The 230,686-nt window shown below is 69.6% G+C and carries 185 protein-coding genes and 1 pseudogene (1 of these 186 cut by a window edge); 84 read left to right on the top strand and 102 right to left on the bottom strand.

The window, feature by feature from the left end; all coding sequences use genetic code 11:
- On the top strand, positions 1-2,100 hold the 3' portion of the coding sequence (locus PUT80_RS06325; protein ID WP_275291362.1) for a tetratricopeptide repeat protein. The gene continues 882 nt to the left of window position 1, outside the view; 2,100 of the gene's 2,982 nt are visible here — the last part of the coding sequence; the start codon falls outside the window, past its left edge; it ends in the stop codon at positions 2,098-2,100.
- Positions 2,101-2,408: 308 nt separating this feature from the next.
- Here the strand turns inward: PUT80_RS06325 and PUT80_RS06320 are convergent, their stop codons facing one another.
- The 5 genes from PUT80_RS06320 to PUT80_RS06300 are packed head-to-tail and all read right to left on the bottom strand — an operon-like array spanning position 2,409 to position 5,468.
- Positions 2,409-2,609, bottom strand: a complete 201-nt coding sequence (locus tag PUT80_RS06320) for a ferredoxin (RefSeq protein ID WP_134665019.1) — start codon at positions 2,607-2,609, stop codon at positions 2,409-2,411.
- Positions 2,606-3,715, bottom strand: a complete 1,110-nt coding sequence (locus PUT80_RS06315) for an NADH-ubiquinone oxidoreductase-F iron-sulfur binding region domain-containing protein (RefSeq protein WP_238604626.1) — start codon at positions 3,713-3,715, stop codon at positions 2,606-2,608. Before PUT80_RS06315 ends, PUT80_RS06320 begins: the two co-directional genes overlap by 4 nt.
- Before the next feature lie 3 nt (positions 3,716-3,718).
- Positions 3,719-4,282, bottom strand: coding sequence for a ferric reductase-like transmembrane domain-containing protein (locus PUT80_RS06310; RefSeq protein ID WP_275291361.1), 564 nt, complete (start codon positions 4,280-4,282; stop codon positions 3,719-3,721).
- The gene (locus PUT80_RS06305; protein WP_275291360.1) at positions 4,279-5,205 is read right to left on the bottom strand and encodes an FAD:protein FMN transferase; all 927 of its coding nucleotides are present in this window, start codon (positions 5,203-5,205) and stop codon (positions 4,279-4,281) included. Before PUT80_RS06305 ends, PUT80_RS06310 begins: the two co-directional genes overlap by 4 nt.
- Entirely contained in the window at positions 5,202-5,468 is a 267-nt protein-coding gene (locus PUT80_RS06300; RefSeq protein ID WP_275291358.1) for a hypothetical protein, read from the bottom strand. Before PUT80_RS06300 ends, PUT80_RS06305 begins: the two co-directional genes overlap by 4 nt.
- Positions 5,469-5,572: 104 nt before the next feature.
- Here PUT80_RS06300 and PUT80_RS06295 point away from each other — a divergent pair, with 104 nt between their 5' ends.
- From PUT80_RS06295 to PUT80_RS06280, 4 genes are all read left to right on the top strand, one after another.
- The gene (locus tag PUT80_RS06295; RefSeq protein WP_275291357.1) at positions 5,573-6,655 is read left to right on the top strand and encodes a glycosyltransferase; all 1,083 of its coding nucleotides are present in this window, start codon (positions 5,573-5,575) and stop codon (positions 6,653-6,655) included.
- A gap of 63 nt (positions 6,656-6,718) precedes the next feature.
- Entirely contained in the window at positions 6,719-7,069 is a 351-nt protein-coding gene (locus PUT80_RS06290; protein WP_275291356.1) for a hypothetical protein, read from the top strand.
- A 78-nt stretch (positions 7,070-7,147) separates the two neighbouring features.
- Complete coding sequence (gene argG, locus PUT80_RS06285) at positions 7,148-8,596, top strand: argininosuccinate synthase (RefSeq protein WP_037810511.1); 1,449 nt, start codon at positions 7,148-7,150, stop codon at positions 8,594-8,596.
- Between the two features lie 121 nt (positions 8,597-8,717).
- Positions 8,718-10,319, top strand: coding sequence for a DUF885 domain-containing protein (locus PUT80_RS06280; protein ID WP_275291355.1), 1,602 nt, complete (start codon positions 8,718-8,720; stop codon positions 10,317-10,319).
- On the opposite strand, the gene PUT80_RS06275 is transcribed toward PUT80_RS06280, so the two are convergent.
- Positions 10,316-10,738, bottom strand: a complete 423-nt coding sequence (locus PUT80_RS06275; RefSeq protein ID WP_134665034.1) for a Fur family transcriptional regulator — start codon at positions 10,736-10,738, stop codon at positions 10,316-10,318. The two genes, PUT80_RS06280 and PUT80_RS06275, sit on opposite strands and share 4 nt — an antisense overlap.
- 118 nt (positions 10,739-10,856) lie before the next feature.
- On the opposite strand from PUT80_RS06275, the gene PUT80_RS06270 reads away from it, so the two are divergent.
- A complete protein-coding gene (locus PUT80_RS06270) occupies positions 10,857-11,255 on the top strand; it encodes a transcriptional repressor (RefSeq protein WP_275291354.1) in 399 nt (132 codons plus the stop codon).
- Positions 11,256-11,258: 3 nt separating this feature from the next.
- Here the strand turns inward: PUT80_RS06270 and PUT80_RS06265 are convergent, their stop codons facing one another.
- The gene (locus PUT80_RS06265; protein WP_275291353.1) at positions 11,259-12,098 is read right to left on the bottom strand and encodes an NAD(P)H-binding protein; all 840 of its coding nucleotides are present in this window, start codon (positions 12,096-12,098) and stop codon (positions 11,259-11,261) included.
- Positions 12,099-12,180: 82 nt separating this feature from the next.
- Between PUT80_RS06265 and PUT80_RS06260 the strand changes: the two genes are divergently transcribed.
- The 3 genes from PUT80_RS06260 (at position 12,181) to PUT80_RS06250 (ending at position 14,080) form a co-directional block, all read left to right on the top strand.
- Positions 12,181-12,543, top strand: a complete 363-nt coding sequence (locus PUT80_RS06260) for a helix-turn-helix domain-containing protein (protein WP_275291352.1) — start codon at positions 12,181-12,183, stop codon at positions 12,541-12,543.
- Positions 12,544-12,615: 72 nt separating this feature from the next.
- Positions 12,616-13,482 (top strand): alpha/beta hydrolase, encoded by an 867-nt coding sequence (locus PUT80_RS06255; RefSeq protein ID WP_238604622.1) that lies wholly within the window; start codon positions 12,616-12,618, stop codon positions 13,480-13,482.
- Positions 13,483-13,486: 4 nt separating this feature from the next.
- On the top strand, positions 13,487-14,080 hold the full coding sequence (locus PUT80_RS06250; RefSeq protein WP_037810517.1) for a TetR/AcrR family transcriptional regulator: 594 nt from the start codon (positions 13,487-13,489) through the stop codon (positions 14,078-14,080).
- Here the strand turns inward: PUT80_RS06250 and PUT80_RS06245 are convergent.
- Positions 14,073-14,738, bottom strand: coding sequence for a YdcF family protein (locus PUT80_RS06245; RefSeq protein ID WP_037810518.1), 666 nt, complete (start codon positions 14,736-14,738; stop codon positions 14,073-14,075). The genes PUT80_RS06250 and PUT80_RS06245 overlap by 8 nt on opposite strands.
- A gap of 15 nt (positions 14,739-14,753) precedes the next feature.
- Complete coding sequence (locus PUT80_RS06240; RefSeq protein ID WP_037810519.1) at positions 14,754-15,521, bottom strand: GntR family transcriptional regulator; 768 nt, start codon at positions 15,519-15,521, stop codon at positions 14,754-14,756.
- Between the two features lie 180 nt (positions 15,522-15,701).
- Between PUT80_RS06240 and PUT80_RS06235 the strand changes: the two genes are divergently transcribed.
- Entirely contained in the window at positions 15,702-15,941 is a 240-nt protein-coding gene (locus PUT80_RS06235; protein WP_275291351.1) for an AMED_5909 family protein, read from the top strand.
- A 694-nt stretch (positions 15,942-16,635) separates the two neighbouring features.
- On the top strand, positions 16,636-19,086 hold the full coding sequence (locus PUT80_RS06230; protein ID WP_275291350.1) for a hypothetical protein: 2,451 nt from the start codon (positions 16,636-16,638) through the stop codon (positions 19,084-19,086).
- Between the two features lie 265 nt (positions 19,087-19,351).
- On the opposite strand, the gene PUT80_RS06225 is transcribed toward PUT80_RS06230, so the two are convergent.
- Complete coding sequence (locus tag PUT80_RS06225; protein ID WP_275291349.1) at positions 19,352-20,707, bottom strand: NAD-dependent succinate-semialdehyde dehydrogenase; 1,356 nt, start codon at positions 20,705-20,707, stop codon at positions 19,352-19,354.
- A gap of 236 nt (positions 20,708-20,943) precedes the next feature.
- On the opposite strand from PUT80_RS06225, the gene PUT80_RS06220 reads away from it, so the two are divergent.
- On the top strand, positions 20,944-21,459 hold the full coding sequence (locus PUT80_RS06220) for a lytic polysaccharide monooxygenase auxiliary activity family 9 protein (protein ID WP_037810530.1): 516 nt from the start codon (positions 20,944-20,946) through the stop codon (positions 21,457-21,459).
- 54 nt (positions 21,460-21,513) lie between these two features.
- On the opposite strand, the gene PUT80_RS06215 is transcribed toward PUT80_RS06220, so the two are convergent.
- The 5 genes from PUT80_RS06215 to PUT80_RS06195 form a co-directional block, all read right to left on the bottom strand.
- Entirely contained in the window at positions 21,514-22,311 is a 798-nt protein-coding gene (locus PUT80_RS06215) for a nuclear transport factor 2 family protein (RefSeq protein ID WP_078870343.1), read from the bottom strand.
- A gap of 36 nt (positions 22,312-22,347) precedes the next feature.
- Entirely contained in the window at positions 22,348-22,590 is a 243-nt protein-coding gene (locus PUT80_RS06210) for a PLDc N-terminal domain-containing protein (RefSeq protein ID WP_037810531.1), read from the bottom strand.
- Between the two features lie 121 nt (positions 22,591-22,711).
- Positions 22,712-23,827 carry an NAD(P)/FAD-dependent oxidoreductase gene (locus tag PUT80_RS06205; RefSeq protein WP_037810532.1) on the bottom strand — a complete coding sequence of 372 codons (1,116 nt, stop codon included), beginning with the start codon at positions 23,825-23,827 and terminating at the stop codon, positions 22,712-22,714.
- Between the two features lie 1,595 nt (positions 23,828-25,422).
- The gene (locus PUT80_RS06200) at positions 25,423-28,773 is read right to left on the bottom strand and encodes a TM0106 family RecB-like putative nuclease (protein ID WP_275291347.1); all 3,351 of its coding nucleotides are present in this window, start codon (positions 28,771-28,773) and stop codon (positions 25,423-25,425) included.
- 311 nt (positions 28,774-29,084) lie between these two features.
- Positions 29,085-30,056 carry an alpha/beta hydrolase gene (locus tag PUT80_RS06195; RefSeq protein WP_238604613.1) on the bottom strand — a complete coding sequence of 324 codons (972 nt, stop codon included), beginning with the start codon at positions 30,054-30,056 and terminating at the stop codon, positions 29,085-29,087.
- Positions 30,057-30,338: 282 nt separating this feature from the next.
- Between PUT80_RS06195 and PUT80_RS06190 the strand changes: the two genes are divergently transcribed.
- Complete coding sequence (locus tag PUT80_RS06190) at positions 30,339-30,866, top strand: GNAT family N-acetyltransferase (RefSeq protein ID WP_238604612.1); 528 nt, start codon at positions 30,339-30,341, stop codon at positions 30,864-30,866.
- 28 nt (positions 30,867-30,894) lie between these two features.
- Here the strand turns inward: PUT80_RS06190 and PUT80_RS06185 are convergent.
- The 3 genes and pseudogenes from PUT80_RS06185 to PUT80_RS06175 all read right to left on the bottom strand — a co-directional run bounded on the left by PUT80_RS06185 (position 30,895) and on the right by PUT80_RS06175 (position 33,073).
- Positions 30,895-32,113, bottom strand: a pseudogene (locus PUT80_RS06185) (RNA polymerase sigma factor).
- A complete protein-coding gene (locus PUT80_RS06180; RefSeq protein WP_134667372.1) occupies positions 32,110-32,433 on the bottom strand; it encodes a YciI family protein in 324 nt (107 codons plus the stop codon). The pseudogene PUT80_RS06185 and the gene PUT80_RS06180 overlap by 4 nt, the downstream one beginning before the upstream one ends.
- 19 nt (positions 32,434-32,452) lie before the next feature.
- On the bottom strand, positions 32,453-33,073 hold the full coding sequence (locus tag PUT80_RS06175; RefSeq protein WP_275291346.1) for a dihydrofolate reductase family protein: 621 nt from the start codon (positions 33,071-33,073) through the stop codon (positions 32,453-32,455).
- Here PUT80_RS06175 and PUT80_RS06170 point away from each other — a divergent pair.
- The gene (locus PUT80_RS06170) at positions 33,063-33,320 is read left to right on the top strand and encodes a hypothetical protein (protein ID WP_275291345.1); all 258 of its coding nucleotides are present in this window, start codon (positions 33,063-33,065) and stop codon (positions 33,318-33,320) included. The genes PUT80_RS06175 and PUT80_RS06170 overlap by 11 nt on opposite strands.
- Before the next feature lie 360 nt (positions 33,321-33,680).
- Here PUT80_RS06170 and PUT80_RS06165 read toward each other — a convergent pair whose 3' ends face one another.
- From PUT80_RS06165 to PUT80_RS06155, 3 genes are all read right to left on the bottom strand, one after another.
- A complete protein-coding gene (locus PUT80_RS06165; RefSeq protein ID WP_037810628.1) occupies positions 33,681-34,589 on the bottom strand; it encodes a ribonuclease Z in 909 nt (302 codons plus the stop codon).
- Between the two features lie 127 nt (positions 34,590-34,716).
- The gene (locus tag PUT80_RS06160) at positions 34,717-35,682 is read right to left on the bottom strand and encodes an NAD(P)-dependent oxidoreductase (protein WP_037810542.1); all 966 of its coding nucleotides are present in this window, start codon (positions 35,680-35,682) and stop codon (positions 34,717-34,719) included.
- Positions 35,679-36,647, bottom strand: a complete 969-nt coding sequence (locus PUT80_RS06155) for a ScbA/BarX family gamma-butyrolactone biosynthesis protein (RefSeq protein ID WP_037810543.1) — start codon at positions 36,645-36,647, stop codon at positions 35,679-35,681. Before PUT80_RS06155 ends, PUT80_RS06160 begins: the two co-directional genes overlap by 4 nt.
- A gap of 183 nt (positions 36,648-36,830) precedes the next feature.
- Here PUT80_RS06155 and PUT80_RS06150 point away from each other — a divergent pair, with 183 nt between their 5' ends.
- Positions 36,831-37,457 carry a ScbR family autoregulator-binding transcription factor gene (locus PUT80_RS06150; protein ID WP_037810545.1) on the top strand — a complete coding sequence of 209 codons (627 nt, stop codon included), beginning with the start codon at positions 36,831-36,833 and terminating at the stop codon, positions 37,455-37,457.
- 128 nt (positions 37,458-37,585) lie between these two features.
- Here the strand turns inward: PUT80_RS06150 and PUT80_RS06145 are convergent, their stop codons facing one another.
- A complete protein-coding gene (locus tag PUT80_RS06145) occupies positions 37,586-38,203 on the bottom strand; it encodes a ScbR family autoregulator-binding transcription factor (RefSeq protein ID WP_275291344.1) in 618 nt (205 codons plus the stop codon).
- Positions 38,204-38,478: 275 nt separating this feature from the next.
- Between PUT80_RS06145 and PUT80_RS06140 the strand changes: the two genes are divergently transcribed.
- The gene (locus PUT80_RS06140; protein WP_037810546.1) at positions 38,479-39,246 is read left to right on the top strand and encodes an AfsR/SARP family transcriptional regulator; all 768 of its coding nucleotides are present in this window, start codon (positions 38,479-38,481) and stop codon (positions 39,244-39,246) included.
- Positions 39,247-39,332: 86 nt separating this feature from the next.
- Here the strand turns inward: PUT80_RS06140 and PUT80_RS06135 are convergent, their stop codons facing one another.
- The 5 genes from PUT80_RS06135 to PUT80_RS06115 all read right to left on the bottom strand — a co-directional run bounded on the left by PUT80_RS06135 (position 39,333) and on the right by PUT80_RS06115 (position 44,492).
- Positions 39,333-39,905 (bottom strand): hypothetical protein, encoded by a 573-nt coding sequence (locus PUT80_RS06135; protein ID WP_037810547.1) that lies wholly within the window; start codon positions 39,903-39,905, stop codon positions 39,333-39,335.
- A gap of 59 nt (positions 39,906-39,964) precedes the next feature.
- Positions 39,965-40,852, bottom strand: a complete 888-nt coding sequence (locus tag PUT80_RS06130) for a nucleotide disphospho-sugar-binding domain-containing protein (protein WP_037810548.1) — start codon at positions 40,850-40,852, stop codon at positions 39,965-39,967.
- Between the two features lie 93 nt (positions 40,853-40,945).
- Complete coding sequence (locus tag PUT80_RS06125; protein ID WP_275291343.1) at positions 40,946-43,498, bottom strand: ABC transporter permease; 2,553 nt, start codon at positions 43,496-43,498, stop codon at positions 40,946-40,948.
- Positions 43,495-44,265 (bottom strand): ABC transporter ATP-binding protein, encoded by a 771-nt coding sequence (locus PUT80_RS06120; RefSeq protein ID WP_238604604.1) that lies wholly within the window; start codon positions 44,263-44,265, stop codon positions 43,495-43,497. Before PUT80_RS06120 ends, PUT80_RS06125 begins: the two co-directional genes overlap by 4 nt.
- Positions 44,262-44,492: a hypothetical protein gene (locus PUT80_RS06115; protein ID WP_037810549.1), complete on the bottom strand. Its 231-nt coding sequence runs from the start codon at positions 44,490-44,492 to the stop codon at positions 44,262-44,264. Before PUT80_RS06115 ends, PUT80_RS06120 begins: the two co-directional genes overlap by 4 nt.
- Positions 44,493-44,836: 344 nt before the next feature.
- Here PUT80_RS06115 and PUT80_RS06110 point away from each other — a divergent pair, with 344 nt between their 5' ends.
- Both PUT80_RS06110 and PUT80_RS06105 read left to right on the top strand, forming a co-directional pair.
- Positions 44,837-45,547, top strand: a complete 711-nt coding sequence (locus PUT80_RS06110) for a TetR/AcrR family transcriptional regulator (protein WP_275291342.1) — start codon at positions 44,837-44,839, stop codon at positions 45,545-45,547.
- A 136-nt stretch (positions 45,548-45,683) separates the two neighbouring features.
- The gene (locus PUT80_RS06105; protein ID WP_134667379.1) at positions 45,684-46,313 is read left to right on the top strand and encodes a ScbR family autoregulator-binding transcription factor; all 630 of its coding nucleotides are present in this window, start codon (positions 45,684-45,686) and stop codon (positions 46,311-46,313) included.
- A gap of 333 nt (positions 46,314-46,646) precedes the next feature.
- On the opposite strand, the gene PUT80_RS06100 is transcribed toward PUT80_RS06105, so the two are convergent.
- The 8 genes from PUT80_RS06100 to PUT80_RS06065 form a co-directional block, all read right to left on the bottom strand.
- Positions 46,647-47,474, bottom strand: a complete 828-nt coding sequence (locus PUT80_RS06100) for an ABC transporter permease (protein WP_134729751.1) — start codon at positions 47,472-47,474, stop codon at positions 46,647-46,649.
- On the bottom strand, positions 47,474-48,397 hold the full coding sequence (locus PUT80_RS06095; RefSeq protein WP_275291341.1) for an ATP-binding cassette domain-containing protein: 924 nt from the start codon (positions 48,395-48,397) through the stop codon (positions 47,474-47,476). Before PUT80_RS06095 ends, PUT80_RS06100 begins: the two co-directional genes overlap by 1 nt.
- A 113-nt stretch (positions 48,398-48,510) precedes the next feature.
- A complete protein-coding gene (locus PUT80_RS06090) occupies positions 48,511-58,878 on the bottom strand; it encodes a type I polyketide synthase (protein WP_275291340.1) in 10,368 nt (3,455 codons plus the stop codon).
- Between the two features lie 33 nt (positions 58,879-58,911).
- On the bottom strand, positions 58,912-63,660 hold the full coding sequence (locus PUT80_RS06085; RefSeq protein WP_275291339.1) for a type I polyketide synthase: 4,749 nt from the start codon (positions 63,658-63,660) through the stop codon (positions 58,912-58,914).
- Between the two features lie 11 nt (positions 63,661-63,671).
- Positions 63,672-68,912: a type I polyketide synthase gene (locus tag PUT80_RS06080; protein WP_275291338.1), complete on the bottom strand. Its 5,241-nt coding sequence runs from the start codon at positions 68,910-68,912 to the stop codon at positions 63,672-63,674.
- Positions 68,913-69,147: 235 nt separating this feature from the next.
- Positions 69,148-70,044 carry a nucleotide disphospho-sugar-binding domain-containing protein gene (locus PUT80_RS06075; RefSeq protein ID WP_275291337.1) on the bottom strand — a complete coding sequence of 299 codons (897 nt, stop codon included), beginning with the start codon at positions 70,042-70,044 and terminating at the stop codon, positions 69,148-69,150.
- Positions 70,045-70,189: 145 nt separating this feature from the next.
- Positions 70,190-70,606, bottom strand: a complete 417-nt coding sequence (locus PUT80_RS06070) for a DUF1707 domain-containing protein (protein WP_043836763.1) — start codon at positions 70,604-70,606, stop codon at positions 70,190-70,192.
- A gap of 251 nt (positions 70,607-70,857) precedes the next feature.
- Complete coding sequence (locus PUT80_RS06065) at positions 70,858-79,134, bottom strand: type I polyketide synthase (protein WP_275291336.1); 8,277 nt, start codon at positions 79,132-79,134, stop codon at positions 70,858-70,860.
- A gap of 281 nt (positions 79,135-79,415) precedes the next feature.
- Between PUT80_RS06065 and PUT80_RS06060 the strand changes: the two genes are divergently transcribed.
- Together PUT80_RS06060 and PUT80_RS06055 are read left to right on the top strand one after the other, a co-directional pair.
- Positions 79,416-80,231 carry an alpha/beta fold hydrolase gene (locus PUT80_RS06060; RefSeq protein ID WP_275291335.1) on the top strand — a complete coding sequence of 272 codons (816 nt, stop codon included), beginning with the start codon at positions 79,416-79,418 and terminating at the stop codon, positions 80,229-80,231.
- Positions 80,232-80,337: 106 nt separating this feature from the next.
- On the top strand, positions 80,338-80,601 hold the full coding sequence (locus tag PUT80_RS06055; protein WP_051172840.1) for a hypothetical protein: 264 nt from the start codon (positions 80,338-80,340) through the stop codon (positions 80,599-80,601).
- 100 nt (positions 80,602-80,701) lie between these two features.
- On the opposite strand, the gene PUT80_RS06050 is transcribed toward PUT80_RS06055, so the two are convergent.
- A complete protein-coding gene (locus tag PUT80_RS06050; protein WP_275291334.1) occupies positions 80,702-86,038 on the bottom strand; it encodes a type I polyketide synthase in 5,337 nt (1,778 codons plus the stop codon).
- 221 nt (positions 86,039-86,259) lie between these two features.
- Between PUT80_RS06050 and PUT80_RS06045 the strand changes: the two genes are divergently transcribed.
- The 5 genes from PUT80_RS06045 to PUT80_RS06025 all read left to right on the top strand — a co-directional run bounded on the left by PUT80_RS06045 (position 86,260) and on the right by PUT80_RS06025 (position 91,834).
- Positions 86,260-87,513, top strand: coding sequence for a nucleotide disphospho-sugar-binding domain-containing protein (locus tag PUT80_RS06045; RefSeq protein WP_238608264.1), 1,254 nt, complete (start codon positions 86,260-86,262; stop codon positions 87,511-87,513).
- On the top strand, positions 87,504-88,613 hold the full coding sequence (locus PUT80_RS06040; RefSeq protein ID WP_037810560.1) for a sensor histidine kinase: 1,110 nt from the start codon (positions 87,504-87,506) through the stop codon (positions 88,611-88,613). The genes PUT80_RS06045 and PUT80_RS06040 overlap by 10 nt, the downstream gene beginning before the upstream one ends.
- A gap of 205 nt (positions 88,614-88,818) precedes the next feature.
- Entirely contained in the window at positions 88,819-89,502 is a 684-nt protein-coding gene (locus PUT80_RS06035) for a PIG-L family deacetylase (RefSeq protein WP_043836772.1), read from the top strand.
- A gap of 64 nt (positions 89,503-89,566) precedes the next feature.
- Positions 89,567-90,859 (top strand): nucleotide sugar dehydrogenase, encoded by a 1,293-nt coding sequence (locus tag PUT80_RS06030; protein WP_037810562.1) that lies wholly within the window; start codon positions 89,567-89,569, stop codon positions 90,857-90,859.
- Positions 90,860-90,874: 15 nt separating this feature from the next.
- Positions 90,875-91,834 carry an NAD-dependent epimerase/dehydratase family protein gene (locus PUT80_RS06025; protein ID WP_037810563.1) on the top strand — a complete coding sequence of 320 codons (960 nt, stop codon included), beginning with the start codon at positions 90,875-90,877 and terminating at the stop codon, positions 91,832-91,834.
- A gap of 53 nt (positions 91,835-91,887) precedes the next feature.
- On the opposite strand, the gene PUT80_RS06020 is transcribed toward PUT80_RS06025, so the two are convergent.
- Both PUT80_RS06020 and PUT80_RS06015 read right to left on the bottom strand, forming a co-directional pair.
- The gene (locus PUT80_RS06020) at positions 91,888-92,088 is read right to left on the bottom strand and encodes a LuxR C-terminal-related transcriptional regulator (protein WP_134667390.1); all 201 of its coding nucleotides are present in this window, start codon (positions 92,086-92,088) and stop codon (positions 91,888-91,890) included.
- Entirely contained in the window at positions 92,085-94,673 is a 2,589-nt protein-coding gene (locus PUT80_RS06015) for a LuxR C-terminal-related transcriptional regulator (protein WP_275291333.1), read from the bottom strand. Before PUT80_RS06015 ends, PUT80_RS06020 begins: the two co-directional genes overlap by 4 nt.
- Positions 94,674-94,961: 288 nt before the next feature.
- Here PUT80_RS06015 and PUT80_RS06010 point away from each other — a divergent pair, with 288 nt between their 5' ends.
- Together PUT80_RS06010 and PUT80_RS06005 are read left to right on the top strand one after the other, a co-directional pair.
- Positions 94,962-96,230: an HNH endonuclease signature motif containing protein gene (locus PUT80_RS06010; RefSeq protein ID WP_275291332.1), complete on the top strand. Its 1,269-nt coding sequence runs from the start codon at positions 94,962-94,964 to the stop codon at positions 96,228-96,230.
- Positions 96,231-96,390: 160 nt separating this feature from the next.
- Entirely contained in the window at positions 96,391-96,732 is a 342-nt protein-coding gene (locus tag PUT80_RS06005; RefSeq protein WP_275291331.1) for a hypothetical protein, read from the top strand.
- A 311-nt stretch (positions 96,733-97,043) separates the two neighbouring features.
- On the opposite strand, the gene PUT80_RS06000 is transcribed toward PUT80_RS06005, so the two are convergent.
- Positions 97,044-97,193 carry a hypothetical protein gene (locus PUT80_RS06000; protein ID WP_275291330.1) on the bottom strand — a complete coding sequence of 50 codons (150 nt, stop codon included), beginning with the start codon at positions 97,191-97,193 and terminating at the stop codon, positions 97,044-97,046.
- 149 nt (positions 97,194-97,342) lie between these two features.
- On the opposite strand from PUT80_RS06000, the gene PUT80_RS05995 reads away from it, so the two are divergent.
- On the top strand, positions 97,343-97,585 hold the full coding sequence (locus tag PUT80_RS05995; protein ID WP_275291329.1) for a hypothetical protein: 243 nt from the start codon (positions 97,343-97,345) through the stop codon (positions 97,583-97,585).
- A gap of 12 nt (positions 97,586-97,597) precedes the next feature.
- The gene (locus PUT80_RS05990) at positions 97,598-97,741 is read left to right on the top strand and encodes a hypothetical protein (RefSeq protein ID WP_275291328.1); all 144 of its coding nucleotides are present in this window, start codon (positions 97,598-97,600) and stop codon (positions 97,739-97,741) included.
- Between the two features lie 252 nt (positions 97,742-97,993).
- Here PUT80_RS05990 and PUT80_RS05985 read toward each other — a convergent pair whose 3' ends face one another.
- The 8 genes from PUT80_RS05985 to PUT80_RS05950 all read right to left on the bottom strand — a co-directional run bounded on the left by PUT80_RS05985 (position 97,994) and on the right by PUT80_RS05950 (position 123,000).
- Complete coding sequence (locus PUT80_RS05985) at positions 97,994-113,761, bottom strand: type I polyketide synthase (protein WP_275291327.1); 15,768 nt, start codon at positions 113,759-113,761, stop codon at positions 97,994-97,996.
- A gap of 108 nt (positions 113,762-113,869) precedes the next feature.
- Positions 113,870-115,066 carry a cytochrome P450 gene (locus PUT80_RS05980; RefSeq protein WP_275291326.1) on the bottom strand — a complete coding sequence of 399 codons (1,197 nt, stop codon included), beginning with the start codon at positions 115,064-115,066 and terminating at the stop codon, positions 113,870-113,872.
- Entirely contained in the window at positions 115,063-116,331 is a 1,269-nt protein-coding gene (locus tag PUT80_RS05975) for a methylaspartate mutase (RefSeq protein WP_134729775.1), read from the bottom strand. Before PUT80_RS05975 ends, PUT80_RS05980 begins: the two co-directional genes overlap by 4 nt.
- Complete coding sequence (locus PUT80_RS05970) at positions 116,328-116,804, bottom strand: cobalamin-dependent protein (protein ID WP_037810569.1); 477 nt, start codon at positions 116,802-116,804, stop codon at positions 116,328-116,330. Before PUT80_RS05970 ends, PUT80_RS05975 begins: the two co-directional genes overlap by 4 nt.
- A complete protein-coding gene (locus tag PUT80_RS05965) occupies positions 116,801-118,015 on the bottom strand; it encodes a type III PLP-dependent enzyme (protein WP_275291325.1) in 1,215 nt (404 codons plus the stop codon). The genes PUT80_RS05970 and PUT80_RS05965 overlap by 4 nt, the downstream gene beginning before the upstream one ends.
- The gene (locus PUT80_RS05960) at positions 118,012-119,481 is read right to left on the bottom strand and encodes an AMP-binding protein (protein ID WP_275291324.1); all 1,470 of its coding nucleotides are present in this window, start codon (positions 119,479-119,481) and stop codon (positions 118,012-118,014) included. Before PUT80_RS05960 ends, PUT80_RS05965 begins: the two co-directional genes overlap by 4 nt.
- Positions 119,482-119,663: 182 nt before the next feature.
- On the bottom strand, positions 119,664-121,418 hold the full coding sequence (locus tag PUT80_RS05955; protein ID WP_275291323.1) for a hypothetical protein: 1,755 nt from the start codon (positions 121,416-121,418) through the stop codon (positions 119,664-119,666).
- Between the two features lie 79 nt (positions 121,419-121,497).
- Positions 121,498-123,000 (bottom strand): AMP-binding protein, encoded by a 1,503-nt coding sequence (locus tag PUT80_RS05950; RefSeq protein ID WP_275291322.1) that lies wholly within the window; start codon positions 122,998-123,000, stop codon positions 121,498-121,500.
- Positions 123,001-123,234: 234 nt separating this feature from the next.
- Between PUT80_RS05950 and PUT80_RS05945 the strand changes: the two genes are divergently transcribed.
- Entirely contained in the window at positions 123,235-123,480 is a 246-nt protein-coding gene (locus PUT80_RS05945) for a phosphopantetheine-binding protein (RefSeq protein ID WP_037810574.1), read from the top strand.
- Here PUT80_RS05945 and PUT80_RS05940 read toward each other — a convergent pair.
- Both PUT80_RS05940 and PUT80_RS05935 read right to left on the bottom strand, forming a co-directional pair.
- Entirely contained in the window at positions 123,473-124,432 is a 960-nt protein-coding gene (locus PUT80_RS05940; RefSeq protein ID WP_037810575.1) for an ACP S-malonyltransferase, read from the bottom strand. The two genes, PUT80_RS05945 and PUT80_RS05940, sit on opposite strands and share 8 nt — an antisense overlap.
- Positions 124,425-125,357 carry a proline iminopeptidase-family hydrolase gene (locus tag PUT80_RS05935; RefSeq protein WP_043836789.1) on the bottom strand — a complete coding sequence of 311 codons (933 nt, stop codon included), beginning with the start codon at positions 125,355-125,357 and terminating at the stop codon, positions 124,425-124,427. The genes PUT80_RS05940 and PUT80_RS05935 overlap by 8 nt, the downstream gene beginning before the upstream one ends.
- A gap of 235 nt (positions 125,358-125,592) precedes the next feature.
- Here PUT80_RS05935 and PUT80_RS05930 point away from each other — a divergent pair, with 235 nt between their 5' ends.
- Genes PUT80_RS05930 through PUT80_RS05920 form a run of 3 tightly spaced genes read left to right on the top strand, consistent with a single transcriptional unit; the run spans position 125,593 to position 128,647 of the window.
- Positions 125,593-126,864 (top strand): nucleotide disphospho-sugar-binding domain-containing protein, encoded by a 1,272-nt coding sequence (locus PUT80_RS05930; RefSeq protein ID WP_275291321.1) that lies wholly within the window; start codon positions 125,593-125,595, stop codon positions 126,862-126,864.
- Positions 126,855-127,970 (top strand): sensor domain-containing protein, encoded by a 1,116-nt coding sequence (locus PUT80_RS05925; protein WP_043836793.1) that lies wholly within the window; start codon positions 126,855-126,857, stop codon positions 127,968-127,970. The genes PUT80_RS05930 and PUT80_RS05925 overlap by 10 nt, the downstream gene beginning before the upstream one ends.
- A 23-nt stretch (positions 127,971-127,993) precedes the next feature.
- Positions 127,994-128,647, top strand: a complete 654-nt coding sequence (locus tag PUT80_RS05920) for a response regulator transcription factor (RefSeq protein WP_037810579.1) — start codon at positions 127,994-127,996, stop codon at positions 128,645-128,647.
- Positions 128,648-129,165: 518 nt separating this feature from the next.
- Here the strand turns inward: PUT80_RS05920 and PUT80_RS05915 are convergent.
- From PUT80_RS05915 to PUT80_RS05900, 4 genes are all read right to left on the bottom strand, one after another.
- Positions 129,166-129,357 carry a hypothetical protein gene (locus tag PUT80_RS05915; protein WP_275291320.1) on the bottom strand — a complete coding sequence of 64 codons (192 nt, stop codon included), beginning with the start codon at positions 129,355-129,357 and terminating at the stop codon, positions 129,166-129,168.
- Positions 129,358-129,606: 249 nt separating this feature from the next.
- Positions 129,607-131,175, bottom strand: a complete 1,569-nt coding sequence (locus PUT80_RS05910) for an acyl-CoA carboxylase subunit beta (RefSeq protein ID WP_275291319.1) — start codon at positions 131,173-131,175, stop codon at positions 129,607-129,609.
- Complete coding sequence (locus tag PUT80_RS05905; protein WP_275291318.1) at positions 131,168-131,938, bottom strand: alpha/beta fold hydrolase; 771 nt, start codon at positions 131,936-131,938, stop codon at positions 131,168-131,170. Before PUT80_RS05905 ends, PUT80_RS05910 begins: the two co-directional genes overlap by 8 nt.
- A gap of 254 nt (positions 131,939-132,192) precedes the next feature.
- A complete protein-coding gene (locus PUT80_RS05900; protein ID WP_275291317.1) occupies positions 132,193-132,879 on the bottom strand; it encodes a GNAT family N-acetyltransferase in 687 nt (228 codons plus the stop codon).
- Between the two features lie 151 nt (positions 132,880-133,030).
- Between PUT80_RS05900 and PUT80_RS05895 the strand changes: the two genes are divergently transcribed.
- On the top strand, positions 133,031-133,753 hold the full coding sequence (locus PUT80_RS05895; protein ID WP_275291316.1) for a VOC family protein: 723 nt from the start codon (positions 133,031-133,033) through the stop codon (positions 133,751-133,753).
- Positions 133,754-133,790: 37 nt separating this feature from the next.
- The gene (locus PUT80_RS05890; protein ID WP_106961461.1) at positions 133,791-134,279 is read left to right on the top strand and encodes a GNAT family N-acetyltransferase; all 489 of its coding nucleotides are present in this window, start codon (positions 133,791-133,793) and stop codon (positions 134,277-134,279) included.
- A gap of 7 nt (positions 134,280-134,286) precedes the next feature.
- On the opposite strand, the gene PUT80_RS05885 is transcribed toward PUT80_RS05890, so the two are convergent.
- Positions 134,287-134,739, bottom strand: a complete 453-nt coding sequence (locus PUT80_RS05885) for an Lrp/AsnC family transcriptional regulator (RefSeq protein ID WP_199786023.1) — start codon at positions 134,737-134,739, stop codon at positions 134,287-134,289.
- 140 nt (positions 134,740-134,879) lie between these two features.
- Between PUT80_RS05885 and pdhA the strand changes: the two genes are divergently transcribed.
- Genes pdhA through PUT80_RS05870 form a run of 3 tightly spaced genes read left to right on the top strand, consistent with a single transcriptional unit; the run spans position 134,880 to position 138,234 of the window.
- Positions 134,880-135,980: a pyruvate dehydrogenase (acetyl-transferring) E1 component subunit alpha gene (gene pdhA / locus PUT80_RS05880; RefSeq protein ID WP_275291315.1), complete on the top strand. Its 1,101-nt coding sequence runs from the start codon at positions 134,880-134,882 to the stop codon at positions 135,978-135,980.
- Entirely contained in the window at positions 135,977-136,993 is a 1,017-nt protein-coding gene (locus PUT80_RS05875; protein WP_275291314.1) for an alpha-ketoacid dehydrogenase subunit beta, read from the top strand. Before pdhA ends, PUT80_RS05875 begins: the two co-directional genes overlap by 4 nt.
- On the top strand, positions 136,993-138,234 hold the full coding sequence (locus PUT80_RS05870) for a dihydrolipoamide acetyltransferase family protein (protein ID WP_275291313.1): 1,242 nt from the start codon (positions 136,993-136,995) through the stop codon (positions 138,232-138,234). Before PUT80_RS05875 ends, PUT80_RS05870 begins: the two co-directional genes overlap by 1 nt.
- A 6-nt stretch (positions 138,235-138,240) precedes the next feature.
- Here the strand turns inward: PUT80_RS05870 and PUT80_RS05865 are convergent, their stop codons facing one another.
- The 5 genes from PUT80_RS05865 to PUT80_RS05845 all read right to left on the bottom strand — a co-directional run bounded on the left by PUT80_RS05865 (position 138,241) and on the right by PUT80_RS05845 (position 143,428).
- On the bottom strand, positions 138,241-139,509 hold the full coding sequence (locus tag PUT80_RS05865; RefSeq protein ID WP_275291312.1) for a glycosyltransferase family 2 protein: 1,269 nt from the start codon (positions 139,507-139,509) through the stop codon (positions 138,241-138,243).
- Positions 139,506-139,679 (bottom strand): hypothetical protein, encoded by a 174-nt coding sequence (locus tag PUT80_RS05860; protein ID WP_238604575.1) that lies wholly within the window; start codon positions 139,677-139,679, stop codon positions 139,506-139,508. The genes PUT80_RS05865 and PUT80_RS05860 overlap by 4 nt, the downstream gene beginning before the upstream one ends.
- 22 nt (positions 139,680-139,701) lie before the next feature.
- Positions 139,702-141,384 carry a DUF2334 domain-containing protein gene (locus tag PUT80_RS05855; protein WP_275291311.1) on the bottom strand — a complete coding sequence of 561 codons (1,683 nt, stop codon included), beginning with the start codon at positions 141,382-141,384 and terminating at the stop codon, positions 139,702-139,704.
- Complete coding sequence (gene wecB / locus PUT80_RS05850) at positions 141,381-142,574, bottom strand: UDP-N-acetylglucosamine 2-epimerase (non-hydrolyzing) (protein WP_275291310.1); 1,194 nt, start codon at positions 142,572-142,574, stop codon at positions 141,381-141,383. The genes PUT80_RS05855 and wecB overlap by 4 nt, the downstream gene beginning before the upstream one ends.
- 368 nt (positions 142,575-142,942) lie before the next feature.
- Positions 142,943-143,428, bottom strand: a complete 486-nt coding sequence (locus PUT80_RS05845) for a carboxymuconolactone decarboxylase family protein (protein ID WP_037810590.1) — start codon at positions 143,426-143,428, stop codon at positions 142,943-142,945.
- Positions 143,429-143,474: 46 nt separating this feature from the next.
- On the opposite strand from PUT80_RS05845, the gene PUT80_RS05840 reads away from it, so the two are divergent.
- From PUT80_RS05840 to PUT80_RS05825, 4 genes are all read left to right on the top strand, one after another.
- A complete protein-coding gene (locus PUT80_RS05840; RefSeq protein ID WP_275291309.1) occupies positions 143,475-144,872 on the top strand; it encodes a PLP-dependent aminotransferase family protein in 1,398 nt (465 codons plus the stop codon).
- A gap of 220 nt (positions 144,873-145,092) precedes the next feature.
- The gene (locus PUT80_RS05835; RefSeq protein ID WP_009082264.1) at positions 145,093-145,269 is read left to right on the top strand and encodes a CsbD family protein; all 177 of its coding nucleotides are present in this window, start codon (positions 145,093-145,095) and stop codon (positions 145,267-145,269) included.
- Between the two features lie 108 nt (positions 145,270-145,377).
- Positions 145,378-145,986, top strand: coding sequence for a TetR family transcriptional regulator (locus tag PUT80_RS05830; RefSeq protein WP_037810592.1), 609 nt, complete (start codon positions 145,378-145,380; stop codon positions 145,984-145,986).
- Positions 145,987-146,004: 18 nt separating this feature from the next.
- Positions 146,005-147,540: an FAD-dependent monooxygenase gene (locus PUT80_RS05825; RefSeq protein ID WP_275291308.1), complete on the top strand. Its 1,536-nt coding sequence runs from the start codon at positions 146,005-146,007 to the stop codon at positions 147,538-147,540.
- Here the strand turns inward: PUT80_RS05825 and PUT80_RS05820 are convergent.
- Both PUT80_RS05820 and PUT80_RS05815 read right to left on the bottom strand, forming a co-directional pair.
- Positions 147,512-148,321 (bottom strand): class I SAM-dependent methyltransferase, encoded by an 810-nt coding sequence (locus PUT80_RS05820; protein WP_275291307.1) that lies wholly within the window; start codon positions 148,319-148,321, stop codon positions 147,512-147,514. The two genes, PUT80_RS05825 and PUT80_RS05820, sit on opposite strands and share 29 nt — an antisense overlap.
- Before the next feature lie 23 nt (positions 148,322-148,344).
- Positions 148,345-149,166 (bottom strand): methyltransferase domain-containing protein, encoded by an 822-nt coding sequence (locus tag PUT80_RS05815; RefSeq protein ID WP_275291306.1) that lies wholly within the window; start codon positions 149,164-149,166, stop codon positions 148,345-148,347.
- A gap of 36 nt (positions 149,167-149,202) precedes the next feature.
- Between PUT80_RS05815 and PUT80_RS05810 the strand changes: the two genes are divergently transcribed.
- Complete coding sequence (locus PUT80_RS05810; RefSeq protein ID WP_275291305.1) at positions 149,203-150,633, top strand: FGGY-family carbohydrate kinase; 1,431 nt, start codon at positions 149,203-149,205, stop codon at positions 150,631-150,633.
- A 4-nt stretch (positions 150,634-150,637) separates the two neighbouring features.
- Positions 150,638-151,318: an alpha/beta fold hydrolase gene (locus PUT80_RS05805; protein ID WP_275291304.1), complete on the top strand. Its 681-nt coding sequence runs from the start codon at positions 150,638-150,640 to the stop codon at positions 151,316-151,318.
- Here the strand turns inward: PUT80_RS05805 and PUT80_RS05800 are convergent.
- The 3 genes from PUT80_RS05800 to PUT80_RS05790 form a co-directional block, all read right to left on the bottom strand.
- Positions 151,311-152,015 carry a zf-HC2 domain-containing protein gene (locus PUT80_RS05800; RefSeq protein ID WP_275291303.1) on the bottom strand — a complete coding sequence of 235 codons (705 nt, stop codon included), beginning with the start codon at positions 152,013-152,015 and terminating at the stop codon, positions 151,311-151,313. The two genes, PUT80_RS05805 and PUT80_RS05800, sit on opposite strands and share 8 nt — an antisense overlap.
- Positions 152,012-152,551: a sigma-70 family RNA polymerase sigma factor gene (locus tag PUT80_RS05795; RefSeq protein ID WP_037810598.1), complete on the bottom strand. Its 540-nt coding sequence runs from the start codon at positions 152,549-152,551 to the stop codon at positions 152,012-152,014. Before PUT80_RS05795 ends, PUT80_RS05800 begins: the two co-directional genes overlap by 4 nt.
- An 828-nt stretch (positions 152,552-153,379) precedes the next feature.
- The gene (locus PUT80_RS05790) at positions 153,380-153,616 is read right to left on the bottom strand and encodes a hypothetical protein (protein WP_043836823.1); all 237 of its coding nucleotides are present in this window, start codon (positions 153,614-153,616) and stop codon (positions 153,380-153,382) included.
- Between the two features lie 127 nt (positions 153,617-153,743).
- On the opposite strand from PUT80_RS05790, the gene PUT80_RS05785 reads away from it, so the two are divergent.
- The gene (locus PUT80_RS05785; protein WP_275291300.1) at positions 153,744-154,628 is read left to right on the top strand and encodes a hypothetical protein; all 885 of its coding nucleotides are present in this window, start codon (positions 153,744-153,746) and stop codon (positions 154,626-154,628) included.
- Positions 154,629-154,647: 19 nt separating this feature from the next.
- Here PUT80_RS05785 and PUT80_RS05780 read toward each other — a convergent pair whose 3' ends face one another.
- A complete protein-coding gene (locus PUT80_RS05780; RefSeq protein ID WP_037810600.1) occupies positions 154,648-155,067 on the bottom strand; it encodes a DUF5709 domain-containing protein in 420 nt (139 codons plus the stop codon).
- Between the two features lie 71 nt (positions 155,068-155,138).
- On the opposite strand from PUT80_RS05780, the gene PUT80_RS05775 reads away from it, so the two are divergent.
- Genes PUT80_RS05775 through PUT80_RS05765 form a run of 3 tightly spaced genes read left to right on the top strand, consistent with a single transcriptional unit; the run spans position 155,139 to position 158,232 of the window.
- A complete protein-coding gene (locus tag PUT80_RS05775; RefSeq protein ID WP_275291299.1) occupies positions 155,139-156,212 on the top strand; it encodes a VanZ family protein in 1,074 nt (357 codons plus the stop codon).
- A 50-nt stretch (positions 156,213-156,262) separates the two neighbouring features.
- Entirely contained in the window at positions 156,263-157,744 is a 1,482-nt protein-coding gene (locus PUT80_RS05770) for an AlkA N-terminal domain-containing protein (protein WP_238604563.1), read from the top strand.
- Complete coding sequence (locus PUT80_RS05765) at positions 157,741-158,232, top strand: methylated-DNA--[protein]-cysteine S-methyltransferase (RefSeq protein WP_275291297.1); 492 nt, start codon at positions 157,741-157,743, stop codon at positions 158,230-158,232. The genes PUT80_RS05770 and PUT80_RS05765 overlap by 4 nt, the downstream gene beginning before the upstream one ends.
- Positions 158,233-158,566: 334 nt before the next feature.
- On the opposite strand, the gene PUT80_RS05760 is transcribed toward PUT80_RS05765, so the two are convergent.
- Together PUT80_RS05760 and PUT80_RS05755 are read right to left on the bottom strand one after the other, a co-directional pair.
- Positions 158,567-159,391 carry an isocitrate lyase/phosphoenolpyruvate mutase family protein gene (locus PUT80_RS05760; RefSeq protein ID WP_275291296.1) on the bottom strand — a complete coding sequence of 275 codons (825 nt, stop codon included), beginning with the start codon at positions 159,389-159,391 and terminating at the stop codon, positions 158,567-158,569.
- Positions 159,392-159,478: 87 nt separating this feature from the next.
- Complete coding sequence (locus PUT80_RS05755) at positions 159,479-160,111, bottom strand: peptide deformylase (RefSeq protein ID WP_238604560.1); 633 nt, start codon at positions 160,109-160,111, stop codon at positions 159,479-159,481.
- Between the two features lie 93 nt (positions 160,112-160,204).
- Here PUT80_RS05755 and PUT80_RS05750 point away from each other — a divergent pair, with 93 nt between their 5' ends.
- Entirely contained in the window at positions 160,205-161,401 is a 1,197-nt protein-coding gene (locus PUT80_RS05750; RefSeq protein ID WP_037810605.1) for a cysteine desulfurase-like protein, read from the top strand.
- Complete coding sequence (locus tag PUT80_RS05745) at positions 161,402-162,136, top strand: enoyl-CoA hydratase-related protein (protein WP_275291295.1); 735 nt, start codon at positions 161,402-161,404, stop codon at positions 162,134-162,136. It begins immediately after the preceding gene.
- Here the strand turns inward: PUT80_RS05745 and PUT80_RS05740 are convergent.
- A complete protein-coding gene (locus PUT80_RS05740) occupies positions 162,133-162,648 on the bottom strand; it encodes a TetR family transcriptional regulator (RefSeq protein WP_238604558.1) in 516 nt (171 codons plus the stop codon). The two genes, PUT80_RS05745 and PUT80_RS05740, sit on opposite strands and share 4 nt — an antisense overlap.
- On the bottom strand, positions 162,581-163,186 hold the full coding sequence (locus tag PUT80_RS05735; protein ID WP_238604557.1) for a GNAT family N-acetyltransferase: 606 nt from the start codon (positions 163,184-163,186) through the stop codon (positions 162,581-162,583). The genes PUT80_RS05740 and PUT80_RS05735 overlap by 68 nt, the downstream gene beginning before the upstream one ends.
- A 306-nt stretch (positions 163,187-163,492) precedes the next feature.
- Here PUT80_RS05735 and PUT80_RS05730 point away from each other — a divergent pair, with 306 nt between their 5' ends.
- From PUT80_RS05730 to PUT80_RS05715, 4 genes are all read left to right on the top strand, one after another.
- Positions 163,493-163,915 carry a hypothetical protein gene (locus PUT80_RS05730; RefSeq protein ID WP_037810609.1) on the top strand — a complete coding sequence of 141 codons (423 nt, stop codon included), beginning with the start codon at positions 163,493-163,495 and terminating at the stop codon, positions 163,913-163,915.
- Positions 163,916-164,507: 592 nt separating this feature from the next.
- Positions 164,508-165,062 carry a hypothetical protein gene (locus PUT80_RS05725; protein ID WP_235146610.1) on the top strand — a complete coding sequence of 185 codons (555 nt, stop codon included), beginning with the start codon at positions 164,508-164,510 and terminating at the stop codon, positions 165,060-165,062.
- Positions 165,063-165,508: 446 nt separating this feature from the next.
- Positions 165,509-165,958, top strand: coding sequence for a helix-turn-helix domain-containing protein (locus tag PUT80_RS05720; protein WP_043828603.1), 450 nt, complete (start codon positions 165,509-165,511; stop codon positions 165,956-165,958).
- Entirely contained in the window at positions 165,955-166,497 is a 543-nt protein-coding gene (locus PUT80_RS05715; protein ID WP_037810612.1) for a toxin, read from the top strand. Before PUT80_RS05720 ends, PUT80_RS05715 begins: the two co-directional genes overlap by 4 nt.
- Before the next feature lie 575 nt (positions 166,498-167,072).
- Here PUT80_RS05715 and PUT80_RS05710 read toward each other — a convergent pair.
- Both PUT80_RS05710 and PUT80_RS05705 read right to left on the bottom strand, forming a co-directional pair.
- Positions 167,073-170,459 carry an aminotransferase class I/II-fold pyridoxal phosphate-dependent enzyme gene (locus PUT80_RS05710; protein ID WP_275291294.1) on the bottom strand — a complete coding sequence of 1,129 codons (3,387 nt, stop codon included), beginning with the start codon at positions 170,457-170,459 and terminating at the stop codon, positions 167,073-167,075.
- A 107-nt stretch (positions 170,460-170,566) separates the two neighbouring features.
- A complete protein-coding gene (locus PUT80_RS05705) occupies positions 170,567-171,508 on the bottom strand; it encodes an NAD-dependent epimerase/dehydratase family protein (RefSeq protein ID WP_037815098.1) in 942 nt (313 codons plus the stop codon).
- A 265-nt stretch (positions 171,509-171,773) separates the two neighbouring features.
- Here PUT80_RS05705 and PUT80_RS05700 point away from each other — a divergent pair, with 265 nt between their 5' ends.
- Positions 171,774-172,904, top strand: coding sequence for an MAB_1171c family putative transporter (locus PUT80_RS05700; protein WP_275291293.1), 1,131 nt, complete (start codon positions 171,774-171,776; stop codon positions 172,902-172,904).
- On the opposite strand, the gene PUT80_RS05695 is transcribed toward PUT80_RS05700, so the two are convergent.
- The 5 genes from PUT80_RS05695 to PUT80_RS05675 form a co-directional block, all read right to left on the bottom strand.
- Entirely contained in the window at positions 172,886-173,536 is a 651-nt protein-coding gene (locus tag PUT80_RS05695; protein WP_037815101.1) for a hypothetical protein, read from the bottom strand. The genes PUT80_RS05700 and PUT80_RS05695 overlap by 19 nt on opposite strands.
- 82 nt (positions 173,537-173,618) lie before the next feature.
- Positions 173,619-173,927, bottom strand: a complete 309-nt coding sequence (trxA, locus tag PUT80_RS05690) for a thioredoxin (RefSeq protein ID WP_134667424.1) — start codon at positions 173,925-173,927, stop codon at positions 173,619-173,621.
- Positions 173,924-174,316 carry a MerR family transcriptional regulator gene (locus PUT80_RS05685; RefSeq protein WP_238604555.1) on the bottom strand — a complete coding sequence of 131 codons (393 nt, stop codon included), beginning with the start codon at positions 174,314-174,316 and terminating at the stop codon, positions 173,924-173,926. Before PUT80_RS05685 ends, trxA begins: the two co-directional genes overlap by 4 nt.
- 29 nt (positions 174,317-174,345) lie before the next feature.
- Positions 174,346-175,545, bottom strand: a complete 1,200-nt coding sequence (locus PUT80_RS05680; RefSeq protein ID WP_275291292.1) for an FAD-dependent monooxygenase — start codon at positions 175,543-175,545, stop codon at positions 174,346-174,348.
- Positions 175,546-175,629: 84 nt separating this feature from the next.
- On the bottom strand, positions 175,630-176,085 hold the full coding sequence (locus tag PUT80_RS05675; RefSeq protein ID WP_037815113.1) for a MarR family winged helix-turn-helix transcriptional regulator: 456 nt from the start codon (positions 176,083-176,085) through the stop codon (positions 175,630-175,632).
- A gap of 55 nt (positions 176,086-176,140) precedes the next feature.
- On the opposite strand from PUT80_RS05675, the gene PUT80_RS05670 reads away from it, so the two are divergent.
- A complete protein-coding gene (locus tag PUT80_RS05670) occupies positions 176,141-176,956 on the top strand; it encodes a class I SAM-dependent methyltransferase (RefSeq protein ID WP_037815116.1) in 816 nt (271 codons plus the stop codon).
- 79 nt (positions 176,957-177,035) lie between these two features.
- Positions 177,036-178,520, top strand: coding sequence for an alpha/beta hydrolase (locus tag PUT80_RS05665; RefSeq protein WP_275291291.1), 1,485 nt, complete (start codon positions 177,036-177,038; stop codon positions 178,518-178,520).
- Between the two features lie 60 nt (positions 178,521-178,580).
- Here PUT80_RS05665 and PUT80_RS05660 read toward each other — a convergent pair whose 3' ends face one another.
- The 3 genes from PUT80_RS05660 to PUT80_RS05650 form a co-directional block, all read right to left on the bottom strand.
- A complete protein-coding gene (locus PUT80_RS05660; RefSeq protein WP_037815122.1) occupies positions 178,581-178,988 on the bottom strand; it encodes a hypothetical protein in 408 nt (135 codons plus the stop codon).
- Between the two features lie 65 nt (positions 178,989-179,053).
- Entirely contained in the window at positions 179,054-180,436 is a 1,383-nt protein-coding gene (locus tag PUT80_RS05655; RefSeq protein ID WP_134729840.1) for an aspartate aminotransferase family protein, read from the bottom strand.
- Positions 180,437-180,604: 168 nt separating this feature from the next.
- Positions 180,605-181,090: an Lrp/AsnC family transcriptional regulator gene (locus PUT80_RS05650; protein WP_275291290.1), complete on the bottom strand. Its 486-nt coding sequence runs from the start codon at positions 181,088-181,090 to the stop codon at positions 180,605-180,607.
- A 188-nt stretch (positions 181,091-181,278) separates the two neighbouring features.
- Between PUT80_RS05650 and PUT80_RS05645 the strand changes: the two genes are divergently transcribed.
- Positions 181,279-182,649, top strand: a complete 1,371-nt coding sequence (locus PUT80_RS05645) for an APC family permease (protein ID WP_238604552.1) — start codon at positions 181,279-181,281, stop codon at positions 182,647-182,649.
- A gap of 127 nt (positions 182,650-182,776) precedes the next feature.
- Here PUT80_RS05645 and PUT80_RS05640 read toward each other — a convergent pair whose 3' ends face one another.
- The 5 genes from PUT80_RS05640 to PUT80_RS05620 form a co-directional block, all read right to left on the bottom strand.
- Complete coding sequence (locus PUT80_RS05640; protein ID WP_275291289.1) at positions 182,777-182,935, bottom strand: hypothetical protein; 159 nt, start codon at positions 182,933-182,935, stop codon at positions 182,777-182,779.
- Positions 182,936-183,005: 70 nt separating this feature from the next.
- Positions 183,006-184,073: a transcription termination factor Rho gene (gene rho / locus PUT80_RS05635; protein ID WP_275291288.1), complete on the bottom strand. Its 1,068-nt coding sequence runs from the start codon at positions 184,071-184,073 to the stop codon at positions 183,006-183,008.
- 308 nt (positions 184,074-184,381) lie between these two features.
- Complete coding sequence (locus PUT80_RS05630; RefSeq protein ID WP_275291284.1) at positions 184,382-185,146, bottom strand: metalloregulator ArsR/SmtB family transcription factor; 765 nt, start codon at positions 185,144-185,146, stop codon at positions 184,382-184,384.
- Between the two features lie 108 nt (positions 185,147-185,254).
- Positions 185,255-186,709, bottom strand: coding sequence for a M81 family metallopeptidase (locus tag PUT80_RS05625; protein ID WP_275291283.1), 1,455 nt, complete (start codon positions 186,707-186,709; stop codon positions 185,255-185,257).
- The gene (locus PUT80_RS05620) at positions 186,706-187,851 is read right to left on the bottom strand and encodes an ROK family transcriptional regulator (protein WP_275291282.1); all 1,146 of its coding nucleotides are present in this window, start codon (positions 187,849-187,851) and stop codon (positions 186,706-186,708) included. Before PUT80_RS05620 ends, PUT80_RS05625 begins: the two co-directional genes overlap by 4 nt.
- A gap of 150 nt (positions 187,852-188,001) precedes the next feature.
- Here PUT80_RS05620 and PUT80_RS05615 point away from each other — a divergent pair, with 150 nt between their 5' ends.
- The 6 genes from PUT80_RS05615 to PUT80_RS05590 all read left to right on the top strand — a co-directional run bounded on the left by PUT80_RS05615 (position 188,002) and on the right by PUT80_RS05590 (position 195,287).
- A complete protein-coding gene (locus PUT80_RS05615; protein ID WP_037815133.1) occupies positions 188,002-189,798 on the top strand; it encodes a peptide ABC transporter substrate-binding protein in 1,797 nt (598 codons plus the stop codon).
- A gap of 4 nt (positions 189,799-189,802) precedes the next feature.
- The gene (locus tag PUT80_RS05610) at positions 189,803-190,762 is read left to right on the top strand and encodes an ABC transporter permease (protein WP_037815134.1); all 960 of its coding nucleotides are present in this window, start codon (positions 189,803-189,805) and stop codon (positions 190,760-190,762) included.
- Positions 190,759-191,589, top strand: coding sequence for an ABC transporter permease (locus tag PUT80_RS05605; protein WP_275291281.1), 831 nt, complete (start codon positions 190,759-190,761; stop codon positions 191,587-191,589). Before PUT80_RS05610 ends, PUT80_RS05605 begins: the two co-directional genes overlap by 4 nt.
- Positions 191,586-193,211, top strand: a complete 1,626-nt coding sequence (locus PUT80_RS05600) for an ABC transporter ATP-binding protein (protein ID WP_275291280.1) — start codon at positions 191,586-191,588, stop codon at positions 193,209-193,211. Before PUT80_RS05605 ends, PUT80_RS05600 begins: the two co-directional genes overlap by 4 nt.
- Positions 193,208-194,125: an ROK family protein gene (locus PUT80_RS05595; protein WP_037815140.1), complete on the top strand. Its 918-nt coding sequence runs from the start codon at positions 193,208-193,210 to the stop codon at positions 194,123-194,125. The genes PUT80_RS05600 and PUT80_RS05595 overlap by 4 nt, the downstream gene beginning before the upstream one ends.
- Positions 194,126-194,342: 217 nt before the next feature.
- Positions 194,343-195,287, top strand: coding sequence for an MBL fold metallo-hydrolase (locus PUT80_RS05590; protein WP_037815142.1), 945 nt, complete (start codon positions 194,343-194,345; stop codon positions 195,285-195,287).
- A 260-nt stretch (positions 195,288-195,547) separates the two neighbouring features.
- Here PUT80_RS05590 and PUT80_RS05585 read toward each other — a convergent pair whose 3' ends face one another.
- The 4 genes from PUT80_RS05585 to PUT80_RS05570 form a co-directional block, all read right to left on the bottom strand.
- A complete protein-coding gene (locus tag PUT80_RS05585) occupies positions 195,548-195,949 on the bottom strand; it encodes an Lsr2 family protein (RefSeq protein WP_037815144.1) in 402 nt (133 codons plus the stop codon).
- Positions 195,950-196,248: 299 nt separating this feature from the next.
- The gene (locus PUT80_RS05580) at positions 196,249-197,874 is read right to left on the bottom strand and encodes an alkaline phosphatase family protein (protein ID WP_275291279.1); all 1,626 of its coding nucleotides are present in this window, start codon (positions 197,872-197,874) and stop codon (positions 196,249-196,251) included.
- A 44-nt stretch (positions 197,875-197,918) separates the two neighbouring features.
- Positions 197,919-199,115, bottom strand: coding sequence for a Dyp-type peroxidase (locus tag PUT80_RS05575; RefSeq protein WP_037815147.1), 1,197 nt, complete (start codon positions 199,113-199,115; stop codon positions 197,919-197,921).
- Positions 199,112-200,281: an EfeM/EfeO family lipoprotein gene (locus tag PUT80_RS05570; RefSeq protein ID WP_275291278.1), complete on the bottom strand. Its 1,170-nt coding sequence runs from the start codon at positions 200,279-200,281 to the stop codon at positions 199,112-199,114. Before PUT80_RS05570 ends, PUT80_RS05575 begins: the two co-directional genes overlap by 4 nt.
- A gap of 331 nt (positions 200,282-200,612) precedes the next feature.
- Between PUT80_RS05570 and PUT80_RS05565 the strand changes: the two genes are divergently transcribed.
- The 5 genes from PUT80_RS05565 (at position 200,613) to PUT80_RS05545 (ending at position 204,238) form a co-directional block, all read left to right on the top strand.
- Positions 200,613-201,404: an SDR family oxidoreductase gene (locus tag PUT80_RS05565; RefSeq protein WP_037815149.1), complete on the top strand. Its 792-nt coding sequence runs from the start codon at positions 200,613-200,615 to the stop codon at positions 201,402-201,404.
- A gap of 54 nt (positions 201,405-201,458) precedes the next feature.
- The gene (locus PUT80_RS05560) at positions 201,459-202,349 is read left to right on the top strand and encodes a helix-turn-helix transcriptional regulator (RefSeq protein ID WP_037815150.1); all 891 of its coding nucleotides are present in this window, start codon (positions 201,459-201,461) and stop codon (positions 202,347-202,349) included.
- Positions 202,350-202,450: 101 nt separating this feature from the next.
- Entirely contained in the window at positions 202,451-203,158 is a 708-nt protein-coding gene (locus tag PUT80_RS05555) for a dimethylmenaquinone methyltransferase (protein ID WP_037815151.1), read from the top strand.
- On the top strand, positions 203,148-203,849 hold the full coding sequence (locus PUT80_RS05550) for an SDR family oxidoreductase (protein WP_037815152.1): 702 nt from the start codon (positions 203,148-203,150) through the stop codon (positions 203,847-203,849). The genes PUT80_RS05555 and PUT80_RS05550 overlap by 11 nt, the downstream gene beginning before the upstream one ends.
- Positions 203,846-204,238 carry an NUDIX hydrolase gene (locus PUT80_RS05545; RefSeq protein WP_037815153.1) on the top strand — a complete coding sequence of 131 codons (393 nt, stop codon included), beginning with the start codon at positions 203,846-203,848 and terminating at the stop codon, positions 204,236-204,238. Before PUT80_RS05550 ends, PUT80_RS05545 begins: the two co-directional genes overlap by 4 nt.
- Here PUT80_RS05545 and PUT80_RS05540 read toward each other — a convergent pair.
- The 5 genes from PUT80_RS05540 to pucL form a co-directional block, all read right to left on the bottom strand.
- Positions 204,216-205,316, bottom strand: a complete 1,101-nt coding sequence (locus PUT80_RS05540; RefSeq protein WP_275291276.1) for a glycerate kinase — start codon at positions 205,314-205,316, stop codon at positions 204,216-204,218. The two genes, PUT80_RS05545 and PUT80_RS05540, sit on opposite strands and share 23 nt — an antisense overlap.
- The gene (locus tag PUT80_RS05535; RefSeq protein WP_275291275.1) at positions 205,313-205,690 is read right to left on the bottom strand and encodes a gamma-glutamylcyclotransferase; all 378 of its coding nucleotides are present in this window, start codon (positions 205,688-205,690) and stop codon (positions 205,313-205,315) included. Before PUT80_RS05535 ends, PUT80_RS05540 begins: the two co-directional genes overlap by 4 nt.
- A 70-nt stretch (positions 205,691-205,760) precedes the next feature.
- Entirely contained in the window at positions 205,761-207,203 is a 1,443-nt protein-coding gene (locus PUT80_RS05530; protein WP_043835055.1) for an NCS2 family permease, read from the bottom strand.
- Between the two features lie 175 nt (positions 207,204-207,378).
- A complete protein-coding gene (locus PUT80_RS05525; protein ID WP_134670050.1) occupies positions 207,379-207,867 on the bottom strand; it encodes a nucleoside deaminase in 489 nt (162 codons plus the stop codon).
- 38 nt (positions 207,868-207,905) lie between these two features.
- Positions 207,906-208,778, bottom strand: coding sequence for a factor-independent urate hydroxylase (pucL, locus tag PUT80_RS05520; protein WP_275291274.1), 873 nt, complete (start codon positions 208,776-208,778; stop codon positions 207,906-207,908).
- A 161-nt stretch (positions 208,779-208,939) separates the two neighbouring features.
- Between pucL and PUT80_RS05515 the strand changes: the two genes are divergently transcribed.
- From PUT80_RS05515 to PUT80_RS05495, 5 genes are all read left to right on the top strand, one after another.
- The gene (locus PUT80_RS05515) at positions 208,940-210,460 is read left to right on the top strand and encodes a PucR family transcriptional regulator (protein ID WP_037815162.1); all 1,521 of its coding nucleotides are present in this window, start codon (positions 208,940-208,942) and stop codon (positions 210,458-210,460) included.
- A 180-nt stretch (positions 210,461-210,640) separates the two neighbouring features.
- Positions 210,641-210,940, top strand: coding sequence for a hypothetical protein (locus tag PUT80_RS05510; protein ID WP_037815164.1), 300 nt, complete (start codon positions 210,641-210,643; stop codon positions 210,938-210,940).
- A gap of 140 nt (positions 210,941-211,080) precedes the next feature.
- Complete coding sequence (gene folP / locus PUT80_RS05505) at positions 211,081-211,950, top strand: dihydropteroate synthase (protein WP_037815165.1); 870 nt, start codon at positions 211,081-211,083, stop codon at positions 211,948-211,950.
- Entirely contained in the window at positions 211,950-212,762 is an 813-nt protein-coding gene (locus PUT80_RS05500) for a pyrimidine reductase family protein (RefSeq protein ID WP_275291273.1), read from the top strand. The genes folP and PUT80_RS05500 overlap by 1 nt, the downstream gene beginning before the upstream one ends.
- A 14-nt stretch (positions 212,763-212,776) precedes the next feature.
- Positions 212,777-213,832: an amidohydrolase family protein gene (locus PUT80_RS05495; protein ID WP_275291272.1), complete on the top strand. Its 1,056-nt coding sequence runs from the start codon at positions 212,777-212,779 to the stop codon at positions 213,830-213,832.
- Between the two features lie 152 nt (positions 213,833-213,984).
- Here PUT80_RS05495 and PUT80_RS05490 read toward each other — a convergent pair whose 3' ends face one another.
- Positions 213,985-214,740: a hypothetical protein gene (locus PUT80_RS05490; protein ID WP_037815170.1), complete on the bottom strand. Its 756-nt coding sequence runs from the start codon at positions 214,738-214,740 to the stop codon at positions 213,985-213,987.
- Between the two features lie 93 nt (positions 214,741-214,833).
- On the opposite strand from PUT80_RS05490, the gene PUT80_RS05485 reads away from it, so the two are divergent.
- A complete protein-coding gene (locus PUT80_RS05485; protein WP_037815172.1) occupies positions 214,834-215,652 on the top strand; it encodes a LuxR C-terminal-related transcriptional regulator in 819 nt (272 codons plus the stop codon).
- Positions 215,653-215,756: 104 nt separating this feature from the next.
- Positions 215,757-217,283: an AMP-binding protein gene (locus PUT80_RS05480; protein ID WP_275291271.1), complete on the top strand. Its 1,527-nt coding sequence runs from the start codon at positions 215,757-215,759 to the stop codon at positions 217,281-217,283.
- A 46-nt stretch (positions 217,284-217,329) separates the two neighbouring features.
- Here the strand turns inward: PUT80_RS05480 and PUT80_RS05475 are convergent, their stop codons facing one another.
- Together PUT80_RS05475 and PUT80_RS05470 are read right to left on the bottom strand one after the other, a co-directional pair.
- Positions 217,330-217,554 (bottom strand): hypothetical protein, encoded by a 225-nt coding sequence (locus tag PUT80_RS05475; protein ID WP_037815175.1) that lies wholly within the window; start codon positions 217,552-217,554, stop codon positions 217,330-217,332.
- Between the two features lie 9 nt (positions 217,555-217,563).
- Positions 217,564-218,025, bottom strand: a complete 462-nt coding sequence (locus tag PUT80_RS05470; RefSeq protein WP_275291269.1) for a MarR family winged helix-turn-helix transcriptional regulator — start codon at positions 218,023-218,025, stop codon at positions 217,564-217,566.
- 102 nt (positions 218,026-218,127) lie between these two features.
- Here PUT80_RS05470 and PUT80_RS05465 point away from each other — a divergent pair, with 102 nt between their 5' ends.
- Positions 218,128-219,342 (top strand): amidohydrolase family protein, encoded by a 1,215-nt coding sequence (locus PUT80_RS05465; protein ID WP_134670058.1) that lies wholly within the window; start codon positions 218,128-218,130, stop codon positions 219,340-219,342.
- Positions 219,343-219,400: 58 nt separating this feature from the next.
- Here PUT80_RS05465 and PUT80_RS05460 read toward each other — a convergent pair whose 3' ends face one another.
- From PUT80_RS05460 to PUT80_RS05440, 5 genes are all read right to left on the bottom strand, one after another.
- The gene (locus PUT80_RS05460) at positions 219,401-219,946 is read right to left on the bottom strand and encodes a dihydrofolate reductase family protein (RefSeq protein ID WP_037815178.1); all 546 of its coding nucleotides are present in this window, start codon (positions 219,944-219,946) and stop codon (positions 219,401-219,403) included.
- Between the two features lie 86 nt (positions 219,947-220,032).
- Positions 220,033-221,070, bottom strand: a complete 1,038-nt coding sequence (locus PUT80_RS05455; protein ID WP_037815395.1) for an LLM class flavin-dependent oxidoreductase — start codon at positions 221,068-221,070, stop codon at positions 220,033-220,035.
- A complete protein-coding gene (locus PUT80_RS05450) occupies positions 221,070-221,582 on the bottom strand; it encodes an SRPBCC family protein (protein ID WP_037815180.1) in 513 nt (170 codons plus the stop codon). Before PUT80_RS05450 ends, PUT80_RS05455 begins: the two co-directional genes overlap by 1 nt.
- Positions 221,583-221,657: 75 nt before the next feature.
- The gene (locus PUT80_RS05445; protein ID WP_037815182.1) at positions 221,658-222,161 is read right to left on the bottom strand and encodes a helix-turn-helix domain-containing protein; all 504 of its coding nucleotides are present in this window, start codon (positions 222,159-222,161) and stop codon (positions 221,658-221,660) included.
- 40 nt (positions 222,162-222,201) lie between these two features.
- On the bottom strand, positions 222,202-222,591 hold the full coding sequence (locus tag PUT80_RS05440; protein WP_037815184.1) for a cupin domain-containing protein: 390 nt from the start codon (positions 222,589-222,591) through the stop codon (positions 222,202-222,204).
- A gap of 51 nt (positions 222,592-222,642) precedes the next feature.
- Here PUT80_RS05440 and PUT80_RS05435 point away from each other — a divergent pair, with 51 nt between their 5' ends.
- The 3 genes from PUT80_RS05435 to PUT80_RS05425 all read left to right on the top strand — a co-directional run bounded on the left by PUT80_RS05435 (position 222,643) and on the right by PUT80_RS05425 (position 225,963).
- Positions 222,643-223,608, top strand: a complete 966-nt coding sequence (locus PUT80_RS05435; protein WP_275291268.1) for a helix-turn-helix domain-containing protein — start codon at positions 222,643-222,645, stop codon at positions 223,606-223,608.
- 218 nt (positions 223,609-223,826) lie between these two features.
- The gene (locus PUT80_RS05430) at positions 223,827-225,002 is read left to right on the top strand and encodes a lytic murein transglycosylase (protein ID WP_037815188.1); all 1,176 of its coding nucleotides are present in this window, start codon (positions 223,827-223,829) and stop codon (positions 225,000-225,002) included.
- A 49-nt stretch (positions 225,003-225,051) separates the two neighbouring features.
- Entirely contained in the window at positions 225,052-225,963 is a 912-nt protein-coding gene (locus PUT80_RS05425) for an SDR family NAD(P)-dependent oxidoreductase (protein WP_238604529.1), read from the top strand.
- Positions 225,964-225,965: 2 nt separating this feature from the next.
- On the opposite strand, the gene PUT80_RS05420 is transcribed toward PUT80_RS05425, so the two are convergent.
- Positions 225,966-226,760 carry a TetR/AcrR family transcriptional regulator gene (locus tag PUT80_RS05420; RefSeq protein ID WP_275291267.1) on the bottom strand — a complete coding sequence of 265 codons (795 nt, stop codon included), beginning with the start codon at positions 226,758-226,760 and terminating at the stop codon, positions 225,966-225,968.
- 118 nt (positions 226,761-226,878) lie between these two features.
- Between PUT80_RS05420 and PUT80_RS05415 the strand changes: the two genes are divergently transcribed.
- From PUT80_RS05415 to PUT80_RS05400, 4 genes are all read left to right on the top strand, one after another.
- A complete protein-coding gene (locus PUT80_RS05415; protein ID WP_275291266.1) occupies positions 226,879-227,292 on the top strand; it encodes a DUF1992 domain-containing protein in 414 nt (137 codons plus the stop codon).
- Between the two features lie 325 nt (positions 227,293-227,617).
- On the top strand, positions 227,618-228,748 hold the full coding sequence (locus PUT80_RS05410; protein ID WP_275291265.1) for a metallophosphoesterase: 1,131 nt from the start codon (positions 227,618-227,620) through the stop codon (positions 228,746-228,748).
- Between the two features lie 120 nt (positions 228,749-228,868).
- Positions 228,869-229,669, top strand: a complete 801-nt coding sequence (locus PUT80_RS05405) for an alpha/beta hydrolase (RefSeq protein WP_275291263.1) — start codon at positions 228,869-228,871, stop codon at positions 229,667-229,669.
- 35 nt (positions 229,670-229,704) lie between these two features.
- Entirely contained in the window at positions 229,705-230,361 is a 657-nt protein-coding gene (locus PUT80_RS05400) for an HAD-IA family hydrolase (protein ID WP_275291262.1), read from the top strand.
- Positions 230,362-230,686 lie beyond the last annotated feature (325 nt).

Raw genomic sequence — 230,686 nt, 5'->3', positions numbered from 1 at the left:
CGCTCGCCCGCCGTCGTGCTCAGCGGCCCGCCCGGAATCGGAAAGACGAGCCTCGCCGTCCACTGGGCACACCGCGCCGCGGACTGGTTCCCCGGCGGGACGATCTACCTCGACCTGCACGGCTTCGGCCCGGCACCGCGCCTCGAACCGACCGACATCGTCGACCGGCTCCTGCAGGAACTCAGCTACCCCGTCGACCACGTGGTAGACGCGACCGCCCGCGCCGCTGTGCTGCGTCAGCAGCTCACCGACCGGTCCATCCTGGTCATCCTTGACGACGCGGAGAACTCCGGACACGTCGACCAGCTGCTGAACGTGCTGTCCGAATGCTCGGTGATCATCACCTCGCGCCGCAGGCTCGGCGCACTCACCCGGCGACACGAACTCGCGGCCTTGAGCCTCGACCGCCTCGACGACCGCGATTCCCTGGAACTGTTCGTCCGCCGCCTGAACGGCCGAGGCGAACGAGAACCCGACGCGGCCCGCCGAATCGCCCACCTCTGCGACGGCTTGCCGCTCGCGCTCACCCTGATTGCCGAGAGCGCTGCTCGCCGTCCGGGGCTGAGTCTCAGCACTATGCTTGACCAGCTGCGCGATCCCGAGATGCTGCTGAGCATCGGCGACGACGGCGATGACCAGAGCCTGCGCACGGCGTTTTCCTCGTCGTACCACACGCTCGAACCGCCGAGCCAAGCTGTTTTCCGGCTCTTCGGCCACCACCCCGGTGCGGAGATCCACGTGGACACCCTGCTGTCCGCGGCCGGACGTCCCGCCGCGGAAACCCGGCGGGCGCTCGAGACTCTGGTCGCGTTGCACCTGATCGACCAGCCCGGCGATACAGACCGGTACCGGATCGTCTCGATCTTCCACCGTTACGCGCAGACGCTGAGCGCGCAGAACGACGACCCGCAACCGTTGCGCCGCTTGCTCTCGCACTATTGCAGCACCGCGGACAACGCGCACCGGATGGCGCACCCGCACCGCGACCGGCCGCCGCGGCTCGACCCGGAGCCGGACATCCGCCCGACGCAGTTCGACACGCCGACCGCCGCGCACCGCTGGTTCCTCCGCGAACGCACCAACCTCACCGCACTCGCCGCGCTCGCCGAGAAGCACCGGCTCTTCGACTACGCCTGCGTGCTTCCGCATCTCATGCACGACACGTTCGTCGTCTACGGCTTCTACGACGAGATGACCACCGGGCTGGCCATCGCGGCCCGCGCCGCGCGCGCGAACCACGACTCTCATGCGGAAGGGTCGACCCTCAACGATCTGGGGGAGCTGCACCTCACGCTGAGCAACCACCAAGCGGCCGAGGAAGCACTTGCCCGGGCGCTGGAACTGGCCATCGACGACGAATCACCCATCGCGAAGCTGACGATCACCATCAACCTGGCCCGCCTCCACCGGCAGACCGGCCGCCACGCGGAAGCGATCGCGCTGTTCCGCCGCTGCATCACGCACGCGCAGCGCAACGGCGACCCGGTCCGCGAGGCCAAGGCGGAGCAGTACCTCGGCGAAACCCTCGCCGAACTCGACCAGTACGAGCGGGCGCTGCCGCACTATCACCGCGCCCTCCACCTGCGAGCGCTCACCGGCGACGTGTCCGGCCAAGCCGCTACGTACACCACGCTGGCCGAACTCCACCTCGGCCAGGAGGAATTCGCGGTCGCCCGCCGGCATTGCGCGCTGGCGCAAGCCCAGATCACCGGCGACCTCACCGCCGGGATGCGGCTGCGCACCGTGCAGGCCCGGCTCGCCGCCGCGGAACGAGACGACCGAGCGGCGCTGCGGCTGTCGCAGGAAGCGGTCGAACTGGCGGAGCGGGCGCACAACGCGACCGGACAGGCGCGGGCGCTGGAGGCGTTCGCCGAGATCCTCTACTCACGCGGGAACCGCGAGGACGCGATCGACGCCTGGACTCGCGCCGCCGCCTTCTACCGCGGCCGCGGCAAGGACGCCAAGGCCGACCGCGTCGAGGAGCGACTGGCGACAGCCCGGGATCCGCACCGGATTCCGCAGGCCAGGGACGGCGAGAGCGACGGGGAAAGCACCGTGGCCATGCCTTCGCCGCGCCGATCCGTAATCCGCCGCGGCTGAAAAAGCGGGGGCGCCGAAACGGTTCACTCGTCCGTACGGCAAGATCAGTCTTCTGAGGTTGTCTGCATTTGCCGACATACTTTGGGTAACCCCTGAAGATCGTTCGCAGAGGATTCCAGGTAGCCTAGCCGTAACGATATCCATGTTACGAGAAACATGAAAAGTCTACCTAGTTCGCCGAGGAGATTCGTTGCAGTCGCTCGTCTCAGCTGTGATCGCCGCTGCACCATTGGCCGTGATGGTAATCGGGGCCATCAAGGATTGGTGGCGTTGTTGAACAGCTGCTAAATAGGGAGCTGGCGTTGCGATTAATCCGTCTTCCGTAGCCGCAACGCCAGCGCCGGACAAGCCGCGGCCGCTCTTCGGGCCTCGGCTAGCAGCGATTCGGGCACCGATTCCCCGCGTACTACCGGGTAACCCCATTCGTCCACTGTGATCAGTTCTGGCAGTACGTCCGCGCACAAACCGTGTGCGCGGCAGGCGATCGGGTCCACAGTCAGGCGGTTCATGCCGCACCTGCCATCATCCGGCACGAGCCGATCGTGAGGTGTGCGTGGACGTCGGCGGCGAAGACGCGTAACGCGCTTGCGGCTAGGCGAACAGCTCCGGCCGGGTGGGCGCACGCGCCGCGTCCGCTGAGGAGCGGGAGGCGGCGGGCCAGGCGGCCGGTTGCGTCCCTTCCGGACAGCAGGTCGGTGAAATCCGCGGCGATGGCCGGTAATCCGAACATGCACGGGCCGCATTGGCGGGCTGATTCTCCAGCCAGGGCAAAGAGAATATTCCGAGTCAGCTCCAGGCCGCAGTTCGGTTCCGGGAGCAGGTGCAGCGAGGACAAGCCCGGTTCACGGCCGAGCGGCAACGGGTCGGCCAAGGCGCGAGGCATCCAGGTGCCGCCGTAGCCGCCGATCAGGACTGCTTGTGCGGTAACAGAACCGCCGGCGCGGGCGAGGATTGCGGAGATCGGGGTGTCGGCTCGGACTTCCAGTACGCCGGGGCTGGCGACGGCTCCGGTGACGGTCACCAGGTCTGTGTGGACAGAGCGGTCCGCGCCAGGTCGGGCGACGAGCGCGAAGCGGGCCAGGGTTTCGACGTTCTGGACTAGCGTCGGGCGTCCGCGCAGGCCGCGTTCGGTTGGGCGGGGGGATTTGCCGGTCGGGCGGGCGTCGCCGGTGGCCAGGAAATGCACTAGCGCGGTTTCTTCGCTGGCGACGTATCGGGGCGGGACTGCGACGACCTTCACCGGAACTGCGTCGCGACGTTCGGCCAGAGCTGCCATTACGCTTCGGTTTTCTCCGTGCAGGCAAAGATAAGCCTCGGTAGCGCCGACAGCGTGAGCGGCGACCTGGATACCGTCCAGTACCAGGTGTGGCGCAAGCTCCAGGAGAGCGCGATCCTTGCTGCTGAAGGGATCGCTCTCGCAGCCGTTGGCGACCACAATGGACCGTCCTGGTGCGACAGAGCGCAGTTTCGCCGCGGCGGGGAAGCCAGCGCCGCCTCGGCCGCGGATACCGGCGGTGTCGATTGCGTGGATCAAGGCGTCGCGATCCAAAGCGGGGAGTCCACCATGGACGGACAGGTGGGCGGCAAGATTGTTACGGTGCAACGGAAGTAGCACGAGTCACCTCTGGAGGGGAGAGAGGCGGCGGGCCTCGGTGTCGGGGCTGGTGCTGCCGAACCGCACGCTCGCGGCCGCCAAAACGGCTATCAGGCACACGATGTCGAGCGCGATGAGCAGCGGGCGGGCGCTGTCGGAAGCGATCAGGCCGACGCTGTGCGCGAGCGCGACTGGCCAGCACAGGTAGGCGAGCCAGTGCACGGCGCGCCAGAACCGCGGCGCGATACGAGTCCGCAGGAGACTCGTCACAACAATGGCGAGCAGCAGATCCACTGCTACCGCGCCGATGCCGATCCAGAACGGTTCGTAGCCCGAGACGAACGGGACGACAACGGAAAGCCAGCTGAGGTCGACATAGCCGTCGACGACCGCGAAGACGATGTGTGCGCCCAAAAAGACGAGGCTGGCCAGGGCGAGGTTTCGGTGCAGGTCGGCGAGGGCGAAGCGGGGCCAGCGCCGGGTCGCGAATCGTCCGGAGTTGAGGAAACCGAGCACCACCACGGCCGTCGAGAACACCAGCGAGACAATTCCAGTGGCACGGCTGAAGTACCAGAGCGCGGAACTCACGACGCACGCTCCCGGCGATCCTCCGGCCAACCGGCGGTAGTCCGGACGGCGCCACGCGAACTCACCAGTCGCGCGGGCAGCCCGCGCGACCTCAGCCAGTCCAACGCGGCAAGGCCCAGCACGACCGACGCCGTGCTCGCGGTGTTGGCGTCCACACAGGACTGTGCCGCTACCGATACCGTCCGCCAGCACGGATCCGCCGATTCGCCGGTGCGTGGGTCGACGATGTGGTGCACCACGCGCCCGCCGCGTCGCCAGGTCCGCCGGGCGACGCCGGAGGTCGCCAGGCCGCCGCTGGTGAGTGTGATCGTCGTGTCCGGATGGTCGACCGAGTCGGTGTGGTCGTCGCCGATCGCTATCTTCCACCCGCCTGCCGGAGCGGGGCCCGCGACCGCGATGTCGCCGCCGAGGTTCACCAGCACGCCGCATCCGGTGCGGCGGGCGATTTCGGCGGCGGTCCGGTCCGCGGCAAACGCTTTCGCGGTCGCCCCGAGGTCCAGCATCACGCCGCGCGGCAACACGACGATCCGGCGGGCCGGTTCGAACAGCACCCAATGCGAACCCGGCGCGGGGACCGGCGCCGCGGCGGGGCCGTCGGTGATCTCGGCGAAATCCCGGTCGTAGCCGAGTGCCGCCATCGACCCGCCCACCGTCGGATCGACCAAGCCGCCGCTCAGCCACGCGGCCCGCAACGCAGCTGAAAGCGCGTCGGCGAGCAGCGGGCTCACCGCCACTTCCCGGCCCGCGGCGCGGTGGAGGGCCGAAATTTCCGAATCCGTCCGGAATCGGCTGCATGCCCGATCGAGTTCGGCGAGCCGCGTCCGCAGCAGCTCAGTCGCCGGGCCGAGCGCGGCTTCCTCGGTGACGAGCACCCGCGCGGTCGTGCCGAGCGCGGGAAACGCCGCCGAGTACGGCCCGGTCACGACGCACCCGAGCCGGTGTGCGCCTGGCCGGAGCCGGATCCGGGATCCTGCGCGGGCACCTGCAACTGGTCCTGATCCGAAGTGCTCGACCCAGTCCCGCTGTCGGTCGAGGTGGTGCCGCTGGTCGAACCGGCCGCCGTCAGCCCGTAGCCGATCCCGCCTGCCGCCGCGACGCCGAGCACCGCCGCGACCGCCGTGACCAGCGCGGTCCGGTGCCGGACGCGTGCCCGTTCCGCTTGCCTTCTCGTGATGTCCGGGTCCATGCCGGGTGTCCTCTCCGGTGGTGGGAACACCCAGTCTCAGCCGCGAATCTATGAGTCCGCTGGGAGCGACCTGTCAGTTTGCTGCCAGTCACTACACTCCGCGCATGAGCACGGTCCTCGCGTGGGCGACGCTGGCGGTGTGGGCCGGGCTCGCGTTGTGCCACAGCTGGTTCTGGCGCACCGACCAGCGACTGCCCGAGCCCGTCCGGCCGGAACGCTGGCCGTCCGTCGCCATCGTGGTACCAGCCCGCGACGAGGCCGAACTGCTGCCGGAAACCCTGCCCACGCTGCTCCGCCAGAGCTATCCCGGCGACGCGCGAGTGATTCTCGTCGACGACGGCAGCAGCGACGGCACCGCGGAAGTCGCCCGCGCGCTGACTGTCCCCAATGGACTCCCGCTCACCGTCACAAGCCCCGGCGAACCACCGGACGGCTGGACCGGGAAACTCTGGGCCGTCGCACACGGCGTCCGCGAGGCAGGAGACGTCGACTTCCTCCTCCTGACCGACGCCGACATCGCACACGCTCCCGATTCGCTGGAAACTCTCGTCGCGACCAGCGGCCGGGATCTGGTGTCGCAAATGGCCGTTCTGCGCACCGCGACGTTCTGGGAGCGGCTGATCGTGCCCGCTTTCGTCTACTTCTTCGCGATGCTCTACCCCTTCCGCCGCGTGAACTCCGCGCGCTGGCGCACCGCCGCCGCGGCCGGCGGTTGCGTCCTCGTCCGCTGCTCAGTGCTCGAACGCGCCGGCGGAATCGCCGCGATCCGCGGTGCGGTCATCGACGACGTCGCACTCGCCCGTGCCATTGCGTCCGCGGGCGGCCGGATTTGGCTGGGTTACGCGACGAAGGTCTGGAGCGTCCGGCCGTACCCGCGGCTCGCGGACCTGTGGCAGATGGTCGCCCGCAGCGCCTACACCCAGCTCCGGCATTCGCCGCTGCTGCTGGCCGGGACGGTCGTCGGGATGATCGCCGTTTTCCTCGCCCCGCCTGCGCTCGCCCTGGCCGGCTCGTGGCAGGCCGCCCTCGCGTGGCTGCTGATGGCGGCGACGTTCGTCCCCGTCGCTCGTTACTACCGGCAGCCACTGGTCGCGGGGCTGTTGCTGCCGTTCACTGCGGCGCTGTACACGCTCATGACGATCGACTCCGCCCGTCGCCGGACTGGGTGGAAGGGCCGGACTTACTGAACACTGCCGCGCTCATCAGCGGGATATGGCATCCTCACGGCATGATGTCGACCCGAAGGGGCAATGCCTCGTAGGACGCCCGGCGCGCTGCGCGCCGACCAGCCCGAGGCCCGCGATCTGTGGGCCGAACGCGTTTCCCCAGCACTCGACCGGTACCGGAGCTTCCTTCGCCAGCCTGGCCGCTGGCTGTATCTTCCGCTGTCCGATTGCTCGTGCTGCGATCCAGTCGACGCCCGCGACGACCTGGACGCCGCCCTGCGAGTCCTCCCCCTCCGCGACCGTGCGGAACTGCGCCGGATCCTCGCTCCCCTCGACGACGACTTCCGGCGGCGAACCCTGCCCGACCCGACAGCTTGGTCCCTCAGCCTCTGGCATGCCTCCGCGTGGTGGCGCCGGCGGCTGTACGAACGGTGACCTGCGCGAATACCCGCGAGAGCGAGTTCACACCACCCGGGGATGCACGTTCATACACAGTCGTGCATAATCATTCCTATGTCCAAGGTGCTCACTTCCCTTCCCGTCGGCGAGCGGGTCGGCATCGCGTTCTCCGGCGGCCTCGACACGTCCGTGGCGGTGGCGTGGATGCGCGACAAGGGTGCGGTTCCGTGCACCTACACCGCCGACATCGGCCAGTACGACGAACCCGACATCGCGTCCGTCCCCGGCCGTGCGCACGCCTACGGGGCGGAGCTCGCGCGGCTGGTCGACTGCAAGGAAGCCCTCGTCGAAGAGGGGCTCGCCGCGCTGACCTGCGGCGCCTTCCACATCCGCACCGGCGGCCGGGCCTACTTCAACACCACCCCGCTCGGCCGCGCGGTCACCGGCACCCTGCTGGTGCGCGCGATGCTCGAGGACAACGTCCAGATCTGGGGCGACGGCTCCACCTACAAGGGCAACGACATCGAGCGGTTCTACCGCTACGGCCTGCTGGCCAACCCGGGCCTGCGGATCTACAAGCCGTGGCTCGACGCCGCGTTCGTCGGCGAGCTCGGCGGCCGCAAGGAGATGTCGGAGTGGCTGCAGGCGCACAACCTGCCCTACCGCGACAGCACCGAGAAGGCCTACTCCACCGACGCCAACATCTGGGGCGCCACGCACGAGGCGAAGTCGCTGGAGCACCTCGACACCGGCATCGAGATCGTCGAGCCGATCATGGGCGTGCGGTTCTGGGACCCGGAAGTCGAGATCGCGACCGAGGACGTCACGATCGGCTTCGAACAGGGCCGTCCGGTGAGCATCAACGGCAAGGAGTTCGGCACCTCGGTCGAGCTGGTCCTTGAGGCCAACGCGATCGGCGGGCGGCACGGGCTCGGCATGTCCGACCAGATCGAGAACCGGATCATCGAGGCCAAGAGCCGCGGCATCTACGAGGCCCCGGGCATGGCGCTGCTGCACGCGGCGTACGAGCGGCTGGTCAACGCGGTCCACAACGAGGACACCATCGCCAGCTACCACAACGAAGGCCGCCGCCTCGGCAGGCTGATGTACGAGGGCCGCTGGCTGGACCCGCAGGCGATGATGCTGCGCGAATCGCTGCAGCGCTGGGTCGGCACCGCGATCACCGGCGAGGTCACGCTGCGGCTGCGGCGCGGCGAGGACTACTCGATCCTCGACACGTCCGGCCCGGCGTTCAGCTACCACCCGGACAAGCTGTCGATGGAGCGCACCGAGGACTCCGCGTTCGGCCCCGTCGACCGGATCGGCCAGCTGACCATGCGGAACCTCGACATCGCCGACTCGCGCGCCAAGCTGGAGCAGTACGCGAGCCTCGGCATGGTCGGCGGCACCTCGCACCCGAAGCTGATCGGCGCCGCGCAGGCGGCCTCGACCGGCCTGATCGGCGCGATGCCCGAGGGCGGGGCCGAGACGATCGCGTCCCGCGGCCGGGCCGACGACGTCGAGCTGCTCGACCGCGCCGCGATGGAGTCCGGCACGGACTGAGGCTTTTCTCCCGCGGATGCCCGCGTCGGCGTACCGGCGCGGGCATTCTCTCTCTATACCAGCGTCCGCACCCCGCGAACGTCTCTATATTCGGGCGGCGGCTCCCGGCTACCGTGGCGGCGTGACCCCGATTTTTCAGCTCTCCGCCGACCACGTCACGGCTGAGGCAGCGCTCGACCCGATCGCCGCGACCCTGGACGGCGTGACCACGGACGCGACCGCGCTCACTGATCTCACCCCGGACGGTTTCGCGGCCCGCGCCGACCTGGCCCGGCGCACGCTCGCCGCTCTCGCGACGCTGACCCCCGAGTCCCGGGCGGACCGGATCGCGTCCGCGCACCTGCGGAACAGCCTCGAGGCCGAACTGGCCTGGCACGAGCTGGACGAGCCGTTTCGCCGGGTACAGGCGCATTTCGGCACGCTGAACTCGATCGCCGATTCGGTCCGGCTGCTGCCGCGCCGCGACGCGGACGACTGGCACGTCGTCGCGGTCCGGATGACCGGCGTCGAAACGATGCTCGCCGGCTGGCAGAAGACGCTGCAGGCCGGTCTCGACCGCGGCCTGCGCGCGGCCCGCCGCCAGGCGCTGGAAACAGCAGCGCAAGCCGAGCGGTACGCCGGTGTCCACAATGCACTCGTCGAGGAGTACGGCGACGGACCGCAGGCTGCCGAGCTGCGCGCCGGTGCCGACGCCGCCCACCGCGGTTATGCGGCGCTCGCCCGCTTCTTGCGCGAGGATTACGCCCCGCACGCCACCGAAACCGACGGTGTCGGCGCGGAACGCTACGCCGTCGCGGCCCGGCTTTCCCTTGGTGCGGACCTGGATCTCGCCGAGGCTTACGAATGGGGCTGGGCGGAACTTCAGCGCATCGAAACGGAAATCGCCGCCGAGGTGGCGAAAATCCAGCCTGGCGCGAGCGTCGCGGAAGTGTTGGCGCTGCTGGACAAAGAGTGCGCGGTGGACGGTGAAGAGTCCTATTTGGACTGGCTACGTGCGGCGCACGACCGGGCGCTGGAAGCGGCTAGCGAGCACTTCGACATCCCGGAACCGTTGCGCGCCTTGGACGTCGTGCTCGCGTACGGCTCCGCGTCGGGTTCGCCGTACTACACCGGCCCCGCCGAGGACGGCACCCGTCCCGGCCGCACGTGGTGGCCGCTGGGCGGACGGGAACGCTTCGCGACCTGGTCTGAGCTGACGACGGTGTTCCACGAAGGCGTTCCCGGACACCATCTGCAGATCGGCGTCGCGGGCCTCGCCGGGGACTCGGTGAGCCGCTACGCGCGCGTCCATTCAGTGAGCGGACACGCGGAAGGCTGGGCGCTGTACGCCGAACGCCTCGCCGACGAACTGGGCTGGTTCTCCGAACGCGGCACCCGGCTCGGCATGCTCGCCGGTTCGGCGCTGCGGGCCGCGCGCGTCGTGATCGACCTCGGCTCGCACCTCGATCTGCCGCTGCCGGACGGTTCCCGCTGGGACTTCGACACCGCGTGCCGGTTCCTGCACGAGCGCGGATTGGCCGCCGAACACCGGGTGCACGCCGAAATCGTGCGCTATCTCGGCTGGCCGGGCCAGGCGATCTCGTACAAGATCGGCGAACGCGCCTGGCTGCGGGCGCGGGCCGAAGCCGCCGCCAAACCCGGGTTCACGTTGCGCCAGTGGCACGAGGACGCGCTGGCCGTCGGCCCGGTCGGGCTCGCGGCGCTGCAGGACGCGCTGCGTTAAGCCTTGGCCTCGCACTCCGCGCACATCCCCCACCACGTGACCTCCGCCTGGTCCACCCGGAAACCGGGCACCGGACCGGGTTCGAGGCACGGCGCGGCTCCGATCGCGCACGGCACGTCCTGGATCCGGCCGCAGCCGCGGCAGACCAGGTGGTGGTGGTTGTCGTGGGTTTCGAGTTCGAACCGCGCGGGCGAGCCCGCCGGTTCGAGCGGGCGCAGCAGCCGGGCGCCGACGAGGTCGTCGAGCACGTTGTAGAGGCCCTGCCTGGACAACGCGCCGACGGCCCCGTCGGCGTCGAGCACCGTCGCGATTTCCGCGGCCGTGACGTGCGGGGTCCGCGCGACCGCGGCCAGCACCGCACGCCGCTGCGGCGTGTTGCGCAGACCCTTGTCGCGCAACCGCGTCCCGAACTCGTCCATGGCCCGGATCGTACCCCCAGACTTGACCGAATCAATTCTGGCGTGCACTGGCTCACAGTCTCAGAGTTGACCCGTTCTTACATTTGACTGGATCAACTTTAGGGACTACAAAGGAGGCGTGCTCACGACCTCCGCACCCATTCCGTCCAGCGCCGACGCCGGAACCCGGCTCCGGCGCGCCGGCCTGCGCGTGACGACCGCCCGGCAGGTCGTGCTGGAAGTGCTGGCCGAAAACCCGCACGTCACCGTCGCGGAACTGCTGCCGCTGGTCCGCGAACGGCTGTCGATGGCGTCCACGAGGGGCGTCCACGACGTGCTGACCACCGGCGTCACCGCCGGTCTCGTCCACCGCTTCGACCACGTTGGCGTCGCGCAGCGCTACGAACTTTCCGGCTTCGACCACCAGCATCTGCTGTGCCGCCAATGCGGCCGGCTGGAGGCGATCCCCGGCACGCCGACGGAATCCGCCGAGGAAGCGGTGTCCGGCCTGTGCTCGCGCTGCGATCCGGCTGAGTAAGACTCAGCGGAACGCGGCGATATTGCGGGCCGCCCAGTCGGCGAAGGACCGCGGCGCGCGGCCGAGAATCCGTTCGACGTCCGGGCTCACGCGCAGTTCGGCCGGAGTCGGCGAGCTGAGGATGTCCAAGGTGTCGTCGGCGAGTTCGCCCGGCATGCTCTGCATCATGCCCGCCTTGGCCTCGGCGCGGGTCAGCTCCCGGAACCGCACCGGTTTGCCCAGCGCGGCGGCCAGCGCCTCCGTTTGCTGACGCGGCGTGATCACCGCCGGCCCGGTCAGCTCGTACACGCCGCCGACGTGCCGGTCGTCGCGCAGGCAAGCCGCAGCGACCTCGCCGATGTCCGCCGGGTCGATGATCGGCACCCCGGTGTCGCCGAACGGCGCGGCGACAATTCCTTGCGTGCGAACGGATTCCGCCCACCACAGCGCGTTGGAGGCGAACCCGCCCGGCCGCAGGAGCACCCAGTCCAGCCCCGATTCGCGCACGACGTCCTCGAGCTCGCGCATCGCGATCCGCGTCGTGCCGAACGGCCTGGTCGCCACGCCCAGAGTCGACAGCAGAACAACCCGGCGCACCCCAGCATCCGCGGCCTTCGCGACGAGATCGGCGGGGTTCGCGCCGACCGCGTGCAGATCGCCGGACAGCAAGAGGAACAACGCTTTCGCCCCGGTCAGCGCGGGTTCGAGACTGGCCGGATCCGCCAGGTCGGCCACCACGTGCCGGACCCCTTCCGGCACCCCGGCGGCCCGCCGCGACACCGCCGTCACCTGCTCGCCCGCGTCGGCGAGCGCCCGCACCAACGGCCTGCCGATGTTTCCGGTCGCCCCGGTCACCACGATCATGAACAGCTCCCTTCGTAGGCCGCCGACGCTAGGCCGATCCGCTTACTCTTCGTAAGGACATACCTTTCGGTAAGCTCGATACGTGACAGGAAGCGCGCAGTTCACCCCGGCCGTCCCGACGCCGCGTTATGAGGTGTTTCACACCGACTGCCCCGCGCGTGCCGTGATCGACCACGTGACCAGCCGGTGGGGCATCTGGATCCTGATCTCGTTGCGGGACAAGGAACTCCGGTTCTTCGAACTGCGCGAAAGCATCCGGGGCATCAGCGAGAAGATGCTCGCTCAGTCCTTGCGCGCACTGGTCGAGGACGGCCTCGTCTGGCGGCACGTCGAGCCGACCACCCCGCCTCAGGTCACCTACGGCTTGACCGAGTTCGGTCAGGACCTCGGCGAACCCCTGGACGACCTGTTCGACCGGATCACCCGGCGGCTGGACGCCCGGTAACCGCCCTGGTCAGGCCCCGCATTACCCCAGAGGTAATTTACATACAGACTGCATGTATGTATCTTCGCCAGCATGAGCGCATACGAAGACCTGGGCACTGCCCGGCACGTCAACCTCCCCCAAGGCGAACTCCGGTACTTCGAGCGCGGACACGGCCGTCCGGTCGTTTTCGTGCACGGCGTACTCACCAATGCCCTGCTGTGGCGCAAGGTCGTCCCGGCCGTCGCGGACGCCGGATTCCGGTGCCTGGCCCCGGATCTCCCGCTGGGCGCGCACCCGGTGCCGATGCGCTCGGACGCCGACCTCAGCGCCGCCGGCCTCGCCACCCTCCTCGGAGACTTCCTCACCGCACTGGACCTGGAAGACGTCATCCTGGTCGCCAACGACACCGGCGGCGCCATCACGCAACTGCTGCTCGCGCGGTATCCGGAACGGGTCGGCCGGGTCGTGCTGACGCCGTCGGACAGCTTCGAGTACTTCTTCCCGCCGATCTTCCAGCCGCTGCCGGTGCTCGCCCGCGTGCCGGGTTCGATGGCGGTGCTCGGCCAGTTGCTGCGGATCAAGGCGCTGTACCGGTTGCCGCTGCTGTTCGGCTGGGTCACGAAACGCCCACTGCCGCCGGACGTCGCCGAGGAGTATCTCGGCAAACTGCGGAAATCCCCTGGTCTGCGAAGGGATTTGCGCAAGTTCCTGCGCACCGTCGACTCGAAGCACACCCTCGCCGCGGCGGAGAAACTGCGCCAGTTCAAGCGTCCGGTACTGCTGGTCTGGCCGCCGGAGGAGAAGCTGTTCCCGATCAGCCTCGCGCACCGCCTGGCGGAGGTGCTGCCGGACGCGGAACTGGTCGAAGTCGCGGACTCGTACACCTTCGTCTCGGAGGATCAGCCGGACGCACTGGCCGGGCACATCACGCGCTTCGCCGCCGCCATGGCAGATTAGGTGCGTGCGACGTACCCAGCAAGAACGCTCCGACGCGACGCGAGCCGCACTGATCAAGGCCGCCCGAGACCTCTTCGGCGCACGCGGCTACCACGACGTGCCGGCCGAAGAAATCACGCGCACGGCAGGCGTCACGCGGGGCGCGCTGTACCACCACTTCGGCGACAAACAGGGCCTGTTCCGGGCCGTCGTCGAAGTACTGGAACGCGAACTCACCGTCGAGGTCTCGGACGTCCTTGACGGTGCGCCGGATCCGCTTTCGGGTCTTTCAGCCGCGCTGGGGGTGTTCCTGGATGCTTGCCTGCGCCCCGATGTCCGGCGAATCTCGCTGACCGACGCCCCGGCGGTGCTGGGATGGGACGCCTGGCGCGATCTGGAGGCCGAGTACGGCTTGGGGCTGGTCGCGGAGCACCTGACGGCTGCGCGGGATGCCGGGTTGATTGTGGATACGCCGGTGGATGCTTTGGCACAGCTGGTCTTGGCGGCGGTGATGGAGGCAGCGAGGATGATCGCGCACGCCGACGACCCGGGGCGGGTGCGGGGGGATGTGCAGCAGGTGTTCGCTGGGTGGTTGAGCGGGTTGTTGGTTCCTAGGTGAGGAGCCGGGCGGTGTATCCGTGTGCTGCCAAGCTCTCGAACGCTCGCTCAACCTGATCCGGAAGGTCTTGAGGTATCGCGAATCCTCGCTGGGCATAGAGGCTTATCCGCTGCGTGTCGCCGACCAGCATGGTGATGACCCGGTCCACGTCGCCGATGCTCCGGACGTATTCGTCCAGCGGTAATGACTGGGAGGCGCAGAGAACGTCGATGTCAGGCCAGAGCTTCTTGCACGTCGCGTATGCCCGCCGCTGCTGGTAGGGGCGCGAGATCAGCGTGACAGACTTGATCTCTATCTCGTGTGCTGCCAGCAGCTCACGGCTTCGCGTGATGTTGTCTCCGGTGTTGCGGGCCGTGGGCTCGACGAGGATCGCGCCGTCGGGAACGCCCAGTTCCAACGCGCGCTCCCGGTAGTGCACGGCTTCGCCGCGAGGGAATCGCTCCACGGTTGTCGGCGCATTGGCTCCGGTGAAGACGATCCGAGGAAAGCTGCCCTGGTGGTACAGCTCCGCTGTGTAAGTAGCGACACCGAGGTCGTGGCTGCCCAGGCCGATCCCGACGTCCGTCGGCCGGAGTTCGTGGTGCAGGTCGTGGTAATCCCAGAGCGTTTGGACGTCGGTGCGGAGGTGCTCCGGCACGGTGGTCGAGCGCTCAGGCATGCGAGGACTCCGGAGTCAGTCGGGGATCTTGAAGGTATAGGACCAGGAGAACCGGCTCGCCGCATGGACGCCGCGCGCGAACTCCACGACCCGGCCCTTGGCCGTGAATGTGCGGCGTTCCAAGACCATCACCGGTTCTCCCGCGGGGAGTTCCAGCGTCTCGATCTCGACGGGCGTGGGCATGCGCGAGCAGACGGTCTCGCTGATCGTGTCGGGTTCGAGCCCCTGCAGGGTGAGGACCAGGAAGCCTCCGCCTCGCCCCGCTGGCCCCGGCGTCTCGTCGACGAGGCGAGTGCCTTCAACGTCTTCCGGACGGTAGTAGCTGGAGAGGATGTGCGTCGGATGGCCCGCATCTTTGACCAGGCGCGCACGCTCATAAACGGGCGAGCCGACCTCGATGCCCAAGGCTTCGGCGATCTCCGCATCAGCTTCGATCCGGGCGACGGTCTGCGTCTGATCGGCGGGCTTCCATTCGCGACCGGACGCCTCGCGGTCAGCGACGAACGCGACCGTTTCGCCGTACTTCCACTTGCTCTTGGCGTAGCGATCAGCACCGAGACGCTTCATCGGCGGACGCGCGCGAACGACAGTGCCGCGGCGCCGGACCGGCGTGACCAGCCCCTCAGCCTCGAGGACACTTACGGCTTTGCGCACTGTGTTGACGTTGACGCCGTGCTCCTGAGCCAGTTCCTCCTGCTTCGGCAGCGTCGAGTCCGGTGCGTATTCGCCTCGCTGGATCGCGTCGCGCAGGCTCGCGGCCAGGTCACGGTACCCAATGCCCACGTCATCCTCCTCCGTGCGGCGATAACGCTAGCGGTATCAGAACGTCCTGGCCCGTCAGCCTAGATAGAAGTAGTTCTATTGACAACCTAGTCGACCGCGCGCCTAATAGAACTACTTCTACTCCAGAGCCTCGCCTCGCAGGCTCCAGCAACCAAACGTGCCAGCGGAAGGGCATGGACCATGGCGAACAAAGCTGAACCCGCGACACTGCACGACGCGCACTCCGCTGCGACAGCCCGGCGTCCAGCATCCAACGCGACCCGTGCGACTTGGGCGGCCTTCCATCTCGCGAACGCGCGGATGTATCAAACTGTCGCGGACTACGACCGCTGGCATCACCACGAAGCGCTCTACTGGGCCGGTTACGAGGAGCGTCAGGCTGCCCGGTTTTCCCCGCCGCCCGAGGAAGGCCGGAATTAATCCATAGGAGACTTCACCGTCCGTGGACCGCTTCAGCTCAAAGCCGAATCGACTTCTGGTTCATAAACTATCCAGGGGGTCTGTTCCACCTCGGCGCACCCTTTGGTAGACCGCCTCTAACCTGCTGTTTTGCTTCTCATCCTGTCCGGTCGCGCCCGGACCGATCTCGACGCCTGACGACCCCACGACGGCTCAGCCCTCGTCGTCCTGCCCGCTGTCCGAGTGGCGGCCAGGCTAACCCGTCATCCTCGTCCCCGCTGCCTTTAGCACCGTCTCAGTGCCGTCGAGGGTGGGCGCTCGCGACCATCGTGCGGCGACGCCGTCAGGCGCCTTGATGACGTCGAGGCGGTGTTAAACGATCGCCGACGAGGAAGCGGGCCGCCACCGGTGACGAGCGGGCTGTAACGGCCTGGACCGCCGGGGCGACTTTGCCCGCATGCGCCTCTTTGGATCACTCGCCGTCGACGGCGGCGCTGCGCTCGCCCGCACCTCCGGCGGGCCGCCTGTGGCCGGAGCGGAACGGCAGGCCGTCCGTGTCGCACCGGGCGGACCCGCCGAACACCGCGCTACCCCGCGCCGCCGGCGGCGACGCCTTGATCCCATAGAGCCAAGTTCGGCACCGATTGCCGTGAAGCGACCCAGAATGCATTGGACGACTTAAAAGTTTAACTAATTACTACGCGCAAGGAAACCGGTGTCTCGAGACTACGACGAAGGTAAGCTGGCCATCGAACAACTTATAGAAGGGCAGGCCAGCACTGCGGATGGAAGGCATCGAAACGAGGCCTCTACACGCCTACAGATCATCGATACACTGCTGATCGATGTGCTGCGATGGCCCCGTTCTGCTGTACGAGCCGAGGAGCCTGCTGGATCAGATAGGATCGATTATGCGATAGGTTCGCCAGGGATCCAGTTGATTGTCGAAGCAAAGAGAGAAGGAATATACTTCGAACTTCCGGCCGGCGTAGTCGCTGGCGCGCATAGCATATCCAGCATAACTGATGGACCACAAGGAAAACAGTTACGTGCCGCAATGGACCAAGTCTCTCGATATTGCACCACTAAAGGCGTGGCACCGGCTGCGATAGCAAATGGACACCAACTGGTCGCCTTCATTGCAATACGAACTGACGGAATTCCGCCACTGACGGGCAAAGCACTCGTATTTCCAGACCTCCAGTCGATGCTGGACAATTATCGCCTCTTGTGGGACAGCCTCTCCCCCGCCGGAATCGACGATCGTAATTTGCAGAGCCTTCTTCGATTGACTGATTCGCGACCACCAGAGCCACTTGCATTTAAGGCGAGCAGCTATCCAGGAGTAAAACGTAGAAACGACCTGCAGGTTGGGCTCCAAGTGCTCAGTGAACTCTTTTTGCAGGATGTCGTTAGACAAGATGCGTTCAAGGCAGATTTCCTTAAGGATTGCTACGCAAGCAGTGGGGCATTGTCGCAGTACGCAGAGGTTAGCAGGCAGATTCTTCAGACCCGATACGCCATGCTAACTGACGATATCGGCGCAGAAACTGCACCCGTATATAGCAAAAAGGGCCTAAGCCCCCAGCTGTCAAAAGATATTCTCGCCGCTGCGATGTCTCGTCGTCCAATTGTCCTACTCGGCGATGTCGGAGTCGGCAAGACAACGTTTATTCAAAAGTTGATCCATGTAGATGCGCGCGATCTTTTTGACCACGCCATTACGCTCTACATCGATTTAGGCGCTTCAACTACGCTCGAAACGCTCGATAGTCACGTCGTTGACGAGTCGTCGAGACAGCTTCTAAATAATCACGGCATAGATATTGAGGATGCCGATTTCGTTGACTTGGTTTACAAGAGTGATATTGAACGGTTCGATCGTGGCGTCATGGGTCGGCTTCGCTCGATCGACCCAGCGGAGTACGAGAAAGAGAAACTGAAATTTCTACACGGTCGCGTACTCAACGGTTCTGAGCATTTGAAGATCAGTCTTGAGTACCTGCGAAAAAAGAAGCAACGCCAGATAGTAATGTTCTTGGACAACATTGACCAGCGGAGCAGTGAAGATCAAGAGCAAGTCTTCTTGATCTCGAACGAGATTGCAAACACTTGGCCTTGCACGGTCTTCGTCACCCTTCGACCCGAAACGTTTAACCAATCTTCAAGAAAGGGGGCTCTATCTGGATATCTCCCGCGAGTCTTTACGATCTCACCTCCACGCGCGGACGTAATGCTGCGCAAAAGGGTGGCATTTGCGCTTCGCCAATTAGACGGAAGCGGTAACCAAGGCGACATCCTCGAGCACGTATCTGTAAGCAGTGAAAATTTGGTCAATTTCTTGTCGGTGCTGGATCAAAATTTTCAAAACAACCGCAACGTGTTGGGCTTTATAGATAATCTAGCAGGTGGAAACATGCGGCTAGCGCTCCGGTTCGTGACCTCGTTTATCGGAAGTGGCCATATCGATACCCGCAAGATTCTCCAAGTATATATCCGGGAAGGCTACTACTCCATTCCTTTACATGAGTTCATGCGAGCAATTCTTTACGGGGAGGGCGTGTATTACGACCCCGACTCCTCACCCGTGGCAAACTTGTTCAGTATCACAAAGCCGGATCCGAAGGAGCATTTTCTCAAGCCTTTACTGGTGAGCCATATCCAAGTGGCCGGCGATAAGATCGGAAAGGAAGGCTACGTTACCGTCGATGACGTCTACAGCTTCGGCCAAAGTCTTGGGTTCGACGTCGACCAGATTTCGAGCGCCCTTGAGTACGCACAAATCAAGAGATTGATAGATACCGCACCTCGCGAGTCCGGTGACCGAATTCAGAAGCATTATCGGATCACCACGGTCGGGGCTTACACGGTGCGAAACCTCATCAACTACTTCGCATATTCTGACGCGGTTATCATTGATACATCCATACTTGATCATGAGTATCGAGAATCAATTAGGGATATACATGAAATCTCAGACCGTCTAATGAGAGCAGAGGAATTTCGAAAGTATCTTGATCAGCAATGGTCCCAGCTTTCAGGTGCGGAACTTTCCTGGGAATGGCCTTCGGTCAGTGCGCAACTCCAAAAAGACATAGCTCGAGCTGGTCGCAAGGCTGATCCAGCACGATGGAATGATCGAAGTAGTCAGCAGTCGCAAAGCTGAGGTCCTGTCATGCTGTTAGCCTGGGACGTATGCGTGGATCAGGTGATCAGCTCAGAATCGGGGATCGTATTGCCTTCTACCGGCGGCGTGGGCTGTCGCAGGCGACCCCCGGCTACACCCCCTCCGCATCTACACCCACCTCGTGCCGTCGAGCCCCAAGCGCGCTCGGGCCGCCGCCGACAAGGTGCTCGCCCTGCTTCAGGCCGCCACCGGATCCGTGACGCCCAGCGACGGCCCGAGGGGCCTGACAAAGCAACACAGCAGGTCAGATGCGTATAGATTTCTGGTTCATGAACTCCTCAATCCCCGACGGCCCCAGTTCCCGCCCCATCCCCGAGCGCTTGATCCCGCCGAACGGCAAATCCGCTTGCGACCCACCGGATTTGTTGAAATACACCATCCCCGCCTCCAGCCGATCCGCTGCCCGGCGCAATCGAGCCGGATCAGTGCCGAACACAGCCGCTCCCAAACCGAAGGGCGAGTCATTGGCGATCTCGATGGCATGATCATCCGATTCAGCACGGAACAGGATCGCCACCGGGCCGAAGATCTCCTCCCGGTATGCGTTCATCTCCGGCGTGACATCAGTCAGGACAGTCGCCTCCAAATACGCGCCCTCGCCACGACGACCGCCAGTCCGCAAGGTCGCGCCCTGCTCCACCGCGCGGGCGACCTGAGCGGCGACCTCGTCCGCTGCGGCGACGGAAGCCAGCGGAGGCAGCTTCGCGGACGGGTCGGCGGGATCCCCGGGGACGTAATAGTCCGCGACCCGCTTAGTGAACCGGTCCACGAATTCGTCATAAAGGTCAGACTGGACAATAATCCGCTTAGGCGCGTTACAGGACTGCCCGCAGTTACGCATCCGCGCGGTCGCGACAGCGCGCACCGTTTCGTCCAGATCCGCGGTGTCGAGCACCAGCAACGGATCCGCGCCGCCTAATTCCAGCACGCATCGCTTCAGGTTCCGGCCCGCCTCGGCCGCCACCGAGATACCGGCTTGTTCGCTGCCGGTCAGGGAAACGCCTTGAATCCGTGGGTCAGCAAGAATCATCGGGACCTGGCGGCTGGACGCGAAGGTGTTCACGTACACATCGTCCGGTACGCCTGCTTCCTGCAGGATTTTCTCGATCGCGAGCGCCGAACGCGGGCAAATCGACGCGTGCTTGAGCAGGATCGTATTGCCCAGAACCAGATTCGGCGCGACAAACCGGGCGACCTGGTAGCACGGGAAATTCCACGGCATCACGCCCAGCAGCGCACCGATCGGTTCCTTGCGGATCACCGCGGAACCGCCGCGGATCGGGAGCGGCTGGTCGGCGATCAGGTCCGGGCCTCGTTCCGCGTAGTAGCGGAAGATGTCCACGACGATCCCGACCTCGCCGCGCCCCTCGTTGATCCGCTTGCCCATCTCCAAGGTCATGATCGCGGCCAGCTCGTCGGCGCGCTGCTCGAACAGGTCCGCGGCGCGCGCGACGATCGCTGCTCGTTCCGCGACCGGACGCGCCCGCCAGCTGCGATATCCGCGGTCGACGCGCTCGATCGCCGCGCGAACCTCCGCATCGGTCGCGTTCTCGATTTCCTCGATCAGCTGGCCCGTGGCCGGGTCGGTCACCGTGTACATCGCGGTCTCCCTGCGGTCGGCATCCTCGCCGACATTCTATTGCATACAGTATCCCGTGTATAGATGACACAGGGTAGTCGATCCTTGACCGAGCGCGGGCGGCCGGGTATGGTCTAGACCACAAATCTCCCCACCCCTCCGCCCGCGCACCACCCCACCGCGGGCTCGTCGGTCGTGCCGTGGCTCGTCCGGCCGCCCTCCGGCGCGGGAGCGGGCCCGGCTTCGAAGGAGCCACCATGCCCCGCAAACGCAAACTGCTCGCCGCGCTCGGCGGCGCGGTCCTCGCCCCGGTGCTGATGCTGATCGGCCCCGGCATCGCCAGCGCGCACGGCTACGTCAACTCCCCGCCGAGCAGGCAGGCCCAGTGCGCGGACGGAACAGTGTCCTGCGGCGACATCAAATGGGAACCGCAAAGCGTCGAGGGCCCGAAGGGGCTGCACAGCTGCAGCGGCGGCAACGAGCGGTTCGCCGACCTCGACGACGACAGCAAGGGCTGGAAGGTCACCCCGGTCGGCAGCCAGGTGACCTTCAACTGGGTGTTCACCGCGCGGCACGCCACCCTCGACTACGAGTACTTCATCGGCGACACGATGGTCGCGAGCTTCGACGGCGGCGGCCACGCACCGGGGGAAACCGTGTCGCACCAGGTCGACCTGAGCGGCTACACCGGCCAGCAGAAGGTGCTCGCGGTGTGGAACATCGCGGACACCGGCAACGCGTTCTACGCCTGCATCGACCTGAACGTTTCCTGACCGCGCGGAATGCCGGGCAGCCAGGCGGAATCCCCGCTCCGGCTGCCCGGCGCTTCATCCGGCGAACGCCTCGGCGACGGCGAGGCTGTCTTCGTAAACGTGGTACCGCGTGATCAGCCCGCCGCTGACGGTCACGTGCACCGCCAAACCGGTCGTGAAACGTTTGCCGGTCAACCTGACCGTTTGGGCGCTCGTCCCGAAGAACACCGCGTCCGTGCCGTCGACCAGGATCCGATCGAACCGGACGGCGCTTTCCTCTGGCACACAAGAACTTCCGAGCGTCCGGAAGTGGTCCGCGATGTCCGCGCGCGAGGAACGGGGACGGATCCACGGCACCACGGGATGCGCTGGTTCCGGCCAGCTCAACCGCCAGTCGACCGGTTCCGCGAAAAGCTCCGCGATCCGGTCCGGGTCGCCCTGCTCGATCCGCCGCAGGAATTCCTCCACGACCGCTCGGGCGTCCGAGAACGAGGGCCGCGGCGGTTCGGCGAACTGGCAGTCGCGCCGGATACGACCGTCCTCGCCAAGTTCGAGCACGATGGAGCCGGTCCAGGCGACCTCCCCGCCTGCCGCGGGGACCATGCAGGTGCTGAACCGGACCATGCCGTGATGACCGACTGCGTCTCCGGCGGATCGGAACACAAATCCAGCCCCGCCAACGAATTCCTCGAAAGCCTCGCTGACCCGGCGCTCAAGTTCCTGATGGCCCCGATACTCCGCGGACTCGGTGAACTGCACCCCGTCCTCGGCCCACAGCGAAGCGATCGCCGCGCGCCGGGCGGCCGGGTCGGGCTCGTTCCACACTGCGACATAACGCCGGGCGAACTCGCCGGCGTCCATCTCCTGATCCATGCCCGGACGCTAACCGCGCCCCACTGACATCTTGTGTCAGCGGAAAGAAGCTTCCGCGCTCCGCTTGCCGACCAGGAACCACAGCATCGGCCCGAGGAAAGGCGCGCAGAACGCGAAGACCACCCACACGAACTTCATCCCGGCGCCGAGCGGACTGCCGAGCACGCTCACCAGCGCGCCGATGAACAGCAAGACCGGGAACGCCACCAGCACCGCGATCCCGGCGATGGCGGCGAACTGCAGGCCGGTATGAACGGTGTCGGCCAGGACGGCGGTCATCAGGCGATTCCTCTCTCACGACGGGCGGAAACCCATTGTGCGAGCGGAACCGCGCGGCCCGGATCGGCTTGACGGCTCGATCCGGGTACCGCTTAAGTCGTACTCGCGTCCACTATGGACGTCAGGCTCCGAACAGCTCGAGCAAGGCCGCCGGTGCGTCCGGGCGGAAACAGCTGTCGAGACTTTGCGCTGACTCCGCCGCCGATTTCGCGCTGCGGGGGAACAGAGCGGCCTCATACTCGGCGAGCGCGCGTTCGACGTCGTCCGGGTGCCGGGCGAGGGCGAGCCCCAGCTCAGCGCCGTCCAGCATGGCGAGGTTCGCGCCCTCTCCGGCGAACGGCGACATCACGTGGGCGGCGTCCCCGAGCAGCGTGACGCCGGGCACGCGCGACCACGAATGCTCGACCGGGAGCGCGTGGATCAGCCGGGGGGCCAGCTCGCCGTCCGCCTCCTCGACCAGGGCGCGGAGCCGGTCGGACCAGCCGTCGAAATGGCTCAGCACGGCGGCCTTGGCGGCGGCGTGATCGGTGAAGTCGATGGACGCGGTCCAGGTTTCCGGGACGCGCACGGCGGCGTAGACGTGCAGGCTGCCGTCCGGTTCGCGGTGCGCGAGGAAGCCTTTGTCCTCGCCGAGCGCGAAACTCATGCCGCCGCCGAGGAGCGCTGCGGCGTCCGGGTGCCGGGAGTCGGCGTCGAGGAGGTCCATCTCGACGAAGGAGATCCCGGTGTACGCCGGTTTTTCCGGTGAGACCAGCGGGCGGATCCGCGACCAGGCGCCGTCGGCTCCGACGAGGACGTCCGTGGTGAGAGACGTGCCGTCGGCGAAAGTGAGGCGATGCCGCCCGCCGGACAACGGTTCCGCGGCAGTGACCTTCATGCCCCAGCGGACGGTGCCCTCGGGCAGCGAGTTGAGGAGGAGGTCGCGCAGAACCCCGCGGTCGATCTCCGGCCGCTCGCCGCTGCCGTCGTCCTCTTCGGCGAAGAGTAGTGCGGCGGTGCGGTCGTAGACGCGTGCTTCCTGCCCGCCGGAGTGGATCAGGGTGCGGAATTCGTCGTGCAGACCAGCGGCGCGGAGAGCGACCTGGCCGGAGTCTTCGTGGATGTCGAGCATGCCGCCCTGCGCGCGGGCGGACGGAGAGGCGTCGAGGTCGAGGACGATGGCTTCGATGCCGTGGACGTGCAGGACGCGGGCGAGGCTGAGACCGCCGAGGCCGGCGCCGACGATGGTGATGGTCATGGGTTGCTCCTTTTCTCTGTGGTTGGCTCTCAGCTTAACGAACATGTTCGTTACGAACAAGTTCGCTACCGGGTGACGCCGGTCAACCCCCGGCCCCGATGGGTGGCTGTGGACGATTCGCGCGTCCGGGCTCGCGGCGAATGGACAACGATTCGCCAGACAGCGCAACCTGATCGAGATCCGCCTGGTTTACCAAGCGGTCACTCGATTGGTGGCGATCCAGATCACCTGAGGGGGCCGGAACATTCGGGCGGTTGGAGCGTTGTACAGGGTGTCGGTACGGAGGTGCCCCCGGGCCTCACCTTCTGCCTTCCAGGAATACCGGTCCGGCCGGAGCCTGGTCGTGCCACTCGCCGCGAGGCGGCCCCCGTACCGGCGCAGAACCACCCGCTCCGCGTGACTGCTCCCCCCAGACGCGGAACGGGATCCGGTGCTCCTGCTCCCGCCGGCCGGTAACCCCCAGCCGGTCCGGACGGAGAGCGGGAGCACACCCCCGGCCGCGGGAATGTTCTTGGCCCGCAAGGGGTTGTATGGGGTGTGGGGGAGCAGGCTTTGCCCACTGGATGAGTCCGGGTTCGACTGCGGGTTCGCAGATGAGTTCGGATGAGCCGAGTTCAACCGCAGGTCCGCGGCGGAGTCCGGATGAGCCGGGTTGCGCCGCAGAGTTCGGAGGAATCGAGTTTGGCCGCAAATGCGGTCAGAGTTCGAACCGAGCTCGGCCGCAGATGCACGTCGGCAGTCCGGACGAGCCGGGTCGCGCCGCTCGTCGGTATGCCGGGGAGTCCGGTTGAGACCGTCCGAACCGAACACGCCGTTTTCCCAAGCCACCCCGCCCGCTGCGGCATCTCTCCCCAGTGCCCCGCGCGGACGGGGACCCCGCGCCCCCGCTCCGGCTCCCGCAAGCCGGACGCGCGGGGCGCCCAAACCACCTCGCTCGCCGCGCCACCCCCTCCCCCACGGTCGCGCGAGCGGGGACATGCACCCGCCCGGCCGCCGGATCCCGACCGGATCGGCCGGGCGGGTGCCCCACGCCGCGCCTGACCGCTTTGCGGCGCGGGCAGACGTTGCCTTGCTGGGCGATGCATCGCGCGCGCTCCCGCGCCGAATGACGCATCACGGCACAGCAATACCCGGCCCTCGCTGAGTGACCGCATCACGGTGCGGGGGAAGCTCGCCTGTCACCGAGCAACGCTTCCGAGCGCGGGCAGCCCCCTTCTCCGAGCAGCTCATCGCCGCCGCAGTCACGCACGACTCACCCAGCAACGCACCCCGGACCGTTCGTGAGCGCTCCACACCGGGAAGCATCCGAGGTCGGGCGCACGCTCCACACTGACCAGCGCATCCAGGCACGGGCATGCACGCCCTCACCTAGCAACGCGTCCCCACGCGCGCAGCGCACCCTCGCTGAGCGAGACACCACCCGCAGGCGCGCACGCCCACATCACGGCACAGGCATGCACACCCACACCGGGTGACGCCCCCGGCACAGGCAACGCACCACTCACCGAGCAACGCATCGCACCACGGGCACGGACGCCCCACACCGAGTGATGCGTCCCAGCGCAGGTGAACTCACCCGTCGCCAAGCGCCTGGCTCAGCCGATCCATTCGCGGGCGTCGCGGAGCAATCCGAGCATCCCTGAGACCAGCCGCATCTGGTCTACCGTTCTGATGTCGGCTTCGAGCAGCTTCGGAGAGCACACCAGGACAGCGACGGACTGCGCGCGGGAGAGAGCGACGTTCAACCGGTTACGGGACAACAAGAAATCAAGGCCTCGCGGCAAGTCTACCGCCGACGAGGAGGTCATTGTCGTCACCACAACGGGTGCTTCTTGCCCCTGGAAACGGTCCACTGTGCCGACTCGGACGTCGCCGAAGCCGGCCTCGGAGAGTGCGCGCGTCACGACTCGCGCCTGCAAGTTGTACGGGGCTACTACAAGGAAATCGGCGTCCGTGAGCGGTCGGCCTTCCCACGATCGCCCGTGCAGGGACTTGATCACCGCGACCACTTGCTCGGCTTCTTCCACCGAACGCGTGGTGTTCCCCCGATGCTCGACCGATGCCAGATAGAGACCTGACGGGAAGCCGTCGACCGAACGTTCCGCGCTGGGATGCGAGTGCAGCAGACCCGCGTACGACAGGTTGGAAACCGGGGCACATACCGCGGGATGCATGCGGCGTGTCAGGTCTAGGAAATAGCCGAGTTCCGGCGGGATGGTGTCCGCCTCGCCGATCAGGTGGCCGAGCGCCGACGCCTCCGCACCGGCGGGGTGCGTGCCCTGCACGACTTGCGGCAGTTGTTGCGGATCCCCCAGTAGTACCAGGTTTTTCGCGCACATCGACACCGCCAGTGCGTCCGCGAGGGCGAACTGACCGGCTTCGTCGATGACGAGAACGTCGAAGGGTTCCTCGCGCACGGCGGCGTTGGCGAAGGTCCACGCCGTGCCGCCGACCAGGTGGCCGGTGTCGTGTTCTTCACGCCAGCGTACCAGCGCGGTGTTGTTTTTCGGCTGCTCCCAAGGCAATGACGGGTCCGGCGTCCGCTTCGCGCGCTTGGCGCAGGCCATCTCCGGCGCGTTTTCCATGGCCGCCGAGAGCACGTTCTCGACCGCTTTGTGGCTGTTCGACGTGACGCCGACGGTCCGGCCCGAACGCACCAGATGGGCGATGAGTTTCCCGGCCAGGTAAGTCTTTCCGGCTCCGGGCGGGCCTTGGACGGCGAGCACGGAGCCGTCGAGCTGGTCGACTGCGGTGATCACCGTGGCGACCAGATCTTCGCCTGGTTCGGGCAGTCCGCCGCGCAACCGGGGGATGCGGCGCAGCAGGTCGACGCCGGGGTGTGACGGCAGCGCAGGCAGCGTTTCCCCTACCAGCCGGGCGAGATCGGCTACTGCCTCGTCCTTCGGCGACGGGCGGACCGGGCTGCCGGGCAGGACCGCTGCGGGGAGGTCGTTGGACGTCCGGTCCGGAGCGCTGCTCTCTTCCAGCGTCACTTCGACAGCCGTCGCGGACACGACTTTCGCGTCGCGCGCGTCGGCGCCGTAGCGCAAACGCACGTCGTCACCAGGCGCGTACGGATGCGGACGGTCCGGGTCGCACCTCACGACCAGCGTGCGTTTCGCGGTGCGCAACCGGCCGGACGGCGGCACCCACTCGCCCGCGGTCACCGACACCGGGACCGCGCAGGTCGTGTCTACTTCGAGATCGCTGATCGGCGCGGCCAGCTGGCGGAAGAACTCCCACCACGCCGGATTCGTCTCGCGGCGGTGGTAGCCGACGGAGGCGGCCAGCAGCGCGCGGGCGTGGTCGTCGGGGGTGAAATCCGCGGGGTCGTCGGGGAGGCCGTCCAGGAGCGGGTCGACCAGCGCGGCCATCGCGGCGGCGCGTTCGGCTCGGCGCTGGGCGGCTTCCTCTTCTTCGGTGCGGCGGAGCAGAGCGTCCACTTCGGACTCGGGATCCGGCTCGGCGAGGGCGATCCCGGCTTCGGCGCGCACGCGGTGCAGGAATTCGTGCAGGCGCAAGGTGGAAACGCAATCGTACTCGTTGTAGTCCGCGATGCCGCGCAGCACTTCTTCGGCCTGCTCGGTGTTTCCCGCCGACGAGAGCGTCAGGTAATCCTCGTACGCCTCGATGCTCGACGCCGCCGTTTTTACCTCGCCAGCACGGGCTTCCGGCATGTACAGTGGTTCTAAATACTTGATCGAATACGACCGCTGTCCTACCCGCAAAGCCTTGCGTACCACGGCATACAGGTCGATCATCGCGCCGCTGCGCAGCAGCTCGTCCACGGCTTCCTCCCGCGTGCCGTGGACGGCGGCGAGCCGCTTGATCGCCGTGACCTCGTACGGCGCGTAGTGGTAGACGTGCGCGTCGGGGTGTTCCGCGAGCCGTGCGGTGGCGAAGTCGACGAACTCCTCGAACGCTCGTTTCTCCTGCGCGCGCGAGTGTGCCCAGAACGGGGTGAAGCGCTCGTCCGGGGTGACCGCGCCGAAGAGGTACTCCAGGCCGGTGCCGGCCAGGGCGTACGGGTCGCCTTCCATGTCGAAGAAGACGTCGCCGGGGTTGGCTTCGGGCAGTTCGGCGAGCGCGTCCGGGGCGATGATTTCGTAGGCCAGCTCTCCGGTTTCGTCCTGCCGGACCTGGATCGCGGCCTGCGCGCGCAACGAGGCGAACGTGCCCTCGGACATGTCGCGCGGGCGGTCGGCGGGTTCGGCGCCGGCGAGCGCGTCGATGGTGCCGAGCCCGGCGGTTACCAGCTTGCGCCGCTGCTCGCTGCGCATCCCGGCGACCAGCGACAGGTCGCGGTCGGCCTCGCGCGCGGACGAGCAGTGGTCGGCGAACGCGCATCCGGTGCACGCCGGACGTTCGTCTGCCCAGATCCGGTCGGGCAGCTGCGGCGGACGGTCCTCCAGCCGGTCGCGGAGGCGGTCCACGAGCGGAAGGAAGTCGTCGACGCGCAGGCTGCGCGTGCTGCCGTCGCCCAGCAGCAGGTGCATCTCCGGCCCGGCGGGCCAGCCGCCGCGGCGCAGAGCGTCGGCGTACGCGGTGAGCTGCACAACCGCCGACGGCTTGGCGTGCCGGGCGAGCTTCGTGTCGTAGACCTCGTAGCGGCCCTGGTCGTCGCGCAGAAGGAAGTCGGCGCGGCCGGAGAACTCGCCGTCGTGGAACACCGCCTGGTAGACGATCGGCGCGCCCGCGCGCAAGGCTTCCTCGGTGGCCTTCGCCGCGACGACCGGATCGTGCTCCTCGATCTCGACGACCTGCGTCCGCTCGCTGCGCAACCGTCCGAGCGTGGCCGCCTCGTGCGCCCGCCCGTGCTTCACCGCCAGCCGATCGGGTGCCGAAGTGGGCCGCGGCGCGCCGGGTATCCCCGCCGCCAATGCCTGCTTGAGGATGCTCCGGTGCTCGCATTCGAGCAGGTCAGCGAGATCAGACGGCGTGTACATCGCCCGGCAGTCTGTCACGGCCGAGGGAGGGCTCTGGCGAGGCGGGTGCCGACACGCCGCCCGGAATTGTCGGTGGCGGGTGGGATGATCTTGGAGTGGGCGGGAACGGGTGTGATGGGAGGTGTGCGCCGCCTCGCCAGCCACGGCAGGGCGGCGCGCGGTCCGCTACGGCATCGGGCGGCTGAGCAACCGCTCGAGCCACGACTCACGAGCCGCGACGCACGCGTGGGCCAGCTTGGATTCTGGGGCGAGGTCGTAGAAGCCGTGGAACGCGCCGCCCCGCCAACCTCGGCAGGACGGCGCGCGGTCCGCTACGGCATCGGGCGGCCGAGCAACCGCTCGAGCCACGACTCACGCGCCGCGACGCACGCGTGGGCCAGCGCGGAGTCCGGGGCGAGGTCGTAGAAGCCGTGGAACGCGCCGCCCCAGACGTGGAGTTCTGCGTTGCCTCCTGAGGCCCAGATCGCGGTTGCGAAGGCGACGTCCTCGTCTCGGAAGACTTCCGCCGCGCCGACGTCGATGAAGGTCGGCGGGAGGCCGCTCAGGTCGGTTGCTCGGGCGGCTGCTGCGTAGGGCGAGACGTCGGCGGTTCCGCGGCGGTCGCCCAAGACGGCTGTCCACGCGGTCAGGTTGCTGGTCCGGTCCCAGACACCGGTGCCGTCGTACTGGCGGGACGACGCCGTCTCGTTGCGGTCGTCGATCATCGGGCATTGCAGCAGCAGGCCGAGCAGCGCCGGGGCACCTCGGTCGCGGGCCAGCAGCGCGGTGCCTGCGGCTAGTCCTCCGCCGCCGCTGCCGCCGAACATCACCAGGCGTTGCGGGTCGAAGCGCAGGGCGTTCGCGTTGGCGGCCGTCCAGCGCAGGCCCGCGTAGCAGTCCTCGACAGGGACCGGGTCGGGATGTTCCGGGGCCAGCCGGTACTCGACGGTGACGGCGACCGCGTCGTACTTCAGCACCCATTCGATCAGCGGGCTCGCTCCGGCGAAGCGGTCTCCCATCACCATTCCGCCGCCGTGGAGGTAGTAGATGCCGGGGCCGGGGGTTTCGTGGTCCGCACGGGACAGGACGGAGACCGCGATCTCCGCGCCGTCGTAGCCGGTGATGGTGTGGTGGGCGCAACGGACCGGGCGGTTGCCGATTTGGTCTTCGATGCTGGGGAAAGGGAGGTTCCGGTAGTGCGGCAAGCGGTCCGCGGTCATGCCGACCGGCGCGTGGTCGGCTAGTGCGGGCAGCATCGCGGCGAGTTCTGGATCGAATGGCGGACGCGGCGAATCGTGCGTCATGAGTGCTCCTGAAGGTCATCGTCCCCGCGACCAGCGCACAGCGGAGCGCACGCCAAGGGCGCGAAGGGGAATTCGGTGGGAAAGAGTCGGGCCAGGGCACTCGTCGGCCGGTACGCCGCCGAGAACCCGGCGGCTAGCCTCTGTCCACCTCGATGAGCATGCAGTGAGATTACCCTACTGCGGCGACATTCCCGGGCAGCACAACTGAAGCCGCTGTCGGGCAAGGACATTGCTCGGTCTGTATTCGGGCGAGACACGTTTGGGCGGTGCAGAATGAAAACCGTGACCGTCGTTCTGCCCATCCCCCGGACCACATTGCGACTGCGCCCGTGGAGGTCGGAAGATCGGCAGGCGTTGGTCGACGCACATCGCGATCCGCTGTTGCGCCGCCGGTTGACGACTTCCCTCGCCAACGACGCCGAGGCTCAGCGGTGGCTGGACGCACAGGCGTCCGGCTGGGACTCCGCGACGCAATTCAGCTTCGCGGTGGCGGCTGTCGACGACACGCCGGTCGGTCATGTCGTCGTGAAGGTCCGGGACGAGGGTGCCGCCGAGGTCGGCTACTGGACGGCTGCCCAAGCTCGCGGGCGGGGCATCGCTGCCCAGGCGCTGGAAGTCACGTCGCGGTGGGCGCTCGACACGCAGCAGATCGTCCGGGTGGACCGCTTGGACTTGCTGCATGCCGAAGACAATCCGGCGTCCTGCCGGGTCGCGGAAAAATGCCGCTACATGCTCGCTGAACTGCTGCCGCCCGCGCCTCCGGACTTCCCGGCCAGGGGGCACCGGCATGTGCGCACGTCGGGCTGCTGACTGACCGGCGTTTCGTGCGTCGACGCCCCTACCGCAACTCATCCCGTCGACGAGACAGCGCAGCAGTCTCCGCGGTGTTGCCCGCCAGCTCGATCGCCCGGTCATAAGCCGCGCGCGCATCCTCGTCGCGGCCTAACCGGCGGAGCAGGTCAGCGCGGGTGGCGTGGTACGGGTGATATCCGGCCAACCGGTCCCCGAGACCCGTCGACCAAACCCAGCGCCACCGAAGGGCCGTCGAGTTCGGCGACGGCGATGGCGCGGTTCAGGGCGACGATCGGCGACGGATCGACGCGGACGAGTTGGTCGTAGAGGGCGAGAACCTGCGACCAGTCGGTCTCGCGCATGTCCCGCGCGGACGTGTGCACGGCGTTGATCGCCGCCAGGAGCTGGTACCGGCCGGGAGCGACGCCGGTGGCGAGGCGCTCGCGTACGAGGCGGTGGCCTTCGGCGATCAGCGACACGTCCCAGAGAGCACGGTCTTGTTCGTCCAGGGCGACTAGCTCGCCGTCGGCGGACACTCGGGCGGGGCGGCGGGCTTCGGTGAGGAGCATCAGCGCCAGCAGGCCGGTCACCTCGCCGTGCTCGGGGAGCAGGGTGCGGATCAGGCGGGTCAGCCGGATCGCTTCGGCGGTCAGGTCCTGGCGCACGGGGTCGGTGTCGGGGCCGGTGGCCAGGTAGCCCTCGTTGAAGGCCAGGAACAGCACGGTCAGGACGCCGGAGACGCGCGTCGGGAGGTCTTCGGCGGCGGGCACTCGATACGGGATGCGGGCGGCCTTGATTTTGGCTTTCGCCCGCGTGATCCGTTGTCCCATAGTGCTTTCCGAAACCAGGAAGGCGCGGGCGATCTCGGGCACGGTCAGGCCGCCGACCATGCGCAGGGTCAGCGCGACCCGGGATTCGGCGGCCAACGCCGGGTGGCAGCAGGTGAAGATCAGGCGGAGGCGGTCGTCGTCGATGAGGTGGGGAGGCGTCGCGTCGTACACCGGCTGGGCCTCCCGTTGCTTGTCGTCGCGTTTGTTTTCGCGGCGAAGGCGGTCGATGGCTTTGCGGGTGGCGGTGGTGGTCAGCCAGGCGCCGGGGTTGGGCGGCACGCCGTCGGACGGCCATCGCTCCACCGCAGTCGCGAACGACTCGGCGGCGGCTTCCTCGGCGATGTCCAGGTCGCCGAACCGTTTGGTCAGACCGGCGACCACCCGGGCCCACTCCTCGCGGTGGGCGCGGGTGATCGCCTCCCGGACGTCGCTCACTGGAACGGTCGCACCTCGACCTTGCGGTTGCACGCTTTCGACCCTTCGGCGGCGAGCTTGAGCGCCACGTCGAGGTCCGGCGCCTCGATGATCCAGAAGCCGGCCAGGTATTCCTTCGATTCCAGGAACGGGCCGTCGGTGACCATTCCCGCCGCGTCCCGGTTGTCGATGACGGTCGCGGTTTCCGGCGCGGCCAGACCGCCCGCGAAGACCCAGTGGTTTCCGGTCTGGAGACGCTCGTTGAAAACGTCGATCGCCGCGTCCTCCTCCGGCGTGACGGAAGGGGGCTGGTCGTGGATCACGGAAATCAGGTACTGCATCGCAGGATCCTTTCTGAGGTCAGCGGCCCGCGTACTGCGGACGCCCGGCCGGGCGCCAGACCTGCGTCGTCACGCCCTTCGTGTCCACTCGTGACTCAACCAGATCGAGGGCCAGATCCGGGCCGTTCTGCGGGAAAAGCCGCTGGCCCTGTCCGACGATCACCGGGATCACCAGGAAAATCATCTCGTCGACCAGGTCCATTTCCAGCAGCCGCCGGACCAGGGTGCCGCTGCCGTGCACCTGCAGTTCGCCGCCGGGCCGGGCCTTGAGGTCCGCGACGGCGGTCGCCAGGTCGCCGGACAGGACGCTGGTGCCGGACCACGCCGGGGCGGCGAGCGTCTTCGAGGCCACGTACTTCGGCCGCTCGTTCAGGGCGAGCCGGATGCGTTCGCGGCCGGGGGCGGCGTTGGCGCTCATCATGCCCCACGACGCCGCGAACAGGTCGTACGTCCGGCGGCCGAACAGGAAGGCGTCGGCGCGGTGGTAGGTGTCGTTGATGAACGCGAGCGTGTCCTGGTCGCCCTTGCCCAGCGCCCATCCGCCGCGGTCGAATCCGTTTCGGCGGTCCTCCTCGGACGCGCCGCCGTTGCCCTGCACGACTCCGTCGACGGTCAGCTGGGTCACGGTCGTGAGCTTCATGGTCGGTTCCTTCGCTTCGGTGCTGCCCCTTGCGGGCGGCTTCACTACTGCTACGAACACCGGCGACCCGATCCGACAGCGCGGCCGAAAATTCTTGAGAAGATTTTTAGCGGTGGGTCTCCAGCCAGGTCACGACGGCGCGGACGAAGCCATCGATGCTGGTCAGCGGCTTTTGAGCGAAGAGTGGGTGGAGGTGTTCGACGCCGATCGGGTCGTTCCAGGCCTGGGCGCGGCGGCACGTCTCTAGGACCGCCAGGTCCCAGTCGAGGACGCCGGTCAGCTTGCTTCCAGCGCCGGAGAGATCTCGACCTCGCGCAGTGCCGTCAACAGCGGCCCGAACGCCGCTGGATCGCCGAAGCTGGTGACCGGGGTCAGCGGCTCCGGTATGGCGAACGGCAGGCCGGCCGCCGCGATCGTGTGGAGGATCTCGGCTCGGCGGCGGAATCGGGACGCTTGCTGATCCGTACCGCGGCGACGCCGGGCAGCAGCACCACGTGGTGCATATTCCCTTGCGTGGCAAGGCGAGCGGAGCCGACCGGGGCCCCAGGAACGAGCGCTTCGGCGATTTCCAGCAGGTCAGCGGGGACCGGTGGCACCATTCCATTCCTCACCGGCGCGGCGGCAGCGGCACCACGTCCAGATCCCGTGCCACGTGGATCTCTCCGTCGAACACCTTCGCGGCTTCGTCGCGGAATCGGTCCGCCTCCTCGTAGGGGTAGCGCTGCGAGAAGTGCGTCAGCAGCAGTTCCCGGGCACCCGACTCCGCGGCGAGCCGTCCGGCGTCGGTGCTGGTCAGGTGGCCGTAGCGGTAGGCCAGGTCGGCGTCGGTGGCGCGGAAGGTCGATTCGGCGATCAGCAGGTCTGCCTCTTGTGCGCAGGCGAACGCGCCGGCGCACAGGCGGGTATCCATCACGAACGCGACCACTTGACCGCGGCGCGGCACGCTCACGTCTTCCAGTCGGACTAGGCCGTTCGCGGTCTCTAGTACGCCGTCGGCCTGGAGTTTTCGGACCGCGGGGCCCTGGACGCCGGCTGCGGCGAGTGCGTCGGGCAGCATCCGGAGGCCGTCCGGTTCGGCGTAGCGGTAGCCGAAGCAGTCGATGCGGTGTTCCAGCGGGTACGCCGACAGCGCGCCGCCGAGCGGGCCGGGGGCGGAGATCGGCAGCGGGACCAGTTCGGCGCGTTCGTGGAACGACGTCGAGTGCCGCAGGCGGTCGAAGTACTCCTGGCCGGACGCCGGGTAGTGGCAGCGCACCGGGTGCGCGACGGCGTCCAGGGACAGCCGCTGGATGATGCCGGCGAGGCCGAGGCTGTGGTCGCCGTGGAAGTGGGTCACGCACAGGTGCGTGAGTTCGTTCGCCGTCGCGCCGGCGTACATCATCTGCCGCTGGGTGCCCTCGCCCGGATCGAAGAGGATGCCGTCGGTGTCGAAGCGCAGCAGGTAGCCGTTGTGGTTGCGGTGCCGGGTCGGTGTCTGGCTCGCCGAACCCAGCACGACGAGCTCGCGTCGGGACATGACGATCATCTTCGCGCCGCGCCCGGGTCCGCCGCCACCGAAATGAACTCCGCGGAAACGGCGGCGGCCGTCCGGGACGAATTTCCGGAGGGCCGCCGTCGTTTATCGCCGAATGAATTCGCCCCGATCAGACCGGCGCGGGAATTGCCAGCGTTTCCCGATACCAGTTCCGGGCTTGGGCCAACCGGACGCGCAGCCCCGGTCCCGGCGGCACTCCGGTGAGTTTCCAGACCTTTTCGCTGTCGTACCAATGATCCCGGGTGAGCAGCGACCATTGGTGCTCGCTGAGCCACGGCGTGCGCGCCCGGTGCTCGGCGAGCGGCAGGTCCGCATCGGGAACCGGCAGGTCGAGCGTGCCGCAGACGGCTTCGAGCAGCTCGCGCATCCGCACCGGTTCGGGGTCGGCCACGTGGAACACCTCGCCGGGGCTGCCCAGCGCCGGGTCCAGCGCGAACGCGCTGAGCACGGCAGCGAGATCCCACGACGACACCACTGACGTACGAGCCATGCCGCCCGCGGCCCACGCCGGCACCGCTCGCAGCCACTTCACCAGCGCGGGGACCACGTGCCGGTCTCCGTCGCCGTACACCAGGTGCGGCCGCAGAACGATCCCGCCCGCGGCGCGGACCTGCTGTTCTCCGGCCAGCCTGGTGCGGCTGGTGGCCGAGGCGGGCCCGAGGTCGAGCGTGTCCTCGGGCGCGCCTCGATGCTCGCCGTCGCGGTAGACCGCGCAGGTGCTGAGGTGCACGACGCGCCGCGTGCCCGCGCGGTGCGCCTCCGCGAGCAGCCGAGCCGTGCCGCGGTCGTTGACCTCGGCGCATTCCTCTTCGGTGCCGCCGATCCGGGACGCGGCGTGCACGAGCGTCGCGACGCCCGTGCACGCCCCGGCCAGCCCGGCGGCGTCGGTGAGATCGCCTCGGTGGATCCGCGCGCCGGATCGCGTGATCCACTCCGGCACCGCACCGCGCGCCAGCACCCGCACCGCGGCGCCGCGGGCGAGCAACGCCCGCAGCACCGCCGAACCGATGAACCCGGTCGCTCCGGTGACGAGGATGTCCCCGGTCGTACTGTCCGCCCCCAGGCCGGCAGTCATGACCTGCGCATCGCCAGGATGCCGGTGGCGGCCGCGCGGCCCTTCTGCTCCAGCACCACCCGCACCACGCGGCAGCCGTCCGCGTCCGGTTCGAGTTCCTCGGCCACCAGCAGGCATTCGGAATCGAACTCGACGTAGGCGGAGAACTCGAAATCCGAACGCAGCGGAAGCGCGTACGGATCGCCGAGCGTCAGCAGCGCCGCCTGCCGCGCGCCCTCGATCAGCACCATGCCCGGGACATGGTCCACCGAGTGGTCGAACAGCACCGGATGGTCCGGGTCGAACTGCAGCGACCAGGTGCCCGGCACCGCGGTTTCCGCGACCAGCACGTCCTCCCCCCGGTCCCGGCCGACGAGCGCCGGGGCCACCGTGGGCAGCGCACGGGCCTGGAACGGCGTCGCCGCGAAATGGTCGCCGCGCAGCCGGCGGTAGACCGCCGGGGACACGCAGCGCCAGGTTTCCGAAGCGGTGCCGACCAGTTCGTCGTCGCGGAAGCAGCCGAACTCGGTCCGCATCCCGATGAGATTCTTGCCCCGGAACACCGGGTCGTGCGCGCTCGCCCGCAGCACCACGTCGATCGGCCGACCTTCGGTGACCAGCCCTTCGGGGGCGATAGAGCTGGTCTTCCAGTCGGAGATGAACGCGTTGCCGAGCGAAACGCCGTAGGCGCGGTGCGCGATCAGCAGCGACGCCTGGCGGGTGGTTTCCGCGTACAGCATGGGGTCGTGCGACCCCGCGGTGCGCGGGCCGAAGAAGCCGTGCCGGCGCGGCCACTGCGCGCCGACCTCGAACTGCCCCTCGCCCACGATGTTCAGATCAGTGACGAAAACTTCCGAGACGGCCGCGCGGTGCACGAGATTGCGCGGGATCGTCTGCTGGAAGTCGACCGGGCGTCCGCCCGGCGAACTTTCGCCATCGGTGATGAAGGTTCCTCGGACAGACTCCTCTAACAACATACCGACCATGTCGGTCCTCCCAGAAAAAAGAACTTCCCCAGTACCCCCACACCATGTTTAGCGGATACGGCCGGACAAAACCATACCTACCTACCGGTTTTTTTCTTCTGGATCCGATGGCCGGGACGGAGGTAGACTGGCGTGCCTGCGCGGCCGTTCCGGGCCCGCGGCTTCCCGAAAGGAGTGTGCGCAGTGGCTCGCCAGGAACGCGCGGAGCAGACCCGCAAGGCCATCCTCGACGCGGCCGCGTCCAGGTTCGACGCGGTCGGCTTTCTCGGTGCGAGCCTGTCGGACATCCTCGCCGAGGCGGGGGTGACGAAGGGCGCGCTGTATTTCCACTTCAAGTCCAAGGAAGAACTGGCGGACGCGTTGATCCGCGAGCAGTTCATCGTGTGGGACCCGCTGGCCGACGTCGAAAACCCGGGGCTGCAGACCGCCATCGACCTCACCCAGAACATGGGCCACAGCCTGCGCACCGACGTGCGCGTGCGCGCGGGCATCCGGCTGGTCATCGAACAGGGGTCGTTCGTCGCCCCGGCCGCGAACGCCTACAAGCAGTGGAACGACACCGTGCACGGCCTGCTGCTCGCCGCGAAAGCCGCGGGCGACGTGCGGAAAGAGGTCAACGCGCACGATCTCGCGCAGTATGTCGTCGCGTCGTTCACCGGGACCCAGCTCAGTTCGCAGGTGCTGACCGGGCGGACCGACCTGCACGAGCGGATCACGTTCATGTGGCAGACGATCCTGAACGCGGTGGTCCCGCCGCGGCGGCTGCACAAGTTCGATCCGGCCGGGACTCCTCCCGCCGACGCGGTGTAAGACTGGGGAAACCGGGCGGTCGGTCTTCTCAGTGAAGGTGCTGCCGCGCAACGGGTTTCGGCGGATCCGCGCGGTTCGCTTGGCTGGCGCAGCGCAGGGAATTCTCGACCCGTAGACGTCGCGGCCGCTCAGGTGCCCGTTGCCTCGGCGGCGGACGAATCCGCGGGCTGCGCCACCTCGATCACCCGCCAGAGCTCGGAAAGCGTGCTCGCCAGATCCGTGCCCGCCGGGATCGTGCCGCTCGCCGCCGCCGTTTCGAGGCCGACGCAGGTCACCACGACCAGCAGCGCCGCGAGATCCGGGCGGACGCGCGGACTCAGCTCCCCTGCCCCGTGCGCCGCGGCGATGTGCGCGCGCACCTGGCCCATCCACGCGCGGACGAAGGCGACGAACCTCGGGTCGTTCGAGCCCATTTCGCGGGCCAGCCGGAAGCTCGCGCCCACCTTGGCGTCCTCGGCGAGCCAGCCCATCAACGCGCGGCTCAGGCCGGCCAGCCTGCGCAGATGCGGACGGCTCCCGCGCGCTCGCGCGACGTGCCCGTGCAGCACCGCGACGGCCGCCGACTGCACCTCGTCGCAGACCTCGTCCTTCGACGAGAAGTGGAAGTACAGGCCGCCCTTGGTCACGCCGGCCTCGCGGGCGATGTCCACCATGCTCGTGGCCGCGTAGCCGTCGCGGTAAAACAGTGTCGCCGCGGCGTCCAGCAGCAGGAGCCTGGTCAGCTCCGCACGGGCCTGTTTAGTCACCGTCTTCCCCATCGTCTCGCGCCGGGAACGGCACGGCGTGGGTTCCCGGCCTGCTCATCATGACATACCGACCGCCCGGTTTACTAGTCGGCAGGGCCGATTGCCTGGCCGTATCCGGCAGGTCGCGACCGGAACAGACCAACCACCCGGTTTTACCTTGAAAACCGACCTCCCGGTTTGCTATGGTCCTGTCACGGACCCGGCTCGGACCGGCAGGCAGCGGCGCTGGGGGCGCCGCCGGACGGGTCCGGCGCGAGAGACATCGGAGGGCAGTCATGCTCAACTACGAAATTCTCGGACAGATCAGAGTGAGCGGCCGGCCCGGCGTCTGCGCCCCGCGGGCCCGCAAGATCGAGACCCTGCTGTCCGTGCTGCTGGCCAAGAACAACCAGGTCGTGACCGCCGAGCACCTGATCAGCGAGATCTGGGGCGAACATCCGCCGGCGCGGGCGAGCGCGGCGCTGTACGTGTACGTGTCGCAGCTGCGGAAACTGCTGCGCGGCACGAGCAAGGATGCGGAAGAGAGCCCGGTGGTCACCAGTCCGCGGGGGTATTCGCTGCACGTCGGCATCGGCGAGCTCGATGCCGACCGGTTCACCCGGCTTTACGAGCAGGGGCGGACGTTGCATTGGGACCGCGGCTACGGGCAGGCGGCGAAGGTGCTGCGGGAGGCCACCAGCCTTTGGCGCGGTGCGGCGTTCGGCGGATTCGCCGACTCGCCGGACGTGCAGGCTTACGCGACGCTGCTCGAGGAGAGCCGGCTTGGCTGCCTTGAGCTGCTGATGGAGACCGAGCTGTTGATCGGGCGGCATCGCGAGGTCGTCGGGCAGCTGTCCGCGCTGGCCAAGGAGCACACGCTGCGGGAGACGTTCACCGAGTATTTGATGACCGCGCTGGCCCGGTCCAACCGGCGGGCCGAGGCGTTGGAGACGTTCGCTTCGGCTCGGCAGAATTTGGTGCAGCAGCTGGGGATCGAGCCCGGGAGCTCGTTGCGGAAGCTGCACCACAGCATTCTTGTCGGCGAGATGTCGGACGCGGTCTGATCCTGACCGCGCCGGATTCGGCCCGGTCTTCCGCCACAAGCGGGAGACCGGGCCGTTCTTTGTGCTGTGGGGCTAGGGCGAGAGCCTCAGCTGCGGTAAACCGACACTACGAAACCGCCGCCCGTGACTGGTTCGCCGTACCAGCCGCCCCAGCGGCGGTCCAAGGCCAGGCCCGCCAGTTCGGCCATCAGGTCCAGTTCGGCGGGCCACACGTAGCGCAAGGGCAGCGACGCGTCAGTCAGGTGCACGATTTGCCGGACGTCGTCGACCGCGCGTACGCGAGCGTCCGCGGTCCAGCAGGCCGGGTCCGGGTGGCGGCCCTGGACCACCAGGGCGCCGCCTGGGCGCAGGAGGCGGCTGTAGCGGCCGATCGCGCGCAGCTGGTCTCGCTGGTCGGGCAGGCGGGACAGCACGTCCGCGCCCAGGTAGCCGGTGTCGAAGCGCGAGCCGGGTTCGAGGTGGACCTCGTAGCCTTCGCCGGCCAGTGCGTCCGCTACCGGGCCGCCGCCGGGGACCAGGACTCTTCCTGAACCGTGGCGCCGCGACACGCGGTCGGTCACTTCGGAGAGGAACGCGACCGCGCCCGCCGGGTCGTCCGCCAGCGGGGCCAGCCACGCTGCCACTGGATCGACCGGCTTTTCCATCACCCGGGTCGGCATTGCCGCCACCTCACTTCACGCAGTGGTCCTCTCTACTCCACAGAGAGTGCCGGAGCGATCTAAAGCGGACCTAGCGGGAGCAGGGGGGCGACGACCGCGCGAGGGGCTGGTAACGCGGCTACCTCCGCACGCAACGCTTCCGCACCGGCGCGAAGTGTGTCGTCGGTGAGTCGGGAGAGCTCTTCCGCCGAGCCGGTAAGCCCCGCGCCCGCCGCGGTGACGCGGGTACCGAAAGCGGACTCGGTCAACGACAGCTGTGGAAGACCGTACGCCACTGCGGCAAGGGCCAAGGTCTCGTCGCCGTCGTGCACCACCGCCGCGCAGGTTGGCAGCACGGCAGAAGGAGGCGCGGAGTCCACTAGTTTCACGCTCGGTGGCAGGGTAAGCCCGGCTGGCAATTCCGCTCTGCAGACGAACTCGGCGTCCACATCGGACAGTGCGCTGAAGACTGGCTCATACCAGGAAGGATCGGTCAGTGACAGGAGAATGCGAGGGCGGCATGCCTTGCGACGCAGCCAGTTGGGGATCACGGCCGGACCGAAATACGGAATGTGCCGTATTGAAGTTCCAGGAGAGTCCTTGTCGCGCAATGAAGGAGGGACGACGTCGAGTGTGTGGTCCGCGGTGCCGTCGAAGTCCGACGGCCCAAGCACGCGAACTGCCTTGGCGTCGACCGCGCGGGCGGCGGTGATTCCGGCGAGTGCGTTCGACACGACTACAGCGGGCCGCCACAGTCGCGCGAACTTGACCAGCGCGGCGGATTCGGTTAGTTCCGCGTCGCCGTCTTCGAGCTCGGCCGCGGCGCAGCCGGTGCGGAGGATGTCCTCGACAAACGCGGGGCGTCCGGCGATTTTCACGTCGTGTCCGGCGGTCCGCAGCGCCCAGGCCAGCGGCACCAGGGTGTGCAGCCGGGCGGTCGAGGACGGCGCGGCCAGGAGTACACGCATGGGATAGCTCCAGAGACGGCAAAAGCCGGGCCGGGTGGACAGTCCTTTCGAGACTATCCACCCCGGACCGGCCCGGCGTACCCCTAGAAATCGTTACTGGCCGGGCATTTTCACCGCTTCGACGGCGTTGCGGCGCATCGCCAGCCTCGCCGAGAGCGCGGTGGCCGGCCACACGATCAGGAAGATCGCGAGCACCACGGCGAGGAACACCCAGACCGGTCCGGACGGGATGATCTCGCCGGTGGTCAGGGCCATCGGCACCACGGTGAAGAGCGAGATCACGATGCCGAGCACGAGCCCGGTCACCGCCACGATCCCGCCTTCCACGAACAGCATCCGCTTCACCTGCCCGCGGTCGGCGCCGGCGAGCCGTTGCGCGCCGAACTCCCGCCGGCGGGCCAGCACCGCCACCGAGAGCGTGTTCACCGCGGCGATCGCGGCGTACGCGATGGCGAGCACAGCCAGCAGGTAGTTGATCAGCGCCTCGACGTCGGCACTCGCCTGGAAACTCGCGGCGAGCGTGCTGTCGTCGCCGACCGAGACCCCGGGCCAGTCCTTCGTCCGGTCCGACAGTGCCGACACGATCGCGCTGGCGTCGCCGCCTCGCACGAGCACCTGCGACGGCAGGCCGCTGGTGGTGTGCGCGGCCAGCAGGTCCGCGGGCAGCACCATGCTCGCGTAGCTGGACGGGCTGTCCAGCAGGGCGACCACGGTCACCGGGACCTGTGCCCCGTCGCCGAGCCGCATTTTGATCTTGGCACCGACCTTGATCTCGAGACTGTCGGCGACCGACGCAGGCAGTGCCACCGAATCCCCGCGCAATGCCGTCAGCGAACCTTCGGTGACCTCGGTGGAGAGCACCGTGCCGCCCTGGTCCTGCGGGGCGACGCCCAGCAGCCGCAACGGGTCGCTTCCGTTGCCGTCGTACGGATCTTCGATCCAGCCGGAACTGGTGACGAGCGGCGACGAGGTCGAAACTCCTGGCGTGCTGCGGATCTGCGCGAGCTGGTCCGGCGAGAACCCGCCCGCGGTCGAGGTGAGCACCGCGTCCGCCTGCAACTGCCCGGCGTAGGCGTTGACCTGCGCTTTTTGCGCGGTAGTCTCGGAATACACGTTGCCGAGCGCGACCGCGCTGGCGAGCGTGATCGGCGTGAGCACCGCGGCGAACGCGACGGCCCGCGCCCGGGTGTTGATGACCGCGAGCGTGGCGTCGCGGCCGGCGACCCGGCGCACGAACGGACCGAACCGGTCCACCACCCAGGCGATGATCTCCGGACCGAGCAGCGCGACGCCGATCGCACCGGTGAGCAGCGCCGGACCGCCGATCGCCGCCGCGCTGTCGGCGGGCATGAAGATCGTGGTCGAAGCCAGCAGCACAGTGGCCGCACCGCAGATCAGCGCGCCCATGCGGCGCACCGCGTTCACCTTGGCCCCGGGGATCGCCGCCTCGGCCAGTGCCTGGATCGGCCGGGCCCGGGCGGCGGCCAGCGCGGCGAACCACGCGGCCCCGAAGGTGATCGCGAGCGTGACGACGATGCCCGCCGCGAACGCGATGATGTCCTGGGTGAAGGCGAGTTCGTCCGGCACGATGCCGAGCGAACCGCTGGTGCTGAAGATCCAGTTCCCGAGCAGGCTGCCCAGGAACGCCCCGCACACCGCGGCGAGCGCGCCGACCGCCATCGTCTCCATGACGACCATGCGGTGCACCTGTTTCGGCGTCGCCCCGGTCGCCCGCAGCAGCGCGAGTTCCTGCTGCCGCTGCCGGACGGTGAGGCTGATCGTCGCGGAAACGACGAGCGCCATCACGACCAGCACCATGCCGCCGAAGATCGCCGCGAGCAGGATCAGCGGCAGCTGGCTTCCGCTCACGCCGACGAATTCGGCCGAACCGCGGTCGTCGCCGGTCAGCACCGTCAGCGCCGGAACCTGCTCGGAGATCTTGCCCGCCAGTTCGGTCGCGTCGATCCCGTCGGCCGGGAACACGCCCACGAGCCCGACGGTGCCGGGATGCGGGTTGAACCGCTGGGTGTCCGCGACGGAGAAGAAGAACGCGGGCGCGCGCACGGCCTGCGAAGGCTGTGCGACGCCGGAAATCTGGAACGACTGGCGCTGTCCGTTCACTGCCAGGTCGACGGCCGAACCCGCGCGCAGGCCGGCCGCGGACGCGGTGGCCGCGTCGAGCACGACCTGGCCCGGCGTGTTCGGAGCCGCGCCCTCGGTCAGCTTGTAGCCGCCCAGCGAAGCGGAATCCCAGCCGTGTCCGGAAAGGACAGACGCACCCGGCTCGGGCGCACCGTCGTGCAGCAGCACGGTCGCGAACGAAACGTCCGGCACCGCCTGTCCGACGCCCTGCACCGCGGAAATCTTGGCGACCTGGTCCTCCGGCAGCACCGCACGCTCGGCGTACGGGACGACCTGCGATTCCTCGTCCGGCAGCTTGAACCCGGCGGACCCGCCGACGACCAGCGGCGCGGCGGAAAGCCGTTCCGGGGCCGCCTTCAGCACGATCGCCGTCTCGAACAGCCCGGCGCACGCGATCAGCAGACCGCAGCCGACGAAGATGGCGATGAACGACGCGAGCGACGCCGCCGCGCGGTACCGGAGGCTCGACAGTGCGAGCGCGAGCACGACTCGCCGCGAACTCACCGCTGCCTCCTCGCTTGCTCGCCGAGGTGCGCCAGGGTGCTCGCCACCGCGTCGACGCTCGGGTTCGCCATCTGCGTGACGATCCGGCCGTCGACCAGGAACAGCACGTTGTCCGCGTGGGACGCGGCGACCGGGTCGTGCGTGACCATCACGATCGTCTGGCCCGCGCTGACCAGCTCGCGCATCAGGCCGAGCACCTCGAGCGCGGTGGTGGTGTCGAGCGCGCCGGTGGGCTCGTCGGCGAACACCACCGCGGGGCGGGCGGCGAGCGCGCGGGCGATCGCGACGCGCTGCTGCTGCCCGCCGGACAGTTCGCCGGGCCGGTGTTTCACGCGCTGGGACAGCCCGACGCGCGCGATCACCTGGTCCACCCACGCCTTGTCCGGCGTGCGGCCGGCCAGCAGCGTGGGCAGCGTGACGTTCTGCTCCACGTTCAGCGCGGGCATCAGGTTGAACGACTGGAAGATGAACGCGACGTGCTCGCGGCGCAGTTCGGTGAGCTTCGTTTCGTTCTTGCCCTTGAGGTCGGTCCCGACGAGCGTGACCGTGCCCGAGGTCGGCGTGTCCAGCCCGGCCGCGCAGTGCAGCAGCGTGCTCTTGCCGGAACCGGACGGACCCATCACCGCGGTGAAAGTGCCTGCCGGGAAGGCAACGGACACGCCGGCGAGCGCTTCGACCGCGCTTTCGCCGCGGCCGTAGGTCTTGTGCACCGCGTCCAGCTGGACCGGCGTTGCCACGGAAGTGGTGGTGGTGGACACGTCGTTCACTCCGATCCGTTTCCGGAACCGCGGCGGTCGAGCGACCACCAGACCCCGAGCACGATCACGCCGCCGCCCAGCGTCCACAGCCAGAACGGCCATTTGAAGGACATGCTGATGAGGCACATCAGCAGCCAGATGACGAACTGGACGCCGAGGACGGCCGCCCAGGCGATCGTGACGATCAGGCGAGCGGATCCGCTCCCCGAACGGGTCTTCTCGGTGCTCTCCGACATGAGAGGCCCCCCAATACGGCTTCGGCGGAGTCGGGATTAATTGTGTAAGGCTTGCACAGTTTAGCGGACCCCGGATGATCGGGAAACCCCAGGCCCCGGCAACAGGGCCTCGGAGCAGCTCAGACGGTGCCGCCGGACAGGGCGCGAAGCAGTTGCGGCGGGTCCGGATTCCCGCCGATGCCGGACCAGGTCAGCGCGCTGGCCGTCGCGAAACAGGGGTGCGCCGTTCAGCCTCGGCGGCGCTCCCGGCCCCGGATCGATTGGTCTCGCTCACGTTGGCTCGCCCCCAGGCCAGATCGGTGTAAGACTTGCACAGTTTACTGAAAGACGTCCCGGAGCGAAAGATGCCGATCGAGCCCGACCCCCGCGCCCTGCCCCCAGGTCTGTCCCCGGCATGGCAAGGCGGCCCGCGTCCCCGTCGCGGGCCGAAGCCGTCGCACACCGTCGAGGCGGTGGTGGCGGCCGCCGTCGAACTGGCCGACACCGAGGGCCTGGCCGCGGCGTCGCTGCCGAACATCGCGTCCGCGCTCGGGCTGACGACCAACGCGCTGTACCGCTACGTGAGCTCGAAAGACGAACTGCTGATCCTGCTGGCCGAGACCGGGTTCGGCCCGCCCCCGGAACCCGCCGCGGGCCTGGAGTGGCGCTCCGCGGTCCGGGCCTGGGCGGACGCCGCCGCCAAACGGTACGCCGCCCGCCCCTGGCTGCTGGACGTCCGCGAGAGCCTGACCCCGCACCGCCTCCGCTGGACCGAACAGCTCCTGGACATTTTCACCGGGGCCGATTTGTCCACTGTGGACGCATTGGGGTGCGCGGAGCTGGTTTCGGCGGTCGTCCGGGCCACCGCGGACCGCCGCCGGACGGCGGCCGACCCGGATTCCCCCGAATCCGCCGAATACTCCGCCGAAGTACGAGCTTTCCTGCAACCGCGACTGTCCGAAGGCGGCTATCCGCATCTGGCCGAACTGGCCGAATCCCACGGCTGGCCGGCCGCCGCGCCCGAAGACTTCGCGCTGGAACGAGTCCTGGACGGAATAGCCGCCCTGCTCCCCTGACCGGAGCCCCCTGCTCCCCCGCTGAAACCATACCAACCGAGCGGTTTTTAGTGGCTTTCCGGGCCGCCGGGACGTAGACTGTCCTTCTGGGCGGGGGTCTGCTGTGGACCGAGCCGCCAAAGCGAGAGGGGCCGCTGTGGCTCGCCAAGAGCGTGCGGAGCAGACACGGAACGCGATCCTCGAGGCGGCCGCCTCGCGGTTCGACGCCGTCGGCTTCCTCGGCGCGAGCCTGTCGGAGATCCTGGCCGAAGCGGGCGTCACGAAGGGCGCGCTGTACTTCCACTTCAAGTCGAAGGAAGACCTGGCCGACGCGCTGATCGAGGAACAGTTCACGGTCTGGGAGCCGCTCGCGGCGATCGAACGCCCTGGGCTGCAGACGGTCATCGACCTGACCCAGGGGATGGCGGCCAGCCTGCAGTCCGACGTGCGGGTCCGGGCGAGCGTCCGGCTGGTCATCGAGCAGGGTTCGTTCATCGCGCCGGCGGGTGCCGCGTACAAGCGGTGGATCGACACGATCCACGGCTGCCTGCTCGCGGCGAAGGCGGCGGGCGATGTGCGCAAGGAGATCAACGCGTACGACCTCGCGGTGTACGTGCAGGCGTCGTTCACCGGGATCCAGCTGAGTTCCCAGGTGCTGACCGGCCGCAACGACCTGCTCGAGCGCACGGCGTACATGTGGACGTTGATCCTGAACTCGGTGGTCCCGCCGCGGCGGCTGCACCGGTTCGATCCGCGCGGCGCGGAGCAGGAGACGTCCGGGGTCTGAGGCTTCGGAAAATGGGCGGCCCGGCGGTGCGGGGTCGCCCTTTTTCGTGCGGCGCACTGTGATCAGCAATCAAACCGACCGGCCTGTTTTACTGGGGAAACCGGGGAGTCGGTTTAGTACGCTGCCGGGGGCGCCAGGCCGGGCGGCTGCTCGCTGCACATCTCCGACGGCGAACTCGACGCCGACCGCTTCACCCGCCTTTACGAGCTAGGCCGGTCCCGGGTTGCCGCCCACAGCAACCTGGGCGGTCTGACGCAGCCCGCGTCTCGGGTTCAAGAAAAAGGCGGCCCGTGCTCGGGGGCACGGGCCGCCTTCGCCACCGCGGCGAGGGGGTCAGCCGCGGGCGCGCTGGTGGAACTTCCGGATCGCGAGGTACGCGCCGACCGCGGTGAGGACGACCGACCAGGCGAACGCCAGCCACACCGTCGAGGCCACCGCGGTGCCGTTCATCAGGCCGCGGACGGCGTCGATCACCACGGTCACCGGCTGGTTGTCGACGACGGCCCGCAGCACCGACGGCATCGAACCGGTCGGCACGAGCGCGCTGGTGGCGTACGGGACGAACACGAAGATCATGCCGAGGCCGCCCGCTCCCTCGACGGTCTTGGCGATCGACCCCACCAGCGTGGCGAGCCAGAACACGCCGGCGGCGAACAGCACCAGCAGTCCGGTCGCGGCGAGCCAGCCGAGCACGCCGCCCGCCGGGCGGAATCCGATGGCCAGGCCGACCACGACCATCACCACGAGCGAAAGCATGCTGCGCAGCACGCCGGAGACGACGTGGCCGACGAGGACGGCCGAGCCCGCCATCGGCATCGAGCGGAACCGTTCGACCAGGCCCTGCGTCAGGTCAGCGGCCACGCCGACCACGGTGGTCGTCGAGTTGAAGCCGATGCTGACGACCACCAGTCCGGGCACCAGGTAGTCGACGTAGGCCATGCCGGGCAGGTTGATCGCGCCGCCGAACATGAAGCGGAACAGCAGCAGCAGCACGATCGGCAGCGAGAACGCCTGGATCAGCATCTCCGGGTTGCGGACGATGTGCTTGACGTTGCGCGCGACCAGCACCCGGCAATCGGACAGGGCGAGCGCGAACGACGAGCGGCTCGGGGAGCCGGGGATGTGCGTCCCCTCGATCTCCCTGGACAGGGTCTGGGTCATCAGTTCGCTCCCGCGGTTCCGGTGAGGGTGTGGAAAACGTCGTCGAGGGTCGGCTCGGAGAGCTCCAGCCCGGTGGTTTCGAGGCCCGCGTCGTCGATCCGGTTGAGCACCTGCCGGACCTGGGCAGGCTGGTCGATCGCGACGCTGACCGTCTCGCCGGTCAGCACCCCGCCGGCGACCTCGTGCGCGCGCGCCGCGTCGGCGGCGGTGGCAAAGGTGAGCTTCAACCGCTCAGTGCCCACCTTGCGCTTGAGCTCGGCGGCGGTGCCCTCAGCGACGACGCGGCCCTTGTCGATCACCGCGATCCGGTCGGCGAGCTGGTCGGCCTCCTCGAGGTACTGCGTGGTGAGCAGGATCGTGGTGCCGCCGGTGAGCAGTTCGCGGATCGCGTCCCACATCGCCGAGCGGCTGCGCGGGTCGAGACCGGTGGTCGGCTCGTCGAGGAACAGCACCGGCGGCGAGGTGATCAGGCTGATCGCCAGGTCGAGCCTGCGCCGCATGCCGCCGGAGTAGGTCTTGACCTGGCGGCCCGCGGCCTCCACGAGGTCGAACTGCGCGAGCAGTTCGGTGGCGCGCTCCTTCGCCCGCGCGGCGGGCAGGTGGAACAGCCGGGCCATCATCTCCAGGTTCTCGCGGCCGGTGAGCAGTTCGTCGACCGCGGTGTCCTGTCCGGTCAGGCCGATCTGCTCGCGCACCGTCCGCTTGGACCCGGCGAGGTCGTGCCCGTTGACGGTCACGGTGCCGCCGTCGGCGTCCAGGAGGGTGCTGAGGATCCGCACCGTCGTGGTCTTCCCGGCGCCGTTGGGGCCGAGCAGCGCGAACATCGTGCCGCGCCGCACGCTCAGGTCGACGCTTTCCAGCACTTTCACGTCGCCGTAGGACTTGCGCAGCCCCCGTGCTTCGATTGCGTAGCCGGTGACCATGGGGTTACCTCTCCTCGTTCGGGTCTTGTCAGTGGGCCACACCCCGGCGGGGCCGGACAACAGTGGCCGGGGCCTGCCGGGTTAGGGGTTCCCGCCCCTCGCGCCCGGTGCGCTCAGTCGTCGCCGGCGCCGATCGCCATGCTGATCAGGGCGTCCGTGTCGAGGTCGTCGATCGACGCCTCCTCCACGGCTTCCGGCTCCTCGGCGCGGTCTTCGGCAAGGCGCACGCCGGCCAGCTCCAGCAGCCCGTCCAGCAGCCCGGCCGCGCGCAGCTTCTCCAGCGGGATTCCCGCCAGCGCCTCCCGGACTCCTTGCTCCGTAACGGTTTCTTCGGCAGGTGCTTCTTCGGCAGGAGCCAGTTCGCCGACGAGGAACTCGGAAAGGATCCGCGGCGTCGGGTAGTCGAAGATCAGGCTGACCGGCAGCTTCAGCCCGGTGACGAGGCTGAGCTTGTTGCGGAACCCGGTGGCGGACAACGAATCGAAGCCGACCTCGTTGAACGAGCGGTCCGCTTCCACCGCCTCCGGACCGGCGTGGCCCAGCAGCGCCGCGGCGTGCGTGCGCACCAGGTTCAGCACCAGCGGGACGCGCTTGTTCGCCGCCAGGCCAGCCAGTTTCTTGGCCAGCGACTCGGTGTCCTCCGCCGTGTCCTGTGCCGCACGGCGGCCGGGCGTGCCTGCCAGACCGCGCAGCACGGCCGGGAGGTCGTCGCCGCCGGACGACGCCAGCACGCGCGTGTCCAGTGCGATCGGCACCAGTTGCGCCTCCGCCGCGCCGACCGTCGCGTCCAGCAGCCGCAGACCGTCCTCAGTGGACAGTGCGGTGATGCCGGTCTCGCCGATGCGGTGCGCGTCCGCGTCTTCCAGCGCCGCGCCCATGCCGTCGCTCCACAGGCCCCACGCCAGCGAGGTGCCGGTGAGGCCCTCGGTGCGCCGGCGGGCGGCCAGTGCGTCCAGGAACGCGTTGGCCGCGGCGTAGCTGCCCTGCCCCGGTGCGCCGAGGACCCCGGCGGCCGACGAGAACAGCACGAACGCGGTGAGGTCCAGCTCGCGGGTCAGCTCGTGCAACGCCTCCGCCGCGTCGACCTTCGGGCGCAGGACCTTGTCGAGTCGTTCCGGCGTAAGGGAAGTCAGCACCCCGTCGTCCAGGACGCCGGCCGCGTGCACCACCGCCCGCAGCGGCGCGTCGGCCGGGATTCCGGCCAGCAGCGCCGCCAGCGCGTCCCGGTCGGCCACGTCGCAGGCGGCGAACGTGGCCTCGGCGCCGAGACCGGACAGTTCGTCCCGCAGTTCGGCCGCGCCCGGTGCGTCCGCACCGCGACGGCTGACCAGCAGCAGGTTCCGCACGCCGTGTTCGGTGGCCAGGTGCCGCGCCACGGCCGTGCCGAGGGCGCCGGTGGCTCCGGTGACGAGCACGGTGCCCTCGGCGTCCCATACCGGGGCCGCTGCCGCGTCGGCCGCCCGGACCAGGCGCGGCACCAGCACCGCGCCCGCCCGCAGCGCCACCTGCGGCTCGTCGGAGGCCGACACCGCGGCCAGCGTCCGGCCGGCCGGGGTGCCCGCGCCGAGGTCGGCCAGGGTGATCCGGCCGGGGTGTTCGGCCTGTGCCGAGCGCACCAGGCCCGCGACCGCGGCGCCGGCCGGGTCGGGGTTCTCCCCCTCTTCGGCGGCCACCGCGCCCCGGGTCGCCACGATCAGCGAACCGGTGGACCCGGCGAGCCAGTCCTGCAGCAGGCCGAGCACGCGGTGCAGTTCGGCGTGGACGTCGTCGGTGCCGCCCGCGGGCAGCACGACCAGTCCGCTCGCCTCGGCGACCGTCCCGGCTGCCTTGGCGCCCAGCGCTTCGGTGAGGCCGAAGGCGTCCGGGCCGAGCACAGTCCAGTCGGTGACCTCGGCGACGGCGTCGAGGTCGGCCTGTTCCCAGGCAACGCGGAACAGCGCGTCACCACCGCCAGTCGGTGCCGCCTGCGGTACGGCCGACATCGGGCGCAGCAGCAGGGATTCCACCGATGCGACCGGAGCCCCGGCACCGTCGGCGACGTCGAGCGAGACCGCGCCCGAGCCGACCGGGCGGACGTGGACCCGCAGCGTCGTCGCCCCGACGGCGTGCAACCGGACGCCTTCCCAGGCGAACGGCAGCGCCGGTTCGTCCCCGGCCGCGCCGGAGACACCGATGGTGTGCAGTGCGGCGTCGAGGACGGCGGGGTGGATGCCGTAACGGTCCACATCGGACACCGAGGCCGGGAGCTGGATCTCGGCGAACGCTTCGCCGTCGCGCTTCCAGGCCGCGACGAGCCCGCGGAACGCCGGACCGTAGGCGAGCCCGTCGGCGGCCAGCTCTTCGTAGGTGCCCTCCAGCCGGACCTCCTCGGTGCCGGCGGGCGGCCACTCGGCCAGCTCGAACTTCCCGGCCTTGCCCGCCTTGGCGAGCTTGCCGATCGCGTGCCGCGTCCAGGCGGCGCTGTCGCCTTCCGGCCGGGAGTGCACGCTGAACGTCCGGCTGCCGCTGCCGTCGGCCGCGCCGAGGGCGAACTGCACGCGGACGCCGGAGCGCTCGGGGACGACCAGCGGGTACTCCAGGGTCAGTTCCTCCAAGCGCGGGCAGCCCGCCTCGTCGCCTGCCCGGATCGCCATTTCGACGAAACCGGTGCCGGGGAACAGGATCGAGCCGCCGACGACGTGGTCGGCCAGCCACGGGTGTGTGCCCACCGAAAGCCGCCCGCTGAACAGCAGCCCTTCGGCGTCGGCGAGTTCCAGTGCCGTCCCGAGCAGCGGGTGGTCTTCCTCGCCGACCGCACCGGAGGTGCTCTCCAGCCAGAAGCGCTGCCGCTGGAACGGATACGTCGGCACCGGCACCGGACGGGCGCCGGTCGGCTCGTAGATCGCGGACCAGTCGACGTCGACGCCGCTGACGTGCAGCTGCGCGACACCGGTCAGCGCGGCCACCGCCTCGTCGTTCTCCTTGTGCAGCAGCGAAGCCAGCGCCTCAGGCTGCTCGTCGAAGCAACCCGCGGCCATCGCGGCGAGCGTGGTGTCCGGGCCCAGCTCCAGGAACCGGGTCACGCCGTCCGCGGCGGCCCGAGTGACCGCGTCGCGGAACTGCACCCCTGCGCGGACCTGGTTCACCCAGTACTCCGGCGAGGTCAGGTCGGCCGGGCCGCCGGTGACCGTCGAGATGACCGGGATCCGCGGGTCCGCATAGGACAGTCCTTCCGCGACAGTGCGGAACTCGCCGAGCATCGGGTCCATCAGTCGCGAGTGGAACGCGTGCGAGACACGGAGTTTCTTGGTGCGCTCGAACTTCGCCGCCACTGCGGCAACCGCTTCTTCAGCGCCGGAGATCACGACCGCGGTCGGACCGTTCACCGCGGCAATGTCCACAGTGTCCCCTGCGGCTTCGCGAACCGCTTCGGGAGTTCCGTCGATCGCTACCATCGCACCGCCGGTCGGCAACGCCTGCATCAGCGCACCGCGAGCGACTACCAGCTTCGCCGCGTCTTCGAGGGAGAGCACGCCAGCGCAGTGGGCCGCCGCGATCTCGCCGATCGAATGCCCGGCGAGCACGTCCGGTTTGACGCCCCACGCACGGACCAGGCGGAACAGCGCGACTTCCAGCGCGAACAGCGCGGGCTGGGTATAGCGGGTCTCGTCGATGCCCTCCCCGCTGTCGATGATCGGCCGGATGGGGCGGTCCAGGTGCCGGTCGACCGCGGCGCAGGCTTCGTCGTACGCGGCGGCGAACGCCGGGTACTGCTCGGCGAGCCGTGCCCCCATCTTCGCGCGCTGCGAACCCTGGCCCGCGAACAGGAACGCGGTGCGCCCGCCCGCGGTGGCGGTCCCGCTGACGACTCCGCGCGCCTCTTCCTCGTCGACCAGCGCCGCGAGGCCGCGCACGAACTGCGGCGACCGGCTGCCGATCAGCACGGCCCGGCGGTCGAACGCGCCGCGCGTGGTGGCCAGCGAGACGCCGATGTCGGCGAGGCTGCCTTCCGGCTCTTCGTCCACATAGGACATCAGTTGCTCGGCCTGTGCCCGCAACGCCGCGGCGCCGCGACCGGAGACCGGCCACGCGACCGGGCCGTCGTACTCCGGACCAGTCGAGGCGGTGACCTCGCGCCGGTCGCCTTCCTCCAGGATCACGTGCGCGTTGGTGCCGCTCACGCCGAAGGAGGAGACGCCCGCCCGGCGGGTGTGGCCGTTGGGCAGCCACTTCACCGGCTCGGCCAGCACCCGCACCGCGCCCGAGGACCAGTCGATCTCGCTCGACGGCTTGCCCACGTTCAGCGTCGCGGGGAGTTCGCCGTGCCGCATCGCTTCGATCATCTTGATCACGCCAGCGGCGCCGGCGGCGGCCTGGGTGTGCCCGATGTTCGACTTCACCGATCCGATCCACAAGGGACGGTCCGCCGAGGTCTGCGTGCCGTAAGTGGCCAGCAGCGCCTGGACTTCGATCGGGTCGCCCAGCTTCGTGCCCGTGCCGTGCGCTTCGACGGCGTCCACATCGGACGGTTCCAGTCCGGCGTCGGCCAGCGCCGCGCGGATCACCCGCTGCTGCGCGGGACCGTTCGGCGCGGTCAGGCCGTTCGAGGTGCCGTCCTGGTTCACCGCGCTGCCCTTGAGGACCGCGAGCACCGGGTGCCCGTTGGCGCGGGCGTCGGAGAGGCGCTCCAGGACGAGGACGCCGACGCCTTCGGACCAGGTCGTGCCGTCGGCGTCGTCGGAGAACACCTTGCACCGGCCGTCCGGGGCCAGCCCCTTTTGGCGGCTGAACTCCACGAATGTCTCCGGAGTCGCCATCACCGTGACGCCGCCGGCCAGCGCGAGCGAGCAATCCCCGCCGCGCAGCGCCTGCGCCGCCATATGCATCGCGACCAGCGACGACGAGCACGCCGTGTCCACCGAGACAGCCGGGCCCTCGAGGCCGAGGGAGTAGGACACCCGGCCGGTGACGATCGATCCAGCGCTGCTCGCACCCGCGTAGTCGTGGTACTGGACGCCCGCGTACACCCCGGTCGGGCTGCCCTTGAGCGAAACCGGGTCGATCCCGGACCGCTCCAGTGCCTCCCACGAGGCTTCGAGCAGCAGCCGCTGCTGCGGGTCGATCATCGGCGCTTCCTTCGGCGAGACGCCGAAGAACGTCGGGTCGAAATCGCCCGCGTCGTAGACGAACCCGCCGCGCGCTACATACGTCGTGCCGGGGCGGCGGCCAGTCGGGTCGAGCAGGCCGTCGACGTCCCAGCCGCGGTCGGCCGGGAAGTCGCCGATCGCTTCGCGGCCCTCGGCGACCAGTTCCCACAGCTGTTCCGGCGAGGTGACACCGCCGGGCAGGCGGCAGGCCATGCCGACGATCGCGATCGGCTCGTCCGAGTTGTCCTTAGTGGACACTGTGTTGATCTCGACCGCCGTGCCGGCCAGCTCGGCCAGCAGGTGCGCAGCCAGCGAGGTCGGTGTCGGGTAGTCGAAGATCAGGGTCGCGGGCAGCCGCTGCCCAGTGGCCGCGGTGAGGCCGTTGCGCAGTTCGATCGCGGTCAGCGAGTCGAAGCCGAGCGACGAGAACTGCGCCGACGACTCGATTTCGTGCGCGCCGCTGTACCCGAGCACGGTCGCGGCGTGCCCGCGCACCAGTTCCAGCACGGCGTCGCGCCGGTCTTCTTCCGGCAAGCTCAGCAGTCGTCCGGCGAAGGAGTCCACTGTGGACCCGGCTGCAGCGGCGACTCGGCGCGTGGTGCGGCCGACGAGCTGTTCCAGCGTGCGCGGGAGCCGGTCGAGTTTGCGCAGCACCGGGAGGTCGAGCTTGGCCGGGACGGCGGTCGGTTTGCGGACCGCGAGCGCGCGGTCGAACAGCGCCAGACCGTCCGCAGTGGACAGTGGCACGATGCCGCTGGCCGCGAGCCGCTGCACCTCCTCTTCGGTGAGCGTGCCGCCCATCCCGCCGACCTCGCCCCACAGGCCCCAGTCGAGCGACAGACCCGGCAGGCCGTGCGCGACGCGGTGCGACGCGAGGGCGTCCAGGTACGCGTTGGCCGCGGCGTAGCTGCCCTGGCCGGGCGCACCGAGCACGCCGGAGACCGACGAGAACAGCACGAACGCGGACAGCGCGGTCGCGCGGGTGAGTTCGTGCAGGTTCAGCGCGCCGTCGACCTTCGGGGCGAGCACCGCGTCGACCCGCTCCGGGGTGAGCGCGGTGACTACACCGTCGTCGAGAACGCCAGCGGCGTGCACGACCGCGGTGAGCGGGTTCTCCTCCGGCAGCGACGCCAGCACGCCGGCCAGCGCCTCGCGGTCGGCGACGTCGCAGCGCTCCAGCCGGACGTCGACCTCGCTTTCGCGCAGTTCAGCGGCCAACTGGTCGAGCGCGGGCGTGATCCGGCGGCTGAGCAGCAGCAGCCTGCGCACCCCGTGCTCGGCGACCAGGTGCCGGGCGAGCTTTCCGCCGAGCGCGCCGGACGCGCCAGTGACCAGCACCGTGCCGTGCGGGCAGAAGTACGGCCGGTCCAGCTCGGGCGTCGTGCGGACCAGCCGGGGCACGAGGACCGTGCCGAGCCGGACCGCCGCCTGCGTTTCGCCCGAGGCCAGCACCTGCGGCAATACCGCTTCCGGCGTGGTTTCGGCGTCGAGGTCGAGCAGGACGAAGGCGTCCGGGTTCTCCTCCTGCGCGGAGCGGACCAGACCCCAGACCGCCGAGGCGGCGAGGTCGGTGACGTCTCCGGCGGCCGGGACCGCACCGCGGGTGACCACCACGAGCCTGGCTTGCTCGGAGTGTTCCTCGGCCAGCCAGGTCTGAAGGGCGGCCAGGACGCGGTGGGTGAGTTCGTGCGTCTCGGCGGCGGTGCCGGATTCGCCGACGCACTCCAGGACCTGCACGTCGGCAGTGTCCACAGTGGATTCGGTTTCCGCCGACCGCTGCCATTCGATCCGGTACAGCGGAGCGGCCTGTTCGGCGACCGGCGCGGTGAAGGCGCGGAACACCGTCTCGGCGACCGTCGCGACCGGAGCGCCAGTCGGGTCGGCGAGGGCGATCTCGTAGCCGTCCTCGGTGGTCGGCTTGAACCGCACGCGCAGCGCGGACGCACCGGTGGCGTGCAGCTCGACGCCGGTCCAGCAGAACGGAACCAGGCCGACGCCGCCGTCCCCGCCGCCCGCGACACGCAGGGCGTGGGTGCACGCGTCGAGCGCGGCCGGGTGCAGGCCGAAACGGTCAGCATCGCTGTCTTCCGGCAGCGCGACTTCAGCGAAGATCTCGCCGTCGCGTTGCCAGACCGCTTGCAGGGAACGGAAGAGCGGTCCGTAGGTCAGGCCGGTGTCGGCGAAGTCGTCGTACACGCCGTCGATCCCGACCGGCTCCGCACCGGCGGGCGGCCACTCGGCCAGCTCCACCCCGCCGCGGTACGACGGTGGCGTGACCGTGCCGCTCGCGTGCAGCGTCCACGGCTCGCCCTCGGCACCTTCCGCGCGCGAGTGGACCGTCACGGAGCGGACGCCGTGCTCCCCCGCCGCGCCGACGGTCACCTGGACCTGCACGCCGCCGCGCTCCGGCACCACCAGCGGGCTGCTGAGCGTGAGTTCTTCGATCCGGCCGCTGCCGACCTGGTCGCCGGCGCGGACCACCAGCTCCAGGAACGCCGTGCCGGGCACGGTGATGACCTCGCCGAGCCGGTGCTCGGCCAGCCACGCGTGCGTCTCCGCCGAAAGCCGGCCGGTGAGCACCACGCCGTCGGTGTCGGCGAGGGAGACGGCGGCGCCGAGCAGCGGGTGCCCGGCCGAGGCGAGTCCGGCCGCGGTCACCTCGTCGCGGTTGGCGCGGGCGTCGATCCAGTAGCGCTTGCGCTGGAAGGCATACGGCGGCAGGTCGACGCGCTGGGCGCCGCGGCCGGCGAACACCGCGGCCCAGTCCGGGACGAGGCCGCTGACGAACAGTTCGGCAAGCGCCGTGAGCGCTGCCTGCGGCTCCGGCCGGTCCTTGCGCAGGACCGGCACGACCACTGCGTCGAAGCTCTGCCGGGCGAGCGCGGAAAGCACGCCGTCCGGTCCGACCTCGACGAAGCGGGAAACGCCCTGTGCGCTCAGCGCGGTCAGCCCGTCGTGGAACCGGACCGCGGCGCGGACGTGCGAAACCCAGTACTCCGGCGTGGCGATCTCGGCCCCGGCGAGCGCGCCGGAAACGTTGGAGACCACCGGGATTTCGGGCCGCGAGTAGGTGAGCGTGCGGGCGACGGCGGCGAACTCTGCCAGCATCGGCTCCATCAGCGGCGAGTGGAACGCGTGCGACACCTTGAGCTTCGAGGACTTGCGGCCCTCGAACTTCGCCACCACCGCGGCGACCGCGTCTTCGGTGCCGGAAAGCACCACCGAGTCCGGGCCGTTGATCGCGGCGATGCTGACGTCGTCGGTCAGCTGCGGGGCGACCTCGTCCTCGGTCGCCTGCAGGGCGACCATCGCGCCACCGGTCGGCAAGGCCTGCATGAGCTTCGCCCGGGCCGCGACGAGAGCACAGGCGTCGGTCAGCGACAGCACCCCTGCGACATGCGCGGCGGCCAGCTCGCCGACCGAGTGGCCGAGCAGAAAGTCGGGCTTGATGCCCCACGACGACAGCAACCGGAACAGCGCCACCTCGATCGCGAACAGCGCGGGCTGGGTGTAGCCGGTCTGGTTGATCAGCCGCGGGTTCTCGAAGACGACCGTCTTCAGTGGACGGTCGAGGTGCGGGTCGATCGCGGCGAAGACCTCGTCCAGTGCCTCGGCGAACACCGGGAACGCGGCGGCCAGCTCGGCGCCCATGCCCGCGCGCTGAGCGCCCTGTCCGGAGAAGAGGAACGCGGTGAGCCCCTCGACGGCGGTGCCGGTGACCAGCGCGGGTGACGTCGAGCCGTCGGCGAGGGCGGCGACCCCGGCCTTCCCGTCGAGCACGACGGCGCGGTGGCTGAGCGGCGACCGGGACGTAGCCAGCGAGAAACCGAGGTCGAGCGGGGTCGCACCGTCCACAACGGACAGCAGCTGGGCCGCCTGCGCCTTAAGCGCCGCGGCACCGTGCCCGGCGAGCGGCCACGGAACCGGAACGCCTTCCGGCCAGCTCGGCGTCACTTCCTCCGCTTCAACGGCGGGAGCTTCTTCGACGATCACGTGTGCGTTGGTGCCGCTGACGCCGAACGACGACACACCCGCGCGCCGCGGGCGTTCCCCAGCCGCCCACGGGCGCTCCTCCGTCAGCAGTTCGACCGCGCCGGAGGTCCAATCGACCTCTGTGGACGGTTCGGTGACATGGAGTGTGCGAGGCAGCAGGCCGTTGCGCATTGCCTGCACCATCTTGATCACCCCGCCGACACCAGCCGCGCCCTGCGCGTGGCCGATGTTCGACTTGATCGAACCGAGCCACAGCGGACGGTCCCGGTCCTGGCCGTAAGTGGCCAGCAAGGCTTGCGCCTCAATGGGATCGCCGAGCGTGGTGCCGGTGCCGTGACCTTCGACGGCGTCCACATCGGACGCCGAGAGCTGCGCGTTCGCCAGCGCCTGCCGGATCACCCGCTGCTGCGAAGGACCGTTCGGTGCGGTGAGACCATTCGACGCGCCGTCAGAGTTCACCGCAGAGCCACGCACGACAGCGAGGACCGGGTGGCCGTTGCGGCGCGCGTCGGAAAGCCGTTCCAGCAACAGGGTTCCCGCGCCCTCGGCCCAACCGGTGCCGTCCGCGCTGTCGGAGAACGCCTTGCACCGGCCGTCCGCGGCGAGCCCGCGCTGACGGCTGAACGCCAGGAACGGACCCGGCCGCGACATCACCATCACGCCGCCGGCCAGCGCCAGCGCGCAGTCGCGCTGCCGCAGCGCCTGCACGGCGAGGTGCAGGGCGACCAGCGACGACGAGCACGCCGTGTCGACCGTGACGGCCGGTCCTTCCAACCCGAGCGCGTAGGCGACCCGGCCGGAAATGACCGACGCGGCGTTGCCGGTGCTCAGGTAGTCCGCGACCTCGCCCGCGAGCACGGACGGCGGCAGCTCGTCGTAGTAGTCCTGGTCGCCGCTGCCGACGAACACGCCCACCTGCTGTTTGGCGAGCGAATGCGGCGCGATGCCGGCCCGCTCGAACGTCTCCCACGCCAGCTCCAGCACGATCCGCTGCTGCGGGTCCATGGCCAGTGCCTCGCGTGGGGAGACGCCGAAGAACGGCGCGTCGAACTCGCCGACGTCGTGCACGAAGCCGCCCTCGGAGACGTAGCTCGTGCCCGGGCTGTCGGGGTCGGCGTCGAACAGCGTGTCCAGGTTCCAGCCGCGGTCGGACGGGAACGCGCCGATCGCGTCCCGGCCGCCGGCCACCAGCTCCCAGAGGTCCTCCGGCGAGCGCACGTCGCCCGGGTACCGGCAGCCCATCGCCACGATCGCGATCGGCTCGGCCTCCGCCGCCTCGACCGCGCGAAGCCGCTCACGCGTCTCCTGCAGGTTGGCGGTCACCCGCTTCAGGTAGTCGACCAGCTTGCTTTCGTCAGTCATCGCCAGAATCCTCTTGTCGCTGGGTGGGTGCGCTCAGGCGCCGAGCTCGTTGTCGATGAGGGCGAACAGCTCGTCCGTGGTCGCGGTTTGCAGGACGTCGGCGGCCTTGGTGCCGGCCAGGGTCTGGTGCAGGGCGGTCACCATCGCCTGCAGGCGGACGACGATCCGGGACCTGTCGATCTCCGCGGCGTCCAGAGCGGACGCGACCGCCTCGAGCCGGTCCAGTTCCGCCTCCAGCGGGACCGCCGCTTCGCCGCCGCCCAGCTGGGTCCACAGATGTTCGGCGAGCGCCTGCGGGTTGACGTGGTCGAACGCGACGGTGGCCGGGAGTTTGAGCCCGGTGGCGGCCCCGAGCCGGTTGCGCAGGTCGACCGCGGTGACCGAGTCGAACCCGAGTTCCTTGAACGCGCGGGCCGGTTCGACCGCCGAGCCGTTGTCGTATCCGGCGACCACGGCGACCTGGCCGCGGACCAGCTCCAGCAGCGTCCGCTGCTGTTCGGCGGGCGTCAGCGAGGCGAGCTTCCCCTTCAGGTCGCCGGTGCCCTCGACCGGGCCGGTCTCCTCCTCGGCGACCTCGGCCAGCGCGCGCAGCAGCGGCCGGGGCCGGGCGAGCTGGTACACCGGGGCGAACGTGGCCCAGTCGATGTCGGCGACCACCAGGTGGGTCTCGTCGCGGTCCAGCGCCTGGCCCAGTGCCTCGGCGGCGAGTTCCGGAGCCATCTCGGCCAGGCCGATGCGGCGCAGCAGGTCGCTTGCTTCGGCGTCGACCATGCCCCCGCCGCCCCATGAGCCCCACGCGACCGCGGTCGCGGTGCGTCCCGCGGCGCGGCGACGGCGGGCGAGCGCGTCGAGGTAGGCGTTGCCCGCGGCGTAAGCGGGCTGACCGGAGGTGCCCCACACGGCGGCGCCGGAGGACATCAGCACGAACGCGTCCAGCTCGGTGTCGCCCAGCAGTTCGTCGAGCAGTGCCGCGCCGGTGATCTTGGCGCGGGTGGCGGCGGCGAACTCCGCGAGCGTGACGTCGGCAAGGGCCGGCTCGTCGGTCAGCACACCCGCGGCGTGCACCACGGCCGTCGGCGGGTGTTCGGCCAGCAGCGCCGCGAGCGCCTGCTTGTCGGTGACGTCGCAGGCCGCGACCGTGACGCGGGTGCCAGCCAGCTCTTCGACCAGCTCACGCGCGCCTTCAGCGTCGAGACCGCGGCGGCTGGTGAGCACGAGGTGCTCGGCGCCCCGTCCGGCCAGCCAGCGGGCGACGTGCGCGCCGACCGCGCCCGTGCCGCCGGTGACCAGCACCGTTCCCCGCGGCTTCCACTCCGCGTCGGTCGCGGGCAGCGGAGCGCGGACCATGCGCCGGGCGAACACCCCGGACGGCCGGATCGCGACCTGGTCCTCGTGGTCCGACCCGGACAGCACGGCGGCCAGCCGCGCGGCGTCCGCGGGGCCCTCGACGTCGACCAGGCCGCCCCAAGCGGCGGGCTGGTCGAGCGCGACGACCGTGCCGAGTCCCCACACCGCCGCGGCGGCCGGGTCTGCGTCGGAGAAGGCGTCCACCGCGACCGCACCACGAGTGACCACCCATGCCGGGGCGTCAACCCCGGTGTCGCGCAAGGCTTGCAGCAGCGCGACGGTGCCGGCGACCGGGGTGCTGAGCGCGGGGTGCTCCGCGTGTTCGCGGGTGTCGAGCGCGAGCAGCGACAGCACGCCGTCGAACGGCCGCACCGCGGTCGCCTCGGTGAGCTGCCCGGCCAGTTCGGCGCGGTCCGCCGTCGCGATCACCCGGACGACGTCGCCCTGCGCGGCGAGTGCATCAGCCAGCTCGGTCGCTTCGGGAACGTCGGCGGGGACGACGACCAGCCAGGTCCCGGCCAGTTCGCCCGCGACGCTCACCGGTGCCCAGGAGACTCGGTAGCGCCAGGATTCTATTGTGGACAGATCGGTGCGGCGGCCGTGCCAGGCGGCCAATGCAGGGACGACCTCGGCCAGCGGGGCGGTTTCGACGCCGAGCCGGGTGGCGAGCGCGTCGACGTCGCCCGCGGCGATGTCCTGCCAGAAGTCCTGGTCGGCGACCTGCGCTCCGGTCACCGGAACCGCCGCGGCCTCTTCTTCGTGCCAGAAACGCTTGTGCTGGAACGGATACGTCGGCAGTTCCACGAGCTGGGCGCCGGGAACCAGCGAGGCCCAATCCGCCGCGCCGCCGCGGACCGAGTGCTCGGCGAGCGAGGTCGCGAACCGGGTCAGACCGCCTTCGTCGCGGCGCAGGGTTCCGGTGACGGAACCGTTGTGGCCGCCTTCGTCCAAGGTCTCCTGGATGCTCATGGCCAGCACCGGATGCGGGCTGATCTCGATGAACCGCGTGTAACCCGCCTCGGCGAGCTTCGCGACCACCGGCGCGAACCGGACCGTCGTGCGCAGGTTGGTGAACCAGTACCGGGCGTCCATAGTGGACTCGGTCACCGGCTCCTCGGTCACCGTGGAGGTCATCGCGACCGTCCCCGCGCCGGGGGTGATCGGGGCGAGGTCGGCCAGCAGGCGGTCGGCGAGGTGCTCGACGTGTGCGGAGTGCGACGCGTAGTCCACCGGCACCCGCTTGGCGCGGAATCCCTCCTCGACCAACTGGTCGCGCAGCTCGTCAAGGGCAGCGCCGTCGCCGGACAGCACGGCCGACGTGGCGCCGTTGTCCGCGGCCACCGAGATCCGGCCGTCCCAGGCGTCGAGCCGGGAGCCAAGGCCGGAGGCGGGCAGGCCGACGGCGAGCATCCCGCCGCCCCGGCCGCCGAGGACGTCCCCGATCGCCTTGCTGCGCAACGCGACCACCCGGGCACCGTCCTCAAGGGACAGTGCACCCGAGACGCTCGCGGCGGCGATTTCGCCCTGCGAGTGGCCGATCACCATGTCCGGCTCCACGCCGTGCGCCCGCCACAGCGCGGCCAGCGAGACCATCACCGCCCACAGCATCGGCTGCACCACGTCCACGCGGTCGGCGGGCGGGGTGCCGGGTTCGCCGCGCAGCACCGCGAGCACTGACCAGTCCGCGAACTTCCGCAGCTCCGCATCGCACTCGGCCATCCGCTCGGCGAACACCGGCGACTGCTCCAGCAACGCGGTCGCCATTCCGGTCCACTGCGAGCCCTGGCCGGGGAACACGAACACGGTCTTGCCGCGTGCGTCGGCGGTACCGGTGACGACGTCCGGGCGCGATCCGCCCGCAGCGAGCGCACGCAGGGCTTCCGCAGCCTGCTTGGCATCCTGCGCGACAACTACCGCGCGGTGGTCGAGCCGAGCTCGTCCGGTGGCGAGGGTGTGCGCGATGTCGGCGAGCTCGTCGGCGTGACTGTCCACATGGGACGCGATCCGGCCCGCGGCCGCGGCGAGCGCGGCCGGGGTCTTCGCCGACAGCACGAGCGGGTGGACCACCGGCGCGGGCGGTTCTTCCCGTTCCTGGCTCGGTGCCTGCTCCAGGATCACGTGCGCGTTGGTGCCGCTGACGCCGAACGAGGACACGGCCCCGCGGCGCGGCCGGTTCACCTCGGGCCACTCACGCGGCTCCGTCAACAGTTCCACCGCGCCCGCGGTCCAGTCGACGTGTGTCGACGGGGTGCCGACGTGCAGCGTCTTCGGCAGCTTGGCGTGCCGCAGCGCCTGCACCATCTTGATCACCCCGGCGACGCCGGCGGCGGCCTGCGGGTGGCCCATGTTCGACTTGATCGAGCCGAGCAGCAGCGGCTCCCCCGTCGTGCGCTGGCCGTAGGTTTCCATCAGCGACTGCGCTTCGATCGGGTCGCCCAACGCGGTTCCGGTGCCGTGTGCCTCGACAGCGTCCACATCGGACACTGAGAGTCCGGCGTCAGCGAGCGCCGCCTCGATCACCCGGACCTGCGAGGGGCCGTTGGGAGCGGAGAAGCCATTGCTCGCGCCGTCCTGGTTCACCGCGGAACCGCGCAGCAGTGCGAGGATCTGGTGCCCGTTGCGGCGCGCCTCCGAAACGCGTTCCAGCACGAGCACGCCGACGCCCTCGGCCCACGACGTGCCGTTCGCGTCGTCGGAGAACGACTTGCTGCGGCCGTCCGCGGCCAGACCGCGGCGGCTGGAGAAGTCCACGAACATCTCGGGCGTGCCCATCACAGCAACGCCGCTGACCAGCGCGAGCGAGCAGTCTCCGCGACGCAGTCCCTGGGCGGCCATGTGGAGCGCCACCAGCGAGGACGAGCACGCGGTGTCCACCGACACCGACGGTCCTTCGAGACCGAGCGTGTAGGAAACCTGACCGGACACGAGGCTGCCTTCGGGGCTGCCGCCGCTGTAGTCGTGGTACATCACGCCGGCGAAGACACCGGTGGGGCTGCCCTTCAGCGCGTGCGGGTCGAGCCCGGCGCGCTCGATGGCTTCCCAGGACGCTTCGAGCAGGATCCGCTGCTGCGGGTCGGCACGACGGGCGTCGCGCGGGCTGATGCCGAAGAACTCCGCGTCGAAATTCGCCGCGTCGTAAAGGAAACCGCCGTGGCGCGTGTAGGTCTTGCCGGGCCGCTCGGGCGTCGGGTCGTAGACGCCCTCGATGTCCCAGCCGCGGTCGGCCGGGAACTCGCCGATCACGTCGCGGCCCTGGTCGACGACGTCCCACAGGTCGTCCGGCGTCGCGATGCCCCCGGGGTAGCGGCAGCTCATGCCGATGATCGCGATCGGCTCGGTGTCGCGCGCCTCCAGCTCGTGCAGCCGGCGGCGGGCCTGCTTGAGATCGGCCGTCGCACGCTTCAGGTAGTCGCGGAGCTTGTCCTCGTTGCTCATGGTCTGCCCGTTCATGAGATGCCCAATTCGTCGTCCAGCACGGCAAACAGCTCGTCGTCGGTGGCCTCGTCCAGACCGGCTTCGGTTTCGGCTCCCGCGTGCGCGTCGGTCCACTTGCGCACCAGTGCGTCCAGTCGCGCGGCGACCTTCGCGGTCGAGCCGTTCAGCGTTCCGGCCGCGCCGCCGAGGAGGGTTTCCAGGCGGTCGATCTCGGTCAGCAGCGGCTCCGCGGCGCCGCGGGCCGGGCCGAGCAGCTCGTGCAGGCGCCGGGCGAGCGCGGCGGGCGTCGGATGGTCGAACACGATGGTCGCGGTCAGCTTGAGCCCGGTCAGCGCGCCGAGCTGGTTGCGCAGCTCGACCGAGGTGAGCGAGTCGAACCCCATTTCCTGGAAGGCCCGCTCGGGCTCGACGGACGCGGCCGAGGCGAAGCCCAGCACCGCCGCGACCTGCTCGGCCACCACGTTCAGGAGGTAGGCCTCGCGCTCGGACTCGAGCAGCGTGCCCAGCCGGGCGGCGACCGCGGCTCCGGAGCGGGCGGCCGGGCGGCGGCTCGGCGCGGGCCGCACGAGCCCGCGCAGGACCGGCGGAAGAGCGTCGCTGCGGGCGCGCAGGGCCGCGAGGTCGAGCTTCACCGGCGCGAGCACGGCGTCCTCGGCGGTGAGGCACGCGTCGAGCAGCGCGAGGGCTTCCTCGGTGGCCATCGGCGGTGTGCCGAGGCGGCGCAGCCTGCGGAAGTCGGCCTCGTCCAGTTCGCCTGCCATGCCGCCGTCCTCGGCCCAGGCACCCCAGGCCAGTGCTGTCGCCGCGAGCCCTTGGGCCTGGCGGTGGCGAGCCAGCTCGTCCAGGTAGGCGTTGGCGGCGGCGTACCCGGCCTGGCCTGCGGCGAGGACGGTGCTCGCGGCCGAGGAGAACAGGATGAACGCGGCCAGGTCGCCGGTCAGCTCGTGCAGGTTCCACGCGCCGTCGACCTTGGGGGCGAAGACGCGGTCCAGCTCGTCGTCGGCGAGGGCCTCGACCCGGCCGGCGGCGGGGACGCCCGCGGCGTGCAGGACGGCGGTCAGCGGCGCCTCGGCCGGGATCGCGTCGAGCAGCGACCGCACGGACGCCGCGTCGGTGACGTCGCAGCTCGCGATCGTCACCTCGCCGCCCAGCCGCCGGAGTTCTTCGCGCAGTTCGGCCGCGCCGGGCGCGGCGGCACCCCGGCGGCTGGTGAGCAGCAGGCGGCGCACGCCGTGCCGCGTCACCAGGTGCTTCGCGACGACCGCGCCGAGCCCGCCGGTGCCGCCGGTGATGAGGACGGTCCCGTCCGGGTTCCAGTTCAGCTCCCCAGCTGGCGGGGACGCAGGGGTCAGGCGCGGCACGAGAACCTTGCCGCCGCGGACGGCGGTTTCCGGTTCCCCCGTGGCCAAGGCGGCTTCGGCGGTGCCGTTCCCGTCGAGGTCGACGAGCGCGAACCGGCCCGGGTTCTCGGCTTCGGCCGCCCGCACCAGGCCCCACACCGGAGCGAGGGCCGGGTCGACGTCCTCGCCGTCGACCGACACCGCGCCGCGCGTGACCACGGCCAAGCGGGTCTCTCCGTCCTCGGCGAGCAGTTCCCGTACTGCGGTGAGCACCTGTCGCGTGACCGTGCGGGCCGCTTCGGGCGGCGGACCGTCCGGAGTGGACACTTCCAGCACCTTCGCGCCCGCGGCGTTCCCGTTGTTCCCGGCGGGTTCCCACTCCACCCGGAACAGCGAATCCCGGGTCGACGCCAGCTTGTCCAGCGAGATCGGCCGCGCGGCAAGGGATTCGACGGACAGCACGGGCGAGCCCGCGTCGTCGGCGATCCGCAGCGTGATGGTGTCGGAACTGGTCGGCGAGACGTGCACCCGCAACGCCGCAGCTCCCGCGCGGTGCAGGGTGGTGCCGCTGAACGCGAACGGCAGCATCGGCTTCGCTTCGCCGTCCTCGGGCGCCGGGCCGAGCAGCTGGGCGTGCATCGCGGCGTCGAGCAGCGCCGGGTGCAGACCGTAGCCGACGGCGTCGGCAGCGTCGGGCAGGACGACGTCCGCGTACACGTCGTCGCCGTCGCGCCACATCGCCCGCAGGCCCTGGAACGCGGTGCCGTAGTCGTAGCCCAGCTCCGCGAGCCGCGCGTACGGGTCAGCCAGCTCGACCTCGACGGCACCGGCCGGCGGCCACTCGGCCAAGTCGAACGAGGGCGGCTCCGCCTCGGTGCCGGCGAACCCCTCGGCGTGCCGGATCCAGGCGTCCTGGCCGTCGGGTCGCGAGTGGACGGCGATCCGGCGGCGGCCTTCGTCCTCGGCGTCCACCGAAACCTGGATCGCCGCGCCCGCGCCCTCGGCGAGAGTCAGCGGGGCGTGCAGCGTCAGCTCCTCGATCCGGGAGCAGCCCGCTTCGTCGGCGGCGCGCTGGGCGAGTTCGAGGAAAGCCGTGCCGGGCAACAGAATCGTGCCGAGGACGACATGGTCGGCGAGCCACGGTGCGGTGGTGGTCGACAGCCGGCCGGTCAGCACGAGCGTGTCCGAGTCCGGGACCCGCACGACGGCGCTCAGCACGGGGTGTCCGGCGGGCTCCTGGCCGTGGTCCGCGACGTCCCCGGCGGCGATGGTGGCGGGTGCCCAGTAGCGGGTGCGGCGGAACGAGTAGGTGGGTAGCGCGACCCGGCGGGCACCCGCGTAGAACGCGGCCCAGTCCACGGGAATCCCCCGGGCGTGCAGGGTCGCGAGCGCGGTGACGACGGTGTGGGCTTCGGCGCGGTCCTTGCGCTGAGCCGGGACGAAGGCGAGTGCGTCGTCGTCCAGCGCGGTCCGCGCGGCGGCGGTGAGCACCGCGGACGGTCCAATCTCGACAAACGTCCGGACGCCTTCGCCAGCCAGCGTGCACACGCCGTCGTAGAACCGGACGGCCGCGCGGACCTGGTGCACCCAGTACTCCGGCGTCGTGAGGTCGGCGTCGGCCGAGACCGTCGAGACGATCGGGATCGCAGGCGCGGCATAGGAAAGCTTCCTCGCGACGGCGGCGAACTCGGCGAGCATCGGCTCCATCAACGGCGAGTGGAAAGCGTGCGAGACGCGCAGCTTCGAGGTCTTGCGACCCTCGAACTGCGCGGCGACCGCGGCGGTTCCTTCCTCGGTACCGGAAACCACGAGCGCGTCCGGGCCGTTGATCGCGGCGATGCTCACCTCGTCCGTGAGCAACGGCGTCACCTCGGATTCGGTGGCCTGGATCGCGACCATCGCGCCGCCCGCGGGCAGGGCCTGCATGAGCTTCGCGCGCGCGACGACCAGCGTGCAGGCGTCGCGCAGCGAGAGGATTCCGGCGACGTGCGCCGCGGCCAGCTCTCCGATCGAGTGCCCGAGGAGGAAGTCCGGCCGCACGCCCCAGGTTTCCAGCAGCCGGAACAGCGCGACCTCGACAGCGAACAGCGCCGGTTGTGTGAAGCCGGTCTGCTGCAGTGCTTCCTCGTCTTCGAGAACCGTCCTCAGTGGACTGTCCAGGTGCTGGTCCAGTTCGGCGGCCACGGCGTCGAGCGCTTCGGCGAAGGCCGGGTACTGCTCGGCGAGCGCCAGGCCCATCGCGGCGCGCTGGGCGCCCTGACCGGTGAACAGGAACGCCATGCGGCCGTTGCCCCGCCGATCGCGCACTACGCCGGGCGCGTCGGCACCCTCGGCGAGCGCGTTCAGCCCGGCAAGCAGCTCCGTGTGGTCGGCACCGACGACGACGGCCCGGTGGTCCAGCGCCGAACGCGTTGTGGCGAGGGAGAAACCGATGTCGGCAAGCGAACCGGCGGTATCGGCGAGCCGCGGTGCCTGCGCGGCCAGGGTGTCCGCCGAGTCGGCCGACACCGGCCACGCGACGACCGGCAGCGCGGGCGGGGTCGTCGGCTCCTCCGAGACAGTCTCCGCCTGCTCGACAATCACGTGGGCGTTCGTGCCGCTGATGCCGAACGACGACACCGCGCCACGCCGCGGCCGAGACACTTCGGGCCACGCACGGGACTCGGTGAGCAGCTCGACCTTGCCCGCCGACCAGTCGACGTGCGGCGAGGGCGCGTCGACGTGCAGGGTCTTCGGCAGCACGCCGTGGCGGATAGCCTGCACGACCTTGATCACGCCGCCGACACCGGCCGCGGCCTGCGCGTGCCCGATGTTCGATTTGAGCGAGCCGAGCCAGAGCGGCTCGCCCGCTGCGTCGGAGCGCTGACCGTAGGTTGCCAGCAGGGCCTGCGCCTCGATCGGGTCGCCCAGTTTCGTCCCGGTGCCGTGCCCTTCGACGAGGTCGACGTCCGAGGTGGACAGTCCGGCCGATTCGAGCGCCTGCTGGATGACCCGCTGCTGCGCCGGTCCATTGGGGACGGTGAGCCCGCTGGAGGCACCGTCCGAGTTGACCGCGCTGCCGCGCACCACGGCGAGCACGTCGTGACCGAGCCTGCGGGCGTCGGACAGCCGCTCGACAACGAGCACGCCGACACCCTCGCCCCAGCCGGTGCCGTCGGCGCTCGCGGCGAACGCCTTGCAGCGGCCGTCGTCCGACAGGCCGCGCTGTTCGGCGAAGTCCACGAACGTCCCGGGCGTGGCCATCACGGTGACCCCACCGACGAGAGCCAGCGCGCAGTCCCCGCGGCGCAGCGCCTGGGCGGCCCAGTGCAGCGCGACGAGCGAGGACGAGCACGCGGTGTCCACCGTCACCGCCGGGCCCTCCAGCCCGAGCGCGTACGCGACCCGTCCGGAGACGACGCTGCCAGCGGCTTCGTGGCCGAGGTAGTCGTGGTACATCACCCCGGCGAACACACCGGTGTTGCTGCCGCGCAACGTCTCCGGCACGATGCCGGCCCGCTCCAGCGCGGTCCAGGACGTCTGCAGCAGCAGCCGCTGCTGCGCGTCCATCGCCCGGGCCTCGCGCGGCGAGATGCCGAAGAACTCGGGGTCGAACTCGGCGGCGTCGTAGAGGAAGCCTGCCTCGCGGGTGTTCGTGGTGCCGGGCCGCTCGCCCGAAGGGTCGTAGAGCGCGTCGAGCGCCCAGCCGCGGTCGGCCGGGAACGGGCCGATGGCGTCGGTGCCGGTCGCCACCAGCTCCCACAGGTCCTCCGGGGAGGCGACGCCGCCGGGGTAGCGGCAGTCCATGCCGACGATCGCGATCGGCTCGGTCTCGGCCTCCCGCGCGTCCCGCAGCGCCTGCTTCGCCTCGCGCAGTTCCGCGGTGGCGCGCTTGAGGTAACCGAGCAGCTTGCCCTCGTTTTCCGTGCTCACGTCATTGCCCCCAGTCCGGCGCGGGCGAAGCAGAAATTGGCACTCACGTAATCGACCGCCTCGGGAAGTTGCCGCGATTTCCAGGTGATTCCGGGAAAAACGCTATCCAGATGTGGTGCCCCGTCCCACCCCTAACCGACGGAGTCCGGGGTCGGCGACCGGCGGACATGCGCGAGAGCCGCCCTGCGGGAAACTCATTCCCTCAAGGCGGCCCTCACGGACTTCTGCGGTGCGGTCAGCGAATCAGTTCGTCCACCACGGTGCGCGGGGCGGGCAGTGCCGCGATTTCTTCCCGCAACGCCTTCGCGGCGCGGCCGAGCTCCTCGTCGGCCGTCAGCGTGCGGGCCGCTTCACTGGAGCCGGCCTTCCCGGCACCGGCCGCCGCGATGCGCTCGGTAATCGCTGATTCGGCAAGGGAAAGCTGGGGCAGGCCGTGCGCTGCCGCCGCGAGCGCGAGGGCCGCGTCGCCGTCGTGGATGACCGCGGCGCACGTCGGCAGCAGCGCGGCCGGCGGCACGCAGTCGACCAGCCGAGCGTTGGCCGGCAGCGTGACCCCCTCCGGTACGCGGGCCGAGCACACAAGTTCGAAGTCCGCTCCCGCGACCGCGTCGAACAGCGGGCCGAACAACGCTTCGTCGGTGAGGGAAAGCAGCACGCGACTGCGTCGTGCCTTGCGCCGCAACCAGTTCGGCACCACCACGGGACCGAAGTAAGGCACGTGCCGCACCGCTCGCACGGCTGTTTCACCGGTCCGCAGCGACGGCGGCACGGTGTCCAAAGTGACGTCTGCGGTGTCGTCCGAGTCCGGCTCGTCCAGTGCGCCGAGGACGCGGACGGCGACAGCTCCGACCGCTCGCGCGGCGGCCGTTCCCGCCGGGGCGAGGGCGTCGGAGACCACGACCTGGGGGCGCCACAACTCGGCGAACTCGGCCAAGGCCGCGGACTCGGCGAGCGCCTCTTCGGTGCCGTTTTCCAGCTCGACCGCCACGCAACTGGTGCGGAGGATCTCCTCGGTGAACGAAGGGCGTCCGGCGATTTTCACGTCATGGCCCGCCGTCCGCAATGCCCACGCGAGTGGCGCGAGATTGTGCAGCCGGGCGGGCGAAGACGGGGCGGCCATGAGCACACGCATGGAATCCACTCCAGGAAAAGGAAACCGGGGCACGCCCGGCGCGAATGGTTGATCCGAGATTAACCGCGCCGGAGATGCCCCAGTACCCCTATTGCGCAGCCGATCAGGGACACCCCGGTCGTGCTTCGCCGTCGACAGCCCAGCCTTATCCGCCCGCCCCGGACACCGCGCGCAGGCGGCGGTCCCATTCGCGCGCGGCCCACACGCCGCCCGCGAGCACGCCGCCGCCGAACAGCACCCAGAGCAGCCACGACGGGTCCCAGTCCCCGTTGAGGACGCCGTCCAGCAGCCAGATCACGATGTGGACGACGCTGACGAGCAGCCACAGCGCGATCGCGACCCGCGGCGCCGCCTCGAGCGCGGGCGGGATGACGTCCCCGGTCTGTCCGGCGACCGCGACCCGCAGCGCGGCTTGCGTGGTCGCGGTTTGGACGCGCGCCAGCCGCCGGGCCGCCTCGGCGACGTCGTACTCGCCTTGCGAGCGGGCGTGCTCGATCTCGGTGGCCGCCAGTTTCCGGTCCAGCTCGGTGACCCGGCCCGCGAACCGGCGGGTCGCGTTCACGACAGCGGACCTTCGGCCAGAACGCGTTCCGGCGCGGGCTTGGATGCCGCCACGACCATTCCCGTAGCCTCTCAGCTTGATTAGTGTAGGGCTTGCACAGTTTACTCGAAGGGCGCTGCGGAGCGGAAGGCGGCAGCTGGGCACGATCGGGTCGGGCTCCGGTGACGCTCGGCGTGCAGCGCCGTTTTCGCGCGCGGAAACGGCGGAGGCACCCCGCCGAACGGGGCACCTCCGCCGCCTGAGTTACGCGGCTACCGCGAGCCGAGCCACTCCTCGACGGCGTGCGCCGTCGTCTCCGAACTGCTCTCGACCAGGCTGAAGTGATCGCCCGGGACGACCGCGGTGTCGTCGGACAGGCTCCAGGCCGTCCGCCACGCCTCCGAGTCCCCGGTCACGGCCTCGCCCGCGTCGAACCGGTCCTCCGGGCGCACCAGCAGGCTCGGCGCCGCGATCTTGGGCAGGGTGACCTCGGGAAGCACCTCCAGGTACTTGGCGAGCGCGGTCAGCTTGGTCCGGTCGTACGGTCCGTACCGGTCCTCGTTCGCGAGCAGTCCGGAGACCAGGCCGAGGGTGGCCTCGTCCCGTTCCTCCTGGTCGCTGCGCTGCATGTCCTCGCCGCCGGCCGCGTAGGTGTCCAGCAGGACGACCGCGGCCGGGCCGGTGCCCGATTCCTCCAGCCTGCCCGCGATGGCGTGCGCGAAGATCCCCGCGGACGAGTAGCCCAGCAACGCGAACGGCTCGTCGCCCACGGCCTTGCGGACGCTCTCGGTGAGCACGTCCACGATGGCCTCGGCCGACTCGGGCAGCAGCTCGCCCGCCAGGAATCCCGGCATCGGCAACGCCGACAGCGTCCGCACGCCGCGGAAGTGCGCGGCGAACCGCGCGTACTGGTACGCGCCGCCCATCGCCGCCGGGGTGGACAGGCACAGCAGGTGCGGCTGCTTCGGTCCTTCGGCCATCCGGACCGGTGCCGGGAGCTGGTCGATGTCGGCCGACGACCGGAACGACTTCCGCAGCCGGGCCGCCGCGCTCAGCAAGCCGATCCCGTTCTCCGTCTGTCCGGAACGGACCGCTTCGGTGAACATCTGCTTGAGCCCGTCGGAAGCCGGGTCCTCCGGCGAAGCGCCGCCCGCACCGTCCAATTCGGACAGCAAGTGGACGGTCAGCGCCATCGGGTTCTGGTGGTCGAAGATGACCGTCGGGGACACGCTCAGCCCAATGGCCTCGTTGAGGCCGTTGCGCAGGCCCACCGCGGTCACCGAGTCGAAGCCCGATTCGAGGAAGTGCCGGTTCGGGTCGACCTCGGCGGAGTCGGTGTAACCGAGCACGGCCGCGGTGTGCTCGAGCACGACCTCCAGGAGGATTTTCTCGCGCTGCGCCTGGGTTTGCCCGGCCAGCCGCTTGCGGAGCGCGTCCGGGTCGGCCGCGACGCCGGTGCTCGCCGCGCGGCGCACCCGGACCGGCCCGGCCTTGACGGCTTCCACCGGTGCGGCAACGGTTTCCCGCACCTCGGCGACCGGACGCACCGTCACGGCCTCGATCGAGGCGACCGGCTTGCCCGCCTGGTCGGCCAGCGTCACCGCGACCGCGTTCTCGCCGACCGGGGTCATCCGCACGCGCAGCTTCGCCGCCGAGGTGGCGTGCAGTTCGACGCCCGCCCACGCGACCGCGAGTCCCGGCTCGCCGCCAGGCAGTAGACCGAAGGCCTGGATCGCAGCGTCCAGCGCAGCCGGGTGCAGCCCGAACCGGCTGGCCTGCTGGCTCGTCTCCTGACCGAGGCTCACCTCGGCGAACACCTCGTCGCCCCGACGCCAGCCCGCGCGCAGCCCCTGGAACGAGGGGCCGTGGCTGAGTCCTCCGCCTGCCGGTGCCTCGTATCGCACCGGCACCGGCTCGGCGGCGGCGGGCGGCCACTCCTCAAGCCCTTCCGGCCGGGCCTTCCCGCCGGTCAGCGATCCGGTCGCGTGCCGGGTCCATCCGGCGATCGGGTCGTCTGGACGCGAATACACCGTCAGCGACCGCACGCCGTCCTCGTCCCGAGCGCCGACGACGGCCTGCACCTGCATCTTCCCGCGCTCGGGCAGCACGAGCGGCGTGTGCACGACCAGGTCCTCGACCCGCGAGCAGCCCGCTTCGTCACCGGCGCGGACGGCGATCTCGACGAAAGCCGCGCCCGGCACCATGATCTCGCCGCCCACGGTGTGTTCGGCCAGCCACGGGTGGGTCCCGGCGGAGAGCCGGCCGCTGAGCACGATGCCGTCGGAGTCCGCCAGCCACATCGCCGCGCCGACGAGCGGGTGCCCGGTCGATTCGAGTCCGGTGACGCCCAGGTCGCCGCTCGACCTGATCGCCTCCATGTCGACATCCGGCCAGTACCGCTTGCGGTGGAACGCGTACGGCGGCACCGGCACCCGCCGCACCTGCTGGCCCGCGAACAGGCGCGTGCCGTCGAGGGCGAGACCGTCCACATGCAACTGTCCGGCCGCGCGCAGCACCGCGGCGGTCTCGGCGAGCTCGACCGGCAGCACAGGCAGTTCGGTGACGTCCTCGCCCGGCCCGGTCAGGCACGGCGGCACATCGTGCGCGAGCGCGCCGCCGGGACCGAGGTCCACGAACCGGTTCACTCCCGCCGCTTCGAGGCTGCGGACCGCATCGAGGAAGCGGACCGGCTCGCGCAAAGTGGCGACCCAGTGCGCGGGCTCGGACAGTTCGTCCCCGGCCAGCGCTCCGGTGACTGTGGAGACCACCGGGACGCGCGGGGTGCCGTACGACAGCTCGCCAGCGATCTCGGCCAGCTCCGCCAGGACCTCGTCCATCCGCGGCGAGTGCGCGGCCTGCGGCCGGGCGGTCAACAGCGGACGCACTTCCTCCTCGCTCGCTTCGACCTCGACCATCGCGCCGCCGGGCATTTCCTCGAGCAGCTGCGCGCGGCTGGCGACCAGTTTGACCGCGTCGGGCAGCGACAGCACGCCCGCGACGTGCGCGGCGGCCACCTCGCCGCCGGAACGGCCCAGCACGTAGTCGGGCCGCTGCCCCCAGAATTCGAGCAGCCGGAACAGGGCGACCTGGACGGTGAACAGCGCCGCCTGCGTGAACGACGTCCGCGCGAGCTGTTGCGCGTCCACCGAGCCCTCCTCGGCGAACAGGACGTCCAGCAGCGGCCGGTCCAGGTACGCCCCGAACTTCTCGCTCACGTCGGTGAATTCCCGGGCGAACGCGGGGAAGGCCGCGCAGAGGTCCTTGCCGCTGCCGGGCCGGACGGCGGCGTGGCCCGCGAACAGGAACGCCGTCTTCGCGCCCGCCCGGACGCTGCCGCGCAGCACCGTGGCGGCGGATTCGTCGTTCGCCAGCGCAGCGAGCCCCGCGAGCAGTTCCTGCCGGTCCGCACCGACCACGACGGCGCGGTGCGGGGCCGGGGCGCGGAAGGTAGCCAGCGAGTACGCGAGGTCCGCCAGACCGGGTTCGTCAGCGGTCAGCCGGGACAGCAGTCGCTCCGCCTGCAACGGCAGGGCTTCCTTGCTGCGCGCGGAAAGCAGCAGCGGCAACGGCCCATCCGACTGGGGCGCCGCGGGCTCGTCCTTCCCCTGTGCGGGCGCCTGCTCGATGATCACGTGCGCGTTGGTCCCGCTGTATCCGAACGAGGAGACCCCGGCGCGGCGCGGACGTCCGGCGTCCGGCCACGGGATGGTTTCCGCCAGCAGCCGGACCTGGCCCGCCGACCAGTCGACCTGCGTGGTCGGGTTGTCCGCGTACCGGGTCATCGGCAGTTGCTCGTTCCGCAGCGCCATCACCATTTTGATGACGCCGGCGACCCCGGAAGCGGCTTGGCTGTGGCCGATGTTCGACTTGACCGAGCCCAGCCAGAGCGGACTGTCGCCGGGCCGGTCCTGCCCGTAGACCGACAGCAGTGCGCGCGCCTCGATCGGGTCGCCGAGGGTGGACCCGGTCGCGGATGCCTCGACAATGTCCACATCGGACGGTTTCAGCCCGCCGAGCGCGAGTGCCTTGCGGATCACGCGTTCCTGCGAGGATCCGCTGGGCGCGGTCAGCCCGTTGGACGCGCCGTCCTGGCCCACCGCGCTCGACCGGATCACCGCGAGGATCTCGCGGCCGTCGCGCACGGCGTCCGAAAGCCGCGCGACCACGAGGACGCCGACGCCTTCGGACCAGCCGATGCCGTCCGCGTCCGCGGAGAACGACTTGGACCGGCCGTCGGCCGCGGTGCCGCCGGAATCGAAGTGGGCGAACGGGCTCGGCGAGGTGAGCGCCGAAACGCCGCCGATCAGCGCGAGCGAGCAGTCGCCCTGGTTCAGCGCCTGGCTCGCGGAGTGCAGCGCCACCAGGGACGACGAGCAGGCCGTGTCGATCGAGACCGACGGCCCCTCCAGGCCGAGCGCGTAGGACACCCGGCCGGAGACCACGCTGCCGAGCACGCCGGTGCTGCGGAACAGGCCGTTGGTCTCCATGTCGCCGGCGGGCCCGGGGTCGTAGTCGGACTTCATGACCCCGGCGAACACGCCGGTGTCGCTGCCCTTGAGCGAAACCGGGTCGATCCCGGCCCGCTCCAGCGCCTCCCAGCAGGTCTCCATCAGCATCCGCTGCTGCGGCTCGATCATCGGGGCCTCGTTGGGGCCGATCCCGAAGAAGGCCGCGTCGAAGTCGGTGATGTCGTGGACGAACCCGCCCTGCGGCACCCGCCCGCTCGCCTCGACCAGGCCGAGCCAGTAGTCCATGTCCCAGGACCGGTTGGCGGGGAAGGCGGAGATCCCGTCCCCGCCCGACGACGCGAGCTGCCACAGCTCCTCCGGGGAGGCGACCTCCCCGGGGTACCGGCAGGCCATGCCGATGATCGCGATCGGCTCGTCCCCGGCGATGGAGGTCAGCGTGACCGTCTCCTGCTTGCCGTCCAGCTCGCCGAGCAGCGACTGGTACAGGTGCTCGGCCAGCTCCGCCGCCGTCGGGAAATCGAACACGAGGGTGGGCGGCAGGGACAACCCGGTGGCCGCGCCGAGCTGGTTGCGCAGTTCGACGGCCAGCAGCGAGGTGAAGCCGAGGTCGTTGAACGCGCGGTCGACGTCGATGAGGTCCGCCGAGTCCTGGTCGAGCACCGCGGCGATGTTGGCGAGGACGACCCCGCGCACGGCCTTGAGCCGTTCGGTGGCGGGAAGCGCGAGCAGCTTGCCCCGCAAGGAATCCGGGTCGGCTTCAGCGCTGGCCTGCGTAGCGGTTTCCGGGGCGCTGGCGGCGCGCCGTGCGACCGGTTCCGGTGCGCGGCTGGACTCCCGGCGAGGCGCGGCGGCGCGGACGGCAGCGAGCTGTTCCTCGGAGATCTGCCGCAGCGTCAATGCTTCGACCGAGGCGACCGGATTCCCCGCCACGTCGGCGAGTTCCAGTGTCACGGTGTCCGGCGCCGTGCGCCGCAACCGCACCCGCGCCGCGGCGGCACCGGAGGCGAACAGCTCGACACCGGACCAGGTGTACGGGAACGAGATGCCTTCTGCGTCGCTCGCCAGGCCGATCGCGTGCAGCGCCGCGTCGAGCACGGCGGGGTGCAGGCCGAAGCCCGCCGCGTCCCGCTTGGCTCGTTCGGGCAGGCTCACCTCGGCGAAGATCTCGTCCGCGCCGCGCCACGCGACCCGCAAGCCGCGGAAGACCGGCCCGTAGTCCAGGCCGCGGTCCGCCATTTCGTCATACAGGTCCGCGAGTTCCAACTGCTCGGCTTCGGCGGGTGGCCAGGAAGCCGGTGCGAAGGACGCCGCGCCGTTCGCGGCGGCCAGCACCCCGCTGGCGTGCCGGGTCCACGTTCCTTCGCCGGTCAGGTCGTCGGTGCGCGAGCTGATCACGAATGAGCGCGCCCCGGACGCGTCCGGGGCCGCGACGTTGACCTGGATCCGGACGCCGCCTTCCGCGGGCAGCGCCAGCGGCTCCTGCAGGGTCAGCTCCCGCAGCCGGGAGCAGTCCACCCGGTCCCCCGCCCGGATGGCGAGTTCCACGAAACCCGTGCCGGGGAAGAGGATCGAGCCGCCCACGGCGTGGTCGGCCAACCAGGGGTGAGTACTGACGGAGACGCGTCCGGACAGCACGACGCCCTCGGAGTCCGCGAGCACGGTGGCCGCACCCAGCAGCGGGTGGTCCACCGGTTCCAGGCCGAGGGAGACCGGGTCGCCGTAGATCTTGGCCGACTGCATCCAGTACCGCTGCCGTTGGAACGCGTACGTGGGCAGTTCGGCGAGGCGTGCGCCGCGGCCGGCGAAGCAGGCCTGCCAATCCGGCGAGACCCCATGCGCGTGCAGCTCTCCGATCATCGCAGTCACGGCTTCCGCGGGCCGGTCGCCGCTCGGCGCGGACACGACGAGGGCGTTCCCGGTCAGGCTTTCCCGCGCGCCCGCGGGTCCGAACTCGACGAACCGATTGACGCCCTGGGCTTCCAGGTGGCGGATCCCGTCCGCGAAGCGGGCCTTCGCACCGAGCCGCCGGACCCAGTACTCCGGTGAGCGCAATTCTTCCTCGGTCGCCAGCTCCGTGCCGCCGCCCGGCAGCATCGGAATCTCCGGCTCCGCGTAGGTCAATGGATCGGCGGCCTTCCGGACCGCATCGGGTCCGGCGTCGGCGGCTGCCACCAGCCCGGCTGCGTCCGCGAGCGACAGCACGCCGGAAACGTGTGCGGCGGTCAGCTCGCCGATTCCTTGCCCGGTAACGAAGTCCGGGGTAATCCCCCACGACTCCAGCAGCCGGAACAACGCCACCTCGACAGCGAACGCAGTGCCGTTCTCGGCCAGCGTCGCGCGGGCTTCTTCGTACGCCGTGGCGAACGCGGGGAACGCGGCGCTCAGCTCTTGGCCGAGACCGTCGGACGCGGTGCCGGAGAACAGGAACGCCGTCGACGTCTCGCCACGCGCCACCCCGTGCACGACCTCGTCGGAGGTCTCCCCCTCGGCGACAGCGGTCAGGCCGCGAAGCAGTTCCTCGCGGCCGGTCCCGGTGACCACGGCCCGGTGCGGGAACGCCGACCGGCCGGTGGCGAGGGAGTAGCCGATGTCGAGCGGGTCGAGACCCGGATTGCCGCGAACGTGCTCCAGCAGCCGCGCGGCCTGTGCCTGCAGCGACTCCGGGTTCCGGCCGGACAGCACCCACGGGATCGCGCCGCCCGCCGGGGTTTCCGGCTGCTCGACCGCGGTGTCTTCGGGAGCCTCCTCCAGGATGATGTGCGCGTTGGTGCCGCTCATGCCGAAGCCGGACACCGCGGCGAGGCGAGGCCGGTCGGTGCGCGGCCAGTCCGCCGGTTCGGTGAGCAGTTCGACGCCTCCGGAGGCCCAGTCCACCCGGTGGTTCGGCTCGTCCACGTGCAGCGTCTTGGGCAGTTGGTCGTTGCGCAGCGCGAGCACGACCTTGAGCAGCGAAGCGACCCCGGCCGCCGCCTGGGTGTGCCCGAGGTTCGACTTGATCGAGCCGAGCCGCAGCGGCCGACCGTCCGGCCGTTCTTTGCCGTAGGTGGCCAGCAGTGCCTGCGCCTCCACCGAATCGCCGAGCGGGGTCGCCGTGCCGTGCGCCTCCACGAGGTCGACCTGGTCGCCGGACACCTGGGCGTTGGCCAGCGCCTGGCGGATCACCCGCTGCTGGGCCGGGCCGCGCGGCGACATCATCCCGTTCGAGGCGCCGTTCTGGTTGACCGCGCTGCCGCGGACGACCGCGAGCACCGGGTGGCCGTTGCGGCGCGCGTCCGAAAGCCGTTCCAGCAACAGCATTCCGGCGCCCTCGGACCAGCCGATGCCGTCCGCGGACTCGGAGAACGAACGGCACCGGCCGTCGACCGACAGCGTGTCGTCGACGCTGAACTCGGCGAAAGTCTGCGGGGAGGCCATCACCGTGACCCCGCCGGACAGGGCGAGCGAGCACTCGCCCTGGCGCAGGGCCTGCACCGCCATGTGGAGAGTCACGAGCGAGGACGAGCACGCGGTGTCCACGGTCACCGTGGGCCCTTCGAGACCGAACGCGTAGGCGAGCCGTCCGGACACCACCGCGGAGGAACCGTAGTGGCCGGGGTAGTTGTGGTACATCACCCCGGTGAACACCCCGACCGGGCTGCCCTTCACCGACGCGGGCTGGATCCCCGCCCGCTCGAACGACTCCCAGGTGGTCTCCAGCAACAGGCGCTGCTGCGGGTCCATCGTGAGCGCTTCCCGCTCGCCGAACCCGAAGAACCCGGCATCGAACTCAGGTGCGTCGTAAAGGAAACCGCCGTGCCGGGTGCGGCTGGCTCCCGGCCGCTCGCCGGTCGGGTCGTAGAGGCGGTCGGTGTCCCAGCCGCGATCGGTGGGGAATTCGCCGACGACGTCGGAGCCGTCGGCCAGCAGCCGCCACAGGTCCTCCGGCGTGCGCACGCCGCCGGGAAACCGGCAGGCCATGCCGACGATCGCGATCGGCTCGTGGCCGGCCCCGCTGAGCTTCTTGTTCTGCGCGCGAAGACGCTCGGTCTCCTTCAGGGACGCACGGAGGGCGTGAACCAGCTTGTCGTCGGACTTGTTCATTCAGACCTTCTCCTGAGTCGCGTGGTCGTCGGCGCGGTGCGGGCCGGTTCGCCAGGGCACGGCTGCCGGGAGGTCCCCGGGAACGGCTTCGGCGGGGTTTTCCGTGATCGCCCAATGCACCCACCTGACGCCGTACGTTACGAGCGGTGAACAGGGCATACCCACCCCTAACCGGCCGCCCGGCCCCCTGAGCGAGCCTGGATCGCCGCACGGCGGACGGGCACGGCGACGCCGGGCTAGGGGTTGCCGGGCGCGCGAAGGGGCCGGAGACTTCCTGAACTGTGACTGCCCTGAACGAGAAATCGAGCCGATGGCTCCGGCGATTCCACGCGTCCGACGACGCCGCGGTGCGACTGGTGTGCCTGCCGCACGCGGGCGGGTCGGCCACCGCTTACTTCCCGTTCTCGCGCGCGGTCGCTGAAGGCGGACTCGACGCCGACGTCATCGCCGTGCAGTACCCGGGCAGGCAGGACCGCCGCGACGAGCAGTGTTTCGACGACCTCGCGGCGATGGCCGACGTCATCGCCGACGACCTCGGCCCGTGGATCGACCGGCCGGTGGCCCTGTTCGGCCACAGCATGGGCGCGACGCTCGGGTACGAGGTCGCCTGCCGGCTTGAGGCGCGAGGTGCCCGGCCGCTCGGCCTGTTCGCGTCCGCGTGCCCGGCGCCGTCGGTGCCGCGGCCCGAGGACGTCCACGAGCTCGGCGACGACGGTTTGATCGCCGCCCTCAAGGAGATGAGCGGCACCGGCAGCGCCGTTTTCGGCGACGACGAACTGCTGCGCCTGGTGCTGCCCGCCGTCCGCGGGGACTACACCGCCGTCGAGACCTACCGCCACGAGCCCGGGCTCGCGCTGGACTGCCCGGTCCAGGTGCTGCTGGGCGCGGACGACCCCGTGGTCGACCTCGCCGAGGCCGAAGCGTGGCGTGGCCACACCCGCGGCGGCTGCGCGGTGAAAGTGTTGCCGGGCGGGCATTTCTATCTGAACGCGCAGCTCGACGGCGTGCTCACGACTGTCGCCGCGCGCTTGCGCGACTGGCGCGGGGAGGCACTCGCGTCCGCAACCCCTGATCTCGGGCGGCTGACGGGGGAGTAAACCCCAGGCCGCTTTCAGGTGCCGCCCCCATGGCCGGAAGGGCCCGGGTCCGCGAAACTTGGTGCAGCAAGGAAACAGACCGGACCACCGCCCCTCGGAGGCAGCCATGATGGCCATCAGACCCGCTCACGGCGTCGCCCAGCGGATGCTCCCCGACGGGCATCTCGAGCTGGTCAGCAGCAGCCGCCAGGTGGACTGCGAACCCGTCGCCGCGGCCATGTGGATCGCCCTCAAGCAGCACAACGGCGACATCGACAGCGCCAGTGCCGTCCTCGCCGAACTGTGGGAGACGGACGTCGAGGACCTCCGCTACGACATGATCGCGCTGGCCGGTTCCCTCTGCTCCCTCGGACTTCTCACCGAGGTGTGAGCACCCCCGGCCGCTCGCGGTCGTGAACTGCTTCTCTGCCCGCCGCATGACACGAGTCCCCGCTGCGCCATTGGCTTGGCGTCAGCGGGGACTCGCGGGGTCACACCGGTTTGGTGTCCAGTTCCTCGTCCAGGAGCGCGAAGAGGTCCTCCGCGCTGGCGTTCTCGATGTCCGCCGACTTCTCGGGAGCCGAGTACGCCGCCAGCAACGCGGTCAAGCGGCTGACCAGCTTGTCACGGTCGTCCTCGGCCAAGGCGTTGTCCCGCAACGCGGATTCGAGAGCGGCCAGCCGAGAGTCCACAATGGACAGCTGGTCCGCCAGGCCCGTTCCGAGGAGCCCCGCCACCGCGCCCGGGGACGGGTAGTCGAAGATCAGCGTCGCGGGCAGGCGCTGACCGGACAGCTCGTCCAGCCGGTTCCGCAGCTCGATCGCGGTCAGGGAATCGAAGCCGAGCTCGATGAATCCCTTGCGCGGGTCGATTGCGTCCGAGCGGTCGTGCCCGAGCACCACCGCGGCCGTGCCGCACACGAGGTCGAGCAGCGCCCGCTCCCGTTCCCCGGCGGGCAGGGCCTCGATCCGGGCCCACGAGTCGTCGGCGGCCGCGGCACGCCGCCGCGTGCCCGCGCGCACCAGGCCGCGCAGCATCGGCGGCACTCGGTCCGCGGCGGACCGCAGCCCGGCCAGGTCGAGCCGGACCGGCACCAGCGCCGGCTGCGAGGTGCCGAACGTCGCGTCGAACAGCTCGAGCCCGTCGCCGAACGACAGCCCGGCCACGCCGGACCGCGCCATCCGGACCAGGTCGGTGTCGCCGAGCGCGCCCGCCATGCCGCCGGACCACAGGCCCCACGACAGCGACACCGCGGGCAGCCCGAGCGCCGCCCGGTGGTGGGCCAGCGCGTCGAGGAACACGTTCCCGGCCGAGTAGTTCGCCTGCCCGGCCGAACCGAACGGGCCCGCGACGGAGGAGAACAGCACGAACGCGGCCAGGTCGAACTCCGCGGTCAGCTCGTGCAGGTGCCAGGCCGCGTCCAGCTTCGGCCGCAGCACCGCGTCCATCCGCTCCGGGGTCAGCGCGAGCAGCACCCCGTCGTCCAGGACGCCTGCCGTGTGCACGACCGCGGTCAGCGGATGCTCGGCAGGCACGCCCGCGACCAGCGCGGCCGCCGCGGTCCGGTCGGCGAGATCGCAAGCCTCCAGCGAAACCGAAGCGCCCAGCTCCTCCAGTTCCGCCTTGAGCTCCGTCGCTCCCGGTGCCGCCTCGCCGCGACGGCTGGTCAGCAGCAGGTGGCGCACGTCGTGTTCGGTCACCAGGTGCCGCGCGATCAACGCGCCCAGCGCCCCGGTGCCGCCAGTGACGAGCACCGTTCCGTCCGGGTTCAGCGACGGTGCCGAAGTCTCAGGGGCGAACTTCGCCAGCCGGTGCACCAGCACTGCCCCGTCCCGGACGGCGACACCGGGCTCACCGGCTTGGATCGCGCCGAGCACGGTGGCCAGCGGTGGTTCGCTGCCGTCGAGGTCGACCGCGGCGGACCGGTCCGGGTACTCCAACTCGGCCGACCGGACGATGCCCCACAGCGCGGCGTGCACCAGGTCGGCGACGTCTTCGTCGGGACGCGTCGCGATGGCGTGGGAAGCGACCACGACGAGCCGGGAAGCGGCCAGCGCCGGTTCACTGACCCATGTCCGGACCAGGTCCAGCAGCCGGTGGGCGGCCTCGCGCGCCAGTTCGGGCGACGCCTCCTCGGGTGCCTTGAACGACACGGACACCACGTCCGGGGCGGCCTTCCCTGTCCCCACCGCGTCGATCAGCGTAGCAAGGTCCACATAGGACTCTCCGCCGAGGCCGAAGGGATCCGCGCCGAGCACGGCGTGCGAAACGCCGGAAGCGGCATCGCCGGAGTAAGGCTGCCATTCCACCCGGAACAGCGAGTCGCCTGCTGCCGGACGGGCGAACGCGTCGTCGGCGATCGGCCGCAGCGCCAGCGCCCCCACGGTCACGATCGGCGCGCCAGCGGGATCGGTGGCGGTGAGCGAAATGGTGTTCTCGACGTCTGCGGAGAGCACCACGCGCAGGCTCGACGCCCCGGCGGCGTGCAGCGAAACCCCGCTCCACGCGAACGGCAACGCTGGCTTGTCCTCCGTCAGCCCGGCCAGACCGATGGTGTGCAGCGCGGCGTCCAGCAGGGCGGGATGCAACGCGAAGGCCGAACCGTCGGTGTGCTCCGGCAACGCGACTTCGGCGGCGAGAGTGTTCCCGTCGCGCCAGACCCGGCGGAGCCCGGCGAAGACCGGCCCGTAGTCGAAGCCCTGGGCGGCGAGTTCGTCATAGCGGCTGGTCACGTCGATCTCGACCGCACCGGCCGGGGGCCACTCCGCGGCGGCAACGGGCGTGTCCGCCGTCGGCGACACCCTCCCGCTGGCGTGGTGCGTCCACTCCCCGGTGTCCGCGGCCCGCGAGTAAATGCCCACCGCGCGGGTGCCCGACTCGTCCTCCGCGCCCACCGTCGCCTGGACCGGGACGGATCCGTGTTCGGGCAGGATCAGCGGGACCGCGAGCGTCAGCTCGTCGAGCCGCGCGCAATTCACCTCGTCGCCCGCCCGCACGGCCAGTTCGACGAAAGCCGTGCCGGGGAACAGCGGAACCCCCTGCACGACGTGGTCGCCGAGCCACGGCTGCGCGCGCAGCGAAAGCTCCCCGGTGAGCACGACGCCGCCGGTGTCGGCGGTCGCCACGACCGCGCCCAGCAGCGGGTGCCCAGCGTCGACCTGCCCGACCTCGGCGACCCCGCGGACGCAGGCCCCGGTCGGGTTCTCCAGCCAGTAACGCTTGCGCTGGAAGGCATACGTCGGCAGTTCGACCGGTGCCCCGCCAGCGTAGAACGCCGAAAAGTCCACAGTGGACACAGTGGTGAACAACGTCGCCACGGCGGCGGCCGCCGACTCGCCTTCGGGCCGGTCCTTGCGCAGCACCGGGACGAACGTCGCTCGGTCGTCCGCGCCAAGACACAGCTGGCCCATCGCGGTGAGCACAGCCGACGGGCCGACCTCGACGAACGTCGTGACACCGGCGTCAAGCAGCGTGCGGACGCCGTCGGCGAACCGGACCGCGTCACGCACCTGGTTCACCCAGTACTCCGGTGAAGTCAGATCGGCGTCCGGCGAAACCGTCGAGACGATCGGGATCGCGGGCTCGGAATAGGTCAGCTTCCGTGCGACGAGAGCGAAATCGGCCAGCATCGGCTCCATCAACGCCGAGTGGAACGCGTGCGACACCTTCAGCCGCGAAGTCTTCTCGAAGTTCGATGCCACCGCGAGGACCGCGTCCTCGTCGCCGGACAGCACGACCGACGCCGGTCCGTTGACGGCGGCGATCGACACGCCCTCGGTCAGCAGCGGCACGACATCGGCCTCAGCCGCCGCGACGGCGACCATTGCCCCGCCGGCGGGAAGGGCCTGCATGAGCCGCGCCCTCGCCGTCACGAGCGTGCACGCGTCTTCGAGCGAGAGCACCCCCGCGACGTGCGCCGCGGCCAGCTCGCCGATCGAATGCCCCAGCAGGTAATCCGGAGTGACGCCCCACGATTCGAGCAGCCGGAACACCGCGACCTCGACGGCGAACAACGCCGGTTGCGTGTACCCGGTCTCGTCGGAGCCCAGCACGGTCCGCACCGGCACGTCGAGGTGCTTGTCCAGTTCGGCGGCCACCGCGTCAAAGGCCTCAGCGAACGCCGGGTAGGCCGCGGCCAGCTCCAGGCCCATCCCCGCGCGCTGGGCACCTTGGCCGGTGAACAGGAACGCCGTGCGCCCGGTGCTCGCCACGCCTTCGACGACACCCGCCGGTGTGCGGCCCGCCGCGTACTCGGTCAGCGCGCGGATCGCGGCGGCCCGGTCGGCCGCGACGATCCCGGCGCGGTGCTCGTACTGGGTCCGGGTGGTCGCGAGAGAGAATCCGATGTCCACAGTGGACGCATCGGTTGAGGAGGACGCGAGCTTGCCCGCCTGTGCCCGCAGGGCATCCGCGTCGTTAGCCGACCACAGCCAGGTCACCGGCCCGTCGTCCGAAGAACGCGTCACCGGGTCGCCTTGCTCGACAATCACGTGCGCGTTGGTCCCGCTGATGCCGAACGACGAAACGCCCGCGCGACGCGGCCGCCCGGTCTCCGGCCACGGCGTCGGCTCACGGAGAAGCGAGACGGTGTCGGTCCATTCGACGTGCGGCGACGGCTCGTCGGCGTGCAGCGTGCGCGGGAGCACGCCGCGCCGCAGCGCCTCCACCATCTTGATCACGCCGCCGACGCCCGCCGCGGCCTGCGTGTGGCCGACGTTCGACTTGAACGACCCGACGTGCAGCGGCCGATCAGCGGTGGCCGCCTTGCCGTAGGTGGCGATCAGCGCCTGCGCCTCGATCGGGTCGCCGAGCTTCGTGCCGGTGCCGTGTGCTTCGACAGCGTCCACATCGGACAATTTCAGCCCGGCGTCCGCCAATGCCGCGCGGATCACCCGCTGCTGCGCTGGCCCGTTCGGGACCGTGATGCCGCTGGACGCGCCGTCGGAGTTGACCGCGCTGCCGCGCAGCACCGCGAGGACGTGGTGACCGTTGCGGCGCGCGTCGGAAAGCCGTTCCAGCAGAAGCATTCCGGCACCTTCGGAGCAGCCGACGCCGTCCGCGCCGCTGCCGAACGCCTTGCAGCGGCCGTCCGGAGAGAGGCCCTGCTGCTCGCTGAAGTAGACGAACATGTCCGGGGTGACCATCACGGTGACGCCACCGGCCAGCGCCAGCGAGCACTCGCCGCGGCGCAGCGCCTGGGCCGCCCAGTGCAAGGCGACCAGCGACGACGAGCACGCGGTGTCGACCGATACCGACGGACCTTCGAGCCCGAGGGTGTAGGAGATGCGGCCGGAGATCAGGCTGCCGTCGCTGCTGCCCGCACCGTAGTCGTGGTACATCACGCCGGCGAAGACGCCGGTTTTGCTGCCCCGCAACGTCGACGGCACGATCCCGGCGCGTTCCACCGCTTCCCACGCGGTCTCCAGCACCACCCGCTGCTGCGGGTCGAGCGTGCGGGCCTCGCGCGGGGAGATGCCGAAGAACTCCGGCTCGAAATCGGCGGCATCGTAAAGGAAACCGCCCTCCTTCGAGTACGTCGTGCCGGGGCTTCCCGCGGGGTCGAAGATCGACTCGGTGTCCCAGCCGCGGTCCTCGGGGAACTCGCCGACCGCGTCGACACCGCCCGCGACCAGGTCCCAGAGCTGCGCGGGCGTGGCGACCCCGCCGGGGTACCGGCAGCCCATCCCGATGATCGCGATCGGCTCGTTCATCGCCGCGGCGAGCTTCTGGTTGTCCGCCTTGAGCCGTTCGTTGTCCACCATGGACTGCCGCAGCGCGGCGACGATCTGCTCGGTGGACGGTGCGGTGTTCTGCTCGTGGCCGGTCACTGGGAAGTCCCCTCGTTCGTCGGTCTCGGCACCTGCCGTCGCGGGCCGGGTCGCCCGCGCGCACCACGACCTCGCCGAAGCTATTCGCGCCTGCCCGCGAATCCCCACCCCTAACGGCCCCTAACGCCGTAATGCCGGGTCTGCCGAGCGGCCCGCCGCGATTACCGTTTCCCCAGCAGTGTTTCCCGGACCCCGGCATCGGAGAGTGCGTTGTGCGAGTCATGTTGATGGTCTTCCCGACTAGGACGCACGTCTACAGCATGGCCCCGGTCGGGTGGGCGCTGGCGGCAGCCGGGCACGAGGTGCGGTTCGTCGGCCAGCGCAATCCCCGCGAGGTCCTGCCGTTCGCCGAAACCGGCCTCGACGCGATGTGGTTCGGCGAGGACCTCGACATCGCGGAGCACCGGCGGCTCAGCGCCGGCGGCGACGATACCGCGCACAGCAAGCACCAGCTTTCCGAGAGCCGCCCGGAGCGCTACACCGAGGAGTACGTGCGCACCGTTTACGACGGCTGGGTCGACGTTTTCCGCTGGAACTCGCCGGAACCGCTGCTCAACGACCTCGTCCGGTTCGCCCGGCACTGGCAGCCGGACCTCGTCGTGTGGGACCCGCTGGTCTACACCGCGCCGATCGTCGCGCAGGCGGTCGGCGTCCCGCACCTGCGGATGATGTACGCGGCCGACCAGACGGCACGGATCGGCGCGCAGTACCGGGACCTGCGCGCGAGCAAGCCCGAGGACACCAGCCCGGACCCGTTCGTGGAATGGATGTCGGACGCGGTGGGCCGCTACGGCGCGGACTACGACGAGAACCTGCGCTACGGCGTCAAAACCATCGACTGCCACCCGTCCTATCTCCGGTACGACGGCGTCGACGTCGACTACCTCCCGGCGCGGTTCGTGCCGTTGAACAAGCCGATGGCGCTGCCGCGCTGGGTCGTCGAACCCCCGTCGCGCCCGCGCGTCATGCTGACCCTCGGCATCTCCAACCGGCAGACGCTCGGCGAAGAGGAGACCTCGGTCTCCGCGCTGCTCGACGGCCTAGCCGACCTCGACGTCGAAGTGATCGCGACGCTCAACGCGGAACAGCTCGCGTCGGTCGACAAGGTTCCGGACAACGTGCGCGCGGTGGACTTCGTGCCGATGTACGAACTCCTCGCGAGCTGCTCGGCCATCGTGCACCAGGGCGGCGGCGCGACGATCGGCAACGCGGTGGTCAACGGCGTCCCGCAGCTGGTGATCCCCGGCACCACGTGGAGCGAGCGGATTTCCGCGCTCGCACAGGTGAAACGCGGCAACGGCCTGATGATCGATCTGGAAGAGGTCACGCCGGGCTCCGTCCGAAATGGACTCCAGCGGTTGCTGGAGGAACCGTCGTTCCGCGAGTGCTCGCTCGAGGTCCGGGACGAGATGCTGGCGACGCCGACCCTCAACGACCTCGTGCCGGAACTGGAGCGGATCGCTCGATGCCGGTGACGCAGCGGCCCCGCGTCGTCCGCACTATCGGCTTCCTCATCGCGAGTTTCCCCCTCCGCGTCGTCGCGTTCGTGCTCGTGCTCGCCACGACCTTGCTCGGCATCGCCACCACCATGCTGTGGATCGGCATCCCGATCCTGATCACCGCGACCTCGACGGCCCGCGGCCTGGCCCGCGCGGAACGCCGCTGGGTGCGCGTCATGCTCGGCGTCGACGTCCCGCCGCCCCGCCGGCATCCGCACGGCGCCGGGCTGCTGCTGACGTGGCAGACCCGGCTCGTGGACCCGGCCACGTGGCGCGAACTGCTCTACGCCTTGCTCGCGTTCCCGCTGGGCATCGTGGAATTCGTGGCCGGGATAGTGTCCGTCGCCGTGCCGCCGTTCGGCATCTTCGTGGCCCCGCGGATCGGCGCGATGCACGGCGCGTTGGCGCTGTCGATGCTCGGACCGGACCGGACGGCGCAGCTGGAGGCCCGCTCCCGGCAGTTGAAGGACTCGCGGGCCCGCGGCGTCGACGCCGTAGAGGCCGAGCGCAAGCGCATCGAACGCGACCTGCACGACGGGGCGCAGCAGCGACTGGTCGCGGTGGCGATGAGCCTGGGCCGGGCGCAGCTAAAGCTTGACGATCCCGCCGCCGTGCGCGAACTGGTTGGCGCGGCCCATACGGACGCGAAACTCGCCGTGTCCGAGCTGCGCGACCTCGCCCGGGGGATCTACTCCCCGGTGCTGCAGGACCGCGGCCTGGACGCCGCGTTGTCCGCCTTGACCGCGCGGATGCCGATCCACGTGGACGTCGAGGTGACGGTGGAACCCCGGCCGCCCGCGCCCGTGGAGACCACGACGTACTTCATCGTCAGTGAAACCCTCGCCAATATCGCCAAACACGCGGGCGCGGACCGCGCGTCGGTGCGAGTGACCCGCGACGACGACACGGTGGTCGTCGAGATCATCGACAACGGGCACGGCGGCGCGTCCGTGCGCCCCGGCGGCGGATTGGCCGGCCTCGCCGACCGGGCAGGCACCATCGACGGCGTGCTCACCGTGGTCAGCCCGGCGGGCGGGCCTACCGTCGTGCGCGCCGACCTTCCCGTGCGCTGGTAAAGCGACCACCTTCCGACGTCGCGCCGGCCCACCCCTAACGCGCTTGCCGCGCCTGTCCTCCCGCGCGGCCAAGGTCCGCTTTAGACGGTCTTTAGGGGTTGTCGCAAGCACCGCCGGATGTCAAATTTTTCTTGCGTTCCAAGCCATTTCGCACGGCTCGTTTCCGCTGGGGGTTTCACCGCCCGGACAAGGACTGGGGAATCTTATGCACACGTTGACACGCAGGCTGCTGGTGGTGGGAGCCCACGGCGACGACGAAACGCTCGGCGCGGGCGGGACCATCGCCCGGCTCGCCGACGAAGGCGTCTCCATTTCGCTTTGCATTCTCACCAACGACGACGGTTCGCGTTCGGCCGCCGGCGCCGAAGTCACCAACCGCACCGACGCGATCGAACTCGCCGCCAAAACACTGGGCATCGAACGCGTGCGAGTCCACGAATTCGGCGACAACCGGCTCGACACCGTCAGCCACCTCGCGCTCAACCAGGTCGTCGAACGCGAGGTCCGCGAATTCGAGCCGGACACCATCTTCGCCACCAGCATGTGCGACCTGAGCACCGACCACGCCCTCGTCAGCCGCGCCGCGCGAGTCGCCGGCCGGCCGGGCAAGGGCCCGGTGCGCGAAGTCCGCACCTTCGAGATCCGCTCCGCCACGGACGTCGGAGAAGCCTCCGGGCTGCCGGTCACCTTCCGGCCGAACTGCTGGCAGCTTCTCGACGAAAGCCACCTCGAGCGCAAAATCGAAGCCCTGCGCGCCTACGGCAAAGAACTCGAACCGTGGCCGAACCCGCGCAGCGAACGCGGCGTCCGCGCCTTGGCCGAATACCGCGGCTCACAGGTCAGCGCTGGGCTCGCCGAAGCCTTCGAAATCGTCCGTTCCGTCCGATGACCGGTTTTCCCTCCGCTTTTCCCGCTCGCTTTTCCACTGCCCATCCAGAAACGGGTGACCAGGAATGACCAGTACTGTCGCTGAATTCGAGACCATCGCCGAACGGAACGAGCTGACGTCGGTCGCCGTGATCGGGATGGGCTACGTCGGCCTGCCGACCGCGCTCGGCCTGCACGCCGGCGGCGTCGGCGTGATCGGCATCGACCTGTCGCAGAACCGGCTCGACTCGATCCGCTCGGGCGAGGTCGACCTCATCGAAGCCGATCACCGCAGGCTCGAGAAAGCCGTGCACCAGGAGGACTTCCAGCTCACCACGGATTCCGCGCGGATGGCCGACGCGGACGCGGTGCTGGTCTGCGTGCCGACCGGGCTCGACGAGTACCTGATGCCCGACCTCGGCCCGCTGGAGGCGGCGTGCGCGGCGCTGGTCGCGAACGCCCGCCGCGGCCAGACGTTCATCCTCACCTCGACCAGCTACGTCGGCACCTCGAACCGGCTGCTGGTGAAACCGCTGGTGGCCAAGGGATTCACCATCGGCCGCGACCTGTTCGTGGCGTCCAGCCCCGAGCGCATCGACCCGGGCAACGTCACGCACACCCAGGCCGAAACGCCGCGCGTGCTCGGCGGCGTGACCCCGGTGTGCACGGCGATGGCGCAGCGCGTGATCAACGTGCTGACCCCGAGCGTGCACTGCGTCAGCTCGCCGGAAGCGGCCGAGATGACCAAGCTGTACGAGAACACCTTCCGCGCGGTGAACATCGCGCTGGCCAACGAGTTCGCGGAGATCAGCGACGGCTTCGCGATCGACCCGATCGAGGTCATCGACGCGGCGGCCAGCAAGCCGTACGGCTTCATGGCGTTCCACCCCGGACCCGGCGTCGGCGGACACTGCATCCCCTGCGACCCGCACTACCTGCTGTGGCAGCTGCGCGCGACACAGAGCAACGCACCGCTGGTGACCCAGGCGATGCACGCCATCGCGGAGCGGCCGAAGCAGGTTGTCGACCGCGTACTGAACACACTGTCGCGCGAAGGCAAGGGCATGGCGGGTACGCGCGTGCTGGTGGTCGGCGTGACCTACAAGCCTGGTGTGCAGGACGTGCGCTCGTCGTCCGCGCTCGACATCATCGACCTGCTCGCCGCGAAGGGCGCGAAGGTCGGCTACTACGACCCGCTGGTCCCGAACGTCCGCGTGACCGGCGGTTCGCTCGACACCGTCCCCGAGCCCGACGGCGAGGACTGGGACGTCGCGCTCATCCACACCATCCAACCGGGCCACGACTACGAATGGCTCGCCGACTGCCCGACCGTCATCGACGCCACCTACCGCCTCGACCCCGCGCTCTTCACGAACTGAGAAAGGGACACTGACGTGCGTTACCTCATCACCGGAGGCGCCGGGTTCATCGGCTCCCACCTCACCGAACACCTCCTGGCCCGCGGCGACGAGGTCGTCGCGCTGGACAACCTCAGCACCGGCACCCTGGACAACCTCGCCGGCGTCGCCGGGCACCCCGGTTTCCAGTTCGTGCGCGGCTCGATCACCGACCCGAACGCGGTCGAATCGTGCATGGCGGGCATCGACGCGATCTTCCACCTCGCCGCCGCGGTCGGCGTGTTCACCATCCTCGACAAGACGATGGACAGCCTCCGCACCAACCTGCACGGCACCGAGAACATGCTCGACGCGGCGCTGCGGCACGACGTGCCGATCCTGGTCGCGTCGACGAGCGAGATCTACGGCAAGAACACCGCGGACGGCCTGCGCGAGGACGACGACCGGATCATCGGGTCGCCGTTGAAGAACCGTTGGTCCTACGCCGAGGCGAAGGCGCTGGACGAGACGTTCGCCCACCTGTACGCCGTCGAGCACGGCCTGCGCACGGTGATTGTGCGGCCGTTCAACACCGTCGGCCCGCGCCAGACCGGCCGCTACGGCATGGTGATCCCCCGCTTCGTCACCCAGGCCCTGGCGGGCGAGCCGATCACCGTGTTCGGCGACGGGCAGCAGACCCGCTGCTTCTGCCACGTGCACGACGTCGTGCCCGCGCTGGCGGACCTGCTCGCCGACGATTCCGCGTACGGCAAGGTGTTCAACCTCGGCAGCAACGAGCAGACCACCATCTCCCAGCTGGCCGAGCGCGTGATCGGCGCGACCGGTTCGAGCAGCACCATCACGAAGGTGCCGTACGAGGAGGCGTACGGCGACGGATACGAGGACATGCAGCGCCGCATTCCCGACTGCACCCGCGCGTACAACCAGATCGGCTTCGTGCCGACGCGCTCGCTGGACGACATCATCGCCGCGGTGGTCGCCGACCGCCGATCCTGACCCGTTCCCGCCCCCGGTGAAGGGCCTCTCGCGGATCTCGCGCGAGAGGCCCTTCACGCGTTCCGGAGCTTGACGTAGACGGCGGCAAGGTGGCTGGCGGCGGTGTTCGCGGACACTCCCAGTACCTCCGCGATCACTCCGACCGGAGTGCCCTGTGCGGCCAGTTCCGCGACCCGCAACTCGACCTCGGTCAGCACTCTCGCCCCGCATTCGGTCAGGCTCTCCGGCACGCTTTCCGTCAGCTTTTCGGTCACTGTCCGGCACCGGCCAGTTCGCCCGCCAGCCCCCGCCGCCCGGCTACGCCGAGTTTCCGGTACACCCTGGTCAGGTGTTGTTCCACAGTGGACACCGTGATGTAGAGCGTTTCCGCGATCTGGCGGTTGGTCCGCCCGTGTGCGGCGAGTTCCGCGACCCGCAATTCCGCGTCGCTCAACGCGGTCGCCGCAGGTCCCTCCGGATCCGCGCGCGGCGGCTCCGGTCTCGACGCCACCGGGCGAGGCGCGAGCGGGCGCAACGGCTGTCGCGGCACCTGCACCGGCTTCACCAGGCCTGCCGAACGTTCCGCGCGCTGGCCGAGCTGGTTGATCGCGCGGACGGTGCGGGCCAGTTCGAGCCGGTCGCCGGATTCCTTGAACGCCTCCGCCGCCCGGTTCAGCAAGCCAGACCGCGCGCCGGCGTCGCCCGCGAACGCCAGCACCCGCAGCGCCACCGCCTGCGAGAACGAGTCCGTCGTGTCCGCCAGCTGCTGTTTCGCCAGCTCGACCGCCAGGGTCGGATTGCGCAGCCGGAGGTTCGCCTCGGCGAGGTCGGTCCGCCACGGTGCGACAGCAGGCAGGTCCAGGTCGTTTTCGCGGAGAATGCGCTGGCATTGCTGGAAATCGCTCACCGCGGAGAGCCCCCGGTTCGTGGCCAGATGGAACTGCCCGCGCGCCCGGAGGAACCGCACCCCGCCGAGCGTCGTGAACACCGATTCCGGCAGCGCGTGGCGCAAAACCCCAGCCGCGGCCTTGAACGCGCCTGCCGCGGTGTGCGCGGTCAGCATCGTGGCGAGCGGATACGTGATCGCTACGCCCCAGTTCGGTTCGTCAAGCAGCGCGAGCGCACGGCTCGCCGCCTCCGCCGCGCTGGCGGGCTCACCGCGACGCAACAGAAGACCCGCGCCGATTGCGTCGAGCATCGCCTTCCACGTCACCGCGCCGCGGTACTCCGCCTCCTCGGCGAGCGAGGTGCACCAGCCTTCCGCTCGGTCCGCCTTGCCGTCGTACGCCAGGGCGAGAATCGCGGTGGAGAGCGCTTCCAGTGACGTGTCGGAGAGCCGGCAGTTCTGGAGAATTCGCTCCGCGCATACCGAAGTCTCTTCGCTGCCACCGACCTGCCAGACCGACGCGAGCGTTTTCGCGGTGCGCATCCAGGGATCCGAGGCGTCGACCGACAACTCCGGAGCCGTGCCGTAATGCCAATGCGCGGCAAGGGTCAGCTCGGCAGCCGTCCGCGGGTGCAGCGGCTCGAGGTCGTCGCCCAGCCGGACCAGCGCGGATTCGAAGGTTTCCCGGTCGCCGAACCACAACGACTGGCGCACCACCGCGATCCGGTCGGACTGGTCGAGCGAAGCCCCTTCGCACAACGCCGCGAGATGCGGAGCGGCCGCCGCCGGGTTGACCCGCCAGGTGATCTTGGCCAGCATCTGGGAGATCATCTGCTGCTCCCACGACGCGGTGGTCGTCGATGCCGCCAGTTGCAGGCAACGGGTAGCGAAGTCGACATCGTCGCCGAGCATCACCTGCTCCGCCGCCGCGACCAGCACCGGCAACGCCCACTCCGCCTGAGCTTCGCCCGCCGCCACGAGATGCCGTGCGACCTCCGGTGCGGGCAACCCGCGTGCGTGCTTCACCTCTGCAGCCCGGATATGCAGCTGCACCTTCTCCGACCCGCGCAACCCGCCGACAACCGCCGCCGCGGCCGGCTGCTGCCGGAACCGCACGCCGTCGACCAGCCCGGTCTCCACGAGCAACCCCGCGGAGGTCTCCGCCTCGACCGGGTCCACTCCCGCGACTGTCGCGACCGCGTCCGTCGTGACGTCGGTGTCCAGCACCGCGATCGCTGTCGCCACCTCCCGCAGCGGCGAACCGTAGCGATGCAGAAGCCGTTGCACCGCATCGGAATACGCCGGTCCGTCGTCCACCGAGCTACGGCGGGCGTCGACCAACGCGCTGACCAGCAACGGATTTCCCGCGCTCAGCCCATGGATCCGCTCAGCTTCGCCGTGGTCCGGGACCAGCTGCGCGATCGCCTCCACGGTGAACGGCGTGAGATGCACGTACCGGTGCGGCTGCGCGGCGAAGGTCATGCCCTCACCGGAATACCAGCCGTCCGGCTGCGTCAGCACCAGCAACATCCCCGCCGACCGCGCCCGCCGCTGCAACCGCAGCAACAACCGCGCCGACGTCTCGTCCACGTGCTGCAGATCGTCGACCGCGATCAGCAGCGACCGCTCTCGCGCCAACCGGTGCAAGGCACTGCACAACGCGGCGATCCGATCCTCGCCGTCCGCCGCCGCCAGCGTTTCGCGCGGCAATGCCGGGCTGGCCAGCAGTTGGTCGAGCACACCTCCGTCAACGTCGCACTCGTCGGCCGCTCCCGCCGCGGTGAGCGTGAGAACGCCCAGCTCACGGGCTCGCGCCACCACTTGGTTCTGCACTTGCGTTTTCCCGCTGGCCGGTCCTCCGCCGACCAATACCGTGTCTCCGGCCCCCGCATCGCATTCGATCAGCAAGCCCTCGAGAAGGGACACTGCTTCATTCGGCTCGGTGCGGCGGTTCTGCCCCCAGTTCACGCCCATCGCAAGCTCCTCGACCCAACGGTCATCTTCCTGCGGGTACCACGGTCGCAGCCGCCCCCTAAGCCCAGCCAACCGCGATCTAAAGTCACTCAATCAGGTGATCACGATTACCAAGCGTCGCTTTTGCTCTGGCTTCTGTTGGCCTTCACCTGGGGGCGAGTGGCAGATTTCCGCTGCTGCGACAGGGCTTTGGCTCCGGAAAGTGATCTTGTATGCGCTGTGTCGACAGTACGGGTTGACCACTTCGAGCGATAGCGTAATCGAACGCGCGTTCGATTGAATTGTGGGGTGAGCACGACTGCGACGCTCCCCGCCTGGCAATTGTCAGACCGGGACCTGACCACCAGACTCCTGACCACCCAACGACAGCAGAACATCGCCTACGCCGCGCAACTGGAGACGATCCGGGAACTGCACTCGCGCGGCGCCCTGCCCGAGGGCTACACCTCGACGTCGTCGTACCTGGCGACGATCCTGCACGTAACCGCGCGCGAGGCCCGCTCCCGGCTCGCCCAAGCCACCGGCACCCTCCCGCTGACCTGGAAAGCCCTGTCCGCGGGTGAAATCACCGCCCAGCACGCGGCGGTCATCGCCGAATTCCTCGCCGCCGCCCCGAGGTGGCTGACCCCCGAGGACTACACCGTCGCCGAAGACACCCTGGTGACCCTCGCGACGCAGGCCAACCCCAGCATCGTCCGCCGCGCCGCGACCCGGCTGAAGATCTACTGGGACAGCGATCCCGCCTCCCCTGATGTGGACCACGACCTTGACCCGGACTCGGTTCCCGACTCGGACTCGCGGCCCGAGGAAGCCGCCCGCCCCTGGCGGGAATTCCGCTGGCAGTGGACCCAGAGCGGCCGTTTCCGCTTCAGCGGCAACGTAGACCACGAAACCGGCACCCTGATCGAACAACTGCTGGTCCCCCTGGCCGCACCGGACCCCGCGTCCGCACCCGACACCCCCGACCCCCGCACCCCAGCCGAACGCCACGGCGATGCCCTCGCCGCGATCGTCGACCTGGCTGCCCGCACCCCCGACCTGCCCGCCAAAGCCGGCGAACGAGCAGTCGCAACGGTGACGGTCGACTTGGAAACCCTGCAGGGCACGGCGAAAACGGTCGTGGCAGGAGACGAATCCGTGCTGTCCGCCGCCGACCTGCGCCGAATCCTGTGCGACGCCAAGGTCTACCCCGCGGTCCTGGGCACCGAAGGCCAGGTCCTCGACCTGGGCCGCTCCGCCCGCACCGCCACGAACGCCCAGCGCCGAGCCCTGGCAATCCGCGACCGCGGCTGCACCTTCCCCGGCTGCGACCGCGGTCCAAAGTGGACCACCCCGCACCACATCGTCCACTGGGCCCACGGCGGCCCCACCGACCTGGACAACCTGGCCTCGTGCTGCGAACGCCACCACCGTCTCCTCCACCACAGCGGCTGGAAAATCGCCCTCCACGACGGCACCGTCCACTGGATCCCGCCGTCCCTCCTCGACCCGGAGCAGAAACCGCTCCGCAACACCGCCCACAACCCGCCGCCCACCCCCTTGCGAGCCACGGCATGAGCCCGCGTGCGAGGGCGATGAAGCCACCACCCCCACCCGCCCACCAGGCCCGGGTGCCCCTGACGCGCCCGCACTCACCACAACCCTGACCCGCTGACAACCAGGGATCTACCGGGGATAAGGGTGGGTAAACCCCAGGGAAGCTTCAGGAGCACACCCCATGGTCCCGGCCGACCGCTTCCGAGAAACTAGGTACATCAAGGAAACACCCCCTCTCAACCAGGAGGCCATCATGATGGCAATCACCACCGCCCCCGGCGTCACCCAGCGCATGCTCTCCAACGGCCACCTGGAACTGACCTGCCGCACCTCCCACCGCCACATCGAGTGCGAGCCGGTAGCCGCCGCGATGTGGATCGCCCTGAAACAGCACAACGGCGACGTCGACCGGGCAGCAAGCACCCTCTCCGCCCTGTGGCACACGAACGAAGACGACACCCGCTACGACCTGATCGCCCTGGCCGGCTCCCTGTGCTCCCTGGGCATGGCCACCGAGTCGTAACCGGCGAGGCCTGAGCCGGCCCGTGACACCCGCGGACCGATCCCCCAGCAGCACTCCCCTGCCTGGGCCGACATCCGCACCCCAGCCCTCCGACCGAACCAAACCCTCGGCCGCACTGCACAACGCACCACGCGACGCACTCGGCCGAAGCGCCCCAGCACGCCCCGGCACCGGGAAACCCCGGACTAGCCCGGCAGCTGGAACGCGGTCACATCCCCGAAGCGAAGCGAACAGCCAGCCAGTCAGGACTGGTCGAGAGCCCGTTCAACCGCACGGCGCGCCCGGCCCGCAGCCGCCCGGTGGTGCTGGAGCTACGTGGCAGCGTTCAACGCCAGCCCGGCAGCGACGATCTCGAACAGCGCCTCATCGACATCGAACCCGCCCGGCAGCTCACCGCTCGCCACCGCCGTGGTCAAGTCGGCGCGCAGCTGTTCCCGCCAGCGCGACCACACCTCGGCCACCGCCTCACGGACCCGCGGCCGGGACGGCCGCCGTATTCGGTGAGCGCCGCAGTCATCAGGCAGCCGCCGGGAAGCAGTGGTTCTTCCAGGCAGGCCACCGAGTTGGCGCAGACCGCACGCAGCCGTTCCCCGTCACGGCCGTCGACGGATTGGGCGACCCGCAGCTGAACTGGGCAGTCGAGGCCGACGGACAACGCGTTTTCCACGGCGGCGACACGATGTTCCACGGTTTCTGGTGGCTCATCGCACGCCGGTTCAGCCCGTTCGACGCGGCGTTCCTGCCCGCCAACGACGCGGTGGTCGACGCGCTGCACCTCCAGCCGCCGAGCCCGCTGCCCGCCGCGATGGACCCGACGCAGGCCGCCGCAGCCGCGGAAATCCTCGGTGCCTAGTACGCGGTCCCAATGCATTACGAGGCGGAGCAGCCGGACAAGGTCGCGAGCTACGTCGAGGTTTCTGACCCGAAGAACGAGTTCCGCACGTACGCCGGACGACGTCCACACGTGTTGCCCGTCGGAGAATGGCTGGATCCGGCGCACGCTGGCTAATGTCGATGAACTCCGGCTCGGAATCGAGAGCCGCGCAAAGGAAACCGCCTTCGTTCGAGTGGGCCAGGCAGGTCGCCCCAAACCAGGCGTGTCGCACCCCGCCAGGAACGCCAGCAGCCCGTGCCGATCATCGCGATCGACACGGGCTGCCAGACAACCAGCACTAACTGCCCACACAGAACCGTTAGCTATCCGCCCCAACCAGCCACCGCAAGGCGACAACCGGCCCAACCAAAGAAGCGCACCTACCGATCACTGAGACTCACCCGACTCCTCGGCACCACCCATCGCAGACCGGACTAGATCGGCCAGATCCATCGAAGCAACCGCAGCCGCCGCCTCATCAGTGCCGTTCAGTTCTTCGACGACCTCCTCCGCAGCAGCAGGTGCCAGCTCCTCCAACAGGTGCCGAGCCAGCGGCAACGGACTCGGGTAGTCGAAGATCAACGTCGCAGGCAGCCGCAGGCCAGTCGCAGCACCGAGCCGGTTGCGGAGCTCCAGCGCGGCTAGCGAATCGATGCCCAAGTCGGTGAAGCCCTTCTCCACCCCGACCGCTGAAGCGTCGTCATACCCGAGAACCGCCGCCGTGTGTTCGCGCACCAACTCCAGCGCCGCCGAGTCTCGCTCGTCCGTCGGGAGCGTGGCGAGCTTGTCAGCGAACCCGGCCTCCGGCGCTGCCGACGCCGACGAGGCAACCGCTGCCCGCCGCGGGGCGGCAGTGGCGAGGCCCTTCAGCAGGGCCGAAGCGCGGTCCGCGTCCTTGAGGTCGAGCTTCACCGGCACCAACGCCGCCGACGAAGCAGCCAACGCGGCATCGAACAGTTCCAGACCCTCAGCCGCCGACAGTTCCGCGACCCCGGACCGGGCGATGTGTGCCAGGTCCACTTCGCCGTCGGTGCCTTCCCACGGGCCCCACGCGAGCGACGTCGCCGGGAGGCCGAGGGAAGACCGGTGCTCGGCCAGCGCGTCCAGGAACACGTTGCCCGCCGCGTAGTTCGCCTGTCCGGCGGCGAGCAGCAGACCGCCCGCTGAGGAGTACAGGACGAACGCCGCCAGGTCCCGAGTTGCCGTCAGCTCGTGCAGGTGCCAGGCCGCGTCGACCTTGGGCCGCAACACGTTCTCGACCTGCTCCGGCGTCAAGGCACTCAGCACCGCGCTGTCCATCTGCCCGGCCGCGTGCACCACGGCGGTCAGCCGCGGCAGCGTGTCGAGCAGTTTCGCCAGCGCGTCCCGGTCGGTGACGTCGCACGCGGCGACAGTCACCTTCGCGCCCTCGCCGGCCAGTTCGTCGACCAGTTCCCGCGCACCCGCCGCGTCGAGACCGCGGCGGCTGGTCAGGACCAGGTCACGGGCACCGCGTGCGACCAGGTGCCGGGCCAGCAGTCCGCCGAGCAGGCCTGCGCCGCCGGTGATCAGCACCGTGCCGTTCGGGTCCCATTCGACCGGCTCGCCAACCTCGGTGACCCGGGTCAGCCGCGGCACGCGCACCTCGCCGTTCCGCAACCGGGCTTCGGGTTCGCCGGAGGCGACGACCGCGGGCAGTGCCCGAGCCGACGCGGGCGAAGCGTCGAGGTCCACGATCTGGATCCGGCCCGGGTTCTCCGCCTGCGCGGCCCGCACCAGACCCCACACCGGAGCTTGCACCAGCTCGTCGCGAGTGACCACGACCAGCTTGCCGTCCCCGACCGAAAGCCAGTTCTGCAAGTGCCGCAACGTGTCCTGCACGATCTGGTGCACCTGCGCCGGAACAGAACCGGTACCGGAGCCGACCGGCAACACCAGCACCTCCGCATCGACCGGCTCGGCTTTCAGCGGCACGCCCAGGCCGAGATCGTCGGTGCCGAGCACAGCCCAGCCGTCCAGCGAGGGCACGAGCCGCACGCCCGAAGCGGGCTGCCATTCGATCCGGTACAGCGAGTCCGGCACCTTCGTGCCGAGCTGGCCTTCCGACACCGGCCGCGTGACCAGCGAAGCGATCTGCGCGACCGGAGCACCAGCGGCGTCAGCCAGGTCGAGCGACGAACCGCTCTCGGTCTTCCGCACCCGCACCCGCAGCGCGGTCGCGCCGCTGGCCTGGAGCGACACCGAGTTCCACGCGAACGGGATCGTCGTCTCGGTCAACGCCTTCGGACCGCCAGGGATCAGGAAGTCCGTCGCGCCGAGCGCCGAGTCGAGCAGGCCCGGGTGGAGGCCGAAGTCGTTCGCCGCGGTGCCTTCCGGCAGTGCGACCTCGGCGTACACCTCGCCTTCGCGCAGCCAGATCGCCCGCAGGTTGCGGAACGTCGGCCCGTAACCGAAACCGAGGTCGGCCAGGTCGTCGTACAACCCGGTCAGGTCAACCGATTCGGCACCGGACGGCGGCCACTCGCTCAGCGAGAAGTCCGCAGCCGCGCCATTGGCCAACGTGCCCGCCGCGTGCTGAACCCAGCCCGCCTCGGTCCGCGAGTGCACCGACAGCTCCCGGCGACCGCTGCCGTCCGGCGCGCTGATGACCACGCGCAGGTCGACCCCGTCCTCAGGCAGCAACAACGGTGCCTGCTGCGTCAGCTCCTCCAGCAGGTCGCAACCGACCTGGTCGCCGGCGTGCATCGCCAGCTCGACGTACGCGGTGCCGGGCAGCATCGTCCGCCCCATCACCACGTGGTCGGCGAGCCACGGCTGCGTCGCGACCGACAGCCGTCCGGTCAGCACCGCGCCGCCATCGGGCAGTTCCACCAGCGCACCCAGCAGGGGGTGTCCGGCGGACTGGGCGCCCAAAGTGGTGACGTCACCAGTCGGCTTAGTCGCGTCGAGCCAGTACGACTTGTTCTGGAACGCGTAGGTCGGCAGGTCCACAGTGAACGCACCCTGGCCGGCGAACAGCGCCTTCCAGTCGATCTTCCCGCCCCGGGAGAACAGCGTGGCCAGCGCGGTGAACACGGTCGGCACCTCGGCCCGGCCGCGGCGCATCGCGGGCACCTGGACGACCCGGTCCGGCCGGTCGGCGACCGCGGTGTCGCATTCGCGGGCCATCCCGGTGAGCACTGCGTCCGGACCCAGTTCAACGAACCGGGTCACGCCCGAGGCGAGCAACGTGCTGACGCCGTCGGCGAACCGGACGGCCTCCCGCACGTGGCCCACCCAGTACTGCGGCGAGCACAGCTCGGCGGCGGTCGCGATCTTGCCGGTCACGTTCGACACCACCGGGATCGACGGCGCGGAGTAGGTGAGCTTCTCCGCCACCACCGAGAACTCGGTCAGCATCGGCTCCATCAGCGACGAGTGGAACGCGTGCGACACGACCAGCTGCTTCGTCCGGCGACCAGCGTCGGAGAAGGTCGCCATGGCAGCGAGCACCGCCGCTTCCGGACCCGAGATGACCACCGAACGCGGCCCGTTCACCGCCGCGATGTCGACCCCGTCAGGCAGCGAAGCGCGCACCTCGTCCTCAGTGGCGGCGATCGCCGCCATCGTGCCTCCGGCCGGCAGCGCCTGCATGAGCCGGCCGCGAGCGGCGACCAGCGAGCAGGCATCGGCCAGCGAGAACACTCCGGAGACATGTGCCGCGGCGAGTTCGCCGATCGAGTGCCCGGCGACGTAATCCGGCGTCACACCCCAGGACTCGACCAGCCGGTACAGCGCGACCTCGATCGCGAACAGCGCGCATTGCGTGTACGCGGTCTGGTTGAGCAGCGGCGAGTCTTCCCAGATCACCTGCTTGAGCGGGGTTTCCAGCTCGGCGTCGAAGAGTCCGCAGATCTCGTCGAACGCTCCGGCGAAGGCCGGGAACGCCTCGTACAGCCCGCGTCCCATGCCCGGCTGCTGCGCGCCCTGTCCGGTGAACAGGAACGCCGTCAGGTCGGCCGCGCTGACCGTTCCGGCCACGGTGCCCGCCGGGGTCCGGCCGTCGGCCAGTCCGTCGAGCGCCTTGAGCGCCGCTTCGCGGTCGGCCGCCAGGACCACCGCGCGGTGGTCGAGCGCGGCGCGACCGGTGGCCAGCGAGTAGCCGATGTCGGTCAGGCTGACGTCCGGGTTGGCCCGCAGGTGCGCGGCCAGCCGGGCGGCCTGGTCGGCGAGCGCCGACGCGACTGAACCGGCCAGCGGCAACGGGATCGCCGGGAGTTCCGGTGCGGTGCGCCGGGTTTCGACGGCCGGAGCGGGCGGTGCCTCCTCGATGATGATGTGCGCGTTGGTGCCGCTGATGCCGAAGGACGAGACGCCGGCGCGACGCGGGTGACCGTTGCGCACCCACGGCCGCGGTTCGGTGAGCAGCTCGATGTTGCCCGTGGTCCAGTCGACGACCGGCGACGGCGCGTCGACGTGCATCGTCTTCGGCAACATGTTGTGCCGCAACGCCTGCACGACCTTCATCACGCCAGCCGCACCACCGGACGCCTGCGCGTGCCCGATGTTCGACTTCACCGAACCCAGGTACAGCGGCCGGTCGCGGTCCTGGCCGTAGGTGGCCAGCAACGCCTGCGCTTCGATCGGGTCGCCCAGCTTCGTGCCCGAACCGTGCGCCTCGACAGCGTCCACATCGGACGGCTGCAGGCCACCGGCGGCGAGGGCCGCGTGGATCACGCGTTCCTGCGACGGGCCGTTCGGGGCGGTCAGACCGTTGGACGCACCGTCCTGGTTGACCGCGCTGGAGCGGACCACCGCGAGCACCTCGTGCCCGTTGCGCTGCGCGTCGGACAGCCGCTCCAGCAGGAGCAGACCCGCGCCTTCAGCCCAGCCGACACCGTCGGAAGCCGCGGAGAACGACTTCGACCGTCCGTTGGGCGAGAGCACGCCCTGGCGGCTCGAGTCGACAAACAGATCCGACTGCGACAGCACCGTGACACCGCCGGCCAGCGCCAGTCCGCACTCCCCCGCCCGCAGCGCCTGCACCGCGAGGTGCAGCGTGACCAGCGAGGACGAGCACGCGGTGTCGACCGTCATGCTCGGGCCCTCGAGGCCGAGCAGGTAGGAGATGCGGCCGGAGACGACCGCGCCGGAGCTGCCGTTCGGGATGTAGGCGGCGACGTCGGCCGGAGCGCCCGGGGCGCGGCTGCCGTAGTCGTCGTACATCGCGCCGGTGAAGACGCCGGTCAGGCTGCCGCGGAGCACGGTCGGGTCGATCCCGGCGCGTTCGATGGCCTCCCACGCGGTTTCCAGCAGGAGCCGCTGCTGCGGGTCCATCGCCATCGCCTCGCGCGGTCCGATGCCGAAGAACGCCGGGTCGAACTCCGCCGCGTCGTGCAGGAAGCCGCCCTGGTTGGCATAGGTCTTGCCGCGTTTGCCGCGTTCCGGGTCGTAGATGCCTTCGATGTCCCAGCCGCGGTTGGTCGGGAAGCCGGAGACCGCGTCGACCTCGTCGACCAGCAGCTGCCACAGGTCCTCCGGCGACCGGACGCCGCCGGGATAGCGGCAGGCCATGCCGACGATCGCGATCGGTTCCTGCATCGACGCGTTCGTCCGGGCCGTCGTCGCCGGGGTCTTCGCGACCGCGCCGAGGAGCTTGCCCTTGACGAAGTCCGCGACGGCCTTGGCGGTCGGGTGGTCGAAGATCAGCGTCGCGGGCAGCGTGAGGCCGGTCGCGGTGCCGAGCAGGTTGCGGAGTTCGACCGCGGCGAGCGAATCGAAGCCCAGCTCCTTGAACGCCCGCGTTCCGTCCACTTCGGACTTGTCCGCGTAGCCGAGCACGGTGGCCACCTGCGTGCGGACGAGGTCGAGCAGCACCCGGTCCCGTTCGCTTTCGACCAGCGCGGCCAGTTCGTCGGCGAGCGCGTTGTCCGCCGCCTTGGCCGCCTTCGCCACGCGACGCGCCTTCGGCGGCACGAAACCACGCAGCAGCGCGGGCAGTTCGTCGGTACGCGCCCGCAGTGCCGGAACGTCCACTCGAAGCGGCGCGATGACCGCGTCTTCGGTGGCCACGGCGGCGTCGAACAGGGCGAGCCCCTGCTCGGCGGTCACCGCGGGCAGGCCGAGGCGGGCCATCCGGGCGAGGTCGGCTTCGGCGAGGTCGCCGCCGAGCCCGGTGTTCTCTGCCCACAGACCCCAGGCCAGTGCGGTGGCCGGAAGCCCGGCCGCGCGCCGGTGTTCGGCGAGCCCGTCGAGGAACGCGTTGGCCGCCGCGTAGTTCGCCTGTCCGGCCGGCAGCACCTGGCCGCCCGCCGAGGAGAACATGACGAACGCGGACAGTTGCCGGTCGGCGGTCAGCTCGTGCAGGTGCCAGGCCGCGTCGACCTTCGGTCGCAGCACCGCGGCGAGCTGCTCCGCGGTGAGCGAGTCGAAGACGCCGCTGTCGGCGGTACCGGCGGCGTGCACCACCGCGCCGAGGTCCGGCAGGCCGTTGATCAGCTGCTCGACCGCCTCGCGGTCGGCAACGTCGCAGGCCGCCACCTGGACGGTCGCGCCCAGGTCGGTCAGCTCTTCGGCCAGCTGCGCGGCACCCGGTGCGTCAAGCCCGCGACGGCTGGTGAGCACCAGGCTCTGCACCCCGTGCTCGGCCACCAGGTAACGCGCCAGCAGGCTGCCGAGACCGCCGGTGCCACCGGTGATCAGGACGGTGCCGTCCCACGCCGTGGTGCCGGTCGATTCGGTGCGGGTGTAGCGCGGAGCGAGCACCGAGCCAGCGCGAATCGCCGACTCCGGCTCGCCCGAGGCGACCACCGCGGCGATCGTCTCGACCTTCGTATCCGCATCCGCGTCGATCAGGAACACGCGTCCCTGGTGCTCGGCTTGCGCCGCCCGGGCGAGGCCCCACAGCAGGCCGTGCGCGACGTCCACAGTGGACTCACCGGCCGGAACCGCCGACTGCGTGATGACGGCGAGCTTCGTGTCGGTCAGCCGCGCTTCGGCCAGCCACGCCTGAATCTCGGCGAGCAGCCAGGTCGCGTTGGCCCGTGCCGCTTCCGGCACCGCACCCTCCGCGGCAGGCACCGAGAGCGTCACGAGGCCGGGCACCGGCTCGCCGCGGTCCACCGCTCCGAGCAGGTCCGCGAACCCGCTGTAGGTGGCAGCCACGCCGACTCGGCCACGGCCGATCGCGACGACGTCGCCCGGCTCCGCGGCCGGGACCGGCACGGACTGCCAGCCGATCTTGAGCAGCGAACCGTCCGTGGTCTCCGCCTGCGCGGCCAGTTCAGTCCGCACCGGCCGCGAGACCAGCGATTCCACCGAAGCGACCGGGTTGCCTTCGCCGTCCGCGACCTCGATCGAGGACAGTTCGTCGCCGTCCAGCCGCACGATCCGCACCCGCAGCACCGAAGCGCCGACCGCGTGCAGCGTGACGCCGTTCCACACGAACGGAAGCAGCGTCGAACCGCTCGGGTCGCCGAGGAGGTCGGCGTGCATCGCGGTGTCGAGCAGCGCCGGGTGCAGTCCGTAGGAACCCGCCGTGGACGCGGCCGGTTCCGGCAGCGCGACCTCGGCGAACACCTCGTTGCCCCGTCGCCACGCGGCGGTGAGCCCCTGGAACGCCGGGCCGTAGCCGTAGCCGCGCTCGTTCAACCGCTCGTACGCGCCTTCGACCGGGATCGGGGTCGCACCCGCCGGCGGCCATTCGGTGAGGCCAGCGGGTTCCGGCCGGGCAGCCGCAGACAGCGTGCCCAGCGCGTGCTGGGTCCAGTCGCCGTCCGATTCGACCAGGCGGGAGAACACGGTGACCGGGCGGCGGTCACCATTCGCGGGGCCGACCACGACCTGCAGCGCGACCGCGCCGTCCGGCGACAGGACGAGCGGCGCTTGCAGCGTCAGCTCCTCCACCGTCGGGTGGCCCACCTGGTCACCGGCGGCGACCGCCAGCTCGACGAATCCGGTGCCGGGCACCAGGATCGCGCCCTTCACCACGTGGTCGGCGACCCACGGCACCGACGAGGCGGACAACCGTCCAGTGAGGACAGTGGTGTCCGAACCGGACAGTGCCACGACCGCGCCCAGCATCGGGTGCGCCAGCGGCTGCTGACCGACCGAAGTGACATCGCCGGACGGTGTCGCGTCGAGCCAGTAACGCTTGTGCTGGAAGGCATACGTCGGCAGGTCGAGCCGGACCGGACCGTCACCCAGCAGCGGGCCGAGCTTCACCGCGCCGCGGATGTGCAGGCGACCGGCCGCGGTGAGCGCGGTGCGCACCTCGTCCTGGTCGCGCCGTCCAAACGGGACGAACTCCGCGTCGACGCTCTGCTGGCCGAGCGCGGACAGCACGCTGTCCGGCCCGATCTCCAGGAACGTCTGGACGCCGCTCTCCGCCAGCGTCGTGACCGCGGCACCGAATCGGACGGTCTCGCGGACATGATTGACCCAGTACTCCGGCGAACGCAGCTCATCGTCGGTGGCGAGTTTTCCGGTGACCGTGGAGACAATCGGGACCTTCGGCGCCTCGTAGGTCAGCCCGGCGGCGATCTCGCGGAACTCGTCGAGCATCGGCGTCATCAACGGCGAGTGGAACGCATGGCTCACGCGCAACCGTCGCGTTTGGACATCGCTGGCCGCTCGCTCGATCTCGGCGACCACGTCCGCGTCGCCCGAGACGACCACGGCGGCCGGGCCATTCACCGCTGCGATGCTGACCTCGTTCTCGTGGCCGCGCAGCAGTTCCCGGACCGCCTCTTCGGTCGCGGCGAGCGAGACCATCGCACCGCGACGGTCGTTCAGCGCACCCATCAACCTGCCGCGTGCGGCGACCAGTTTCGCCGCGTCCGCAAGGGAAAGCACGCCCGAGACGTGGGCCGCGGCCAGCTCGCCGATCGAGTGCCCGGCGAGCGCGTCGGGCCGGAAGCCCCACGACTCGGCGAGCCGGAACAGCGCGACCTCGACCGCGAACAGCCCGGTCTGGGTGTACTGCGTCTGGTCCAGCAGGCCGCGGTCAGCGAGCTCGGTGGTGCCGAACACGACGTCCCGCAGCGGCACGTCGACCAACGGGTCGATTGCCGCGCACACCGCGTCGAAGGCGGTCGCGAAGGCCGGGTACGCGTCGTAAAGCTCGCGTCCCATGCCTACTCGCTGCGCGCCCTGTCCGGAGAACAGGAAGGCGAGCTTTCCGTCCACCACCTGACCGGTCGGCGCGTCTCCGCCGGCCAGCGCGTCGAGTCCGTCGGCGAGTTCTCCGGCGGTCTCGGCGACCACCACCGCGCGGTGTTCGAGCGAGGCACGCGTCGCCGCCAGCGAACGCGCGATCTCCGCGACAGAAACGCCTTCAGCCAGCCAAGAACGCAGCCGCGCCGCCTGTCCGCGCACCGCGGCGGCGGACCGGCCGGACAGCGCGACCGGAACGATCGTCTGCGTCTCCGAAGGCCGCTCGACCGGGATCGCCGGCGCCTGCTCCAGAATGACGTGCGCGTTCGTGCCGCTGATGCCGAACGACGACACCGCGGCGCGGCGCGGCCGATCGGCCTGCCACTCGCGCGACTCGGTCAGCAGCCGGACCGCGCCGGTCTCCCAATCGACCACAGTGGACGGACGGTCGACGTGCAGCGTCTGCGGCAACTGGCCGTGCTGCATCGCCATGACCATCTTGATGATGCCCGCGACACCCGCCGCGGCCTGCGTGTGGCCGATGTTCGACTTGATGGACCCGAGCCACAGCGGCTGGTCCTCGGAACGGTCCTGACCGTAGGTGGCCAGCAGCGCCTGCGCCTCGATCGGGTCGCCCAGCGTGGTGCCGGTGCCGTGGCCCTCGACAGCGTCCACTTCGGACGGCTGCAGACCAGCGTCAGCCAGCGCCTTGGCGATCACCCGCTGCTGCGAAGGACCGTTCGGTGCGGTAAGGCCGTTCGACGCGCCGTCGTGGTTCACCGCGGAGCCGCGCAGAACCGCGAGCACCGGGTGCCCGTTGCGACGTGCGTCAGACAGCCGCTCGACGAGCAGCATGCCCGCGCCTTCGCCCCAGCCGGTGCCGTCCGCCGCTTCGGCGAACGCCTTGCACCGGCCGTCGGCGGAAAGCCCGCGCTGACGGCTGAAGTCGATGAAAGTGTCCGGAGTGGACATCACGGTGACACCGCCGGCCAGCGCCAGCGTGCACTCGCCGCGACGCAGCGCCTGCACCGCCCAGTGCAGCGCGACCAGCGACGACGAGCACGCGGTGTCCACGGTGACCGTCGGGCCTTCCAGCCCCAGCGCGTACGACACGCGACCGGACACGACGCTCGCGAGGCTGCCGTTGCCGAGGTAGCCCGCGATGTCGTCGGAAACCGTGCCGAGGCGGGTGCCCCAGTCGTGGTACATCACGCCGGCGAACACACCGGTCGCGCTGCCGCGCAGGCCGACCGGGTCGATTCCGGCGCGCTCAAACGCTTCCCAGGACACCTCCAGCAGCAGCCGCTGCTGCGGGTCCATCGCCGCCGCCTCGCGCGGGCTGATCTCGAAGAAGTCCGCGTCGAACTCGGCCGCGTCGTGCAGGAAGGCGCCGTGCTTGACGTAGGAGTGGCCGGGCTTGCCGGGCTCCGGGTCGTACAGCGAGTCGACGTTCCAGCCGCGGTCGACCGGGAAACCGGACAGCGCTTCCTCGCCCTCGGACACGAGCCGCCACAGGTCTTCCGGCGTTTCGACGCCACCCGGGTAGCGGCAGGCGATGCCGACGATGGCGATCGGCTCCTCCGGGTCCACCGTGGTCACCGGAGTGATCGTGCGAGTCGGAGCCAGCCCGGCCAGCCGCGACGCCAGGTACTCGGCGAGCGCGCGCGGCGTCGGGTAGTCGAACACCAGCGTCGCGGGCAGCCGCATGCCGGTGACCGAGTCGAGGATGTTGCGCAGTTCCACCGCGGCCAGCGAGTCGAAGCCGATCTCGCCGAACGGGCGGGCCGGGCTGATCGCGTCCGCGCTGTCGTGGCCGAGAACGGCCGCGACGTGCGTGCGGACCAGGTCGAGCAGCGCGCGGTCGCGGTCGGCCTCGGCGAGGTGCGCGAACCGCTCGGCGAACTGCTGCTCGGGCGTGACCTCCCCACTGGCGACCGCGATCCGGCGGCGGCCGGCGGGTACGAGCCCGCGCAGCACGGCCGGAACGTCCTCGCCACGCGACCGCAGGGCAGCGCGGTCAACGCGGGTCGGGACCACCGTCGGAACACCGGTGCCGAGCGCAGCGTCAAGTGCGGCAAGGCTTTCCGACACGGTCAGTGGAGCCAGCCCGAGCCGCGCGATGCGGTTGCGGTCCACTTCGGACAGTGTCGCGCCCATGCCGATCGCCTGACCGGCGTCGGGAGCCCACAGCCCCCACGCCAGCGACGTCGCGGGCAAGCCAGCGGCGTGCCGGTGCTCGGCCAGTGCGTCGAGGAAGGTGTTGCCAGCGGCGTAGTTCGCTTGTCCGGCACCGTCGGCGAGCCCCGCCGAGGAGGAGAACAGGACGAACGCCGACAGGTCCAGCTCCGCGGTCAGCTCGTGCAGCGCCCACGCCGCGTCGAGCTTCGGGGCCAGCACCGCGTCGAGCTGCTCGGCGGTCAGCGAGCCGATCATCGCGTTGTCGAGCACGCCAGCGGTGTGCACGACGGCCGACAGCGGGTGCTCGGCCTTCTTGATCGCCGCCGACAGGGAGCGCTTCTTGCTGACGTCCGAGGCGACCACCTTCGCGGTGGCACCCAGCTCGGCCAGCTCTTCGACCAGCTCAGCCGCGCCCGGCGCGTCAAGCCCGCGACGGCTGAGCAGCAGCAGGCTGCGGACGCCGTGCTTCGTAACGAGGTGCTTCGCGACCTGCGCACCGAGACCGCCGGTACCGCCGGTGATCAGCACGGTGCCGTCCGAATGCCAGGTCGACTCCCCGGCCTCGGCCACGAGCCGGACCATCCGACCGGCCGAGACCGTGTCGCCGTCGATGCGCAGTTCCGGCTCGCCCGAGCCGAGCGCGGTGGCCAGGGTCGCCGCCGTGGCCGTGCCCTCGACCAGGACCACGCGACCGGGGTGCTCAGCCTGCGCCGAACGCACCAGCCCGCGGACGGCGGAGTCGGCCAGCGAGCCGCGCGTCAGGACAACCAAGCGCGCACCGGCGTAGCGGTCGCCTTCCAGCCACTGCTGCAGCACAGTCCGGACGCGGTGCGCGGTCTGCTTGGCAGCGGCGGCGATGTTGTTGCCCGGCACGGAAACCGGCAGCAGCACGACTTCGGGCACCTCGACCAGCGACACCAGCGAGTCGACCACCGGAACGTCGAAACCGCTGATCGAACCCAGCGAAGCCAGCGACGGCAACTCGGCCGTGACGGTGACCGGGGTCCATTCGACGGTGTACAGCAGGTCGCGTGCCTGGGTGCCGAGGTCGGCCTCGCGGACCGGCCGCGAGCGGAACGACTCGACGGACAGCACCGGCGTACCGGCCACGTCCGTCACGTCGATCGAGACGCCGCCGGTGGCCGGGGACGTGATCCGCACCCGGACCTCGGTCGCGCCCGAAGCGTGCAGCCGCACACCGGTCCACGCGAACGGCAGCCGGATCTCGTCCGGCTCGCGCGCCTCGCCCGGGGCGAAGTCGGTGGCGTGCAGGACCGCGTCGAGCAGCGCCGGGTGGACGCCGAACGCCGCGTCGCGACCAGTCGCAGGCAGCGCGACCTCGGCGAACACGACGTCGTCGCGCTTCCACGCGGTGCGCAGGCCCTGGAACAGCGGGCCATAGCCGTAACCCTGCTCGGCCAGTTCGGTGTACAGCTCGTTCGTCGCGACCACTTCGGCACCGGCAGGCGGCCATTCGCTGCGCGGCGCGGGCTCGACCACCGGGCCGGCGGCGAGGACACCGACGGCGTGCCGAGTCCAGGCCGCGTCGGCGTCGTGGTCGGGACGGGAGTGGAACTCGATCGTGCGGCGGCCGTCGACGTCCGGGCCGACCAGCGTCTGCAGCGCGACACCACCGGTCTCCGGCAGCGCGAGCGGGGCCTGTAGCGTCAGCTCGTCAACCACTCCGTAGCCGACCTGCGCGGCGGCGTGCAACGCCATCTCGACGAACGCGGTACCCGGCAGGACCGGGGTACCGGCGATCGCGTGGTCAGCCAGCCACGGGTGCGTCCGGAGTGCGACGCGACCGGTGAGGACCAGGCCGTCGTCGCCGGCCAAGCCGATCTCGGCGGCGAGCAGCGGGTGCCCGGAAGCCAGCTGGCCGAGGTCCGCCGCGTCGCCGTGGCCGGTCGGCGCGGTGAGCCAGTAGTGCTTGTGCTGGAAGGCATACGTCGGCAAGTCGACAATCTGCGCCTCGCCGAAGAACGCGGTCCAGTCGATCGCCACGCCACGGGTGTGCAGGCGGCCGAGCGCGGTCGCGAGAGTGGCGGCCTCGGGCCGGTCGCGGCGCTGCGCGGGAGTGAACGCGATGGCGTCGCTGGTGCCCGCGGCCATCGCGGACAGCACGGTGTCCGGACCGACCTCGATCGCGGTCGTCACTCCCGCGTCGACCAGGGCCTGGACCCCGTCGGCGAACCGCACCGCGCGGCGGACGTGCCACAGCCAGTACCCCGGCGAGCAAAGTTCTTCAGCGGTCGCGATGCGGCCGGTCACGTTCGAGACGACCGGGATCGCCGGGGCCGCGTACTCGACCACCTCGAGAATCTCGCGGAACTCGGCCAGCATCGGCTCCATCAGCGGCGAGTGGAACGCGTGCGACACGCGCAGCTCGCTGATCTTGCGGCCCTGCATGCGGAACACCGACACGACGGCTTCCACCGCTTCGCGCTCGCCGGAGACGACGACCGACGTCGGACCGTTCACCGCGGCCAGGCTGACCTGGTCGCCCAGCAGCGGCTGGACCTCGTCCTCGGTCGCCGCGATGGCGACCATCGACCCGCCTTCCGGCAGCGCCTGCATAAGCCGTCCGCGAGCGGCGACGACCAGGCACGCGTCGGCGAGCGACCACACGCCCGCGATGTGCGCGGCGGCCAGTTCGCCGATCGAGTGGCCGAGCAGGATGTCCGGCCTCACGCCCCACGATTCGAGCAGCCGCGCCAGCGCGACCTCGACCGCGAACAGCGCGCACTGCGTGTACTGCGTCTCGTTAAGTTCCTCGGCGTTGTCGCCGAAAAGGACATCGCGCAGCGGGGTTTCCATCTGCACGTCGAGGTGATCGACAGCCTCGTCGAAGACCTCGGCGAACTTCGGGTACGCCAGGTACAGCTCACGCCCCATCGCGAGGCGCTGCGAACCCTGTCCGGTGAACAGCATCGCGAGCTTGCCCGGAGTGCGTTCGCCGAGGACGACGTTCGGGTCCTGCTCCCCCGCCGCCAGCGCCTGCAACCCGCGCACAGCGTCGGCGACATTCTCCGCAACGACCACGGCGCGCTGGTCGTGCGCGGCGCGAGTGGTGGCGAGCGAGAAGCCGAGGTCAGTCAGATTGCTGGATTCCACAGTGGACACCAGTGCGGCAGCCTGCGCCTTCAGCGCTTCCTCGCTGCGCGCCGAGACAACGAGCGGCACGACCGGCAGCTCATCGCTGGTGGTTTCCACGGTCTCGACGGCCGGAGCCTGCTCGATGATGACGTGCGCATTGGTCCCGCTGACGCCGAACGACGAAACGCCAGCACGGCGCGGACGTTCGCTCGCGGGCCATTCCCGCTGCTCGGTCAGCAGCTCGACGGAACCCGCGGTCCAGTCGACGTGCGGCGTCGGCTCGTCCACGTGCAGCGTCTTCGGCAGCACGCCGTGCCGCATCGCCTCGACCATCTTGATCACGCCCGCGACACCCGCCGCGGCCTGCGTGTGGCCGATGTTCGACTTGATCGACCCGAGCAGCAGCGGCGTCTCGCGGTCCTGACCGTAGGCGGACAGCAGCGCCTGCGCCTCGATCGGGTCGCCGAGCCGGGTGCCGGTTCCGTGTGCCTCAACAGCGTCCACATCGGACGCTTCCAGACCAGCGTCAGCCAGCGCACGCTTGATCACCCGCTGCTGCGACGGACCGTTCGGCGCAGTAAGGCCGTTCGACGCGCCATCGGAGTTGATCGCCGACCCGCGGACCACGGCGAGCACCGTGTGTCCATTCGCGACTGCGTCGGAAAGCCGTTCCAGCACCAGGACACCGACGCCCTCGGCGAACCCCGTGCCGTCCGCGGCGGCGGCGAAAGCCTTGCACCGGCCGTCTTCCGCGAGACCACGCTGACGGCTGAAGGCAGTGAACGTGCCCGGCGCTCCCATCACCGCGACGCCACCGGCCAGCGCGAGCTGAGTTTCCCCGCGCCGCAACGCCTGCACCGCCAAGTGCAGCGCGACCAGCGAACCGGAGCAAGCGGTGTCGACGGTCAGCGTCGGCCCTTCCAGACCGAGCGCGTAAGCGACCCGACCGGAGACGACGCTGGGCGCGTTGCCGGTGAGCATGTAGCCGTCGAGACCGTCGGGAGCTTCGTGCAGCCGCGGTCCGTACTCCTGCGCCTCCGCGCCGATGTACACGCCCGCCGGGGTGCCGCGCAGCGTGGACGGGTCGATCTTGGCCCGCTCCAACGCTTCCCACGCGGTCTCCAGCACGAGCCGCTGCTGCGGGTCCATCGCGGACGCTTCGCGCGGCGCGATGCCGAAGAACCCGGCGTCGAAGTCCCCGGCGCCGGGCAGGAATCCGCCGGAGGTGACGTAGCTGCTGCCCGGCTTGTCGGGGTCCGGGTCATACAGGCTGTCGAGGTCCCAGCCGCGGTCGGTCGGGAAGCCGGAGATGGTGTGCACCTCGTCGGCGACCAGCTGCCACAACGCTTCCGGCGACACCGCGCCGCCCGGGTAGCGGCAGCCGATGCCGACGATGGCGACCGGCTCGTCGTCCGCCGCACCGCCGGCCAGCGCCGCGACGGACTCCTCCGCGCCGAACACCTCGGCGTGCAGGAACCGGGCGACCGCGGCCGGGGTCGGATAGTCGAAGGCCAGCGTCACCGGCAGTTCCAGCCCGGTCGCGTCGGTGAGCTGCGCGTGCAGCTCCACCGCCGCGAGCGAGTCGAAACCGTGGTCGGAGAACGCTTTCTCCGGGTCGAGGACGGCCGGAACCTCAGGCAGCGCGGCCTGCAGCGCCGCCCGCGTCGCGTCGTGGACCACGTCGGCGAGGAACCCCGCGCGGTCCGCCGGCGGCAGAAGCGTCAGCCGCTCCGCGAAGCCGGATTCCCGATTCTTGTCACTCTCACGCATTGCGCACTCCACCGCGGTAGCCAGGCAGCATTCATGGGTCGTCGATCGGATCGTAGGCCGGACTCGGGCCGCGCCGGATCCCCAGAAAACGTTGTTAGGGGCGGAAAATCACCAGGCGACGCGCAGCAGCGACGGGCCGCGCACGATCACCCCGTACTCCCATTTCACGCCCTCGCGCCCGTCCGCGAGCCGCAATTCCGGGAACCGCTCCAGAATCGCTTTCAGCCCCTCCTGCAGTTCGAGTCGCGCCAGCTGCGCGCCGATGCAGTGGTGCGGGCCGTGCCCGAACGCGACGTGCGGGTTCGGGCTGCGGGTCAGGTCGATGACGTCCGGATTCGCGAAGACCTCCGGGTCGCGGTTCGCCGCGTGCAGCGCGGGCAGCACCGGGTCGCCCGTCCGCACCACGACGTCGCCGATCCGGATGTCCTCGGTGGCGTAACGCGCGAACATCGCGGCGGTGTTGATCGGCACCCACCGCAGCAGTTCTTCCACCGCGGTCGGCATGATCTCCGGCTGCGCCCGCAGTTGCGCGAGCAGTTCCGGTTGGGTCAGCAGGGTGAAAATGAAGCTCGGCAGCGCCGTGGAAACCGTCTCCACGCCACCAGTGAGCAGCCCCGCGCCCGCGATCGCGATCAGCTCGTTCTCAGTGAGCTTGTCACCGGCGTCACGGGCATAGACGAGCGCGCCGAGCAGGTCGTCGGTCGGCTCCTCACGGCGCTGCGCGACCAACTGGGCCACATAGTTGTCCAGCTTGTCGCCGTAAACGTCGAGCACATCGCCCTTCGCCGTGGCATCGCCGACCAGCGCCTGAGTCCACTCGCTGAAGATCGAGTGGTCTTCCTTCGGCACGCCGAGCAGCTTGCAGATCACCGTCACCGGCAGCGGCCGGGCAAGATCCTCGACGAGGTCGCCGGGCCCGCCCTTCTCGATCATCTCGTCGATCAGCTGGTGCACCAGGGTGCGGACGCTCTCGCGCATCGCCTCCAGCCGGCGCGCGGTGAACGCCTTCATCACCAGGCGGCGCAGGCGGGTGTGGTCCGGCGGGTCCATCCCCATGATGCCGTCGCCCATCTGCTGGCGACGCATCCGCGGCTGGTCGAGACCCTGTGCCAGTTCGCGGCTGAACCGCGGGTCGGCGGTCACCAGCTTGACGTCGGCGTACTTCGTCGCCAGCCAAGCCTGTTCGCCGAACGGCATCTGGACCCGGCTCATCGGCTCGTCGCGCTGCAACTGGTGGTAGGTCTCGGAAACGGACGTCTCGTGCATGTCGAACGGATACGCCCGGACAGTCCGGCGAGTGCTCATCGCGGTTCCCCTCCGATCGCGGTCATCGGCTGCTCCAATGCCTGGGTGTCATGGGTGTGCTGGACGTAGGAAAGCGCCGACATCAACGTCGACGAGGTGATCCGGCCGCTCGGCGCGCGTTCTGCGATCCCGCGCAACGGCAGCGAACCGAGCTCGGACCAGCCGAGCCTGCCGTCCGCGTCGAGCGTGCTGCGCGCCTGTCCCGCGTTGTCCGGATGCAGGCAGTACGGCACGTCGAGCAGACCGCGTTTGAAGGCGACCACGAGCGCGCGGTCGAGATCTGCGTGACTGTTCAGCACCGCGTCGACCAGGGCGTAGGCCTCGCGGTAGACCTGGTTGTCCTCGTCCACAATGGCTTTGATCCCCCTCGCCGACGCAGCCGCGTGTTCGAGCGCGGTCACGTTCTCCTCGACGGTCGGGATGCGGTGCGCTTCGGCGGCGGTCTTCACGATCAACCGCTCCGAATCAGTGCTCATCGCCAGCTCAGCGGCCTTGCCCAGCAACAGCATCGCGCCGTCGGGCGTGCGCGGGAAGAGGCCCATGTACGCGTAGATCACCACGTGCCAGGTCGCTTCCGGCAACAGCTCGGCGCACAACCGGCGCAGCGCTGCGACGGCTTCGCGGTCCTGGTGCAGATTCGTCTGCTGCGCGTAGCTCACCGAGATGCTGCGCACGCCCTTGCGGTAGAAGAACAACGCCTCCAGGACACTGATCGCCACCAACTCGCTCGGCGGACACAGCTGTCCCAGCATGCAGCCGCCGAACGTCTCCAGATGCGGACGGCCGCCCGGATGTTCGGCGTCGACCAGCAGATCGCAGCAATACGCCCAATTCCGCACGGACTCGTCGAGCGGCGTACGGCTGTAGGGCAGGCAGTAGGAAATCGGTCCACCCTCGGTGGCGTGCAGACCGGCGGCGATCATCGCGCGGAAGATGTCCACCGGCCGCGCGGAACCGTGCCGGACCTGCACCGGGAAGTCCGGGCCCTCGAGGCCGTCGAGCATCGCCCGGGTCACCTCGGGCGGATGGTTGACGATCGGGTAGCCATTGAGCGGGATTCCGTTGCGCAACGCGTGTGCCGCGGAATCGGTGTCGCGGACGCGGGTGTAGCTGTCGAGCGTGAGCGTGCCGACGGTCGCGGCGTTCGCCTGTTTCGTCGCGACCAGACCGGCGCGCATCGCGGCCGGACTGTCGAAGCCCATGCGCGGCTGCACGACCAGTTCCCCGGCCGCGTGCCGCTGCGCGACGAACCGCTCGAAGCTCACGCCTCCTCCAACTGGCTGACGCCGCCGGGAAGCGTGGCCGCGAAATGCCGGAAGGCGGCGGCGTTCTGCTCGTCGAAGACTCCGTCGAACCCGGCGAACAGCAGTTCCGCGGTCTGCTCGTCCGAAAGCGGACCGCCGGTGCCGAGCTTCCCGCCGATGACGATCGGCAGCCGGCGCAGCTCCGGCTGTGCGCGAAGCCGCTGCACGACCCGCAGCCCGTCCTGGTAGCCGTGCCCATTGACGCTGCTCAGCACCAGCATCGCCGGACGGCGGCTGACGCATTCGGACTCCAGCAGCTCGTCCGGCACGCACGCACCGAGGTTCACCACGTCGAAGCCGAGTTCCGCCACGAGAAGTTCGAGGTAGACCAGGTTCCAGGTGTGCGAGTCCGACGCCATGCTGCTCACGATCACCGTGCGCCCGGCGGGTTCTTCGATGACGCTGCCGCTGTACGCGTGGACTTCCTCGCTCATGGCGACACCTCGTAAGCTCGCTGATAATCCAATCGCGACACCGAGATGACCTCGTCGCCGCGGACCACGACTTCGGTAGGCGCGGGGCGGCCGAGGAAGCTGATCAGGCTCGCGGTGACGCCGTACGCACCGACATTCGGCACGGTCAGCAGATCTCCAGCGGACAGCTCGGGCAGCCTCGCGGCCTTCGAAAGCGAGTCACCGGGAGTACACAGTGGACCGACGAGCTGCCCCGGGTTGTCCCCGACCTGGTCGACGCCGACCGCGGCGGGCAGCAGACGGCCGATCCCGGAAAGCCCGCCGACCACGTTGATCCCGGCGTCGAGAATGACGAACCGGTGGCCCCGGCTCTCCTTCACGTTCACGACCCCGGCCAGCAGCGTCCCGCACGTGCCGGACAGATAACGGCCGGATTCGCAGGCCAGCTCGACCTCGCCGCCGCGCCATTCCGGCAGGTAGAGGTCGAGAAGCTGTTCCAAACCGTTGCGCAGCTTCGGATAGTCGGTGCGCTCGCCGGGAACCGCGTACGGCGACGAGAACCCGCCGCCGATGTCGAGCAGTTCCAGCGGCAGCCCCGTCTCCTGACGCAGCTGCGCGGCCGACTGCAGCACGAACTCGTACTCGCCGAGCAGCGCGTCCTCGTCCTGGGCGTTGCTCATGGTGAAGAAGTGCGCGCCGACGATCTTCGCCCCGGCGACCGCCTTGAACAGCGGCATCAGCTCGGGCAAGGTCTCCGCGTCGACGCCGAATTGCGAAGGGCGGCCCATCATCCGGATCCCGGTCGACGCACTGCCCTGCGTGGTGTTGATCCGCAGCAGGCACCGCGCGACGGTGTCCTGGCGCTCCGCCGCCGCACCGACATGCTGCAGGTCAGTCAGCGATTCCACGGAGAACAGCCGGACACCCGCGGTGATCGCCGCGTCCAGCTCGCCGTCAGTCTTGCCCGGGCCGGTGTAGAGGATGTCCTCCGGCGCGAACCCGGCGGTCAGCGCGTTGGCCAGCTCGCCGGTCGAGCTGATCTCCGCGCGGCAGCCGCCCTCGCGGAGTTCGCGGGCGATCTCCGGATGCGGGTTGGCTTTCAGCGCGTAATAGACCGCGAACCCCTCTGGCAGCAGGCCGAACAGCTGATCGCGCGACTGCGCGGTCACGTCAAGGTCGTACACGTAAGCCGGCGTGCCGAACCGTGCGGCCAGCTCGTCGTACTTGCTCATTTGCGGGCACCTTCCACCAGCAGGGCGAGTTCCTTCGTCGCGTTCTTGCCGTGCGCGGTGAGCGGGAACTCGTCCACGACGTGGCACAGCGCGGGCACCTTCTGCGGCTCGAGCCGCTGCGCCAGTTCCTTGAGCACCGTGGTCGGCGGCAGGTCGCTCTCCACGCAGATCGCCAGGTCCCGGGTCTCGCTCGGCGGGATCGCGCCCGCCGCGCGCACGCCGGGGATGTCCATCGCGGCCGCTTCGATCTCCAACGTGGACATCCGGATTCCCTTGCGCTTGAACATGTCGTCGCGGCGGCCCTCGAAGTAGAGGTAGCCGTCCTCGTCGAGCCGGCCGTAGTCGCCGGTGTGCAGGCGGAGCTCGCCGGTGGCCTCGTCGCGGCGGAACGCTCGCGCCGACAGCTCCGGAGCGCGCCAGTAGCCGGGCATCACGTGCGGCCCGGCGGCCACGATCTCGCCGATTTCCCCAGCGGGCAACGGAGTTCCGTCGGCAGCGAGGATGTGCACGGTCGTGCCGGGCAGCGGAAGACCCGACGAACCCGGACGCTCGGTGTCCTCCTCGGGAGGCATGACGGTGATCCGCTTGCACTCGGTCTGCCCGAACTGGCGGACGACGCGGACGCCGGGGAAAGCGGCGCGGAGCTTCGCGATGGTCGAGTCCGGCAGCGCCGCACCGGTGTTGGTGAACAGCCGCACCGGAGCCGATTCGCCCTGCTCCCGCTCGGCGAGGGTGGCGATCATCGTGGCGAGCGAAGGCACGATCGGGACGACCGTCGCGCCGACCTCGCGCATCCGTTGCAGCAAGCGAAGATCGGATTCGGCGTCGGCGAGCACGATCTCGCTGCGGCCGAGCGTCGAGAGAAGGACTTTGTACAGGCCGTAGTCCCAGGACATCGGGAACCGGCAGAAGACGACGTCGTCCTGGCGGTAGCCGAGCACCGCCTGGATCGCGCCCGCCGCGAAGGTAACCTGCCGGTGCGGCCCGATGACGCCCTTGGGCGCGGCCGTGCTGCCGGAGGTGTACACGAGCACCGCGACGTCGTCCAGATCGACCTCAGTCGGCTCGACGCGGGTCTGCTCGCGGTGAGCTTCTTCGACTTCCGTCCACAGTGGAGCGAACTCGTCCGGCTGGAGAATCAGCACCGGCTCGGCGTTCTCGACGACGGAATCGAAGTGGAACTGCTTCATCGCCGGGTTGATCGGCACGAACACCGCGCCCCGCCGCGAAGTCCCGTGGAAGAGCGCGACCAGCGCCCGATCCGTCGGCAACTGCACCACGACGCGATCGCCGCGCCCGACCCCGCGCCGCGCAAGGACCGCCTCCACCGCGTGACTCCAAGCGGCCAGCTCGGCATACGTCCACACCCCCGCCCGGTCGCGCACCGCGGCGGCGTCCGGCGCACTGGCCGCCGCCGCGTCGAGCAGGGCATGGACGAGAGAACCGGATTCGTTCACGACTGCCACTCCCGAAAGGATTCGTAGAATCACCGTGCCTGCGCGGGATCGCTCCCCCGACGTCCGGAAAGTTATCTGCGCGCAGCCGGTGATCCACACCCCTAACGGCCCCTAGCTGGCACTCTGCCGGGCCTCAATGCAGAGCGATGAGAGTCGTTCCCGCTCCCGGGTGCGCCTCGTGCGCGAGTGCGTCAGTTGGTCTGCAAATTTCGCAAATGGGGTCCGATGTAGCCGACGTACACCTTGCCCGTCCGGTGGACATCGTTGTAATAGTGAAGTCTGGGGCTGATCTGGCCGAACTGAGCGATCTTGAAGTGAGCGCCCATGAAGATCCTCTCGCTGGCGTCGACAGCACACGGCACAGGAAAGATGCGTTCCCTTCGCAGCTTGTCCGTCGACTTGACTGCGTCGCTCTCGTCCGCGGCGTGACGTGCTATCGAAAAGGTCCGGCAGCCAGGCGGAGTGTGCGCGAGATAGTGTTGGACGCTGCCGGAGAAGCTACCGTCTGTGATGGCTTGGACGTAGTCGTCTAGCGTGCCGAAGACATCCCAGATCTTGCCCGCCCACGCCCCAGTGTCGTACCGATCAAGGTCACGTACGGTCTCGTAGTTCCCGGTGAACTGGACCAACTCTGATCCCATGATGAGATCGACAAGCTCCTCGTAATCCTGCGGTCGGCGCTCAGTAACCACCGCAGGGGTAGTCCAGATGTCGTCCGGCTTCGCCACACGCGACAACAGCCTTTGGAGCCGACGTGCTTCGGTTTGCGCCGCAGCACGCTCCTCCTCCACATCGGCGAAGTCGAACTGCGTATCTTCAAGTTGTTTCCGCAGCTCCTGATGAGCTTGCCGAACGGACTCGAGTTCCGCCTCATATCCCGAGAGCCTCGCCTCGATAGCTGACCGGGACGCGTGAGCGGCACGGGCCGCCTCGGCTAGATTCCCCAGTTCCAGGACACGCTCGACGGTGACGTCGCCTCCGAGGATTTGGCTCAGTACTCCCGCCACCGGATCGATATGCCTCTGCACGGTCTCGTCGACTCGCGCCGCAGGTACCTCATCAGGCAACTTGTCGAGCGGAGCAATCAGGCTTGCGTTGATGATCTGCGCAAAGATCCGATCGACCCTGACCGCCGCGGTCGGCAGCGGCGTTTCCAACGCCGCCTCCCGGGCTCTCCGTCCCAGCATACGAGCAAGTCGGTGAACCGGGTCGGCAACGATCCGGTCCATGCCGAGCACGCGATGCCGCCGACCATCCTCGCTGTCGTCCAGCAGCACACCCGGTCGGAAGGTGCGAACACACCAGGGGTCGACCCGGTGTCCCTCGCCTACCGCCTTGTTGAACGCGGCGGTGGCGTCCGGCGAAAGAACGTATCCGCCTGCAAGTCCAACGCAGTCACGGAGAAGGTTACGGACGTGATCGAGCCATTGGCCGAATGGCAGCCTCGGATCTGATCCTGCGACGAACACCAGCGTTCTGCGACTTGGGTCGCGTACTGCGTCAACCAGGTCGGCAATCTCGTCCGCATCCCAGATCGGCTGTGCCTCACCATGCCGGACGCCACCCGCGTTCGCATCGAATACCTCCAGCAACGAACGTGCGAGCCGTGGAATGCCCGCCTCGATGTGGCCGGGACCGTCCAGATCGAGCCACAGCCATGGCTTCGACCGGGCATGACCAGGCACATCGATCGTCAGCTGAGTCCTCCAGTGTCCTCCTGAGTTGTGTTCTTTGATCACCGACCGCAAGGAACGCGATCCGTCGGCACGCACCGAATGGTCCAAACTCCCCGTCGCATGATCGGCCAGCGCCACCTCGGTGCCTTCTCGCAGCGCGTCAGCGTCCAGATTCTTTTCCCGCAACCATGAGTGCAGCTGCTCCGAGGCTTTCTTCTCCACGTCTCTGCGCGCGTCGTTGACCTCGACGAACAACCGGTAGCGGAGCATAGGAACCATCCCTTGGCCGGATCTGCGAGTGGGGCGTACCACACAGTCCCGGGTCGCCAGGATTCCGTTACAAACTCCGTCAGCCCGCGGGCACCGGACTCAGCAGCTCCGCAGCCCGCGCGGCGAGCGTCTTCCGGTCGATCTTCCGGTTGGAATTCAACGGGAACTCCTCGACGTGCTCGTACCGCCGCGGGATCACGCCCTCGGGCAGCACCGCCCGCAGCGCCCGCACCAGTTCGATCACCGGCCGCCGCGGACCGGTGTAGAAGACGAACAGCTCCGTCCCGCTGTCCCCTTGGACGCCGAGCGCCACTGCCTGCACCCCGCACGTCTCCAGCGCGTGCTCCACCTCGGTGAGCTCCACGCGCCAGCCGAGCACCTGCACCTGCGAGTCAAGCCGCCCCAGGTACGCCAGGTCGCCGCCGCCGAGCCGCCGCACCCGGTCGCCGGTGCGGTAGAATCGCTGCCCGTCACGGTCGAGGAACCGGCCCTTCTCGTCCGCCGGGTCGAGGTAGCCCGGCGTCAGCTGCGGTCCGGCGATGGCGAGCTCGCCCTCTCCCGCCTCGTTCTCGTCGATGAGCACGTACTCGTGCCCCTCGTGCACCGCGCCGATCGGCACCACGCCGTTCACCGCGATCCGCGGGGTTTCCTCGTCGTCCCACCGGTACCCGGCAACGGTGACGGTGAGCTCCGTGGGCCCGTAAAGGTTCTCGGTCACGGAATTGCCCGCCGCCGCCCGCCAGTCCGCGGTGTCGCGGACGGTCAATGCTTCCCCGGCGAAGAAGCTCCACCGCAAACCGGGCATCGCAGCTGGGGTGAGCCGTCCGGTGCGGCGGACCAGATCGATCGCGCTCGGCGTGGAGAACCACACGGTAAGGCCGCGCTCCTCCACGAACGCCGGCACGTTGCGGTACGCCGCTCCCGGCAGGACCACCGCTTCCGCGCCCGCGCCCCACGCGCAGAAGAGGTCGAACATGGCGCAGTCGAAGTTCAGGTCGAACGTCTGGGAGAAGACGTCGTCCGGGGTGAAGTCGTACCGCACGTCCAGCAGGCCGAAGTAGTGCTCGGTGGAGCCGTGGCCGATCCGGACGCCCTTCGGCCGACCCGTGGAGCCCGAGGTGAACAGGATGTACGCGGAGTCCTCCGGCCGCACGGCCATGGGCTCGCTGAGCGCGGTTTTCGGCTGAAGCAATCCCTTCTGACCGGCCTCCGGAGCCAGCAGCGTCTTCACCGGCGGAGCCACGGTCAGGCCGCGTTCGTCGGCGATGAGCGCGTCCACCTCCGCCGCCTCGACCATCTGCGCGGTCCGGGCCGCCGGGAAGTCCGGCCGCAGCGGGACGACCGTCGCCCCCGCGTACAACCCGGCCAGAATCCCGGCGTAGGCGGTGACGCCCTTGCCGGCCAGCACCCCTACCGTGCGGGCGCCGGTCTCTGCCAGCGCGCCGCCCCATAGCAGCGCCCGCTCGTGCAGTTCGCCGTAGGTCAGCGTCTGCCCGCCGACGCTGACCGCCGGCCGGGACTCGGAACGGGCCAGCCCGCGCAGAAACCGCGCATGCAGTCCCGAGGTGGTCGTCGTGTCCATCGTGGTCCTCCGCGTTGCTGTGCCGATCGCTGCTGACCCGACCACAGTCACGGCCTCGTGGCTTCGCGGCAACGGTTCCGTGCCGGGTCGGGGGTCGGGCGGCTTTCGGCCGGATCGGTAATAGGGGTGCCGGTGCGTCGCCCGGAAGCGGCGGCGCGGGGTAAGGTTCAAAACCGAACCGGGCGGTCGGTTTCCCTGCCCGGTGAAGTGCCCGACCCAGCCACCGGAGTAGCCATGTGGGACAGCTCTTTCGACGAAGCCCTCCGCCCGTACCTTCCGTTCCTGCCCGCCGACGAGGCGCTGACCGCCGAGACCCCGCTCAAGGAGTACGGCCTCGACTCGCTCGCCACGGTGGAACTGCTGGCGGTGCTGGAGGAGAAGTACAACGTCCGGTTCTCCGACGACGCGCTGAACCTGGAGACGTTCGAGAATCCCGGACGCCTCTGGACGACGCTGTCGAAGCTGCAGCCGGCTAGCTGACCCGCGAGGGACCCGCGCCGCGCCGCCGCGGCTGCAGCGCGAGCCGCGGGTTCACCGTGGTCACCTCGAACCGGCTGGTGGTGGCGCGGACACGGCCGAACAGCGTGTCCGGCCCGGCCACCCACAGCTTGCGCACGCCGAGCTGCTCGAGCGACGAGACGACGTCCGGCCAGCGCAGCGGCTCGACGATGCTGTCCAGCAGCATCGTGCGGACCTGCTCGCCGGTCCGCAGCACCGAACCGTCCTGGTCGGCGATGATCGGAAGGAGGGGATCATGGAAGTCGAGGCCGCCGAGCACCTCGTCCTCGGCCTTGCGCCGCAATGCGCCGAACGCGCGCGAATGCAGCGGAGGACGCATCGTGTACAGCGACAGCCCGCCCATGCCCCGCACGGTCTGCTTGAGCCAGTCGAGGTTCCGCTCCCGCACCGAGACCATGTAGAAGTCGTGGTCGATGTAGCAGGAGATGTCCGACCATTCGCCGCGCCCGTCCAGTTCGGTCAGCGCGTCGCGCAGTTTCTCTTCCGGCGTGCGGACGAACGAGTGCGTGACGACGTCGGTGTGCTCGGTCGCGAAGAACTCGTCGAGGCACTGCGCGAGCTTCGCGGTCATCCACACCGCGTCCGGGAAAGTCAGCGAACCGGCGTACACGCTGGCGGGCTTCTCCCCGAAACTCGGGCCGGTGCAGTAGTCCGGGCTCATCCCGTACTCCTGTTCGGCCCACTCGGCGAGCGCGACGCAGGTGAGCATGAACCCGACCTGGGCGTACTCGGAGTAGTCGCCCTCGGCCTCGCGGAAGCGGTCGACCAGCGAGTAGCCCAGCCGGTCGTCGGCGTCCTTGATGAGCCTGCGCGCGAACGGGTTGATGAGCAGGAACTTGCCGAAGTCGACGAACCGGCACGGGCTCATCCCGGGGAACACGACCGCCGATCCGGCCTGGCTGGCGTCATCCATGACTGGCGACCTCTCTTTCGGCGGGGGAATGGACTTCCTGCAGGAATCCCAGCAGGATTTCGCGGAACCGCTGCGGTTCCTCGAGATGGGGGACGTGGCTCGATTCCGGGAGGATCTCCCAGCGCACGTCGTGGATCCGGTCGTAGTACGGCTGCACGGTGGCCGGGGTGGCCTCGTCGTGCGCGCCGGAAATGAGCAGGGTCGGCGCCTCGATGTCGTCGAGGCGGTCGATCACCGAGTAGTCCGCGAGCGTGCCGGTGACGGTGAACTCGCTCGGGCCGTTCATCACCGAGTAGACGGTGTTGTTGTCGGCCATCTCCATGAACGACGCGAGATAGTCGGCGGGCCACGGCAGCACGCGGCAGACGTGCCGGTCGTAGAAGACGCGCATGAGGTCGAAGTACTCCTGCGTGTCCGTCGTGCCGGCCGCTTCGTGCGCCCGCAGGCCCTCGTCGACACCGGGCGGGAGCAGCGCGCGCAGCCGGTCCATTTCGCTGCGCCACAGCTCGTACGACGCCGGCGAGTTGGCGATCACCAGCCCGCGCAAGCCGTCCGGACGCTCCGCGGCGTGCCGCGCGACGACCAGCCCGCCCCAGGACTGTCCATAGAGGACGTAGTTGTCCTCGATGCCGAGCCGGTGCACCAGGTTGTCCAGCTCGTCGCCGAACAGCTCCGGGTTCCAGAATCCGGGATCGGCGTCCGGCAGCCTGCTCGATCCGCCGCTGCCGAGCTGGTCGTAGTGCACGACCGGGAATCCGTGCTCGGCGAGCTCGGTCAGGCTCAGCAGGTAGTCGTGGGTGCTGCCCGGCCCGCCGTGCACCACGACCACGGCGGGAGCCGCCCCTCCCGGTTGCCCGGTGACCCGGTACCAGGTGCGGTGCTCGCCGAACGGGACCCAGCCTTTCGCGGTGGGCGCCACGGCCATGCTCATCACCTCGTTCGCCTCCCTCGTCCTTCTCCGGCGCAGCGCGGCCGGATCCGGTTACCTGTCTATCCGCCGGAGCCCGCGCGCCACCAGCCCCTAAGGGGCATCTAAAGCCGAGCCAAATCCGCGCTCCCCGCGCCGGATTCAGGGGTCCCCTACCGGGTGGGCGGGGCCGTGCGCCGGCCCTACCGTTTCCGTTGTCCCGCCGCACCTACGAATCCCGGGAGCCGCCGCGATGCGCGTGATGCTGATGGTCCTCCCGACGAAGGCGCGCGTGTACAGCATGGCTCCGGTGGGCTGGGCGCTAGCCGCGGCCGGGCACGAGGTGCGCTTCGTCGGGCAGCGCAACCCGCGCGAGGTCGCGTCGTTCGCCGAGACCGGGCTGGACGCCATGTGGTTCGGCGACGAACTCGACCTCGCCCGGCACCGCAGGCTCCAGGTCGACGGCAACACCGCGAGGCAGGGCGACTTCCGGATCTCCGAAAGCCGTCCCGAGTGCTACACCGACGAGTACGTGCGCAACGTGTACGAGCATTGGGTCGACGTGTTCCGCTGGACCACGCCGGATTCGCTGCTCGACGAACTCGTGCTCTTCGCCCGCCACTGGCAGCCGGACCTCGTGGTGTGGGACCCGGTGGTCTACGCCGCACCGATCGTCGCGCACGCGCTCGGGGTGCCGCACCTGCGGATGATCGACGCCGCCGACCAGACCGCCCGCCTCGGCGCGCAGTACCGCGATCGCGGAGCCAGCCGCCCCGAAAACACCTCCGACACATCGCCGGACCCATTCGTGACGTGGATGTCCGCCGCGGTCGGCCGATTCGGCGCGGACTACGACGAAACCCTGCGCTACGGCGTGCGGACCATCGACTGCCATCCGTCGTATCTGCGGTACGACGGCGTGGACGTCGACTACCTCCCGGCCCGGTTCGTGCCGCAGGACAAGCCGATGCCCCTCCCCTCGTGGATGCTGGAGCAACCGACACGGCCGCGGGTGCTGCTCACTCTCGGCAGCTCGGACTGCCAGACCCCCGGCATCGAGCAGCCCTCCATCGGAGACCTGCTGGACGGCCTCGCCGACCTCGACATCGAGGTGATCGCCACGGCGGACGCAAGCCAGCTCGCGTCCGTGCCCGCGATCCCGGAAAACGTCCGCGCGGTCGATTCCGCGCCGATGAACGAACTCCTCGCCACGTGCTCCGCTGTTGTGCACCAGGGCGACGGCGCGACGATCAGCAACGCGGCGGTCAACGGCGTCCCGCAGCTGGTCATCCCAGGCACCACGTGGAGCGAACGCTGCTCAGCGGTTGCGCAGGCGAAGCGCGGCAACGGTTTGCTGGTGGACCTCGAGAACGCAACCCCTTCGAGGGTCCGGGCGGGAGTGTGCCGATTGCTGGAAGAACCGTCCTTTCGCGAATGTGCGCTCGAGGTGCGCGACGAGATGCTCGCGACACCCACTCTCGACGACCTCGTACCGGAACTGGAACGGATGGCGCTATGCCCGTGACGCGGCCGCCGACCATGCGGGCGATCGGGTTTCTCGTGCTGAGCCTCCCGATCCGGCTCGTCGCGTTCGTGCTGATCCTGGTGACCATGCTGGTCGGCGTCGCGACGACGATGCTCTGGATCGGCATCCCCGTCCTGCTGGTCGCGACCTCGCTGATGCGCTCGTATTGCGCCTTCGAACGACGCTGGGCACGCCAGATGCTCGGCGTCACCGTCGCCGAACCGGTCCGCCGGCAGCCGGCCGGACCGGGCATGCTCGCGGTGTGGCAAGCCCGGTTGCTCGACGCCGCCACCTGGCACGAGTTCGCGTTCGTGCTCATCGCTTTTCCGTTGGGCATCGTGGAATTCGTGGCGGGCGTCGTATCCATCGCAGTACCTCCTTTCGGTATTTTCGTGGCACCGCGCATCGGGGCCGTGCACGGCGAACTGGCGACGTCGTTCCTCGGCCCGAACCGCACCGCGCAACTGGAAGCGCGCACGCAGCAGCTGCAGAACTCGCGAGCGCGCGGAGTCGACGCGGTGGAGGCCGAACGACGCCGGATCGAACGAGACCTGCACGACGGCGCGCAGCAGCGGCTGGTGTCCGTCGCGATGAGCCTGGGCCGCGCCCAGCTCAAACTCGACCTCGACGACCCGACCGCGGTCCGCGAACTCATCGGAGCCGCACACGCCGACGCCAAACTCGCTGTCTCGGAGTTGCGTGACCTCGCGCGCGGCATCTACCCGCCGGTGCTCCAGGATCGCGGCCTGGACGCGGCGTTGTCTTCTCTTACCGCAAGAATGCCTATCCCTATTGAGGTCGAGGTTACCGTACAACCCCGTCCGCCCGCACCCGTCGAGACGACGACTTATTTCATCGTGAGCGAAACGCTCACCAACGTGACCAAACATTCCGGCGCCGACCGCGCGTCCGTGCGAGTGACCCGTGACGACGACACCGTGGTCGTCGAGATCACCGACAACGGCCACGGCGGCGCGTCGATGCGCCCCGGCGGCGGCTTGGCCGGATTGGCCGACCGCGCCGCCACGATCGACGGCGTGCTCACCGTCGTCAGCCCCGCCGGCGGCCCCACCGTCGTGCGAGCCGATCTGCCCGTCCGCTGGTGAATCCTGTTGTGGAGGCAAGAAGAATGCGCGTCGTGATCGCGGAAGACTCGGTACTGTTGCGCGCCGGGGTGCAAAGCCTGCTCGCGGACGTAGGCATCGAAACCGCCGCCGCGGTCGACAACGGCGACGATCTGCTGGTGGCCATCCGAGACCACCGCCCCGACCTGGTGATCGCCGACGTCCGCATGCCCCCGACCTTCACCGACGAGGGCCTGCGCGCGGCTTTGGCCGCCCGCAAGGAAATCCCCGGCCTGCCGGTGCTGGTAGTGTCGCAGTACGTCGAAGGAAGCTATGCGGTAGACCTGATCGCGGAAGGCACCTCCGGCGTCGGCTACCTGCTGAAGGAACGAGTCGCCGACGTAGCGGACTTCCTGGAAGCAGTCCGCCGCGTCGCCGACGGCGGCTCAGCCATCGACCCGGACGTGGTCGCCCAAATGCTTTCCCGCAGCCGGGATCCGTTGGAGGCGTTGACGGCGCGCGAAACCGAGGTGCTCGCCCAGATGGCACAAGGCCTGTCGAACACAGCCATCGCCAAGGCCTTGGTGGTGACTCAGGGAGCAGTGGAAAACCACATCAGCAACATCTTCGCGAAGCTCGGCCTGGAAGCCAGCCGGGACCAGAACCGCCGCATCCGCGCCGTCCTGACCTACCTCGACAGCACCGCAGTGCACGCCTGATTCACCGGATCGATACCGTGCAGATGTTCGACCGGCGGCGGTAACTTGGGGATATGGATCTTGGACCTGTTCCCCTGTCGTCCGTTGTGGACGAAGTAGTTATTCTGTTGTGGCGCAAGGCTTCTGGCACTCGCACTGCTGGTGCGGGCGCTTCTGCCACGCGCACTTCTGCCACGCGCCACCGATTGCTCGTGCCTTCGAGATCGGCTTCTCGCCCGGCCCGACTGTTTCGAAGACCCGCATTACGCACAGCCGCCGAAACCGGAGCCGCGGTACTGCGAAAAGCCCGCATCGCCCTGCGCCGATACGGGCCTCGCTCCCTCACGCCCTGGACGGGCCGAGCTACCGCGCCCGCCAGCTCGTCGCCGGAACAAACCTTGCCAACGGTCGCCGAGGTGACGGCACAGCAATTTCCGCGCACCCAGCCCCCGCAGCCTGACCGACAGCGGCCAACGCCACCATCAACGCAGCCACTTCAACGTCATCCGGATTCCCACGCACCACACGTACTGCGGGCACTACCGCCGCAGCGCGCCGTTCACCGTGCGCCCCAGCAGCTTCCCCGCCAGCCACGCCTGCAGCCGCTGCCACCGCAGCACGCCGTCCATCGCGCACCCCAGCAGCTTCCCGGTCAGCCGCTGCCGCACGCCGTCCATCGCGCCCCCCGGCAGCCACATCCGCAGACGCCGCCACCGCAGCACGCCGCTCATCACGCGCAGAAGCAACCCCCAAACCAGCAGCTCCCGACGACGCCGCAGGAAGCTTCATCCTGGCCACACCTGCGTCCCCTGCCGTCCCCTCGCACCATTCACCGTGCGTCCCGGCAGCCGAACCAGAACCACCCGACACCCCGCCGGCCCCACTCCGCGCACCGTCCGACTCGCCAACCGAGGCGAGAACCTCCAACTCCGCCGCCCCCATCACATCCCCCGTCCCTAACCGCGCGACCCGGGCCGCCATCACATCGGCGGGTTCCCGTGCTTGCGCGCCGGAACGTCGGCGTGCTTGGCCCGCAACATCGACAGCGACCGGATCAGCATCTCCCGCGTCCGGCCGGGCTCGATCACGTCGTCCACCAGTCCGCGTTCAGCCGCGTAGTACGGGTGCATCAGCTCGGTCTTGTACTCCTTGATCTTCTGCCGCCGCACCGCATCCGGGTCGTCGGCAGCGTTGATCTCGCGCCGGAATATCACGTTGGCCGCGCCCTCGGCACCCATCACCGCGATCTCGTTCGTCGGCCACGCGAGCGAAACGTCCGCGCCGATCGACCGCGAGTCCATCACGATGTACGCGCCGCCATAGGCCTTGCGCAGGATCACCTGCACTCGCGGCACCGTCGCGTTGCAGTAGGAGTACAGCAGCTTCGCACCGTGCCGGATGATGCCGCCGTGTTCCTGGTCCACCCCGGGCAGGAAACCCGGCACGTCGACCAGCGTCACCAGCGGAATGTTGAACGCGTCGCAGGTTTGCACGAACCGCGCGGCCTTCTCGCTCGCCTCGATGTCGAGCACCCCGGCGAGAGTCGCCGGCTGGTTCGCCACGATCCCGACCACGTGCCCGTCGAGCCGCGCCAAGGCACACACCACGTTCGTCGCCCAACCGGCGTGCACCTGGAGAAACTCGCCGTCGTCGACGATTTCCTCGATCACCGCACACATGTCGTACGCGCGGGCCGCGTCCGTCGGCACCACCTCAAGCAGCTTGTCCGTGCGGCGATCCACCGGATCGGCCGTCGGCTCAACCGGCGGCACCTCGTTGTTGTTGGACGGCAGCAACGAAATCAGATACCGCACGTCCTCGAGACAGCTGGGTTCGTCGTCGTAAACGAACGCGGCGACCCCCGATGTCGAGGCGTGCACGTCCGCGCCGCCGAGACCGTTCTGGGTGATCTCCTCGCCGGTCACCGCGTGCACCACGTCCGGGCCGGTGATGAACATCTGCGACGTTTCGCGCACCATAAAGACGAAATCCGTCAACGCGGGCGAATAAGCGGCACCGCCCGCGCACGGGCCGAGCATCACCGAGATCTGCGGGATGACTCCCGAAGACCGGGTGTTGCGCTGGAAAATCCCGCCGTACCCGGCGAGCGCCGTCACGCCCTCCTGAATCCGCGCACCGGCCCCATCGTTCAGCGACACCAACGGAGCCCCGGCCGTCGCGGCGAGGTCCATCACCTTGTGGATCTTCTGCGCGTGCGCCTCGCCGAGCGCGCCGCCGAAAATGCGGAAGTCGTGGGCGTACACGAAAACCGTGCGTCCGTACACCGTTCCCCAGCCGCACACCACGCCGTCCGAGTACGGTTTGCGGTGTTCGAGACCGAAAGCCGTCGCGCGGTGCCGGCGCAACGACTCGATCTCGGTGAACGAACCTGGGTCGAGAAGCAGTTCGATGCGCTCGTGCGCGGTCAGCTTGCCGCGGTCGTGCTGCCGAGCGGTCGCGGCGTCGTCCGGACCGCGGCGCGCGGCCTCCTTGATCTCCCGCAGTTCCTCGAGCTTGCTGTCAAATCCGACCGCCAGTGCCTCAGACATGTGCACGCCCCTTGTCGACAAGCCGATCGGTCAAGTGCTGGAGAATCACGTCCTGGTGCCGGGTCAGGAAGAAATGCCCGCCGGCGAGCGGGACCAGCTCGAAGCCCGCCGAAGTGTGCTCGCTCCACGACCGGACCTCGTCCACCGAGGCGACCGGGTCGGCGGTGCCGGTGAACGCGACCACCGGGGCGGCCAGCGGCGCGCCCGGCTGGTACTGGTAGGTCTCCACGGCGCGATAGTCGTTGCGCACCACGGGAAGGATCATCCGCACGACGTCGTCGTCGCCGAGCAGGTCCATTTCGGTGCCGCTCAACCGGCGCAGTTCGTCGATCACGCCGTCGTCGGTGCGGGTGTGCACGTTCTCGTTGCGAAGCCGCGTCGGTGCCCGGCGCCCGGAGACGAAAAGCGTGTGCACCTCGGTGCCCGCGGCCTCCAGCCGCCGGGTCACCTCGAAGGCGATCATCGCGCCCATGCTGTGCCCGAACAGCGCGAGCGGCAGGTCGTCGCGGCCGCGCAGCAGCTCGGCGATCCGGTCGGCCAGCGCGTCGACGGTGGTCAGGAACGGTTCGTGCCGCCGGTCCTGGCGGCCCGGGTACTGCACCGCCAGCACCTCGATGTCCGGCGTCAGCGCCCGCGAAACCGGGAAGTAGAACGGAGCCGAACCTCCGGCGTGCGGCAAGCACACCAGCCTTGCCTTCGCCTCGGGCGACGTGTGGAAGCGGCGAAACCAGCTGTCCTCGTCGGAATTCGCGCTACCCGTCATGTCGTCCCACCGCCTTTCCGACGTCTGCGCCGGGACGACCCGGCCACGGATCCTTCTTCGCCGACCCACGGTAACCGCGCCCACCGCGCGCAACGACCCCTAACTCCCCCTAGATCCACAATGGACAGTCAGGTCCGCCCCTAGGCCGAAAGGAGCCTTCGCCGAAGAGCCGTCAGCGATGGCTGGCGTCACGCACGCCAACCTGGTGCAGGTCGGCCACCGCGACCAACTGCACCGCCTGCCGGAACCGCCGACTACAGCGAGGGAGCCCGGTAAACGCCGAACTGCATCTCGCGAGCAAGCCGGAACCCCAGCTTCTCGTACAACCGGATCGCGCCGGTGTTCGTCCCGGCCGCGTGGAGGAACGGCCGCTCGCCGCGTTCCCGGATCCCCGCGGCCACCGCGAGGACCAGCCGGGCCGCCAAGCCCTGCCCTTGGAACGCCGGGTCGGTGCACACCGCGCTGATCTCGGTCCATCCCGGCGCGTGCAGCCGCTCGCCCGCCATCGCCACCAGTGCACCGTCGCGGCGGATGCCCAGGTAGGCACCCAGGGCGATCGTCCGGGGCAGGAACGGGCCGGGCTTCGTCCGCGACACCAGGTCGAGCATTTCCGGCACGTCCGCCTCGGTCAGGCGCACCGCTTCCGGGTCGGCGGCAGCGGGGGCGGCCGAACCGTCCATCTGCACACCGGCGATCTCGGACTCCACCGTCCAGCCCGCGGGCGGCGGCGTCCCGACCTTCCCGACCACGACCGTCGACGAGCCCGGTCCGACGAGGTCGGCGATGTCGTGCCACACGTGTTCGTCCGGCTGGTCGGGCACGGCGAGGAACGGAGAGACATCCACCGGATACCGCAGCACCTGCCCCTTCTGCTCCGCGAACGAAGCGTGCGGGCCGCTCAGCGCGGCCCAAGCGGGGTTTTCGAGCGGGGACGTGCTCATTCTCGCCTGCCATTCCAGATCCGGGGTGCCCGTCCAGAATGCGTGTCCCGGGCCGGGCCCGGCCACTGCCTCCCACATGGTGAGCGGTCGAGGACCGCAGCTGTCCGCGATCGGCCCTAGCGTCGCCGCTATCACCGACGAAGGGACCCCGATGAGCACCGTCGACCGCAACCAGCCGCTCGGCACCCCGACCTGGATCGACCTCGCCGTGCCAGACCTGGACCGCGCGCAACGCTTCTACGGCGCGGTCCTCAGCTGGACCTTCGACGGCGACCACTGCCTGCTGCGTGACCTACCCGTCGCTGGCCTGCGCCAAGGAGCCGACCCTCGACCGGCCTGGACCGTCTACTTCGCGACCGACGACTGCGACAGCACCGCCAAAGCCGTCACCACCGCGGGAGGCAAGCTCCTTGACCAACCCCACGACGACGGAGAGCACGCCCGTATCGCCGTCGCGGAGGATCCGGGCGGCGCGCGGTTCGGGCTCTGGCAAGGCCGCGAGCTCCCCGGTGCCCGGCTCGTCAACGAACCCAGCACTCTGCTGCGCAACGACCTCGTCACGCCAGCCGCCAAACCAGCCCGCGACTTCTACTGCGAGGTCTTCGCCTTCACCCTCGACGGCAACGACGACCTGCCCGGCGTCGACTTCACCTTCCTCCGCCGCCCGGACGGCCACGAAATCGGCGGCGTCTTCGGCGACCCGTCCGCCGCGGCACCGACCTGGGGCACCCTGTTCCTCGCCACCGACGCCGACGCGGCAGGCGCACGGGCGGTCGAGCACGGCGGCGAGGTCGTCGAGGCACAGGACAGCCCCTACGGACGCATGGTGACCATCAAGGATCCGTTCGGCACGGAGTTCGTTCTTGGCTCGTGACCCCCGACTCCCCTGAACCGGTGCTAGAACAGAACAGGTGGACCTCGAAACCCTCCCCGGCGCGACCCTGCTCCCCGCGACCCCCGACGACGCCGCCGAGCTGATGGTGCTCCAGCGGTGTTGCTGGGTGCAGGAAGCCCTGCTCAACAACACCCTGGAGCATCCCGCGCTGAGGGAGGACCTCGCCGAGGTCCGCGAGGCGATCAAGACCTGGCGCAGCTGGATCGTCCGGCAGGGACACCGGCTCGTCGGGGCAGTCCGCGCCCGCACCGTCGAGGACGGCGGCTGGGAGATCGGCCGTTTGATGGTCGCTCCGGACCTCGCCGGGCGCGGCCTCGGGCGGTTGCTCCTCGAACACGCCGAGCGGCACGCTCCGCCGGAGACGAAGCAGTTCGTCCTCTTCACCGGAGCGTCCAGCGAACGCAACATCGCCCTCTACGAACGCGCCGGGTACCGCCGCACGCCGATGCCGTTCGAAGCCACCGGGGTCTACCAGCTCGCCGTCTACCTGGTGAAACCGGCCTGACGAAGGCTCACAGCTCGTCGAAGACCAGCACGGTGTGCGTCGAGAGCACGTCCGGCATGTTCTGCAACCGTTCGAACACCAAGTCCCGCAGGCTGTCCGCGTCACGGGTCCGCACGAACAGGATCAGATCGTTGTCCCCGGACACCAGGCCGCCGTGTTCGATTTCCGGGATGTGCTTGAGCTCCGCGCTCACCGTGCGCCACGAGTTCTGCGTGACCTTCAAGTACACGTACGCCGCCAAACCCTGCCCCATCCGGCGCGGATCGGTGACCGCCGCGTACCCCGTGATCACGCCCTCGCGGTGCAGCCGCTCCACCCGCGTGTAGCAACCGGCCCGCGAAATGTGCGCGCGTTCGGCGAGGGCGCGCATCGAGGCGCGACCGTCTTTCTTCAGCTCGGCGATCAGTTTCAAGTCGACCTCGTCCAGCGCCGCTGCCATTTGTCCACCCGGCTGGGACATCCGCGCCACCTCGCAAGCCAATCGTCCAACCACAACCTGTCAACCAGGCCATCATTCCACAGTTCTCCGTCAAGTCTGGATCCCTGATCGCCTGACAGCGAGTATCAGGGTCTACTCGTCTTTGTCGATGGGAGCTGTCGGTGACCACTACGGAACGCACTGCCGCGTCCTGTTTCCTGCCCAGCGACGAGCCGCTCGGCCTCGTGACCGCCGACGGCACGCCCGCGCCCGACCCGGCGCTCGCGATGCCCGCGGACGACGTCCTCCTCCGCCTCTACCGCGGCATGGTTTCCGGACGCCGCTTCGACACCCAGGCCACCGCGCTCACCAAACAGGGCCGGCTCGCGGTGTACCCGTCGGCACGCGGACAGGAGGCCGCCGAGATCGGCTCGATCCTCGCGCTTCGTCCGCAGGACTGGCTTTTCCCCACCTACCGCGACTCGATGGCCGTCGTCGCGCGCGGCGTCGACCCGGTCGAAGTGCTCACGCTGCTGCGCGGCGACTGGCACTGCGGCTACGACCCGTACCGCGCCAACGTCGCCCCGCAGTGCACGCCTCTCGCTACCAACACGCTGCACGCGGTCGGCTTCGCGCACGCAGCGCGCGTGAAGGGCGAGGACACGGTCTCGCTCGTTCTCGTCGGCGACGGTGCCACCAGCGAAGGCGACACGCACGAAGCGCTGAACTTTGCCGCTGTCTGGAAGGCACCGGTGGTCTTCCTCGTACAGAACAACGGCTACGCCATCAGCGTCCCGCTCGAGAAGCAGACCGCCGCTCCTTCGCTCGCGTACAAGGGCGTCGGCTACGGCATGCCCTCCGTGCTCGTTGACGGCAACGACGCTGCCGCCGTACACGCTGCCGTCGAGCAGGCTGTCGCACGCGCCGCGGCTGGCGAAGGACCGACGCTCATCGAAGCTGTCACCTATCGCATGGAGTCGCACACCAACGCCGACGACGCGACGCGCTACCGCGAGAAGGCCGAAGTGGAGCAGTGGCTCACGCGCGATCCGATCAGCCGCCTCAAGCAGTACCTCACCGACCGTGGCCTCCTCGACGACAAGACGCAGCAGGAGATCGACGCGCGCGCCGAGGAGGAAGCAGCGGTGCTGCGCGAGCGGATGAACGTCGACACCGAGCTCGACCCGGCGGACCTCTTCCGGCACGTCTACGCCGAACCGACCGCCGCGTTGCGCCAGCAGGCCGCCGAACTGGCGCACGAGAACACCGAGGACCAGGCATGACCGCGACTCTCGACACAACGCTGTCCCTCGCCGGGGCACTCAACCGCGCGCTCGCCGATGCACTGGCCGAGGACGAACGCGTGCTCGTCTTCGGCGAGGACGTCGGCACTCTCGGCGGCGTCTTCCGCGTCACCGACGGACTCGCCGCGCGCTTCGGCGACGCTCGCGTCTTCGACTCGCCGCTCGCCGAATCGGGCATCGTCGGCACCGCGATCGGGATGGCGATGAACGGCCTGCGCCCGGTGATCGAGATGCAGTTCGACGCGTTCGCCTACCCCGCGTTCGAGCAGATCACCAGCCACCTCGCCAAACTCCGCAACCGCACCAAGGGCCAGGTCGAACTGCCCGTGGTGATCCGCGTGCCCTACGGCGGCGGCATCGGCGGCGTCGAGCACCACTGCGACTCGTCCGAGGTCTACTACACGCACACGGCCGGCCTGCGCGTCGTCACTCCGGCCACGCCGGGCGACGCCTACACCCTGCTGCGCGAAGCGATCAACAGCCCGGACCCGGTCATTTTCCTGGAACCCAAGCGCCGGTATTGGGAAAAGGAAACCGTTGACCCGCAACGCCGTTCGCCCGGTCTCGACAAAGCGGTGATTCGCCGCGCGGGCAGCGACGTCACCCTCATTTCCTACGGCGGCGCACTCGGCACCACGCTCGAAGCTGCCGAAGCGGCCGCCGAAGAAGGCTACGACGCCGAGGTAATCGATCTTCGCAGCCTCGCGCCATTCGATCTGGAAACAGTCGCCGCGTCCGTGCGGCGCACCGGTCGCGCGATCGTGGTGCACGAGGCGAGCCGATTCTGCGGTTACGGGGCCGAAGTCGCCGCGCAGCTTTCCGAGCACTGTTTCCATTACCTGGAAGCGCCGGTGCTGCGCGTCGCCGGATTCGACATTCCTTATCCCGCACCGAATCTGGAACAGCACCACCTGCCGGGCGTCGACCGGATCCTGGACGCGATCGAACGCCTCCAGTGGGACGACGCGGCACCGCTCGACGGGGAGAAGTGATGGCCGTCTTTAAACTGCCGGACCTTGGCGAAGGCTTGACCGAGGCGGAGATCGTCGCGTGGCACGTCCAGGTCGGCGACACCGTCACCGTGGACCAGACCGTCGTGGAGGTCGAGACCGCGAAGGCGAGCGTCGAGGTTCCGGTGCCGTTCGCGGGCCGGGTCGCGACGCTGCACGGAGCAGCGGGCGAAGTGCTGACCGTCGGCAGCCCGTTGATCACAGTGGACAGTGCCGCGGACTTCACCGAACCCGGCGTCGTGACGCCGGAGGGCAGCGGGAACGTGCTGATCGGATACGGCACCAGCCAAACGCGCACTCGGCGCGCGCGACGGCCGCGCGGCAGCAAGGCACCGGCGACCGCACCAGCTCCCGCACCGAAGTCCACTTCGGACCGTATTCGCGTCGTGTCGCCGCTGGTCCGTCGCCTCGCCCGCGAGTCCGGAGTAGACCTTCACGCCCTCATTGGGACCGGCACCGGCGGCATCGTGAGCCGCGCCGACGTCGAGCGCGCGATCGCCGCCACCGAGACCCCAGCGGCCCCGGCCTCGACCTCGGACGAGCAGCGAATCCCCCTGCGCGGCCTGCGCAAAACCGTCGCCGACAAACTCGCCCGCTCCCGCCGCGAAATCCCCGAGGCGACCGTCTGGGTGGATGTCGACGCGACCGAACTGCTGCAGTTGCGCGCCGCGCTCAACAGCGATCCGCACGCCCCGAAGATCAGCCTGCTCGCGCTCATCGGCCGGTTCGCCGTCGCGGGACTGCGCCGGTTCCCCGAACTGAACGCGCATCTGGAAGGCGACGAGATCGTCATCCCGTCCGCCGTGCACCTCGGCTTCGCCGCGCAGACCGACCGCGGTCTGGTCGTCCCGGTCGTCCAGAACGCGCACCAGCACACCCTGGAAGACCTCTCCGCCGCGCTCGCCGACCGCACCGAACAGGCCCGCGCCGGACGCCTCGCCCCGGCCGACCTCACCGGCGGCACGTTCACCGTGAACAACTACGGTGTGTTCGGAGTGGACGGTTCGGCCGCCATCATCAACTACCCGGAGGTGGCGATCCTCGGCGTCGGCCGCATCATCGACCGGCCGTGGATTGTGGACGGTCAGGTCACCGCGCGCAAGATCACCGAGCTGACACTGGCGTTCGATCACCGCGTCTGCGACGGCGGCACCGCGGGCGGCTTCCTCCGGTTCGTCGCCGACTGCATCGAAAACCCCGTGCGACTGCTGCGCACTCTCTGAGGACGGTCAGGCTGGCAACTCTGCCAGCCTTTCCGTTTTCGCCCACACGTTCCGTTTCAGGACGATCCGGAACACCGCCCGCCACGTCGCCAGCACGCCGAGCAACAGGAACGCCGGATAGCACAATCCGGCCAGCAACGCGCGGTGCAGGGGTTCGTCGCGCAACCGGACAAAGTAGACGATCGCCCACATGATCCCGGGCAGCAGCAAGGCAGCCAGCCACCACGCCACCGCCTGCGCCAGGTTCCCGGTCTCCGCGACCAAACCGCCGAACGTGTTCCCGGTCAGCAACGCCGCGGGCACGATCACCAGCAGCGCCGCGGCGATCAACGACAGCGGAACAGTCAGCCACGGCACGACCAGATAGACCAGGAAGTCGAACAATCCGGTCCCGGCAATGAATCGAGAGGTCGCGAGACTGCGCAAATGCCGTGAGCACTGAAGATTCCCTTGCGCCCACCGGGTCCGCTGCCGAAGCAGGCGGCGCGCGTCTTCCAGCCCCTGCTGGGTCACCCAAGCCCGTTGCGTGTACCGGATCCGCACTCCGGCCAGGTGCAGCCGCAGGCCCAGCTCAAGATCCTCGACCAGACAATCGCTCCACGGAGACGGCCCGAACTTCCGCAATACCGACAGTCGCGTGAACTGCCCGTTGCCGCCCATCCCGACACTGCCGAGCACGTCCCGCAACGACTGCGAAGCATCCGCGATCGCGCCGAATTCCAAGTCCTGCAAAAACGCCAGCAACCGGTGTCTATTGTGGATTCGCACCCGGCACTGCACCGCACCGACGCCGCGGCTGCGCAGCATCGCCGCCACCTCAGTGAGCAGCCCCGCGCTGCCGCGCCCGTCACCGTCGATGATGCCCACGACAGTCTGGGAAACCGTGCCCTCCCGCTCGGCAATGACGTCGATGTAGCGATAACCCGCGTTGAGCGCTTCGCCCTTTCCGCGTCGCGCCTGAGGCAAGTCACGCCGCAGCATATGCAACCGATCATCAGCGATGCCCGCGACGATCTCTGGAGTAGCGTCATCAGATCCGTCGTCGATGACCAGCACTCGCACCGGAGTTTCGGACGTTCCCAGCCGTAATGCGTGTCGCACCGTGTTGGCGATAACGCGTTCTTCGTTCAACGCCGGAATAACGATCCAGAACAGCAACGGGCGCGACGCGCGTTCAGTCGCGGGCCGCGGCGCGCGCCAGGCGAAGGCCGCCAGTACCAGGTTGTGGACCGGCCACCAGCAGAGCAGCAGCACGAACCACCACGACTGCGTCATGCCGCGTGCCGGCCCCGGGAACCGCTGGCACGCAGCCGGACCGAACGGACCGTGAACGCCATCGCGACGAATCCGGCCGCTGACAGGACAAACCACAGCACCCCGTGGAACGGTGCGACACCGATCGCGGCGGCGGACACGACGGCAGGAGCGACCCGGGTGACAGACATTTCTTTTCCTTCCAGAACAAACTCAAGCAGCGACAGCGGCCGGGGACACGAAGCGATAGCCGAGCCCCTCGATGCCTTCGACCACCTTCCGGAGGTCGCTGATGCCGAGAAACGAGTGATAGTAGAAACTGACGACGCTGTCGGTCACCACGCGATGGGTTTTCGCGTCGGCCAGGATGTCGTCGGCGGTGCGGGCGGCGTGCTGGTTGAACTTGGCCGGAGCCACGTTCCCGACGTTCTCCGGCACCACGACAGTCCCGTAGAGGTCGCGGACCGGATACGGGAAGAACTGGCCGTATACCTCGCGATAGGACACGTCGGTCCGTCCACAGTGGCCGCCGTCGCACTGACCGGCGTAGTAGCTTCCCCGGTCGTACCGCATCGGGAAGACCCGGCCGGCCTCCTGATAGTCCACAGCGGATCCGCCGTAATGCGGGAACTCGAACGCATCCGGCCGAGGCAGCCCGACCCGGTCGAACTCGGCGAGACCAGTCGCGACGCGGCCGCGGAACCACTCCGGCGAATCCTCCGGCACCGGTCCGCTGAGCCGCACGTTGTCCTGGTGGTCGACGGTCGCGCGATAGAACTCGTAGTCCGCGGCGCTGGTTCCCGAATACGGATTGTCGGTCTCGTTGTACTGGTGACTGTAGCCGTGCATCACCAATGTTCCGCCCCGCGCGACCGCATCGCGCAGTGCCGCAACAAGTTCCGGACTGTCCACCAGTCGCGCGAACGTCGGCTTACCGCCGTTCGCCGCACCATGCGGGTCCGCGTAATACGGATACACCGCTAGCGAGAACGGCACGCCGTGCCCGCTGAGGTAGTCGGTGATCGCCCGGACTTCAACAGGCGGCGTGCGCGGACCGATGTCCTCGATCCGCACGAGAGCACGTCGACGCGCCGGAGCGTCCGGCGCGAGCACGCCAAGGAGAATGTCCGCAGCCGCCAGATAGCGATCACCCGCACCGACGTACGAATACGGCACTTCGGCGAGATAGGTGAACGATCCGCTGTGGACCGCCCACGGCGACGACACTCCCTCAGCGGACTTCGCCTGCGCCAGCACCTTCGCCTTCGGCGACGTCACCCGCACGCCCACGACATCGACGCCGGCATTGGGATCTCGCCGCAGGTCAGTGTCCCGATAGGACACCGTCGTGACTTTGTCCTCCCGGAACGGAGCCCACGTCCAACCCCACTTTCCGGCGAGCGCCGGCGTGTGGTCGAACAGCTGCCAGATGTTGCTGCCCATCCACACCACCGGCAGCCGGGTCCGGCTCAGGTCGTCCAGCAACGCGGGCGGGAGCTGCGCGTCGTAGACCGTGCCGACGTAGACGACCGCCTGGTACTCGTTCAGCTGGCCGCTCCGGTAGTCCGCGGCGGGCAGCATTCGCCAAGCAGTAGAACGGGAAACGAGGTTCGCCGTCTGGATCGCGTTGGCCTGCGCCTCCTCGGCGACCTGGGTCGCGGGCGGACTCGGCCGCAACCGCCGCCCGTCGTCGAAGAGCACCAACGTGCGCCGGTCGTCCCGCCCGCCCGGGCCGGCCAGACCGATTTTCGGCTGCCGCAGCACCGGTTCGATCGGAGACGCCGCTTCCGAACCGGAGCCGTCGTCCGAGACCACCACGACGATCCCGCCCACCAGGCTGACCACCGCGATGACAATCATCCCGAGCCGCAACCACGCCGGGAATCGTTGCTTCACTGCACGACCTCAACCCGCTCCGGGACGAACGGCTCCGGCAATTCAGCGGTGAGCCCGAGCAGCCAGGCCACCGCCTGTTCGGTGCGTTCCGCAGCCCGGCCGTCGCCGAACGGGTTGGCGCGCGTGCTCATCGCCGCCCGCTGCGCCGGATCGGTCAACAGCTTCGACGCGGTGTCCACAATGAGGTCGGCGTCCGTTCCGACGAGCTTCGCACACCCGGCGTTGACGGCTTCCATCCGTTCCGTCGTGTCCCGCAGTACCAGCACCGGAACCTTGAACGTCGGCGCTTCTTCTTGAATGCCACCGGAATCCGACAGCACAAGCGAACTCGCCGCGATCGCCGCCGCGGTCTGCTCATACGGCAACGCCGGGGTCAGCACCACGCGCGGGTGGCCAGCCAGCGCTTTGCGCACCGCCTCTTGCACAGCCGGGTTCGGATGCATCGGCAGCAGCACGCGAACGTCCGGATGCCGCGCCAGCAGCGTGTCCACAGCGGACAGAATGCGCGTCAACGGCTCGCCCCAGGACTCCCGGCGGTGCGCGGTCACCAGAACCAACCGGCACTCGCCCCGCGTCGCCGACTCGACCACGTCGGCAACGGCACTGCCGGCAAAGGACACTCCGCGGTCCGTCACCCGGGAAATCGCGTCCACCACAGTGTTTCCGGTAGCCAAGAGGACACTGTCGTCGATGCTCTCGGCACGCAGGTTCTGCGCGGCCGCCGGAGTCGGGGCCAGGTGCAGGCTCGCGGTCTGCGTGACCAGCCGCCGGTTCAGCTCCTCCGGGAACGGCGACTGCAGATCGAACGAGCGCAGCCCGGCTTCCAGGTGCACCACGGGAATCTTGCGCCAGAACGCGACCATCGCACCGGCCACAGTGGACGTCGTGTCGCCCTGCACGAGCACCGCCGCGGGCGGACGCTGCGCGGCGAGTGCGTCGAGGCCGGTGACCAGCTGCGAGAACAGCTCGGGCTGACCGCCGTCGACCCGGTTCAGGGTGAGCCGCAGGTCCGGGGTCAGCGAGAACGCGGCGAGCACCTGGTCGACCAGGTCCGGATGCTGCCCGGTCGCGACGAGCACCGGGTCCAGCCGTCCGGACCGGCGCATCTCCTGCACGACCGGCGCCATTTTGATCGCCTCCGGCCGGGTGCCGGCGATCAGCCAGACCACCGGTGCGTCACCCCGGGTCATCACGGAACCCCATTTCAGCGAGAGCGGACGCGATCCGGGAAACCGTCCCTGGATCGCGCCGACCACGCTAACTACGGCATCCGGAATCGACCTCACCCTCGCGGGTAAATCTCACCGTCAGTAGTCGCCGTCACAAGCGGTCAAGAAGACACCGAACCATTGCCCACCTTGTAGTTAAGCAGCTGCTTACTTAGTCTCCTCTAGATGCACCGGGCCAGCGAAGCACACTCAGTAATCGCGCTGGATCGGTTAAGTCACCAATCCCGGAAAAGAGCACCCGAAACTCCGGGCGCTCTTTTTCCTTCGCCGGGCAAACCGGCGGTATGCCGTCCCGCGATCCTGCTCACATGGTGGTCCAGACCACTAGGTCAGTGCTTCCCCGGAACGTATTCGCCGGGCACCATCCGCGTCGTGACCGCGAACCGGTTCCACGCGTTGATCACGGTGATCGTCGCGATCAGCTGAGCCAGTTCGGCGTCCTCGAAATGCTCGGCGGCGCGGGCGAAGACGTCGTCGGGCACGAAGCCGTCCGTAAGCACGGTGACCGCTTCGGTCAGCTCCAGCGCGGCGACCTCCTTCGCCGTGTAGAAGTGCTTCGACTCCTCCCACGCGGAAAGCTGGATGACGCGCTCGCTCGTTTCGCCCGCGGCCAGCGCGTCCTTCGAGTGCATGTCGATGCAGAAGGCGCAGTGGTTGATCTGCGACGCCCGGATCAGCACCAGCTGCCGCAGCGCCGGGTCGAGGCCGTGCCGGGTCGCGGCGTCGAGGCGGATCATCGTCTTGTAGGCCTCGGGCGCCAGTTCCGCCATCTTGAGGCGGGGCGGTTGCACCGGAAGTCGTTCTGTCGTTGTCATAACTTCGACCCTACGAGCGATTGGCACTCTGTTATGGTCCATTTCCGTGCGCGCGGAGTGGGCCAGTTCGCTGAGTGAAGACCTCCACCTCGACCTGCGCGGGCCTCGCCTGCGCGACGGTCTGATGGAGGCCCTGCGGGACGCCATCCGCACCGGACGGCTCACCCCGGGCGCGAAACTGCCGTCCAGCCGCACGCTCGGCGCGGATCTCGGAATCGCCCGGAACACCGTGGCGCAAGCGTATGCGGAACTCGTCGCCGAAGGCTGGCTCACCGCGCGGCAAGGCGCCGCAACCCGGGTTGCCCCGCGCGCCGAGATCGCGCCCGCACCGGCCGTGCCGAAGCCTGCTTCGCGGCACCGGATCGTGCACGACCTACGCCCCGGACAACCCGATCTGTCCGCGTTCCCCCGCGCAGACTGGCTTAAAGCCGCGCGCCGCGCCCTGACCGACGCGCCAGACGACGCGTTCGGCTACGGCGGTCCGTACGGCCGTCCAGAGCTACGTGAAGCCGTAGCCGCGTACCTCGCCCGTACGCGCGGCGTACGCGCACACCCGGACCAGATCATGCTCTGCACCGGTACGTCGCACAGTCTCATCGTGCTCGCCGAAGTACTGAAGCAACGTGAAACGCGAGCAGTCGCCGTCGAGTCGTACGGCCTGCAGGTACATCGCGCGCATCTCGCGAAGGTCGGTCTCGACACTCCGCAGCTGCCGGTGGACTCCGACGGCGCGAAAGTCGAACGCCTCGACGACCTGCCCGACGTCGGCGCGGTGTTGCTGACGCCGTCGCACCAGTTCCCCACCGGCGTCGCGCTGCATCCGGACCGCCGCGCCGCGGTGGTGGACTGGGCGCGCCGGACCGGCGGCCTGGTGCTGGAGGACGACTACGACGGCGAGTTCCGCTACGACCGCAGCCCGGTCGGCGCGATGCAGGGACTCGACCCGGAGCACGTGATTTACCTTGGCACCACAAGCAAAGCGCTCGCCCCGGGACTCCGGCTGGGCTGGATGGTGCTGCCGCCGCGGATCGCCAGGGCCGCCGCCGAGGTCAAGGGCGACCGCGACCCGTTCTCCGGCGTGCTCGACCAGCTCGCCATGGCCGAGTTCATCACCTCGGGCAGCTACGACCGGCACATCCGCGCGATGCGGCTGCACTACCGCCGCCGGCGCGACCAGCTCGTCGCGGCACTGGCCGAGCACGCGCCGAACACGCGGGTGACCGGGCTGTCCGCCGGCTTGCAGGTGCTGGTGGACGTCCCGTCCGGGGAGGAAGACGCGGTGGTGCAGGGGTCCGCGTGGCAGGGGCTGGCCATGCACGGGCTCGGCGCGTTCCGCCATCCCGACGCGCCCGCGGACCGCGACGCCCTGGTGATCGGCTACAGCACCCCGTCGGCCAGCGCGTGGTCGGGCGCGCTGGCGGCGCTGTGCCGGGTGCTGCCCTAGATCACTCGACGCCGAGCCTGACCTCGGTCGATTTCACCAGTGCGGCGACCGGGAACTCCTTCGCAACTGGACAGAACACGTTCACCGCAAAGGGAAACCCGCCGCTTCGCCGACGTCGGTTGCGAGGTTTCGAGGCGGTTCGCGCCGGGCACCGATTCGCGAGTTTGGCGCCCGGCAGAGCGGGTAGCCGAAGCGCGAGGCACGAAAGGGAGGACCCATCGTGAACGACAAAGCCGAGAACAAGGCCGAAGAGCTCAAGGGCCGCGCCAAGGAAGCCGTAGGCAACGCCACGGACAACGAGCAGTGGCAGGCCGAAGGCAAGGCGGAGCAGGGCAAGGGCAACCTCAAGCAGGCCGCCGAGAAGGTCAAGGACGCGTTCAAGAGCACGAAGGACTGACGCGTCGGCGAAGCCCGGGGCATCCGTGCCCCGGGCTTCTTCGTGCCCTCAAACTTGCGTAACACGCAAACTTTGCGCGTCGCGCAAGTAGCGCGCTATGGTGGTCTCATGACCGAGCGACCGAACCTGCGAGACCGCCGCCGCCAAGAGACCCGGGTCGACATCTCCTGGGCGGCAGTCCGGCTCACAGTCGAGCGCGGTCTGTCGAACGTGACAATCGAGGACATCGCCCGCGAAGCGGGAGTTTCGCCGCGCACCGTCAACAACTACTTCTCCAGCAAGGCCGAAGCGATCGTCGCCCGGCACCAGGACCGGGCTCGCGGGATCGCTGATCACCTCCGCGCGCGCCCGGCGTCGGAACCGCTGTGGACCGCGCTGCGGGAGGCGTCGCTCATGCAGCTCGACGCCGACCGCGGCACCTCCCCCGGCGGCGGCAACGATCCGCAATGGACGGCAGGCGTCCAGGTCATGATCGCCGAACCCGCGCTGGCGGGCGAATTCCTCAAAGCCAATGTCGCGGCCGAAGAAGCACTGGCCGAGGCGATCGCGGAACGCCTCGGCGCGGACGTCCACGATCTCCGCGTCCAGCTCATCGCCACCACCGCGGGCGGCGTGCTGCGGGCAGTCATCCAGGAGTGGCTGCGCACCGCCCCGTCCGCGGACCTGACCGCCATCGTGCACCGGGCGTTCGACACGCTCGCCGAGGTGCTTCCCTGATCCCGCAAGGAGATCCCCATGTCCGACATCGTCATCGCGGGCGCCGGGCCGAACGGCCTGATGCTCGCCGCCGAACTCTGCCTCGCCGGGGTCCGCCCCATCGTCCTGGAACGGCTCGCCGAACCTGACGGGGTGCGCCGTGCCAACGGTCTCGTCGGCCAGGTGGTGCCACTGCTGCACCGGCGCGGGCTGTTCGAGAAGCTCGCCGAGGTCCCCGAACCCACGCCGGTCCCGAGGTTCGTCTTCGGCGCGTTCCCGGTCGAATTCGCCGATCTGCCCAGAAATCCGATGTACATCCTGCCGAAGCCGCAGCACGAACTGGAGCAGATGCTGATCGAGCACGTCCGCGCGCTCGGCGCCGATCTCCGCCGCGGCCACGAAATCACCGGCTTCACCCAGGACGAGAATTCGGTGACCGTGCAGGTGCAGGGACCGGACGGGCCCTACGAACTCGGTGCCGAGTACCTGGTCGGTGCGGACGGCGGACGCAGCACGGTGCGCAAGCTCGCCGGGATCGACTTCCCCGGCGTCAGCTGGGACGAAACGGTGTCCCGCAGCGCGAATGTGCGGATTCCGCAGTCCTTCGTCGATCCGGTGACCGGAGGGCTGAAGCTGGAGACCGGCGTCATCCCGCCGTTCCAGCACCACCGCACGGAAACCGGGTTGTTCGTGTTCGCGCCGTTCGATCCGGCGAACCCGGCGCTGTCAGTCACCGAACACAGCGGCGCCGCCGATTTCGCCGAGGACGATCCGCTGACCATGGAAGAACTGCGCGCGAGCGTGCAGCGGGTGCTCGGGGCCGATCTGCCGCTCGAACCGCCTTCCGGGCCCGGTCCGTTCCTGCTGCGCAGGCTGTCCGGCGGCAACACCCGGATCGCCGAGACCTACCGGCGGGGCCGGGTGCTGCTGGTCGGCGACGCGGCCCACGTGCATTCCGCGCTCGGCGGCCCGGGGCTCAACCTCGGTCTGCAGGACGCGGCGAACCTCGCGTGGAAGCTCGCCGCGGAGGTGCGGGGCTGGGCTCCGCCGGGGCTGCTCGACAGCTACGAGGCCGAACGCCGTCCGGTGAGCGAGCGCGTCGTGATGCACACCCAGGCGCAGAGCGCGCTCGTCGCGCCCGGGCCGGAAGTCACCGCACTGCGCGAATTCTTCGTCGAACTGCTCGACTCTCCGGATACGCGGCAGCACATCGCCGATCTGATGTCCGGCGCGGACATCCACTACGGCACCGACCCGGACAGCGGCCGGTGGGCGCCCGACTTGCCGCTCGCCGACCCAGGCCCGCTGACCGCCGCGTACCAAGCCGCGCGCCCGGTACTGCTGGACCTGACACCCGGCGCGGCGCTCGCCGACGTCGCCGCCCCATGGGAAGACCGCGTCACCACCGTGTCCACCACGGCGACCGGCGACGCACCCACCGCGCTGCTCATCCGTCCGGACGGTTACGTCGCCTGGTCCTCCACCGACGCCGAGCCGGACGTCGAAGCGCTGCGAACCGCGCTCACGCAGTGGTTCGGCGCACCGGTCAGGTCAGCCGTGTCGTCGCCACGTTGACGAGTGCCCCGGCCGGGAGCGTGCCGTCCGGGGTCACCAGCGGCCGGGACGCCACCTTGAACGCGGTCCGCAGTCCCAGCAACTGCGTCTCGTCCAGGGCTTCGACCTGGTAGTAGGTGTCGTGGCAGGTCTGCCAGACCGAATCCGGCGTGCCGGAGAGGTCCACCCGCAGCTGGTGCCATTCGACCGGCGCGAATCCGGCCGGGCCGAGCAGCGCGTCGAGGCCTTCGCGGGTGCGGCTGCGCGGGTCGCCGGAGGTCGGCACCTGCCGGTCTTCGGCCACTACCGCGAAGAGCGGCCGGGCGACCTTCAGGAACACCTCGAGGGCGTCGGTCCCGCCGCCGCCCACGCCGATCACGAAGGCGCCGCCGGGCCGCAGCACGCGGGCGGTCTCGGCGATCACCTTCTCGACGTCGGACATGAGCATCAGCGCCATGTGCGACACGACCGCGTCGTAGCTGTCGTCCTCGAACGGCAGCTCCTGCGCGCGGCCGGGTCGCAGGTCCGCGTCGGCGAGCCCAGTCCGGCCGCGCGCGACCTCCAGCTGCTTGGCGGAAAGGTCGATGCCGGCGAGCTTTCCGGTACCGCGACCGGCGAGCACCGCCAGCAGCGCGCCGTCCCCGCAGCCGAGGTCGAGCACGCTGTCCGGCGTGCCGACGTGGTCGGCGAACGCCTCGTACACCGAGCGTCCGTCGACCCGGCCCCGCTCGGCCAGTTCGGACGCGGCTGCCGGGTTCCGGTCGTGAAAATCGCGGAGGAACTCTTCGGCAGGCGTCATCATGTCCGAGACGGTAGCGCGAACGGTCACTTCAGCAGTTCCGTTTTCGCCAGGTTGACGCACAGCCCCGCCGGAAGGAGGCCGTCCTCGGTGCGCAGGTGCTCAGTTTCGGCGAAGAAGGCCGAGCGGAGCCGGGCCAGTTGGGCGGCATCGAGGGTGTCGGTCGAGTAATACGATTCACAGCACAACGTCCACACCTCGTCCGGCGCGGCGGTCAGGTCGATCTCGTACGGCTCCCAGGAAACCGGCGCGAACCCTGCCGGAGCGAGCACCTCGTCAATCCCCTCGCGGTTCGATGTGCGCCGCTCGGCGGTGTAGGTCGCCCGTCGTTCCTCGGGCACCTCGCGGAACAACGGCCGGGCCAATTCGAGAAACACCGGCGTCGCACCCGTCGATTCAGGACCGCCGACGACCACCGCGAAGGTCCCGCGCGAAACCAGCACCCGCGCGAGCTCGGCGGCGACCGCCTCGGGGTCGTCCATGAGCATGAAGGCCATGTGCGACACAGCCGCGTCGTAACTGTCGTCCTCGAATGGCAGCTCCTGCGCGCGACCGTGATGCAGCCTCGCGTCGGCCAGTTCGGGCCGTTGCCGGGCAAGGTCCAGCTGCCCCGCGGACAGGTCGACACCAGCGAGCTTTTCCGCGCCACGGCGGGCGAAAACGGCCAGCAGCGCACCGTCGCCGCAGCCGAGATCGAGCACCCGGCGCGCGGGCGCGACCCGGTCGGCCAGCACCTCGTAACTCGTCCGGCCGTCCCCGGTCACCCGGCCGGACTCGATCAGCACGGACATCGCGTCCGGTTTGCGATCGTGGTACTCGCGCAGGTAATTCTCCGCGGCAGAGGTCATGCTCCGACGGTAGCGAATTCCTGGTACCCCTGTGGCATGGACGAAGAAGCTCTGCTCGGCATCGACGTCGGCACGACCGCGGTGAAAGTCGCGGCGTTCGCGCCGGACGGCCGGGAACTCGCGGCGCACTCGGTGCCCTACCCGATCGCGCGGCCGCGTCCCGGCTGGGCCGAACAGGACCCGGAAGACTGGTGGCACGCAACGGAAACCGCGCTCGACACGGTCCTTTCCGGACTCCCCGCCGGTGCGGTGCGCGCGGCCGGGATCGTCAGCCAGGTCAACACCCACCTCCTCGTCGACCGAGATCTGCGGCCGCTCACCCCGGCGGTGATCTGGCAGGACCAGCGCTGCGCCGACCTCGCCGCGGAACTCGACGCACGCTTCACCGACGACGACAAAAAACGCATCTGGGGCGGGCCGATCGTGCTCGATGCGTCGTTCGCCGGGGCCCGCGCCGCGTGGTTCGCGCGCGAGCAACCGGAGCTGTGGTCCCGTGCGCGATGGATGCTGAGCCCCAAGGACTTCATCGGCGCGCGGCTCACCGGACGCGTCGCGACCGACCTGCTGTCCGGCGTGCGCATCGCGGGCGCGTCGGGTTATCTGCCCGAAGCGGTCGCGCTCGTGGACGGACTCGGCGACCGGCTGCCGGAACTGCTCGCTCCCGAGGAACCCCTCGGCCACGCTGCCGTACTGGGCGACGCCCCGGTTGTCGTCGGGACCATGGACGCGTTCGGCGCCGTTTTCGGTACCCGCACAACAGAACCCGGCCGCGCCATGGTCACCTGCGGAACGTCGCTGGTCGTCGCGGCCGCCTCGCACCGGCACGAATCGGTCCGCGGCCTGGTCACCTTCCCGCCCCGCGGCGACCTCGTCGTGCACGCCGGACCAACGCAAGCAGCGGGCGACGCGGTGCGCTGGTGGAGCCGAGCGTCCGGACTGTCCGTGCCGGACGTGTTCGCTTCCGCCGCGGACGGCAGGCCCGGAGTGGTTTTCCTGCCGCACCTGCAAGGCGAACGCGCCCCGCTGTGGGATCCGGATCTACGCGGCAGCTTCCTCGGGCTGACCTCGTCCACCACCACCGCGGACCTGTCGCGAGCCGTCCTCACCGGAGTCGCGTTCTCCGCACGGCACGTGCTGGAAACCGTCGAAGAAGCCTGCGGCGAAACCCTTCCGTCGGTGACGTTCTCCGGCGGCGGCGCACGCAGCGACCTCTGGACCCAGCTCCACGCCGACGCGCTGTCCCGCCCCGTCGAACGCCTCCGCGTGCACGACAGCGCCGCACTCGGCGCTGCCCTGCTCGGCGCAGTCGGCGCGGGCCGGTACCCGGACGTCGAAACCGCCGCGGCCGCGACCGTCGCCGTCGAGCGCACCTTCACGCCCGACACGAACCTGACCGGCCTGTACGAGGCGTATCGCGCGGCGCACGAAGGGCTGGCACGAGTGCACGAACGGCTGGCGCGATGGTGATCTAATGGCCAGCATGGAGACCCTCCGCTACGGCAGCGAGCCCAGCCAGTTCGTCGAACTCCACGGCACCCCGGGCGGGCGGGGCACCGCGATCCTGCTCCACGGCGGATGGTGGCGCGCCCGGCACGACCTGCACCAGCTCGACCCGATGGCCGCCGACCTGGTCGCCGCGGGCTGGTACGTGGCGAACGTCGAGTACCGCCGCATCGACGGCGGCACCGGCGGCTGGCCGCGAACCCTGGAGGACGTGCGCGCCGCGATCGCCGCCGTCGAACGACCGGCCGAGCTGCCGACGGTCGCGATCGGACACTCCGCGGGCGGACATCTGGCGCTGCTGGCCGGCGGACTTTCCGGGGTCGTCGCACTGGCCCCGATCACCGACGTCCCGCGCGCCCGGGCCGAAGAACTGGGCGAAGGCGCCGCCGGGCTGTTCCTGACTGGCGACGACCCCGCGGCGTCGCCGATCCAGCAGCTCCCGCTCGCCTGCCCGCAACTGGTCGTGCAAGGCGACGCCGACGTCCGGGTCCCGGCAGCGCACAGCCGCGACTACGTCGCCGCGGCGAAAGCGGCCGGCGACGACGTGGACTACGTCGAACTTCCCGGCGTCGACCACTTCCGCCTGATCGACCCGGCCGACGAGCCGTGGCAGTCCGCCCGCGAATGGCTCGACCGGCGGTTCAGCTGACGTCCGCCTCCACGAACCGGTGCCCGGCGGTGTTCTCGATGACCACCGCCGCCACCTGAGCCGGATCGATCACCGCCGTGCCGTAGAGGTACGCGCCGTCCCGCGCCGCCCGCTCCGAGACCATCCAGCCGCCCGCGACCTGCCGCTCGCCGTTCTTGCTCAGCACGACGAGCAGGCATTTCTGCCCAGCCGGAATGCCCGTCACCGAACCGTCCACGCGCACCCAGCCGGTTTGCGGGACGATGTTCGCGGTCAGCCGGGTCTTGCCGCTGGCATCCGCACCGGAAACGACTCGCGTGCCAGGAACCGCGCTGGTCGGCGGCGGCGTAGTCGGCACCGCCACCGCGGGCCCGGACGAACTCCGCCCCACCATCACCCCGACGCCCAACGCGACCGCAGCCACCACGACCGCGGCGACGATCGCCATCGACCACCCCCGCCCAGCCCGCGCGCTCGACTCCGCGCGAACCCGGTCGACGGTCCGCTGCATCACCAGATCCGCACCCACCGGCGGCCCGTCCAGCAACGCCTCCGGCGGCAATTCGCCGAGGAAACTCTGCACCTCCCGCAGAGACGCGGCCTCCGCCCGGCAGCGCTCGCAGCCGTCCAGATGCGCCTCGACGTCGCGCTGCTCGCCCGAGGCGAGCTGACCGGTCAGGTACCCCGCCAGGTCGACGTGCTCGTCGGCTGTGTTCATCCGGCCACCCCTTCCGCTCGCCGGAACTCTTCCCGCAACGCCCGCAACCCGTAATACGAGCGGGACTTGACCGTGCCCGGCGGAATCCCTAGCCGCTCCGCCGCCTCCGCGACGCTGCGCCCCTGCAGATACATCTGCTCGAGCACCTCGCGATGCTCCGGAGAAAGCCCGTCGAGCGCGGCGAGCACCACCATCGAGTCGACGACCTGATCGGCATGATCCCGCTCGACCGGCCCGCCCGACGGCGACTCGGCCACCTCCTGCGGCCGCGCCTCCTTCGCCCGGAACCGGTCGATCACCAGGTTCCGCACGACGGTGAGCAACCACCCGCGCACCGACCCGCGCCCGTTGACCAGGCTGTCCGGACTCCGCCACGCGCGGACCAGCGCCTCCTGCACCACGTCCTCCGCCGCCGCGCGGTCGCCGAGCAGCCGGGTGGCGTAGGCGAGCATCGCCCGCCCGTGCTCCTCGAAAAGCGCGCGGACCAGCGCCTCGTCCGCAACCGCCCGCCGGTGACGGGCCCTGAACCCGGCCATGCCCCCGATCATCCCCCCGGTCGGGCCCGATTGTCGCGCAGCCGAGGTGTGTTGCTTGTTGCCCGGTGCCGACGGCTCCTCGTTCCTGACGCGCCGAACGGCTCTGGTGCCGCTTAGCCGATCGGCGCGGGGCCCGGTTGTCCTGGTGCCGCTTCCGCAGTGGGCGGCGGCTCCGCGATCGGCGCGGGCCGGTTTTCCTGGTGCCGCTTCCGCACTGGGCAGCCGCTCCCCGACCGCGGCAGTCCCCGCCCCTCCCGGCACCGCGTCCGCCCTCGCGGCGACTCCCCGATCGATACCCGCCCACCAGCGTGGTTCCGCCGACACGATCGGGGAACGCGCCCCCTGCGGGCCCCGTACCTGGGCTAAGTTCGCAACTGATCCAGCCGGAAGGCTTGCTCACCAGGTCGGCGCACGCCGGTGTCGTGCACTGGGATCACCGCCCCGGCCGCCCGACCGCCCTGGAGCCGCCGGGAGCGCTGCGCACACCGCCCTCCCGGCGGCTCCGGGGCACCCTGGGGCTGTTTCGTTCCCGGCCCTCGCGGCTCCGACGGGATGGGTTGCATGGTCCGGGGTGAGCTGTGCTGCGGTTTGTTCCGGAGCAGTTGAGGTTGCTCGACCACGGCGACTTGCGCTGCAGTTCGCGCGCCACGGCCTTCGCGGCTATTCCAGCTCCGAACGGTGGCGAGTCGTACTGGCGGCCATCGCATCAGGCCAGGTCTCGGCAGAGCACGACGGCGGTCACCCACCGCCCAGCACCTTCACCCCAGCTGCCGTTCAACCGCCCAGCTGACCGGCCCGCCCCGCCGAGCCAGTCAGTCCACAAAGGACTCAAGCGGCGGCAACACCGAGATCCGTCAGCACGACCGGGCTCGCCGGCGCCCCTCGGCGGCGGGCGATTCTCACCAGGCCCCGGCGGCGCAAGCGGTCCATCGCCTGCGTCTCCCACAGCGGGACCCGCCCGCCGACCGACCACAGGTAGCATTCCCCGGCTAATCCGTTGTGGACCACCACCAGCCCGCGCCGGACGTCGTCCAGTGCGTGTACGTCCTCCTCGACGAGCACCATGACCGGCTCCCTCCGTCCCCTTCATGGTGAAACGCCCGGGGCCGCCCGCACATCCGGGAATCCACCTCAGGGGTTCCCTGGAGAAATGGGGTCGCCCTCACCCCGCGGACCTGGCAGGATCGGGTATGTGCGGCCGCCGACGATCGCGTGCGACGAGTCCGGCTCCGAGGGCGTGAACCTGATCGGCGCGAACACCGCGGTATTCGCGCACGCCGCCGTCCGGCTGGAGCCCGCGGCTGCCGCGGAATGTGTTGCGCGGCTGCGGGAATTCATCGGTTCGCCCGCGCTCGAATACAAAGCCAACCACCTCCTGCGCGCCAAGAACCGCGCTGCCCTGGAGTGGCTGCTCACCGAACCCCTCGCCGACGCCGCCAGCGTCCTGCTCGTCGACAAAACCCTGTTCCTCGCGGGCAAAATCGTCGACCTGCTCGTCGACCGGACCCCCTACCCGGAATGCCTGCGCCACCGTCCGGACGGCCGCGCCCGCGCCTTGCACCGAGACGGCCCGCGCATTCACGGCACCCGGCGCTGGACCGAATTCCTGCGCTCGTTCACCGGGCTGCTGCGCACCTCGAACCGCCGCCTCCCCGCGACCACCCCCGCCGAGTTCTTCGCCCAGACGGACGTCCTCGGCGAACTAGTCGCGGCTCGCCCGCAGGTGACCGCGCTGCGCGACGAACTCCTCGCCGACCCTGGTCTCGTCTCGCCGATCGACCCGTTGATGCCCGCGCTCGCCGACACGATCGCGTTCTGGCGTCCAGAGCTGGTCATCCACGACGAGCAGCCGTCCCTCACTCCGGCCCGGCTCGCCCAGCTGCTCGATCCGGTGCCGCGGTGGCGATTCGTCGACTCTCGGTGCGAACCGCGGGTCCAGCTGGCCGATTTCCTGGCCGGAGTCGCCCGGCGGCTCACCGAGGAAACCCTGCACGGCGGCGGGGACCCGGAACTGGTCAAGCTGCTGCGGCCGTATGTGCTTCCGGCGTCGGTCTGGATCGGGGATCCGGCGGACTAGTCCCGGTGCTGCCGGCCGGTCACAAATCCCGCGGGTTGACGACGTGCACCGCGGCTTCCTCCGCCGAGGCCGCGCCTCCGTCGATGCCGATGTCGGACGCGTACAGCTCGTCTTCGGTGTCCGGGCCGAAGCCCGCGTTGGCGGCCACCAGGCGGCCCGCGCGGAAGTCGCCGACCTCGTCGTCGACGAGTTCGCCGTCGGTGTCGTCGGTGTCGCCGAGACCGTCGCCGTCGGTCGCGCGGATGTCCGGCAGTTCGCGGGCCAGCCTGCCCGCCCAGCTTTCCCCGGCGGCTTCTTCCGCGGCGGTGGTGCCCCAGTCGCGAGTCGCGAGTGGACGTTCCGGCGGCGAATAACCCTCATCGTAGGGGTCGCCGTCCTCCAGGGTGTCTTCAGGATCCAGCACGCCGGTGTCGGCGTTGTCTTCGATGTCGTCGTCCACTGCTCCTCCTTCCCGCGTGCCCAGGTTACTGCCGCCCGCTAGCCTGTGCGCTCACGCCGGGTGGAGGAACGATGACTCAGTGGAGCGGTCCCACGCTGATCGCCGTGTTCGCCGGGTTCGGGCTGGCGTTCGTTCTGGTGGTTCCGTACGTCGCGATCAGCTATCGCAAACGCGGCGAACTCGGCCTGCTGCGCGCGATCGCCGCGCCGGCGTTCCTCGTGTACTGCTTCGCGCTGGTCACCTACACGCTCTTGCCGCTGCCGGACGTGGACGCGGCGTACTGCGCGACGCACGAAGCTCTGCGGCACCCGGTGTGGAATCCGCTCCAGTTCCTGGAGGACATGCGGCAGTTCAACACCGGGCTACTGGACAATCCCGCGCTGCGCCAGGTGTTGTTCAACGTCGCGTTTTTCGTGCCCTGGGGCGTGTTCGTGCGGCGATTGTTCGGGCGGAGCATCGGTTTCGCCATCGTCACTGGGTTTTTCGTGTCCCTTGCCATCGAGACGACCCAGCTGACCGGCGTGTGGTTCCTGATGGAGTGCCCGTATCGGCTGTTCGACACCGGCGACCTGCTGACCAACACCGTCGGCGCGGGGGTCGGCGCACTTCTCGCGCCCGTGCTGCGGCGCTCTGGACGGCTGCGTCCGGCCGACGAACCACGCCCGGTCCTCGCCCGGCGGCGGCTGCTCGGCATGGTGCTCGACCTGATTTCGGTCACGCTGGTGGGTGTCGTGCTGAGCATGATCGCGCTCGCGGTCCAGTACGTCACGAAGGGCACGCTGCAGAACAACACGCTGATCGACGACGTCCTCGGCCGCTGGGTGCCCACCGCGGTCCTGCTGCTGCTCGTGCCGCTGGCGGGCAACGGCGCGACGCCTGGTCAGCGCGCGGTTCTGCTGACGGTGGTGCGCGCGGACGGACGACCGCCGTCGATACTGCAGTCGATCGTCCGGTTCCTGATCGGTTCGGGCGGCTATTTCATCCTGGTCGGCTTGGATTCCGGGTGGACGTCGCTGTGGCTGCTGGCGCATCTGGTGTTCATGGTCTTCACTCGGGGACATCGGGGCCTGACCGGGCTGGTGTGCGGGTTGTCGGTCGTCGACACGCGGGCGGTGGACCGGGAGCCGGTTGCCCCGCCAGGGTGATGTCGTTTTTTCGCGAGGTTTCGCGCGCGAGGCGGGGCAGACTGGTCGGCGTGTACGAGGACACCGAACGCTGTATCCGCGCGGTGCAGTCGAAAGACGACCGGTTCGACGGATGGTTTTTCACCGCGGTGCTGACCACAGGGATTTACTGTCGCCCGAGTTGCCCGGTGGTGCCGCCCAAGGTCGAGAACATGCGCTTCTACCCGAGCGCCGCCGCCGCGCAGGCCGCCGGATTCCGCGCCTGCAAACGCTGCCGGCCCGACGCGTCGCCCGGTTCGCCGCTGTGGAACGAACGCGCCGACATGGTGGCGCGCGCGATGCGCCTGATCGGCGACGGGATCGTCGACCGCGAAGGCGTGCAGGGGCTGGCCGCGCGACTCGGGTACAGCGTCCGGCAGGTGGAACGCCAGGTGCAGGCCGAACTGGGCGCGGGTCCGCTCGCCCTCGCCCGGGCCCAGCGTGCCGAGACCGCCCGGTTGCTGATCGAAACCACGACGATGCCGATGAGCGACATCGCGCACGCGGCCGGGTTTTCGAGCATCCGGACGTTCAACGAAACCGTGCGGGCAGTCTTCGCCCTGACGCCGAGCGAACTGCGCTCCCGCGTCCGCGGCGGCAAGCGGACCAAGTCGCAGGGAGTGCTGTCGGTGCGGCTCCCGTTCCGTCGGCCGCTGTGTCCGGACAACCTGTTCGGGCACCTGATCGCCACCGCAGTCCCGGGCGTCGAGGAATGGCGCGACGGCGCTTACCGCCGCACCCTGCGACTGCCGCACGGCCACGGCGTGGTGTCGCTCCGCCCGGAGCTGGACCACGTCGCGTGCCGCCTGAGCCTGACCGACCTGCGCGACCTGGCCGCCGCGATCAGCCGTTGCCGCTGGCTGCTGGACCTGGACGCCGACCCGGTAGCCGTCGACGAACAGCTCGCCACGGACCCGACCCTCGCTCCCCTGGTCGCCGCCGCACCCGGCAGGCGCGTCCCGCGCACGACCGACTCGGCCGAGTTCGCCGTGCGAGCAGTCCTCGGCCAGCAGGTCTCGACCGCGGCCGCCCGCACCCACGCAGCGCGCCTGGTCCTGGCGCACGGCACCCCGATCGAGGACCGGGAAGGCGGCCTGACGCACCTGTTCCCGTCGCCCGAGTCGCTGGCGGAACTGGACCCGGAAACGCTAGCCATGCCGAAATCCCGCCGCGCGACCCTGCTGGGCCTCGTGTCGGCCCTGGTTTCCGGCGACGTCGACCTGACCGCCGGCGGCGATTGGGTCCACGCCCGCGCACAACTGGCCGCCCTGCCCGGCTTCGGCCCGTGGACCGTCGAGAGCATCGCCATGCGCGCCCTCGGCGACCCGGACGCCTTCGTCGCGACCGACCTGGGCGTCAAGATCGCGGCCGAAATCCTAGGCCTGCCAACAAGTCCAGCCGCCTTGATCGCGCACGCCGCCCGGTGGCAGCCTTGGCGCGCGTACGCGGTCCAGCACCTGTGGGCGACCGGCGACCACCCGATCAACCGGATCCCCGCTGAGGAATCGGCATGACCGTGGTGCACACCGTCATCGACAGCCCCGAGGGCCCGCTGACCCTCATGGCCCAAGACGGCGGCCTGGCCGGCCTGTACATCGGCGACGAGCAGTACCGCCCGCCCCGAGCCGCCTTCGGCGACCGGGACGACCGCCCGTTCGCCGCGGCGACCCGTAAGCTGAACGAGTACTTCGCCGGGGATCGGGTCGAGTTCGACCTTCCGTTAGCTTTCAGCGGCACTCCTTTCCAAGAGACGGTGTGGCGGGCGCTCCTGCGGATCCCGTACGGCGAGACGACGACCTACCGAGAACTGGCCGAGTCGATCGGCCGCCCGACGGCGTCCCGTGCGGTCGGCCTGGCGAACGGCCGGAACCCCATCGGCATCGTGGTGCCGTGCCACCGGGTGCTGGGCAGCAACGGATCGCTGACCGGCTACGCGGCTGGGGTGGAGTGCAAGCGGAGGTTGCTGGAACTGGAGCGGGGTAGGCGATTGGTCGCGGGGTGAGTCGGGGGGCGAGTTGGCTGCGGCTGGGGTGGTTGGTTGCGGGGTGAGTCGGCCGCGGCTTGGGGGGCTGGTTGCGGGGCGAGTCGGCCGCGGCTTGGGCGGCTGGTTGCGGGATGAGTTGCAGTCGAGCCGGGCGGCCGGATCGCGGTTTGGGTGGGGTGAGTGGCGGCTCGGATTGAGGGCAAGCCAGCGTCCCGCCTCGCCCGTCTGCCCCAGCTCACCTCCCCCGTCTGCCCCAGCTCGCCTCGCCTGTCTCTCCAGTTCGCCTCGCCCGCCTGCTCAGATCGCCTGCCCGCGGCACCCCACTCCAACGGCTCCCGTCCTCCGCCGAGGGTCAGTTGAACCAGCCGTTCACCGTTCCGAAGTCCAGCGCACCCGTCACCTCCCCGTAAGTCCCCTGCTTCAGCACCTCTGCCGCAGCATGGTGGGCGAGGGAGTAGGCCGCCTGGGCGATGGACGTTCCTACGCTCACCCGGCGCACCCCGGCGGCTGCCAGGTCGGACACTGAGGGTGCACCGGGGCCCGCCATGGCGCTTACCGGGATCGGCGAGGACTTTGCCAGTTCTGCGAGGACTTCGACGTCCGTCAAGCCGGGGACGAAGATGCTGTCCGCTCCGGCGTCGGCGTAGACGCGGGCTCGGGTGAGGACGTCGTCGAAGCGGCCGGTGGGTTCGCCGATTCCGAAGAGGTACACGTCCGTTCGGGCGTTGATCCACAGTTCCGACAGACCGGCCGTCGCGGCGGCGGCGCGGGCTGCGGTGAAGCGTTCTGCCTGTTCATCGGGGGTGAAGAGGGTGGCGGTTCCGGCGCGGGAGTCTTCCAGGTTCACGCCGACTGCGCCCGCCTCCACCACGCCTCGCACGGTTTCGGCGACCGCTGACGGGGCTAGGCCGTAGCCGCCCTCAATGTCGGCGGTTACTGGGACTTTTACGGCGGCGGCGATTTGGGCGATCACGGTCAGCATTTCCGCCCGCGACAGGTGCTGGCCGTCGCCTCTGGCTAGGGCCCAGGAGACGCCTCCGCTGGTGGTAGCGATCGCGGGGGCACCGGCTCGTTCGATGGCGACTGCGCTGCCTGCGTCCCAGGCGTTGGGCAGCACGAGAACATCAGTCGCGTGCAGTTCGCGGAAGAGATTTGCCTTGTCTTGCAACGAGTTCATCAGGGTCCTCCCCAGTGGCGAGCCCCGGGCGGGGCAACTGCGGAGGAACGTATCAGCGGGCACCGACAAAAACGGGCCGGCGAGAAATCAGGGGAGGTCGAAGCCCAGTTCGCGGGCGGCGTCGGCGGGGGTCGGCTGGGTCCAGCGGCGGGCGACGGCTTCGTGGGTGGACAGCGAGCGCAGTTCGGCTCGGTCCAGGTACAGGATCCCGTGCAGATGGTCGGTCTCGTGTTGGACGATTCGTGCTGGCCAGCCGGACAATTCCTCGTCCAGGGCCGCACCGGTTTCGTCGGTGCCGCGGAGCCGGATCCGCAGGGGGCGCGCGACGACGGCCTGCCATCCGCGCACGCTCAGGCAGCCTTCGAAGAACGCGGCGGTTTCGTCGCCCACTCGGGTGTACTCGGGGTTCACCAGCACGCGGAACGGCAACGGGACGATCCCGCGGGTGGCGAGCGTGGACTCAGCGACGCCGGGGCGGTCGCGGGCGCCGTCCTCGACCACCGCGATCCGGACCGACAGGCCGATCTGCGGAGCCGCGAGACCGACGCCGGGTGCCGCGTGCATGGTCTCCTTCATGCCCGCGATCAGTCCAGACAGCAGTTCGTCGCTCAGTTCGCCCTCGTACGGACGGGCGGCGGCGCGCAGCACTGGGTCGCCTGCCTGCACGATCGGCCACGGCAACGGCTGGGCGAGCAGTTTTTCGACCTGTTCGGCAAGCACCGGCGAACCCCTCTCCAAGGGCAACGGGACAGCGGCATGATCGCACCCGCGCGGAGCACGACACTCGCCCGGGGATCAGGCAAGCTGGCAGCCGTGGCCTACGACGTGAACGCGATCCGCAAGCACTTCCCCGCGCTCGAGAACGGCGCTGCCCACTTCGACGGACCCGGTGGCTCCCAGGTCCCGGACGTGGTCGGCGAAGCGGTCTCCTCGACCCTCTGCGCCGCCATCGCGAACCGCGGCACCGTCACGGCGGCGGAGCGCCGCGCGGACGGCGTCGTGCGCGAAGCCCGGCAAGCAGTCGCTGACCTGCTCGGCGCTCAACCGGAGGGTGTCGTGTTCGGGCGCAGCATGACGCAGGTGACCTACGACTTCTCCCGTACGCTCGCGAAGAACTGGGGGCCGGGCGACGAGGTCGTGGTCACCCGGCTCGACCACGACGCCAACGTCCGGCCGTGGGTCCAGGCGGCCGAAGCGCGCGGTGCGACTGTTCGCTGGGCGGACTTCGATCCCGAGACCGGCGAGTTGCCGACGTCATCGATCACGGAACTGCTCACTGATCGGACGCGCCTGGTAGCGGTCACTGCTGCCTCCAACCTGCTGGGCACGCGTCCCGACATCCCGGCGATTACTGGCGCGGTCCGCGAAGCAGGCGCGCTGAGCTATGTGGACGGCGTGCACCTGACGCCGCACGCGGTGGTCGACATCGCCGCGCTGGGTGCGGACTTCTACGCCTGCTCGCCGTACAAGTTCCTCGGACCGCACCTCGGCCTTCTCGCCGCCGCACCGGATCTTCTGGAGACGTTGCAGCCGGACAAGCTGCTGCCGTCGAGCAACGCGGTTCCGGAGCGTTTCGAGCTGGGTACGTTGCCGTACGAGCTCCTCGCGGGCACTACCGCCGCTATCGACTTCCTCGCCGGGCTCGTGCCGAGTGAAGGCAGTCGTCGCGAACGTTTGCGTACGTCGCTTACGGCGCTTGAAGAGCACGAAGACGCACTGTTGCAGCGTCTGGAGGACGGGCTCGCCGCACTGCCGCGCGTCGTTCGATACGGCTCGCCGACGCGTCGCCGTACGCCGACAGTGTTGTTCTCAGTCACCGGGCTGACGCCGCAGGCGGTGTACGAGCGTCTCGGCGCGCGCGGGATCAACGCGCCTGCTTCGACGTTCTACGCCATCGAGTGCGCGCGGCATCTCGGTCTTGGCGACACTGGTGCCGTACGCGCGGGCATCGCGCCATACACGACTGCAGCGGAAGTTGATCTGCTGCTCGCTGCTGTTGCGGAGCTGTGAATGAGCATCGAGACGACTGTCGACGGACAGGTCACCACCATCACCATCAACCGTCCGGAGAAGCGGAACGCGCTCACGAAGGCGATGTACGTCGCCCTCGCGGACGCCTTCGACGCTGTCCGCACGCCGATCGTCGTACTGAGCGGAGCCGGCGATGCGTTCACCGCAGGCAACGACCTCGGCGACTTCCTCGCGCACGAAGCCGGTGACCGCACGAAGACGCCTGCGCGGGTCTTCCAAGAGGCGTTGCTCGCGACGCAGGCAGTAGTCGTCGCCTCGGTCGACGGTCCCGCTGTCGGCATCGGCGCGACCCTGCTGCTGCACTGCGACCTCGTCTACGCCACCGAACGCAGCTACCTGCAGTTCCCCTTCGTACCGTTGGGGCTGGTGCCGGAGTTCGGCAGTAGTTACGCGCTGCCGCGTCGAGTCGGACCGCAGCGTGCGACGGAGCTGCTGCTGTTCGGAGAACGCCTGCCTGCGGTCGAAGCGGCGCAACTCGGGTTGGTCAACGAAGTGCTCCCTGACGAGACAGCGCTCAGTAAGCGCGTCGCAGAACGCGTCGCGACCCTCGCGGAGCGGTCAGTACGCGCGCTGACAGCGACGCGCGCGCTGTTGCACGACCGCACTGACGAGAGCGTCGAAGAGCGCATGGAGTCGGAGTCCGAGCACTTCGCCGAGCTGCTGCACGACCCGGACACTATCGCCACGTTGCGCGCGAAGCTCGGCAGGCGTTAGCGACGGCGGCGCTTGTCCACTGCGGCGTCGAGAACTGGACCTAACTCCTCGACAACCGTGTCAAGCGCCGTCACCGAGTGCTCGACCCGGGCCAGCACTAAGGCTCCTTCAAGCGCACTGATCATCAACACTGCCAGCGAAGCAGCGCGCGCCGCCGGTACGCCCATCTGCTGCAACGCGGACACGATGGGCTTCCGCCACTGCGCGAAGGCGTCGTTCGCCCGCTCACGCAACGGCTCGCTCGACGCCGCCGTGTCGGTGACTGTGGCCACTAACGGACAGCCGTAGTCGTAGCCGATCTCAAGGAACTCCGCGCGCCAGTTCTCGACAACTGCGGCGAAGAGCGCGGACGGCGTCGGGTCCGGCAGAGAGTCCATCGCGCGCGTCACGCGTCGCGCGGCGTAGCGCCCTGCCCAATCGATGGCCTCGCCGAACAGCTGTTCCTTACCGCCCGGGAAGTAGTGCTGAAGCGACCCCCGCGGCGCTTCGGCATGCGCTACCACCTCGCGCATGCCAGTGCCGCTCAAGCCCTGCGTACGCAGCAACTGCGCAGCGCTGAAGACCATCCGGTCGCGCGCCGGCCGTTCCGTCATCGAGCGTCTCCTCCGTGACCGTCAGCTCGTACTCGTTCTCGCCGCGGTACCCCGGGACGAAGCGGAACCCGCACGCCCGCAGCAATCCTTCCGCAGCGACGTTGCCCTCCTGCACGGTGGCGTGCAGCTTCCAGCCGAGCCACTGCTCCGCGGCCAGCCGGACGAGGCCGCGGCCGATGCCCCTCCGCTGCCACCGGTCGGCGACGAGCAGCCCCAGTTCGACGCGGCGGTCGTCCTCCGGGACCGCGTTCAGCAGCCCGGCGGGCACACCCGAAACCTCGGCGACGAGGGCCGTGTCGACCAGGAGGAATCGCTGGTACCTGGACAGGACCGCGTCCGGCTCGATCGGGCCGCCGAGGGTGAACCGGCGGCTCAGCGATTCCGGCGAGCAGGCGCGGACGAGGTCGGCCACGGAACCGGCGGTGGCCGGTCGCACGGCGGTCATGACAGTCGTCATAACCCGAGGGTGGCACACGGCCGGGTCTATGACAAGCGTCATGGACGATGTCACGCTGCCGACACGACCCGCACGGCCCGCCGGTCCCGGCGCCGGTGCGCCGCCACCGGTTTCGGGCAAGGAGAATTCACTGATCGTATCCGCGATACCCCATCGGCGGTAATTCCACCGATTAATCGGGGCTTGACCACGATGCGTGTCCGCCGGGCCTCTTCGGGTGAAAACGGTTCCCGATACCTGTCGTGAACGCGTTTCTTCCTTATATTTTCCTGGACGCTCCGGAAGGCGAGCAAAGGAGACACGGCCATGACCCAGTCGCTCGAGGTTCCGACGAAGGAATTCTGTCTCGACTGGACGATGGACGGGGCCCATGGCGGCAGGGTGCACTTCACCCTGTCCGGCCAGGTGAGCCTGTTGGACGGCAAGCGGTTCTACAAGGTCGACGGCGTGCTGTACATCGCGGACGGCAGCGCGTACTGCCGGGAGATCGGGAACCCGCGGCTGCACGTGCGGCGCAACGGCGTCGAGGAGACCGGACGGCAATGGGGCTGGGAAGCGATCAGTTCCCGCAAGAGCGCGAACCGGCTCTGCACAATGGACGGCTATTTCGTGCGCACGGGCTACTGGGCGCCCGCCGATCGCAGCATCCAACTCGGAATCGTCGCCGAACACGGGATCACCCGGCGTCGTTCGCACAGTCCGACGGCGACGATTCGACTGGTCGACTGAATGGTTCCCGGATATCGGGAGCGTTCCCCCGGTTTGTGCTTGGCGATACCCCGATTCCGGACCGGACGGCAATGAGCGTTTTCCCGAGCGGCCCGGGCGGACCTGTCTGCCCGGGCTGTCCCCGGCGGAAACGCCCGGTTGCCCGCAAGCGAACTCCCGGCACCCAGTCGCACCGGACGCCGAGGCCGCAAGATCGCTTGCCCGCCAACGCGAACCGTGCGAATCAGACGATCCACCGAGCGACCGCGGCGCCGAACCATCGACACCGCAACCCATCCGCGGCCGAACCCGGCGAAAGATCAACCCGGGCAACGCGTACCGGAGCCGCCAGACATTGGCCTGGACCACTCGTCGCACCCCGCGAAACCCTGCCCCCGCAAGGCGCAACCTCCGCTCGTCGTCACCCACACGGGTAGTCCCCGGGCCCGGAGGTAAGCGAAAACACACCGGATCCCCAGGAAAAACATGAAAAACGTTGTGCGGGACACAGCGCTCGCGCGCGCGAAAGAGGACCATGAGAGGCATGCGGAACAGGACTCGGGCAGGCAGACCACCACACCCTGGTAAACGATTGCTCCGACGGCTCGGCGCCGTGCGCAACCCGCTCGTGCGACGGTCGGACCGGATCGAAGGCGTACTCGCCGGGATCGTCACGCTGCTGGCGCTCATCGCGATTCCCTTCGCGATGATGATCGGCAGCGAGGACATCGCCGCGGAGACCGCCGCGTCGGACGCGCAGCTGCAGTCGCGGCACCAGGTCACCGCCACGGTGCTGACGACGGCCGCGCAGCCGGCCGCCTCAGTCGGCGACAGCGCGCCGATCGCGAACACCGCGCGCGTGAACGCGGTCTGGAAGCCCCCGCACGGCGTGCAGCGGACCGGTGTCATCACGGTGCCCGCCGCCTCCGCGACCGAGGGCTCGACCACCGACATCTGGCTGGACGACAGCGGCAAGCAGACCACCGCCCCGCTGACGCACGCGGACGCGGTCACCAACGGCGTGCTCGTCGCGGCCTTCTGCTGGCTGTGCGCGGTCGGCGTGCTGGGCGGCGCGTTCTGGATCGCACGGCGAGTGCTCGACCACCGGCGCGCGGCGCGGTGGGCTGACGAATGGGCGCAGTTCGCCGGTCCGGAAGCGGTTCGCTGACAGCTCTGCCAGCCATGGTGCTTGCCGGAGGTTCCGCACCGGAACACCTCCGGCCTCAGCGCAGTCGGCTGCTGGACAGGCGTGATCCGTCAGTCCGGCGCCCGCCGCTGCCATCTACCGGCTCCCGAAGTTCCGCACATCCCCCGGCGCTGGCGCGCTCCGCGGTCCGACCAGCGGCGTAGTGCGCCGGGCCCGGAGGCAGTTCGCTGACACGTCTGCTGCCTCCGGACCCGGCCTCGGCGGACCGAGCGGGGCGACACCCCCAGCGTCGCCCCGGGCCGGTACTACGCCTGCCGCTCTTGCCCGGTTTGTGTGGCGAGTTAGCCACCAGCTATCTCGTTGAGGCACAGTCTTGTGGAGCCCTCCGGCGATTGTCAACTGTGAGCTAATCTGAGATAGTCGCCTTAGCTGAGAGCAATCAGCTGCAACTGGAGGGGCGTAGCAGCATGTCCGAAGACACTCAGCCGGCGGATGCCCGGCCCACCCTGGCCTCCAGACTCGACGACCTGTTCCGCACGGTGCGCCCGCAGGGGAGGCACTGGACGAACGCCGAGGTGGCAGCCGAACTGAAGCGGGCCACGCCGGAGCTGAAGGTCGGCGCGGTGTACCTGTCTCAGCTACGCACGGGCAAACGGACCAATCCGTCTCAGGAACTGCTGGCCGCACTGGCGAAATTCTTCGGCGTCTCCGTCGCGTACTTCTTCGACGACGAGGTGGCCGGATCGGTGCTGTCGGAGCTGGCCGCGGTGGAGGCGATGCGCCAGGCAGGCGTCCGCGCGGTCGCCATGCGCGCGGCGGGCATGCGCGAGGAAAACCTCCAGGCGATCACCACGATCATGGACCAATACCGCAAAATGCAGGGGCTGCCCCCGGTCACGGACGAAGCGGCGCGGTGACCGGCACCCCGTCCGAAGCCCCGCAGCGGCGCGAGCAGCTGCGACGGATGCGCGACGAAGGCGCCCAGCGAATCGCCGAACTCGACCTCCCGCCGAAGTACGACCTGGCCACCCTCTGCGCCCGCCTGGGCGAAATCCGCGAACGGCCGATCACCCTCGTGCCGCTGCCGATGCCAGCGTCGCACCCGTGCGGCATGTGGGTAGCCGCACGGGGCGAGGACCTGATCTTCTTCGACGCCAACACCACCGGGGCGCACCAGGAGCACATCATCTTGCACGAGCTGGGTCACATCATCTGCTGTCATCGCGGCTCGGGTCTCCTTGACGACGAGAGCGCCCGCTCGCTGTTCCCCAACCTGGACCCGGACATCGTCCGGGACATGCTGATGCGCGCCACCTACGACGACGCACAGGAACAGGAAGCGGAGATCATCGCCTTCCTGCTGTCGGAACGCATGGGCACGCCGTCGAAACCCATCGCCGAAACCCCCAAAGCAGGGGAAAAGCCGATGGACCGCATCGAACGCTCGCTCCTCTAGCGCGCCGGTACGTGAGGGCCACCTTCACGGACTCTGATTCCCTCAGGGTTCCCCTCACGACCAGCCGAAGTACGTGAGGGGCCCCTTCACGGACTTAGATTCCCTCGAGGAGCCCTTCACGGACCACCCCGCCGGGGCTCGCAGCCGTCGGCCGGGATGCCGCCCCAATGTGGCATTGGGTGCATGGGACGCACCGAACGCCACATTGGGTGCATCCAACGCACCCAATGCCACATTGGGGCGCTAGCCCCCACCACGAACCACCCGCAGCCAGTGCACCCAACGATCGAAGCACCCAGCCACACCCCCCAGCCGATGCACCCAGCTGTCGAAGCACCCAGCCGTAGCCGATGCACCCAACCATCAAGGCACCCAACCGCAGCCGATGCACCCGCTATCGAGGCACCCAGCCCCTCCCCCGCACCCCGATACGAAGCCTCCCTGCGGGCGGTGGGTGCTTGTCAAGGCATCTTTCCCGCCTTGACAAGCACCCACCGCCCGTCAGCACAATCAAGCTTCGGGGTGCCCCACGCAACCACCACGGCAATGTCGCCGCCAGGCGACGAGCCAAAGACTCAGCCAGCCCCCAACTCACCGGCCAAAACCCCCACCGCATACCGCAGCTGATCCTCCCGATGCTCACTGGTGATGAAGAACCTCAACCGAGCCAACTCCTCATCCACCGCCGGATACAAAATCGGATCCACCACCACCCCCCTTTCGAACAACGCCGTAGCCAGTCTCAACGCGACCCGCGAACTACCCACCACACAAGGCACGATCGGCGTACCCCCAGCCACCCCAGTCGGCACCCCCGCCGCAGCAGCCAGTTCCAAGAACAACCGGGAATTCTCCCGCAACCGCACCAATCTCTCCGGCTCTTCCTTCAACACACGAAGCGCCGCAAGCGAAGCCGCAGCATTAGCCGGAGTAATCCCCACGCTGTAAACAAACCCCGGCAACGAATACCGCAACCACCGCACAGTCCGAGCCGACCCAGCCAGATACCCCCCGCACCCGGCAAGCGACTTCGACAGCGTCCCCATCCAGAGATCAACCCCGGACCGATCCACCGCGAAGTGGTCCCCAACCCCGGCCCCGCGCGGACCCATCGTCCCGATACTGTGCGCCTCGTCAACCATCAGCAACGCCCCATAGCGCCGCTTAAGTTCAATCAACGCAGGCAGATCAGCGACATCCCCGTCCATGCTGTAAACGCCCTCAACCACAATCAGCACCCGCCGGAACCGTGACCGCGTCCGACGCAGCACGTCCTCCAGCCGTGCTGTGTCGTTGTGCGGAAACGGTTGCCGCGTAGCCCCGGACAGCGCACACCCTTGCAGAATGCTGTCGTGCGCCAGCGAATCGTGCACGATCAAATCCCCGGGCCCGACCAGATGACCGATCGCCCCGACATTCGTCGCGTGCCCGCTCACCAGGACGAGACTGTCCTCGACCCCGAGGAACGCGGCCAGCTCCGTCTCCAGGTCACTCGACAAATCCCGGTCCCCGGCAAGCAATCGGCTGCCGGACACGGAAGTCCCGTACCGCTCGACCGCGTCGTGCACCGCAGCGGTCACCGCCGGATGCCCGGCCAGCCCAAGGTAGTTGTAGCTGGAGAAGGACAGATACTCGCGCCCGGACACCGACGTCGTAGCGTCCATCCGCCCCTGATGCTTGCGGAAGTACGGATTAGGCACCCCGAGGTCGTCGAACTCCGTCAACCGCGCCTCGATAGCCGCGGCTTCCGGGAACTCCTCGATCGCCGCACTGGCCGGATCCCACGACGGAGCCGGAGCAGCCGGAACCGGAGCGGCAGGCACCAAATCCATTGCCGGAGCGAGCATCCCGGCGACCGCCCCCACGGTCAGCGACCCCGACTGCTCGACCTCCACCGGAGCTCCCGGGAACCGCTTCCGCAGCCGCGCTTCCAACTCGGTGAGCATCAACGAATCGAAGCCGAGATCGTCCACCAGCAACTGCCCGGCATACAACTCGCTGACCGGAAACGCGGTCGTCCGCGCGACTTCCTCGAGCACGATCGCCAGCACATCCCGCGCGGACGTCGTCTCCTCCGTCTCCTCGACCGGTGCGGCGGCAGCCCCGAGCGGCTCCAGCGTCTGCGCCTTGGCGAGCTTCGCGTCGTCGACCACCCAGTGCCGGCGCGGGCTGAGCGGGCTCGGCGGCAGCGTGCAGCGCGGCAGGCCGTCCGCCACCGGGCGCAGCCCCGCCCCGGCGACCGCGCGGGGAGCCAGCTCGGCCGGCACCCCGTCCTCGACCGGCTCCGCTCCCGGTGACACCATACCAGCGAACACGCCCGGCACCAGCTCGCCGCTTTGGCCGGATTCGAGCGCGACCGACGCGGCGACGAGCTTGGACACCGCGTCCGCGACGTCGTCCGCGGCCACCGCGAGCCGCTCCGGGAAGAGCGTCCGGCGGGCGAGCGTGCCCGCGACGGCGGCCAGCGGCGGGTTCTCGCTGCCGAGCGCCTCGGCCACCTCGCGGGCGTGCCTGGCGAGCCCGGCCCGGTCCCGCGCGGTGAGCAGCAGCAGCCGCGGCGTCTCGGCGGGCGGCGGTTCCTGCGCCGCTTCCTCAACGACCACGTGCACGTTCGAGCCGCCGAAGCCGAACGCGCTCACCCCGGCCCGGCGCGGTCCGTCGCTGTCCCACGGCGTGGCCTGGCCCGCCACCTGCAGCCCGGCGTCCCGCAGCGGCAGATGATCGGCCGGTTCGAAATCCGGCTGCGGCAGGATCTGTCCCTTGTGGACGGATAAAATGGACTTGATCAGACCGGCGATTCCCGCGGTGCCAAGGGAATGCCCGACGACCGACTTCGCCGCCCCGAGGTACGCCGGGTTCTCCGCGCCGCGGCGCAGCTCGCTCAGCGCGCTGATCTCCACGTCGTCACCGACCGCGGTCGCGGTGCCGTGCGCCTCCAGGTACCCGACCGACGCCGGGTCGACCCCCGCGTCCTGGTACGCCCGCCGCAGCGCCCGCAGCTGCCCGGACTCCTGCGGCATCATGCCGCCCTTGACCGTGCCGTCGTTGGACAGCCCGACGCCGCGGATCACCGCGTACACCCGGTCGCCCGCCGCCCGTGCGTCCGCGAGCGGGCGCAGCACCAGGACGCCGGCCCCCTCGCCGAGCACGAATCCGTCCGCCCGGCGGTCGAACGGACGGCATTCGCCTGCGCGCGAGATCGCGCCGATCCGGCACAGGCCCACGAACAGGTCCGGGGCCAGCACCAGCTGCGCGCCGCCGGCGACGGCGATCCGGCAGCGGCCCGCGCGCAGGGCGAACACCGCGTTCGCCACCGCGGTCAGCCCGCCGGAGCAGGCCGAATCGAGCGCGTAGCTCTCTCCGTGCAGGTCGAAGACGTTGCTGATCGAACTCGGACCCATGTTGAGCAGCAGCCCGGCCATCGCGGTCGCGTGCAGGCCGCTGACCGCGGACGCCGCCTCGGCCATCGCCGGATCGCCCGCGCGGCCGAACTCGCCGCCGATCAGCTGTTTCATCCGCAGGTGCAGCGTGCTCATGTCGCGGTAGCCGCTGTCGCTGAGCGACATGATCACCGACGTGTCTTCGCGGTCGAAGCCCTCGGCTTCCCATCCCGCGTCCTGCAGCGCCTCGCGGGTCAGGTCGACCAGCAGCCGGTGCTGCGGATCGAGCGATTTGGCCCGCCGCGGCGGGATCTTGTAGTGCCCGGCGTCGAAGTCGCCGACGTCCTCCAGCAGCGCCATGCGGTCGGAGTAGACCGCGCCGCTGTCCCGGAAATCGTCGTTGTAGAACGCTTCCCGCCGCCACCGCGAATCCGGCACCCGCCGAAACTGCGGTTTGGGCTCGCTCAGCAGATCCCAGTACTCGTTGACGTTGCGCGCCCCCGGAAAACGGCATCCCATTCCGACAACGGCGATGTCCTGGCTATTTTCGGATTCTTCCCACCCAGATCTTACGGACCCCATGGCATGACTTCCTCGTGCCGATTCCCACCCAGTCGACACCGAGATTGCCCGTTCTTACCCAGTTTTTCAAGGGCATTGGGCAAGGTGCGGAGGAATGCACAGGCACCTCAACTCACGGTAGCCAAGCGATCACGCCACCAGCGCACGGTGGCGGGGAATTGATCTTTCTCGGGCGTCGGCGTAATCTCGAAAAATTCCTGTGCCGCACCGGAATCGAGGACAAACGGGCGGTCGAACTGGTAGCGGACCTCCCGCAGCTCGCGCAGCATCGGCGAAACGAGCGCGGCCGCGTTCAGTAACATCGGGGAAAGCCGTTGCACAGGCACCGGAGGCACTCCCGCCGCCTCGCACAACAGCGCGACCATCACCCGGGCGGACCGCGGCGGACCAGTCGGCACGTGCCACGCCTTGCCCCACGCGTTTTCTTTCCGCGCGGCCGCGACCAGCGTGCGCGCGACATCGGAAATGTACGTCCAACTGTGCGAGGCGTCCGGATCGCCGAGTACCTGCACCTTCTGCCCGCGCAGCACGTTCGGCACCACGCGAGCGGCAAGATGGCCGCCGTCGGTCACTCCGGGGCCGAAGAAATCGGAAGCCCGCACCTCGACCGCGCGGATGCGGCCCTCGTCGTGCAATGCGTGCAGTTGTTCGGACAGCAATGCCCGGATCCGGCCCTTGGTTCCGGTGGCCGCGAGCGGCAGATTCTCGGTGAGCGGACCATCGACCGGACCGTAACCGTACAAATTCCCCAGCGACACCAGCAGCGCGTCGTTCGCCTCGGCCGCGGCACAGATCGAGGCCTGCAACGGCGGCCAATCGGCCGCCCACCGGTGATACGGCGGGCTCGCACAGCTGTAGATCGCCGTAGCGCCCTTGGTCGCTTCGGTGAGCGCGGCCTGGTCAGCGGCGTCGAGAGAGACGTGCTCCAGCCCCGGTTCGGGCTCCCGGGGCGACCGGCCGATCACCCGGACCCGTTCCCCTTGTTCAGCCAGCAGCGCGGCGGTGGCCGCCCCCGCCGGTCCGTACCCGATCACCACCTGGAGACTCATGGCGACACCCTAGCGACGGGCGCATCCTGTTGCGGCCGCTCACGACCCGGTCGCCCGCCGTTCACCGGAAGATCACCCGCGACAGCGCTCGAGCAGGCGGCCGACACCCGGGATCCATCCGGAATTCGCCCAGGCCAGAACCAGTTTTCCGGCCCTAGTTCCGGCACTTGCGGTGGTGTATGGTCGCCGATCGTGAACAATTCCGCCAAGAGTGCCGCGCACACCGTTCCGCCCACCGGGCGCTGAGGCCGTTCCGGGGGCGCGAGTGAACACTCTGAAGATCATCTTATTCTCGCTGTCGGCGGTCTCCTCGTACGCGGCTTTGCTGTACAAGCTTTTCTCGATGCGCCGTTCGTGGCGCGACCCGGCCTACATCGTGCTGATGACAACGCTGATCCTGCAGTGCGTCACCTTCACCCTCGGCGCCCTCTCGCTCAGCATCGGCTCGCTGTTCGGGATCCCCAATCTGGCGATCTTGATCTTGCACCTGGCCGCGGTCGCGTACTGCATCAGCGCGCAGCTCCTGCTCATGCTGTGGGCCAATCCCCTGGTGGAAATCCGCACGCAGATCCGGGCGTGGATCGTTTCCGGCGCGGTGCTGTTCGTCGTGCTGACCGTGCTGTTCTTCATCGGCAACAAACCGGGCACCCCCGGCACCGCTTTCGCGGTGGGCAGCAGCGACCCGGTGATCCTCACCTACCTGCTGTTGTTCATCATTTCGCAGGCCGTGCCGTGCGTGACGATCTACCTGCAGTGCCTGCCGTACGCGCGGAGCACGTCGCGGGTGTGGCTGCGCCGGACGCTGCGGACGCTCGCGGTCGGCGCGGTCGTGCTGTTCTGCTACTGCGCCACGCGCGCGGTGAACATCGTGAGCCCGGCGCTCGGCTGGCACCTCGGCGCGTGGGCGATCGCCCCGTCGGTGTTCAGCGCGCTGGGCATCGTGATCGTGTCCTTCGGGCTGACCATGCCGTCGTGGGGCGAGCACGTCTCGTCGGTCGCCCGATGGCAGCGCAATTACCGTTCTTATCGCGCGCTCTACCCGCTGTGGCATTCGCTGTACGAATCGTCGCCGGGAATCGCGCTGGAACCGCCGGCCGAGGGAGACACCGACCGGCGCTGGTCGGACCTGCACTACCGGCTGCATCGCCGGGTGATCGAGATCCGCGACGGCTGGCGCGCGCTGCGCCCGTACATGGACCGCGCCGACACCCCGGACAGCGACCAGGCGATGGCCGAGGCCCGCAAGATCCGCCAGGCGCTGGAGGCGAAGACCTCCGGCCTGGCCCCGGCGGAGAGCCAGGACAACGGCGCGTTCGACGCCCACGACGCGAAGACGTTCGCCGCCGAGGTCGCCTGGCTCACCCAGGTGTCGGAGGCTTACGGCAAGCTGGCCTGAGCCGCTGGCCGCGGCTGCGGCTGGTCGCCCAGCAGCGTCTGGCCCTTCGTCAGCCACGCGAACCCGAACGCGAACACCGCGAGCGACTCCAGCCAGAGGGTCGGGTGCAGGGCCGCGGTGGCGGCGCTGAAGAACAAGCCGTTGACCACGATCAGCACCAGGCACGCGAGCATCACGATGCCGCACGTCCGGTAGATCGCGTTGCGCGAACGTTTGCGCTTGGTCGGCGCGCCGTCGTCCTTGGTGAACAGGAAGAGACAGAAGAACGCGAGGGTGAGGAAGAAGATCGCCGCGAACACCAGGTGCGCGATGCCGATCGCGTGCTCGGTGGGCGTCGGCGAGACCGGCTGGGTCGGGAACAGCGCGACGCCGATGCCGGCGATCGCGGCGACGTTGGCCGCGATGTCGTCGACGCGGCCGTAACCGCGGTAGGCGATCAGGAAGACGCCGATCGCGCACAACGTGCCGACGAAGACGTTCCGGAGATCGCTGTAGTAATAGCCGCTCAGCGAACCGAGCAGGCCGCCGCCCTCGAGCAGTTCCTTCCCGACGATCACGACGATCGGCAGCAGGATCCCGAGCACCCCGATGGCGCGGCGAAGGAACAGGTAAGAGCGCACGAAAGCGGTCATGGCACGGCCTCCCCGAAAGTCGTGCACTCTTTGTACCTGCTCTTCTCACCCGCCCACCGGGCAAACCCGGAAGGCCACCGGTTCAGCCCAGCAGCTTGTCCAGTTCGGCGAGCAGCTTCGCCTTCGGCCGGGCGCCGACGAACGACGCGACCGGGGCACCGTCGCGGAACAGCATCAGCGTCGGCAACGCCATCACCTGGTACGCGCGCATCGTTTCGGGGTTTTCGTCGGTGTTGAGCTCGCGCACGGTGAGACCGGGCCGTTCCGCGGAGATCTCGGCGAGCACCGGCGCGATCATCCGGCACGGCGGGCACCAGTCGGCGGTGAAATCGACCAGGACGGGCTGGTCGTGGTCCAGGACGTCGGCGGCGAAGGTGGCGTCGGTGGTCATCGGGACTCCTCGGGTTCGGCGGTGCACGGGTCGGCCGGATGCGTGGTGGCGGCGGCGAGCTTGTCGAGCAGGGCGGCCCGGACCGCGGCGAGGTCGCGCATGCAGGCCTCGACCTCGTCCAGCTTCCGCCGGTACACCTCGACCGACGCCGGGCACGCGTCGCCCGCGTCGTGGCCGGTGCGGAGGCAGTCGACGAACGGGCGGGTGTCGTCGAGGCTGAATCCGACCGTGCGCAGGGTCTGGATTTCCTTGACGAGCCGCAGGTGGTCCTCGTCGTACTCGCGATAGCCGTTGGCCGCGCGCGCCGCCGGGAGCAGGCCCTGTGCCTCGTAGAAGCGCAGGGCCCGCGTGGTGGTCCCGGTCCGCTGAGCCAGTTCGCCGATGCGCATGTCTGCGACGCTAAACGTTGTCGTCAGCGTCAAGGCAAGGCGTGCGCGCGGGGCTGGGGGTATTCGCGGTATTTGACCGCGTTCGCCGCGCGGTTGCCCATGTATTCGAAGAGGCGGCGGCCGATCGGGCCGGTCAGCTTGCGGTACATCCGGTTGCGCTTGCGCAGCTTCTCCTCGGTGGCCGGGACCAGGAAGTCACCCGAACCGGCTCCGTTGCGCTGCCCGACGCGGGCGGGCTTGCGCAGCCGCTGCTCGTAGCGGGCGAACGCGGTCACGTGGTCGCCGCCCGCCGCGGCCAGCTCGCCGGCCAGCACCTGCGCGCCCATCATCGCGAGACCGGTGCCGGATCCGCCCGGCCCGGCGCACCAGGCCGCGTCGCCGAGCAGCACGACCCGGCCGCGCGACCAGCTGTCGAGCTTGATCTGGCCGACGGTGTCGAAGTACAGGTCAGGTGCCTCGGCGACCGCGGTGAGCAGCTGCGGGAGTTCCCATCCGGCGTCGGCGAAGACCTCGGTGACGATGTCCTTCTGCCGGGCAAGGTCGGGACGGCCGTACCCGTCCGGGTCGCCGCGGAAAGTGAGGCCGACAGTGACGGTCTCCGGATCGCGGTGGCTGGTGACGATCGCGCCGAGACCGGGTTCGTTGTAGAGCAGGCCCGCGTGGTCGAGGCGGAGGTGGTTGGGCGCGGTGAACCCGGCGACGTGGTAACCGAGGTCGGTGCGGAATTTCGCCTCCGGGCCGAACGCGGCCGTCCGCACGCCGGAGTGGATCCCGTCCGCGCCGACCACCAGGTCGAACCGGCGCGGGGCGCCGTGGCGGAAAGTGACGTCGACGCCTTCGGAGGTCTCGGTCAGCGAGGTGACGCGGTCGCCGAAGACGTACTCGGTGTAGTCCTTGGTGTGGTCGTAGAGGACGCGGGCGAGGTCGCCGCGCAGGACCTCGAGCTCGCCGTTGGTGAACCCGCTCGGCAGGGTGAAGGCGGGCTGTCCGGACGGGTCGAGCTGCACCTGCTCCCGCAGTGCGGTCTCGTGCTTCCGCAGGTCGTCGAGCAGGCCCATCGCTTCGACGAGCTTCATCTGCTCGCCGCGGAAGTCGACGGCCTGTCCGCCGGGCCGCAGCTGCGGCGCCGCCTCGACGACGGTCACCGAATAGCCGTAACGGTGCAGCCAGTAGGCGGCGGACGGACCCGCGACGCTGGCGCCGGACACGAGAACTGTCTTGCTGGTCATCTCTGCTCCCCTGGATCGGTAGGCGATGCGGCAAGACTGCGGCGCACCGCTTACCGCGCCCGCACGGAGCGCTGACGATCTCCGTCAGTCCTGCGCCAGCCGGGTGAGCATCCGGGAGAAAACGCGGCCGAGCAGCTCCAGTTCGGGCCCGCTGACCTGGTCGAAGAAATACCGGCGCACGAGTTCGCCGTGCTGCTCCCTGGCCGCCGCGACCGCCGCGCGACCGGCCTCGGTGAGCCGGACGTTCGCCCCGCGCGCGTCCTCGGTGCAGTTCTCCCGCGTGACCAGCCCGCGCTTGCACATCCGGCTCACGTGATGCGACAGCCGGCTGCGGTCCCATTCGACGGTCGCGCCGAGTTCGCGCATCCGCAGCACGCCGTCCGGTTCGTTCGCGAGCGGGACGAGGAGGGCATAGTCGGCTCCGGAGATCCCGGCGTCGCGCTCCAGCTGCCGGTCGAGCGCGCTGCCGAGCGCCCGCTGCACGCGCTGGTAGGAACACCAGACCTCAGCCTCGCGCCGATCGGGCACCACGTCCGCCATCCGCTGATTCTACAAACAGAGGGCGGGATTTCGCGCCGGTGCGTAAGTTGGGAGAGTGACCAGGTCCGCTCAAGAAACCTTCTTTCGTGCCTTCCACGCAAGCCATCCGGCGGTTACGTCGCGCGCGTTCGGCGACGGCCGAAGCGCCGACGGGCGGTCGAGTTACGAGCTTCTCCGGGACGAGATCGCTTCTCCGGGACGCGTACTGGATCTTGCTTGCGGCGACGGATTCCTGCTCGAACTCCTTGCCGCGGCGGGACATCAGGCGATCGGAGTCGACCTGTCGAGGGTGGACCTGACCCTCGCCCGGCAGCGTTCGGCAACGGTCGCGGAAGGCCTGGCACAGCAACTTCCGTTCGCGGACCACTCTTTCGATTCCTGCGTGTCGCACATGGCGTTCATGCTGATGACTGACATCGACGAGGTCGCCGCGGAACTGGCCCGCGTGCTCCGGCCGGGCGGACAGCTCTCGCTCGTCCTCAGCGGCGGGGCGGCCGAAGGCGGGGCCCGCGCCCTGTTCGGCAAGCTGCTGCGGGAAATCCTCGCCGACGTCCCGGCCGAGCAGAGGTTGCCTCCGCTCGGCGACAAGCGCACCAGCACTCAGGCCGGACTGGACGACATCCTCGTCCCGGCCGGGTTCGCTCCCGTTCAGTGGCGCACCGAGAAGATCGACTTCAGCGGTCCGCTGAATCAGGTCTGGGAGTTCGTGTCGACCGTCTACAACCTCTTCCCGCTCGGCGAACCCGCTTGCCAGGCGCTGGAAACCGCCTTTCTCTCCCAGGCCCCGGCACTGGCGCGGCCCGACGGGCTGATCCCGCTCGACTTCGCCGTGCACCTGGCCAGCACCCGGACTGTCCACAAAGGACGGTAACCCGCACTAGTGGCTCCTGTCACCTTCTGGCAAGATCGAGGGCTCCGACGTCTCCAGTTCACGCCGAAGGGGCAGGGCATTGGGTCTGGGCAGGAAACTGGCCGCCGCCACCACCGCGGTCACCGCGGCGACGGCGTTGTTCACCGCGGCACCGGCGACCGCCGCTCCCGCGGCCATCGACTGGAAACCGTGTCCTACCGGGCAAGGGGCCGAATGCGGCAAGCTCACCGTGCCGCTCGACTGGGACCGTCCCGGCGACGGCACGATCCAGCTCGCGCTCGCGCGGCGCAAGGCCACCGATCCCGCGCACCGGATCGGTTCGGTGCTCATGGATCCCGGCGGGCCGGGCGGTGCCGGCGCGGGCGAGGTGCAGAGCGGCTGGACGCTGTCGCCGAAGGTCACCGCGCAGTTCGACACGGTCGGGTTCGATCCGCGCGGGGTCGGGGAAAGCACCGCGATCCAGTGCGGGCTCGACGAGCTCACCGCGAAAAACCCGGTGCTGCCGAAGGATTCCGGCGAATTCCAGCAGCTGCTCGCGTACAACCGCGCGCTCGGGCGCAGCTGCGACCGGATCACCGGGCCACTCGCCAGCCGTTCGGACACCCTCAGCGTCGTGCGCGACATGGACGCGATCCGTGCCGCGCTCGGCGACGAAAAGCTCACCTACTACGGCGTTTCGTACGGCACGCTGATGGGCCAGCAGTACGCCGAGGCTTATCCGGACCGGGTGCGCGCGCTCGTGCTCGACAGCAACATGGACCACTCGGTCCGCAGCACCTGGGAATTCCTGAGGACGGAAACCGAGGCCACGCAAGAGTTGTTCGAGCAGTTCACCGACTGGTGCGACCGGACGACGTCGTGCGCGCTGCACGGCCAGGACGTCAGCGCGGTGGTGGCGGACCTGTACGCCCGCGCCGAACGCGGCGAGCTCGGCACCCCGGACGACCGGCTCGACCCGATGGCGTTCGTCGGGCTGATCTCGCAGAACTTCTACGGCCCCACCTGGGACAAGCTCGCGAAGAGCCTGGTCGACCTGCGCGACGGGAAACCGGCCGAGGCGTCGTTCGGCAAGGACGACATTCCCATTCCGAACCCGTTCAACAGCATCTTCTGCTCTGACTGGCGGCTGCCGGTCACCAGTTACCCGCAGCTCGACAGCTACCGGCGCGCGCTCGCCAGGGTGTCGCCTGACCTGCACTTCTCGCCGCTGGGCTGGAGCGCGGCGACGGGCTGCGCCGGCTGGCCGAGCCCGGTGCGCAACCCGCAGCATCCGCTGTCGGTCCGGGCAGGCGTGCCGCTGTTGATGCTGAACAGCCGTTACGACCCGGCCACGCCGTACAGCTGGGCGGTGCGCGCGTCGCAGCAGTCCGGTGCGCCGCTGCTCACCTACGAGGGCTGGGGCCACGGCGCGTACTTCAAGAAGAGCCAGTGCGTCATCGACGCCGCGGACGCCTTCCTGATCGACGGCACGAGCCCGGGTCGCGGCAAGCACTGCCCGGCGGTCGAGCCGAGCGTTCAGTCCAGGATGGACGGTGTGCGGCCGCCGGCCACGCAACCGTACTGAGCGAACGAAAAGCGGGGCCCCGATCGGATCAGGGCCCCGCTTTTTCGTGGCTGCCGTCGCTCAGTAGTCGTCACGCCCGGTGAACTGCTGTTCCAGCAGCTCGGCCGAACCGGCGACGAGTTCGAGCGGATCGGTGAACTCGTTGAGGTCGAGGTTCAGCAGCGGCAGCGAATGCCGCAGCACGAGGTGCTCGCCCATCACCACGAGCCCGCCGACCACCAGCGTCTGGCCTACCTCCGTGAGCACGGTGTGCAGATCGACCTCGTCCACACGGGCGAACGGGGTCGCGATCTGCACCCAGTCCTCGCGCTGGTCGAAAATCTCCCTGGCGATCACCACGACCTGCGCGCGCCCCGTCGTCTCCGCGTCGTCGCCGAACAGGACCCGGATCCGGATTTCGCCCGGGTCGTCCCGGATCACCCGGTAGGTCTGCCTGATGTAGGCGACCAGGTCATTCCACTGCGCCACGCGCTTCCTCCCGTTGGTAGGCAACGAAGATCAGCGTAGCGGGACAACCCGGGCGGCAGCGGGCGTCAGAGCAATTTCCACGCTCCGGTGAGCGCCTCGCGCAGGATCTGCTCCATCTCGTCGAACTGCGGCTGGTCGCAGATCAGCGGCGGCGACAGCTGGACCACCGGCTCGGCGCGGTCGTCGGCGCGGCAGTAGAGACCGCCCTCGAACAGCGCGTTCGAGAGATAGCCGCGCAGAATGCGTTCCGACTCCTCGGCGGTGAACGTCTCCTTGGTCGCTTTGTCCTTGACGAGTTCGATGCCGTAGAAGAAACCGGTGCCGCGCACGTCGCCGACGATCGGCAGATCGGTCAGCCGGTCGAGGGTCGCCCGGAAGGCGGTTTCCTTGTCCAGCACGTGGCCGTAAAGGTTCTCGCGCTCGATGAGGTCGAGGTTGGCCAGCGCGACCGCGCACGAAACCGGGTGTCCGCCGTAGGTCGAGCCGTGCATGAAGGTCGCCTCGCCGCCGGCGAACGGCTCCATCAGGCGGTCGCTCGCGAGCACCGCGCCGAGCGGGGCGTACCCGGAGGTCAGGCCCTTGGCCGTGGTGATGATGTCCGGCTGGTAGCCGTATCGCTTGGCCGCGAAGTCGTAGCCGACCCGGCCGAACGCGCAGATCACCTCGTCGGACACCAGCAGCACGTCGTGTTTGTCGCAAATCTCGCGGACCCGCTCGAAATAACCGGGCGGCGGGACAAAGCAGCCACCGGTGTTTTGCACGGGTTCGAGGAATACCGCGGCGACGGTGTCCGCGCCCTCGAATTCGATCGCCTGCTCGATTTGGTCGGCGGCCCAGCGGCCGTAGGCCTCGTAATCGTCGGCGTGCTCGGGCGCGCGGTAGAAGTTCGTGTTCGGCACCCGCAGCGTACTCGGCACGAGCGGCTCGAAATCGGCCTTCGCACCAGGGATTCCGGTGATGGACAGCGCGCCCTGCGACGTGCCGTGATACGCGAGCGCGCGGCTGATCACCTTGTGCTTGGTGGGTTTTCCGGTGAGCTTGAAGTACTGCTTGGCGAGTTTCCACGCCGTTTCCACGGATTCGCCGCCGCTGACGGTGAAGAACACGCGGTTGAGGTCGCCCGGCGACGCGGCGGCGAGGCGTTCGGCCAGTTCGAGCGCGGGCGGATGCGCGTGGCCCCAGAGCGGGAAGTACGCGAGCTGTTTCGTTTGCCGCGCGGCGGCTTCGGCCAGTTCCTCGCGACCGTGGCCGACCTGCACCGCGAACAGTCCGGCGAGGCCGTCGAGGTAACGCTTGCCGGTGTCGTCCCAGATGTAGGCGCCTTCGCCGCGCACGATCACCGGGAAGTGCTCGGCCTGGCTGTGCCGCGTGAAGTGCAGCCAGAGGTTGTCGTGTGCGGCGGCGCCCTGGACGGTGGCGATCCCGGCGGGTTCGGCGGTCGTGGTCATGGCTCCTCGAAACGGGCCTCGAAGCTGCCGGCACGCACCGTGGCGCACCGGCCGGACTTCTCGGTTATCGCACGAGTCGACGCCGCTTGGCAAGCGGATCAGTCGCCAGCGCCACCCACAACGACTAATTTCAGCTGTCTCATCGGGACAGACCTTCGGATTTCGTCGTCACCGGCGGTGCGTGCCCCACTGGTACGACTGTTTCCGCAGCTTGAGGTACACGAGCGTCTCCGCGGTGCGCACGCCGGGCAACGTCCGGATGCGGTTGGAGATCACGTCGAGCAGTGCCTCGTCGTCGGCGCAGAGCACCTCGCACAGCACGTCGAAGCGGCCGGCGCACAGCACGACATAGTCGATCTCGTCCATTTCGGCCAGCGTGTCGGCGACCGGATCGAGCGGGCCGTCGACGGTGATCGCGACCATCGCTTGCCGGAAAAGCCCGACCTGCAAGGGATCCGACACCGCGACGATCTGGATGACGCCCGAATCGGACAGCCGCTGCACCCGCTGGCGGACCGCCGCCTCGGACAGCCCGACCGCCTTGCCGATCGTGGCGTACGGCCGCCGTCCGTCCTCCTGCAACTGGGCGATGATCTGCTTCGAAATGTCGTCGACCACCGGCGGCACCGGCCGGTTCGGGTCCTGGCTCTGCATCCCGGGATCATCTCGGGTCGACCCTCTCGCGGGCAACCGGGGGCGTGGCACATCGTCGCCCTGAGTGTCCAGATGGCCCGTCGCCCGGGGTGCCCGACAACGGATTTCGTCGTCTTTCCGACGTTGACAACGGCAAACCCGTCCTGTTCCATCCGTCGAATTCCAGCGCCGCCGACGGAGGGATCCCCATGCCGCCTCATCCGGTCCCCGTCCAGACCGACACTGCCGCCGGTTCGCCCGCGCCCCGCTCGCTCACCAGATCGATCGGCGTCGGCGGCGGTACCTTGCTGACGCTGAGTTGCGTGACTCCCGCGTCGTCCCTGTTCGTTCTCGTCCCGCCGTTGTTCGGCTCGCTCGGCACCGGCACCGCGCTGGCCATCGGGCTCGCCGTGCTGCTGTGCGTGGGCATCGCGTTCTGCTATTCCGAACTCGGCACGCTGGTGCCCAGTTCGGGCGGCGAGTACGCCATGGTGTCCACAGTGGTCAGCCGGTTCGCCGGGTGGATCACCTTCATGCTGTCGTTCATCGTGATCCTGGTGGTGCCGCCGATCATCGCGATCGGGGTGGCCGACTACCTGTCGGTGATCGTGCACGTCGATCCGTCCGTGGCGGGTGCGCTGGTGATGCTGGCGTCCACCGGGATGGGCCTGGTGAACCTGCGGTCGAACGCCTGGCTGACCGGGATCTTCCTGGTGATCGAAATCGTCGCGATCGTCGTGGTGTCCGTGCTCGGCTTCGCGCACACCGACCGGCCGGCCGCGGTGCTCGTGCGGCCCAGCATGGACGGCGTGCATCCGATCGCGCTGGTCTCGGTGATCGCCGGGCTGGCGGTGGCGTTGTTCGTGGTGCAGGGCTTCTCGACCGCGGTGTATCTGGCGGAGGAGATGCGAGAGCCGCACAAGACGGTGTCGCGGACCGTGTTCTGGACGCTCGGCGTCAGCGCGGTCGTGATCCTGGTGCCGGTCATCGCGATCACGCTGGGCGTGCCGGATCTCGCGACGCTGCAGAACCTCGACCTGACCGCGCTCGTGGTGAGCTGGAGCAGTTCGACGTTCGGCACGATCATCAGCTTGTGCATCGCGGCGGCCATCGTGAACGCGGTGATCGTGATGGTGATCCAGAACTCGCGCGTGCTGTACGCGTCGGGCCGGGATCGCGCTTGGCCGGAGCCAGTGAATCGCGCGTTGAGCGTGGTGAGCCCGCGGTTCGGCGCGCCGTGGGTGGCGACGCTCGTGGTCGGCGTCTCGGAAGCGGTGCTGTGCTTCGTGCCGGTGGAAACGCTGAGCGGCGTGACCGGGGTGGCTGTGGTCGCGCTGTACCTGGCGATTTCGGTGAGCGTGCTGTGGGCGCGGCGACCGGCGCACCGGCGTCCGCAGGTTTGGCGAATGCCGGGGTGGCCGGTGGTGCCCGTGGTCGCGGTGCTGGCGCTCGGCTACGTGCTGGTGTCGCAGAGCCTGCTGGACCTGGCGATCACGGCTGGGGTGCTGGTGGTTTCGGCTGCGTACTGGTGGGGCTACCTGCGCCGGCGGTCGGATCGGTGGCTGGTGACGATTCCCTGACCTGTGCTCTGGTGAGGACGGACAGGTTGGTCGGGCGCAGTGCTTCGGTCGGCTCGAGGAGATGGTCGCGCGGGAGGGGCGGCCATCTGCTCGCTGCTGCGGATGGTTCGCCAGGGCTCGCCGTTTTCTAGGCGGGGTGGCTGCTGTAGGACCAGTGGTAGCCGAGCCGTTCCACCACCGCACAGGAACGGGCGTTGCGCGCCTCGGCGAAGGCGACTACTTCGGCTGCGCCGAGTTCTCGTGCGCGGGTCCATTGGCCGTACCAGCGGGCGATGCCAGGGTCCAAGTGAAGCCGGTACAGCTCGTCGGCAAGAGCCGGACCAATCGAGGTGAGCCGGAGGCGTTCGGTCTCCAACTCAAGCGGCCGCAGTAGCCGGAACAGCCAGGGAAGCGTTCACCCGGGCGATGAATTCCGCGTTGGACTTCGTCGTGCGGACCTGTTCCAAAAACTGTTCCGCAGCCCGCTTAGGGTCCTGTGTGGACAGTGCGCGGCGGACCTCGTTCATCACGGCCAGTTCCTGTGGCGGGACGATCAGCTCGTCGCGGCGGGTGCCGGAGCCGAAGAAATCTACCGCGGGGAAAACGCGGTGGTCGGCGAGCATGCGGTCCAGGCGGAGTTCTGAGTTGCCGGTGCTTTTCAGTTCCTCGAAGAACACCGTGTCCGCCAAAGAACCCGTGCCGACCAGTGCGGTGGCGATGATGGTGAGCGAGCCGCCGCCTTCGATGTTCCTTGCCGCGCCTAGGATTTTCTTCATCGGGTGCAGTGCGCTGGCGTCGACGCCGCCGGACAGGATTCGGCCTGAGGTGCGCGCTGCGAGGTTGTACGCGCGGCCCAGGCGGGTCAGGGAATCCAGCAGCAGCACGACGTCGCGGCCGGTTTCGACCAGGCGTTTCGCGCGTTCCAGAGCCAGTTCGGCGACGGCGGTGTGTTCGGCGGGCTTCCGGTCGAACGTGGACGCTACGACCTCGCCGCGCACCGAGCGGGTCATGTCCGTGACTTCTTCGGGGCGTTCGTCGGCGAGCAGCACCATGAGGTGCGCCTCCGGGTGGTTGACCGCGACCGCTTGCGCGATCGCTTGCAGCACAGTGGTTTTGCCGGTGCGCGGCGGGGCGACGATCAACGCGCGCTGGCCTTTGCCGAGCGGGGCGACCAGGTCCAGGACGCGCGTGGCGAGCTGGTGCCTGCTGGTTTCGAGGACCAGTCGCTGATCCGGGTGAACGGGGGTGAGCTGGTCGAAATCGGGGCGGCGTTCTCCGGGCGGACGGCCGTTGACCGAGACGAGTTCGCCGTCGTCGAGGACGAGTTCGTCGCCGCGGCGCAGGCTGTGCGTGCGGATCAGGGCGAGGGGCACGGACGGGCCGCCGGGGACGTAGCCCAGGGTGGCGGTCTTGCCGTGGATATCGAGAATTCCTTGCTGTGTCATGGTTTGTGGCTCCTTGAGCAGTGGCAGTCGACGCGGAAAGCGGACCGCCGGATGAGACGAAGCGGGTCAGGCGACAGGCTTCGGGAAAGACGCCGATTCACGTCGCGTTGACTCACGCTGACGGAGAGGGCGGAACCCCGGGGCGGCGGGGCCGACTTCCTGGGGTATGCGCCGAGAGTAGCGCATCGGTTCCGGCCGCACAACTGGCACTGCACGCGAAGAGGGGCCTCGTGAGCGACTGCCGTCGAAAAAACCGGCGCTCACAAGGCCCCAACAAACCTGCCGGCGGGTCTATTCCCGCGCGCCGGTCACGGCATCTCCCATGGCGCCTGCGGCAGCACGTGCCCGGTCTCCAGCAGCGACTTCAGGTTCGACAGCACGGCCGCCCATCCGCCGGACACGTCCTGGTGTGCCTTCTCGTCGGGCAGGTCCTCGTGCGTCACGGTCAGCCGGACGATGCCCTCGTGCTGTTCGATGTCGAACGTCGCGCGGGACGGCTCCTGGTCCTTCGGGCCGTTCGGGCCGTACCAGGTGGTGACCAGGCGCTTCGGCGGGACCGACTCGATCACCTCGCCCTCGACGTCGGCGATCCCGGACCCGTCGGTCCGCACGTGCGCCCAGCGCGAACCCTGCTTGAAATCGGATTCGTTGCGGTGGCCCCAGTACTGCCCGGTCAGGTCGGGGTCGGTGAGCGCGTGCCACACCTGCTCCGGCGTGCTCTGAATGTAGGTCACGTACACAAAACTCGGCTTCATGGCTTCCTCTGCTCGACGTTTGACGGCACTGAGCATCCGCAGCCGCGGCTGCTCGAACCGGTCCACCCACCGCTCCTGCATCTCGTGCAGCGGCACCGGATTGAGGTAGTGCAGCTTTTCCCGGCCGCGGCGCACGCTGCTCACCAGGTTCGCCGCCTCGAGCACGGCGAGGTGCTGGGTCGCGGACTGCCGCGTCATCTCCAGCCGGCGGCACAGCTCGCCCAGCGTCTGCCCGTTGTCCTCGCGCAGCTGGTCGAGCAGGTACCGGCGGGTCGGATCCGCCAGCGCCTTGAACACTTTGTCCAGGTCAGGTTGCACACTTACAGTAAGGCAGGCAAATGCCTGCCTGTCAAGCCTGCTTGATGGAAACACAGGTCAGCGCCGAGGCGAGTTACGGACCGCCTCGGCGCTGACTACGGATAGTGTTTAGAAGACCTCTGGGGTGAGAGACGGGGCCGCCATGTCGGCGTCGAAGGGGAACATCGGGCGGACGATGCCGGAGTGGCCGAGCCGGAGCAGGTCCTGGTCGACGCCGCCGGGGGTGAGGGCCAGCAGCCAGTCCGCGGCCATGTCGTACAGCTCCGGTTCGAGGTAGCCGATCTTCACGATCACCACGTCCGCCTCGCGCGGGCGCAGGCCGAGCGCGTGGAAGTCGGATTCGAGGTGGTACGGCTTGCGGCGGGCGGTCACGATCACCCGCAGGCCGCCGACAGCCAGAGCCACCGCGGTTCCGGCGACCGGGTCGTCGGCGTCGATCGCGGCCACCTGTGCCGTGAGCGCGACCGGGCCGTGCGGTCCGGAGTCGACTTTTCCGCCCAGTTCAACCGAAATCGTCGCGCCGACGCCAGCTTCGACCGCCGTAGCGACGGCTTCCGGGTCCACAATGGCCGCGTACAAAGTGGTCAGCGAAGAGTCCACAATGGCCGGTGTGTTCAGCAGAACGTCGAGACTCCACGACGTGTCCCCGGCACCGCCGGCGGTCGGGTTGTCCCCGGAATCGCTGATGAAGAACGGCCGCGATTCCGAAGCGACCGCCTGTTCCAGGCATTCCGGCAGGGTGCCGGTCGGGGCGACGAAAGCGAAGTCGTGGCGAGCGTCCCAATAGGACTGAGCCAGCCGCTCGGCTTCCTTCGTGATCAACGGAACGTCGTCGCCCATCACTACCACCGCGGCCTGGCAGCGCGGTTCGTCCGCCCACGCGTAGCCGACCCAAATCGCCGCGTCCAGAACTCCGTCAAGCGCTTCGACGGAATCCACTGCCGCGTACACGCTCTTCGCCGGTTCGAGCCGGGTGCTGGTCTTCTCCCCTGGCAGCAGAACCGGAACCTGCACCCAAGCCCTCTTCGGCCGACCACCGGACCGCAACCGCGACACCAGGTTCCGCGCGGCCCGTTCGCGGGTCTCCCACGCGTCCTCGTGCGGAGCCATCCGGTAGCAGGTGATCAGGTCCAGCGCGGTGACGAGTTCGCGCGAAACGTTGCCGTGCAAGTCCATCGACGCCGACACCAGCACGTCCGGACCGAGGATCGAACGGATCTCCTGTGCGAGCGAAGCCTCCACATCGGACCGTCCGACGACACTCATCGCGCCGTGGATGTCGAAGAACAGCCCGTCCAGCTCACCCGCCGAACGCAGCCGGTCCAGAATTTCCCCGGACAGCTCGGCGTAAGCCTCCTCTGTGACCGCACCGCCCGGGAGCGACCGCGCGTCCATCAGCGGGACCCATTCCACCTCGGCCGCCCAGTCCGCGTCGAGAAAGTCGTAGCGGCCAAGCAGCTCGTCCCCGCGCAGCACCCGGAAGTCGTCCACTGTGGACCGATGCGGTGAGAAGGTGCTCGATTCGATGGCGATTCCGGTGATCCCGACCCGCAGCTTCTTCATCGTCCACTCCGTTTGATCGCTTGCTCGAACACCGCGTCCAGCGCGAGCGCGCCCGCGCCGCAGAGTCCCGCGTCCGCACCGAACCGCACCCGGTCGATCCGCAGTTCCCTGGTAGCCAAGGGAAGACACCGTTCGTACAACGCGCCGCGCACGGCCGCGACGAACGCTTCCGAACCGGACAAGGCACCGCCGAGCAGCACCTCGTCCGGGTTGCTGAAGTTGACCACCGTGGCCAGCACCTCGCCGAGCCGCAGCCCGGCGCGCCGCACGGCCGTGGTCGCCTCGGGATGTCCGTCTTCGGCGGTGGCCATCACCTGCGCGGTGGTCTCCAGTTGCAATCCCTGCGCCCGCAACTGTCCGACGAGCGCGGCACCGCTGGCCACCACTTCCAGGCAGCCGCGGTTGCCGCAGGTGCACGGCTTGTCCTCGGCGGCGGGCACGCGCACGTGGCTGATGTCGCCCGCGACTCCGGCCCGGCCGCGGTAAAGCTCGCCGCCCAGCACTATTCCGGACCCGATGCCGGTACCGGCCTTCACCACCAGCAACGTCCGGCCGGGCGCGCCGGCCACGGATTCGCCCAACGCCAGCAGGTTCGCGTCGTTGTCCACGAACACCGGCAGCTCGAAGTGCTCCGCCAGCGCCTCCCTGACCGCGAACCCGCGCCAGCCCGGCATCCGCGACGGCAGCGTGATGGTGCCCGCGTCGACATCCACCGGACCCGGGAACGCGACGCCGAGACCGAGCGCGCGGCCCGGGCAATCCGCGCCTGCCATCACGTCGCGCACCGCGGCCGCGAGCCCGGCGACCAGTTCGCGCGGTTCCTGGCTGATGTCCAGCGGACGTTCGTGCACTTCCAGGAGGTTGCCCGCGATGTCGAGCGCGCCGATCCGCACGTGCCGGGAGCCGACGTCGGCGCCCCAGACATGGCCGAACTCCGTGTTGACCGACAGCAGCTTCGGCCGCCGCCCGCCCGCGGACCGGCCTTCGCCGGATTCGCTCAGCACGCCGGCGGCCATCAGCGCCTGCGTGCGCACCGACACCGTCGATTGCGGCAAGCCCAGCGCACGCGCCAGGTCCATGCGCGACGTCGCGTGGCCGTGCGCGACCAGCCACAACAGCCGCAGCGGTCCGGCCGGATCCACCGCGTCACCTCTTTCATCACGATTGATGTAACTAAACTGTTCGAAAGGACTCTTGGCAATTCCCGTCTCGCGTGCAAGATTACCCGACAGCCGGGATGCGGCATAGCACCTGGCACAGGTCTTTCATCAGAGTTGTTGGAAGTGATGCGAATGGCTCGACGCCCGTGGCGCGCCGCGCTCGGGGTCACGCTCGCCGCCGCGCTGGCGCTGTCCGGCTGCGCGGCGAGCCGGGAACCGCACGGCGGCGGTTCCGGCACCCCGAAAACCGGCGGGACCGTGCGGTTCGCGCTGCCCCCGTCGGCGACGCCGAACTGGATCATGCCGCTTTCGCTCCCCGGCTACGGCGGGTCGTACAACGGCATGATCCGGTCGACCATGTACGTGCCGCTGTACAGCTACGACGGCAGTTCCGGCTCGGTCACCCTCGACGACGCCGCGAGCGCCGCGAACGTGCCGAGCTACTCCCCCGACGGCAAGACCGTGACCATCACGCTCAAGCCGCTGACCTGGTCCACTGGCGAGCCGCTGACCAGCCGCGACGTCGAGTTCTGGCTCAACCTCGCCCGGGCGGGCAAGGACAAGTGGGGCAAGTACTCGAAGGGCTCGATCCCGGACAGCATCGTCGGATTCCACGCCGTGGACGACCGCACCTTCACGTTCACCCTGGACAAGGCGTACAACCCGGACTGGTTCACCGCCAATCAGCTCAGCCTGATCGTCCCGATGCCGCACGCGTGGGACCGCACGAGCGCCGCGGGTCCGGTCGGCGACCACGACCGCACCCCGGACGGCGCGAAACAGGTCTTCGATTTCCTGGTCAGCCAAGCGAAACAGCTCGGCACGTACGCGACGAATCCACTGTGGAAGGTCGTGAACGGACAGTTCACGCTGGCCGGGTTCAGCACGTCCGGCGAGGTGACGCTGCGGAAGAACCCGAAGTACACCGGACCGGATCCGGCGAAGCTCGACACTGTCCGGTTCCTGACCTTCACCAGTCCGTCGGCGGAGTACAACGTGCTCCGCGCCGGCGGCCTCGACTACGGCTACCTGCCGACGTCGAACCTCGGCCAGCGGTCGAAGCTGGAAGAGCAGGGCTACCGGGTCGAACCGTGGAACGGCTGGTCCATCACGTATTCGCCGTACAACTTCAACAATCCGAAGCTGGGCAAGGTGTTCTCCCAGCTGTACGTGCGGCAGGCGATCCAGCACGCGGTCGACCAGGACGCCATCACGTCGGTGATCTGGCGCGGCGCCGCGCGCGTCGGCTACGGCCCGGTCCCGCAGGACAACGACACGAAGTACCTGTCGCCCAAGCAAAAGACCAATCCGTACCCGTTCGACCTGAACAAGTCGAAGCAGCTGCTCGCCGACCACGGCTGGAAACCCGGTTCCGACGGCGTCCTCCTCTGCGCGGACCCGGCGAAATGCGGCGAGGGCATCGCCGAAGGCACCCGGCTGTCGCTGACCATGCTGACCGAGTCCGGTTCCGACGAGACCGACGGCACCATGCAGGAACTGCGCTCGCAGCTGTCCAAGGTCGGCATCGAGATGAAGATCAACGCGCAGCCGCTGAACACCGTGCTGGCCAACGGAACCACGTGCAAACCGGAGGACCCGTCGTGCAGCTGGCAGCTGTCCTACTTCGGCACGCAAGGCAGCTGGTACTTCCCGGCGAACCCGAGCGGCGAGGAGCTGTTCGCGACCGGCGCGGGCACGAACTTCGGCGGCTACACCGATCCGAAGGCGGACAAGCTGATCGCGGCCACCAACCTGGCGTCGGACAACCGGGCGATGCTCGAGTACAGCGCTTATCTGGCCGAGCAGCTTCCGGTGCTGTGGCTGCCGAATCCGCCGTACCAGGTGTCGGCGATCGACACCGCGCTGCACGGCGTGACCCAGGACCCGATGGCCGGGCTGCTCCCGCAACGCTGGTTCTGGACGAGGTGAGGACATGACGCGCTACATCCTCCGCCGGCTCGTGCTTGCCGTGGTGGTCGTGCTGCTGGTCACCGTGGTGACGTTCGTGCTGCTGCATTTGCTGCCCGGCGGCCCGGCCCGCGGCGTCCTCGGCGTAAAGGCCACCGAGGCGCAGATCGCCGCGTTCAACCACGCGCAGGGCTTCGACCAGCCGCTTCCGGTGCAGTACTGGGATTACCTGCTGCGGCTCCTGCAGGGCGACCTCGGCGAGTCGTACACGCAGAACTCGCCGGTGAGCACCCTGCTCGCCGAACGGATGCCGAAAACCCTGCTGCTCACCGTGTTGTCCACCGCGCTCGCGATCCTCGTCGCGCTGCCGCTCGGCGTGTGGCAAGCGGTCCGCCGCGGCCGTACCGCGGACGTGCTCACCACGGCGATCACCTTCGTGCTCTACGCGACGCCGGTGTTCTTCCTGTCGCTGGTGCTGATCATCCTGTTCGCGCAGGTCCTGCCGTGGTTCCCGGCGCAGGCCGCACAGGGCGAGACGATCGGCGAACTGCTGTCCCAGCCAGGTGCGCTGGTGCTGCCGGTGCTCGCCGGGACCGGAGCCGCGCTCGCCGCGTTCAGCCGGTACATGCGAGCGTCCACTCTGGACAGCCTGTCCGAGGACTTCGTGCGCACCGCGCGGGCCAAGGGAACGCCGGAGCGCACGATCATCTGGCGGCACGTCTGGCCGAACTCGCTGACCTCGGTGGTCTCCATGCTCGGTTATTACGTGCCGGTGGTGTTCGGCGGTTCGCTGGTCGTCGAATCGATGTTCAACTACCCCGGCATCGGCCTGCTGTTCTGGACCGCGACCCGCACCGCCGATTTCCCGGTGCTGCTGGGCGTCGTGCTCGTGATCGCCGTGGCGACCGTGCTCGGCTCCCTGCTCGCGGACCTGGTCCAGCTGGCGATCGACCCGCGGGTGCGGGTGAAGGGAGCGCGGTCGTGACTGTCCTTTCGCGGCTGGTTGCCCGCAAATCCGCGGTCGTGGGCGCGGTCCTGCTGCTGCTCGTCGTGGCGTTCTGTTTCCTCGGACCGGTGTTCTACGGCACCGACCAGTCGCACACCGACCTCGCCTCGGCGCGCCTCGGACCGGGCGGCGGACATCTGCTCGGCACCGACGACCTCGGGTACGACGTGCTCGGCAGGCTCATGGTCGCCGGACGGACGTCGCTGATCATCGGCGTGCTCGCCGGGCTCATCGCGACCGCGATCGGCGCGGTGTGGGGCGCGGTCGCCGGGTACACCGGCGGCTGGCTGGACACCGTGCTGATGCGGATCGTCGACACCGGCGTCGCGATCCCGGCGCTGTTCCTGCTCCTGGTGGCCGCGACGCTGGTGACGCCGAGCGTCGGCGTGCTGGCGCTGCTGATCGGCGCGGTGTCATGGCTGGTGCCCGCGCGGCTGATGCGCGCGGAAACGGTGAGCCTGCGCGAACGCGATTACATCCGGGCGATCACCGTGCTGGGCGCGAGCCGCACGCGCGTGGTGTTCCGGCACATCATCCCGAACGCGATCGGCACCGTGGTGGTGAACGCGACGTTCCAGATCGCCGACGCGATCCTGCTCGTGGCGTACGTCAGCTTCCTCGGCCTCGGCGTTCCGGCGCCGGACACCGACTGGGGAGCCATGCTCTCCAAAGGAATCACCTACACCTTCGACGGCGCGTGGTGGCTGATCCTGCCGCCGGGCATCGCGATTGTCGTGGTGGTGTGCGCGATCAACTTCCTCGGCGACGGGCTGCGCGACGCGTTCGCGGTGAAGGGGCGACGATGAGCGAAGCAGTGCTGGACATCCGTGACCTGCGGGTGTCGTATTCCGGCGGTGCGGCGGCGGTCGACGGGCTGAGCCTTTCGGTCGCGCCCGGCGAGATCGTGGCGGTGGTCGGCGAGTCCGGTTCCGGCAAGAGCACGGCCGCGCTCGCGGTGCTCGGGCTGCTGCCGGGTTCGGCGCGGGTCACCGGGTCGATCGAGCTGGCCGGGCAGAACGTCCTCGATCTGCGCGGCGAGGACCTGCGGAAACTGCGCGGCCCGGCCGCCGGGATGGTGTTCCAGGAACCGATGACCGCGCTGAACCCGTTGCGGACCATCGGTTTCCAGCTGGCCGAGGCGATCCGCAACCACGACCCGGAGAAGCTGCGCCACCGCCGCTACTACGACCGGTGCGCCGAACTGCTCGACCGCGTCGGCGTCCCGGAACCGGCCGCGCGGCTGAAGCAGTACCCGCATGAACTGTCCGGCGGTCTGCGGCAGCGCGTGATGATCGCGATCGCACTCGCGGCCGGGCCTCAATTGATCATCGCGGACGAGCCGACCACGGCGCTCGACGTCACGGTGCAGCAGCAGATTCTCGACCTGCTGCGCGACATCCGCGAACACGAGGGCACCGCGACGCTGCTGATCACGCACAACATGGGCGTCGTCGCCGACGTCGCGGATCGCGTCGCGGTCCTGCGGAACGGCAAGCTCGTCGAAGAAGCCCCGGCGACGGAACTGTTCTCGTCGCCGAAGGCGGATTACACCCGGGAACTGCTGGCCGCGGTTCCGCAGCTGGGTTCGTTCACGCACGAACCGGCGGCCGGGGAAACCCCGAAGCCGGTGCTCGCGCTGTCGAACGTGGTGGTCGAGTACAGCGGACGCCAGGTGGTGAACGACGTTTCCCTGTCCGTCTCAGCCGGTGAGATTGTCGGACTGGTCGGCGAATCCGGTTCCGGGAAAACGACACTCGGGAACTGTGCGCTGGGGCTGGTCACGCCGAAATCCGGCACCGTCGAAGTGCTCGGCGGACCGCTGCCGAAAGGCACCGGCCGCTCGGCGCGGGCGGTCCGGCGGCAGATCGGCGCAGTGTTCCAGGACCCGGCGTCGTCGCTCGACCCGCGGATGACGGTCGCGCAGACCGTCGCCGAACCGCTGGTGGTCCACACCTCGGCCGGTCGCGCCGAGCGGCAGCGGCGGGTGCGGGAGCTCCTCGACGCGGTGGAGCTGCCGGAAAGCTTGCTGGGCCGGTACGGGCACGAGCTGTCCGGCGGGCAACGGCAGCGCGTGAGCCTCGCCCGCGCCCTCGTGCTGGGCCCGAAGCTGCTGATCGCCGACGAACCGACGAGCGCGCTGGACGTATCCGTGCAGGCAGCGGTGCTGGAGGTGTTCCGGCGGCTGCATCGCGAGTTCGGCTTCGGCTGCCTGTTCGTGAGCCACGACCTCGCGGTGGTGGACAGCCTGTGCGACCGGGTTGCGGTGCTGCGCGCGGGCGAACTGGTGGAGGAAGGCCCGGCGGAAACCGTGCTGCGCACGCCGGAACACCCGTACACGCAGGCGTTGCTGCTGTCCTCGCCGGTGCCGGATCCGCAGTTGCAGCGGAGCCGGCGCGAGGCGCTGGCCGGCGCGGACCCCGCGGCGTGACCGGATTGCGGGCCGGAGTCGACATCGGCGGGACGAAAACCCTGGTGGTGGTGTGCGACGAGGAAGGAAAGGAACTGGGCTCGGCGTCCGCCCCGTCGGAGTCGCACCGGGGCGGCGCGGCGATCCTCGACCGCGCGGCGGAGCTGGTCAGCTCGCTGGTGCCGGACCACGCGGCGCTCGCCGGGGTCGGCGTCGGAGCGGCGGGCGTCGTCGACCCGGTGACCGGAACAGTGCTGGTCACCGGGGATTCGTTCACCGGATGGGCGGGCACGCCGGTCAACGCCGAGCTGTCCGCCCGGCTCGGCGGGGTGCCGGTGCGCACCGTCAACGACGTGGACGGATTCCTGCTCGGCGAATTGCTGCCAGGCGAGCGGAACGTGCTCGGCGTCGCGGTCGGGACCGGGGTCGGCGGCGCGCTGTTCGTCGACGGGCGGCTGCTGTACGGCGGGGCGACCGGGGCCGGCGAGATCGGGCACGTCGGCCGCTACGGGGAGGAACTCTGCACCTGCGGGCAGATCGGACATCTCGAGGCGTACGCGTCCGGACGCGCGTTGGCCCGCCGTTATGCCGAAGCGACCGGCCGGACCCGCACCGCGGAGGCGGTCGCCGGGGAAGCGCTCGCCGGGGATCGAGCCGCTCAAGCGGTGTTCACCGACGCGGGCCGGTTCCTCGGCCAGGCGATCGCGCACGCGGCCGGACTGCTCGGCCTCGCGACCTGCGTGCTCGGCGGCTCGGTGGTCCGGTCCTGGGCGCTCCTGGAGAAACCGCTGCGGGAAGCGCTGGCGGAACAGCCGCTGCTGTCCGGGGAACCGGTGGCGATCCGGCTCTCCCGGCACGGGGCGAAATCCGTGGCGCTGGGCGCGGCCGGCCTCACTGGCGGTATTCACCGGCTACCGGACGTGAGCAACCCCTAAACCAGTCCTCTGTGGACCATCGAGAAAACCGTGGCCTCGGGGTATACGCTGTCGGGCACCGACGGAGCCGGGGGCAACGATGCGCGCGAAGCTGGACGGAACGGGACAGGCGAGAGACCCCGCGCGTGAGCGTGGTCTCCACCCCGCTGACAGCAGGTGACTTGGTCTATACCATTCCGGTGATCATTTCCCGTCCGGTGGCCAACGAGGGGATCCCATGCCCGTCATCAGGCGCAATATCGTCCCGCTCCGGTATTCCGACCCGAGCGTCGTCGCTTACGTGCGCAGCCCGAGCGACTGGATGGTGTCCAATTGCGGCTGGATCCGGGGCCGGGAAGGCGTTCTGCTCGTCGACACCTGCGGCACCGAACGCGACACGCTCGACCTGGTCAGCGACGTCCGCAAGTACTCGACCGTCGAAATGCCGCTCACGCTCGTGCTGACCCACGCGCACGGCACCCACCACAACGGGGCCGGGGTCGCTCTGCGCAACGGCGGCCGGATCCTCGCCGCGCCCACCGCGGTGCCGATCATCCGGTCCGGACCGCAGTGCGACGAGGAGATCTTCGCCTGCGCGAACTGGGGCAAGCTCGAGGCGCCGCGGCCCGAGGCGGTGCACGCGGTGATCGAACCGGTCGAGGTGGACCTCGGCGGCGTGGTCGTGGAGGTCGTCCCATTTCCTGGGACCGCGCACACCGACGGCGACCTCGTGCTGTTCGAACCGCGCACCGGCACGCTCTTCACCGGCGATCTGCTGTCGGTCGGGTCGACGCCGTTCGCCGTGCACGGTTCGATCCCGGGCTGGCTGACCGCATTGGACTGGCTCGACAAAATGTTCCCGGACGTCCGCACGTTCGTGCCCGGGCACGGCGGGCTCAGCCATCCGGGCAGTTTCCCGGTCGCGGTGCTGCGCACGTATCTGCATTGGCTGCTCGACGCGACCGCGAGCGCGGGCACGCCGGACTTCGCCGAACTCGCCACGATCGCCCGCCGCCGCTGGCCCACGTGGACAGTCCCGGAACGGCACATCGGGAACCTGCTGCGCGCGCACGCCGACCAGCACGGGGAACAGCTCCCGTCGGCCGAAGCGATGCGCGCGATCCGCGACGCCGCGGGCGGCAAGATCGATCTGGACACGCTGCTCGGACTCGGCAAGTCTTAACGCCGGGAAATCGATTCCCCGAAGCGGTCGACGCGGCTCTTTCCCGGCACCGGCTCCGTTCCCGAAGTGGTCCGTGAAGGGCTCCTTGCGGGAATCTGATTCCTTCAAGGAGCCCTTCACGGACCTCGGTATCGCGTCGAGGCCGGGGGAACGCGCTATTTCCCCCTGGCAGCCAGAAGGGCGCCGCCGGGATTCCCGGCGGCGCCCGCACCGCTGATCAACTGCCGCGGCCCCCGCGGCACAGCTGCCGAAAAGAACGCTCAGGCGCTGGCCTTCTTGCGCGTCGCGCGCTTGCGAGCCGGCTTGGCCGGAGCCTCGGTGTCGCGCTCCTCGTACGCCTTCACGATCTCCGCCGGGAGCCGGCCGCGGTCGGACACGGTGAAACCGTTGTTCTCGGCCCACTCGCGCATCGCCTTGTTGCGCTCGCGGTCCGCGGCGGTCGAAGCCGGCCGCGGGGACTGCCCGGCGGCCATCCGGACCTTGCGGCCGCCGACCCGGCGCGAGGCGGCGACGTAGCGGGCCAGCTCTTCCCGAAGTGCGGCAGCGTTGTCTTCGGACAGGTCGATCTCGTAGCTCACGCCGTCAAGACTGAACGGGACGGTCTGTTCGGCGATGCTGCCGTCGATGTCGTCCACCATCTCGACATGGACTTTTTGCGCCATGATTCGCGTTCCTTCACCTTCTACAGGATGTGCCTGCGATTACCCTATCGTGTCGAGTGACGGTACGCGCAGCGCGACTCCATTCCGGTTCCGCCGCCGTGCTTTCCCCTCCGGTTCCCGAACACCTTCGGTGCCCAATCCGCGACGCCGCGCACAGTTCCGGCGCACTGGAAAATTTCCAGTATCGCGGTATTCGCACGCGGTTTCCCGCTGAGCGGACGGAAGAGCGGGCCCGAAACGACCGAAGGCCACCGGGTCGAAACCCGATGGCCTTCGGCGGTGCGAGGAGAAAACGCGAGCTAGTTCCGCCCGGCGGGCGCACCCGTGCGCGGGTCGAGCGGAAGCTTGCCCGCCCGCGGCCACCAGAAGTTGAACATGTTCCAGAGTCCGCCCGCGCGAGTGTCGAACGAGCCGTTCCCGACCCGGCCGGAGAACCAGTTGTCCTCGATGAACTTCAGCACCGAGGTCTGGTCGGTCCGGGTGTGGTCGACGTAGTTCACCTTGCTGTAGGGCGAGACGACCAGCAGCGGCAGCCGCGGGCCGTAGCCGCAGCGGTCGGCGTGCCCGCCGAGCCCGGCCGGCTTACCGGTGCACACGGCCTGGTCCTGCGACGCGTCCTGCGAACCGTTGACGATCTTCGGGTTCTCATGGTCGTACCAGCCGTCGGAGTCGTCGTAGGCGAGCACGATCGCGGTCGAACGCCACTCCGGCGACTGCTGGATCTTGTTGATCTCGTCCACGACGAAATGCTGTTCGTCGAGCGGGTCGGAATAGCCCGCGTGCCCGTCCTGGTACTCCGGCGCCTTCAGGAAGCTCACCGCGGGCATCGACCCGGCCTTGAGCGCGGCGTCGAAATCGCTCGTGTCGTACTGGTGGTTGGCCTGGTCGGTCTGCCCGATCGCCTGCACCGAGGACGGCGGCAGGTGGTGCGGGTTCGAAGTGGACTTGTAGTACTGGAACGGCTGGTGGTGCGGGCTGTAGTCCACGGAGGACTGATTGCCGACGTTCGCGTGCTTCTGCCCGCAGACCGCGTAGCCGTTCTGGGTGCCGGTCGGCTTGAAGCCACCCTGGAACCAGCCCCACGTGACGTGCCGGTCGTTCAGCAGGTCGCCGACGTTGCGGCCCTGCATCGCGCCCAGGTTGTCCTTCGCGGTGTGGTTCTTGTCCGAACAGTCGTCCCACGCCGGGTCCGGGTCGTTGATCACGGTGCCGACGCCGTCCTGGTCCGGCGACGCGACGACATACGGGTCGCTCTTCGGCTCGTGCGTGACCGGGTCGACCGCCTGGATCCCGTGCGTCTGCCCGGAGATCAGGTTGATCGCGCCCGGGGTGGACGGGCCGAAGACGGTGTTGAACGAGTTGTCGCTCATCGAGTAGTGCTGCGCGTAGTTCCACATGTCGGTGACGGTGTTGCCGTCGTAGTAGTCCATGACCAGGCCCGGCTCGCCGAACAGGACCGGCTGGCCGGTGCACTTGTCGGTCTCGGTCTTCTCGACGAACTTGTCCATCTTGCCGCCGTTGAACGCGGCCTGCTCGGCGCCGTAGCTGTGGTTCTGGTCGCAGGTGAGCGCCTGGTCCGGCCCGAGCCGCTTCGGGTTGTAGGCGTTCGGGTTCCGCGTCAGCAGCTTGTCGTCGAGGCCGTTGACCTTCGGCGTGTTCTTCGCGGCCTGGAACGGGGTGCCGTTCTCGTTGGTGGCCTTCGGGTAGGTGCCGAAGTAGTGGTCGAACGAGATGTTCTCGCCGAAGATCACCACGACGTGCTTGATCGGGGTGAGCGTCGGCAGCCACGACGCCGGCAGCGGGTGCAGCGGCTGGGCCTGCGCGGACGAGGCCGCGGACCCGGTGACGATCGCGAGCACGGCCGCCGAGACGAGCGCGCCCGCACCGAGCAGGCGACGGCGCCGCCTGCCGAATGCTGTGTCCACTGAGGATTCCTCCTGGTTTCGCGGGGTGGGGATCGGGGCGCGCCTCAGGCGAGGAGCGCCCGGCCGAAGTGGTCGCCGGGACCGGTGACGCCGGGCAGCGCGAAGAAGTAGCCGCCGCCGAACGGGGAGATGTAGTCGACGAGCGGTTCGTCGATCAGCCGTTTCTGCACCGCCTCGAACTGGCGCTCGAGGTCCTGCTGGTAGCAGGTGAAGACGAGACCCATGTCGAGGTTGCCGTTGGCGTCGACCCCGCGGTCGTAGTTGACCGCGCGGCGCAGGATCCGCTGCCCGTCGGTCTGCGGGGTGCGCGGATTCGCCTTGCGGATGTGACTGGTGAGCGGGATGACGGTGCCGATCGGATCGTCGGCGTACCGGGGTTCGTCCTGTTCGGACGCTCCGTCCAGCGGCGCGCCGGTGTCCCGGCGGCGGCCGAACATGTTCTCCTGCTCGGTGATCGAGACCCGGTCCCAGAACTCGACCAGCATCCGGATCAGCCGGATCACCTGGTAACTGCCGCCGGCCGTCCACGCGGGCTCGCCCGCCCCGGACACCCACACCAGCCGGTCCATTTCGGACTCGCCCGGATTCGCGGTGCCGTCCTTGAACCCCATCAGATTGCGCGGCGTGCCGGACGGCCTGGACGGTGAACTGAACCCGTTGATCTTCCAGCGCAGCTGCATCCCGCCACGCGTCGCGCGGGTCAGGTCGCGCAACGCGTGCAGCACGGTGTCGGTGTCGCTCGCGGACAGCGTGAGCGACAGGTCGCCGTGGCATTGCGGCGCGTCGAGCGCGTCGTTGGGGAACATGGTCATCGGCTTGAGCTTCTTGGGCTTGCGTTCGGCCAACCCGTACCGACCGTCGAAAAGGGACGATCCGACGCCGACGATCACGCCAAGATCGCTCTGCGGCACGACCGGGCCGAGCACCCCCGAGTCAGCCGGCGGAGCGGTAATCCCGAGCGCGGCCGGAGCACCGCCGTTCGCGAGAAACCGCGCGCGGTCGGTGATTTCCTGGAACAACTGCGTCAACTCGGCACGATTCTCGGCGACCACGTCGAAGGACGCGATCACGCTCTGCGCGGGCGGTTGGCGGAGAATCGCCGCCTGCCTGGGACCGTGGAAGGGAACGGTTTTGGGTTCTTCGCTCGCGCTGGCCGCCACCCCCATTCCGGCAGCCGCGGTAATCCCCGCGCCGACGACCGTGCGACGCAGAAAGGACCGGCGAGAGGACTCCGTCGTCACGAGATCCTCCTCGGCTCCGCGATCGCGGCGATCGGCGCAAGCAACTCGGTCAACTCGCTGACGTCGGCATTGAGCTTCTGCCGCTGCGGCGCGGACAGCTGACCGACCGGCGTCCACGAGTCGTCCGGCTTCTTGGCACTCTCGAGCGCGGCCTTGGTACGTTTCATCCAGCTGTCCACCTTGGACAGTCCCGGATAACGCGGAGCGAGAACCGGACGCAGCACATCGAGGACCGCCTGGGTCCCGTCGAGGTTCGCGCGAGCGGTGGCGAGGTTGGTGCCGCTGCCGTAATCGGTGCGGGCGGTCAGTTCGAATTGCAGGGTGTTCTCCACGATCTCGTGCGCGCGCAGACCGAGGTCGTTCGGATCGACCTGACTGTCCGCAAAGGACTTGCGGAGTTTCTGCACGTCGCTGTCCAGCTGATCGGCCACCGGCGCGAGGGCGGCGAGGTCTTCGTTGTGCCACAAGCCGGATTCGAGCCGGTGGAACCCGGTGAAGTCCGGGCTCTTGATTCCGTCCGGCAGACCGGCGGCGGTGCCGTTGATGGCCTTGTCGGAGTCGCCGAAAGCGTTATAGGCCGCGCCAAGCCGTTCGTAGTCGAGATGCGCGACGAGCCAAGCGCTCTGGCTCGCGCCGCGATCGTTGGCGCGAATGGCGTCCTTTACCTTGCCGACGTCGGCGGCCAACTGGCCGAGTCCTTGCGCCACATGGGCTTGATAGGACTTCAACGGCCCCAGCAGATCGTTCTGCGTCACCGGCGCGACGCCTGGACCACGTTCGGCACCGCCGCTCACCGTGACGGTCGGTCCGACAATCGCCGACGAATCCTCGGGGAGACAACGGAATGCGTAACCTCCATTGCCGAGCGTGACCTGCATCGGCCGGGTCGTCCCGCTGCCCAGTCCCTCGACCTCGCCGTAAACCACCCCGGTCGCCGGGTCGATCAAATCCACCTCGGCGGTCACGGTTCCGGTGTTGTGCAGGCGAAAGGTCTGCACCCCGGCTCGCGGATCCGCCCAGCCCTGCCCGCAGGCCGACCGGGAAATCTGGATCTCCGGATCCTGCGCCGAAGCCCCGTCGGGCCAGACCGCGAACGCGATCCCCGCCGCGACGACCGCGATCGCGACCCCACCGCCGATCCAGCGGGCACGCACAGACCCCGGCACTCTTTCCTCCACTCACACGTTCGGGCTACCGGGACGGAATTATGCGTGCGTAAAGTGAAGAAACCCTGGCCGAGAACGTCGCCTACCCGGGAATTCACCAGGACTTCAACCAAAGAACGGAAGAAGCCGGACATAGCCGCCAAAGCGTGTGGTAATGGCTGCCCGATTCGCCGGAAATGAACACTCTCAAGCCGTGTCCGGATCATTCGGAATGTCCGGTACCAGGCAAGGGGAGGTCTCGCAGTGCCGGTCTCGCCAGGGTCTCCCGGACGGCCAGAAATCCCGTCAGCCTGTGTCCGTACCTGCTTCCACAGCAAAGGAACGAAGACCCATGGCGGACACTCACTCAGACCTGTTCGACCTGAGCGGGAAATGCGCACTTGTCACTGGCGGCACCAGAGGCATCGGGATGATGATCGCGCGCGGCCTCCTGCAAGCAGGCGCTCGCGTCATTGTCAGCTCACGCACCGCAGACGCGTGCGCCGAGGCAGAGCGTCAACTGTCCGAATTCGGCGACGTCCAAGCCATTCCCGCCGATCTGTCCAAGCACGACGAGTGCCAGCGCCTCGCCGACCTGGTCACTGCCAGCTCGGACCGCCTGGACATCCTCGTCAACAACGCGGGAGCGATGCGACGCGAGCCGCTGGAGACGTTCCCGACCGAAGCCTGGGACGCCGTCCTCGACCTCAACCTCAAATCGCCGTTCTGGCTGGTCCAAGCGCTGCTCCCGGCACTGCGCAAGGCAGGCACCGCCGACGATCCCGCCCGGATCATCAACATCGGCAGCATCGCCGCCATCCACGTCGCCGAGGCACCCAACTACTCCTACGCCAGCAGCAAAGCAGCACTCCACCAACTCACCAGGGTCCTCGCCAGGGAATTGGGCCCACAACACATCACGGTGAACGCGGTAGCCCCCGGCGTGTTCCCGTCACAGATGATGGCGGCCACCATCGACGCCATCGGCGACACGATCGCGGCGAAAGCACCGCTGCGCCGGCTCGGCCGCGACGACGACATGGCAGGCGTCGCCGTATTCCTCGCCAGCCGAGCCGGGTCCTACCTGACCGGCGCCATCATCCCGGTCGACGGCGGCACCGCCACGACCGCCTCGGGCACCTAACGGGGTACTGGCAGGGCCTCCCTCCGGCCGCGGGCAGGGCTTTACCGTGAAAGGGTGGCCATGATCGATCTGCGCAGCGAGATCAAGGAGTTTCTGAGCTCGCGTCGTGCGCGCATCACACCTGAGCGGGCCGGACTGCCCGCCTACGGCGGCAACCGCCGGGTCAAAGGCCTGCGCCGCGAAGAGGTCGCGCTGCTGGCCGGGGTCTCGGTCGACTACTACGTGCGCATGGAACGCGGCAGCCTCGCCGGAGCCTCCGACAGCGTGCTCGACGCGGTGTCCTCGGCCCTGCAGCTCGACGAGGCCGAGCGCGACCACCTGTTCCACCTCGCGCGGCAGTCCAAGACACCGGGCGGTGCCCGCCGTCGGCGCCCAGCCGTGACGGTGCGTCCGGCGCTTCAGCAAGTGCTCGCCGCCGTCACCGACGCCCCGGCGTGGATCTGCAACGGCCGGTACGACGTGCTGGCCACGAATCGCCTTGCCCGCGCGCTGTATGCGCCGGTGCTGGCCGACCCGCGGCGACCGGCGAACACCGCGCGGTTCGTGTACCTGGATCCCGACGCGGCGAGCACGTTCTTCGTCGACTACGACCGCGTCGCCCGCGACGTGGCCGCGAAACTGCGCATGGAAGCGGGCCGCAACCCGCATGACGACGAGCTGATCGCCCTGGTCGGAGAACTATCGACACGCAGCGAACTGTTCCGGCAGCGGTGGGCCTCCCAGGACGTCCGGCTCCACCGGTCCGGACGCAAACGCCTGCACCATCCCGTCGTGGGCCGGCTCGACCTGGACGTCGAATCGATGGACCTGCCCACCGACCCCGGCCTGCTCCTCAACATCTACACGGCTCCCGCCGGCACGGCCGCCGCGGACGGCCTAGCCCTCTTGGCGTCGTGGGCGGCCGGCCAGGAGGAACTGGCGACCGAGACTCCGGCACTCAGCTGATCTGCCCGGCTCCCCGCTCCGCCAAGCCAGCGCGGAAAACCCGGCACCCCGCAGCGCGGATTCCCGCTAGCGTGACAGCAATTCGCACGAAGGGCGGGAGCATGAACCACACCGAACTCACCGAACGTTTCGCCACCCTGACCACCGCCCACCTGGCCGACGGCTGCCTGCGCGCCCGCCTGACCGTGCGGTGCGCCCCAGCCGGGACCAGGTCCGTCATCCCAGGCCAGAAGCTCTCCGGGCGGGTCCTGCCAGCCAGGCACGCGGGCAGCGTCGACGTCTTCCTGGAAGCGATCACCGCCGCCAGCCCCGGCGACGTCCTGGTGGCCGACAACCGGGGCCGGCTGGACGAGAGTTGTGTCGGCGATCTCATCACGGCCGAAGTCGCGGCGGCCGGACTCGGCGGGATCGTCATCTGGGGGCTGCACCGCGACACCGCCGAACTCCGCGAAATCGGCCTCCCGGTATTCAGCCTCGGCTCCCTCTCCACCGGACCCCTGCACCTCAACGACCGCGCCGCCGACGCCCTCGAATCCGCCACCGTCGGCGAATGGACCGTGACCACCGACGACCTGGTCTTCGGCGACGACGACGGCGTTCTCTTCGTCCCAGCCGCCCAAGCCGAGGAGGTCTTCCGGCTGGCCGAATCCATCCGCGAAACCGAACACCGGCAAGCCGCGAAGATCCGCGACGGCGTCCCCCTCCGCGAACAGGTCCGGTTCAGCGAATTCCTGTCCCGCCGGGAAACCGACCCGTCCTACACTTTCCGCCAGCACCTCCGCGCGAAAGACGGCGCCATTGAAGAATAAGAAAACCGCCCTGGTCACCGGAGTCGGCAGAAAAGCCGGAATAGGCGCCGCGATCGCCACCCGGCTGCAGGAAGACGGCTGGCATGTCATCACCACCTACTGGTCCGACTACGACCGCCGAATGCCGTGGGGCGCCGACGAAACCGTCCAGGGCATCGAAGCCGACCTAGCCGACCCGGAAACCCCGGCGAGGCTGTTCGACCAGATCGACGACGACGTGCAAGCGCTGGTGCTAGCCCACTGCGAGTCCGTGGATTCCAGCCTGCTCGACACCACAGTGGACAGTTTCGACCGGCACTTCGCGGTGAACGCCCGCGCGAGCTGGCTGCTGATCCGGGAGTTCGCCCAACGCTACCGCGGACCGCACGGCGCGGGCCGGATCGTCACGCTGACCAGCGACCACGTGGTACACAACCTGCCTTACGGGGCAAGCAAAGGCGCACTCGACCGGATCACCCTCGCCGCGGCCGGGGAACTCGGGCACCTCGGCATCACAGCGAACGCGGTGAACCCCGGCCCGACCGACACCGGCTGGATCCCCGAAGCCCACCGCGAGGCGTTCGCACAGCACAATCCCCTTGGCCGGATCGGCACCCCACGCGACTGCGCGAGTCTCGTCGCGTTCCTCTGCGGCCCGGAGGGCGGCTGGGTGAACGGTCAGGTCCTCGTATCCAACGGAGGTGCGCCGTGAACGACAAACATCTCGCCTACGTCCTGCTCCCCCGCGGCGAAACCGTGCTCCTGATCCGCCGCGCCCCAGGCACTTTCCTCGGCGGGCATTGGGAATTCCCCGGCGGCACCGTCGAACCCGGCGAAGCCCCGGAGGCCACCGCGGTACGGGAAGTCGCCGAGGAAACCGGACTGCGAATACGGCTCGCGCGCGAACGGGCCCGCCAATCCTGGCCGGACCGCACCGGCAAACCGTTCACTGTGCACGCCGCCTACTACGACGCGCATCCGGAATTCCTCGGCGACCTTCAGCTCAACCCGGCCGAACACGACGACCACCGCTGGCTGACCCCCGCGGACGCGGCCGGACTCCCCCTGTCCGACCACGTCAGGCAGGTATTGCTCGGCTGAAATCCCGAGCCAGCTGCGCGGCCCGGTCCCGCAGCAACGACCGGGCCTCGGCGACGCACCGGTACTCGTCCGGCTCCACGTCGGTCAGCGCGTACACCCCGGCGAAGCCCGCTTCCCGCCATTCCGGCGCGGACAGCAGACACCGCCCGGCCAACGCGACAACCGGCGTACCGCCCGCTGCACGGAGAACGCCCACCGGCGCTTTTCCGTGCAGCGACTGGGTATCCAGCGAGCCCTCGCCGGTGATGACGAGCCGGGCGTCGCGGGCCGCGGCCGGGAAACCCAGCAGCTCCAACAGCAACTCGATCCCCGGCCGAATGCGAGCGCCGAGTCCGGTGAGCACACCGAACCCGACGCCGCCTGCCGCGCCAGCGCCCGGGGTGGTGGCGTGCGCGGAGCCCACAACTTCGGCCCACCGAGCGAGCCCGCGTTCCAGCAACGCGATCTCGGACGGACCGGCGCCCTTCTGCGGCCCGTACACCGCGGCGGCGCCATCCACACCCAGCAACGGGTTATCCACATCGGACGCCAGGACAATGTCCACTTCGGGCAGTCCGGACAGATCCACTGTGAACAACTCGGTCAACGCGGCACCGCCCGGCGGAAGCTGCGCGCCGGAAGCGTCGAGCAATCGCGCGCCCAACGCGGTCAGCAATCCGGCTCCGCCGTCGGTGCAGGCACTGCCGCCGACCCCGAGCACGATCTGCGTCGCCCCGGCGGCACGGGAGGCCGCGATCAGCTCGCCCGTGCCGTAGCTCGACGCGGTCAGCGGTTCCAGCCGGCCGCCGGGCAGCCGGTGGAGGCCGGACGCCTCCGCCAGCTCGACCACGGCGACCGACCCGCGCAGCGCGTAGTACGCGGTGATCCGGCGGCCGGTCGGCCCGGAAACCCGCACCGGAATCCGCTGGAACCCGGCGGCGACAGCGGCGGCGACTGTCCCGTCGCCGCCGTCCGCCACCGGCAGCTGCCGCACCGGCTCGCCCGGCGCGACCTCGGCGAACGCCGCGGCCACCACCTCCGCGACCTCCGCCGCGGTGAGCGAGCCCTTGAACTTGTCCGGAGCGACCAGAACCGTCACGCCGCGGCCTTGAACGCTCGCCAGTCGCCGATTTCCGTGATGTCCCGCAGCTGCACGTGCGAGGTCTGCGGCCGCCGCAGCAGCATCGCGAACGCCGAACTGCCGTTGGCCAGCTCGATCACGCCCAGCTCCAGTTCCGGCGGTTCGGACGGGAGCACCCGGTCGCGCAGCTGGTCCAGCGTGAGGTCGTACACCTCGCCGGAGATCGCCGCGCCGCCGTGCGCTACCGGGACCAGCGCCGGGCATTGCCCGCCTACCGAATAGAACCGGTACTTCGCGGCCGTGGTCGTTACGGCCACCAGCGGAGCGCCGTCGAGCAGGTGGTGCAGAGGTTCGCCGCGCATCGCGCCGCCGTTGAGGAACATCAGAGGCATGTTGAGTCCTTTCAGCGCGGCGCAGCCGCTCCGTTGAGGGTGGTGGTGGGGCGGTAGCTGGGCTTTCTCTTTAGAGGATCGCCTTCACCACGTCGATTCCGAAATAGACGGTGAACACGAGCGCGAGCACGGTGAGGATCCACCCTGCTTCACGCCACTTCCCGCGGAAGGTCTTGATCAGCACGAACGCGATGAGGCCCGCGCCGACGCCGTTGGTGATGGAGTAGGTGAACGGAATGAGCGCGACGGTGAGGAACACCGGGATCGTGTAATCCGGGTCGTGCCACGGGATGTTGCGGCACTGCGCCACCATCATCCCGCCGATCACCACGAGCGCGGGCGCGGCGGCCTGCGCCGGCACGATGCCCGCGATCGGCGTGAACAGCAGCGTCGCCCCGAACAGGAGTCCGGTCACGACACTCGCCAGCCCGGTCCGCGCGCCCTCCCCGACGCCGGCCGCGGACTCCAGGAACACGGTGTTCGGCGACGAGCCGGACATCCCGCCCGCGATCGCCCCGGCCCCGTCCACGAACAGGATCCGGCCCATCCGCGGCACCCGGCCGTTCTTCGACAGCCCGGCCTCGGCCGACACGCTGGTAATCGTGCCCATCGCGTCGAAGAACCCGGACAGCACCAGGGTGAACAGGAAGATCGTCGCGGTCAGCGCACCCGCCTTGGCGAATCCGCCGAACAAATCGACGTGCCCTAGCAGCCCGAAATCGGGAGCGGCGACCACGGAATGCGGCAGCGTCGGAGTCGTCAAACCCCATTCGCCGACCCCGAATCCGTCGTGCAGCACCACCGCGAGGACGGTGGCGGCGGCGATGCTGATCAGCACCGCGCCGGGCACCTTCCGCGACATCAGCACGGTCATCAGCAGCAGGCCGAAGCAGAACACCGCGATCGGCCAGCCGTCGAGATGCCCGTCGAGCCCGAGCCGCACCGGGACGGTCGAATGCGCCGCGTCCGGGGTCCGCGTGACGAACCCGGCGCTCACCAGGCCGACCAGCGCGATGTACAAGCCGATGCCGACGGTGATCGCGGTTTTCAGCGGCCCGGGAATCGCGTTCATGATGCGTTCCCGGACCCCGCTGACCGCCATCAGCACAATGCAGACGCCTTCGAGCACTACCAGCCCGAACGCCTGCGCCCACGTCATCGCAGGCGCCATCTGGAACGCGACGATGCCGTTGATGCCGAGACCGGCGGCGAGCGCCAGCGGCGCGTTGCCGACGAGTCCCATGAGGACAGTCATCACGGCGGCGGCCAGCGCGGTCGCCGTCGTCACTTGCGCGGCGCTGAGTTTCGCGCCGGTGATGTCGGCGGAGGCGCCGAGGATGAGCGGGTTGAGCAAAACGATGTAGGCCATCGCGACGAACGTGGTCACGCCGCCGCGTACTTCCCTGCCTACCGTGGTGTCGCGAGCGCGTAGTTCGAATAGTCGCTCCACAATGGACTTGCGCTGAGGTCCGGGAGCCGAGGTCACCGCTTCGTCGAGGCGTACCTGGGTCATGCGTCCTCCCCTTGCCGGTGGGTGTGCCGCACCGCACCCCTGGCATACGCACGGGGCGGGACGGCGGGACGTTTGCGTTTTTCTGGTGCTCCGGTCAGCACCGGGAGGGTGGCCCGGTGGGGTGGGGCGGGGAACGCTGAAGCCGATTCTGACCGGCATCAGCACTCGCCGAGGCTCAGTACTCGATCCGGTCGGACCGGTTGAGCCAGGCGGAGAACGGGGCGAAAGCCTCCGGTGTGGACACTCGCGAAACCGGGGTCTGCCACGTTTCGCGCGGGTGCTCGAACAGCTCGTAGAAGGCCCGGTCGTCGAACCCGGCGCGGGCGGCGTCGTCGCGGTCGGCGGTGTACAGCACGCGGTCCACGCGCGCCCACAGCGACGAGGCGAGACACATCGGGCACGGCTCGCACGAGGAGACGAGCACGCAGCCGGCGAGGCTGAACGTGCCGAGCGCCTGGCAGGCCGCGCGGATCGCGACCACCTCGGCGTGCGCGGTCGGGTCGAGCGAGGGGGTGACGCGGTTGACTCCGGTCGCGACGATTTCGCCGTCCTTCACCACGAGCGCGCCGAACGGGCCGCCGCCGTCGGCGACGTTCTTCTCGGCGATCCGCACGCATTCGGCGAGCCAGGCGCGTTCGACGTCGGCATCGATGGACACGGTCATGACAGTACTGCTCCCAACAGCTCGGGTTTCGGGTTTGCTCAGGACCAGGCCGGACCGGCGGGCGGGGCGTCGTCGCGCAGGACGGTGCCCTCGATCAGGCCGTAGGGCCGGTCGGCGGCGTAGAACACCTCGCCGGGGTTGTCGAGGCCGAACGGCTCGAGGTCGACGAGGAAGTGGTGCTTGTTCGGCAGCGAGAACCGGATCTCCGCGATCTCCGGGATGGCCTCCAGCACCGCCTGCCCCATCGCGTACAGCGTCTGCTGCAGGGACTGGCTGTGCGTGCCGCCGAACGCGTCGAGCAGGGTGGCGAGCGCGGTCTCGTGCGCGTGCGTCCAGTCGGTCTCCTCGACCGAGTACCGCCAGGTCGCGGACACCGCGGTGGCCAGGATCCGGTCCTTGACCTCGACCAGCGTGGTGTATTCGTCGCGCGGGAAGCCCCAGAATTCGGATCCGGTGGAGTTGAGCACGGTCAGGTCCTCGACCCCGCCGAGCACCCAGGCCCGCTCGCCGTCGTAGGTGACGCGCGTGGTGCGGGTGCCCGCCCCGGACCGCGCGAACGAGTGATGCGCCGGCCGTCCGCCGACCTGCAGCCGCTCCCACGGATGAGCCACGATCCCGACCCGGGCGGCGTGGATGCTCTCCTGCGTGGACACGAAATGCCGGGCCAGCCGCAGCGCGAAGTCCTCGATCTCGCCGATGCCGTCGCGGGCGAAGGCGAAGACGGTGTTCTTCTGCGTGTCGGTGGCCAGCACCTTGTCGTTCGCCCCGGTCAGGTGGGTGTCGCTCATGTCGCCCGACAGCGACACGCTCACGGTGAGGTCGGTGATCCGGTGCTCGTCGCCTTCGCGGTCGACGCGGACCAGCCGGTTTTCAGCCTTCCCGTAGCGGTTGTCGCCAAGAACGATCGCCATTGGTCATCCCTTCTCGTTCGCTCGCCGAGTGAGTACACCTGCCGCGGCGTGGCCCGGGCCACGGCAGATCCACCGAAAGCGGCGACGGCGAACGGCCGGTTTTTCGTAGCTTCCGCCAAACCCCTCTGGTGTGCGGTACTGATGGGCGGAAGGAGGCGCGCATGCGGCTGGGTGCACTGCTCGACACCCCGGAGCTGGGGTTGCGGCTGCTGGCGGGCGAGAAGGCGCGCGACCGCGAGTTCGGCCGCGTCTTCCAGGCGACCCTGCAGGATCCGACGCGGTACCTCGACGGCGGCGAGATCGTGCTGTGCGGCATGCGCTGGCTGCCCGGTCCCGCGGACGCGGACGTGTTCGTCGGCAAACTCGCCGCCGCGGGGGTGACCGCGCTCGGGGCGGGCACCGCCGAGGTCGGCGGCCCGGTGCCGGACTATCTCGTGGCCGCCTGCGAGCGCGTCGGCCTGCCGTTGTTCGAGGTGCCGGTGTCGGTTTCGTTCGCGACCGTGGCCGAGCGGGTGATCCTGGGCCTCGCGGCGGAGCGCTCGGCGCCTGCTCGCGATTCGCACCGGCGGCTGGTGGCCGCGGTGACCTCCGGCCACGGGCTGTCCGCGCTGGTCAAGGCCGGTGCGGAGGAGCTGGGCACCGGCTGTCTCGTGCTGAGCGCGACCGGGCAGCAGCTGGCGGGCGGCCCCGAACTGCCCGCCGCGCGCCGCACCGCGCTGGCCCGCCGCTTCCTGCGCGCCGAACGGCTGCCGTGCCAGGACGGTCCGGTCACCCTGCTCGGCGCGGCCGGGCGCTCGGGCCACCGGATCGCGAGCTGGTTCCTCGTGGTGGACGGCGATCCGGCGCAGTGGCCGTCCGCGCGCCGGGAGCTGGCGCTGGAACTGGCGGCGCTGGTCGGGCTCGAACGGTCCCGGGTGGACGAGGCCAGGCGGATCGAGAACCGCGCGGCCGAACCGCTGCTCCGGCTGGTGCTCTCCGACGACGCGGCGCCGGGCGAGCTGACCTCCCGGCTGTCCGCCGCCGGGTTCGCGCCGCAGGAACCGGTGACGACGCTGTCCGCCGAGGTCCGCGGCGGCGGGCCGGGCCTTGCGCAGGTGCTGGTGGAGGAGTTGCTTTCGACCACCGGACAGCCAGTGCTGGTGGCGACCGTCGACGGGGAGACCTTCGGCCTCTGCTCCTCGCGCGACACCGAAACGTTGCGGGAGGCGGTGCACACGATCGAACCCGCGCTCGGGTCCGCGCGGCTGACGCTCGGCCTGAGCCGGGCCGCGGACGCCGCCGGGCTCCGCGCCGGAGTGCAGGAAGCCCGGCACGCGCGCACGCTGGCCGCGCTGACGCCGGGCCGCGCGACGGTGCTGTCCGGCGACGAAGTGGCGTCGCATCTGCTGCTGCTCGCCGCCGTGCCGGAGGACCTGCGGCGGACATTCGGCGAAAAAGTACTGGGACCGGTACTCGCGTACGACGCGGCACACGGTTCCGAATTGATAACGACGCTCAAGGCGTTCCTGGAACATTCGGGATCTTGGACACAGACGTCGGCCACTCTGCACTTGCACGTGAACACCCTGCGATACCGGATCACCCGGATCGGCGAACTCACCGGACGCGATCCGAGCCGCTTCGCCGACCGCGTGGATCTTTATCTGGCGGGCTGCTTCACGCAGAACTGGGGGTGGTCTTGACCATCCGTCCGAAATGTCCTGCGGAAACGCCGGGCCGCGGGATTTTCCGTACCCCGTAACGGAAATCCAAGCAGTACGCTTATCCGTAAAGATTTATTGGGAATACTTGACCATTCGATGAACCAGGACGGCACTCGGGAGGAGGATGCACCATCCGACCGAGCGTCCTACTCTGAGGTCATGTACATCGCATTGCTGTCCTACACAGCCCCTCGAAACGAAGTCGACTACGCACTGGCCGAACACGCCGAGTGGCTGCGAAGCCAGTTCGCGCATGGATTGTTCCTCGTTTCCGGAAAAGGAAACGAGGACGCCGACCAGGTCATCATCTCCCGCCCGTGCCTGCGCGGCAAGCTGGACGCCGTGCTCGCCACCGACCCGCTCGTGCTGCAACGGCTCGCGCATTACCGCGTGATCGAATTCTCCGCCACGCGCACCGCGGGCGAGTTCCTGACCGTCAACGAGGCGCTCGCCTCCTGATCGCACCCGCCAAGCCGATCGACCGAACGCCCGGACGCAGGTGGCCTCCGGACCGCTCCGCCCGCCACCTGCCGGACGTACTCCCGCCGCGAACTCGCCTATGATCACGCGAGATCTTTCGTTCCGGCCCGGGAGACCGCATGCATACGCCCGACCTCGTGTTCCGAGGCCGTCGCCTCACCAGTGACCGTGCCCTGGTGATGGCCATCGTCAACCGCACCCCCGACTCGTTCTACGACAACGGTGCGACCTTCGAAGAAGCCCCCGCGCAAGCGGCCATCCGCCGCGCGCACGCCGAGGGCGCCGACCTGATCGACATCGGCGGCGTGCCCGCCGGAAAGGGCCCCGAGGTCACCGCGGCCGAGGAGATCCGCCGCGTCGTGCCGACCGTCGAGTGGGCCCGCGAGCACTTCCCCGAGCTGGTCATCAGCGTGGACACCTACCGCGCCGAGGTCGCCGACGCCGTCTGCCGCGCGGGCGCGGACCTGGTCAACGACAACTGGGCCGCGATCGAACCGGAAATCCTCGACGTAGCCGCCGAACACGGCGCGGGCTACATCTGCTCGCACACCAACGGTCTCGTGCCGCGCACCGAAGCGCTCCGGCCGGTGTACGACGACGTGGTCGCCGCGGTGGTCGAAGGCACCACCGAGCTGGCCGAGCGCGCGCTCGCCGCGGGCGTGCCGCGCGAAGGCATCATGATCGACCCCTGCATCGACTTCGGGAAGAACTCCTACCAGTCGCTCGAGCTGCTGCGGCACGTCGACGCGCTGGTCGCCACCGGCTGGCCGGTGCTGATGGCGCTGTCGAACAAGGACGTCATCGGGGAAACGCTGGACCTCCCGGTCGGCGAACGCGTCATCGGCACGCTCGCCGCCACCGCGGTGTCCGCGCTGCACGGCGCGGCGATGTTCCGCGCGCACCAGGTCCGCGAGACGCGGCAGGTCGCGGAGATGGTGGCGAGCATCGTCGGCACCCGACCGCCGGCGAACGTTGTACGGTCGGTCTGATGCGCGAGATCTTTCCCGGCAACCGAGACCGCACCGAGGCCGACGTCGAGCAGCTCTACGTCTATCCGGACGTGCCGAAATGGCTCGCGGTGAACTTCGTGTCGAGCGCCGACGGTGGCATCACCATCGACGGCCGCTCGGGCGGGCTGTCGACGCCCGCGGACCGGATCGTCTACCGGCTGGGCAACGACCTCGCCGACGTCGTGCTGGTCGGCGCGGGCACCGCACTGGCCGAGGGGTTCGAGGGCCTGCGCCCGGACGAGAAGACCGCGGAGCGGCGGCGCAGGCACGGGCTGGCCCCGATCGCGCCGATCGCCGTGGTCAGCACCGGCCGTTCGCTGCCGCCGGACGCCCCGGTGATCACCAAGGCGCTGGTGCCGACGATCGTCGTCACGAGCGCGGCGACCGATCCGGAACTGCGCGCGGCGTGGGCGTCGGCCGGGGCGGATGTCCTGGTCGCTGGGACAGGCGACCCAACCCTGCACGAGGCCACCGGCGACCCGGCTCTGCACGCGGATCCGGACGACCAGCGTCCCCGCCCCCGGCACGGCGACGTCGACCTGCGGGCCGCGGTGCACGAACTGGCCCGGCGAGGCCTCCGCCGCATCGATTGCGAGGGGGGACCGCACCTGTTCGCGTCGCTGCTCGCCGCGGGCGTCGTGGACGAATTGCGCCTGACCGTCGCGCCGATGCTGATCGCCGGTGACGCCCCGCGCGTCGCGATGGGCGCGGCGATCGACCCGAAGCAGCTCGAACTTCTCTCTGCTCTGGTGGACGACAACTCAGTACTCTTGCGGTATCGCGTCCACTGACCCGGGGAGGGATCGTGGCGAAAACCGCTCTGCGCAACGCGCGCGTCTTCGACGGGCTGGGGCTCACCGAACCGCGCACCGTCGTGATCGACGGGCCGGTGCTGGGCACCGATCCCGCGGGGGCACGGGAAATCGACGTTGCCGGAGCGGCGCTGCTGCCCGGGTTCATCGACGCGCACGTCCACCTGGAGCGGCCGGAGCAACTGGCCGATCTCGCCGCGTGGGGCGTCACCACCGGGCTGGACATGGCGTGCTGGCCAGCCGAGCGAGTGGCGGCGTTGCGCACCGCGGGCCCGGCGGATTTCCGCAGCGCCGGGCTGCCCCTGATCGGCCCGGACGGCTTGCACGCGACGATCCCGGAAATGCCCGGATCCGCGATCGTCACCACCGCGGAAGCCGCCGTCCAGTTCGTGGAAGCGCGGGTCGCGGAGGGTGTCGACTACGTGAAAGGTGTCGCCGAGGCTCCCGGTGACGGCGGCCCGCCCGCGGAGGCGTTGCAGGCGCTGGTCGACACGGCACGGAAGCGAGGCTTGGCCGCTGTCGTGCACGCGGCGACCCCAGGCGCGTACCACCTGGCGGTGGCGACCGGCGCGCGATTCGTGACGCATGTGCCGGTGGTCGGCCGCATCGCCGCCGAGGACGTCGCCGCGATGAAGGCCGCCGGGCAGACGGCGATCCCGACGCTCACCATGATGGAAGGCGCGCTCGCGTTCTTCGCCGGCGCCGAGGGCGATCACCTCGCAAACGTGGCCGCGTTGCGCGCGGCCGGGGTCGAAATCCTCGCCGGGACCGACGCCAACGGAGGTTCCGGAGCCCCTGTCGCGGTCGCGCACGGGTCGAGCCTGCACCACGAATTCGAACTGCTGGCCGAAGCCGGGTTGAGCACGGTGGAAATCCTGCGCGCGGCGACTGTCGCTCCGGCACAGGCATTCGGCCTGACCGACCGCGGCGAAATCCGAGCCGGGCTGCGCGCCGACCTGGTCCTCATCGACGGCGATCCGGTGGCCGACCTGTCCGCGACCCGCGCCATCCGCACAGTCTGGTGCGCCGGAACAGAAATCAGCCGCTAACCAAGGTCGAGGACGTACCTCTCGGACACTTCGCCGTCCTCGGTGACCCAGCCGCGCTGGCGGGCTTTGCCGTACGTGAGGGGAACCCTGAGGGAATCAGAGTCAATGAGGGTTCCCCTCACGTACCTGCGGGCACCCCGTCGGGCAGGGTGTCAAGACCGCTGGACAGCATCGTCGGCTTCCTCGAAAGTCTTTTGCGCCTTGGCCAGGTCGTCGGCCGCCCGGGCCGCGCGTTGCTCCGCCTCGGCGAGCCGTTCCCGCAATTCGGTCACCCGCTCGTCGGCCTGCTCGGCCGTCCGCTCCGCGCGCTGCAGATTCCGCTCGGCCTCCGCCCGCGCGCGGACCGCTTGCCGCCGTTCCAGGGCGCGGACGCGAGCTTCCTCCTCTGCTTTCCGGTCCTTTTCGGACTGTCGGGTCTTCTTGGCAGGCGCGGGATTCGTCGGCAGCGACAGCCAGCGGTCGGCGTCCTGGCGGGCCTTCGACGTCAGCCGTCCGGCCAGTGCCAGCCGGGCGACGTCGGCGTCCGCGACGATCGCCTCCAGGGTTTCCTCCACCTCGCGTTCGACGGAATCGCTCAAGCCGGTCGCGTCCCGCACGATCCGCTGCACCAGCTCCGCGCGCTGGTGCGCCAGTTCGCGCAGCCGGGAGCCGTCGAGCTGTTCGTGCGCGTCGCGCAGCTTGTCGCCGAGGGACGCCAGCTCGGTCAGCGGAGCGGAACCGTCGCGCGCCAGGCGGTTGACGTACGCCGCGGCCGCGGTCGGCTTGCGCAGCGCGCGGATCCGGCGCGCCAGCTCGACGTCGCCCGCTTCCTTCGCCGCGCGGGCGGCCGCGGTGCGCTCCGCGACGAAGTCGGCCGGTTCACCTGCGTAGAGCCGGTCGGCGACGGTATCGAAATCCGTGGTTGCCACGTGTGCCACCGAACCACACGAGTAGTCCGAACGCGACGCAACGCGTAACGTGGACGTCCACCCAGCAAGGTCGAGTGAAGCGGGACGGTGCCCATGACGCCTCCGGGCCGGCTCGCGCTGACGGCCAGCCCCCTGGTCGCCGGCGCGCTCAAAGCACTGCAGATCGCCACCGAACTGCCGGTCGCGATGGGCGGACCGGTGTCGGCGGCTTCCCGTTCGCATGTCATCGACCAGCTGCGCGGCACCACCACCCGGTCGTTGCAGCACGTCCAGGTGGACACCGGGGCCGGACTCGGCGGCAAAGCGGTAGCACTGGCCCGGCCGTCGACGGTGGTCGACTACCTCAGCGCACAGGGCATCACGCACAAATACGACCACGCGGTGGAACCCGAACGGCTGCGCGCGATGGTGGCGCTGCCGGTGCGCGTCGGCGAGTCCACGCGCGCGGTGCTGTACGCGGCGTCCCGGGATTCGATCACGTTCGGCGATCGGCTGTTGCACGCGGCGACCGCGGTGGCGACGCGGCTGGGGCGCGACATCGAGGTCGAAGAGGAAGTGCAGCGCCGGCTGGCCGCGCCGACGGCTGTCCCCGCTGCCGAACGCGGCGACCTGCACGCCGAACTCACCGCGATCGCCGGGTCGATCCAGGACGAGAGCGCCCGGCAACGGCTGCTGGCGGTGTGCGAGCGGCTGCGTCCGGAACTGGACCTGCCAGGCGTCGCGCTGACCCCGCGCGAGGTCGACGTGCTGCGCCTGGTGAGCGAGGGCTGCACGAACGACGAGATCTCCGACCGGCTCGGCCTGCTGCCCAACACGGTCAAGTCGTACCTGAAGCACGCGATGCGGAAGCTGGCTGTGTCCAATCGGGTACAGGCGGTGAACCGGGCTCGCGCCGCTGGGCTGCTTCGCTAGGTCCGCTGGGAGGGCACCCTCCATGTGGGGTGGCTGGATCCGGTCCGGCGAGCGAAAATCACCCGCGCGGGCAGTGCGGCCCGCTGACGCGAAGGGATCGGCACGTGTTTTATGACCTGAGTGTCCGCGATTTCCTCGACCGCGCCGAAACGGTGTACCCGGACCGGATCGCGGTGGTGGACGAACCTGCCCAGCCCGCGCAGTCCTGGGGCGAGGTGACCTACCGCGAACTCGCCCGCCGCGCCCGCGCGCAGGCGGCGAACCTCGACGCGCTCGGCGTTCCGACCGGCGGCCGGGTCGCGATCGTCTCGCACAACTCCGCGCGGCTGCTGACGTCGTTCTTCGGCGTCTCCGGCTGGGGCCGCGTCCTGGTGCCGGTGAACTTCCGCCTCGCGCCCGCCGAGGTGCGCTACATCGTCGAGCATTCCGGCGCCGAGGTCCTGATGATCGACCCCGAGCTGAAACCGTTGCTGGACAGCGTAACCGCGAAACACGTGTTCGTCCTCGGCGAGGACGACGACAAGATCTGGGGCGGCGACGGCGAACCGCGGCCGTGGTCCGCCGACGAATCCGCGACCGCGACGATCAACTACACCTCGGGCACCACCGCGCGGCCGAAGGGCGTCCAGCTCACGCACCGCAATTTGTGGCTCAACGCAACGACTTTCGGCCTGCACACCACGCTCAGCGACAACGACGTCCTGCTGCACACGCTGCCGATGTTCCACGCGAACGGCTGGGGCATGCCGTACGCGGTCACCGGTCTCGGCGGACGGCACATCGTGCTGCGCAAAGTGGACGGCACCGAAATTCTGCGCCGCGTGCAGGACCACGGCGTGACGATCATGTGCGCCGCCCCCGCCGTCGTCACCGCGGCCCTGGACGGCGCCGCCGGCTGGGACGGCGAAATCCCCGGCCGCGACCGAGTCCGCATCGTCGTGGCCGGTGCGCCGCCGCCGACCCGCACCATCGAACGCGTGCGCGCGGAACTCGGCTGGGAATTCATCCAGATCTACGGCCTGACCGAGACGTCGCCGCTGGTCACCGTCAACCGCTTCCGCAGCGAATGGGCCGACCTCGACCCGCACGAGCAGGCGAAACTCCTGGGCCGCGCAGGCGCTCCGGCACTGGGCGTCCGCGTCGCGATCGACGCCGACGGCGAGGTCCTCACCCAAAGCAACCACAACCTCGACGGCTACTGGGAAAACCCGGACGAAACCGCGCGAGTCCAAGAAGGCAACTGGTTCCACACCGGCGACGGCGGCACCTTCACCGACGGCTACCTCACCATCGCCGACCGCAAGAAGGACGTCATCATTACCGGCGGCGAGAACGTGTCGTCCATCGAGGTGGAAGACGCGCTGAACTCGCACCCGGCCGTCCGGGAAGCCGCGGTGATCGGCATCCCGGACGAGAAATGGGGCGAGCTGGTCACCGCGCTGGTGGTGACCGACGGAACCGAGGTGACAGCGGACGAGCTGATCACGCACTGCCGCCAGCACCTGGCCGGATACAAATGCCCGAAGCGCGTGGAATTCCTCGCCGAACTGCCGCGGACGGCTACCGGGAAGATCCAGAAGTTCAAACTGCGCCAGCCGTTTTGGGAAGGCCAGGGCCGGCAGGTGAACTGAGCCGGGGTGCTCCTTCGGGCCGGACCCGAAGGAGCACCGCGGCGGCTCAGGACTCTCGCTCCCAGGCCTTCGTGTATTCGCGATATACGCCGTTTTCTCCCCAGAACCACAGGCGTTCGCATTCCGGACAGCGCACGACCAGCGTGGCTTTGCCGAACAACTCGATGCCGGGAGCGTCGACGTCGAATTCGGCATTGGTCAGGAAGTACATGCTGTCCTGCGGGTCGTCGTCGCGGACGATGTTCCCGCACACGCACCGAATTTTCGCCATCCAACCCCCTCAGTCGCGCCTCGCGGCCTGTTTCCTCGGCCAAGCGGCGGCGTCGGCACCATACCGGGCCAGCAGCCGCGCGAACTGAACCCGTTCCTCCGCCGACCAAGCGGCAGTGATCTCCTCGAACGCTTTCCGCTGTTCGGCAGCGAACCGGTTGCGTTCCGCCTCGCCCTGCTCGGTCAGCTCAAGCACGGTCCGGCGTCCATCGGCCTGCGAGGCCGCCCGGCGCAGCAACCCATCAGCGATGCACGCGGCGACAGTCCGGCTCGCCACCGGTTGCGCGACGCCCATCTCGACCGCGAGCCCGCCGACTGTCGTCTCGTCGGACGCATCGGCGATCACATTGAGCACGAGATTGCGGGACAAATCCTTGTTCGACGCCGGGGTTCGCCGGCGCAGCCGGGACAGCGCCGGGCCGATTTGGTCCAGCACCGGATCGTCCGGGGTTCGCTCGGGAGAGCTGCTCATGCGCTTGATCCTAGGCCCGCACCAGCACAGTTGCATACCCAGCGACAAGTACATAGCATTAGGTATGTAAATACCCTGAGCAATGAATCGAGACGACCTCCCATGACACTCACCGCGATCGCCAACGCCCGGGTCTTCGACGGGGAGAAGTCCCTCGGCGTGCAGACCGTGGTCCTCGACGGCACGAGGATCGTCCAGGTCGGCGGCGAGATCCCCGCGGGCAGCGAAACCGTCGACGGCACCGGGGCCACCCTGCTGCCGGGGCTCGTCGACGCGCACGTGCACTCCGCACCCGGTTCGCTGGCGCTGGCACTGCGGTTCGGCGTGACGACCGAACTGGAAATGCAGGGGATGAACACCCGGGAAAACCGGGCGCACATCACCGGCGACGACACCGTGGCCGACGTCCGGTCCGCCGGTTTCGGCATCACCCCGCCCGGCGGTCACCCCAGCGAGCTGATGCCCGAAGGGTTCCGCCCGAAGTGGGACCTCCCGCCGGTAATGCCGCTGATGCCGTTCTCCACCACTCCCGAGGAAGCGGCCGCCTTCGTCCCCCAGCTCCTCGCCCGGGGCTCCGACTTCATCAAGTTCATGATCGACGACGGCAGCGTGGAGGGACATCCCGGATTGCCGTGTCTCGACCAGGCCACCGTGAACGCCGGGGTCGCGGAAGCCAAGAAGTACGGCGCTCTCACTGTGGCCCACGCGCTGACCGTCGACGCGACCAGAATGGCCGTCGAAGCAGGCATCGACGGGCTCGCCCACGTGTTCATGGACCAGCCGCACACCGCCGAGATCGTCAGCCTCGTCAAGGACGCGGGCATGTTCGTCATCCCCTGCATCAGCCTCAACGCCTCGCTGATGGGGATCACCGGCAGCGCGCTCGCCGACGACCCGCGGGTCGCCTCCCGCCTCGACCGCGAGTGGGAGGAAACCCTGCGCTCCAGCTACAACCGCTACCCGCAAGGCAAGCTCGAAGACGTGTACGACACCGTGCGGGCCTTGGACGCGGCGGGCGTCGACGTGCTGGCCGGCACCGATGTCTCCATGCCCGAGACGTTCTTCGGAGGCCTCGCGCACGGAGCGAGCCTGCACCACGAACTGCAGTACCTCGTGGAAGCCGGCCTCACGCCCGAACGAGCCCTGCGCGCAGCCACCGCGACCACCGCCCGCCGCTTCCGCCTCAGCGACCGGGGCCGCGTCGCCGAGGGACTCCGCGCCGACCTTCTGCTCGTCGACGGCGACCCGACCCGCGACATCAGCGACACGCTCAACATCCGCGCCATCTGGCGTCGCGGCGCCCGTCTGGCGGAATGACCCGAATCCTGCGCGGCGGGCCGGTTTCGGGCAGGGCCGAAGTCCTTTTAGGACAGTGTCAGTCGTCGGACGGCCGGTAAACCAGCCGCAGCACCCCGTTGCGGAACGCCGTCGAGTCCGCCAGCTCGAAGTCCAGCTGCGGCCCCTCCGCAGGGAACAACCGGCGCCCCTTGCCGACCACCACCGGGTACTGCAGCAGGGTCAGCTCGTCCACCAGCCCGTGCGACAGGAGCCACCGCACGAGCGTCGTGCTGCCGCTGGTCATGATGTCGCCGCCCGCGCTGGACTTCAGGTCCGCGATCGCCTCGCCGAGGTCGCCGCGCAGGAGGGTCGTGTTGTGCCAGTCCGCCGCGGTCAGGGTGGTAGACGCGACGTACTTCGGCACGCTGTTCATGAACTCCGCGCCCGGGTCGTCCGTGCGGCCGGGCCACGCCTCGGCGAAGCCCTCGTAGGTCACGCGGCCCAGCAACATCGCGTCGGCGTCCGCCATGCCGTCGCCCACCGCGTGTTCGAGCTCGTCGTTCCAGTACGAGAGCGACCACTGGTCCGGCGCCTCGACCACGCCGTCGAGCGAGACGAACAACGTGGACACGATCTTGCGCATCGAGCGACTCCTTGAGGTTCGGGATCGCCGACACTATGGCGCAGCCGGACCCGCCGACGCAGCCGGTTGGCCCAATACTTGGTCTGTCAGGGCACTTCCGTTACCAACTCGAGTGCCCGACCCAGCGTCGCCAGCCGTGTTTCCAGCGTGTCACCGGCCGGATACAGCCGGACCGTGTCGACACCGGCGGCGCGCCACACCTTCAGCCGCGCGCGGACCATGTCCTCGGTGCCGATCAGCGTCGTCGCGAGCACCATCTCGTCGGTCACCAGTCCGGCCGCGCCGTCGCGATCGCCGGACTGCCAGCGTTCCCGCACCTCTGCGGCGACGTCCGCCCAGCCTTGCCTGCTGTAGGCGTCGTGGTAGAAGTTCGTGCTCGCCGAACCCATGCCGCCCAGCGAAAACGCCAGCTCCTTCTTGCGCCCGGCGACCATCGGGCGCAGTTCGTCCTCATCGGACGCGAACGCGACCTCCGCGCCTTGGCACACCACGAGATCGCCACGGCTCCGACCGGCTTTCGCGAGCCCGGCGTCGAGGTGGCGGAAGTACGCGTCGGCGCCCTCGGGGACGAAGCTCGTGCCGAGCCAGCCGTCGGCGAGTTCGCCGGTGAGCTCCAACATTCGCGGCGACAGCGTGGCCAGGTAGATCGGGATGTCCTCGTTCGGCGTCGTCGACAGCCGCATCGGGCGGGACTCCCCCGGCAGCGGGATCTGGAAAGCCTTGCCCGCGAAGGAGATTTTCTCCCCCGCGAAAGCACTGCGGATGATCTGCACCGTCTCGCGCATCCGCGTCAGCGGCCGCGCGAACGGCACCCCGTGCAGCCCCTCGATCACCTGTGGACCGGACGGCCCGAGCCCCAGCGCGAACCGCCCGCCGGACATCTCCGCCAGGGTGAGCGCGGCCTGCGCGAGCGCGACCGGCGTGCGCACGCCGAGCTGCATGATCCCGGAACCGAGCCGGATCCGGTCCGTGCGCGCGGCGAGGTAGCCGAGCACCGACGGCCCGTCCGAACCCCACGCCTCGGCCACCCAGCATTCGCCGAGACCCAGTTTTTCCGCCTCCAGCACGAAATCCCGGGTCTCCGGCCAGCCGGACGACGCCTCGACGGTGGTGGCCGTGCGCATCATCCGGCGGCTTCCACGCGGTCCTTGATCGCGCCGAGCGTGGCGGTCATCGAGGCCTCGAACTCGCTCAGCCGGACGTGCACGATCTTCTGCTCCTTCTCCGGCATCCGCGCGATCACCTCGGTCACCCCGGACGGCCCCGGCCCCATCTGCGCCCACTGCGTGAGCCGCGTGCCGCCGTTCTCCGGGGCGAGAGTGAACCGCCAGACCGCGGTCGGATTGGCCGGATCGCTGACCGCCCAGGCGAAGACGCGCGGCTCCTCGCATTCGACGATGTAGGACGTGGTTTCCCAGTCGCCGCGCGCCTGGTGGTGGTTGCGCCCGACGAAGGACCGTCCGAGCGCCGGCGCCGAACCCTCGTCGCACCACCGGACCGACTGCAGTTCGCCGCTCAGCTCCGGCATCAGCGCGACGTCCGAGGCGAACCGCCACACCTGCTCGGGCGAGCCGTCGATCCACGCGTCCACCTGCACCGTCGGGGCGTCCGCGTACCGCGCGCCGGTCCACTCCATGGCGAGTCCTCCTCCGTTGGCGTCTCGACCAGCATAGTTGCGTAACTAGACTGACCCTGTCAACGCCACGGACGGCTACTCCTGCGGCGCGAACCTCGCCTGGACGTCCGGCCGCTGCGAGAGGCGTTCGGGAAAGCCGGGCCCGCGCCGCATCCGGGTGTCCTCGGCGGACAACGGCTCGCCGCAGTCCGCGCAGACGACGGTCGCGGTCGTGTCGTGCCCGCAGGCGTCGTGGTGCAGCACGATCGGCGGGCCCGCTTCGGTGGCCAGCCACCGGTCGCCCCAAGCCGTCATCGCCGCCAGCACGCTCCAGAAATCGCGGCCCTTCTCGGTGAGCACGTAGTCGTAGCGCACCGGTTCGGCCTGGTAGGCGCGCTTTTCGAGCAAACCCTCGTCGACCAGCCTGCGCAGCCGGTCGGCGAGGGTGTTGCGCGCGATGCCGAGCGCCTGCTGGAACTCGTCGAAGCGGCGGACGCCGTAGAAGGCGTCGCGCAGCACCAGCGGCGTCCACCAGTCCCCGAGCAGGTCCATGGTCCGGGCGATCGAGCACGGCCACTGCGCGAAGGAAGTGCGTTTCATGACGGCGAGGATACGCCGTCCCACAGTGCAACCCAGCAGGTCAGACGCGATGCCCGACGGTCACGTCGACAATGTCGGGCACTTCTTCGTGCTCGTCGCCGACCGAAAGCGTCCCGGACGGCTCCACGAGCAGCACCACCGCGCCCTCCTTCGACGACGGCTTGTGGAAGGTGCCGCGCGGGACCACGAACGCCTGCTCGCGGGTCAACGTCACGGTGCGTTCGCCGTCCGCTTCGCGCAGGCCGATCTCGATGCTGCCGTCGAGAACGAGGAAGAACTCGTCGGTGTTGTCGTGCTTGTGCCACACGTGTTCGCCGGCGAACCGGGCGAGGCGGATGTCGTAGTCGTTGACGTTGGCGACGATCCGGGGGCTCCACGGGGCGTCGAATCCGGCCAGCACGGCCTGCAGATCGAGGGGCTGAGTAGTCATGGCTCGATCTTGGGCCTGGTCTCGCGCCGCCGGGAGTGCTAGGAATCGCATATGCCGAAAGGATCCTCGCACCGCGTCGTGATGATCGTCGGCGACGGCTCGAATCCGTTCGAGATGGGCGTCGCGACGGAACTGTTCGGCCTGCGCCGGCCGGAACTGCGCCGGCCCTGGTACGACTTCGCGCTCGCGGCCCCCGGCGGCCAAGCCCGGATGCACCTCGGCTTCTTCACCCTCGCCGACGTCGCCGACCTCGACGCGGTGGACAGCGCGGACACGGTGATCGTCCCGAACCGGCCGGATCCGGCCACCCCCGCGAACCCGGAAATCCTCGCCGCGATCCAGCGTGCGGACGCCCGCGGCGCGCGGTTGATGAGCTTCTGCACCGGCGCGTTCACCCTGGCCGAGGCAGGTGTGCTGGACGATCGCCGGGCCACCACGCACTGGCAATGGGCCGACGAGTTCACCGCGCGCTACCCGCGGGTCCGGCTGGAGCCGGACGTCCTCTTCGTCGAGGACGGCACAGTTTTTACCGCCGCCGGAAGCGCGGCCGCGCTCGACTTGTCGCTGCACGTGATCCAACGCGATCACGGCGCGGAAATCGCCAACGCGGTCAGCCGCCGCCTCGTTTTCACCGGACATCGCGAAGGCGGCCAGCAGCAGTTCGTGGAACGCCCGATGCCGGAGATTCCCGACGCCTCGCTCGCGCCGGTGCTGGAATGGGCGCGTCAGCGGCTCGACCAGCCGCTCGCGGTCACCGACCTCGCCGCCCGCGCGTCGACCAGCGCCGCCACCCTGCACCGCCGGTTCCGCGCGGAACTCGGCACGACGCCGCTCGCCTGGCTCACCGCCGAGCGCGTGACGCTGGCCCGCAGGCTCATCGAACGCGGCGAACATGGTCTGGACCGCATCGCCGCCCGCACCGGGCTCGGCACCGGCGCGAATCTCCGGCTGCAACTGCGCAGGCACACCGGCTTGTCGCCGTCCGAATACCGCAAACGATTCGGCCCGGCGGCCTAATTCGCCTCAGGGTCCACTGTGGACCATACGAAGGGATTGCTCCATTCGGCCTAATCGGCGAAGTTCCGGTTAAGCCCCGATGACCGGAACCCGCCAAAGGTTTTATGCCAGACGAACGAAAGTTGGCCGGAACGGACAGAATTCCGCCGAGCCCTCACCGGATCGCGGACAGATCCGCTAGCTTGGCCGCAGACGGCAGAACGAACGGGGAGACGAGCATGGCCAGACGCCGCCCGCAGGGACGGAACGCCCGCAGCCGGGCTTTCGCCGCCCTCGCCGGAGGCGCGCTCGTGGTGCTGCCGACGGTGACGTCGTCCGGCATCCCGGTGGCGTTGCGCGCCGCTGAGCCGCCGTCGGCCGCCCAGGCCGCGCCCAGCGTTCCCGGACTGCCGCCGGGCATCACGCTCCCGCCGATCGGCGTCGACGGCAGCCTCCCGCAGCCGCCGGTCCCGCAGGCGCTCGGCGTGCCGGGCTACCCGAACGGCCCCGGCTCGGCGACCACCGCCGGCCCGCTGGGCATCCCGGACAGCATGCTGCGCGCCTACCGCAACGCGGCCGACATCATGGCCCGCGAACAACCCGGCTGCCACGTCGACTGGGCGCTGATCGCGGCCATCGGACGGGTCGAGTCGAACCACGCCCGCGGCGGCTACGTCGACGCGCGCGGCAACACCCTCGAGCGGATTCTCGGCCCGGTACTCGACGGTTCCGGCGGATTCGCCGCGATCCGCGACACCGACCACGGCCGCTTCGACGGCGACCCGGTGTGGGACCGCGCGGTCGGCGCGACCCAGTTCATCCCGTCGACCTGGGCGTCCTACGCCTCCGACGGCAACGGCGACGGCGTTTCCGACCCGAACAACATCTACGACGAAACGCTCGCCACCGCGCGCTACCTGTGCTCCGGAGGTCTGGACCTCTCCAGCGACGCCGCCCAGCGCCTCGCGGTGCGCCGGTACAACAACTCGCAGTCCTATGTGGACACTGTGATGGCGTACGCGTACGGCTACCGCAACGGCGTCTCGAAGCTGCCGGACAGCCAGGTCCCGATCGGAGCCCCGCCCGGCCCCGGAGCGGTCGAAGCCGCCGCGGGCAGCCCGGCGGGCGACGTCGCCCCGCCCGCGCCGCCGCCGGTCACCCCGGCCCCGCCGAGCCAGCAGCCCGGCACCCCGACGCAGCTTCCCGGCAGCAGCACCGCGCCGAGCAGCAGCTCGTCCCCGGCGAAGCCGACCAGCTCGGCGCCCACCACGTCTTCTACGCCTACCTCGTCGACGAGCCCCACCAGCACCACGCCGACGACGAGCACGACAACGTCCAGTTCGGCCCCGGCGAACCCGGCGACGTCCAGCACCACGACCTCCAGCACCACCACGGAGGCCGCGCCGACGCACTGACCGCGGCGTTCGTATAGTCCGGACCAAACCGGACTACGGGGGAGCGATCGTGGCGTGGAATCCTCGGCACCTGCCTGACCTGGCCGGCCGGTGCTATGCGGTGACCGGCGGCAACGCCGGGATCGGCTACTTCATCACCGAGCAGCTGGCCGCCGCCGGAGCCCACGTCGCCCTGCTGGGCCGCGACCCGTCGCGGCTGCGCGCGGCGGTCGAGATGGTGCGCACCCGGGTCGGTTCGGCTTCGCTGAGCACAATCCCGCTGGACCTCGCGGATCTCGACTCCGTCCCGTCCGCCGTCGAAGCGCTCGGCCGGCTGGACCGCTTGGACGCGCTGATCGAGAACGCCGGCATCACTGCCCCCGGACCGGTGCGCCGGACCACGAAACAGGGCTTGGAACTGGCGGTCGGCACCAACCATTTCGGCCACTTCGCCCTCACCGCGCTGGCGATGCCGGTGCTGACCGCGTCGTCCGCGCGCGTGGTGCTGGCGGGCAGCCTGATCACCCGGATGTATCCGTACGACATCGATGATCTGCAGAGTTCGCGCAAGTATTCGGACTTCCGCGCGTATGCGTTGTCGAAGCACGCCGTGCAGTCATTCGCGATGGAACTCGACCGACGCCTGCGTGCGGCCTCTTCACCGGTGCGGGCGATCCTCGCGCACCCCGGGTTCAGCCTGGAGCGGGCCAGCCCCGCGCGTCCGGGAATCACCCAGCCAGTGCCGGTGATGCGCCTGCTCGCGCCCTATACGCACGGAAAGGACCACGGCGCCTGGCCAGCGGTCCGGGCCGCCGTCGACCCCACCGCGACCGGCGGCGCCTACTACGGTCCGGCTTTCGGCGGAGTGGGCCGCCCCCGGCTGGGCACGGCGATGGGCGCGTCCCGGGATCCAGCGCGAGGCCGTCGATTGTGGACACTTTCCGAGGAGGCAACCGGGATCCGCTTCGACGCTCGCGGTTGAGCCTATCCGCCGATCCGGGCCGCGATCCCGTCCAGAAGCCGGTCCAATCCGAACTCCGACGCGTCCGACGCCTGCTCCGCCGACGGCTTCTCGAACCCACCGGCAAGCCACGTCCGGTTCATCGCCGGGTGGGATTCGACGTCGAAATACGTGTGCCAGAACGAAGAACGCTGTCCCCACCACGCCTCGTTGGACTGTCCGGTGGTCCGTTCCAAGTGGACACTCTCCGCCTCGGCCGCCGCGTTCGCGTCCACATAGCCCGCGACAGAATTGGCCGCCGCGACGATTTCCCGGGCAGGCAGCCCCAGACTCTCCATAATGGACAGCAGGTATTCCTGACCGGCCAGCTGCCCCGGGCCAAGCGCGGGCCGCACGCGCGAACGCTCGCGCAGCCACGGATGCCGACGGTAAATGTCGCGCGTGCGGTCGGCGTAAACGCGCACCTGCGCACGCCAATCCTCCGGCCGCGGTTCGCCAGGTCCGGGGAGATTCCGTTCCAGGAGAACAGTGTCGACCATGAGATCGATCAGCTCGGTTTTGCCGGGAACGTAGGTATAGAGCGTCATCGTGCCCGCCCCGAGCTCTTTCGCGACGCGATGCATGGACGTCGCGACGAGCCCCTCCGAGTCGGCGACCGCGATGGCCGCCACGATGATCCGTTCGATGGTGAGCGTCGGCCGCCTGCCGCGAGCCGAGGGTTCCGGAGCGCCCGCACAATCGCGCCACAGCAGCGCGAGCGTGCGCGCGACCTCCTCGCGCGCGGCCTCGGGACCGTCGCCCTCGTGCTCGACGATCATCGTGTCCCCTCCCGGCCTTGTACCGTCAGTGTGGGATCTTACCTGCCGTTTCAGGACCTTCGTCCCCTCCGCGACGGCACCATGGCCGCTACGCTGGGGAGCGAGGGAGGTGGTTCCAGTGACGGAACGCAAACCACCGGGCGTGTCGTACGGTTCGTGGGTCGACCGGCAAATCGCCGCCGCCGAAGCCCGCGGCGACTTCGAAGACCTTCCCGGAACAGGAAAACCACTGCCGCCCCCGAGCGGCCGCGACGCCGCCACCGACTGGGCGATCCGCCGCGCCCGCGAAGGCGACCTCGACGTAGCCGCGTTCCTGCCGCCATCGCTCGCGTTGCCGCGCGAAATCCAAGACCTGCCGGGGAAACTGGCGAAAGTCCACTCCGAAGCCAAGGTGCGGCAGATCGTCGAGGACTTGAACGCCCGCATCCGCAAGGCACACGCACTGCCCCAGGACGGTCCGGTGCTGCGAGCCCGCCCACTGGACGTGGAGGAAACGGTGGCGAACTGGCGCGCGGGACGGGGAGAGTCCTGAGCCACGCGGGGTGAATGCGGGCCATGCCCGGCTCGCCGGACCCGCAGCAGGACTGTTCCGGCCCCGCCTTGGCCGGACGCGCGGCCAGCGCCGCACCACCGCCCACTCTTGAAACCCCGCGCCAGCAGCTGCGCGTCCAAACGCGCGACCCTGCGCCCGCCGCCACCACATCCCCGCCCACGCCCGAAACCCACCGCCCACCAGACGCGCCGCCCGCACCCGCCGCCCCACCATCCAGCCCCGCCACCCACTCCCCTTCACACCCCGGCCCCCACCCTCCGAATGCGGCTACGCTGGGTAGCACGCGGGCGAAGGGAAGAAAACCGTGGTCGGAGTTCGTCGGGTTGCCTTCGTGGTCGCCGCGGTGCTCTTGTTGTTCGGCGAGCCGTGGTCGGTGCTCGTGCTGTTGCCGGAGTGGCCGGTCGCCGGCACCGTGGTGGGCACGGTCGTTTTCGCCGTCGCCGCGGTGAGTTTTCCGGTGCTCATGGTGCTCGGGCACGGTCCGAAGCAGAGCGACGCCGCCGCGCGGGTCGGGGACGTCACGCTCGGCGCGGTGTGGGTGCTGTTCACCTGGAGCGTCCTCACCCACCTGCTGCGGCTGGTCCTGCTGGTGTCCGGAGTGGACGATCCCGCGCGGCCACGGATCGTAGCCGCGGTCACGCTGGCCGTCGCGGCGGTGCTGCTCGTCAGCGGGAACCGGATCGCCATGCGGGTGCCGCCGGTGAAGGCGGTCGACGTCGTGCTGCCGAAGCTCGGTCCCGGGCTCGACGGGCTGCGCGTCGCGGTCATCACCGACACCCACTACGGCCCGCTCGACCGCACCCGCTGGTCCGAGCGCCTGGTCGCGGAACTGAACCGGCTGCAGCCCGACGTCGTCTGCCACGCCGGTGACCTCGCCGACGGATCGGTCGCCAAACGGCGCAAGCAGGTCGACCCGCTCGGCGGCGTGCAAGCCCCGCTCGGCCGGTTCTACATCACCGGCAACCACGAGTACTTCGGCGAGGCACAGGCCTGGCTGGACCACATGGCGGGCCTCGGCTGGGACACCCTGCACAACCGCTCGACCCTCATCGAACGCGACGGCACCCGCCTGCTCTTCGCCGGCATCGACGACCCCACCGGAGCCGCCTCCGGCCTGCCCGGCCACGGCCCCGACCTGGCCGCGGCCCTCGACGGCGCCGACCCCGACGTCCCCGTCGTCCTGCTCGCCCACCAGCCGAAACAGGTCGCCCAGGCCCGCGAGGAGAACGTCGACCTGCAGATCTCCGGCCACACCCACGGCGGCCAGATCTGGCCGTTCCACCTCCTCGTCCGCCTCGACCAGCCGACGCTGTCCGGCCTCACCCGGCACGGCCCGACCCAGCTGTACAACAGCCGCGGCTCCGGCTTCTGGGGCCCGCCGTTCCGGGTCTTCGCCCCGAACGAAATCGCCCTGCTGACCCTGCGCAGCGCCTAAACCGGCCAGCCCCTCCCCTCGCACCCCAGCAGATCCCACCGACTAATTTTTTTGTCTTGACAACTCAAACCATCGGGTGCGAGAGTTCTCCTCACCAGCCCCACCCCGAGGAGGAACCCCATGCCCACCGTCACGTCCGCCGACGGCACCCAGATCGCCTACTCCCGCACCGGCTCCGGCCCCGCACTAGTCCTCGTCGACGGCGCGCTCTGCTACCGCACCTCGACCCCCAACGACGATCTCGCCAAAGCCCTCGCGGACCGCTTCACCGTCTACACCTTCGACCGTCGAGGCAGAGGCGAAAGCGGCGACACCGCCCCGTACGAAGTCGAGCGCGAGATCGAAGACATCTCCGCACTGGCCAAGGAAGCAGGCGGAGAGATCAGCCTGTACGGCATCTCGTCCGGCGCCGCTCTGGTGCTGGAAGCCGCCCATCGCGGCGTGCCGGTCAAGAAGGTCGCGGTGTACGAACCGCCGTTCGTCGTCGACAGCACCCGCAAGCGCGTCCCGGCCGACTACCAGGCGAAGCTCGAAGCAGCCGTCGCCGCCGGAAAACCGGGCGACGCGATCAAGACGTTCATGGTCGAAGGCGTCGGACTGCCCGCCCTGATGGTCACGATGATGCGCCTGATGCCCGCCTGGCCGCGGATGAAGCGCGTGGCCCACACCCTCGCCTACGACGCCCAGATCATGGACGACAACCAGTCCGGCCGCCCACTCCCCGCCGAACGCTGGTCCGGAATCACCGCCCCCACCCTGATCCTCGACGGCGGCAAGAGCCCCGAGTGGATGCGCAATGGCGTCGCAGCAGCGGCGGCCCAGCTGCCCCACGCCACGTACCGCACCCTGCCCGGCCAGACGCACCTGGTGAAAACCGCCGCACTGGCACCGGTACTGGCGGAGTTTTTCGCCACGAACTGACCCGCCACCAGCCTTCGTGAGGCAAGCTGCGAGACGTGGCCACGCGAGCATTGATCTTCGACTTCGACGGCACCCTCGCCGACACCGAAGCAGCGGTACTGCGGTCCTGGCAGGAAATGTTCGCCGGACACGGAGTCGAACTGCCCCTGGACGTCTGGCACACAGTCATCGGCACCCAGAACACCGCCGCGACGATGTTCAAGCTGCTAGCCGAACAAGTAGAAAACGTGGACCCGGAATCGCTGCGCCCGTCCATGCGCGCCCGAGTACACGAACTCCTAGCCGAAGACGGCCCACGAGAAGGCGTACTCGACTACCTAGACGAAGCTGCCCGCCGCGGCTTGGCCCTAGGCGTCGCCTCAAGCTCCTCCGGCACCTGGGTACACGGCCAACTGGAACGCCTAGGCCTGGCCGCCCGCTTCACCGCAGTAGAAACCGGCGACCGCCACAAACCAAAGCCAGACCCAGACACCTACCTGGCAGCCCTGCGAACCCTAGGCGTAACCGCAGAAGAAGCCCTGGCCTTCGAAGACTCCCCGCATGGCGTGAGCGCAGCGAAAGCAGCCGGAATCACCACCATCGCAGTACCAAACCCCATCACCGCAACCCTGGACTTCGCCAAAGCAGACCAAGTCCTCCCGTCCTTCACCACCACGCCGCTCAGCACATTGCTGCAACAGTTCGGTTCGTGAGGGCCACCCTCACAGACGCTGATTCCCTGAGGGTTCCCCTCACGACCAGCCACCGGACCGTGAAAGACCCCAATGTGGCATTGGGTGCGTCGCACGCACCGAACGCCACATTGGGTGCGTCAGATGCACCCAATGCCACATTGGGGCGCAAGCCCCACCCCCAACGAACCGCACCGGTGCACCCACCGACCAAGGCACCAAACCGCACCGCTGCACCCAACGAGCGAGGCACCCACACCTCCCCCGCACCCCGATACGAAGCGCATCTGCGGTTCGGGGGTGCTTGTCAAGGCATCTTTCCCGCCTTGACAAGCACCCCCGAACC

This window comes from Amycolatopsis sp. La24, assembly GCF_029087445.1.
GTDB lineage: Bacteria > Actinomycetota > Actinomycetes > Mycobacteriales > Pseudonocardiaceae > Amycolatopsis > Amycolatopsis nivea.
This window is presented reverse-complemented; position numbering and strand designations above follow the sequence as displayed.

Excerpts from the sequence above, each read along its gene's own strand:
- PUT80_RS05865 (WP_275291312.1), bottom strand. The coding sequence starts at position 139,509 with ATGACGCAGTCGTGGTGGTTCGTGCTGCTGCTCTGCTGGTGGCCGGTC.
- PUT80_RS06205 (WP_037810532.1), bottom strand. The coding sequence starts at position 23,827 with ATGACCATCACCATCGTCGGCGCCGGCCTCGGCGGTCTCAGCCTCGCC.
- PUT80_RS05515 (WP_037815162.1), top strand. The coding sequence starts at position 208,940 with ATGCGGCTGGGTGCACTGCTCGACACCCCGGAGCTGGGGTTGCGGCTG.
- PUT80_RS06255 (WP_238604622.1), top strand. The coding sequence starts at position 12,616 with ATGAGCGCATACGAAGACCTGGGCACTGCCCGGCACGTCAACCTCCCC.
- PUT80_RS05870 (WP_275291313.1), top strand. The coding sequence starts at position 136,993 with ATGGCCGTCTTTAAACTGCCGGACCTTGGCGAAGGCTTGACCGAGGCG.
- PUT80_RS05970 (WP_037810569.1), bottom strand. The coding sequence starts at position 116,804 with ATGAGCGAGGAAGTCCACGCGTACAGCGGCAGCGTCATCGAAGAACCC.
- PUT80_RS05420 (WP_275291267.1), bottom strand. The coding sequence starts at position 226,760 with ATGATCGTCGAGCACGAGGGCGACGGTCCCGAGGCCGCGCGCGAGGAG.
- PUT80_RS05600 (WP_275291280.1), top strand. The coding sequence starts at position 191,586 with ATGAGCGAAGCAGTGCTGGACATCCGTGACCTGCGGGTGTCGTATTCC.
- PUT80_RS05435 (WP_275291268.1), top strand. The coding sequence starts at position 222,643 with ATGCCGAAAGGATCCTCGCACCGCGTCGTGATGATCGTCGGCGACGGC.
- PUT80_RS05980 (WP_275291326.1), bottom strand. The coding sequence starts at position 115,066 with ATGAGCACTCGCCGGACTGTCCGGGCGTATCCGTTCGACATGCACGAG.
- PUT80_RS06165 (WP_037810628.1), bottom strand. The coding sequence starts at position 34,589 with ATGTCCCGACGCGAGCTCGTCGTGCTGGGTTCGGCGAGCCAGACACCG.
- PUT80_RS05565 (WP_037815149.1), top strand. The coding sequence starts at position 200,613 with ATGGCGGACACTCACTCAGACCTGTTCGACCTGAGCGGGAAATGCGCA.
- PUT80_RS06210 (WP_037810531.1), bottom strand. The coding sequence starts at position 22,590 with ATGACCGCCGTCCTGGCCGACACCGTTCATACCGGCCTGCAGTTCGCC.
- PUT80_RS06075 (WP_275291337.1), bottom strand. The coding sequence starts at position 70,044 with ATGCGTGTGCTCATGGCCGCCCCGTCTTCGCCCGCCCGGCTGCACAAT.
- PUT80_RS05590 (WP_037815142.1), top strand. The coding sequence starts at position 194,343 with ATGCCCGTCATCAGGCGCAATATCGTCCCGCTCCGGTATTCCGACCCG.
- PUT80_RS05910 (WP_275291319.1), bottom strand. The coding sequence starts at position 131,175 with ATGTCTGAGGCACTGGCGGTCGGATTTGACAGCAAGCTCGAGGAACTG.
- PUT80_RS06095 (WP_275291341.1), bottom strand. The coding sequence starts at position 48,397 with ATGGTCACCGGCTACGCAATCGAAGCACGGGGGCTGCGCAAGTCCTAC.
- wecB (WP_275291310.1), bottom strand. The coding sequence starts at position 142,574 with ATGACCCGGGGTGACGCACCGGTGGTCTGGCTGATCGCCGGCACCCGG.
- PUT80_RS05500 (WP_275291273.1), top strand. The coding sequence starts at position 211,950 with ATGCGCGAGATCTTTCCCGGCAACCGAGACCGCACCGAGGCCGACGTC.
- PUT80_RS05465 (WP_134670058.1), top strand. The coding sequence starts at position 218,128 with ATGACACTCACCGCGATCGCCAACGCCCGGGTCTTCGACGGGGAGAAG.
- PUT80_RS06040 (WP_037810560.1), top strand. The coding sequence starts at position 87,504 with ATGCCGGTGACGCAGCGGCCCCGCGTCGTCCGCACTATCGGCTTCCTC.
- pucL (WP_275291274.1), bottom strand. The coding sequence starts at position 208,778 with ATGGCGATCGTTCTTGGCGACAACCGCTACGGGAAGGCTGAAAACCGG.
- PUT80_RS06225 (WP_275291349.1), bottom strand. The coding sequence starts at position 20,707 with ATGTACACGGTGACCGACCCGGCCACGGGCCAGCTGATCGAGGAAATC.
- PUT80_RS05955 (WP_275291323.1), bottom strand. The coding sequence starts at position 121,418 with ATGCTCCGCTACCGGTTGTTCGTCGAGGTCAACGACGCGCGCAGAGAC.
- PUT80_RS06180 (WP_134667372.1), bottom strand. The coding sequence starts at position 32,433 with ATGCAGTACCTGATTTCCGTGATCCACGACCAGCCCCCTTCCGTCACG.
- PUT80_RS05790 (WP_043836823.1), bottom strand. The coding sequence starts at position 153,616 with ATGGTGCTCGTCGAGGAGGACGTACACGCACTGGACGACGTCCGGCGC.
- PUT80_RS05730 (WP_037810609.1), top strand. The coding sequence starts at position 163,493 with ATGACCCAGTCGCTCGAGGTTCCGACGAAGGAATTCTGTCTCGACTGG.
- PUT80_RS06320 (WP_134665019.1), bottom strand. The coding sequence starts at position 2,609 with ATGAACCGCCTGACTGTGGACCCGATCGCCTGCCGCGCACACGGTTTG.
- PUT80_RS05695 (WP_037815101.1), bottom strand. The coding sequence starts at position 173,536 with ATGACCGCTTTCGTGCGCTCTTACCTGTTCCTTCGCCGCGCCATCGGG.
- PUT80_RS06115 (WP_037810549.1), bottom strand. The coding sequence starts at position 44,492 with ATGTCGGAGAGCACCGAGAAGACCCGTTCGGGGAGCGGATCCGCTCGC.
- rho (WP_275291288.1), bottom strand. The coding sequence starts at position 184,073 with ATGACACAGCAAGGAATTCTCGATATCCACGGCAAGACCGCCACCCTG.
- PUT80_RS06130 (WP_037810548.1), bottom strand. The coding sequence starts at position 40,852 with ATGCGTGTACTCCTGGCCGCGCCGTCCTCGACCGCCCGGCTGCACACC.
- PUT80_RS05740 (WP_238604558.1), bottom strand. The coding sequence starts at position 162,648 with ATGCGCGAGGTGGTAGCGCATGCCGAAGCGCCGCGGGGGTCGCTTCAG.
- PUT80_RS05950 (WP_275291322.1), bottom strand. The coding sequence starts at position 123,000 with ATGGACACGACGACCACCTCGGGACTGCATGCGCGGTTTCTGCGCGGG.
- PUT80_RS06005 (WP_275291331.1), top strand. The coding sequence starts at position 96,391 with ATGGTCCCGGCCGACCGCTTCCGAGAAACTAGGTACATCAAGGAAACA.
- PUT80_RS06155 (WP_037810543.1), bottom strand. The coding sequence starts at position 36,647 with ATGGTCGGTATGTTGTTAGAGGAGTCTGTCCGAGGAACCTTCATCACC.
- PUT80_RS05815 (WP_275291306.1), bottom strand. The coding sequence starts at position 149,166 with ATGACCTCTGCCGCGGAGAATTACCTGCGCGAGTACCACGATCGCAAA.
- PUT80_RS05615 (WP_037815133.1), top strand. The coding sequence starts at position 188,002 with ATGGCTCGACGCCCGTGGCGCGCCGCGCTCGGGGTCACGCTCGCCGCC.
- PUT80_RS05830 (WP_037810592.1), top strand. The coding sequence starts at position 145,378 with ATGACCGAGCGACCGAACCTGCGAGACCGCCGCCGCCAAGAGACCCGG.
- PUT80_RS05685 (WP_238604555.1), bottom strand. The coding sequence starts at position 174,316 with ATGCGCATCGGCGAACTGGCTCAGCGGACCGGGACCACCACGCGGGCC.
- PUT80_RS05990 (WP_275291328.1), top strand. The coding sequence starts at position 97,598 with ATGCATTACGAGGCGGAGCAGCCGGACAAGGTCGCGAGCTACGTCGAG.
- PUT80_RS06160 (WP_037810542.1), bottom strand. The coding sequence starts at position 35,682 with ATGACTGCCGGCCTGGGGGCGGACAGTACGACCGGGGACATCCTCGTC.
- PUT80_RS05985 (WP_275291327.1), bottom strand. The coding sequence starts at position 113,761 with ATGCGTGAGAGTGACAAGAATCGGGAATCCGGCTTCGCGGAGCGGCTG.
- PUT80_RS05610 (WP_037815134.1), top strand. The coding sequence starts at position 189,803 with ATGACGCGCTACATCCTCCGCCGGCTCGTGCTTGCCGTGGTGGTCGTG.
- PUT80_RS06055 (WP_051172840.1), top strand. The coding sequence starts at position 80,338 with ATGATGGCCATCAGACCCGCTCACGGCGTCGCCCAGCGGATGCTCCCC.
- PUT80_RS05925 (WP_043836793.1), top strand. The coding sequence starts at position 126,855 with ATGCCCGTGACGCGGCCGCCGACCATGCGGGCGATCGGGTTTCTCGTG.
- PUT80_RS05430 (WP_037815188.1), top strand. The coding sequence starts at position 223,827 with ATGGCCAGACGCCGCCCGCAGGGACGGAACGCCCGCAGCCGGGCTTTC.
- PUT80_RS05680 (WP_275291292.1), bottom strand. The coding sequence starts at position 175,545 with ATGACCAGCAAGACAGTTCTCGTGTCCGGCGCCAGCGTCGCGGGTCCG.
- PUT80_RS06300 (WP_275291358.1), bottom strand. The coding sequence starts at position 5,468 with ATGGACCCGGACATCACGAGAAGGCAAGCGGAACGGGCACGCGTCCGG.
- PUT80_RS05445 (WP_037815182.1), bottom strand. The coding sequence starts at position 222,161 with ATGAAACGCACTTCCTTCGCGCAGTGGCCGTGCTCGATCGCCCGGACC.
- PUT80_RS06200 (WP_275291347.1), bottom strand. The coding sequence starts at position 28,773 with ATGTACACGCCGTCTGATCTCGCTGACCTGCTCGAATGCGAGCACCGG.
- PUT80_RS06140 (WP_037810546.1), top strand. The coding sequence starts at position 38,479 with ATGCTCAACTACGAAATTCTCGGACAGATCAGAGTGAGCGGCCGGCCC.
- PUT80_RS05455 (WP_037815395.1), bottom strand. The coding sequence starts at position 221,070 with ATGCGCACGGCCACCACCGTCGAGGCGTCGTCCGGCTGGCCGGAGACC.
- PUT80_RS06195 (WP_238604613.1), bottom strand. The coding sequence starts at position 30,056 with ATGACGCACGATTCGCCGCGTCCGCCATTCGATCCAGAACTCGCCGCG.
- PUT80_RS05885 (WP_199786023.1), bottom strand. The coding sequence starts at position 134,739 with ATGTCCCAGCCGGGTGGACAAATGGCAGCGGCGCTGGACGAGGTCGAC.
- PUT80_RS05820 (WP_275291307.1), bottom strand. The coding sequence starts at position 148,321 with ATGATGACGCCTGCCGAAGAGTTCCTCCGCGATTTTCACGACCGGAAC.
- PUT80_RS05440 (WP_037815184.1), bottom strand. The coding sequence starts at position 222,591 with ATGACTACTCAGCCCCTCGATCTGCAGGCCGTGCTGGCCGGATTCGAC.
- PUT80_RS05585 (WP_037815144.1), bottom strand. The coding sequence starts at position 195,949 with ATGGCGCAAAAAGTCCATGTCGAGATGGTGGACGACATCGACGGCAGC.
- PUT80_RS05485 (WP_037815172.1), top strand. The coding sequence starts at position 214,834 with ATGACGCCTCCGGGCCGGCTCGCGCTGACGGCCAGCCCCCTGGTCGCC.
- PUT80_RS06290 (WP_275291356.1), top strand. The coding sequence starts at position 6,719 with ATGCCTCGTAGGACGCCCGGCGCGCTGCGCGCCGACCAGCCCGAGGCC.
- PUT80_RS05805 (WP_275291304.1), top strand. The coding sequence starts at position 150,638 with ATGGCCAGCATGGAGACCCTCCGCTACGGCAGCGAGCCCAGCCAGTTC.
- PUT80_RS05705 (WP_037815098.1), bottom strand. The coding sequence starts at position 171,508 with ATGAGTCTCCAGGTGGTGATCGGGTACGGACCGGCGGGGGCGGCCACC.
- PUT80_RS05895 (WP_275291316.1), top strand. The coding sequence starts at position 133,031 with ATGAGCACCGTCGACCGCAACCAGCCGCTCGGCACCCCGACCTGGATC.
- PUT80_RS06275 (WP_134665034.1), bottom strand. The coding sequence starts at position 10,738 with ATGGACGAGTTCGGGACGCGGTTGCGCGACAAGGGTCTGCGCAACACG.
- PUT80_RS06030 (WP_037810562.1), top strand. The coding sequence starts at position 89,567 with ATGACCAGTACTGTCGCTGAATTCGAGACCATCGCCGAACGGAACGAG.
- PUT80_RS05875 (WP_275291314.1), top strand. The coding sequence starts at position 135,977 with ATGACCGCGACTCTCGACACAACGCTGTCCCTCGCCGGGGCACTCAAC.
- trxA (WP_134667424.1), bottom strand. The coding sequence starts at position 173,927 with ATGACCACCGACGCCACCTTCGCCGCCGACGTCCTGGACCACGACCAG.
- PUT80_RS05655 (WP_134729840.1), bottom strand. The coding sequence starts at position 180,436 with ATGACCACGACCGCCGAACCCGCCGGGATCGCCACCGTCCAGGGCGCC.
- PUT80_RS05800 (WP_275291303.1), bottom strand. The coding sequence starts at position 152,015 with ATGAACACAGCCGACGAGCACGTCGACCTGGCGGGGTACCTGACCGGT.
- PUT80_RS05720 (WP_043828603.1), top strand. The coding sequence starts at position 165,509 with ATGTCCGAAGACACTCAGCCGGCGGATGCCCGGCCCACCCTGGCCTCC.
- PUT80_RS05945 (WP_037810574.1), top strand. The coding sequence starts at position 123,235 with ATGTGGGACAGCTCTTTCGACGAAGCCCTCCGCCCGTACCTTCCGTTC.
- PUT80_RS06220 (WP_037810530.1), top strand. The coding sequence starts at position 20,944 with ATGCCCCGCAAACGCAAACTGCTCGCCGCGCTCGGCGGCGCGGTCCTC.
- PUT80_RS05915 (WP_275291320.1), bottom strand. The coding sequence starts at position 129,357 with ATGAGCGGCGTGCTGCGGTGGCGGCGTCTGCGGATGTGGCTGCCGGGG.
- PUT80_RS06065 (WP_275291336.1), bottom strand. The coding sequence starts at position 79,134 with ATGAACAAGTCCGACGACAAGCTGGTTCACGCCCTCCGTGCGTCCCTG.
- PUT80_RS06295 (WP_275291357.1), top strand. The coding sequence starts at position 5,573 with ATGAGCACGGTCCTCGCGTGGGCGACGCTGGCGGTGTGGGCCGGGCTC.
- PUT80_RS06015 (WP_275291333.1), bottom strand. The coding sequence starts at position 94,673 with ATGGGCGTGAACTGGGGGCAGAACCGCCGCACCGAGCCGAATGAAGCA.
- PUT80_RS05625 (WP_275291283.1), bottom strand. The coding sequence starts at position 186,709 with ATGAAGAAGCTGCGGGTCGGGATCACCGGAATCGCCATCGAATCGAGC.
- PUT80_RS06245 (WP_037810518.1), bottom strand. The coding sequence starts at position 14,738 with ATGCCTGAGCGCTCGACCACCGTGCCGGAGCACCTCCGCACCGACGTC.
- PUT80_RS05735 (WP_238604557.1), bottom strand. The coding sequence starts at position 163,186 with ATGACGACTGTCATGACCGCCGTGCGACCGGCCACCGCCGGTTCCGTG.
- PUT80_RS05900 (WP_275291317.1), bottom strand. The coding sequence starts at position 132,879 with ATGAGCACGTCCCCGCTCGAAAACCCCGCTTGGGCCGCGCTGAGCGGC.
- PUT80_RS05470 (WP_275291269.1), bottom strand. The coding sequence starts at position 218,025 with ATGAGCAGCTCTCCCGAGCGAACCCCGGACGATCCGGTGCTGGACCAA.
- PUT80_RS05760 (WP_275291296.1), bottom strand. The coding sequence starts at position 159,391 with ATGAACTCGTTGCAAGACAAGGCAAATCTCTTCCGCGAACTGCACGCG.
- PUT80_RS05930 (WP_275291321.1), top strand. The coding sequence starts at position 125,593 with ATGCGCGTGATGCTGATGGTCCTCCCGACGAAGGCGCGCGTGTACAGC.
- PUT80_RS05525 (WP_134670050.1), bottom strand. The coding sequence starts at position 207,867 with ATGACCGTGTCCATCGATGCCGACGTCGAACGCGCCTGGCTCGCCGAA.
- PUT80_RS05825 (WP_275291308.1), top strand. The coding sequence starts at position 146,005 with ATGTCCGACATCGTCATCGCGGGCGCCGGGCCGAACGGCCTGATGCTC.
- PUT80_RS06175 (WP_275291346.1), bottom strand. The coding sequence starts at position 33,073 with ATGAAGCTCACGACCGTGACCCAGCTGACCGTCGACGGAGTCGTGCAG.
- PUT80_RS05510 (WP_037815164.1), top strand. The coding sequence starts at position 210,641 with ATGTACATCGCATTGCTGTCCTACACAGCCCCTCGAAACGAAGTCGAC.
- PUT80_RS05460 (WP_037815178.1), bottom strand. The coding sequence starts at position 219,946 with ATGCGCAAGATCGTGTCCACGTTGTTCGTCTCGCTCGACGGCGTGGTC.
- PUT80_RS05940 (WP_037810575.1), bottom strand. The coding sequence starts at position 124,432 with ATGGATGACGCCAGCCAGGCCGGATCGGCGGTCGTGTTCCCCGGGATG.
- PUT80_RS05650 (WP_275291290.1), bottom strand. The coding sequence starts at position 181,090 with ATGCAGAGCCAGGACCCGAACCGGCCGGTGCCGCCGGTGGTCGACGAC.
- PUT80_RS06045 (WP_238608264.1), top strand. The coding sequence starts at position 86,260 with ATGTTGATGGTCTTCCCGACTAGGACGCACGTCTACAGCATGGCCCCG.
- PUT80_RS05405 (WP_275291263.1), top strand. The coding sequence starts at position 228,869 with ATGCCCACCGTCACGTCCGCCGACGGCACCCAGATCGCCTACTCCCGC.
- PUT80_RS05765 (WP_275291297.1), top strand. The coding sequence starts at position 157,741 with ATGACCGTGGTGCACACCGTCATCGACAGCCCCGAGGGCCCGCTGACC.
- PUT80_RS05710 (WP_275291294.1), bottom strand. The coding sequence starts at position 170,459 with ATGGGGTCCGTAAGATCTGGGTGGGAAGAATCCGAAAATAGCCAGGAC.
- PUT80_RS06215 (WP_078870343.1), bottom strand. The coding sequence starts at position 22,311 with ATGGATCAGGAGATGGACGCCGGCGAGTTCGCCCGGCGTTATGTCGCA.
- PUT80_RS06265 (WP_275291353.1), bottom strand. The coding sequence starts at position 12,098 with ATGATCGTGGTGACCGGGGCGACCGGAAACATCGGCAGGCCGTTGGTG.
- PUT80_RS06110 (WP_275291342.1), top strand. The coding sequence starts at position 44,837 with ATGCCGATCGAGCCCGACCCCCGCGCCCTGCCCCCAGGTCTGTCCCCG.
- PUT80_RS06090 (WP_275291340.1), bottom strand. The coding sequence starts at position 58,878 with ATGACTGACGAAAGCAAGCTGGTCGACTACCTGAAGCGGGTGACCGCC.
- argG (WP_037810511.1), top strand. The coding sequence starts at position 7,148 with ATGTCCAAGGTGCTCACTTCCCTTCCCGTCGGCGAGCGGGTCGGCATC.
- PUT80_RS05475 (WP_037815175.1), bottom strand. The coding sequence starts at position 217,554 with ATGGCGAAAATTCGGTGCGTGTGCGGGAACATCGTCCGCGACGACGAC.
- PUT80_RS05920 (WP_037810579.1), top strand. The coding sequence starts at position 127,994 with ATGCGCGTCGTGATCGCGGAAGACTCGGTACTGTTGCGCGCCGGGGTG.
- PUT80_RS05450 (WP_037815180.1), bottom strand. The coding sequence starts at position 221,582 with ATGGAGTGGACCGGCGCGCGGTACGCGGACGCCCCGACGGTGCAGGTG.
- PUT80_RS06100 (WP_134729751.1), bottom strand. The coding sequence starts at position 47,474 with ATGACCCAGACCCTGTCCAGGGAGATCGAGGGGACGCACATCCCCGGC.
- PUT80_RS05530 (WP_043835055.1), bottom strand. The coding sequence starts at position 207,203 with ATGACCCAGGTACGCCTCGACGAAGCGGTGACCTCGGCTCCCGGACCT.
- PUT80_RS06235 (WP_275291351.1), top strand. The coding sequence starts at position 15,702 with ATGGCGAACAAAGCTGAACCCGCGACACTGCACGACGCGCACTCCGCT.
- folP (WP_037815165.1), top strand. The coding sequence starts at position 211,081 with ATGCATACGCCCGACCTCGTGTTCCGAGGCCGTCGCCTCACCAGTGAC.
- PUT80_RS06035 (WP_043836772.1), top strand. The coding sequence starts at position 88,819 with ATGCACACGTTGACACGCAGGCTGCTGGTGGTGGGAGCCCACGGCGAC.
- PUT80_RS06135 (WP_037810547.1), bottom strand. The coding sequence starts at position 39,905 with ATGCCGACCCGGGTGATGGAAAAGCCGGTCGATCCAGTGGCAGCGTGG.
- PUT80_RS05860 (WP_238604575.1), bottom strand. The coding sequence starts at position 139,679 with ATGTCTGTCACCCGGGTCGCTCCTGCCGTCGTGTCCGCCGCCGCGATC.
- PUT80_RS05845 (WP_037810590.1), bottom strand. The coding sequence starts at position 143,428 with ATGACAACGACAGAACGACTTCCGGTGCAACCGCCCCGCCTCAAGATG.
- PUT80_RS05775 (WP_275291299.1), top strand. The coding sequence starts at position 155,139 with ATGACTCAGTGGAGCGGTCCCACGCTGATCGCCGTGTTCGCCGGGTTC.
- PUT80_RS05935 (WP_043836789.1), bottom strand. The coding sequence starts at position 125,357 with ATGGCCGTGGCGCCCACCGCGAAAGGCTGGGTCCCGTTCGGCGAGCAC.
- PUT80_RS05745 (WP_275291295.1), top strand. The coding sequence starts at position 161,402 with ATGAGCATCGAGACGACTGTCGACGGACAGGTCACCACCATCACCATC.
- PUT80_RS06085 (WP_275291339.1), bottom strand. The coding sequence starts at position 63,660 with ATGAGCAACGAGGACAAGCTCCGCGACTACCTGAAGCGTGCGACGGCC.
- PUT80_RS05795 (WP_037810598.1), bottom strand. The coding sequence starts at position 152,551 with ATGGCCGGGTTCAGGGCCCGTCACCGGCGGGCGGTTGCGGACGAGGCG.
- PUT80_RS05965 (WP_275291325.1), bottom strand. The coding sequence starts at position 118,015 with ATGAGCAAGTACGACGAGCTGGCCGCACGGTTCGGCACGCCGGCTTAC.
- PUT80_RS05555 (WP_037815151.1), top strand. The coding sequence starts at position 202,451 with ATGAACCACACCGAACTCACCGAACGTTTCGCCACCCTGACCACCGCC.
- PUT80_RS05810 (WP_275291305.1), top strand. The coding sequence starts at position 149,203 with ATGGACGAAGAAGCTCTGCTCGGCATCGACGTCGGCACGACCGCGGTG.
- PUT80_RS05675 (WP_037815113.1), bottom strand. The coding sequence starts at position 176,085 with ATGGCGGACGTGGTGCCCGATCGGCGCGAGGCTGAGGTCTGGTGTTCC.
- PUT80_RS05645 (WP_238604552.1), top strand. The coding sequence starts at position 181,279 with ATGCCGCCTCATCCGGTCCCCGTCCAGACCGACACTGCCGCCGGTTCG.
- PUT80_RS05535 (WP_275291275.1), bottom strand. The coding sequence starts at position 205,690 with ATGCCTCTGATGTTCCTCAACGGCGGCGCGATGCGCGGCGAACCTCTG.
- PUT80_RS05905 (WP_275291318.1), bottom strand. The coding sequence starts at position 131,938 with ATGACGGGTAGCGCGAATTCCGACGAGGACAGCTGGTTTCGCCGCTTC.